Raw genomic sequence first — 230,686 nt, 5'->3', positions numbered from 1 at the left:
GAGCAAATGCTGTTGTTGAACACAAAAGAACCACACAAGTACCTAATGATTTCCATTTAAAAAGGGCTCTTAATAAATGAAAATGAATGAGTCTTCTTTTCATGATTTAGTTTTAGTTTCAGTATTGCAAAAGAATGCATCCTATGTTACCTAAGGTTTACAACATCTTTATGATACCTTGATGAAATTATTACCAAAACAGACTATTCCTTGAAAAAGAATAACAATCACATAATAAAGAAGATAGCTCTGGGTCAGATACATCCCTGTATTTTAGGCCTAAAGAAATTAAAAACATGAAATTATTTATTTTTACTCTCCTTGTGGGAGGTTCACTAACGAGTTATGCTCAAAATGTACCCTTACATCACATCCAAGTAATCGGCTCTCACAATAGCTATAAAAAAGCTATTAATCCTAAACTCTATGAGTATTTATTGAAAAAGGACGCCCAAGTTCAAACCCTATACTACGAACATCCATCAATCACAACTCAATTGGATCTGGGTTTACGAAATTTAGAGATTGACATCTGGAAGGACGAGCAAGGTAGTAAATATGCCTCTCCTACTGGAACTACGATCTCAGGTATTCCTTACGAATGGTCAGAAGCAATGGCTCAACCGGGTTATAAGATTTTTCACATGCCCGATGTAGACTACGAAACTCATCAACCGAGTTTTATACAGCAATTACGAGAGTTAAAAGCTTGGTCAGAACAAAATCCAACGCATGAAACGATCTTCATTACACTAGAATTAAAAGACGAGAAAAAAGATCCTTCTACGTTGTTTACACGAGCTAACATCCAGGAGATTAACACTCTCATTGAAACAGAATTAACCGAAAAACACCTTATTACACCAAAGGAATTAAAACGACAAGCTGATTTTATCCAATGGCCAACAATAGATGAGGGTAGGGGTAAATTTGTGTGGATCATCGACAATACGGATTACCGATTGGATTTGTTTGACTCTATTGCACTAGCTGATTTGGCTGTGTTTTTGAATGTTCCTTTTACACACCCAAAAGCGGGTTGTATGATTCTCAATAATCCATATGATACCTCTATACCACAACTGGCAGAAAAGGGAGTAATCATTCGAACGAGAGCCGATGACAGTACCAAACAAGCGCGAACAAATGACTATTCAACATTTGAACAAGCTAAACAATCAAAGGCGCAAATTATTACTACTGATTACTACCTGCCAAGTCAATTATTTCCATCCACGTATCAAGTGATTTTTGACGATCATACTTACATTAGGATACAGGATTAATTGATTGATGGTTGTTTGTTGACGGTTGATTGTTGACGTTTGATTGTTGATTGTTGACGTTTGATTGTTGATTGTTGTTTATCCTCTTCGTTTAGAGGGGAAATCTTCTTATTTCAGCAAAATTACCACCACCAAACAACCTCCAAGTGATTATTTAAAACAGAAACTGACCATAGAGGTCCTTCCTTCGATAGGAGTCAAATATACCTTCATGGTTCTTTCATAGTGCGTCTATTAAAACAATTATTTAATAGACGCACTATCGATTTATCTCAAACGAAATAGGTCTAATCCTACTATAACTGTACAACTCTATACCTACTAAATCTACTCTTTATTGTGGCGTATTTAAAAGCATAGTGCAAGCTTATGCCAATTATTACTATCCTTTATTCGTGAAGTTAGTATTTAGAAAACGGTCAACCGTATTTAGGGATGTTCACATCTCACACCAAACAACAAACACCAAACGACAAACAATTAAAAAAACCCAACCATTATTTCAATCAATTTATCTAAATCACTGCGTTCCTCTTGCTTAGTAATCCATTGATTCCAAATAACATATAATTCAATTCGAGCAGGATCAATCTCTTTCCTACCAATATCACTGCCATTTCGGAGCAGATACAAATCAAAAAGCAGTGTTTTAAAATCCAATCGTTGCGCTTCTCTCAAGCTAGCCTTTGTAAGAGAAGCTAGCATTTCGGGAGGCATGAATGCATCCAAGCTCGTTGCTTCTTTGTACACCGTCCACTTCACATCACCAAAATCACTATGGTAAAAACGATGTTCACTTAAATATTTCAAGTGACTTTTAGTCAGGGCATAATAATTTTTTGCCTGTAAAAATTCGTCGTATTTTCCCTGTGTATTTTCTTTTTGATACAGTGAAAAAAGTGCGTCAAAATGCTGTACTTCCTTCAATTCAACGGTTTGAATATCAATATCCTCTTCTTCTATTTCCACAATTTTATACGCTGGAGGAAAAGCGGCTAAAGAAGGAACTTGAATATTTTTTAATTCTAGATCTCCGTGTTTTTTTACGGTTTCTTGATGAATATGCATATGACCTGCAAAATGCAGCGACAAACCTGTTTCTAACCAGCGTAATTGCGTTTCTGATGTAGGAACGCGATGCAATTGAAATTGATTTTTACCCAATACATCAAGTAGAGCTGTCGTTTGATTCGCATTAAAATCTAAAAGAGGATAATGACCAAAAGCGAGGAGTTTTTTACCTCTTAGCTTGGCCTCATTTACCACAGTTTTAATCCAATGCAATAAATACATTCGCTCTTCAATTTGGTGATAGCCATCGCTTTTATTTTTGTAGGTTGTTTCATTTACTTGTTGATACATATTGCCATCTATCGCTAAAATCCACACCCCATCCAAAGGCTCAACAAGATACGTAAAGTCAAAATAGGCAACACCTTGACTTTCGTATTTTCGATCAGTTAGACGAAATTCTTGCCCTTTCTTGTACGATTCATATGCGAAAGGTTGAAAAGGCGTAGTATAAAAAAGATCCGTCTCTCTAGGTTGTAATCCAAAATTTTGGATGAAGGGATACATTGATTCATATCCCAGTTCTCTCATCTCAGGATATAGGAGATCTTCCTTTTTTTTTACTAAATGCTCAGCCGAATAAACACCAATAACAGCTCCTTTTTGCGTTAAAAAGTCAGATTTTCCACTTTCGCGATCCAATTGATTTACGGCTTCATGATTGCCATTAGTCAATAGAAAACGCATGCCATATCGTTGCTCAAACTCAGTCAACAACTCCTGTGTTGCCTTGAGGTTCAGCGCTTGTCCATCATCTGTATAATCACCGCTAATAAGCACTAAACGCACATCTTGAGCTGCCAAATCTGTCAGCGCTTGTCGAAAGGCAAAATAATTCTCGTTAAACAGACGTGTTGATGCCATTTGACCAGACAACGACCGAACAAATTCGAAGGTCTTGGTTTCTTTGTTGTAAAAAGGCGCTAAAGTTGTCGCTTCTTTGAGATAAATTTGATGTAAGTGAGGATCAGATACTACCCCAATTTTTACTTCTTGTGCAGTGATACAAGTAGTCCACAACAAAAAAAGACCGTATATTTTCTTTCTCATCTACTCCCTGTTCATTTTAAAAAACATATTCAATGCTGCTGGCGTATCGGTATTGATAAAATCAACCTGTAGCTCATCAAGCGTTTGCCAAGCTTTTGGAGTATCTGGAGTAGCCCAAAATCGGATAGGTTTGTTCATTTGATGGGCTTGTGCGATCTTTTCTTTCAATATTGCACTGTCATTTTGAGGTAATTCACCTATTCCCTTCCACTTAGACAAGGACTGAAAGTTATAACTAACCATGCCAATTTTATCCAAAAGATCCATATCCCCATTCCATGTGTCTTGTACTTGAAAATCGACTTTTACATACGAAGGCACGTTCAAGAAATAGCGGAGTTCCGGTTTATTTCCTGAGAGGACAAATTGAATATTTTCTTGTGTAATCACAGGTTCGTATTGTTTTAAAATAGGCAACAACAACGCCAGGGTAGTTTCTGCATCTCCCTTTACATCTATCAAAAACTGTAAATTTTTCGGCTGTCCTAAGGCTAATTCAACGGCTTGTTTTAAGGGTTCTAAATACAAGCGTTCAATTGTTCGATGGGGTTTTGCATCTTCTATATCATGCGCTACAAATAAGGCGTGATCCGCCAAAACTAAATCGATTTCAATCGAATTCATCCCTTGGCTATAGGCATTCCAAAACGGAACATTTCGATCATAATCATTGTGTGAATGGAACTTAATTTCTCTTTCTTGCGCTTGTATAAAAGTGCAACAACAAAACCATCCTAAAATAAAACTCATTTTTTTCATTTCTATTCTCTTATGCTATGGTGTGTATACCTAATAATCTGGGTTTTTTCGTCGGCTAAAAGTATAAAGAATGAGATTGCTAAACCGATGCGAACCAATAATTTAAAGTAGAGTTAACCTAGAGCCAACAGATTCGCACTTTTGCTTAACATTCACGTATCACCCAATAAAAATCGCTTGTTTAACTCTTTTTAAAACGAATGCATAAATCTGCCACATCTACTTCTTAAAATCAGGTCTTTTTCGTATTTTTACCTTCTAATTCATACGAAACTATGTCAAGAGTAATTTTATCCTTACAAAATGTAAACATTTATCAAAATAAGCATCAGGTATTATCCAATGTAAACTTAGAAGTGAACAAAGGAGAGTTCTTGTACATTATTGGTAAAACTGGGGCAGGAAAAAGTAGTTTTATGAAAACGCTTTATGCTGATTTAGCCTTAACAGAGGGTGAAGGAACAATTGTAGATTACGATTTGCGTCAGCTAAAAGAAAAGGATATTCCTTATTTAAGACGTTCGTTGGGAATTGTATTTCAAGATTTTAAGCTTTTACCCGATCGCACAGTTTACGGCAATTTACAATTTGCGCTAAAAGCGACAGGATGGTCTGAAAAAGAGGCTATTGACAGACGTATTGAAGAAGTATTAGAACGCGTAGGTATGTTGTCTCATTTACAAAAAATGCCCCACCAACTTTCAGGTGGAGAACAGCAACGTATCGCTATTGCTCGTGCACTATTAAACGATCCTGATTTAATCTTGGCCGATGAGCCAACAGGAAACTTAGATCCACAAACTAGTTCAGAAGTAATGGAGTTACTTTTGGAGATTAACAAAAACGGTCGTACGATCATCATGGTTACACACGATTATGCATTGTTATTGAAATATCCTGCTAAAACATTGAAATGCGACGATAAATCACTATTTGAAGTGATTCACCGCACCTCGTAATTTGTATGCTATCCATTGTAATACCCGTATATAATTACCCTATTCTACCCTTGGTAGAACGATTACATCAAGAAGCTTCAACATTAAACATTCCCTTTGAGATCTTGGTTTGTGACGATGCTTCTCATTCGGTATTTGACAATGAATCTATCGTACAATTACAGCATACCCGTTTACTAAAGAATCAAGTCAATCGTCATGTTGCTTATACGCGGAATCGATTATTGGCTGAAGCGCAATATCCGTGGGTTTTACTATTGGATGCAGATACCTATCCCCTTGCAGCCAATTTTATACAAACCTACCTTACTCAACGCGATCAGGGCCTGTTTTTTCAAGGCGGATTTACCTATCAGTCTACAGAAAAAAAGCAGACTCTGCGATTGAAATACGGCATTGAGATTGAACAGCATAAACACATACATTCTTGTTGCAATCTTTTCTTCAATCAACAACAATTGCAGCTACAATTTGACGAGTCTATTCAAACCTATGGCTACGAAGACACTTTGTTTTTTTTGCAAGTACAAAAACGCGACATTGCTATAACGCGATTAAACAATAAAGTGGCACATCTAAGTACAGAGTCAAACGCAACGTATTTAGAGCGAACACAACAAGCCTGTAATGTTTTAGCAACATTAGTCCTCAACCAAACCATACATCCGCAAGAAATTCAATTGAGCCATCGCTATAGTCAATTACAAAAGAGTCATTTAACCGCTTTACTCACAGGTATAGATTTGTTGATAGGAAAATGGATTACACGCAATCTTTTGAGCGAGACCCCCTCTATGTTGTTATTCAAATTATTTAAATTGATTGCTTACCACAAAGCGATCCAAGCTATTCAAAAAACTAAACCACTGTTGTAAGACCAGAGATTTATCATAAGTCTTTACGGCTTGTTTGGCTTGTTCTCCAAACTGTCGTACTACATCAGGATGATCCATGAACTCCAAACAACATTGAACCATTCTTTGCTGATCGCCAAAAGGCACTAAATACCCATCTATTCCAGATGTAATTAAATCTGCCGGACCATAAGGTACATCATATGCTACGACAGGAACACCTAAAGCCATCGCTTCTAAAAACGCCATGGGCATGCCCTCCATTTTTGAAGTATGAAGTACAAAGGCACTGTTTTCTATCTCTTGTTGGATAAGCTCTACTTCGCCCTTCCACGTTACGTTATCAGTAGCTATTTTTTTGATTGTATCGACATAACCGACTTCTCCTGTACCGCAAATTACCAAATGCCAATCTGGTCTCAGCTGTTGAATTTCTCTCCAAATAGCCAAAAGTTCTTCGTAATTTTTCTCAGGAACTATTCTCCCAATGGCCAGTATTTGCTTAGTGTGTGTTTTCTCTGGTACTACACTCGTATTTTCCTGCTCTATCCAGTTGGGAATCACCGTCACATTGCGATGTTGCCAATCTTTTGCCGAACTCTTATTCAACAAAATAAGTCCTGTAAATCGCTTGCTTAGTGCTAGGGTAAGACGATCAACCAAGACGCGTTTAATCTTTGAGGTTATCGGACTCAACAAAAAATTGCGCGATCCGTGTACTTCAAAGTATATCGGTGCTTGGGTTTTCAGTAGATAAGAGGCACAATATCCTTTTATTCCATTGTCGACAACAATAATCACATCGGGTTGAAAGTTAGATACAACTTCTTGATTGATAAAATCATAATAGCGTTTCATTTGCAAAAGGGTGCGGATAGGTTGCTTGTACCAAACAAAATGAACTGCGCGATCAAAGGTGTAAAAAGGCAATGAAGAAGCATCATTTGTACTTACAACTTGTACGCGATGACCTGCCTGAACAAATGCTGCTGTTTTTTGACTGATGATCCGAGCGACTCCTCCACCTCCACTAAGGGAAGTGCCAATATACAGGATATTTAGTTTTTTAAATTCCATGTGTGCATATATTGGTTAGCAATTTTCTTACAATCGTGCGTTTCATATACAAACGTTTGAGCTCGTTTACCTATTGCTGTACTAACATTCCTGTTCTCAATTAACCAGCTCAACTTTTCTACTAAATACCCTACATCGGGTTTTGCCTCAATACACACTTCATCTGCATTGAGCTGATAGTGCGTTAAAAATTCTTTATTTGCTCCAGTAAAGACAACTTTCCCTTTAGCCATAGCTTCTAATGCGTTATATCCTTGATCTTTAGAATACACTTGATCCAACACGATAGTCGCTTTTTGTTGAGCGCGTTGATAGGCTTGGTAGGGCAATTGTTCTGCTATAATAATCTCAATCTGATCGTTGTATTTTTCTTGGATTTGCAGCAAAGCTTCTTCAAAGAACTGAATCCCCTTTTGATAGTAGTTACCACGATTAATTCCAAGAAATATACACACCTTATTTTCTAAAGGTTGTATTTCTTCTTTTTCTGAATGTACTACAACGGGATGTGGAATCAATCCTAGATATTTGGACTGTTTTTTATTGGGATTGACATAATCCATATCACTTGCAATGATTCCTTGGCAACGATCTACAATCATTTGTTGGGTTTGAATAACTCCTTTATTGAGGTAAACATCTACATATTCATACTGCGATTTTAACTTCGGGTTTGCCAATAAAGGTTGTAACAAGGATATTTCGTTAGGATGTTCAATCAGGTATTTTAATCCATAGACATCAATACCGCAAGAAAGTAGAAATACTTTTTTATTTTGATCAAACAGTCTCCGTAAGATTTTTCTTTCCCAAGAAGCTATCGTTTGAATGGGGCGATCATTAATCAATTGAACAACATCAAAATCGCGCATTTTCTTTAATCGTTGTTGTGCCTTCCATCCTTTTTCTATTTCTGCTATGTCCCAACGAAAAACCTTGTGAATAGCTTTGCGAAAAAAGGTTCCCCATCGACTTGAAACCCATTGCGGACGAATAGATATATCAACAGCTAGATCTTTGAATTTATCTCCATCGCCAACTACTACAACTTCCTTCACCAAAGGGTGTTGCAATAATCCTTTTTTTAAGGCAGAATGTAATCCGCTATAATCTCCAATTAGAAGTATTCTCATTATCTTAGCCGTGATTTGTTCAAATGTACGTTTATCTTTTTATGTCACAAAAGAAAATAAAAATAGCATTACTGGGTGATACCCTTGCCTATGGAGGCGCAGAACGCGTGCACAGCACCTTATCCATCTATTTAGACCGGATGGGATTTGACGTGCATAACATTATCAACTTAGACGCTATTTCATATCCGTATGGAGGTAAATTGTACAACCTAGGTATCTACAAATCGGCCTCTTCTTCGCTACTCAATAAATGGAAACGATACCAACTGTTTCGCAATTATATCCGAACCCATGCCTTTGACTATATCGTCGACTTCAGAACGAGAAGCAAACCTACAACAGAAGTGTTGTTACACTACCTCGTTTTTAATACTGGTTATATTCCAACGGTACACAGTTCAGCGCTTTCATGGTATTTTACCTCTCGTACATTTTTGGGGAAGCGACTTTACCGCAAGGCTAAAGAAGTGATTTGCGTTAGTCAAGCTATAACAGATCAAGTGCGTGCAACTTATGGTTATACTAATGTTCGCACGATATACAACCCCATTACGATTCGCTCAATTCAAGAACAAGCCTCTGCACCCAATCCTTTTCGAGACACAACTTATATTGTGGCATGCGGAAGAATGGATACCGATCTCAAACAATTTGATCGCTTAATTGATATCTATAGTCAAAGTCAATTACCCGATCTAGGAATTCGCTTGCTTATTTTGGGAGATGGCATACAAAGAAAGAACCTAGAACATCAAGTAGAGACATTAGGTTTAAAACAGTGGGTTAGTCTCCCTGGTTTTATGGCTAATCCCTTTTCTATTTTTAAGGGTGCTTTGTTTTTTGTTCACAGCAGTCGATTAGAAGGGTTTCCTACTGTTTTACTTGAGGCCTTCGCTTGCGGTTTACCTGTCATTTCCTTTGATTGTCCGACTGGTCCACGTGAAATAATTACATCTGATTACAACGGATTACTAATTGAAAATCAAAACTTTAAAGCGTTAAAAGAAGGGATGGAACTATTGGCTACCTCTAGTGAACAACGAAATAAACTAAAGCTAAACGCCCTGCAAACAGCAAAGCAATATGATATGGATTCGATTGGTAAGCAGTGGTTAAACCTCTTGCGTTGAAGCAACTAGGGCTAAAAAAAGTTCATACGATCGGATGTAGTCTCCTTCATCATACACATCTGAATTAACCGCTAAACAAACTGTTCCTGCATCAAAATTTTCCAGTTTACTCCAAATTCCAGGTTGTAAGAGTAAGCCTGTGGTGGGTTCATGTAGGTGTACTTTTCTACTGTGTATCCCATCATCGAGGATCACATCCAAACTACCGTGCAACGCAAAGAGAACTGTACTTTGTTCTTTATGTGCATGCCCCCCTCTATTTTTTCCGTGTGGGACGTCATAAATAAAAAATAAACGCTTTATTGCAAAGGGAACTGTATCCTCCTGAATAACCGCAAGATTGCCTCTTTCATCGATAATTTCCGGGATATTAATTTCGCTGCAATCAAAAATGGTGTACTTCTTCATTTATGTTTGGTTGTGTTTGGACTCCAAACGGCTAAAATACCAAGAAAAATAGACAACTAAAACACAACTGTAAATTATATATGCAAAAGTATAGCCCAAGGTAGCCGCTTCGACCTTTAATGCAGGAATTAACAAGTAAGTAAAGCCGTAATAACAGCTGAAAAATAAGGTTTCACAGATCAAATAAGGCCAAACCAATCGCTCTGTATAAAAGAGTAAACCGTAAATTAAAATCGCCCCTTTGATAAAATCACCAATCAACTGCCACTGCATCAAATCGATCATCGGGCTAAAACTATCATCTAAAATAAGGGGAATGATCCAACTTCTCGTCAAATAAACAAGGAGAAGCCCCAAAGCAAATAGCGGTAAAACTCCCTTTAAATAAAGGCGAATAATCGTCTTCTTCTCTTGGTATATATTAGTTTTAGCTAATTTTGGTAAAAAGTAAGTAAAAGCCAATGTGGTAATAAAGAGCATATAAATTCCCGATATGCGTTGAATTCCCTCCCAAATTCCCGCTAATTCAACCCCTGTATGTTGCATCAATAACTTGCGTATCCACAGCAAACACAACGGATTTACTACAGCAGAAAAAAGAGCCATTACAGCATAAGAAAACAACGGTTTTATCAGATTGAAATCAAAAGATTGCCATTTCAATTTCAGTTCTTTTTTGACCCAGATAAGCGAAATAAAAAACAAGATCACAGGACTGATAACCATGGCTAATAAAGCACCTTTTATACCTTGAGTATACACGAAGTAAATTGTTATTCCCAAGCCTGATATATTGCCAATAATATTTAAGTAGATCACTTTTTTAAACTGTTCTAATCCCGTTAAAAAGGCAATTAAAATACCATTCAAAACTTGTAGAGGAAAAGCAAATGCAATAAAGAGGAAGAGACTTGGCATGGAGAAGGTTCCTTCGAACAAATAGGAATCTAGTTGATTTCTAAAAACAACAAATAGCAAAGACACAACAAGCAACACGCTTAACATAAAGCGCAACAATACATTAATAAATCGCTCAATATGAGTTTTGTCTTCGCGATGAGAAGCAACATATTGTACAATGCCATTGGCAAAACCGAAAGAAGTAAAGGCCTCCATTGCCGTTAACATGTTTCGCAAATTTCCCATATAGGCCATACCCGAAGCACCAACAAATAAGGCCAATATTTTAGCAGAAAATAAAGCCGTAACTAAACGCACAACAATTCCCACCGAATTGAGAAGGGTAACTGCTGTGAGCTCGCTATTCTTGTATTTCTGCCAAAGGTCTTTGATCATTAATATGCGTTTAAAGCGTCAATGATTTGCGTTACTTCGTCATCTGTCAATACTGGAGACATAGGTAAACTCACAACTTCGTTGTGAATCAATTCTGTTACGGGTAATTGTAGATAGCGAAAATCACTTAGCGCTGGTTGTTGATGAGGTGCAATGGGATAGTGAATAAGCGTTTGAATTCCTTTCTTGAGCAAGTAAAGCTGAAAATGTTCTCGTTCGGCTACGCGAACAACAAACAAATGAAAATTGTGTCCTGCTCCTGCAACCAAATGCGGTAGAATAATCTTAACGTTTTTCACTTCTCTCAAATAGCGATAGGCGATGTGCAATCGCTTTTGATTGTCTGCATCCAAATGCGGTAATTTCAGATTGAGCATTGCTGCTTGTAGCTCGTCTAAACGAGAATTAAATCCTTTGTATTTATTCTGATACTTGATGTGAGATCCATAGTTTCGCGTTGCGCGAAGTACCTCTACCAAATCCAAATGATTCGTTGTAATTGCACCACCATCACCCACGCATCCTAAATTCTTACTGGGGTAAAAACTAAAAGCCGCTGCATCACCGTAAGCCCCTGCCTTTCCTTTATAAGCCACGACACCATGGGCTTGAGCTGCGTCTTCAATCAACAATAATCCACGATCCTGACAATAGGCTTTTATTTTATCCATCTCATAGACATGACCATATAAGTGTACAACGAGAATTGCTTTGGTTGAAGATGTCATGGAATAATTAATTCCACTTACATCTACCGTATAACTATCGAGATTGGGCTCAACAAACACGGGATTCAACCCACAATCCAACAAGGCTAAAATCGTTGCAATATACGTGTTGGCTGGAACTAAGACATCATCACCTTTACTCAATTTTCCCAGTTTGATATAACCGTCAAAAATCAACTTTAAAGCATCTAATCCATTGCCCACACTAATACAAAAAGACGTACCGCAATAAGCAGCAAAATCTTCTTCGAATTGAACTACTTCATTGCCTAAAATATATCTCCCCTTTTGGAACACTTCTTTTACCTTATCAAGATAAGCCGCTTCGTAGCGTTGGTTAATCTGTTGTAAATCTAAAAATGATATCATCGGTAAATTGTGCTTTAGAAAAGTAAATATAGGTGTTTTTTTTGTTGTTCGTTGTTTGTTGTTTGCTGTTCGTTTGTTGTTGGAAAGAAAATACTACCTATTATTATAAAAATCTACAGTAAACAATAATCGATAACAAAAAAAAGCCCTACTTGTAAGTAGGGCTTTTTACTATATTAAGTAAGACTAATCTGATTTGACAAACGTTTCTTATTTTACTTTATTAACGATAGCTGCGAAAGCTTCAGGGTGATTTGTAGCTAAATCTGCAAGAACTTTACGGTTCAATTCGATGTTATTAGCTTTCAATTTACCGATGAATACAGAATAGCTTAATCCGTGTAATCTTGCACCAGCGTTGATACGCATAATCCAAAGAGAACGGAAATTTCTTTTCTTTTGTTTTCTATCACGGTAAGCATAAAGCATTGCTTTTTCTACCGCGTTTTTAGCTACTGTCCAAACGTTTTTACGTCTTCCAAAGTAACCTTTGGCTTGCTTCAAAATTCTTTTTCTTCTTGCTCTTGAAGCTACTGAGTTTACTGATCTTGCCATTTCTTTACAAGTGTTTTTTGTAGTGGGCGACTTTTACAAGTTCTTCTAAATTACTAAGCGCCACTCCAGGGTTATTAAATAAATTTAACCGAATCTTTTTCTAGTTACCTAGAATTAGATTAATCTTAATTGATCTTTGATGCTGTGCTCATCTGCTTTAGATACTAAAGTAGAGTGAGTTAAAGCTAATTTACGCTTTTTAGATTTTTTAGTCAAAATGTGACTTTTGAAAGCGTGTTTTCTTTTGATTCTTCCAGTACCTGTTAGCTTGAAACGCTTTTTAGCACTAGATTTAGTTTTCATTTTAGGCATTTTGTTCCTAGGTATTATGATTATCTTACTTAATTCTATTTTTATTCTTTATTGCTAAAGAATTATTTTGTTTTCTTTTTAGGAGCGATGAACATGGTCATACGTTTACCTTCCAATACTGGCATTGATTCAACTTTTCCGAATTCTTCCAAGTCTTGTGCTAATCTAAGTAACAAAATTTGTCCTTGATCCTTGTAGATGATAGAACGACCTTTAAAGAATACGAATGCTTTCAATTTAGCTCCTTCTTTTAAGAACTTTTCTGCATTCTTTTTCTTAAACTCATAGTCATGCTCATCAGTTTGAGGACCAAAACGAATTTCCTTTACGGTAATTTGCGTTGATTTAGCTTTCAACATTTTCTCGCGCTTCTTTTGCTCGTAAAGGAATTTTTTATAGTCAATTACTTTACAAACGGGCGGTTCTGCATTGGGAGAAATCTCCACTAAATCTAATTCTTGCTCTTCAGCTAAACGCAAAGCGTCTGCTAGTTTATATACACCCGTTTCGACATTGTCTCCGACAAGTCGAACTTCAGGAACACGGATTGCGTTGTTTACTCTGTGCAAATCCTTCTTCTCTTCGCGAGGTCTAAATCCTCCTCTTTGTCTTACTGCTATGGCTTTAAAAATTTTAATGCTTGGTTCTACAAGCGTTATACATAATTGTTCTTATTCTCCGAACTGTTTCATTGATGAACTCACTTCTTTCTGAACAAAAGCAATAAATTCTTCAATTTTCATCGTTTGATTCGTCTTTCCTGCCTCTCCGTGTTTACGCACTGAGATTGTTCCGTTTTTCTCTTCTTCTTCTCCTACAATCAACATATAAGGGAACTTTTGTACCTCGGCTTCACGGATTTTCTTTCCAATCGTTTCATTTCTGTTATCTACGACCGCGCGAATTTCGTCATTTTCTAGCAAATCTAAAACTTTTTTCGCATATTTTTCATACTTCTCACTCAAAGACAGTATAATAGCTTGTTCTGGCATCAACCAAAGTGGGAAATTTCCACCTGTATGCTCCAACAAAATTGCGATAAAACGCTCCATAGATCCAAATGGTGCTCTGTGAATCATCACAGGTCTATGTAACTCGTTATCAGATCCTTTATATGTTAATTCAAAACGCTCTGGTAAATTGTAATCTACTTGGATTGTACCTAACTGCCAGCTTCTACCTAACGCATCTTTCACCATAAAGTCTAACTTCGGACCATAGAAAGCAGCTTCTCCACTCTCGATCACATAGTTTAATCCTTTATCTTTTGCTGCGTTGATAATCGCTTGTTCTGCTTTTTCCCAGTTCTCTACTGATCCAATATACTTATCTGGATTGGTTAAATCGCGAACTGATACTTGCGCTGTAAAGTTTTCAAATCCTAAAGATCCGAATACGTACAAGACTAAATCAATTACTTTTTTGAATTCTTCATCCAATTGATCTGGTGTACAGAAAATATGTGCATCATCTTGAGTAAATCCACGTACACGTGTTAATCCGTGTAACTCTCCTGATTGCTCATAACGGTAAACCGTTCCAAACTCAGCAAAACGCTTTGGTAAATCTTTGTATGACCAAGGTCTTGCGTTGTAAATCTCACAGTGATGTGGACAGTTCATTGGTTTTAACAAGAACTCCTCCCCTTCTACTGGTGTGTGAATCGGTTGGAAACTATCTGCTCCATATTTTGCATAGTGACCTGAAGTAACATACAACTCTTTTTGTCCGATGTGTGGTGTTACGACTTGTTCGTATCCTGCTTTTTTCTGTGCTTTACGCAAGAAATACTCCAATCGATCTCTTAAAGCAGCTCCTTTAGGCAACCATAAAGGCAATCCTTGTCCTACTTTTTGAGAGAATGTAAATAATTCTAGCTCTTTCCCCAATTTACGGTGATCGCGTTTTTTAGCTTCTTCTAGTAAAGCTAAATAATCTGTAAGATCTTTTTGTTTCGGGAATGAGATACCGTATACACGTGTTAGCTGTTTGTTTTTCTCGTCTCCTCTCCAGTATGCACCAGCAATAGACAAGATTTTAAACGCTTTGATAATTCCTGTATTGGGAATATGCCCACCACGACATAAATCTGTAAATGTATCGTGATCACAGAACGTAATTGTACCATCTTCTAGGTTTTCAATTAGCTCTACTTTGTATGGGTTTTCTTCTTTTTTATACATCGCTAATGCCTCTGCTTTGGAAGCAGATCGCATAGAAAACTCGTGTTTCCCTCTAGCAATATCTAAAAACTTATCTTCAATTCTCTTAAAATCAGCATCTGTTACTTTGTGATCCATAAAATCCACGTCATAGTAGAATCCGTTTTCAATTGCTGGACCAATCGTTAATTTGATGCCTGGGAATAATTCAAGTAACGCTTGCGCCATTACGTGAGAAGAAGAATGCCAAAATGCTTTCTTTCCTTCTGCATCATTCCATGAATATAAAACTAGACTACCGTCCGTGGTCAAAGCAGTGGTGGTTTCGATGGTGGTACCATTGAAGTTGGCAGAAATAATATTTCTTGCTAAACCTTCACTTATACTTTTAGCAACATCGAAAGGAGTTACCCCTGAGGCAAACTCTTTCACTGATCCGTCTGGTAATGTAATTTTTATCATAATTATTTTTAAAAAATGAGTTGCAAAGATACAAGTTTTAGCGAATAATAACAATACATTTTATGCGCTTTTACACGCTTTTATAAGAAAACAAGTCATTCTCTTTTGCTCGGTTTGTCATCCTTTGTTTTTTTCCATCTGCTGGATAATCTCTTTGCGGTAGGTATTCCCCCAATTGGCCAAGGCTTGGATCACCGGAGTCAGGGTAATTCCAAAGGGAGAAATGGCATATTCTACTGCTACAACAGCACCATCAAGTTCCGTTCGAATAACCAATTGATTAAGCTCTAAATCGCGTAATTCTTTACTGAGTACTTTGGCTGAAATATCCCCTAAAATACGTTGAAGTTCCATAAAACGCAATTTATCATGCATCAATAACGTCCCCAAGATATGTAATTTCCACTTTCCGCTTAAAATAGACATACTATCCTTAACTCCCATTACATTGGTTTTACACTTTGCTTGTTGTTCCTTCATATCTTGTTTTACAATTGCGCTATAGGTAAAGATACGACATATTGCCGATATAGCTCCACTCCTTCCAGATTAGTTACCAAAAAGTAACCACTTACCTATTGGTTAGCTCCATCTATTTCTCCCTTTAATCGCCCTAACTTTGTCTCACAAATCAAAAACAAAAACCATGAACAAAAAAAATAATCTACTGGGTATCAACCAGTTTATTCAGCCTTTTTATGTTATTCAGCGCTTATAGCTATTTTACGGATCCCTCGTTTAAAGAAGCTTTCGCATATTTAGGATATCCTGATTACTTCCGCATTGAACTAGGAGTGGCTAAAATACTAGGTGTACTCGCCCTACTTCTTCCCTTTTTACCCCGTATAATCAAAGGATTTGCTTATGCCGGGTTTACCATCAACATTATTGCAGCAGCTATTGCCCACCTTGCTGTGGGTGAAGGAATCCGCTCTTTAGTTCCCATGGTAATCGCAGGCGTTTTATTGGCACTTTCTTACTACTTTCTTCCCTTATCATTAAATACCTCAACAACTAGTTAAAGTTAATATAGTCGTTCACCAAATCGAGTTCCCGTACATTAACGCTACCTGAATCACCCCTATTTATTGATAAAAAAAGAAAATCCGAGAAACGATGGAAGTATTCTTTGCAGAAGGTTTCAAAAATTATAACAAAAAGTGTACTTTCGCAGGGTATTTTACAACGCAACAACACACATTTTTATGTACAAGAGTATTCTCAAACCGTTTTTCTTTTCTTTAGATCCTGAAAAGGCACACCATTTTACGTTTAATTCGCTGAAATTCATCAACAAGATTCCGGGTGTATCGGCGATGATTCGCTCAAAATTTCAAGTAAATGATCCGCGATTAGAACGAGAGGTATTTGGTTTAAAGTTTAAAAATCCGGTTGGTTTAGCCGCTGGTTTAGATAAAGATGCTAAGCTGTACAGTGAGCTTGAGAATTTCGGTTTTGGCTTTATTGAAATCGGAACGATTACACCTAAGGCACAGGATGGAAACCCGAAAAAACGCTTGTTCCGCTTAGTAGAAGATCACGCTCTAATTAACCGCATGGGATTCAATAACGGGGGAATTGAGCAAGCGATTGAACGCCTGAAGAAAAACAAAGGAACGTTAATTGGTGGAAATATCGGTAAAAACAAAGTAACACCAAACGAGCAAGCTATTGACGATTATGAGATTTGCTTTGATGCGCTTTTCCCTTATGTAGATTATTTTGTGGTGAATGTGAGTTCTCCAAACACGCCAAATCTGCGTGCTTTACAAGATAAAGAACCGCTTACGGCTTTACTAAATGCCTTGCAAACTAAAAACAACGGCAAACCCAAAAGCAAACCGATTCTCTTGAAAATCGCACCGGATTTAACAGATAGTCAACTGTTGGATATCATCGATATTGTAGCAGAAACGAAAATTGCTGGGGTAATTGCAACGAACACCACAATTAGCCGCGAAGGTTTACAATCAGAGAAAAAGATTGAAACAGGTGGATTAAGTGGAAAACCCCTAACAAACCGCAGTACGGAAGTAATTCGCTTCTTAGCGGACAAAAGCAATCGCGCGTTTCCAATTATCGGTGTAGGCGGAATCCATTCCCCTGCTGATGCAATAGAAAAATTAGAAGCTGGTGCTTCTCTTATTCAACTTTATACGGGATTCATTTATGAAGGACCTGCATTGATTAAAGCAATCAACAAAAAGATTTTAGAACAATATAAATAATAAAAATCCGCCAATAGGCGGATTTTTTTGTGCTATAAGTCTTATTCTTCTTCAAGCATGGACGTCCCTTTTGACTGATCTCCTGAGGTCCATTGCCACGTTTCATGTAATCGGATTTTTCCATTGGCCAACATTTCGGGTATGGATTGACACATCCCCGTCATCAGCTCTCCTCTATCGTTAATCTGATGGTAGCGCATATCAATTTTCCCTTTATCATCTACAAGCCCGAGTAATTGCCCACAGACAATCTTTCCTCCTTGATACGATGCCGTTAAAATATTTCCCTCTTGTTTGTAGTGAAACACCGTCTCACTTGAGGTCTCTCCATTGGGTGTATTACTTGCTGCTCTAAATATTTTGTCGTTGTAGTTGATCATGATTTTCTTATTTAAAAATATAAATTACACCTAAAAGATGTTTAAAAGATCACAGCACTTAATCGACTAGATTCTAATGTCTGTAAATCGATGCATTCGCCAAATTTATTTATTACTTGATTACCCAAAAAAGGTAAAAATGAACCAAATATTTTCTCTTTGGGAATGACAATAGTCTCTAAACTTCCTTTTTCTAAATCAAGGGTATAAAAACAAGGTTGCCTTTCCTCTTTTCCTTCCACTACAATATCGTATACATGAGAAAAATATACCTTTCCTTCCCAGATAAAATACTCAGGAGCATAATAGAGGGAAGAATCGAAATCGAGTTTAATTTGCCAAATCACCTCACCTGCCTTACACAACGTTGCGATATAATCTCCATCGATATAAAAATAGGTTTCCTCCGCAATCAAAGATACACGGTGAATCAATCGCTTGGACGGCAAGGCAACAACACGCCCTTCTCCTGTTTGAAAATCGAAGTGAAAGACTTCTGCTTTTTTTCTGGGATTCGGTAAAACGAAGGTTTGTAGTTCTTCATTTAAATGACCATAAGACAGCGGATGAGCTCCTGGAAAAGTATACACTATTTCCTCTGTTTTCAAATTGTATACAAACACTTTCTCCCTTCTCTTTATATCCCCTCTTATGACAATCCAATCTTCTACAGGAGAAAATAGTGCTTCATACCCAAAGGCAACCTTTGTAACCACAAGCTCTTGCTGTGTTTCTACTTCCACAAGACGAATGAACCGCTTACGGGTGTCAAAGGTGGTATCAATAGTGAGCACCCGTTTTCCATCAGTAGATAGAGACATTATTTCACTTGTTTTGGGGTTCTTGGAAACGAGGTACTTCTTTTCTTCTTCAAAGTCATAAACAAAACTACCAAAGCTAGAGTTGTCACAAAAGAAAGCACGAGAATTTGCTAAACTAACACCATACTCACTATAGTAGATTTCTGGTTGGGTATTCTTTTTCATATTAATTGCATTGCTGGTTAAATATACTTTTAATTTGTGAATCTTTCTTTTTCTTTTATTTCCAAAGCAACACTCTTTTGAAAACAAAAAAAATCACTCAATTAAAACACAGAGAATAAAACACTTACATTTTTTTAGTAAAAAAAGAAGCAAATATCCCTTGAAAACCCTTGTATTGCATGCAAATTATCCTATATTTGCACTCGCAATACGGAAGTAAAGCAGACTACTGGAGAAATGGCAGAGTGGTCGATTGCGGCAGTCTTGAAAACTGTTGACTGTAACAGGTCCGGGGGTTCGAATCCCTCTTTCTCCGCAGATTGCCATGATTATCAGGTAATTACAACTATAACACCCAATTTTACACCCAAAAATGTAACGTTGGGTTTTTTTATGGGATTTATTTAAGTAAATTGGCTAAAATTTAATTAGATATGTTTATTTTATAGATTTTAATCTACTTAATATCAATACTAACTTATGTTAAAACCAAACAAAATGTCAAGAATTCATTTTTTAAATGTGTTAGAAGGAGATTGTAATATTATTGAGCATGATTCAGGTCGAAAGACTGTGATTGATGTTAGTAATGCTTATAATGATTATGACACAGAAGCAGAAGTAGCTGTAAAAAATTCTCAACGTAGAAAGGATATGTATGAAAGGACGCAAGTTCCCTCAAACAAAAAAGATTATCAGCAAAAAAAAACTCCTGATAACCCAATCCATTATCTAAAAAAATTAAATATTAACCAAATTTTTCGTTTTATAGTTACTCATCCAGATATGGATCATTTAGATGGTATAGAAGATTTGTTTAATGAGTTTTCTATTGCAAATATATGGGATACAGATAATAAAAAGGAAATTTCAGATAAGGCTGGTTCTGGAGGTTACAATATGGATGATTGGGAGTTTTATAAGTCAATACGTGATGGTATAAAAAAACCAGCTACGAGATTAACATATTTTTCAGGTAATTCAAATTTGTATTATAATGAAGATTATATTGAGATCTTATCCCCAACACCACAAATTCTAAAGCAATGCAATCAGAAGGAGAATTGGAACGATTCATCTTATGTAATTTTGTACACTCCTCCAAAATTAGGAGGAGGTAAATGGAAAATATTGTTTGCTGGTGATAGTGAAGATCTAACTTGGGAACATATTATAGAAAATTATTCAGAAAAAGTAGCAAATGTAGATGTTTTATTTGCTCCACATCACGGAAGAGATTCTGGTCGTAATTACAATTTTCTAACAGTTGTAAATCCAAAAACTACTCTTTTTGGAAACGCTAGTTCAAAACATCTTGCTTATAATAAATATAATAGTGGCCTCAAAATAACAAATAACCAAGCAGGATATGTAGTCTTGAATATTACTCCCGAATCTTTAGAGATTTATGTTAAAAATTTTGAATTTGCAAGAGACTTTAGACATAAAAAAAATTGGGAAGGAGACCCACCATTTTGTAAATATAATGACGCATTTTTTCTTTGTCAATATACCGCAAAATAAACAAGAATTATGAATTTTAAATCTTACGATATATTATCATCACTTGTTCCTGGATTTATAATGCTATTGTGCTATTTACCTTTTTTAGGCTTCGAATATAACAAAGATTATGTAATTGGTTACACAGCAATAGCATTTGGATTAGGTTATTTACTGAATATCATTAGTAGTTTATTAGAAGAATTTTATTTTTTCACTTGGTGTGGGCGTCCTTCATGTAAATTACTTGAAGGAAAAGGTATGTGGAAAATAAAACAATATAATCATTCTAAATTAAAAAGTCATTTAATTTCTAAAACTGAAAATCCAACACCCTGTAATAAAGAACTATTTAGCATAGCTATGCGAGTAGTATTTTCTACCAAAGATACAAGAATGGAAGACTTTAGTAATAGTTACGCATTTTCTAGAACTATGTTAACTTGTTCAATCTTATCAACTGTTGTAATAATAGCAAATTACTATGATGATTTGAGAGCTTATTCATCTTTAATAGTTGTAATACTATTTTGGTACAGAGCAAAAGAAAGAGGCTATTATTTTTCTAAAGAAGTTTTACAAATTTACTCTAAAATTGAAAATATATAAGTTTTTTTCCGAAACATTACATTGGAAGAATAGATAGGTTAGAGATGAGTTGAAAATCATTGAATACCAATAAATGAGTTAAACCATAGAAAACCATAAAATCTAATATGGTGTTTTTGAAGTGTAGCTTTAAGATATAACAAGCAGTAATTTTCGGATTACTGCTTTTTTTTTACTTTTTTAAACAGCTAAGTACAAGTCATCGTGTTTCTAAAAGCTACCGAGATGTTCAACATTTTTTTGTAAAAAGGTGGAATTTAGTCTAAATTGATAGCTTCTGTTTTGTATTTAGCAAAAGCCTATAAAATTGACTTTTGTTAAGTATTGTTAGCAAATAGTATGAACATATCCCCCAAAGTTATTGCCTTAAAATTTTGAGCCCACAATGCTCAAAAAATTTTACGAAATAACTTTGATTAATATTTTAAAGTATTACTGCTTTTGCCTCCTCTCTTTAAAGAATTTAGTTATTTTAGGATTTTTATAAAAAAAACTGATTTACTCTTTCAATTTGATTCATCAACTGTTCTTTTTCATTTATTAATTGCTCATATTGCGATTTTTCAATAGTATTTTTAATAACCATACTGTTGTCTAGACTAAAAATATATTCAATACAATCAAGTATAATAACCTCTTAAAGCTAACAGCCTTGTGAACACTCAAAAGCTCTTCATTATTTTTTGTTATCTCTCGATGAAACTCTTCAAAGTCATTTTGTAAACGTTGACATTGTTCTTTTTCTATCTGTCGGAGTTTACTATTACTTTGATATTTATTTGAGTTCATATGTACCTACATAGATACTTATATTAGGTTGTAAATTAGTACTTATATAATCACTCATATAAAAACACAAAGTATTAGAACTGTAAAAGCATCTTTTAAAGTTTTAATACTTCAAAAAATAAAGGCACCTTATAAGATGCCTTCATCTGCAAAAGAGTAGTAACTCTCTGCTGTTATAATTAAATGATCTAAAAGAGTAATATCAAGCATCTTACTTGCTTCTTTAATCTTTCTCGTGATTTGTCTATCTGCATCACTTGGAGTTAATTTTCCAGATGGATGATTATGTACTATAATGAACGCCGTTGCATTAGCCTTTAGTAAAGCTGAGAAGATGATTCTTAAATCTACTATTGTACCTGTTATCCCTCCTGAGGAAGCTTCTAATACTCCAAGTACTTTGTTGTTGTTTGAAAGCATAAGAACTTTAAACTGTTCCAATAATTCAATCTTATTACTATCCCAAGCTTTTAATGCTATTTGATATGCACTGTAAGAAGATGTAATCTGAGGTCTCTTTGAAGCCTTGATTTTTGATTTGTAAATCAATTCTACTTCTGATGCGATAAGCCATTCTGTGTTTAAAACTGTAGTTTCCATAATATTAAATTTTTAAATTAATTATGGAGCCACAATTGGTAATGGCTTAGCGAGCGCAAGAAGCAACGCAATAAAGCGAAGACTTTAGTCAAGCATTTATGGGGGAATTTCTTGTTAGCGAACCGCTAGGCATTGCCTAACTTTGTGCAACTATTAATAAAAAATAAACCTATAAATCATTGTATCTTAATCTCTAGTCTGATAACACTCTTTAGCAAAGGAATATAGTCTACCAATGAAATAATAAACTTTGCTCCATTGTTCTTCTGTGTATTTAACTGTAGGGTATTTTATATTAGGATAATTTCTAAGGCATGTGTAATTTTCAAATAGCATTTCTTTTATTTCCTTACTACAGTCAATAACAAGACCTAATTCGGGAGCATACCATTGAATTAAACGCCATAGGTAATTTGTAGTATGTATCTGTGGCATAAAATCCATTTTAGCAAAGAGTATAGCCATTGAAAGTTGCTGTAAGGCATACTTATAGAAAATCACATCAGCATCGCTTTGACAGCCCTCTATTTGATAACTGAGCTTTTTGACAATTGGTTTGACCATTGATTTACACTCTGACCAAAACTTTAATTTAAGTTCACTTACAGGAAACGTTTCTAAATCTGGATTCTCAGCTATTAGTGGTGCTCCAATCCACAGCTTATCCTCTGTTATATTCTGTTTAAAGAAAGAGTGGTAAACAGGTATATGTAAATGCCAATTTGATTTTTTAATCAAGATTACCGTTACATCTACCAAATCTTCTGTATAAGCATTAACATACTGCCTTATATTCCCCTCTTCATTGATGTGCAACGTCTCTATACTGGCAAGTAGCAGTAAATGTAATTTATGTGGAGTGGGATCCTCAGAGGTTAATAGTATCTGATCGTGAGTCTTTCTGCTTATCAGATAAAATGAATCTACCTTTTTATATTTCTCTAAAGCCTTTCTTGTCCGCTCTTCAAGTTCTTCTTGTATTTCCGTTATTTGTTTAGGATTATTTAGGGAGAGTAATTTTTGTTTGTTGACCATAAGCTTATACTTGCTAAGTATTCTCTGAGGTATTTCTACATACATTGCTTCTAAAAAATCCTGAGCTATATTAAGTAAATATCCTACCAATGGTTGCTGTTCAGGGGCTGTATGTTCAGCATTTTTCTTTGGTTTTAGTTCTTCTCTAAATAATGAAGTCATATCTCTCGCATAAAAATCAAAGTCCTCTTTGAAAATATCTTGTACTGTAGAACAATGACTAAATACGAAATTTAAAAAAGAAGCAGTACTACACTGAATACTCGCTGATAATATAGGTTGAACTCTTTCTTTAGTATCTTGTATTACTTGCTTTATACCAAGCATAGCTGATTGTTCATCTATGAGGTTAGCTTTCAACTCCTTTTTTAAAGACTTTAAAAACTTATTGTTTCTCTTGTAGAGCTTTATAAACCATTTGCTAACAAACTTTTCAAAGTCAATTTCTTCTTGTTTAGAACGATGTAAATTAAACAAAGGTTCGCTATCAAGTAAAGAACCATAAACAAGATCCTCTTTTTGGCAATTTAATGTTGAATACATTATATTCTGAAAAGAGTCAGACTGATAAAAGTCTTTGATACACAAACAGTATATGTTTACCTGATAGTGATTAATACCCTTAGTAATCCATTTACTCCTACGGATATTATTTAGTTCAACAGTATCATAAAAGCAAAGAGTGAAAATTGGATGATTGAGTAGGTTCTCCTTTGAGTAGAAAATGTACCCCACTAATTTTTTTTCGATTAGCTCTTCAAGTTCGTGTCTTAGTTCACTTGATATTTTCAAACTTGCAAGCTTGTTAATGATTGATTTCATAATTACAGTATTTAAGGTTAACTACTGCAAGTTCTTACCTTGATTTATGGTAATCTATTCGAATAAAGGATATTATAGTTTATAAACGAATAGCTTATCCTTTGTAAAGGGGGCAAATTTATAAACCTAAAATTATATTATCATGAATAATAAAGAGAGTGTTAAGAGGCTTGTACACAATCAAGAGCAAGCAAGTAAGATTGTAAGTATTATCAGTGAAGATGAAGCTATTCTATTGCAAATGATAGAAAACATATTGTTTGCGTTAAACAATCCAATTGTAATGGAGCATTACAATAACTACCCAAAGTATATTGAAGAATATGGGATTGAAAATCTTTTAAAACGGAAAGTTGAGTTCGAAGAGAATGATAAGTTTGAATTTGAAGTTGCAAATATGCTAATGGCATTACAATTACTTATTAGTTGCGCTTTTGAACTAATCAAAGAGGGTAAGTTAGTTGACTATAACAAGCATAGACAAGAAGTTGCTGAGAAGAATAACTTCAGGATTTACGCAATCGAAAGCATTATAAATATGTTAGGTTTCAAGTACTTTATGACTCACATTTACAACCTCGTAATCCTTGTAGTTGGTGAAGATAACTACAAAATCATAACTAAATTGTTTTCTAACGAAGATATATCAATGTTAGAAAAGGATAATTTATTCACTGACAATTCTGTAATGCAATATAACAAGGAAATAGTTATTTGGTTTGGGATGATACGTGTATTCATTGATTTGATCGCTTGTATAGTTGAATTAAATGCTGATAAAGATAATCTTGAAATGTAATGAACACATATTTTATCTCTGATATAGAATAGTTTACTATTGCACAGAAAGGTACTTTTAAATAAAACTTTAAATACTTACATTATGAAAACAGTAAAACTTTCCTTAGAGGCTCATATATGGTATAGAGAGCCTATCAAGAACCCTTATGATATGTTACCACGTTTATTTAATGTTGTAATTCCTTCTGAATTAAAACAATATCTAAGTGAGCTAATGGTTTATACTCATAAGAGTGAAATATATCACCAAGAGAATCCTCACGTAGTTTTCTTAATCTATTCTGTATTGCGTTCAATCGTACGAGGAAGTTACAAAATACGAAGTAACTCAAGCAAGTACTATACCATAAAGCCATTAAATAAATCAATTGTACCGATGGCTACTGTATTTTTGGGAGCGTTGTCATTTGATGAATATTTAAACCCTTACTTAGTGTTTGATGATGTTTTTGAAAAGCAATCAGTAATTGATATAGAGATCGATTTGTTTGAAATTATAGAGTTTGCACTTGGAAATTTTATAGAACCGCCTTCAGTAGAAATCAATGTTTCATTTATTAATGTGAATAGATTGATAGAAGCATGTTGGTTAATATGTGAAAGAATGGAATAGCTATGGCAACACAAGTATTTTCATTAGAATCGTATTACTGGACAAAAAACGAAGTTGAATGTCCATATGAACTACTTAATTGGCTCACAGAACTTGCAGATGTAGAATATTTCCAAGAACAGATACGTTCCTACTGTTGCTATACTCTAAGCCATAATATGTATGATAAAGTCAGCGCTTCTGTTGTTATCTATGATAGTACTGTCTTACAATCTCTATTCAAAGCAGTATATAGAATCTATTTGAATCCTGATGAGTTTAACGATAAAGAGCTCACTGTTTCAAAAGTATTTGAAGAAGAGTTAAAAGGAATAAAATACTTAAATGAACAAGAGTTTAAAAACCCATATTTAGTTTTTAAGACTGTTTTTGACCGTTTTACTATAGAGCAAGTCCATAAATCATTCTTTAATCTAACCTTAGCTACAATGGCTAATAGTGAGTGTCATAAAGACTATTACTGTAATGTTTCAATACTCAACTTCCATAAGATATTGGATGCTTGTAAACTTATCCAATTAAGAGATAAAGTATATTATTTATAAGGTAAATATCTCAGACAATCAACATGATATAGATTAAAAGAACAATTCGTTTCCTTTTAATTAAAATAACATCATTTTTAAAAATGATGTTATTTTAGTAAAGTGAAATTTAGATATCTTTGTAAAAAGCCAATAAAGATGAAAGAAATTACGATAAAAAGCACAATTGATTTACATAAGAAACTTGAGGAAATTAGAAAAAATACTATGTATGCGCTTTTCAGAGGACAAAGTAATAGTAAATGGACATTAATACCTAAATGCGGGAGAGATGGTTATTTACCATCAAAAGATAAAGATGCCTTTAAGCATTGGAAGAGGAGAGCAAATGCTTTTTTAGAGAAGGAAAATTTTACAGATTTAGAATTACTTACCATAGCTCAGCATACAGGGTTAGCTACAAGATTACTAGATTGGTCATTAAATCCCTTAGTGGCTTTATTTTTTGCAGTAGAAACAAATATTGATAAAGATGGTGCTGTTTTTGTTTTTAATGATGGAAGGGAAAGAAAGAATGAAATCAATGATCTATATGAAATCAATGAAGACTACAATATATTACAACCAACAACACCTATTAATAGAGTAGCTAATCAACATGGGTATTTTACATTGCATAAAAATCCTCAAATCCCATTGGAAGATGTGTTAGAAAAAAATGCATTAGAAAAAATTATAATTCCTCATAAAATGAAGAATGAAGTTCTAATTATGTTACATAGTTATGGCGTAAATAATCTTAGTATTTATCCTGATTTGGATGGATTATCAAGGCATTTAAATTGGTATTATAGTAGTAATATTTACTGGAATACTAGTGAGATAGAAGATTTTGAATAGTAAGTTATCTTTGATACGACTATATTTCAAGAAAATAAAGATGCCTATCTAAAAAAGGTAGAATACCATCCATAGTAATTCTACCTTTATTTTGTTATATACGATATAAACTAATGTTTACTTACTCTGAATCAGTTTCTCTAAGCGGTTCATCATTTCTTCTTTCTCTTTAAGCATACGCTCATATAAAGCAATTTTTTCATTATGTAATTGTACAATTGTCTCAATAGGGTTAATATCACAATTATAATTTTGAACTGAATGATCGTGGAATGTATTTGAGATAATGTTTAGAACTTGATCTGAATCAAAGTTTTCAATAGCTTCAACAGGTACTTTAAGTACCTTAGAAATCTGTTGTAGTAATGAATTATCAATTACTTCCTTCTGTTCCAACATAGATATCTTCTTTTGATTCCAATCCTCTCCTAAATCAAAGGCAAGAACCTCTTGTTTAATTCCAAGCATTTCTCTAAAACGCTTTACATTTCTTCCTTGGTGTACTTTATGTTCCATAATTAATAGATGAGTTAAGAAGGCTCATAAGATAAAGCCATTGATTTAAAAAAGATTGAATTGTAAAGTTACACAAAAAACTAAATATTTGAAATACTTCACCTAACAATGTTGCTATTTCAGTTTGTATATGCACAAACAAGCAACCAAGAAAAAGAAGATATTAAGCAGTACTAAGTACAGAATCTTCTTTGAGTTAATAGACCTATTTAATTTGTAATGTTGTTCATTAATTGCCTGTAATCTAACACAAAAATGATTCAGATAAGAGTGAAGCCGTTCTGTCTGTTCTTCCTCTACTTTTTTAAGTTCAGACACGTTTACTTTCACTTCAATATTCTTTATCCTTTTAGATAGCTCCGTTTGCTGAGCGATATTTTGCTTCATTGTTTCTTGTAAGTAAACTACTTGCTTAAAGAGTAGCTCAGTGAGTTCTATAAGTGTAGGTTGTTTCTTGGCCATAGTTAAAGGTTTAGTGTTTGTTTTCGTTTTTTCTTTTTAGTCATATCAGGGGCGTAATCTTCATAGTGATTGCTGTGGGAGTTTAGAAAACTAAATAGACTCACTGTATTGGTACTCCAATTCTCAAATGAAATTTCTTTGCCTTGATCTTTGTACAGAACGGTGTGAAATAAATCATCATTTCGTTTAGGTATGCTATTTTCAAACAGTTCATTTAGTTTTAGGTTGCGGTCAATCTCACTTGCTTTTAAGTTTGTGCCAGTAGGTAAGTGAATAAATCGATACCCTTGAATATTCCCTTGTTTGTTTACACTTGGATTCACCTCTATTTGATGCATCCGCATCATATCAATGTACCGTTGTAAACTTTTAGGATGCTCTTTTAAAACAAAGTAATGCGCTTCTTTAATCTCTTGGGCTACTTGTTTCTGATTAGCCTTCATTTGCTCTTTCTTGTTTTCGTTTTCTTGTCTTATAGAAGCCCAACCATACTTTAAAGCTATTTCATGTGCGATTCGTTGAGCTTGAAATCCGATATAATTATCCTTTAGCGCTTTTCCGTTTTCATCAATGCGATTAGCGAGTATATGAATGTGTTTATGCTCTTTTTCTGTGTGGATGTAAGCAATGTACTGCGCGCTTTTTGGATCTAACTTTAAACCAACTAAAAAATCATGGATAAGATTGTTTAAATCTTTATCAGTCATCTTCTTGCTATCTGTGATAGTAGGAGAAATAACAACAGAGATTGTGTTGTTTTTACAACGTGAGTTTTGATTTTGCAGTATCTGCATAGTTTGAAACATATCTTTCGGAGTTTCCCCCGAAAGATTGTTTCTAACAAGTTCATAACCCTTGTTTGGATTAATCACATAATTAAACAGAGCAGCTGCTCCAATACACGTTTTTGCTTTAGCTATCATATTACTTTAGTTTTTGAAGATGAGCTCGAATAAGATTTGCTGTTTCAACAGTAATTTCTTTAACCCCTGTAGTATCACCAAGTTTAAACAGGTTGCCAATTCTTCTAAAGTTATCAGCAAACTTGTTTAGTAGTTTGTAAACCTCAATCTCATCTTGTGTTAGTTTATAACTTATAGAATACCCCAAAGCTGTACTGCGTAAATACTCAGAAACGCTACAGCCAATTTTCTCTGCTTTGTTTTTTATAAGCAGAGATTCCGTTAGGGTAACTCTAAATTCTATTTTGTGTTCTCTTTTCATCGTCTTACCAATTTTGCGACCTTCGGGAGAAAAACGAGTGGTCTTTGTTCCGATTCAAATTTTCAATTTGTAAGGACAAAGACACATCTCGATAATTAGGACGTCAAATCACAGTGCATAATCCACAGGTCAAATCACCTTTGCAGCATCCACAAGTCAAATAACACCCTGTACTTCTCACACCGAATTGTCTGGGTTAATAGTTAGTAAATAATCATTTACGTCTTTGTACTCTTGATAGAATAAGCGTCCATCAACAACATTATTTCCATAAGTATCAAGCGCTTTTTCAGTGGCTAAATCACCTGCCTTGTCATTGTCAAAAAGACAAACAATCAATTCGTATTTAATTTTATCAAACTTATACAGGTAAGTATTAGACTCACTCAGTAGTGTACTATTTAGTGTTGTAACTGAATTGAGTATGATATAATCGAATTGGTATTCTGCATTTGGGTAAAGAGTCAAAAAGCTTATAAAATCACTCCAAGATTCTAAGAGGATTACTTTCTTAGAATTATTACAGATATAAGAAACAGCCTTAGATCCTAAACACATCTTTACATACTTGTTTCTAAGTTCATATCCGTTCGCATCGTTTTTAAATCCAATGGCGTAATACGATTTATTATTCAGCGTATAGTGTACCTGTTTGCAATACTTCTTAACCGTTTTAAGACACAGTTTTCTACTTTTGATATATTGTATAAGATGAGGGTTAACTATCTCTGTAACGGCTATTATTTCATAATTCTTTTCACTTTGTGGGGGGATGTTAAAAACAGTCGGCTGAACAAATGAAAAAACATTGTTGTCTAAAATGCTCAAAGCAGATTTTAGATCACAATTATTATAACGCATCACAAAATCGAGCGTTGTTCCGCCAGTACCTTCTCCAAAATCGTAATAAAGGTTTTTGGCTAAGTCGACTTTAAAAGAAGGTGTTTTTTCCTGTCTAAACGGACTGATATACCACCAACTTTCACTGGCTATTCTCTTGGGGCTATAACCTAACTTTTCAAGTAGGTCAATTATTCTTATTTGTTTGGCTGTATTGCAATTCATAGTCTTTTGGGTTAAAGGGTTAAAAATGTGTTTTATTTGATGCAGTGATGCAAAAAACACGTATCTAATTGAAATTCAATTAATTACCCTGCATCAGTCTTGCATCACTGCATCAAACTGATTTTGTTTTCTGCATCACTCTTGCATCAAATAAGGTCTTTTTTAAGTTTGATGCAGAGTTTGATGCAAGCCAAGGTGTTGTTTATCAGCTGTTTAATCTATTCTTGCATCAAAGCATCAAATGTTTTATAGAAAAAAGGTTTTTCTATGGTATAATACCGTCCTCTGCGTTCTACTTTTACAAACTCTCCGTGAGATAAAAGTTCTATTCCTTGATAAGATTTTGTGTTATCTTCTGGAGTGAAATTCCATTTTTTTAAAGTCTTTCTTATTTCACTTGCAGAGATAAAAAGCTTTGGGTTTATTTTTCGAAGCAAAAGCAGTATATCATTTGGGGCAATACAAAGTAATTGTTCGTCTATCTTCTCAAAACAAAGGTGTATGAGCTCTATCATAGCTACTTCAACTTTGTTTTTACTGATTAGCTTTAACAATGACTCAGTGAGTATCTGCTTGGGTGTAAACCACATTCGTGTTTTTTGCTTCGACTCTAAAGGTCTTAGAAGCAAAAACGCAATGAAATATGGTATTTCACTTTTGAGTTTATTTACAAAAAAGACATCTTCGGATTCAATGGGCTTAATCTTTCGGATCCAAAACCTGATTTCTTCTTCATCGATTTGAATAAAGTTGTCCTCGTTGTTTGAGCACAGGATAAACTTGGCAAAGAACTCAATCTCTTGTCTGTCTTTTCCCTTGGCTTCTATTTTGTCTTTATCGGTGGTGGAGAGATACTTTAGGCGTTCTGTGATTTCTTTTCTGTCAAAGAAGACCTCGTCTATAGCTACAAGTAACATACTTGCCCAATCGGCATTGAATTGAGAGCTAAAGGAATCTCCTTTGATATAGGTCATATTAAGCCCAAAGATTGTCTTAAGCCACTTAATAAAAGAGCTCTTTCCTGTTGCCCTTTCTTTGCTGACCAAACAAAGTATAGGCAAAGGCTGTGTTGGCTGTTCGTATAACAGCTTTAGGTAATCTAATCCGTAGAGATACTGCTCACCGAAGATGTGCTTTACAAAGTGTAAAGAATTGGGTATGTTGTTCTCTAATTGCTGTAAACTCAACTTTTCTTCACTTGGCTTTATTGGAAGTTCATGATAGGTATTGTAAAAGTTATCTACTAAGAGCTGATAGTTTAGATGATCAGGAATACAGCAGAACCCATCTAGTTTTAAAATGTTTTCCAAGTAGGACTTTCCGTGATCCGACACAATAGTTTCACGGTTCCAACGAACCCTTACTTTAACTTTATCGCCCGATATTAACGGTTTTTCGATAATTTTAAAATAAGAAGTTCCTACTCGGATATAAGGTATATCTAAGGACATAATACTTCTTGATTTAAATTAATTGATTATAATTCTTACAAAGGATGTTTTGTAGTAGTTATCCTTTTACTTCTTTGAAAAGAGTTCTAATGCCAGCTCGGCATCTACAATGATCTTTCTACCATACTGCAAGATTGCACTTTTGATTTTACCATCTTTTTTTATTTTGTTGGCAGTAGATATACTGCAACCAAATAATTCAGCTATACCTCGTATTCCATAAACGTAACGTTTACTAAGAGTCTCTTTTGATTGGTTGGTAGTAGAATTTGGTGATTCGTTTATAGCTACTTCTTTTAATAAGTTTAATAGCTCTTGCCCCGTCATTTGCCAAACAGGCTTTTCTTTTAATTCGTTTAAATACATGTTATAAAGTTTTTTAGGTTGTACAATTGCTTTGTTCGAACATTGTAAAACTACCTATCAAACTCTGTGACAGTATGTGATAAATGGAATTGTAATTAAACACAAAGTCTTGATAATAAATATATTGTATTTAATTAAATATTTAATGTGTGATTTTAAATACCTTGTTTTTTTAAAGTAGACTTTAAACCACCCTAATAGATTAATATCGATTCTATTTATTAGTAGATTTGCTTTTTCAAAAGAGTAAATTGTTTTTATAAAATAAAGATATCAGATAGTAATGGATAAGATAAAAGATAAAATAAAGGAATACTGGAAAGATCCTGTTTGGAGTAAAGTAATCGCATCTGGAGTACTTGCGGTTTTAGGAGGGTTATTTTATTTGATGAAGAAAATTATTTTAAGTATTTCATTAAAAGAAATTTATGAATCAATAAGAACTTTCTTGTTGATTAGAATAGAAATATCTATGTGGATTTTTTTATTAACATCTCTCGTTTTAATAATATTAATTATAAACTATCTTCTTTTATTTTTATCTAATGTAAAGAAAAAAATATTTTATAAAGAAAATAGTATAAAAGAAGAAAGACCTAATGCATCAGAACCTTCAACGACTTTATTTTCATCCAGGATGGCCAAAACTTTTCCCGGATTAAGAGGATTAGAATGGTTTAATAGTCCTTCAGAATCAACCAATAGACTACAAATGTTGCTACAAAACCCTTTAACATATAAAAATGGTACACTTAATTGTGAAAGTGACCCAATTTGGTGGTTTAGAGGGACTTCTTCATTCTTTATAAGTAAATTTAATAAAATAGGGAGAAGTAAAGTTTTAATGGATATTAGTCAGTTAAAAATAAAAAAAATTGCAGCATATCATGGAGACTCATATTTTAGAGACTTTGTCTATGTAGAAACTTCTGCTGAACTTCCTACTGGGGTGAGAGAAATTTCAAAGGAAGAAATTCAAAAGTATATCAAAGAATTTGGTTACTATCAAGAGGAGTATGGATTAATAAAGTATTTACTATTTTGGAAAAAACCAATAAAAAGAGAACACTATGAGGATGGAGCAACTAAAGTATGGGGTAAAATAATAGACGCAAGTGATGCTGAACTTCGTATTAGATACCTATCTAAGTATAATTTTATCATTGCAGCTAAAGGCTCTCCTTATAATTCAAGAAAATTTGAAGATGAATCCAAATACTATCTTGATGGATTATTAACAAATGAAGTTGACTTTGATGAGTTTTTTACTTTTCTTAAAACATTTAAAAAAAAGGAATATTATTAATTTAAAGTATTTTAATATAGCTTCGTTCTATGCCCATAAGACTTAATTGTATTCACATTTAAATTAAGCTCACTACAAACAAATTCTCTCCAATGGTCTTTAATTTGTTTATCAACCTTATCTGTATATGGCTTTAACTCTTTAGCAAACTTGGTTACTTGTTTAAAAGATTGAGTAAAGGGAGTTTTAGGTTTTCTTCTATTTAAAATTAGATAGAAATCTTCAAAACTCAAATCATTAGTTGTGAAGCATTGCATCAAGATACACTCTTCATAAAGAAGGTTAACTTGCATACTTGTAAAAATATCATCGTCTAAGTTTAATCGTTCCTCTGGAAAGTAGGTTGTAATCCAACCTTTGGTTTTACTGATATGACTTTTAAACAAACTATAATAGTCCGTTAGCAGATGAGTATTCTCTTTTTCGAATAGGAACTTTTCATTTCTAATTTTCTCTAGTTCATTTTTAAAGTATTCAATATCTACTTCATTAAGATTCTTAGGCGCTTCTAAAGGAATTTCTCTTTCTTGTACATGTTTTAAATCTTCAATGGCAAGTTTAATCTTGTCATCAAAAAAATGTGATATATAAACCTTGTGATATAGCTTATATAAATCTAAGCTTTGTATCTGAGTATTATACTCTTCAAACAGTAAATTAAGCTTGTCTATAATTGAAACGATGTTGTATAAAACTCCTTTTGAGAAGTTGTTATTTCTAAGCTCAATGAGCAAAACTTCAAAATCGATTGAATCAAGTTCTTTATAAACGATAGTATAAGATTCTTGCTTATAACATTGCCAAATATCATTAACGAATTTATCTGTTTTTAGCTCATTTAAAAGCCTATCTAATAATTTAGAGTACTGACTTAGCTTAATGGAAGTTATATCGCTCATATCGTATCAAATTTAGTCATTGCATTAGCTTTGATTGTATCGGCTACATCAATATACGGTTTCATAGATTTATAATCAGAATGTCCTGTCCATTTCATTACTACTTGTACAGGTATTCCCAAAGATAAAGCAGTACATATAAAGGTTCTTCTTCCTACGTGAGTACTAAGATGTTCATGTTTAGGTTTTACTTCATCAATTCGTTTATTTCCCTGATAATATGTTTCTCTAATAGGCTCATCTATCCCAGCTTCTTGACCAAGTGTTTTAACATAGTCATTCATCTTTTGATTAGAGATAACAGGTAGTGCTTTATCATCTTCAAAAGGTACATCTTTATATTTATCTAAAATAGCTCGACTGTGTTTATTTAGTTCCACTCGTAGAAGATCGTTTGTTTTCTTGGTTACAAACTCAATTACATCATTGTTAATGTCCTGTTTGGTAAGATTATAAGCATCTGAATATCTAAGTCCCGTATAGCAACAAAAAAGAAGTACATCACGCACTCTGTCTAAATAAGGTTTGTCACTTAAGTCTTTTGCCTTGATTTTCTCTAGTTCTTCTTGAGTCAAGAAAATGATACGCTTAGAGGTTTCCTTAAGCTTGGGTTTAAAGCTTTCAAAGTTATATGCAATAGTGTAGTTGTTACTTCTACACCATTTTAAAAACCACTTTAAAAAGCTAATCTGTTTTTCAATGGTGCTGTTTCTCATTAATTTCTTTTCTCTAAGAAAGGTAACGTAATCAAGGAGTACTTTCTCATTGATATCAGAAAACTGAAAATTACTCTTAAAGTTACTTAGATGCGAACGAACTGTGTTAAACTTGGTGTAGGTAGCATCAGTCCAATCGTTGCGTTTACCACTACTTTTTACAAACTCATCAAAAGCAGTAAAGAGATTCTTTTCTGTAGCAGATATTGTTTGTTTATCTGAGTATCGTTTTACTTCATCTTTAAAGATTTTAAAAGAAGGCATCTCATTCTTTAGCTCAAACTCTTTAAAGATTCTATCAATGATTGTAGATAGTTCACTAATTGCAGTGTTGATTTCTGATGAACTTTGTTTAAGTTTGTTGGTACAACCATTACGGACTCTTTCTTTTTGTTCATCCCATTTGGATGCATCAATTCGATAACCCGTAAAGAGCTCAACTCGTCCACCATTATACACAACACGAGCTCTGATAGGAACATTCTCAACTACAAGAATATTGTCCTTTTTTCTTTTTTCAATAGCGAAAGTTACTTTTCTTTTTATAGTCATAATGATAGGTATTTACACCCAAATATACACCCAATTTTTATACTATCATATACTATCTAATCACATTTTATAAAACACTCCATTTTTTAACTTATTGATATATAAGTAAATAATATTTAAAAGAAGTCTATTAATATATAGGTTATAATCCCTCTTTCTCCGCAAAGAAAACCGATAACGAGAGTTATCGGTTTTTTTATATCTATTTGTCTTATTGGGATGTCCTGTCCCTTCGTTCTTTTGAAATAAAATTTCAGGTTATTGAGTGAATGGCCCACTCCCCCTACACTACTCCAATTGGTTTGTCCTGAATACATGAAAATCTCCCAAGTAATCACCCTAATGCAACGAAGAGCTACATCTTGTGCTGACATCACGCTGTGGAAGAACTAGTAGTGCAACAAACGTTGATTAACAGATTAGTAAAGTGTGAGATTATAGGTATATGGCAAAGAGATTGTAAAAGAATAGCAAGGGATAGTATTAGTAAAAAGTCCAAAACCCTTGCTGCTATTAACTATTCCCTTACAAACCCTATATATGCTTTTTACCTAATACATTATAAGCTATTAAAAACCAATTACTTATTTTTTTAATTCAGAAAAGAAAGGTAAAAAACACTTGTTTTATCCCATAAATGGTAGAGAACACAAAGGGGAATTGTCTTTGTTTTTCTGTTTTTTTTAGTTTTGTATCAAGTGCAGTAGTAAAGCTAGCTACTAGCTGTGACTCTAAAAAAAAGTAATACCCCCCGATCGCGCAGATTTAACTTCATTCAATTCAGCTAAAGCCTCGGTGCAAATCCGTGCGCTAAATTGTAAAAGAAAAGGTGGCTGTACATACAACATAATTATTTCAGTTTGGCATGTAATATCCAGATTTAAATAATTATCTTGAGGCTGTGTTTAATATATACGGGAGTACACTCTCGCTTTAAGCTTAATTGAACAAGGTTTAACTTGATTAGGCGGACTTTTAGCTTGTGTGTATAAATAAAGTCACGGATAAAGTATTTCTGTTGGTCATCAACTGGGGAAAAACCTCTTGTCTTAGAGAACTTTATCCACTTGAAATGAGCTTTAAGCAACTTCCAAAGACATGTAAGATGCTTATTTTTTAACTATTTAATTTATAGAACAATATGAATAGATTTTTACTACTATTTCTTAGTTTGATTTGGACTAATTTGATCATAGCTCAAGATATTACTGGTACAATAAAAGATGCAGAAGATCACAGCATACTTGCCTATGTGTCATTGGAGGTAGTTGGTAAAACACTAGGGACTGTTTCAAGGGAGGATGGAACTTATAAAATAAAAAGCAATACGTATTTAAAGGATAGCGATAAGATCAAAATTTCGATGATAGGATACGAAGATTACATAGTTTCTGTCAATACTCTTATACATAATCCCACCATTTATTTGGTTCCAAAATCTGATGTTTTACATGAAATCTTAATTGTAAAAAAACAAATTAAAAAGTTTAGAATTGGCAATGATGAAGTTGGAAAAATGTTGATGAAGTTTTATAGTATTCACGATACTTCAGTGGATGATTTACTAGGTGTGGAACAAGGAATGATTTTCGATATTGAGAATGATTTTTTGATCAATAAAATTAGCTTTGCTATAGGTTGCAATGAATATAAAATGGTCAAATTGCGTCTAAAATTTTATGAGGTAGATCAGGGCGAATTGGGGCAATTACTCAATAGAGAAGATATTATTATCACAGTTGAAGAAGAACAAAAAGGTTTATTTGAGCTAGATCTTGACCGCTATAATTTAGTTATAAAAGATAAAAAAGAATTAGGCGTTACGCTAGAATGGATTGGTGGTTTAATAGAAGGTGAGTCACCAAAGTGTTTTGGAATTACCTATAAGACGGGAAAAAACAGAGATGGAATATTCAAAAGAGCTGGTGATAGGCCAGGGAAGAAATTAAAACAAGATATGACACTTTTTTTAGATGTAACCGAAGTGGAAACTGAATAGAATTATTTGAATACAACTAACCCCGATCTTACGGATTTAACCTGATTATGAGAGGTTTACTTTTGAACTAAAACAGCATGATATGAAAAAAATAGTTAACCTATTTCTACTAGTTGTCTTGACCTTGGGATTACAAAGTTGCAAAGAACAAGAAGCGACTAAAGTGTATGAGCTAGAAGATTTAGTAGGAACTTGGAAGCTCTCCTCAGCGAAGCTTTACGATAGAGAAGCAAAATTCTTAGCAGATACGAGTCCTAAGGATGAATATGGTTGTGGACCGATAACTTGGGTTTTCACTTCAGATCGAATAGAAGTTCATAGGTATACAGGTAAAGATCCTAATGGGCAATGCCTTGAAGAAGTGCTTCATCTACAATACACCCTTCAAAACAATACAATCCATACCCTAGACGATAACGGTATGAAAGACGAGATGCTCTTAACGAATCTAACCTCAGATGAAGTAGTTTTTATGACTAGCTTTCCCAATCCTCTAAATGAAGAAAATAACGCAATTAAATATACCGAGATTAGGTGCAAAAAAGTGAAATAAAAAACATTTAATACCTCAGCATATACTTTTACACAAGCTAAAATAGATCCAAATACACCCCCCGATCGCGCGGACTTGTAGCTCGTGTGTATAAATAAAGTCACGGATTACAAATCCGAGACATCGGGTTTATAATAGTTGTTAATTTAATATTAACTATTATTGTTATTTTCCTTTTAAAAGAGAAAAAAAGATAGGAACTATTTATGTAAAAGTGAACTAGTAATAAAAACATACAACAAGATTTACCCAATAGTATTATACTATCAGAATTCAACGGGAACAATAATAATTGAGAAAAATGAAAAATATTCTATTACTATTTATTTTAACCTTGTTAAGTTGTAATTCAAAAAAGAAGGAAGAAGTAATTCGACAGCAAGAATCAATTATTATCATTCAAACTTTACTTGAAGAAAGAGGATTAGAAATGGTACGAGATTCTTATTCTGAACAAAAGCTCCCGATCTGCTTAAATCTAAAAAAAAATATTGTTAACACTAAATGCTTCGAAAAAATAAAAGCTAATGATGAAGTAGTAGAAATACAATTCCCAGAGAAAACATTCACAAGGCTAGGAGGCGTTTGCATCGAAAAATTATACGGATCAAAATCTATTGATAACTCATTTTTCTTAAAAAACGATTCTCTTGATATCGTTAAGCAAAATGAAACCATTAAAGCACTCAAAATCCCAAAAAGGGTAACTCAAAAATTTACTACTGTCGAATTAACTGAAAGTTTAAAAGTAATTGAAAAATATGTTCAATTTTCTATTCCAATATTTTCAAAAGATAATACTAAAGCATACTTAGAATTTGACTATTACTCTGATGAAATTAGTTCCGGTATATCCATGTATTTAGAAAAGGTAAATGGAAAGTGGAAAATAAAATATATTGAAAGAAATTGGGATACCTAAAACAGCAAAAAAGCTTCTGGTTCAATAATGGAGTAAAGCGAACTTTTAAAGTTCAGCTTTCTATTCCCGAAATTCTAAAAGAGAGTTCTCATTGCAATTTCTAATTTTGTATTCTCATTGGTTTTATTCTAAAGCTTTGCTTTTACTATTACCTCTTGACCAAGCACAAGAAAATTAAAAATCTATATTACCAACACACAGATGAAAACCGAAGACATAAAAAGCACAAGCGACTTTATTCATTTCCTTTCCACCGTAACGGATTGTTTTTTACCTCACGATAGTGAAGAAAAAAGCAATGCCATTGCAAGAACTGCATTTCATTCTGAGGTTTTATATATTCTCCCTGAAACCCACGATTTGAGAAACATTGTGAATTACAGCAACATCAAATTTGTAACAATAAACAATTACAAACTAGATCAAAAAGGACTCAAAATACTCAAAGAATACAAAACTGTATTTGAAAACGTAAAATTCCTCAACATTTGGAATTGCAAGCAGCCCGATCTAGAACTACTTGAACTTTTTCCAAACGTTACCCATCTCTTGATTTCCTATATTCGCAAAGCTGATTTTTCATTCAAGGGTTTAGATTATTTACACCAATTGGAAACTGTTGTTTTAAGCAGTGTAAATAAAATAACTGATTTCCATTTCTTGACTAAAACACAAAAAGAAAAGATCAAACACCTACATCTAACTTACACAGCAAAACTTACAAAATTTGATGGAATTGAGGATTTTAAACAGTTAAAAACACTAACTCTTTTTGCATCAACGATGGAAAGTAGAAAAACAGTTAGCCTTGAAAGTCTAGACGGACTTGAAAAACTGTCTAATCTTGAGCATTTTGAAATTGATTATTTCAAGTATGATGCAGAAGAGTTAAAACAAAAATTAAAACCATTGAAAAAGTTGAAACACTACAAAGTAAAAAATACTGTATTTGAAAACAACTAACTACCAATAACATAGGTTTACCTCAACAGGAACGTAAGACGATCTCCCTGCAATGCGTCTTTTTCTTTTTCATTGAAATCCCAATTATCACAACTTTTATGTTAATTTAGCACGCTCAATGAATTTACTAGCGGTGTTGCTGAAGCAAGGTTATTACCTTCAATTTTTAACCGCAAACACTAAGCTTATAAAAGGCAGTAATTGTCAAGGAACAAACATATAAAAGAAGCAATAATAGGAATGAATACATTAAAACCTAATGAACAAAGGGCTAAAAATGCAATTATCCTAATTTGGATAATGTTGATACTAGAAGTTATATCGTTAATTTCTGGGTATTTTCAATATGACTTGCTACAAGTTGTCGCCAATGGAGGTGAAATCTCAATAGAAAGAGCTAATGCCAATGATACCAGAGAACAAATAATTGGCCTACTCTATTTGATCACCTATATCATCTCAGCAGTAACATTCATTCAATGGTTCAGACGTGCGTATTACAATTTACATCAAAGAGTTAGTAATTTATCTCACTCAGAAGGCTGGGCAGCAGGTAGTTGGTTTGTTCCAATTCTTTGTTTGTTTAGACCTTATCAGATCATGCAAGAACTATATGTTGAAACAAAAGCCCTTTTAATCAAAAAAGAAATCACCTTCAATCTAAATCTCAGTACAGGACTCTTAGGATCATGGTGGTTGCTTTGGATTGCAAGTAATCTATTAGGACAATTTGTATTTCGTTACACACAAAATGCTGAAACCATCGACGAGTTAACGACAAGTACACTAATCGGTATGGTTACTAACCTACTAGGTATACCTCTTGCTTTAGTTACCATAAAAGTGATTAGTAACTATGCGAAAGTGGAGCCTTTGCTATTAAAAACTGAGGAAGAGCCCCTAAACGATTGATCCAACAATACTATGGGCAGCTATTTTGCCAAAAGAATCAACCAGAAATGAGAAAAAATCTAAACAAAATGAAAAAGGAGTTATTCAAATTTATCACATTATCAGTTGCGTTATTTTCAACAATTATTTTAGTCCAAAGCTGTGCAGTTTCAGGACTTTCAAAAAAGTCGATGAATTTTCAAGAAGAAACAGCTCAAAATGGATTACTTATAGGTTCAATAACTTTTCCAAAGGAGAAAGCTAAATTTAATGGATATCTCATAGGAGTAACTTCAAAAGATACCGATAAGAAAATTGCCAGAAAAAAATCAACTGTAATACATATAAGCCCAGAACAAATTTGGAAAATGAAACATAAGGGCGAATTAGACAATGGATTAACCTATTTATTTACACTCGAAAGACCTGAGGGAAAATATGAAATTTCAAGTCTAGGACTATTTACAAATAGTGGATTCCCTGCACTACAACGAACAGATTATTTAGATGGTTTTTCCATTCCTTTTGATGTTAAAAAAGGAGAAATCACCTACGTTGGCAACATCATTGTCAATGAACATTCAAAAGTAAAGGATATCCGAGTTTTGTATGAAAATAATTATGAAAAAGACATTAATGCTCTAAAAACCCTACAACCAGCTGTAGATTGGAATAAGGCAATTAATGACACCAGTAGAAAAATTGAATATGACAATACTAAAGTAAAAAGATAAAACCATCTACCAACAGCAGTTTGCAAAAGCAGCAAGTTTCGCGCTTCATTTAGGACTGGTTTTGTAGCTGCAAAATCAAAAAACATAAAATTCCAAGTTATCATTCGAGGCATTCCAAACTAAATTGCGGTCTCTCCCCTATTAGTTCTTGTTTCGAATTCTACACTTGTTTTTTTGATTTTACAACGGAACCCCTAGGTTGATCGCATTCTTCTAAAACAAAAGCGGAATGAAGCAGTTGAGCGGCTTGAGCCGAGCCCTTTACTTTTTCGGCACTTCGTGCGATCATAGCCGCTTCAAAGTCGTTTAATACCGTAGTTCTTAAACCATTTTCTCTCCATGGTGTTGCTGCACATCCTTTAGTAATCATGCGAGCTAAGAGTAAAGCATCTAGTAATGCTTGGTTTGCGCCTTGTCCCTTAAACGGACTCATGGGGTGAGCTGCATCACCTAAAAGTGTAATAGCGTCTTTTTCCTTCCAGTTTTCAGAGGTTAGTAATGCTCTGTCATATACAGGATAACCCGAAACTTTAGCGGGTAAAGTAGCTTGAACAATCTGCGGAATGGGATCATGCCATGGGGTCTTTCTAGAAGCTTCTGCTAGGAGCGCTTCACACCCCAATTGCGATAAGGCAATCGCTTCTTTTTCTTCAATAGGAAAACTAAGTTGCCACATCACTGAATCATGCGTGTAAGGCATCATATAGATGCGATCTTGACCATTGGCGGTTTGGAAAACCGTCATAGAATCTAACAACGTACTGGTTGTCAAATCCTTTACAGCGGTTAAAGGACAAATCCCTAAAATAACCATACAACCCAAGTAATGCAGCGGTGTGACTTCTTCTCCCATGCTCAATCGACGAACGGAACTGCGAATTCCATCAGCACCTACAACTAAATTTGCTTTCTCTTTTTTAATGGCTCCATTCACTCGAAATGTCAATTCAATTTCATCTGTTGCAACAGGATTGTAATCGAGTAATTGGTGTCCCCATTCTACCTTTGGCTGTTCTCCTAATTGATTGAATAAGGCTAAGCGAAGGGATTGACGAGCTATGTGGATATTGCTCTTTTTTGGGGCTGTATTTTGGTCTAAAAGTTGCCATTTTCGGAGTCCCCAGCTACCGAGAATCTTTCCATCCGTTTGGTGAACTACGTGTTTGGTAGAGACTACTTGCTCCTCTAGAGTTAAAATACCAAAGTCTTTCAAAGCCTTACTCGCTTGTTGTAACGTGAGTCCATACCCTTGAGAACGAGCAACTAAATTTTCATCGCGTTCAAACAAAGTAAAGGGAATTCCACGGTGTAAACAAGCGACCGCTAATGCCATGCCGCCAATACCGCCACCAATGATAGCAACATGAGGGTATTTCTCCGTTGGAGTTGGAGGAAAAGGAGCAGGAACAATACCCGATCCTCCACATTTAGAACAAGTGTGAAGATAAGAAGGCAAAAGCCCTTTACCCTCCATGGAATGAACTGGTATTTGTTTGGTCAACTTCGCTTTTTTTCTAGGTCCTTTGTTTTTCTTTCCAAGGCCATGACAGCTTATACATACCGTCCAATGTACTAGTTCTTTTTCCTCTTTTTCTTTCTTCATTCTCTTTTGATCGTTTTCATCACCCAAACGAAGAAAAACAAATAGTTAAACGATTGGGAGTCAGTCGAAGCAACAAAGTTACAACAAACGAACAGCAAATAATGGGGATATCAAAATAAATGATATAGGCCATCTGTGTTAATGTTTCGATATTTTGATTCAATAGCTGTTTTAAGGTGGTTTGCATTACTTTTCCTCATCACTAAAGACTAATACTGACTTGTTTGGAAAACTTTTGTACAAAAGAAACTACTGGTCCTCCCTATTTCAAAATACAATAACATATCCTCTACCTTTTTATTAATTTCCCTCTATTTTATTTTCTAAAAATACTAAATGTTAATTACCTTAGCTTAAGTCTTTTTTAGATATAGATATGTGGTTTATCGCCCTATACAAAAGAAAGATTTTTCAGTAACACAAAAAAAATAAACTATGGGATTTGACATAAGCTACCACCCAATAAAAGAACAAGAAATACAAGAATGGTATTTTGATCTGCTTCAAGACGATTCAACTCTTGAGGAGTTATCACAAAAACATCAAATGGATGATTTTTATATAGAGAAATACAAAGATACCCTCAACGTAGCTAAACAAACGCTTCCTACAGCCATTTTTGACAAAACGCATGGGTACTTTTTAGCCGTAATTCAAGGCTTTTTCAGAACGTTCTTTTACACCCGAGGTTCTGCCTTTTCTTTTCTAATGCAGGAAAATCCTTTGTTAAAAAAATACACAACCCCATGGCAGGAAGTTTTAACCGTTGAGCTTCCTAACCCCATCTTCAATGAAATAAGTGAAAACTACAGTTCTGGTGTTTATATGTCAGCAGCAAATGTTGTGGAACTACTAGCAGATTACCAGTCGAATGACAGTTTGAAAAAGGAGTTAGACGATTTTTATTCACATGGGAGAATCAACGTTTTTATCCGTGCCTTAACCTATGCTAAAGAGCATAATCTAGGTCTGCTAGAGGCTACTGAAGTAATAGAACCCAACCCTATAGATCTCAATGAATCAACGTGTTATTCTAATTTATTCAATTGCGACACAGAAGGAGCGTTGTTGTATGAAGCAGCAGCATTGGAGCAATTAAAAGAGATTGAAACAGACGAAAACTTAGCTGAAAACGAAATACTACACAACGTAGAATATGTAAAAACTACACCGGAAGAAGTCGTTGAAAAGAAGAAAAAGGGATTTTGGCAAAATCTATTTGGAAAATAAGACACCTATCTTCTGTTGTTTTACGCCAAATATAGGGTAAGGCACAAGACAATATACATCAAAAAAAATGAGGTATAGTACCTTACTGAAGTGTTTTAAATAAAAAATAAAATGAAAAAAACAGCTAGTTTATTATTGAGTAGTGCTTTTTTATTTGTCGGATGCGTCAAGAAAAAAGAGGGCAGTTTATCTACGGAATCAACAACTCAAAATTCAGAACAAATGACAGCAAACCAAGAATTTAATCCTTATAAACTCAAACTGAATACGATCGAAGGAGAAAGTGGTTTAGAGAACTACTCTACAGACGGAAAAGAAGTTTATGGTTCAATCATCAAACAACTGCAAGGTTCAGATGGCAGTGAGTATTACCTGCTCAAACTAGATAAAAGTTTGGCATATAGTGAATCAGAATCAACTCCTATTCAACATACAGATTATCTTATCGTGGGTGGTAGATTTCAAGGTGCACCCTTGCAAAAAGGCGCAAATAAAACAGTTGTCAACGTTGCCATTGTAAAAGATCATACAGTAGCTACCGATGCTCAATTAGACTTTGAAAAAGCTATTTTTGCAGGCATGGGTGAAGCTACTGAAGTACAGTAGTTTTTTTGATGGATCGATGCAATCACTATTGTTCAACTCAATTTTTATCAAACAAATAGCACAGAAACTAAAAATGGGGTTCAAAAGAGCGTTAATTCCTCTCTTCTGAATCTCATTTTATTTTCTTGTTTCGCACAGTAACAGCAATCAATCGATAGCCTTCATCCATTCTCAAAAACTCAAAGTGATTTTGTGTAAAGCTCTTTTTATCTTGATGCGAAATCACAATCGTCATTGTTGGATACTGCCCTTCTTTCGCTTCTCTGCAATTATTAAAATACATTTCAAATTCAGCGCCTTCATACATAAATGGATTGAGACCATCTTGAGTAATAAAATAATCGCACTTGGATTCTTGTATTTCCAACAATCCCTTTTTCAGTATTGCAAAATTAGTTTTAATGAATGAATCACTTGGTGAATTAGCCCAACCTGTAGCAGACTCCCAAAAGAGAGTTTTATAAGAAACCGCTAGTAACTTTTCTTCCGTTAAATCAACAAACAGATCGTTGAACAGCCATTGTTTAAATTCTTCTTCATACTCCACAAAGGAGTAATAGGTTTTGCCATCAACTGCCAAAAAACTCTTTCTTCTAGAATCCGTAGAGGGAGATTCGCTTTTTTCAAGTGAAAAAAAGTTAAGTGCTTTTTTATGCTCAAAATTTTCGACTAACACGTTGTTTAGTGTATCTAATAACACCTCTTCTCCACCCGACCAACTGAAGTGATTACAACCTGCGTGATTTGTTTTGTCCCAATAGCGTTTCTCAGCTCCCCTTAAGCCCACAACCATCCCATTTCTCACTCTTGATAATGCATTGTATTCAGCAGAAATAGCAACTTCACCCTTGCGATTAAATAATCCTATTTGTCTAGTAGTAGGATCGGTAAAACGAATAAAACCCTCACTTTCACAATCGGCTCCATTATCGAAAATATACAAACTATCTCTTCCTGCAATGGTTCCCTCTTTGGTGAGGTAATAACTTTGCCACGCTCCATTTACTTCTTCTGATACGGCAATAATATGTTCAAATTTTTGGGCTAATGTAACCCCCATAAACTTGGGTTCGATTTGAATAATTCCAGCTTCATTTTTATAACCGATATGTATACTATCCGCAGCCCAAAAAGCAGTCCAAATATCGTTATTTTGTCCCCTCACCGAAGGATGTAACAACAATAGTAAAATAAGTAAGAAAAATTTCTTCATAGAATCTCTTGTTTTAATCGTTCCTGAAGCGATACATGATTAAGTCTAAAATAGCAAAAGCAACGATGATTAGGTAATTCAAGCGAATATAGCAATTAAAACATGGAGATAAACTAGTGCAAAAGCAATTCCATACACTGCAACAAAGAGCAAGTAAACTTGTAGCACAAAAAACAAACTTCATCATAATCAAAGCATTAGTTCGTAAAAAAATCGCATTTCATACACAATGATTAAAAAATAGAAGCAAGTTTCTTATAAAATTTACTTCAAACGAACAACACATTCTATAGTAAATTTACTTTTTAACATCCTAAAATACCAATTTAGCGATTTTATTCGCTATAATTCAACAGATTTACATATTTTTTTTATTTATTTAACAAAAAGAATTACATACATTGTTTTTAACATAAAAATATAATAATTTTAGAATTTAAAATAATTTTTGAATAAAAACACATTTTTTTATGAAAACAAAAGTATTTATTCTATTATCCATCCTCTTTACCTTTAGTGCACTTGCCCAAGTGGGTGTTTATACTAGAGATCCTAAAGTGAGTATGGAAATTAAAACTACATCAGTTGGTCCTCCTAATGGATTATTGCTGCCACGTGTAAGCGTAGAGCAGCTAGACGCTGATATTGACAAGTATGGAGAAGATCAACATGGTGCCATGGTTTATGTGACAGATATGGATGGAAAAACTTCAGCAACTTCTTATATTTACAATCCTGGCTTCTATGTCTTTAATGCCTATACAGGCATGTGGCATTTAATGGATTCTGAGCCTTGGATGTCTGTAGAGACAGGTCTTCCTGCTTCGATGAATCACGAAAGCATTTATCAAAATGGAAGTATTGGAATCGGAACCAATATGATTGATGAAAACGCGCAATTAGAAATAACATCCAATACCAAAGGGATATTAATTCCGCGCTTATCGACAACTCAACGAAACAACATGGAAAATCCAGCGAATGGTTTAATGATTTTCAACACAACAACCAACTGTTTAAACTATTACGATGGTCAGGTTAAACGCTGGTTAAGTATGTGTGGTACGTATGATCCTGCGCAATTTACCTTCCTGAACTGTGATCCACCTGTTGGACCACAAGGAACCTATACACAAGGAACAGCATTAAACACATCCAACACGTATACTTTATCTTTAAATATATCAGAACCAGGAACCTACCAAATCTTAGTTCATACAGGAAATGGTTATTCGTTCTCTGGCTCTGGTGTTTTTACAGAAACTGGAAATCAACTTGTGGTACTTGAAGGACAAGGATCTCCTATAAATGGACCTGCAACTGATGATATTACGGTAAAATTTAACGGAGTTAATGTCATAGCCAACTGTAGTTTGCCCAAAATAACAGTGCTTGGTGCCTCAACACAATTTAACATGAACTGTAGTCAGGCTGTTGTATCAGGTGATTACTATGCAAACTTAGCGGTTACAGGTGGTCATTATGTAGATATTCCTGTAACCAATGTGATTACTACGGGTTCTATTTTACTTGAAACACCTACAATTAATGGAGTGAAATTCTCGACAGGATCGATTAATATAACCAACGCTACAACGTCTATTCGCTTTTATGCACAGGGAACTCCATCGGCTGTAGGAAATGCAACCTATACCTTTGCGATCCCAACTTCTCCTGCTGCTCAGTGTTCATTTAATATTCAAACCAAAAGCGGAAGAGGTACTTTTGTTCAACCAGCGGATCGATGCATCCAGATTCTCAATGAAAACCCGACTGCCGCTGATGGCTACTATTGGGTACAAGATGGTTCGAGCAACAAGTACAAAACGTATTGTGATATGAGCAATGGTGGTTGGACTTTGGTTAAATCAATGTCGGAGAAATTCATTTTAGTCGATTTCAAGAGTCAAAATGAATCGATCGGAAGTCAACCAGGACGAGGAATGGTGACCACCCTAAACGGCAAATTTAACGAGTATAACTTCTCTTTACCTTCAGCAACGGTAAACAATGTAGGAAGCAGTTTGGGAGCTACCAAACACTTTAGATTTACCATTAAGGAAAAAGGACATACAACCGATCCGAATGCAACCTATCAACAGGTTGAAAGTACAACTGTAGCGCCAATTAACGATCGTTGGACACAAGACAACTATTGGAACGTTACTACTTTAACGGGTAATCCAGCAACTTCAAATTTTGCAGGATCGCTAAGTAACAACACCTCAGAAGGTAAAATATTCGGAAAAACACTAGTTAAGTCAGGTACAACAAGCCCAGACTATTACTACTATTTTGATAGCGTTCGTTTTGCTGCTAATCCTCCAGGTATGTATAGTCAATCAGGATTCTTTACTGGTTTTTATGGAGCATTGGGATATGCAGGAAATACGTCTACTACAGTTGCCTATGTTTATCCTTCGGGAACTGCAGGAGCTGGAAACTCGTTTATCTTCCGCAAATACGATATCAATGACTTGTTTGGTCTTTACATGAATACAGAAGCACAATTAAATCACCACATTGGAACTTGTAGTGACAGTACAGATGATTTTGGTGGAGCAAGTAGCTGTAGAGCAGGCTGGTCAAACTGGAGACCACATAGACTTAATCGAATTGGTACTTCGAGTGTTTATGAAGGTAGAATTGTTCAATATTGGGTGAAATAAAAATTAATTCCCCGTTATAAAAAAGCGCTAACTAGTCTCCTGTACTAGTTAGCGCTTTTTCTTTGATTGAAAAAACCAATCTACTTTCTGCACAATTGGATCATGTTTTACTTGTCCGCTCATTTAACTACAGTGCGAATTCTACATTAAATTTTGTTTCATTTCAATATACTCTTAACACATTGATAATATTAGAGTAACCATTACGTTAAAAGAAACGCTGTTTTTTGTGCCAATGAAACAGCTATACATTCTAACACGAAAAAATCTGCTTATTCTCTCGTCTTTGCTGTTGTTATCCTGTGGAGACAAGAATCATTCGATCAAGATGAAAGGATCGGATACGGAGGTTAATCTTGCAGTTAACTTAGCAGAAAAGTACACCGAAGTAGATGCCGATTTTAGTATTGCTATCTCTGGAGGGGGATCGGGAATCGGAATTACCTCTTTATTAAACGGTCAGGCAGATATTGCTAATTCTTCTCGTCCTTTATCGGAGAAGGAAATTCAACAATTTGAAGACAAAAAAATCAAGGTAAGAACGGTAATTTTTGCAGAAGATGCCACCGCTTTTGTCGTTCACAAAGATCTTCCCATCGATGTGATTGACCTAGAAACACTAGCCAAGATCATGAAAGGTGAAATCACCAATTGGAACCAGCTGACGGACGTAGATTTACCCATCAACCTATACGGACGCCAAAGTAGTTCAGGAACCCATTCGTTCATTAAGAAGAAGCTCAAAATAGAATTTTCTAATGCAGCTAAAGAAATGACGGGTAATGCTCAGATTCTAGAGGGAATCAAAACGGATAAATCGGGTATTGGCTATGTAGGTGCCGGTTATATCTCACATGAAACCGCTACTAATCCAACGGTTAAGATATTGAGTATCAAAGAAACTCCTACCTCAACTGCCTACTCTCCTATTGATGCACACGCCATCAACAACAGTCTCTATTTTTTTCAACGTCCATTATATCAATTTATCCTGGAGGATTCTTGGGAAAAGGTAAAGCCGTTTATCGACTTTGAAAACAGTGTAGCTGGTAAACAGCTGATTAAAGATCATGGATATTACATCATAGAACGACCATAAAATGAAATATAAAGTTAGAATAAGTTTAGATATTGCCTTTCAATATATCTTTAAAGCAACGGGCTTATTAGTTCTTTGCTTGTTAGGTGGAATTTTAGCGCTATTGATTTACAATTCGATTTCCTTTTTTACCGCAGTAAAACCGCTCGATTTTATTACGGGAATGGAATGGAATCCAACAGCAAAAAATCCAGCTTATGGTATGCTACCACTAATTTTGAGTACAACGCTTGTTACTTTTGGAGCCATGCTAATTGCAATTCCCTTGGGAATTGGTACTGCAGCTTTCATTTCTGAATATGCTGGAACACGACTCAAAAATATCTTGAAACCTGCGATTGAAATGCTTGCCGCTGTTCCTTCTGTAGTGATTGGTTTTTTGGGAATTGTGGTTGTGAGTCCAGGATTAGCGGATATGGCCGGTTTACCCAATGGATTAAACGCCCTAAATGGTGCGATTCTACTAGCCGTAATGGCTCTACCAACCATTATCACTATTGCGGAAGATGCGATTCACGCGGTTCCTAAAACCTACAAAGAAGCAAGCTATGGTGTGGGAGCTACGAAGTGGCAAACCCTTCGCAAAGTGATTATCCCTGCAGCAGCTCCAGGAATTATCTCCGCCATTATGCTAGGTGTAGGACGTGCTATCGGAGAAACCATGACGGTACTAATGGCAACAGGTAATGCCGCTTTAATCCCCAAAGGATTCTTCGATTCGGTAAAAACCATGACTGCAACCATCGCCATTGAGATGGGTGAGGTACCTTACCAAACCACACACTACTACGGATTATACGCTTTAGCGACTGTTTTGTTCTTTATGACGTTAATTGCCAATCTTGTGGGAGAATATTTTATCAACCGATTAAGAAAATATCATGCAGCTTAATAAATTTAAATTATCTTCTATTATCGAATGGGGAACCCTAGTTGGAACAACGCTTATTGTTTGCTTTTTCTTGGTTGTCATTATTTTGGAAATTGTAAGCAAAGGAGCAGGAAGCCTTTCATGGGAATTCATCTCTAGCGTTCCCAAAGAGGGAATGACTAAAGGAGGAATCTTAACCCCAATTATTGGAACGGTCTTAATTACGTTAATCACTGCTTTATTCAGTATTCCCTTTGGTGTGTGTTGTGCCATTTATCTAAATGAATATGCAGAAAACAACTGGTTAACGCGTATCATTCGCGCGGCTATCCGAAATTTATCAGGAGTGCCTTCTATTATTTATGGTTTATTTGGATTGGCCTTATTCGTTCAGACACTCCAATTGGGAACTTCTCTCTTAGCTGCTGGATTGACTTTAGGGTTACTTTCTCTTCCCTATATTATCACCACAACAGAAGAAGCCCTAATGCAAATTCCAAATAGTACACGTGAAGCCGCTTTAGCTGTGGGGGCTACTAAATTTGAAACCATCAAAGATGTAGTGATTCCCTCTGCCGTTCCTGGAATATTAACAGGAGTTGTATTAACCTTATCTAGAGCCGCTGGAGAAACTGCCCCTATCCTATTTACTGGAGCAGCTTTTTACATCAGTGATACCAATGGATACCTCAATCAAGAATTCATGGCATTGCCGTATCACTTATACATGTTATCTACCCAGCATCAATCCATTGACGAAGTAAGACCCATTGCCTATGGAACAGCATTAGTCTTGATTGTTGTGGTATTTTTATTAAACCTAAGCGCATTTTATATCCGTTATAAATTCAGAAAAAATGAAAACTAAATTATCTGCTGACAACTTAAATATTAGCTTTGGAAGCAAACACGTTTTAAAAAATGTAAGTGTACAATTTGAAGAAAATAAAATCACGGCTTTAATCGGTCCTTCGGGTTGTGGAAAGAGTACCTTATTGCGCAGCTTTAACCGCATGCACGACTTGGTTCCTTATGCCAAAATACAAGGTTCAATCAAGCTAGAAGATCAAGATATTTACGCAAAAAATATACCTGTAACGGAAATTAGAAAGCGCATTGGTATGGTGTTTCAAAAAGCGAATCCCTTTCCGAAAAGCATTTACGACAATATCGCTTATGGCTTAAAAATCAATAACCTTCCGCATGATAAGAGTGTGATTGAAAAAGCCTTAACGGAAGCCTTTTTATGGGATGAAGTAAAGGATGATTTAAAAATGCCCGCCCATCGTTTATCAGGAGGACAACAACAGCGTCTTTGTATTGCTAGAGCAGTAGCGCTGCGTCCGGAAGTAATCTTAATGGACGAACCTTGTTCTGCTTTGGACCCGGTGAGTACGATTAAAATTGAAGAGTTAATTCTCCATCTAAAAGAAAAATATACCATTGCAATTGTAACACACAACATGCAACAAGCTCAACGCATCGCGGATCATACCTATTTTATGTATCTCGGTGAAGTAAAAGAAAGCGGATTGACACAAGACATCTTTGAAAATCCCAAACACGAAATGACGAAGAATTACATCAATGGAGTTTTTGGATAAAAAATACCATGCTAAGGCATGAAATGAAAATAGAAACGCTTCTCTTATGCTGATAAGAGAAGCGTTTTTTTTATTTTTTAATAAATCGCTTCACGACTTTCTGACCGTTTTGTTTCAGTTCAATTAAATAGATTCCTCTATTGAATTGGCTTACTTGTATTTTTTGATCCACCAGTGTTCCTTCTTGTATAGTTTGACCGAGGTAGTCAAAAATGCGATACGTTACAGGTAAATCTGAATTAGATGTGATATTCAATACATCTGTTGCTGGATTTGGATATAAAATAAAAGCAACGCGATCAATATCTCCTACACTAAAATCAGGTCTAAAAACAGCTTTAATTTTGAAGTTTGCATAAGGCGTTACCGTTATTTTTTGTTGCAATGACCATCGATCTCCTGTCCAATGTGAAAACTTATATCCCGGTAAAGCTACTGCTTCTAAAGTAATTGGCACACCTTTGAAGTACGTTCCTTTCCAATTGTCATAATCATCATCAACCCCAATGGTACTGTTGTTAATTTCAATGGTATTTACTTTGACAAATCCCATTGCTTGATTGTTAATCTGAGCCGTTAATTGATAGTTTCCGCTCAAATTGAATTGCGCGTGTAGGTGTTGATACTGATAATTTGTTCGCAAACGCGTAAATTCTTTGAGCTGTTCAATGCGGTTATCCCAATCCTGCATCGATTGAATTAAGTTCCAACGCTCAATATACCTCGGCATCTCAGCACTGATATTGTCGCGCATTACATCGATCAAATCGAGCACGCGTTGTTGCTTATACGTAGTATTCAACATATCTGCAAAACGATTTAAAAAGTAGTTTTTATACGTCGTATTGCTCAACAGTCCGCTTAAAATATGGTCTTCACTAGCAATCGCAGATGCAAGGGTATTGTGGTTGTACGAATTGTTTATCCATTCGTCAATGCCATTAAAACCAGCATCTAAATCTTTAAAAACCCATCGAAAACGACCGTCCTGACCGAAAGGGGCATTAGGGGTATACGCCACTCTTTTTCTAAAATACGTATTATTGTTGTGCGGCCAATCAAAATTAGCGGCATAGATCTCTGCAATTTGATAATCTGTAAAATTAACCTCATCAATATACGTAAGCGCTTGATTATAGCGCGTGGTTGAATTCAAATTGTTGGTTTGAAAAAAAGTAACCATTTCTGCGTATTTCAGGCTATCTCCTACTTCTACAACTCCGTTATTTTCCAAAAAATCTAAATCTTTTTCTTTGATGTTATACACTCTTTCAAAATACTTTTCATCATAGCGTTCCCTTAGGTTCATCAATCCGTAATACTCTCCATTGACAAACGTTACGACTGGTTGATATTTTTGCGTTTCAAAATGGAGGTGTTCGTTGAGTTTTTGAATAAAGGCATCGCGAAACATGGTTCGATAAGTATCATTACCCGAGTTGCGTACAATAAGTCGCTTAAAGGAATCATAAGGGTAGTTGGCAAAAAAGGAGTGTTCCATTTGCTTTTTTCCGTAATCAGCTTTGGCATAAAGGCGATATGACCTGTTTTTAAAATGTCGCGATCCATTTCCGTGATTGCGTATTCCAACGGTTTGATTAACTACTTCACTTCCATTATCCAAGTAGATAAAATTAACCGGAACTTCAGAAGCCGATCCTTTCGCCCAATAATTAGCAGGAACCGTTGTTTCATAATTATCTACTAGAGGGTTGTCCAATCGCCAGTCATCAAATGTTTTTCCTGCTACCCACAACCCTTTTTCATAACTAAATAACAAATCGTCGTCTACATTGATATTTACCACGGGAAAAGGATAGTTCTTCGCAACAAAATACACCTTGGTAACCGTTTCAGAAACACGATCTGCATCGACATAAGCTTTGGCTCTAACAACAAAACTCTTATCCAACAAGGTAGTGGGAACATAAGGATTGTATTCGTATGTCGTAGAAATAGTTGCTAATCGATTAGCCTCTGTTGAACGATCATAGACGGAAATTGGTGTTTGGTATACTAAAGTAAACAACGTGTCCTGATGCATCTCAAAAGGAAGTTGTCCGCCGTGTTGGGGGTATTTCGTTTTAAACGAATACACTTTTCCATTCACGTTATCTAGGGAAGGTTCAGAACCATCTAACGTATACAACACCGTTGCATTGGCATTGGGATGTTGTAATTGCAGTAAAAAAGCTTGATCATAAAAGCCGCTATTCGCCGAAAACGTAGGCGGATCTATCTGCTGTCCAAACAAGGTGGACGTCAAGCAGAAAGCGATAAATACACAATAATTTTTAATCATAATTTAAGGGGTTTTAAAAGTTAATTTAACCTATTAAAGTTAAAAAATTAACTTTAAATTAGCAATTACATAAAAATAAACAAACAAAAACTCCGTTCATATTACAACAACACTTCCCCTTTTCAACTTGTTTATTGGTAATTTTAACTCCCTAATTATCTCCTGTTAATGCGTACCTTTGACTCAACTTCTTCTTGTGTATGCTAGTTCACACACTAAAAAACAGCTATTGACTTTCCTTTTTTGTGCATGTAGCATTGGCCTTTATTTCAAGAGAAGTTAACACACTAATTCTTCAACAGCGAAACCGATAAACATGAAAGAACATCACTACCGTGCTACGATTGATTGGACAGGTAATCAAGGTACAGGAACGGATCATTATGCGAATTACGAACGCAGTCACACAATTCAAATTGAAGGCAAGCCTTTACTAGCAGGTTCTTCAGATCCTGCCTTTCGGGGAGATACAACCAAACACAATCCTGAAGATTTGTTTGTTTCCTCTCTTTCTTCCTGTCATATGTTGTGGTATTTACACTTTTGTTCTGTACATCAAGTTATTGTTGAAGCTTATACCGATACCGCTACGGGAACAATGATCGAAGAAAAAGATGGAAAAGGGCGCTTTATCGAAGTAACGCTCCATCCTACCGTAACGGTTCAAAGTCAAGACATGGTAGCACAAGCCTTAGCTTTACACAAAAAAGCGAACGAATTTTGCTTTATTGCAAATTCAGTTAATTTTCCGGTTCACCATCAACCAACGATCATCGTAAAAAACAAAGAATAAAAAAAGGAGGCTATTGCCTCCTTTCTATTTTAATTCAACGGGAATCAAATGGATCCACAATTGTTTTCTATCTCTATTTTTTTCAAAGTTTTTACGGATAAATTCCCCATTATAAGACACCTTATTATCATAGTACAACTGATCGTTGACATACACCTTTACCTTTTTCTTCATATCGATCATTTCTGGAGAAATTGCAATTGCAAAAGACTTAATACGAGATGTTTTGATGCGATACACATTGTCTTTATATTCCGCTACAACTTTACCAGAAGCGCGTGGAAAGTCAAAAGCATCTTTATCGACCTCTACTTCTTGCATCGTATCATCGTCGTCGTCGTCACTTTCGTATTCCAACCATTTTGTAATTTTAAAGTTCAACGGTTGATGGTGCCAACTCGCTTTTGTTTGTACAGTATCTAATTTTATATTTTGCAACCAATCCACACTGCCATTAGTTTCATCGTCAAACTCCCAAGTCAAAGATGAAGGAAACGTTTCTCGTTTTCGTTGCATCAAATCGGCAAACAGAATTTGATACGCAGGTTCTGATTCGTCAAATTGCGGAAACCAATGAGGAAATCCGTCATAGCGAACTTCTTTGTAATCGACTTGTATTTGATTCATCAACGCTGTAAAATCATCGTTGGCATTGGGTGGATAATAATAGTCTTGATCCGTTGAAAAATTAATAAAATTTCGATTCTTAGCATTTTCTACAAAGGTACCTCCAGTAAACACTTTGGGTTGTGTATTAAATCCATAGAAACCAGCAAAAGGCGTTGCATTCTTCATCAAATAAGAGAAAACTCCCGTTGCACCATTGGAATGCCCTGCTAGAAATACCTTGTCATCGTCAACGTTAATTGTACTTTTGATCTCTTTCAGTATAGCAGGAACCATAAAGAATCCTTCATCAGACGTCATCCAATTGTACTGTTTATTCGCTCGTGGAAAAACGAGAATTACATCGTATTGATCCGCATATTTCGTGTAATAGCGATTCCAATTGCCCAAATTCATTTCGGGGGTTTGGAAATCGAGCAAAGGGCTATATCGAACGGCTCCATGCAAAAAGAACAACAAGGGATATGATTTAGCCGGATTGTAATTTTGGGGTAAATGAACGTAATAGGATGTTTTTGTGGTATCGTTCAGTTGAAAACCAATTGAATAATCGCGTTGCTCTTTCGGCAGGTACGGATGGTCATTCTTTAGTTGTTCATATCGTTCTTTGCCATTTTTTGACGAGTAATCGATTTGTTTTTTCGTTTGAAAAAAGGCTTTTTCTTCGCTTTTTAACATGAGATCGAAAGCATGCTTGCGTTTGTTTGCTTCTAGTACAACAACTTTCCAACGGGGATCATCTAGGAGATTTTTGCATTCCTCTACAGCATCTTCATGTGTGATATTCATCCAGCCGGGAAATCCATTACTATCTTTCTTATCTCCAAAAAGTTGGTTCAAATATGCAAAAGCGATGTCTTTATCTTGAAGGGATGCAGCGAGAATAGCACCTTGATACAAATCTTCGACCTCAATACTATCGGGAAATTGAGTAAAAGCTTTTTTATAAAGAGATAAAGCCTCTTTACTACTTGCCTCCTCTTCTTTTTCTACTAAACTCTCTGCTTGAACAATCCATTTTGTATAATTTTCTTGTGCCATTCCTGTGGTACAACACAGTAGAACAATCCAAATAAAATAGTGTTTCATGTTTTTTGGTGGTTTAAACGCTAAGATAATTAACTTTTATCTAGTAGTACACACGTACGCTGATTTTTACAAAAGAGCCTAATAACTAAAATCTAATACTCGAGGAGTAAGTGGTTTTTCCTTACTTACTCTTTTTGGATATATTGGGTTTAAATTATACCTTTCCTAAAGATTTTCTTCTTGGTATCCTAGCTTTTTTTGCTGAGACAAGCAATTGAAACACCTTTTACTAACACTGGATTTATACACTATGAGTACGCTTTTACACATTGACCGAGAAGAGAAACAACTTCGCGAACAATTAGCTAAACTACCAAGAAAAAAATGGAAATTTCTAGGTAGAATTCCCCTTTGTATTCTTTTCATCTTTATTGGGCCTTATATCCCTCTAAGACATAATACAATGATGGGATACATGGGATACATGGGGTATTGGGAAGCCGTTACAGCAACAACCATTCTCTTTCTTGTTCTTCTGCCTTTTAGCATCTATTTTGGCATCAAAGAAGTCAATGAAGAAATGCTCGATGTAGAACGAAAACTCATCCGATTAAAATACAAACGAAAAGAATTGGAAGTTGCCCAATCTTCTACTTTACAAGATCAGTAACCCCTATACCAACTACTAAATACAATAGCAATGCAAAAAAAGAATCTCATTGTCTTCGATATTGATGGTACCTTAACCGACACTGTACACCTTCATCAAGTGGCGTTCAAAAAAGGGTTACAATCCATCGGTGTTGGTGCATTTAACGATGCGTTCTCCACCTATAAACACCACACAGATTTACACATTGCCAAAGTCATTTACGAATCGAGTACGGGAAATTCCTTTTTGCCCACTACCATTCATACTTTTGAAACCTTTTTATACGAAGAGATAAAACAAGCAACCATTCAAGAAATAAATGGAGCAAAGAAACTCGTAGAAAAACTCGAACAGCACTCCGATTTTGGTGTGTGCTTTGCAACAGGTTCTTTGTATCAACCTGCTGTCCTAAAGCTCAACCGCATTGGTATTGCTTTTGATCCGCTTCAACTAGTTGCCTCTAACACCATTGAAGAGAGAGAAAACATTGTCAACCAAGCGATCAACAATGCTAAGCAATACTACAATACACCGTACTTTGAACGGATCATTGCTGTCGGAGACGGCTTATGGGACTTGTTCACCGCAAAAAATTTAGCTCTCGAATTTATAGGCATTGGCAATTCTAACCGAGAAATCATGCAAGCCAATGGTATGCTTCACCATTTTGAAGATTTGCAAGACTTTACTTTTTAATGGCGTTTTTGTTCTGGTAAACCTTACTTTTCTTGTTTTAATTTAGCAAAATAAACAAGGGTAAAGCATACTACAAATCCACCACCTAAAGAAAGGAAGAACCACAACAACAAATGTGCTGTGCGTTGTTCATAAGGTTCAAAATGAGGGTGTAAAATCAACGCTTTACTCGTTTTACTATGACCTACTTGGTGCAAAGCTGAGATATAATCTCCTCGATCGCGTGAATGATCCAAGCGCTCTAAAAACGTAAAGCTTCTAAAATCAATTAGATTAAACTCATTTTGTATTTCTCGCATAAAGCGTTGAGTCATCCATTTTTCTTGACGACTATCCTTGGGATTCATTCCATATCGCTGATATTTCATCCCTAGCCAATACACATGCGTTTCACTTGGCTCTTCTGTAAATCGCTTGACAATTGGAAATACTACATAAGCATCGAAATACAGCTCCGAACTCGTTTTTCCTGATATCCTCGTTTTTGTATGCCACCCAACCTTTTTTGTGTCTATATGAAATCGATTAACCGTATAATACTTTGAAAAGGGGGTTTGTTCTATCTGATAAACATCTTCTACAACGGTTTGTTTACCAAGGGCTTTACTAAGGTAATTTTGGGCAACTATCGTAGGAACAAGCACAGCGATTGCAAAAACAGTGCAATAAAAACCCAATGTATTATCGCGTTTAAACTGGAGTTGTTTAAGCTTAGGACGCAAAAAAAAGTACACCCCTATTGCAGTAACCACAATAGGTAAGAAAATGAGGTACATATCTTCTCGAAGAGGGAGGTTTCCTTCAATAAACAAGAAAAAATGAACGAAGGAATATCCAATCACAATGAGAAAAGTAAACCTTACTAAAGGCCAAAAAACCAAGTGCATTTTTTTTCTTAAATCTGTCATTTTAGGGCGTATAGTTAAATCGCAAAAAGATATAATACGAAGCTAAACGGAATAAGTGATATATCACAATAAACACCTTGCGAATTTTAGGCTTTATAATTGTGATAAGGATGACAATATGAAGTTTATTTTCAATTACCTAAATGGATAAAAAAATGAATAAAATTCAATAAAAAAACATAAATTACATTAAATATTCAAATAAACACCTTAAAAACAAAATAAAACGCTTGTTCTATTCATTTCTTTAGACTACTTTTAAAAAACGAAATCAAAAAAAGCCTCCAATTGAGATTTAATTGAATTTCTAGCATATGTGATTCACAAATTGCAACTCACCAACACCTTACTCTTGGTTTTAAATAGGACGTCAAACGCCTATTGAAGACTGCAATACAATGGCTTTATTTATCAAAAGCAATACAAGTATTATTTATTAACAATTTAATTTTTAAACCATGAGAAAATCAATTTTCTTGGGAGTAGCATTCGCATTTGTTGCTCTTGTCGGATTTAGCAGTGCTAACTCCATTGGAACTAGTGCTAAATCAGATTTAGCTGGAGAAAAAAGTAACAGCATTTTAAGTGAAAGTCGCAATACGGCTGCCACTGCAAATGCAACTACTTTAGAAGTATTTAGACCTAGAAGATAGGTAAATAAGGCAAGGTTTATGGCTCATAAACCTTGCCTTTGTTGTTTTGAAACACGGATATCACCTAGTTGAAATCCTTAAATTCCTTAGGTACCTCAACGTACAAGAAACGTCCTTGGGAACAACCTTATTTATACAACACCGCGACTTGTGCTGTAATCTATTTTTTTTATATATCCTCTAATCCTGATCCTTTTACTATGAAAAAAATATTCAAACTCTTTAGTATACTTATCGTTATAGTCTACTTCTTATTTATTGGATCTGTTCAGCTTTACGATCTTAATTACTTTGAATCTAAACCACTTAATCAATTAAAGGAAAACTATGCACTTCCTTTTTTTGAACAAAATTGGAGCATGTTCTCTCCTAATCCTCCTAGTGGCAATCATTTTTTTCTGCTCAAATTTAGCACGCAAAAACAAACAAGTGGATACATTGATATCCAACAAAAAATTCGAGAACGCAGTTTTTCTCGTTGTTTCTCGATTGACCAACGGTTAAAAAAATACTTTTCTGGCTGTTTCAACGATATTATTGAAATACAAAACGCTGGTGTCGACCTTTCTCTTCACGCATATAAGAGTCAAGGATTAGAATCTCTACTCAACTACTCCAAATTTGTCTTTGAAAATCAAACGGATTTCAAAGGTAAACTCCAACCGAAAGATTCTGTTTTCGTAAACATCTATCTCGTTGATGAACAACTAAATAAAGACATACATCAAAAGAAAAGCTATACAACTTTATACAGTGAACTAGATAAAATATACTTACTCAAAAAGGAATAATCATGGAAAATAGACAAACGGGTATCCTCCTCCTTCGTATCTTTTTAGGGTTGGCCCTTCTCAAAGATTTCATCACCTATTTTAGCAATAGACAATTTTTATTCGACAAAAATGGTATCGTTTCTTACGAAACCTATCAAGATATTATCAACTACTACGATCTGCAATGGTTGAATATCGATTTTACTCAACCTAATAACAGTGTGTTCTTCTGCTTACTAGGTATCTTTTTTAGCCTGACTTTTACCTTGGGTATCTTATCGCGTACCTCAGCCTTCTTTCTGTTTTTTTTGTCGTTTATCTTTAAATTCAGAAATATTTTTTTATTGGATGGTGGGGATAATATTGTCATGGTTCTCTTGCCCTTTTTCTTCTTTATTCAGTCAACAAGCCTCTGTGCTACTTACAACGCGTTTTTAGAAAAATGGAGAATAAAAAATAATTACTATCTCGATACTCTTCATAAATTAGCGATTTTGGGTATCATGATCCAAGTCTGTTACATCTATTTATTTGCAGGTTTACACAAACTTCAAGGTGAGGTATGGCAAGACGGAACTGCTCTATATTACATTTTAAACTCCAGTGATTTCGCTGCATATTCACTAGATACTCTTTTTGTGCAATTTCCTTTTTTAGTATACCTTTTGACGTGGTGTACTATTGCTTTTCAATTGACGTTTCCCTTTTTAGTTTGGTGCAAAAAAACGCGAAAGATTGTTCTGTATTTGGGAATTCTCCTTCATCTCGGTATATTAGTTCTCATGCGTATTGACAATTTTTCTTTTATTATGCTCGCTTGTTATACCGTTTTCTTTACGGATAAAGAATATGATGCACTACAACTAAAAACCAATCTAAAACTGAAGTTGTAAACGTCATTCACTTTATATTACTAAGCAATAAAGTATGCTTACAAAAAAGGTTGAAGGGCTTTGTCCAAACGGTTATCTAAACAAGCACTAATATCAGTAGTCACAAACTTGCCACGGTAAAATAAGCTAAAAATAGTAGCTGGACTCGGGGCTTGTTGTGCTTGTTCTCTACACTCTAGTTTGACAATTGTTAAGGATAAGTTGCGCTTTTTTGCTGTCTCTTTTAAAATATGTTGAACATGCAACTCCGAGAAAGGGCAACGATTAGAATAGTAAACCGTTAGATCTGTGGTCTCTTTACAACATCCTGTTTTTACACTTTCATTGAATTGAGGGTTTTCTGCCTCTTCTATTTTATAAACCAATAAACTAAAACCTGAACTCGTTTGATCAACCGTTGTAAAACCTTGTTTTAAAAGCCATTTGGTGTCGCTCATAAAGTGAAATTTTCGCGTACCTGCAACTGTTACTAAGCCCTTATACCCCCTTTCTTTGGCATCTTCAAGAGCCATTTGAAGTAATTGTTTAGCATATCCCTTGCCCTTATATTGTCCTGCAACCCAAAAACAATTGATCAACAGGTAATCAGGAGCAAGAACTGGAACCCATCCCTTTGCTGCGGGTCCGTATTCCATAAAAACTTTAGCTCTAGCATCTAATCGACGAAAAACATAGCCATGATCTAATTCTCTTCTCAACCACTCTTTTTTTAACTGAGTACCTTCTGTACTTTTCTTATCTGAAATAGCACAACAAATATGCTCTCGATCTAAATTCATTTGATCCAATACAATGAAATTTTCCATGACACTCACTTTTATTTTTACTAAGGGAATTAACTAGATTTTTATTGCTTAGCTAAAAGTACATCAAATTTCAGGAATACTAAATAGCTAGTTTCTACTGCAACAGCTAACAAAAAAGGTTTAATCTAGTAGATTAAACCTCAATGCTGTTTGTGTTTCTTTCTATACTGAATGGGGGTTAATCCTACTTGTTTCTTAAAAAATCGCCCTAAATAAGACTCTTCAGAAAAATTGAGATCACCTGCAATCATCGCTACTGTATCACTCGTTTGAATCAACCGAGACTTAATCTCATCTACAAGCTGTTTATGAATAAAATAACTTGCTGAATTACCTGTTATTTCTTTCACTACATCATTGAGATAATGCGGATGAACATGTAATGCGGCTGCATATTCATTCACTTGTTTAACTGTTTGAATTTTTTGGTTTACTAAAAGCTGAAAACGCGCAACCAATTGCTCTTTACGCGACAAGACAAACGGTGTTTCTACTCTTTTATGGTTGTAAATGCGTTCTGCTTCTAATAAAATAATATTTAAAAACATACGCACAAGCAAATCATCATTGAAGGTTTGTTTGTGGCATTTTTCACTGTTTAATTTCCAAAATAAATGCTCCATCATAACAACTTCTCTTTCCGACAACTCGATAAAAGGCGATTGCCCAAATTGAAAGAAAGGAAAACTATTTAATTTAATCTGATGTTTTAAACAGAGTAAAAAGTAATCTGCATCAAACAAACACATGAATCCTTTTACTCCTTCACTCCATTGTTGGATATGGTGTAATTGATTTTCTCCAACAAAGTACATATTCCCTGCTGTAAAGATGTATTTTGTATATCCTATTGTTTCTTCTACTTGTCCTTCTGTAATAAGTACTAAGGTATAAAATTGCTTTCGCGTCTGTTTTCCCTCTCCAAAAGCGGGTAGTTGAGCTAGATACTCAAGGGTGAATACTTCTAAAAATCCAGCGCCATTTTGATGCGCAAGCGTGCAACACTCTTCGCAACTACTATGGCCATCTTGATCGGTAAAATACAAAGATTTAAAATCATCAAGTGTTTGAATTTCCTTGATTATATCTTCATTTTTCATTCTTTTCCTTTGTTTATTTAAAGATACAATAACTTTTGACTTATTGAATAAGAATGGCGTGCAACAAAACTCCTCCTAAAAAAAGACCAATGCCATAAATAGTATGCGTCAATAAACTTCTTATTCTCGCAGTTTTAGGATTCGGTGTTTTTGAGGCAGCGATACCAAAACCGAAAGCGGGTTGCATGATAAAAAAAGGAGCTATTGTGGTTAGTATACCTACCAATAAAGCAGGGAGTAATGTAGGATTTTCAATCCACTGTATCCCACAAATCAACAGGAGTACAAAGGCAAAAGCAATTCCTATCAGATAGTGAGCACACCATCCGATTGCTTTTTCTCTTTCAACGGGAGTTGCTTGCACAATGTTGGGATGACGAAATACACCTTGCTTAAAGTGCCCCATCCACCTCCCTAAAAAAGCGTAATTTAGTGAGGGTATTTGAAAGATTTTTCGAAGTACAAGTGCATATACATCCATAAAAATAGTAGCACTCACTCCAATAAATATAGAATATCCCAGTAGTTGTAGTATTGTATTCATCTTGCTTATCATTTTATTTGAAACAAAAGTACTCCCCCTTCTCCTGATACTCCTGATGAATATTGGAGTAAAAACAGGACAAATCACAGAAATAAAAAAAGAGGACGGTCCAAGGTCCTCTTTTAGCAACAAACTAGTAATCTACGCAAAATACTTGCATAGCATTCGTAATTAAGTAATAATATCATCTAAAAACTTCCGTTCAAAACTTTGATTTTTCCTGTAAATAGATGGAGAAATTCCCACTATTTTTTTAAACTGTTTACTCATGTGGCTTGCATCTTTATAATGCAATTGTTGGGCAATTTCTTCTAAAGAATATTCACAGTATGAAATCAGTTCTTTTACTCTTTCAATTCGATATAAGATGTAATATCTTTCAATGGTCAAGTGTGTATGTTGTACAAATAATCTTGCCATACGGGCATAGCTCATAGTTGCAACTGTTGCGATATAGTCGGATAAATTTACGGGCAGTATGGGTTGTGCTTCTGCGTATTCAATAATTTTTCTTTTTATTTGTTCAACAATAATAGCAACGTCATCTACCAATAATTCAAATCCCAGCTGTACTAGGCGTTCTTCTAGTGCTTTTAATTGAGTATCAACTAATGGACGAAACACTTCTACCTCACCTAAACGCACGGTTTTAACCTCCACCTGTAAAGCTTGAAATTCTTGGTGAATCAAGAGAATACACCTTGGGCATACCATGTTTTTTATTTGTAAAATGCAAGACTCTTTCATGCCTAGAAAAATATAGGGAAGTAGGATCTACTTCCCGTATAAACAAATTAGTTAACTTGAGCTTCCGCTGCGAATTGTTGATAGTTTGCTTCATTCTTAAAGTAAGCAACTTCTCCATTATCCCCTATCATCACAATGTAAGCTTCGGCTTTATCAACCGTTTCCAAGGTCAATGGATCTTTAGCTTGACGCACTGTTTCATCTTCTGGAATTCGAGATTGACACATAGCACAACAGCCATAATATACCTTACCCTCATGTTCAACTTTAAGTTGTTCTTTTCCCATAAAAGCATCGTTAACCATACAGACTAACTCTTTGGGTACGACATCTCCTTTTTTATACTTTTCAGTTGTGTTAGTAGTTGCGGCCATATTGTGATTCATGTCTTGCTTTACTTGCTCTAATGCTACTTCGGCCTGTTGTTGTGTTTCTTTTGTTTTTTCTCCACAAGCGATCGCCAGCAAACTCAATGTGCTTATCGCTATCATTTTAATTCCTTGTTTTTTCATTTTCTTATTTAATTTTTTGTTCATGCATAATTTCTTCTGTTGCCATTTTGAGAATCTGAGTTCCCGCTTCTAAATCGCCAAATACTTCAACCAGCATCGGCATTACTCTTCCTTTAGCTACTTTGATATGATAAGCCACTCCTTCTCGTACTTCAATTACATATAACCCTAAATTGCTTTCTACTAAGGCTGTTTTAGGCACAAAAAAACTAGGTTCGTGACGCTGTAATTTCAGTGTGGCATCTGCAATCATATTCGGTTTTAATACTTGTTTTTTATTGTCTATATCTGCTTGAATTTGTTCGGTGCGCAGCTTGAGATCTAAACTTCCAGATTTTCGTGTAACAACAGCGGTAAATACTTCTTGAGGAATGGTTTTCACTTGAAAAGACACGGTGTCTCCAACTTTTATATAAGGAGTATGTGCCTCGGCAATAGCCAAGTTTAAACGCAACTTATTTATATCCTCAACGATCAACAAAGGTTGATGATTCATTGGTCCGACATAAGCCCCTTTATCAACTTGTCTATCCGTTACCATTCCGTCAAAAGGTGCTTTTATCACCAAGTATTGATTGATGTTTTTTACCTCTTCATACGCGGAGGCTGTAGCAGCTAACTGCGCTTTATCTGCCAACATTTTCGCCGTGATTTGCTCTAGATAATCGGGGGCAATTGCTCCTTGTGTTTCATTCGCTTTAAGCGTGCGATCATAGGTTGCCTTTGTTGCAATATACAGGGCTTCTTGTGCCTTCCACTTAGCTTGTGCGTTAGAAACCTGTGCCTGAATTTCTGGTGCTTCTAATACCATCAGCACCTGCCCTTTTTTGACAAAATCACCGATATCCACACGTAAATCTGTCACATAACTATTGATCTTCGCTACTATTTCTGTACGTTGATCTGCTCTTAATTCGGCTGGTAATTGCAAGGGAACTACGGGATTTGTTTTTTCTATCCCTATCGTTTCCATTTTATTCATCATCCCTCCTTTTGGGGCTTCTACAGCAGCTGTTTCTGTTGTTTTTTTATCTGTACACGCGGTTAATACAGCTAGACTAACCAAGGTTATATATAATCTGTTCATCGTTTTATTTATTTTCAGTCGGTAAATAGTGAATACTCTCAGGATCTTCTGGATCTAAGGAAGGGGATTGTCGGTCTACTTTGTTCATGACCCACGCAAATACCATAGGCAGAATCACAAGTACAGAAATTGTAGATGCTAATAATCCACCGATTACAGCTCTTCCCAATGGTGCAACTTGTTCGCTTCCTTCTCCGTGGCCAATAGCCATTGGCAACATACCTGCAATCATGGCTAACGTGGTCATGGCTATTGGTCGAATGCGAAGCTTGGTGGCTTCAATTGCTGCTGCGGTAGCTGTCCAGCCTGTTTTTCGCAGTGTTTCTGCATTGTTAATCAACAATACTGCATTGGCAATTGACACACCAACTGACATGATAATACCCATATACGATTGAAGATTTACTGTTGATCCGGTAATCTTTAGCAGAATCAATGACCCCAACATAACGAAAGGTACTGTCGTTAAAATAACAAACGACACTTTGAACGACTGGAAATTAGCTGTCAACATCAAGAAAATTACTACAATCGCCACGAGCAATCCTCCTGCTAAACTATTCATCGTATCATCTAGTACTGGAGCCATTCCCTTTAGTTCAATATTCACTCCTTTGGGCAATTCGCCAAGTTCTGCAATCGCTTTCTCTACATCAACTTTCGCCCGATTCAAATCTGTTTGGTGTACATTAGCAACGACAGTTACATAGCCCATTGTTCCTTCGTTGTAACTCTCTGCTAGAGCTTTAGATTCTACAACGGTTGCTACATCACTTAGAACAGGGCGATCTGCATTTTTACTCAACGGAATATTTTCTAATTCTTCTTTACTATTTAATTGATTTTGTGGCATTTGAACTTGAACATCATAGGCAATACCCATCATACCTCCTACCCACATATTGCGGTTGGTATAACGAGAAGATGCTGTAGTTGCAACAAGTGACTTCGCTATATCCATTGCATCTAAACCTAATTGTGCAGCGCGTACGCGATCAATATTTATCTCATACGCTGGGTAATTCATCGAAATAGGCATCTTTTGATCCCGCATATAATCGATTTCGTTAAGCTTTGCTAGTAACTTATTTGCCGTCATCATATTCATTTTACGCATCATCCCTGAAATGCGTATTTCAATTGGCGTATTTGTACCTTGACTTAAAATCTTCTCCGTCAGTTCAATGGGCTCAAAGGTCAATTTTAGTTCTGGTAATTTTTCGTGAATGCGCTGGCGAATTTGGTCTTTTAGTTCATCTGTATTCCCGTTAAAATCCTTAAATGCTATTTGCATCGATGCTTCATGTGGCCCTGCATTATACAAGTAAATCGGACTTACTGCAAAGGAAGAAGGATGTTGTCCAACAAAAGCAGAAGAAATAGCAATCTTATCCTTTCCAAACAAGTCTTCTAACTCAGTTAATAGTTTTTTTACCTTGATTTCCGTATGTTCAATACGCGTTCCTTCAGGTGCAGTAATGCGCATTTGCACTTGGCTAGAATTCACCGTCGGCAATACGTCTTTTCCGATGTTTTGATACATAAATGCCACGGCAAGTATCGCTAGTAAAATAGAACCTGTTGCTATAATTCGATTCAAAGGCATAATCTTTTCAAGTTGTGCAATTACTCGATTCTTGAATTTATCAAACCCCTTCGCCTGATCTGAAATGGCGTGTTTTTCTGGATGGTATTTCATGATCCAATTGGCCATAATAGGCACAAAAGTCTGAGACAACAAAAACGAAACCGTCATGGCAAATCCAATAGCCATTGCTAAAGGCATAAATAATGCCCCCGGAATTCCTGTCATCATAAAAGCAGGTGCAAATACGGCGAGGATACTAAATAGAATCAACAGTTTAGGAAAGGCAATTTCCTTACATGCATCCCAAATTGCCTGTACTTTGGGTTTGCCGAGGGCGAAATGCTGGTGTATATTTTCTATGGTAACGGTACTCTCATCAACTAGAATTCCAATCGCTAAGGCCAATCCGGACAAAGTCATAATATTGATGGTTTGTCCAAACAGTTTCAAGAATAAAACGGAAGAAATAATGGCAATGGGAATCGTGGTGATTACAATCAATGCTCCTCTTGGGTCACGCAAGAAAAGCAAAACCATTAACCCTGTCAATAATGCACCTAATACACCTTCTAAAATCAAGCTTTTTACTGCATTAATCACATTGACAGATTGGTCAAATTCATAGGAGATTTTCACATCGTCAGGTAAATTATTCTGGATACGAGGAATTGATTTCTTCAATTGCTGTACCACATCATAAGTAGACGCTTTTCCTGATTTGGCAATATTGATGTATACAGAGCGCTTTCCATCCACCAGGGCATATCCCGTTGTAATATCCGCACCGTCTTTTACCGTTGCAACATCGCGCAAATAGACATTGTCTACTTGCCCTTTAAACAACGGGATATTGCCAAACTCTTCCACTGTTTTCAGGGTGTTATTAGTAGGTGTCAAATAGTTTTTATCTCCTACATATACGTTCCCTGAAGGCATGGTTACGTTTTGTCTGCTAATGGCTTCAACAATTTGCTCTGGGCTCATTTGATGCGTTCGGAGCTTACTAGGATCGATATTAATCTCAATCGTACGCGGCGATCCTCCAAAAGGTGGTGCTGTGGTCATTCCTGGAATTTTAATCAAGAAAGGACGCGCTACGAAATTGGCAATATCTTGCAATTCGTTATTTGTTTTAGTTTCAGAACGGAAGACAAGCTGTCCTACCGGTTGAGAAGATGCATCAAAGCGAATAATAAAGGGAGGTGGTGCTCCTGGAGGTAAGAAAATTACAGAACGATTAGACAGGGCAGAAATAGAAGCAATCGCTTCGCCCATATCTGTACCTTCGTAAAACTCAACCTTCATCAGGGTTAAACCTTGGGTATTTTTCGTATCGATACTCTTAATACCATTGGCAAAAAGCATCATATTCACGTACATTTTGGTAAAATACCCCTCCATTTGTTGAGGCGTATATCCATTAAAAGAATGGGCAATATACACCACGGGTAAGTTCATTTCAGGTAGAATATCAACCTGAATTTCTTTGGATGATTTAAGGCCAAAGAACAACAATCCTATAACCAATACCATAATTGATATCGGCTTGCGCAAGGCAAAACGAATTAAATTCATACTTTGTTATTTTTGGGGAATGGCGTTGATTAAAAATTGGATATCACCTTGGGCAGAGGCTTGCATCAATAAAGCTTGCCACACATTATTTTGGGCAACTTCATACGAAATTTCAGCACGTTGTAGGGTGTACAAGGCTTGGGTAAAAGCGACTAGATCGCTCAATCCATTTTCATACAAAGCTCTTTGTTGATTAAATGCAATTGTCGCTGCTTCAACCTCAATAGAACTCTGTGTCCATATGGCTGTTGCATTATGATATTGGGCTTTGGTCAAATCAACCTGATTCGCTAACTCACGATCCATTTTTGCATAGTCTTCCTGCAAGCTTTGAGAAATTTTCTCTTGCTCTTTTACTTTAGCCGTTGTTCGGAAAAAATGAGAAATATTCCATGTTACTTGTAAACCAACTAAATAATTGCTTCGATCAATTCCCACGCCTTTACTATAATTGCGAGAAAATGCTGTATTGTCTTGTACATAATTCCAATCAAAACCAGAACCGCGTCCCTGAAGAATACCAAAAGCATTGAGTTGGGGCAAACTACTGCGATGCACTAGTTTCTCCATCGTTTGACTTTGTTTGACACGTTCTTCTTGCCATAGTAAGATAGGATGCGCTGCGGGGTTGTATTCTTGTGCAAATACCAACGGCTGTTGAGCAACAAAAAGGGTATCCAATTGATAGGGCTGATTTTCCTGATCCAGTAAATCCGAAAGTTGCTTATTCCACTCGAGTTCTCTATCGTGAGCTTTAAGGTACGTGGTCTGTGCAAAAGCCACTTCTGCCTGAGCTAAACGTTCGTCGACTTGAGCAATTAATCCTGTTCTTGCCTTGGTCTCTGTAAGGGTATAAAACACTTTTGCTCGTTCTAAATTTCGCTCTTGTACCTCAACGATACGCTGTGCTGCTAACAGGTTAAAATAAGTCGCGCTTACCTTTACTTGTAGTTTAAAAATTTCTTGTGCAAGATCTTGTTGCTGCACAGTTTGTTGTGCTTTTGCTAAAGCAACTCCTTGACGAGTTTTTCCAAAAGAAAACAAATTCCAATTGATATTGGCAAAATACAAAGATCCGAATGCAGCATTCCAGTTCTGTTCCGCTAAGGGCATAGAAGTAGCTGCCGATCCTAATCCGCCATACGCATACAAAGGACCATTTTGTGCATTAATCGTTCCATAACTCTGTTGAGCACCGAAGGTTAAATCGGGAAAGTAGTTCCCTTTTTGATTTTGGGTATTATACCTCGAAGCTTCCAGTTGAGCTTCTTTACTTTTTATAAGAGGATAGCGTTGAGTAACGTGTTCTATTGCCTGCTCTAAGGTCAATGTCTGAGCAGATAGCGTACTGAATGTACCCCATAAAACAACGCACGCTATTATATTGAATTTCATTTCAAATCACGCGTTTAATTATACAATAACTAGATGGTATCTCTCTTTTAGAGGATACACTAAAAAGTTTTGTAACAATCAAATTCTATATACGCAATGTTTGATATACAAAGGGATATCCTTTGTGTGATCCGAGTAATATAAGTGGGGAATTAATATCTGTTTTGGTGCAGATACGAATTCGTATACCGCACCAAAATAGCGGTGTAAGATAGCATCGACAAAAAACGATACTTTTAAAACCTTAAAACTAGTTTGCTGTACTTCTGACTTTACTTTTACAACTTCAACTTTGTCTTTACAACAATTCTTTTTAGGGTCATTGACTGTTTTTCCTGTTTTACTACAAAAAGCACAGTTATCTTCCGCTGTTTGAGCAAAAGCCATACTCGTTTGCTGCACTAACCCTTTGCAGAGGTGCTGATATGTACTAAAGCCAGAGGCCAAAAACAAGTACATAACACTAAAAAGTATGACTAATATTCTCTTCATATGTTAGGCGAAGATATCAACTCACCTACAAAAGAATATTACATAATTTTTACTATCTATTGTATAATTTTGATTGGAACAAGGGATAGCCTATTCGTTATTTGTCAATTTATCTCCCTCTTTCACCTGAGTAAGATCGCCAACTAACACGCGATTCCACGGGGTATTACCGCGTTGAACATATACTTTTTCGTTTTCATTTTTCACGATCATGACTGGAACAGCAGTGATACGATCCTCTTCGTTTACTGTCCAAACGTAGGCTGTATTGTCACGCATGAAAATAGCTTTTTCATTGAACACTCGTGTTGGCACATTCAGTACGCTCAAAGTCAATTTTTGAATATCTTGTCTGTTGGGAATAGAAGCAACATTTAAAGTCATTACGATATTGCCTTCTTCGTTAATTGATTTTTGATTCAAGGTAGCCAATACCGAATTTGGCAATGCATAGGTCGACTCGTCTTTGAAAAGTAAGCTACCCTTTAATTGGTTTGCATAATTGCGAAGGAGTAAGTAGTTTTCACTGGTTACCTGAATTTGTACCGCTTGACTTTGTCCTGCTTGCATCGTCAATAAAGGTTGCTTTTGGTTAATGCTGTTTCCTGCTCCTACCAATACCTGTTTCACAGTTCCTGTTTGTTTAGCCTTTATGGTATGTTCAACGTATTTCTGTTGAGTAGATGAAGAGATCTTATTTACCTGTTCTTCGTAGCTCGTCAATGTTTTTTTAGCTTCATTATACGAAGCATATTGTTTCTCGTAATTTTCCTTTGCTGCTGTACCTTCTTCACCGCGATCAATTGCTAGTAATAGCTCTAATTGTTCTTTAACATGCTGTTTAGCATCTTTAACCTTTTTTGTAGCTTTACCGAGTCCTAACGTATCCCCTTGTGTCACCGCCACGCGAAGCAATGCAACATCTTGTCCTACTTCAATACGACTGTTGACATCAACCATAACCTGAACAAGTTCTCCACTTTGATCTGCCAAAACAGAAAAAGATGGTGCCGTACTAATTTGCGTAGGATAACTTTGATTGACAACGACAATCTCATCCGTTGCTGGTTCTACACGCACGCCTTCAGAAACAAGAGACAACGCTTTAGACGTTGTTGTATCCGTACTTTTGTTATTTCCTTGGCGTTCATTCATTCCGCGAAGACCTACCCAAACCAAGAAACCAATACAACCAACAGTCATTATTATTTGTTGCGCTCTAACTTTTCTATTCTTCATATCATGCATCTATAAGAGGTACAAATATAACAACTATCCTCCTTTTTTAAAGCTCTTTTCAACAGAGTTGTATTTTTTATTTTAACACAATACAATGGTTATAAAAAACAAAAGCTGACTCCTTTAAACAAAAAGGAATCAGCTTTTTTAACAACGATAACATTATCTTTAATGACCGCCTAAAGCGCGGTATAGATCAATCTTTGAGGCTAAATAATCGCGTTTTAACGTTGCGTAATTTAAATTACTTTGTAGCGCTAAGGCTTGAGCGTTAATCACCTCCAAATACGAAGCTTTATCCAATCCAAACATAACTTGTATACTTTCTAAAGATGTATTTAACAGGTCTACCCTTTGTTGTACAACTTGCTCTCTTTCTTGCATTTTATCAATTTTCACTAAGGCATCGTGTACATCTGCATAGCCAACTACTACAGCGTTTTTAAAACTAATAGCTGCTTTTTCACGTTCAATTACCGCAACCTCATAGGCAGTTCTCAGCTTTTTCTTTTGAAAAATAGGTTGAACTAATCCGCCAACCACCGTTCCAAATAAGGAAGCAGGGGTATTGAACCACTGTGAGGTTTCAATAGCATTTAATCCACCTTGTGCAGAAATGGTAAGCCTAGGATACATTTCACCTTGTGCCGCACCTACTTTCGCATTGGCTTTTTTCAACTCCAATTCTGCAATTTGAATATCAGGGCGTTGACTTAAAAATGAAGCTGGTACTCCTGTGTTTAATTCTGTTGAGAACTGAACAGCATTCAACGTTGAAGTGCGTTTTATTTGCTGTGGAAAATGATTCAACAAAACACCTAAAGCACTTTCCTGTAAAGCGATTTCTTGTTCGATTTGAGGCAGTAATTCTTGTGCCTCTAGCCATTGGGCTTCAGCTTGTTGAACAGCTACAATTGATTCATTTCCTACTTCGTACATTTTTTGCGTTACGGCATAGGTATTCTCGCGCAAGGTCAATCCCTCTTCTGCAATTCTCAATTGTTCGTCCAACATCAACAAATTGATATAAGCCGTAGCTACCTCTGCTACTAATCGATTTTGAATGGCGCGTTTTACTTCTTGTGTTTGTAAATACGAAGCTAAAGCTGCTTCTTTTTCGCGTCTTATTTTTCCCCAAACATCCAATTCCCAAGACAAATCTAAATGAGCGGTATAATCCTTATTTGTGCGAGAGGCACCACTTCGTACCACCTCACTGTTTTTGGATAACTCACTATGTGTACCTGCAACTTGCATGGTCAAATCGGGAAGTAGAGCCATCTTTGACTGTTTAAACAGTAAATTCGCTTGATCGATATTCTTGATTGCAAGTTGCAAGTCGGTATTTTGTTCCAAAGCAACTTGTATGTAAGAAGCTAACTCATCATGAGCAAAAAAACCTTGCCACGACAATTCGGCCAACGTATTTTCAGTAGAGTTGCCTTGCGTTCCAGCATAAAACTGATCTGGCGTTTCTAGAGAAGGTCGCTCATAATCTTTTCCGACTTTACAAGCCGTAAAAGCAAGAGCAACGGGTATTATATATAGATATTTTTTCATTTCTACTTTATTTTTAAATAGCTGAGTTTGTTTCAACAGCAGCTGGTGCTCCCGAAATTTTCTCTTGTAAGTATTGAAAGAACACGTACAAAATTGGAATAACAAAAACGCCTAATACCACACCAAAGAACATTCCTCCTGCAGTACCAATACTGATCGAGTGATTTCCTTGTGCTGAAGATCCTTGAACGAACATCAAAGGCACTAAACCTGCGACAAAAGCAAAGGAAGTCATCAAAATTGGACGCAAGCGCAAGCGCGAAGCTTCTAGAGCGGCTTCGACAATAGACAATCCCGCATTTCGTCGTTGTACGGCAAATTCTACAATCAAAATGGCATTTTTAGCCAACAATCCGACGAGCATAATGAGCCCCACTTGTACGTAAATATTATTGGCGATTCCCACGGATCCAATAGCGATGAACACCCCTATAATTCCTACAGGGAGAGAGAACAACACAACTAATGGCAGAATGTAGCTCTCGTACTGTGCTGCCAAGATGAAGTATACAAAGAGAATAGACAATCCAAAAATGAAAATCATTTGATTACCCGATTGCTTTTCTTCTTTACTCAGTCCCAGCCATTCAATACCATATCCTGTTGGTAATTTCTCTGCAGCTATTTGCTCTACTTTTGCCATAGCATCCCCTGTACTTACCCCTGGGCTAATAATTCCATTTACCGTAATGGAATTAAAAAGGTTATGACGACTGATTGCTTGTGGTCCGTATACTTTTTCCAATTTAGCCATCGAGCTAATCGGTATCATTTCTCCAGAATTTGTATTGACGTAAAGTGTTTTGAAAGAATCTTCATTGGCTCTAAAAGGAGCGTCACCTTGTACGAATACTTTAAACTGTTTTCCGAATCGATTGAAATCATTTACTTGTGCACTTCCATAAAACAATTGAACGGCAGCCATCATTTCACTAACTTCCACACCGTGCATTTTAGCTTTTACTGGATCTACAATAATTTTGTACATCGGGAAATCCGACTTAAACATGGTAAAAGCTTGTACTACCTCATCTGAAGAACTTAAATCAGCATTGAATTGCGTTACTACATCTGCAAATTCATTAATCGTGCCTCCTTTGCGATCTTGAACGACTAATTCTAATCCGTCAAAATCTCCAAATCCCGGTACTGTAGGGTTGGCAAACACGAAGAAATCTCCTTCTTTAATGGACGATAATTGACCATTAATCTCCGCTAATATTTCATTAATATCGGTTACTTCCCCACGTTCAGCACGATCTTTAAAAGCGATGAATCCCATTCCATAAGCAGGACTGGCAGCATTTCCTAAAATATTAAATCCCGAAATCGTCGTTACGGATTTTATAGCGGGATGGTTACGCATGATTTCATCACCTTCTTTCAATACTTTAGTTGTACGATCAATAGAAGATCCTGGAGGCAGAGACAAAGCAAACATAGCGAAACCTTGATCTTCATTTGGAATAAACCCTTTAGGTGTTACATTCATTAAGATAATCATTCCTACAATAGAGCCCAAAATAAGAGAAGCGCCTAATACTTTGCGTTTGAGTAAGAATTTAATTCCCCCAACATAACGATCAGTCAACGCATTAAATCCGCTGTTAAAGCTTGAGAAGAAACGCTTTAAAAAACCTTTTTTACTTGTTTCTCCATGTTCCTCTGTATAGTGATTTTTAAGCAATAATGCACATAGCGCTGGACTTAATGTCAAGGCATTTACGGCAGAAATCAAAATGGCAATCGCCAAGGTAAAGGCAAACTGTTGATAGAATACTCCTACTGGTCCGGTCATGAATCCGACAGGTAAAAATACAGCTGACATAACCAAGGTAATCGAAATAATAGCACCGGTAATTTCGCTCATTGCTTTAGAAGTTGCCTCTTTCGCATTAAGTCCGTCAATCATCATCGTGGCGTGAACGGCTTCAACTACTACAATGGCATCGTCGACGACAATTCCAATCGCGAGAACCAACGCAAAGAGTGTCAACATATTAATAGAGAACCCAAGCATATTCAAAAAGAAGAACGTCCCTACCAATGAAACAGGAACTGCAATAGCGGGAATTAGCGTTGATCTAAAATCTTGTAAGAATAAATACACAATCAAGAACACCAAAAGGAATGCTTCGATTAATGTTGTTTTCACTTGATTAATCGATTCATCTAGCTGGGTTTTACTTGCGAAGGTTACGTTGTAATTTAATCCTTTAGGCAATTGAGGTTTTAGCTCCTCTAATACTCCGTAAATTTGTGTTTGAATCTCATTCGCATTCGAGCCATTCGTTTGGAAAACAGCCATAGATACAGCTTCTTTACCATTTACTTTATTTTCCTCATCATAGGCTACTGCACCAAATTCAATACGAGCAATATCTTTTAAATACAGTACATTTCCGTTGTTATCTGCTTGTACAACAATTTGTTCAAACTGTTCTGGGGTATTGTATTTTCCGGGATAAGTAAGCGTATATTGCACTGCACCACCGGCATTTTGGCCTAAGTTACCTGCAGCTACTTCTAAACTTTGACTTTGAATAGCGCGTTCAACATCAGAAGGTGTTAATCCGCGATTCGCTAATTTATGTGGATCCAACCATACACGCATAGCATAATCTTTCTCTCCAAAGAGTTGTACGTTTCCGACACCTTTGATTCGCTTTAATGCGCGTACTAGATTAATTCTCGCATAGTTTTGAACAAACGTTTCGTCATATAGCGCCGCATCATCACTGATTAAATCAATAACCATGATCATTCCTCGTTGTTCTTTTTGGGTATTAATTCCCGCGCGAATTACTTCTTCTGGTAAAATTCCCTGTACTTGAGCTACCCTATTTTGGACGTTAACCGCTGCTTGATCCGGATCAGTTCCCAATTCAAAGAATACCGTGATAAGAGCTGTACCATCATTACTAGCTGTAGATTCGATATGTGTCATTCGCTCTACCCCATTAATAACTTCTTCAAGTGGAGTAACAACTGATTTTAATACCGTTTCTGCATTTCCTCCAGGGTAAGAAGCGTGCACCGCTACACTCGGTGGTGCAATATCGGGGAACTGTTGGATGGGCAATTCTTTAAGTCCAACAAGACCTAAAATTACCAAAATAACAGAGATCACGGTAGCCAATACTGGCCTGTGAATTATTTTTTTTAGCATGAATTTACTGAGTTAAATTGAATCTTTGTTGTTTGTTTTTCGGAGGTGATTGACGTTACAAAACGGACGGCTCACGCGTTGTTTGCCCCTCCTTTTTTAACGCACTAATTTGTTGACTTTCATTTGTTTCTAATGGTTTAACCACATCACCATCAACAATTTTATCCAATCCTGTTGTAATAATGATATCTCCACTATCAACTCCACCTTGCACAAAGTAGGTTTGTAAGTTTTTGCCGACCACTTGCAACTGTCGTTGTTCTACTTGATTATCTTTACCCAAAACATAAGCAAAAACTTTATCTTGTAGATCTAGCGTTGCAGCAATTGGAATTTGCACTACATCTTTTTTCTTAGCGATCAAACGAACAATTCCCGTTCCGCCATTTCGCAATAGTTTATCTGGATTATCAAAAACAGCACGAACACTCAATGCATTGGTTGCTTTGTCAAATTCACCATTAATCATATCTACTTTCCCCACGATTGGATATAGATCTCCATTACTCAATTGCAATTGAATATCCATAGGAAGAACATTTGTTTCTCCATTACTTCCCTTAACAAGATCAAAATAATCTGCTTCTGTAACGGAAAAATAAGCATAAATTTGAGTAATGTCAGACATTGTAGTCAACGGTTCTGCTTCACCAGCAGTAACTAAGTTTCCGACAAGTTTGGGAATTCTACCTAAGAATCCATCCACTGGTGCAGTAACGGTACAATAGCCTAAATTTAACTGAGCTTCTGCGACTGCTGCTTTTGCTTGAGCCACCATTGCTTTTGCGCTGTCTAATGCTGCAGTAGCTGTTTGCAATTGAATAGGCGATACAAACTTATTTTCAACTAGTGATTTTACCTTTTCTAGTTCCAATTGAGCATCTACTAAAGCGGCTTGAGCGGCCTTTAGTGTAGCTTCTGCATTTTGCAATTTAATTTGATACGGTTGACGATCAATTAAAAACAGGGCTTGTCCTTTTTTGACATAACTTCCCTCTTTGACTAGTATTTGATCAATATAACCTGTCGCTTGTGCTCTTACTTCAACGTTAACCTTTCCTTGTAAAGCTGCGGTATATTGATGTGTCACTTCAGCATCTCCTCGTTCCACACGTTCTGTTTTCACTTCTATTTGTCCCGCTATTTGCGCTGCATCACTCGAGTTTTTTTTACAACTCACTGCAGTTACTAACACAAGAGCTGTGATTCCTACATAAGCGAATACCCTAAGGTTTCGATAAATTCTATTCATAAAATTTTATATTACGCAACAAAAATGAAAAAAAGGAATTTTCCATCTATTTTTATTGTTGTGAAGCGTAAAAAATGAAGACTGAAGCGTAAAAAACAAATACTAATCTGTATTGATTATATGAAAAAAGCTACCGAAGTAGCTTTAAGAGTTCAACCAATTTTTGAATAAGGGTGCCTTATCTCGGCTGATAATTATTTCGCGTTGAGGGTCTCGAATCAACGTGACCTTTAATTTTCCGTTATAGTAATTTTGAATATTGTGAATGCTGTCAATCTCTACGATATGTTGCCTATTTGCGCGAAAGAAGAAAGCGGGATTTAACTCTTCCTCTACTTCTTCCATTGTTTGACTAACGATCATTTCGCTTCTGTCTTTTAACACGAGATGTGTAATTTTTAATTCGGAATAAATGAAGTCAATTTCCTCTACTTTTACCGCTCTAAAACCGTCTTTATATGGAATAAGAAAACGGGAACGATAAACTACTTCTCTTTTGTTTAGACTACCTAAAATGTGCTGAATTGAATCATTAAGTCCCGTTGCACTAAGGTTTTTGTACTTGGTTAAAGCGTGAATGAGATCTTCCTCTTGAACAGGTTTCATGATATAATCGATGCTATTGACTTTAAATGCTTTCAATGCATATTCATCATAAGAAGTAGTAAATACGACAGGAACATTGATATGAACTTGTTCAAAAATTTCAAAACACAAGCCATCTTCGAGGCGAATATCCATAAATATTAAATCAGGTGCTGCATTGATGCGCAACCAATGAACACTGGCTTGAATACTTTCTACTACCGCTAGAACCTGAATATTGGGGTCTATTTGAAGCAAAAGACGCATCAATTTATTTGCGTTTCTCTCTTCATCTTCAACAATTAAAACCTTCATACCACTTCTTTTTTTAATTTGTAAAACTTTTTTCTCTAACCGTTAATAAAGGTAACTTCACAAGAAACGATGTTTCATTACTCGTGATTTGAACGTCCAACTTACTCAATAATCGATAGCGATCGATAATATTTGCTAAACCCACTTTTGCTGAAGGCAATTGAACCATTAATTTTTGCAGGTTATTGCGCACTACAACATATTGATCCACTACTTCTATATGGATCGTCAACGGATGTTCTTTAGAGGCTGTGTTGTGTTTCACCGCATTCTCAACAAGTAGTTGTATAGCGATTGGTGCCACGGCATGCGTATTTTGAACAGATTCGTCAATGTTAATAACCATATTAACTTTGCGCCCCATACGTTCTTTTATCAAATAGAAGTAAGACTCAACAAAGCTAATTTCTTCTTTTAAACTAATTGTATTTTTTCTAACATTGGAAAGCATATAGCGGTAGACCAAAGCTAAGTTATCGATAAACTTAACTGCTACTTGCTGATCCTCAATAACTAATTCAGACAATGTGCTAAAGTTATTAAATAAAAAATGAGGATCTAACTGCATTTTAAGCGTTTCTAATTCCGCTTGACTTGCAATGCGTTCAAATTGTTCGGCTTTTAGTTTTAATTCAGCTGCATCCATCATCGAATTTTTCCAGTTTTTAATTAAAAAGTACCCCGTGTGGATGACACTGATAAAAATTCCTGTATTAATACTGATCAACAAGGATTGCCAAATGTCAATTTTAGCTTCTAAATCAAGTATTTCACCTGGTTCATAGGGAATCCAAACCAAGTAGATAATGTTTACTAAACAGTAGATGCTAAAGATACACAAGATCAACAATAACAGTTGCACAATAACGCGCCAAGCGGCATATTTTGTCCACGGTAATATGGTGTTCAACGCATGGCTCAATCTCAAGCTCACTTCACTAATAAGGGTACAATACACCAATACCATGATTCCCGATTGCCAAAGTTCCGGCTCATCAATGGTCGAATACCATTCAGGATCATACGGATTGAGCAAAAAGTGCGAAAACAGGTATAAGATAAAAACCGCTGGAATTACAACAAGTCGATAATGCTTGGTAAACAGCGATTGGTCTGTATTGTTTTTTCTCAGGTTTCTTTCCATTATTTTATCAAAAGTAAACAGATTTAGGCCGAACTGTTGAGATTATTTACTCAACAGGAATAATTATGTGTTGAATCGTACAAATGTACTACTGTATCTTGAAATCCCCCTCAAAGGAAGTGATTTACCACAAAAAAGCAAAAAAAAAGCTAGCTTTAGAAGCTAGCTTTTTAATTTTTTAATCTTCGTACATCTAAAAGTTATACTCTTTTCGACCTATTTCTTTAACGACAATCGTTTTTGCTACACTATCATGTAGGGTTTGTTTCTTACTATTACCAAAATATAAGAAGTATCCAATACAGAAAATTAAACTTGAAACAATAGACATAAAAAAACGTCCTGTTGCTTGTCCAAAATCAATCGTATTTCCTTCATCACTTAGACACTTAATATTCATCACACGCTGTCCTACCGTTGCTTGATCAGCACTTGAATGTAGTATAGCATAGTACAACCAAGGTCCTATAATAGGTAAAAAACTTAAAAACAAACAAATTAATCGATCTAATAATAATCCTACAAATCGATCACCAAAATCAGCATAGCGGTAATAGATTTCTCCTTGTGGTGTATAAAGTGTCACATGCATTTGATCCGCATGATACACAATATTGCCAATTCGTTCTTCTGGTATTGACGAAACCGATTTATTCTGTAAGGTAACGATTGGATATTGAAACAAATCACTTAACTCTTCAATGTTTTTTGCTTCAGTCCAATCTGGTAATCCTTCATACCAAACTAACGTATCAGGTGTAATCACAAATCCAACTAATTCTTCCTTAGTATAAGGACCATACTTCTGATCGTTTCTAACAATAAAAAATTTTCTTTCCATGTATTTTGTATTTTTAATACAAACTTACGAAAGCATTCGTTATCTCTTTTGCTTTTTTCAATTATCGATCGAAAGTAACTAATTCGATTACTTTTAAATCGTCATGTCCTAGTACATCTAAAATTAAGGAATTGCCTTTTAACTCTCTAACCTTAAATTTAAAATCCTGTCCAAACAGGGCACTTGAAACCGTAACAACCTCATTGTTTAAGGTCCACGTTCCTCGATCTTCTTTTAAACTATACTTATCTATAGCTGTAAAAATCTTATCCTTCAAAGAAATATGTACAGAAGATACTTGATAAGCAAACTTAGTTGCTCCTTTACAATCTTCTGTGAATTCAAACTGAGCAACAATCCAATCTTTTTCTAGATTATTTGCTTTTACTGATTTAATCGATTTTTGTTCGATTTCATTTCCACCTTCATCATTACTGCAACTCACCACTAACGATCCAATACTGACTGACACGATGACAGCCAACATCCATTTAAAAACTTTTTTCATAACATAGTCTATTAAGGGGTTAAACAATAGTTATATTTTAATTTTTGTTTTAAACTAGTTTTTATACATCGTATCTAATTTACTAAAAAATACTTAACAAATAAATTTTTTACTAATTTTTACAATATAAATCACATTTTAACCTAATTAGGTAAAAAACATAAAAAATAACGGTTAAAACAATCAACTAAATTCCAAAAGACGTCTTTATTTCTTACTTTGTTGAGACAAAAGTATTTGATAATTAATCGGGTAAAAATGACAAATATCATCAGTATTGACAATACTTTGCCGATATTTAGAGTGCACGAATACGGTAGAATCACAGCAGACTTAAAATCAAACAATTATCCCAACACTATTTAAAACACTCCTAAATATTAACCATATATTAACAAAATGTATCTTTATAAATTCTTTTTTCTTCACAGGCAAACGCGTTAAACATTTCATTACATAAGGTCAATCCATGTAAAATAAATGTAAACGAACGAAAGTAAATCACCTGTTTCTTTACTAAAAAAGCACAAAATGAGATTTTCATAAAAAAAAAGACCGTATTAAAAATAAATACGGTCTTTTTTAAAATTTAGCGGATATACTTTTTTCTACTACTTTTTTTCACTGGAAAACATCGGTTTTAGACCTAAATTTTCAAATAATTGACGATCCTGACTCAATGCTGGATTGGGAGTAACGAGCAACGTTTGTTCTTCCCCAGCAAAAATTGAATTAGCTCCAGCCAAAAAACACCAACCTTGTTCTGCTTCGCTCATTTCCATACGACCAGCACTCAATCGAACCATAGTAGTCGGCATTAGAATACGGGCAGTGGCAATCATACGAATCATTTCCCAACTATCCGTTTTAGGCATGTCTTCTAGCGGCGTCCCTTTTACGCGTGCTAAAGCGTTAATTGGCACTGATTCTGGGTGTTTTTCCATTGTACATAAAGTGTGTAACATGGAGATTCTATCTTGGTTCGTCTCTCCCAATCCTATAATTCCTCCTGAACATACCGTAATGCCCGCTTTGCGCACTGCCTTGATCGTGTTCAACCGTTGCTCATACGTTCTTGTGGAGATAATATCTTTATAGTGAGACTCTGAGGTATCTAAATTGTGATTATAAGCATATAACCCTGCTTCTTGTAAACGTTTGGCTTGATCTTCTGTCAACATACCTAAAGTACAACAAACCTCCATATCTAAGGCATTAACTCCCTCTACCATGGCAATAACCTTATCAAAGTCGCGGTTATCTCGAACTTCTCTCCAAGCAGCTGCCATACAAAAACGTGAAGACCCATTGGCTTTGGCTTTCTTAGCGTGATCTAATACCGTCTCTAAAGGCAGCAAACGCTGTACTTTAATATCGGTATGGTAACGAGCCGCTTGACCACAATAGGAACAATCTTCAGGACAGCCCCCTGTTTTAATAGACAACAGAGTGCTGACTTGTACTTCCAGAGGATTGTGATATTGTCTGTGTATGGTAGCTGCTTGATACACCAACTCCATTAAAGGCAAATCATATAAGGATTGAATCTCTTCTTTCGTCCAATCATTGCGAATAACCGCTTTACTATCGATCATTTTCATTGTGTTTTATTAGTTAATCGCCAAAAATATTGTACACAGAAATGCCAATCGGCATCCGGTTTAAAGAAAGAAGCTAGACCGGTTGTGAGGAGTTGGTTATAAGGAGTTGGTATATAAACAAAAAAAAAGTCCTTATAAAAGGACTTTTTTTTTAATCTAACCACACTTTTTTTATTTTCAAATTTATCATTTGAAAAACAACACATCGCTATATGTTTTTACATATAACGCAACACGATATTTTATACGTAAAAAAAACAGAAGATTTTTTATCACTTACACACATTTCTTCTGTTTTTATTTAAGTTGTATTTTTGCTATCTTGTTTTTGCGTTCCATTTGTTTAAATCTATCTTAACGCAACACAACGCTAAGATTTAATTCTTTACATTTGAACAAAACAAAATTCCACATTAATTTCAACCTTTAATAGGACATTTGTCCTTCCAATGATAAATATATGTTAAGAATAAATCTTGATTTTTTATCTTATATCGAATCCATTGCGCATAAAGACATTATTGCAGATAAAATTCAACTGATTCAATATAATCCTAAAGACATTTTACTAACTCAAGGAGAACAGATCACGAAGATCATCGTTATTCGAGAGGGAATAACGAAGTGTTTTATTACAGAGGAAAATGGGAAGGAGTATATTCCAGAATTCTTAAGTAGAGGAGAAATCATGGGAGAAATAGAATATTTGGGTAAAATGCCTTGTTTGTGCTCGGTAGAAGCTTTATCCTATGTGGAAGCCTATGTAATTCCGTTGTCTATCTTTGATCACCTACTCAAAACAGACATTACCTTCAATAATGTGTTATTATCCGTAGAAGCCTTACGTGTTTATCACACAAGTGAACGGGCTTCATTTCAACAATTATATACCGTTGAACACGCTTTAGAAAAACTATTACACTTACAAGAGAAAAATCAGGTGGATATCTCCAAAGAAGATATGGCTTCCTACTTGGGAATTACAACGCGAACACTTAATCGCGCGCTCAAGAAAATCAATGGTGAAGAGTAATAGTTAATCAATCCGTTAGAAGTTGAATCCGACAGATAGCTTCAGGTATTGTGCGTTTTCAAAGTAACTTTTATACTGAGGAGCTGTTTTTACATTATACTTATTCCAGTGGTAATGTAAACCAACAACAGCTCGAAATCGCTTTGTAAGATTATATTGATAATCTGTTCCTATCAAAAACCCTGTACCCGACATAGATTCAACCTCAATTGCATATCCACTAGATCTGAAAGAGACATCGTAAATACCTATCTCAGGCTTAAAGGTGCTCTTTTCCGTTACATCCATCTGATAAAAAACGGAAGCCCCTCCTTTTGTTTCTTGAGAAGCATTAACTTCACCTATCATTTGAGTGTCGTCCACTTTTAACCTAGTGAATCCCGCAAATAAAGTTAATCCTACATTTTTATACTTAGCAATACCGAGTTTAATATCAGCCCCCATATTGTGTAAACGGTGAGAATCAGCGATCATATTATCGCCAAAATAAAATGAATTCCCGAAAGAAATACCAGTATTGCGAAACCAAATAACCTTATCCTGAGCCTCCTTTTCTTGTCCGTAAACAGGAAAACTTAACATTGTTATTCCACTAATTAAAACAATAAACCTACTTATATTATTTTTTATCATCTTTTATTTTTAGCAATATCGATTACACCTAAGTCAATTAATTCACGAGCACTTGTACGCTTACCATCTACTATTTTTGTGCTATAATTTTTTACATCTAACCAAAAATCATAGTTTCCTCTGGGAAAACTCACCATAAAAAACCCATTTTTATCGGTATAAGTTGTATTAACAAGTGGAGAGTTACTTGAATACGTATCAATCGTGACTAATTCGTCTTGTAGTGGTTCTCCATCTACTAAAAATGTTCCCTTCACCACATAGCGTTCTGATCCATCAAAATAGAGCGTTTCACAGGAAGAAAAACCAAGGAGAAGAATAAAAAGAAGAAGTATTTTTCCTTTCACAGCTTAATATTTAAGTTAAATTTAAGCTAAAATAATAAAAAAGGCGAATCAATAAAATTAATTCGCCTTTTCTTTTTAATAATTAAATATAAACTATTTCATAAATTGACTAATATCAACTTGTAATCCTTTCGCAATGCGCATTCCTAAATCTGCATCGGCTCTAAACCAGTGGCACAACTGACGGAAGATAATCTCTTCGCGTTTTGGTCCATCGATACCGCTCATTGCTCCTACAATATTGTTTACGGTATTGGTCTTAGCTTCGTCTGTCATGATTCGATATAAATTTCCGGGTTGTGTAAAGTGATCATCTTCTCCTACTCCGTTTCGATCGTAGTGATCTGCAATCACATGAGCACCTAAATCTAAAGCTGGTTCTTTGTAGCTTTGATCTACTACAATAGAATCAAAACTATTTGGATAGTAGTTAGGTTCACTTCCTCCGTTTCCATCGATACGCATAGCACCGTCTCTTTGGTAGGTATTCGTAGCAAATGGGCAACGGTTTACTGGAATTTGTTCGTAGTTTGCGCCTAAACGGTAGCGTTGTGCATCTGGATAGGATAAAATACGCCCTTGTAACATACGGTCTGGTGAAAACCCAATTCCATCAACAATATGCGTCGGTGCAAAAGCCGCTTGTTCTACATCTTGGAAATAATTTTGAGGATTTTCATTCAACTCTAATACTCCAACATCAATCAACGGATAGTCTTTATGTGGCCATACTTTTGTTACGTCAAACGGATTGACTTTCGCTACTCTACTTTCTGCTTCAGTCATCACTTGGATTCTTAAATTCCATTTCGGGAATTCTCCTTTGGCAATGTGTTCGAATAAATCGCGTTGTGCATAATCCATGTCTGTAGCGCGCATTTGATCTGCTTCTGGACCTGTTAGGTTTTTAATTCCCTGTGCCGTTTTAAAATGAAACTTCACGTATACGCGTTCATTTTCGGCATTAATCATCGAGAAGGTATGACTTCCGTATCCGTTCATATGACGGTATCCGAAAGGTGTACCGCGATCAGACATTAAAATCAAAACCTGATGTAAACTTTCTGGGTTTAACGACCAGAAATCCCACATCATAGTCGCTGATTTTAAGTTCGTCTGTGGGTGTCTTTTTTGTGTATGAATAAAGTCGCTAAATTTTTTCGCATCTTTAATAAAGAATACTGGTGTGTTATTTCCTACTACATCCCAGTTTCCATCTTCCGTATAAAAACGAACTGCAAATCCACGTGGATCACGTTCAGAATCTGCCGAACCTTTTTCTCCACCAACGGTTGAGAAACGCAAGAATACTTTGGTCTGTTTTCCTACTTCGTTAAATAACTTTGCTTTGGTATACTTCGTAATATCGTGGGTTACTGTAAAAGTACCGTATGCCCCAGATCCCTTGGCGTGTACTACGCGTTCTGGAATACGCTCTCTATTGAAATGAGCCATCTTTTCATGCAAGATGTAATCTTGCAATAATACTGGACCTCTTTCACCAGCAGTCATTGAATTTTCATGTTCTACATAAGGTCTTCCTGAGGCCGTTGTTAGTTTTTTGTTTTCCATAGTTATACGCTTTATTTGTTATTTTCTAATCCAAAGATACTAATAACCATATCTTTACAGTTGATAATCTTATACCATTAGGTTATATTAATATAAGAAAAAACTATGATAAATCCAAATTAGATAAAAAAAACTAATACTATGTTGTACGGTGTGCGTTGTTTGTTTGTTTGTTTGTTTGTTTGTTTGTTTGTTTGTTTGTTTGTTTGTTTGTTTGTTTGTTTGTTTGTTTGTTTGTTTGTTCGTCATCTCTTTGAGACAAACAACAAACAGCTATTTAAAAAAAAACACCCTTACTCTAAGAATAAAGGTGTTATATATATCAGTGTTCTCTAGTTATTGGGAAAAATCTTTAAAACTTTAGAACAATTTTCTCTAATTTCAGCAACCATTTCTGGGTGTTCGTTTAGTTTTAACCCATACGAAGGTATCATTTCCTTAAATTTTTCTTGCCATGCAGAGGAATTAAATTCTGTTGGGAAGCAATTTGCTAATAACTTCAACATAATTGCTGTTGCAGTTGAGGCTCCTGGTGAGGCTCCTAATAAAGCTGCAATAGATCCATCAGCTGAGTTAACTACTTCTGTTCCGAACTGCAAGATACCTTTACCATCTTTATCGCGTTTAATTACTTGCACGCGTTGTCCTGCATGTTCGATTTTCCAATCTTCTTCTTTTGCATCTGGAAAATACTCTCTTAATGATTCGTATCTTGATTTATCCGATTGCAATACTTGTCCGATTAGGTATTTTGTCAAATCTAAATTTCTCATACCCGCACCAAGCATGGGTCCGATGTTGTTTAATTCTAACGATTTAAACAAGTCAAGATTTGAACCTCTTTTCAAGAATTTCGTTGAGAATCCGGCATAAGGGCCAAACAACAACGAGTGTTTACCATCGATAAAACGCGTATCTAAGTGAGGTACAGACATAGGAGGTGCACCTACAGATGCTTTTCCATATACTTTAGCCATGTGTTTTTGCACAATTGCAGGGTTACTACAAACTAGCCATTCTCCACCCACAGGGAAACCACCGTATCCTTTGCTTTCAGGGATATCTGCTTTTTGCAACAACAAAATTGCTCCACCACCAGCACCTACGAAAACAAATTTTGCTTTTACTTTTCTCTGTTCACCTGTTTTTTCGTCTTTTGCCGAAACGCTCCATTTATCGCCTTTGCGTTTAATATCCGTTACTTGGTTATTAAAGTGAACATTAACACCATCTTCTGTAGTTAGGTGAGCAAAGATCTCACGCGTCAACTCACCGAAGTTTACGTCTGTTCCGATTGGCATATAGGTAGCTGCATATACGTCATCGAGTTTTCTTTCTTCCATCAAAAGAGGGGCCCACGTTTTGATTTGGTCCACTTCTTTTGAAAACTCCATTCCGTGAAACAACGGATATTTTTGAAGTTCGTTATATCTTTTTTCCAAGAAACTTACGTTGTCTTTTCCCCAAACGAAACTCATATGAGGAACGGAGTTGATAAATTTTCTAGGATCTTTTAAGACATTTTTATTTACCAAGTATGACCAGAACTGCCTTGATACTTCAAATTGTTCTACAATGCTAATTGCTTTTGTAGCGTCAACACTACCATCAGCTTTTTCTGGTGTATAGTTTAATTCACAAAATGCAGAGTGTCCTGTACCCGCATTATTCATTGCGTCTGAACTCTCAGCTGCAGCGCGATCTAAACGCTCTAAGATCTCAATTTTTAGGTTCGGATTCAATTCTTTTAGTAAGATACCAAGAGTAGCACTCATGATTCCAGCTCCTACCAAAACAACGTCAACCTCAGATTTTTGTATACTTGACATTATATCGAATATTTATTTATGTGCAAAATTAATTTTTATCTACAGGAAAAAACGTTTTTATATGCTAAATTTTTAAAAAAGAACCAATTAAAACGCATTACGCCCCATATAATCTTGTAAAATTATGGTGGCTGCGATTTCATCGATTAGCGCTTTGTTCTGTCTTTGTTTTTTCTTCAAACCACTATCTATCATGGTTTGAAAGGCCATTTTAGAGGTAAAACGCTCGTCGATCCGTTCTACTGGCATTGTAGGATACGCATTTTTAAATGTATCGATAAATGCATTTAAAATAGGCGTAATTTCCGAAGGTTCATTATTCAACCTTTTGGGCTCTCCTATAATTACTCTATCTACTTTTTCTTTCTGAAAATAATCTTTTAAAAAAGACATCAATTCACCTGTATTGACTGTTGTTAACCCCGAAGCAATAATTTGCAACTCGTCGGTTACGGCAATACCTGTTCTTTTTTGACCAAAATCAATAGCTAATAAACGTCCCATTCTAGTATGTAAATGTCCCGTATGTTGATTGAATTGTTAATTTTTTATCTGCTGAATCTTCTACGCGTCCTACCACTTGTGCTCGTACATTGAACGATTTCGCAATAGCGATAATATCTTCTGCAATTGCAGGGTTTACGTACAATTCCATGCGGTGTCCACAGTTGAAAACCTGATACATTTCTCTCCAATCTGTTTTGGATTGTTCTTGAATCAATTGGAATAACGGTGGTACGTCAAATAAATTGTCTTTAATCATATGCAGATGATCTACAAAGTGTAGGATTTTTGTTTGTGCTCCTCCGCTACAGTGAATCATTCCATGCACTTGATCTGATTTGTATTGATCTAAAATGGCTTTGATGATTGGTGCATAAGTTCTCGTTGGAGATAACACTAGCTTACCAGCGTCGATAGGTGCATTAGCTACAGCATCCGTTAACTTAACTTGACCTGAGTAAACTAATTCTTCAGGTACCGATGCATCATAACTTTCAGGATATTTGGCAGCTAAAGAATGGTCGAACACATCGTGTCTTGCAGAAGTAAGTCCGTTACTCCCCATTCCGCCGTTGTATTGTTTTTCGTACGTTGCTTGTCCGAATGACTCTAATCCGACGATTACATCCCCAGCTTGAATATTTGCATTGTCAATTACATCACTTCGTTTCATTCTAGCCGTAACTGTAGAATCTACGATAATGGTGCGAACTAAATCTCCTACGTCAGCTGTTTCTCCACCTGTGGAGTGAATAGTAACACCGAATGATTTTAGTTCTTGAATTAATTCTTCAGTTCCATTGATAATAGCGGAAATCACCTCTCCAGGAACTAAGTTTTTATTGCGTCCAATTGTGCTAGACAACAAGATATTATCTGTTGCACCCACACATAATAAGTCATCAATATTCATGATTAAGGCATCTTGAGCGATCCCTTTCCAAACAGAAATATCTCCTGTTTCTTTCCAATACATATAAGCTAATGACGATTTTGTTCCTGCTCCATCAGCATGCATGATCAAACAATATTCTTCATCTCCAGTTAGGTGATCGGGAATAATTTTACAAAATGCTTTAGGAAACAATCCTTTATCTATGTTCTTTATTGCATTGTGAACATCTTCTTTCTCAGCAGAAACTCCGCGTAGCGCGTATCTATTACTTGAACTCATAAATAGTGTGTTGTTTGTGCAAATTTAATGCGAATGTTATTGTAAAACAAAGCTTTTTACATTAACATTTTTTTACCTCTTTTTTATTTATTTTTTGAATAATTGAAAAACAAAAAAATCTACTAATTCAAATTAGTAGATTTTTTTTCTTAAATTTCTTGAAGAAGCTCAATAAGTCTATCGATATCTTCTTTTGTATTTTCGTGACTAAACGACAATCTCAAGCTCGGTTTCTTCAAATCTTCTTCGTCTAAGAATTGCGCCAAAACATGAGAAGGCTTTTGACTTCCTGACTGACATGCACTACCTCTTGAAACGGCAATTCCCTTCATATCTAATTGAAACAACATCATAGCTGCTTTTTCTTGTGTCATAGGTAATAACACGTTTAAGATATTGTAGAAACCGGTGCGGTTTCCGTTGAATTTTACTTCTGGATAAACTTCAACTAAACGTTGCTGACAATAGGATTTAATCGTTGCAATATAAGCGCTCTCTTCGTCTAACAACTCATACGCCATTTCCAACGCTTTTGCCATTCCAACTACTTGGTGTACACCTTCTGTTCCTGCACGTAGTCCTTTTTCTTGTTCACCTCCGTAAATAACGGGTTTTAAAACATTTTTCTTGCGGATAAAAGCAAATCCAATTCCTTTTGGTCCGTGAAATTTATGTGCACTTGCCACGATAAAATCAATTGGCAACTCACTTAAGTCTATTCTTTTCTTTCCTACAGATTGTACAGTATCACAGTGAAAAAGTGCGTGATGAGCTACACATAGATTGGCTACTTTTTCCAAATCTAACTCCGTTCCCACTTCGTTGTTTACATGCATCAAGCTTACTAGTGTTTTTGTGTCTTCTTGTAAAAGACGCTCTAACTGCGCGTAATCAATCTCACTACTTGGATTGATATTTAAGAACACTACTTCGATTCCATACGTTTGTTCCAAGTGTTTTACGGTATTTAAAACAGCATGGTGTTCTAGTTTGGTTGTAATGATTCGCTTTACCCCCAAATCGCGTACAGCAGAAAGCAAAATCCAGTTGTTTCCTTCTGTTCCACAAGACGTAAAGATAATCTCTGAAGAACTAACATTAAATTGTTTAGCAATTGTTTTTCTTGCACTTTCAATTAACGCTTTCGCATGCCGACCGATTGAGTAGGTAGATGAGGGATTACCAAAATCATTTCTCAATACTTTCACCATCTCTTCGATTACTTCTGGTCGAACAGAAGTTGTAGCGGCATTATCCAGATATATTTGTTTCATTACTTAATTAGTTATAGTAAATCAAGTTCCCTTATTTTCACAAGGCAACTTCGTTTATTGGTCATTTTTTTATTCGAATACAAATGTAATAAAAACAAAAAAGATAATACTTAAATCAATTCTATATTATCGCGTATGATCTCACAACTTTTATTTTTATGGTAGTCAACCTACAATTTTTTTGTTTTACACAAAGGTTACATGGTCCTTCTGTAGGCACGTGAACTACAGTAAAAAAGAAAGAAAAACTTGTGCTATTCCTAAAACTCGTCTGTTCTAAAATCTTGACTTTCGTCAATTTTTACCTTGCGAATTTGAGAGATTTTTGTCAAAAAGAAAAAAAATGAATACGAACACACTTCTTTCAAACTTATTGGAGCTCACACATCAAATCAAAAAAGAGGTAGAAGAACTTCAGGAGCTTTCTGATCTTTCTTTACAGCTGAGACCACGTCCGGCGAGTTGGAGTATTGTAGAGTGTATCGAACACCTCAATCGCTATGGACATTTCTATCTTCCTGAAATTACCATAAAAATGAGTACATCAAAATACCAAACCTCTTCTCCTACTTTCAACAGTGGATTTTTAGGCAACTACCTAGCTAAAAGAATGTTACCGAAAGCTAAACTCAACAAAATGAAAGCCTCAAAAGCGATGAATCCGAGCAGCAGCGCTTTAGATCGCGGTGTTTTAACTGTTTTTATTCAACAACTAACTAGTCTTATTTCTCTATTAGAGCAAGCAGAAACAGTCAACCTCAACAGGATAAAGACATCAGTTGCTCGGTATAAATGGATCAAACTGCGTTTGGGAGACACCTTTAAGCTTCTTGTTTTTCACAATTTGAGGCATATGGTTCAAATACAAAACATCTTGGCGCTTCAAAAACGCGAGCGCCAAAATTATTTAGCCTAATTGACCATTAGAAAAAAGCGGTTAATCGAATACCCGTTGTCATGTAATTCAATGGACTTCGGTCTGTAAGAAATTCTGGTTCATTAGCATCGAGAAAATTTTTATTCAAGTGATAGATATATTTTGATTGGCTGTGATTAAAATCAGAATAGAGCGATACACCGAGATTAGAAGTAAAACTATACGTTACAGCTAAACCTGTGGTAAATTGTACGACGTTTTTGGGCTTATACGAGGCAATTGTAATTCCCTCTATTTCTTCTGGTGTCAATTGTTCTTCTGGAGCATTCATTTTCAATTTTATATGTCCGCTTGCTCCAATACTATAACCGATTAATCCTTTGATCATTAAATTCCATCGATCTGAAAAATGGATAGCGCAATAGGGTCCAATTGACATTGTTAAATGCCCTAGAGATTCCGTTACAATATCAGCACTTTTAACATGTTTAGTTATGTATTCATTTCTTGGAGTATCTATCCTACTCTTGTTAAAGGGGAAACCTGCAACGGTAAACTGTCCTCCTACTCCCCAATTCTTGGTAAAGAAATACGCACCTTCTATCCCTGCTTCCCATCCCATTTTTGCTAGTGCTTCTTCTTCATCATCTTCAACGATACTTTCAAATGCGCTGGTATATCCCAATTTAAGAGCGAGAAAAGATGGATTTTCACTATCTTCAATCTGAGAGAGTAGGCTGAGATTATCACCTTTATTCCCATAAAATTTATCCACGAAGAAATAAGCCAATTGAGAAGAGAGTATCCCGATTCCTGCACCTGCGAAAACGTCAGATACCCAATGTCTATTATTCAATCCGCGTCCAATAGCTGTCATGGTAGCCACGCTATATCCTCCAATGGAGTAAGCAGGGTTCACCAATCCATATTCTCGATCTAAAAAGGCGGCATTATTAAATGCGTTTGCCGTATGCCCAGAAGGAAAAGAGTTTTTAGAGGATCCATCTGGCCGCTCTACTTTGGCCGTATATTTAATTCCATTGACTAAAATAGCCATAATTGCAACACTGGTTGCGTACGTAATAGCAGCGCGCTTGAAATCATTTCGCCCCTTCACTCCTGCTGCTTTTAACCCGAAGGTTACAGCAGCTGGCGTATATTGCATATAGTCGTCAAAGTGATACTTAAAGGTTGGAATGTATCGATTTCGCTTCTCGCGTATATCTTCCCTACTGTTCCATGTTGCCGCAGCAGCGCCAAAAAGCAACGTCGGTGTAAAACCTATTCTCACCGCTTCACTTTCCCAGAAACTCGGTTTCGGCATAGAAAAATTAGGTAAAACTAAGGAATCATTCACTGAATTAACAGGAGCAAATTGTACCTTTTGGCAATATGCTGTAATTGTGTTGACAAAACATAGTCCCACAAGAACTAACTTGATTTTCATTGATTATTTTTTTTAAAATCATATTTTTTCAAGCGTAAAACTAGTACTTTGACTTTATTTCTTTCCTACATATTATACAAATGTCTTTCAGATTATTTAAATATGTCGAATCGTTTTCACATTATTTAAACGTATAAAATCATATTTACCCTTATACTACCGTTATTTATTCACCAAGAAATTCTCGTTTAAAAACAGCTAAAACACATGTTGTTTTTTTGTATAACTAACAGCATGTTCTTTTAAATTTATGTCTACCTTGCTTTTGCGTTTTTACTTGTTTATACACCAACAAAGAACTGCAACAAAAAACTATAGAAATGAAGACAAGAACATTTGAAAATAAAGTCGTTTTACTAACGGGGGCAGATGGTGAAATAGGTACCGCGCTCATCAAAGAAATGATAGCGAGAAAAGTGCGTAAAATATATGCTACTGGAATAGCGAAGGAGCGTTTACATCAAGTAGCTTCGATCTTTCCGGCTCACCTTACTCCCGTTTTACTAGATGTCACCAACGAAGATTCTATTCGACAAGCAGTTGAACAATGTCAGGATGTCGATATTGTCATCAATAATGCGGGAGTTGAACTAAAGTCTAATTTCACAGGAGAACAAGCAGGAAAAAAAGCTTTGATGGAAATGCAGATTAACTATATTGGTATTATACATATGGTCAATTACTTTTTACCTGTGTTGCAAAAAGGAGAAGAGAGCAGTATACTCAATATTTTATCCGTTGGCAGTCATACCGTTATCAATCATATTGCAACGTATTGCGCTTCTAAAACTGCGGCTCATTTACTCACACAATCTTTGCGTCCGGAGCTTGCTCTAGTTGGCGTTGACATCATTGGCGTATATCCAGGTTATGTAGATTCGTCTATGTCTGCTGATATACAAACAGAAAAGATTACCCTTGTAGCGTTAGCTCAGAACATTTGTACTGACTTTGAAAAAGGATTGCACGATATCTTTCCAGACCCCATGTCAAAGAAGCTATTTGCTCAATACCCCATCCTTATGCCTCAATTAGATTAGTTTTATCACACCACTACTTCTCAATCCCAAAAAAATGATTACACTAGTTCCTTATCAAGCTTCTTACTTTGATGCGTTAGTATCTTATGATTTAGATGCACAACAAGCCAACTTTGCGCTTACACCAAAACAAATTTTATCCAATCCTACTATATTAGCAAATCCCTTGCGCAAGCAATACTGTATTCTATATCATGAAAATCCCATTGGTTTTTTTTCTTTAGATTTGTCTGATGATCGACTCATCTACACCTCTAATAAACCCTCGATCTTGTTACGCGCCTTATCCATAAATCCGCAATTTCAAGGAAAAGGAATAGCCAAAGCTGCTCTTCTTATACTACCTGATTTTGTACAACAACACTATCCAGGTATAAATGAGCTTGTTTTTGGTGTAAATTACGAAAACACCGTAGCTTATCATCTTTATTTAAAAACAGGATATCGCGATTCAGGTCGAACCTATCAAGGTGTAAAAGGCCCTCAACATTGTATGGTTATGGATCTAGTATCACACCAATAGCAAAAGCTTCATATACTTATCTCTACAGTAAGCTCTGCAAGTAGTACATAAAAAAAGCTCCAAACACAAGTTGTGTTTGGAGCTTTTTTAATCAATATCATCAATAGCTATCCCTTGCTTGGCCAATACTTTTTTGGCTATAAAACCGAAGAATACTAAATAACCAAAACAAACTGCATTGACAACATACGACTCATGAATACCGATAATATCAGCTATTTTACCTTGTAAAAAAATCTTACTTTTTATTCTTGTTTTTTAATCAATATCATCAATAGCTATCCCTTGCTTAGCTAATACTTTTTTGGCTATAAAACCAAAGAATACTAAATAACCAAAACAAACTGCATTGACAACATACGACTCGTGAATACCGATAATATCGGCTATTTTGCCTTGAATTGGAGGCAGTATTCCTCCGCCAAGTATCATCATAATCAAAAAAGAAGATCCCTGAGCCGTATACTTTCCTAACCCCATAATAGCAATATTAAAAATAGCAGGCCAAAGTACACTACACGCCAATCCACCAGCTAAAAAGGCATAGATTGCAAGCATTCCACTTGAGAAAAGTCCGACGATCATGGCTAATAACCCAAACAAACTAAACAAGATCATGGTACGAGCAGATTTATTTTTACTCCAGAAAGAGAAAACAATTTGAATTGCCACACATATACTGTAGTAATACAAGTGTTCGATTTCATTTCCTGCGAAGTAATTTGCGGAGAGAATAACGATATAGGCCAAGAAAGGCACTGCAATTAAAGCGATTAATTCATTTCGTTTACTCAATTGAAATACACTTACAGCACCTGCCCAACGACCGATCATTAAACTTCCCCAATACATCGACACATAAGGTGCTATTTCGACTGCTTGTAGCGAACCAAATTCCTCTAACTTTAAAAGTTCACCTAAATTACTTCCGATACCAACCTCAACGCCGACATAGGTAAAAATGGCTAGCATTCCCAACAACAATTGAGGATATTGCATGGCTCCCCATCCTTCTTTGTTTCGCTGACTTGAAAAATAAGCCAAGCAAATACTACCTACGATCACAAATAAAGCCCCTCCCAAAAGATAAATGCGTTTATTTTCTATAGGTGTTAACGTGGATTTTATTTCATTTCTCAGGATTTCTAACTGCGCTTCGGTTTTGGCTTTTATTTCCGGATCTAATTCCGTTTTCAGCACATTAACTACCGTTGTTTCTTGCTTTTGCATCACCGATACCTGTTGATAAGCCTCGCTTTTATACGTATTAAAAACAGGAATAAAGACCGCTACTAAAAGCACCGTCATACTCACTAATAGGGTCATTGCTTTTTTAGCGGGTTTTATTTCAGCACTACTTTTGCTATCAGGGATTTTTTTAGAAAAGAAGAACAACAGAGCAGCTAAAAGAAATAATCCACCTACAGCACCGTACAAAACCGTCATCGAGTCTAAGCTCAGGTGTTGAATTTGATCATCTGTAAGTGTTTTAGCACTTCCATATAATGCATAGGCCATCAACAAAGGACCGATAGTTGTCCCTAACGAATTGATTCCTCCTCCTAAACTCACTCTACTTGTTCCCGTTTTAGGATCACCTAGTGAAATAGCAAAGGGGTTGGCTGCAATCTGTTGAAGTGAAAAGCCCAAGGCAACAATAAAAAGCCCTACCAATAAAGCTGCATAAACGCTGATTTGAACAGCCCAAATCATCGCAATTGCACCTCCCGTTGAAAACAATAAACCATAAACAATAGAACGCTTATATCCCCAATTACTCACTACATCTTTCTTTTTCCAAGCACTAAGCAAAAAAAGTAATAGCGCACCAAAATAATAGGCTGTATAAAAAGAAAAATCAATTAATTGAGACTGAAACTGATCCAAATTAAAAAATGCTTTGCAAAAAGGAATGAAAATACTATTCCCTGCAGCAAAGAATCCCCAAAAAAAGAATACAGTTACTAAGGTATATAAAGCAGGATAATTGGTTTTGGTTGTCAATGAATTCATAGCGAATGGCTTATGTTTTAAGTTATCTTTAACGTATTCAAAGATAATTAAATAACCTATATCTGCTCTTAAATGTCCTTACTTAAGATAAAAAAAGTATTTTTGTACTCTCGATAATGATATATTTACTTTATGAAAAAGGTTTATACACTAGCAGCTGCTATTTTCTTGTTCGGGTTAAGTTCTTGCGACGATGGTAAGCTTACCTATAACAACATTGATTTTTCTTCTGTAACAACAGTAAATCGCTGTTCGGACATTGGAGATGGGGCTAAGGTTTTCTATAAATTAAAAGATACGGATGCTTTTATTTTAGTTGCTGACATGGATAATATCATGCGAGATGAAAATATTCAAATCGTAGATGTTGAAATCGACGGAACGACGACGAGTTTAGCCTATAGAAAATACAATGACAAAGTAGAATCTTTATCTATTTGTAAATTCCCTGCTCCTAGTCATCCATCTGTGGTAGAAGAAATTCTTGCTTCGCCAGGAGCGACGTTACGCACACAGCGTATGGTATCGATTAACAATCCCAACAATACAGAATTGACGGCCAATCATGAGGTGCGATTGACTTACCAATACAACTTCACTATTTTAAATGCAAATTTTAAGGATGGGGATACGAATATGAAGTATGATCGCATGCCTTTTGGAACGAATAACTACCGTAACAACACCCTTGGGTTTAAATTTTTAAATAGTGACAATACAGCTAAAACCATCAATTCATGTCAAGAAAAATGGGTAACCCTTTCGGACAAAGAGGCGATGTTTATTCAATTAGCGGCAGGAGATTTCCCAACAGATGAAGGACAGAAGATCATTCCACTATCAGAAAATACCCCTTTAGAGTACAGACAATATGCTCGTGCGGGAATTAACTTGACAGAGGTTTGTGAAAACGATGGAGATATTCCGGGTAACACACCTTCAAACAACAACCGTTTGGTTGAAAATTGGACAGCAGTTTCGGGAGACATTGTAATTAATACAAGATGGACCAACCCTGCAGGTGAAGAAAAGGCGAAATTAGTTCACGAAGTTACCTTGAGAAATTTAGTTTTCACCAAAGTACAAAACAACACCTTGACGTTCCATAAAAACATCTTGCCTTTTGGTACCGTAACCATAGAAAATACAACAGAAGAATAGATACTTCACAAATAAAAAAATCCCCTTAAAGGGGATTTTTTATTGGTATTTATTTCATACAACTATTACGTTGTTTTACTATCGATTTGGATTTTGCTTGATGTAAATTTGCGTTGCACCTACACCATATTTTTGATAATTCGCATCTTCTGCCACTACCTCTGAATAACGGCTAAACAAAAATTCTAATTCTGCTTTTAATACTCCTTCTCCCACGCCGTGAATAAACACAATACGCGGAATTCGGTTGCGAATCGCAAATTCTAATTGCCCTCTTGCTGAATCTAACTGCAAGGTTAACATATCGTGTTTTTCCATGCGTTTATAATCTTTGGTCAATTTTTCTATATGCAAATCTACTTCTAAAATAAACTCATCTTTACGCGATTTCTTTTCTTTGACAAAAGAGCGCTTAGGAGGTTCTACCTTACTTTGCAAGGCTTCTTGAACAGATCCTTTAGAACTAGCCGATTTAAAATCTACTTCTTGGTCTTTTCCGATTTTGAGCAATTCCGAAGGTTTGTAATTCAATACAAAACCATCTTTCGTTTCAATAGTCACTTGATCTCCCTGTATTTGGGTGATAACTCCTTCTTCGTCTTCGTCTAATACTTGTACGTAATCTCCTTTACTTAACATCTTACTTCCAATTACTGGTTTTTACTTTCTTCGGTTATCGAATAGTCATCTTCTGTTTTTTGCTTTTCCATAGGTGCATCAGAGCGAACGACTAAAGCCTCTTTAGGTGTATTACTTGGTGTTTTTTGCATCAAGCGTGCCATAGCTAAAAAGAATAAAGCTACCCCGATTACCTGTACCCACAGTCTGGGTTGGTTGGAAGCTTGTTCCATTAACGCCCAGATCATAAATCCTACAACAATAAGAGATAGTATAATTTTCTGTATTTTCACTTGCTTCATCATGATTAAGGTGCTAAACGTTCTATTTTCCAATCGAGTTTATCTTCTGTTAGTACATATCGAATGCGATCGTGTAAGCGATTAGGTCTTCCTTGCCAGAATTCAATACTCACAGGTTCTACACAAAATCCGCCCCAATGCTTTGGACGGTGAACATTATCTTCTGTTGCGGTTTCTTCTAATTCTTTCAATGCCTGAACCAAACTATCATAAGAGGCAATAACCTCACTCTGATTGGATACAATTGCTCCAAGTCGACTACCTAAAGGACGACTATCAAAATAATTGTCTGATTGTTGATCTCCAACTTTATGTGCTATCCCTTTAATGATGACTTGACGTTCCATTGAAGGCCAAAAAAAAGACAAACACAAATGCGGATTTGCAGCAATCGCTTTTCCTTTTTCTGAATTGTAATTGGTAAAGAACACAAAACCATTCTCATCGTATGATTTTAGCAGTACAACTCTGGCTTTTGGAAACCCATCCAATCCAATAGAAGAAACGGTCATGGCGTTCACTTCTTCCACACCTCCGAAATCTTCTACTTCACAAAACCATTGGCGAAACTGCATCATAGGATTTGCATCGACTTCACTTTCGGTTAATACTTGTTTTTCGTATGACTTTCTATAATTACTTAAATCGTTCATTGTATAGGTTATTTAGAGAAATCAAAGATAACACCATCATCGGCATTTAGTATCGTTCCATCAAAAACTTCTGCGGCTTCCTTTTTAAAAAGGGAAATATCATCGTATCTAGTAGAGTAATGCCCTAACACTAATGTTTTTGCTTGGGCTAATTTTGCGATTGCAGCTGCTTGTTTTGCTGTACAGTGTTTTGTACGTTCTGTATAGTGTACTTCTGATTCGAGAAATGTGCTTTCGTGATACAATACATCCACCTCTTTTATAATAGGTACGATGGCCTCTGAATAGTAAGTATCCGAACAAAAAGCGTAGCTTTCTGTTGGTTCGGGATCATAGGTAATAGATGCATTGCGTACAACAGTACCATCATCTAGTGTAATATCTCCACCTTGTTTGATTTTTTGATAATAGCAACGATCAATTCCCAAATCTTCAATAGCGCCGATTCTCAATTTTCGATCACCGGGTTTGGATTCAAATAAATAACCGTTGGTATAGACGCGGTGATCTAAGGGAATCGTTCGCACGATAACGCGATCATCTTCAAAAACGATCTGACTCTCTTTGCTGTCTAACTCGTGGAAATACAGGTTATACCCTGTATAGGAATTGCTCAATCTCAATTGCAATAAGATAATTTCCTTTACTCCTTTAGGTCCATAGACGTGTAAGTCACTTTGTCTATTCAGTAGAGAAAAAGTAGAGATTAATCCAATTAAACCGAAGAAGTGATCTCCGTGTAAGTGGGAGATAAACACGTGGTTAATTCGCTGAAACTTAAGCTTATTCTTGCGTAATTGAATTTGGGTTCCCTCACCTGCATCAATCAAAAACATATGGCCATTTAGTTCCAAAACTTGCGAAGTTGGATTGGTCATTGTTCTTGGTGTTGCTGCATAACAGCCTAATATAGTAAGTTTCAATGGGTCAAAATTTTATAATTCGTGCCTGTAAGTTACAAAAAAGCCCAGATCATACAAAAGAAAAAGGCTTAATTACTAAGCCTTTTCTATTTCGTTATAATTCTAAATCGCGTTGTATTTCATCCATTTCAATTAAATCGAAAGCCTCTTGTTTTGTAGGAACAACGATGAGATCGCCATCAAAGTCATTAAAGTTAACGGCTGTGGTAACAATAACAAAAGACTTATTTGCTTCTTCCATATGTTCTACAGCTAAAGCTTCGATGGATTCAAGCGTTTCTTCTGTCACTTCTTCCTGCGAACTTGATAAGTCGATCACTAGGTTAAAAGCCATAAATAAAGCTTGATATTGCTCTTCAATTTTATGCAATACGCTAGTTATCGTTTCTGTACCAACTTGGATTACTTTGGTATGTCCTTTTTCTGTAACTTTCATCTTTCACTTAATTTAATGCCACTAAAATAGCTATTTAATCTTGGATGCCAAAAGATATATAACAGCCATTCGGATAGCGACTCCGTTTTCAACCTGATCTAAGATCACAGATTGCTGGGAATCTGCTACATCCGAAGTAATTTCTACTCCTCTATTGATCGGTCCAGGGTGCATCACGACAATTTCTTTATTTAAAGAATCTAAAATCTCTTTCGTCAAACCAAATTGTTGTGCATATTCTCTGGTATTAGGAAAGTAGCTGAAGTCTAAACGCTCATTTTGAACGCGCAACATATTGGCTACATCACACCATTCTAGCGCCTTTCTCAGGTTGGATTCAACCTTCACCCCTAAACTCTCAATATACTTAGGTATTAAGGTTTTTGGACCGCAAACTCTCACTTCTGCCCCTTGCATTTGCAAAGCAAAAATATTAGAAAGTGCAACACGTGAATGTAAAATATCACCGACAATCACCACCTTTTTACCTGCAACATCCCCTAATCGTTCGCGGATAGAGTAACTGTCTAAAAGCGCTTGTGTAGGGTGTTCGTGTGCTCCATCACCTGCATTAACAATACTTGCATTTACGTTTTTAGACAAAAAATAAGCGGCTCCTGGATTACTATGACGCATAACGACCATGTCCACTTTCATTGCTAAAATATTATTTACCGTATCAATTAAGGTTTCTCCTTTTTTTACAGAAGACTGAGCAGAAGAAAAACTGATCACATCCGCTGATAAACGCTTTTGAGCCAATTCAAAAGACAATTTGGTTCTCGTACTATTTTCAAAAAAGATATTAGCAATGGTGATATCTCTTAATGAAGGTACTTTTTTAATAGGTCTATTGATTACTTCTTTAAAATGATCTGCTGTTTCAAAAATTAAATCAATATCGTCTTTGTTTATATATTTTATTCCTAATAGGTGATTTACACTTAATTCTTTCATTACTTCAAGTAGATTTTCCGTTTAATTATGATCAAATTCTTCTAAATAGATACAATCGCTTGATCCGTCTTCTGACCAATGTACACGTACAGCTTCGCGGTCAAAGGCATCTACTTGTCTTCCTCTGTAATCAGGTTGAATAGGCAAGTGACGACTAAATCTTCTATCGATTAAGACTAACAATTCAATTTCTGCTGGTCGCCCAAAGGATTGAATAGCAGTAAGTGCAGCGCGAATACTGCGTCCTGTATATAAAACATCATCAATAAAAACGACTTTCTTATCTTCAACAAGAAAATCAATTTCAGTTCGATTTGCTTCAAGTGGCTTTTGATTTCTTCTAAAATCATCGCGGAAAAACGTGATATCCAAATAACCGAGAGGTACATCTGTAATACCATATTCCTTTTCTAAAATAGCTTTGATTCGCTTGGCAAGGTATTTCCCACGGGGTTGAATACCGATGAGTAAGGTATCAGAAAAATCCAAGTGATTTTCTACCAACTGACAGGCCAAACGGTGAAGAATAATATCAATCTCTTTTGAAGTAAGTAATACTTTTGGATTCATATAAAAAAGAGTTGTGTTTGGGGGGTAAAATTACAATTAATTATGCTTCTCTCACAATTTATACTCAATAATTTAAAAGATAAAATCTCCGTTGAGCACGTGAGCCAATCAAACTCAAAATCGATAGTAAAAGTGTTAGGATGGTGTTAAGTATTTTTGGAAACGAAATTACAAGAGTTAATTCACTATCTTTAAGAGCCTAAAACAAAAAACTTCTCAAAGAATGAACAAACACTACTTACTCTTACTTTTTATACTTGCATTCTTTGCACCCATTCAAGCACAAATCCCTCAAGATTCCGTGCTCAATACGACTTGGATACTAACGCAAGCGACAAATTCACTTCCTATACAAAGACAAACAACACTCCAAATCAACACCTTAAATTACGAAATTAAAGGATTTGCAGGTTGTAATAATTATACCTTGCCTATTCGACAGATCAAAGAGCGCAAACATTATACGCAACTTGCAACCGATGCTATTATATCCAATACAAACGAGTGTACCAAACACGTCAATGCGTTTGAAGATAATTTTCTCAAGGCTTTGAGTGATCAAAAATTGCGAATTACCACAGATCAAGGAGTATTGACTGTGATCAATGAAAAAAAAGAAACTTTTATTTTTTCTATGCAACCTCAAAATCCATTGCTCAATTACATTGAACGACATGCTTGGAAACTCATTCAACTTCAGGGAAACAGCAATCGCGTATACCATCCTTACCTTACCTTTAATTTCAATGAACACACGGTATCAGGATATACGGGTTGCAACTATTTTACAGGTAAAATAATTGTCAACAACACACTAAACAAGATTCAATTTATCGATATTGAAGTTAGTAAGAAAGTTTGTTCATCTGCTAGTAGAAGGTTACAAGAAAAAGAGTTTCTCCAATTCATTGATGGCAAGACTTATTCGTTTGATGTTGCGGAACAAACTCTAAATTTATATCAAGACAATGACCTACTTTTAATGTTTGGTTTTATTCCTAAACAATTCGCTCAAGAGTAAGGATACGCGATTTTTCGCGTTTTAAACGTCGCTGATCACAATTATTTATCGTAAATTTAGGCCGTAAAAAAACACGAATAGTTTTATGAAAGCTTTAATTTTTAATGGTTCTTTGGACGAAGAATCTTTTAGAACGTCACGTCGAATTGCACAATTTTATGCTGACGAATTCATAAAGGCTAATCTAGAGGTAGTACAAGTACACTTATCTGATTATCAGATCCCTATATTCCAAGCAAAGCATATGGAAACCCCTCCTCAAGATGTTAACCGCTTTATCGAAGCGTTCCGTTCTGCGGATGTTCTGATTTGGTTAACTCCTTTGTATCACGGAGGAATGACAGGTGTAATGAAAAATGCACTAGATTGGCTAGAATTAACCGCAAGAGATACCCCAGCATACTTAACAAATAAGATTGTTGGTTTTACTTGTTGGTCTGCAGGTAATCAAGCCATGCAAGGGATTCAAGCCCTAGATAATGTTGCTAAAGCATTAAGAGCTTGGTCTTTACCTTATAGCATTCCTATTAGCAATATGGATTTGTATATAAACAATGAAATTTCTGACGTATATCAAAAAAAAATGAGTATGTTAGCACAACTTTTAATCGAAAGCAAAAATCGATAAAAAAGTACAAGGTTGGGGATGTAGCTCAGTTGGCTAGAGTGCTTGACTGGCAGTCAAGAGGTCGTGGGTTCGAGCCCCATCTTCTCCACTTAACAAAAACGCAATCAACTTATAACTAAGTGATTGCGTTTTTTATTTGGTGTAATTTGTATAGTTTTTGTTTAAAAAGTTATTTTAAGTCTTCTTTATGCTTCTTCAATAAAAAGCCTTTTTCAAATTGATTAGTATTAAATTTCTTTTAATACAACATCGATGTTATCATCATTCATATACACTTTTAAATAATAATTTCTACCATTATATGTAAATCTTGAATAATCCATATAGGTTCCACCATCAATTATAGTAGAACATACTTCAAGCGATTCGACATTAAAAATTAATTCTTCTCCTAACGTATTATCTGAAAGGCCTAATTTTTGCCAAGGATAAGGTAATACCCCCAAATTATTTGTATTAAAATCATACTTAATTGGCAGTTTTACTTTCCCTAAAATTGGAGAGCCATCAACGGCAAATTCAACATAAAACAGTTTTCCGCGCTTGCCTAATTCTGCAACTTCTCCTATTGATATACTTGGATAAGCTGAAAAATCAAAATATCCTAAACCGTTATTATTTAGATTATTTGGAACAGCATAAGTACCTTCTATGATATTTACACCTCCAGGAGCAAGTTTAATTTTTTCAGCTGCCATATAATTTCCAAACACCTGTCCATTTGCTCCTAAATTTGGCATACCTGAAGGTGTACTATAATATCCCTCTATATTATAAGCGAGACCAAAATACGGCACTACTTCAAAATCGACATTTGTTCCATTAACAAAATTATATTTTATATAATTTTGTTCAAGATAAAGGCCCTTTCGATAATTATAAGGTGATTTATAGTTAATAGTTGTGTCTATTGTTTTTCCTTCATTTTCTACTGAAGAATTTACAACTGAATCATCTCCCGACGCACAGGAAAACATTGTTAACGCTATACTTAATAACAAAATTTTTCTCATATTTACAAGTTTTTAAAGTTATTATTTAATTAAAATTAACAATTATAAATTACAAATAAAATTTAATTTCACAAAAAAAACCTTACAGAGAGTGAATTACCAAAAAACATCTCACCACATAACCCATTTTACTTACAATTACCTAGTAGATCAAAAAAAAATGTAATATTTAGAAAACTAGAATACTTTATACAACATTTTTTAAACAAATTTTCTTGTAACATGTTATATCAGCGTGAAAATTCAAACTAGAAAATGCTAAAAAACACGGAAGTCAAGGAGCAAAAGTAGTATTATAATCATCCGAAAACCCAACTAAATTCTTATCAACCGTACAAATTGGTATTACCTTAATTGAAATTTTATTAAGTATTTACAGTGAAGGATATCCTGATCAAAGATGTGTTGTCTTATTGCAAAGTAAGACCTTCTTCAACCTTATGTTCAAGCTTTAGCAACTCTTATTGTTGTTACTATTGTTATTGTGCTAGTAACCTATTCCTCTTTATCTCATTAAATTGCTATTTTATTGTAATATTTAATGAATTTCCGCTGTGCTCCGATTTCCTCTTTCCAGATTAAATAGTACATTTATTGCCTAATCTTCACCTTATTAAAAACGAAACGGGTATGAAATTCAACAATTTTGAAAAGCTACTTCCCCTTGGATACTTATTTTTGGTGCTACTTGGCATCATCAAACAAAGTGTTTTTTACAATCAATTTGGCATAAATATCTTGGATTATTCGAGTTTGATGGACATCTTAATCAGTCCGATTTCCGATTTGACCTCTCACTCTAACGTATTTCTGTTTCTCCTTGTTTTTTTAACGATTATCTTCTTTGTTTTTTTATACTTTTCTAAGAATCACGAGAAGCCATGGGTTCAAAAATTTTTCAAATCCAATCGTCAATTTACAATTCTAACGAAAGAGGAGATACAACTCTATTTAGGGAATAGATTCTTATTGTTAGCTTCTTTTGGATTGATTGCTTTTTTTCTCGGTATGGGAATTGGAACAGGAAAAAAGACGAAAGAACGAATCGAAAAAGAAGATCTTAGCTACGATTACCTCTTAAAAATTGACAACACGGAGAAGCAAGTACACTTAATTGGCGTCAATAGTTTGAACTACTTTTACTTAGAAAAAGGCAACAAAAACATCAAAATATCACCTTCTGTATCCGTAAAATCTATAGAATATCTCCATACAGAAGAAAAAAAATAAGATTTTCTACCTTGAGGAATCAATTTGGTTAACCGCGCCTTCTTTGAAAAACGCAATCATTTACTTTGGTAATGCTTGCGTTTTTTTATTTCCATAAAACTAGCTGGAATACAGCTGTACCGAGAAAAACACACGATTTCAGCTTGTTCAAAACACGCATCCTATTTCCTTATATCAGAAGCAAATCAACTTCCTTTCTTATTTTCCGCCAATTCCCAAGACTACTTGAACCGATAAACATCTTTCTCCACAGCTCCTAGCCCTCATCTTTTTGAATGCTTTCTTCTTTTGCAAAATTACCTTTATTGACAAAAAACCAAAAAAACCAAAAATAAAGATTATCTAATTAACACAAATTTAAAAGATTAAAATAAAACAAGAAAAACAAACCTAATATTAAATTTATATTAACATTTTATTTGCACTAATTAACAGAAATAATTATGTTTGCGGAAAATGTTAAAACATGAAACACGCCTTGCTCCTACTACTTCTACTACTGCCTTTTTTATCTGTTGCCAGATCCTATAAAGGCACGATTTATTACAAAAAGGACAACAGAGCAGTTAACGTTGAAATTCAGATGCCTTTTGAGGTTAATGCAAAAAAACTAAAAGTCAAAATAAACGGTAAAAAACAAAAAATAGAGGCTGAAAACTTATCCTATATGGATATTTATCTAAACAATGGAAAAACAAAAGTTTCATTCAAAAGGGGAAAAATATCACATTTCAAAAAAAATGGAGAAATCCGCAAAAGACAAAATGTAGACGTATGGTCTATGTTAACTGATGTTCGAGAGCATATCACAGTCTCATTAGCAGGAATGCTATACGATGTCAAAAAGAAAAAAAATGAAGAACACATCCTTGTGGTTTTCCACCCCACAGTTTATGGGTATTACTTAAGCAAGTCAAACTCTGACATACTAGTTTCAACAGATCCTGCTATTGGCGAATCTTTCGAATCAAAAATAGGTGGAGCAAAAGAACTCTTATTTCCAGAATGTCCAGACATCATGGAGCGCTATGAAATAGCACAAAAAAATGAAAAAAAATCCAATCGTATCAACGTCTTGATTGAAACGTATGAAGCATGTTTATCAAACAATTAAACCCATATGAAATTAAAATTACACCTTACACTTCTCTTTCTCTTTTTGTGCGTTTATTCTTCCAAAGCACAATATGGCTATGGCCATTATAACAACTTCGTTTGCTATACTTGTGATTTGGGTATTGAGGTTGGCGCACTCGTCTCTAACATCAACGGATTAGACACCAGCGAAAAACCTGGTTTTTATATCGGCTTTTACAACACCAAAGAATTTGACGATAATTGGGCTATTCGATTTGGATTAGGGTATGCCAATCTTGGAGCGAAAGTAAAAGAGTACAATACGAATGTTGTTCTACACACGGCAATAGTAGAGCCCATCAGTGTACATTATACCTTTCGAAACAAGATAAAAACCTTTGTTGGAATGAATCTTGGAATAACCATGCTAGGTAAAAATCCTTATAACGAAGATAGTCCTGGAATGTCTTTTTTTCCGGAGGGAATCAAGATGTTCGACTTTAGCGTTTTCGCAGGAACTGGTTATAAACTGACTGACAATTTGGACTTAAACCTTAAATACGATCTTGGTTTAACCAATATCAACGACATGGAGAACTCAAAAGACAAATGGAAAAAGAACTGGCTTATGCTCAGTGTTGCTTATACTTTTAGATAATCTATTATACATCAAGCAGTCCTCTCGTTTTGGACTGCTTTTTTTGTTTATACAGTTTCTTTTTACTAGTCTTTAACTTTTCAATTAAATCAATATATTTGAAAAGACCACAATTCATCGCATTATGACACGTATTTTATCGCTTATACTCGTTTTTCTTCTTTTTCCGTGCTCTTCGATAGCCCAAAAGTTTAATTCAACAAAAGCAGATGAATACATCCAGCGAATTAACGCGAATCACAGAGGAATTGGGTCTATTGCACTATACAAAAACAACAAAGTCCTTTATGAGAAAGACTTTGGACATGAATTAGTGGGAGAAGCACAACAAACACCTCACTTGTATCACATTGGTTCAATTACCAAAATGTTTACTGCTGTGTTGATTTATCAATTGATTGATGAAGGCAAACTCAAACTTGATGATCGTGTTGCTCCTTATTTTCCTTCAATTAACATCCCTAATCTGTTTACCTTAAAAATAAGCGATTTACTCAGTCACACGAGCGGACTAGACGATTATACCTGTTATGAAGATGATTTTTATTGGCTCAAAACACCTCAAACGCAAGAGGCTATTGAAGATAACATTATCCAACAAGGAACACCTCATTTTGGTGGGAAAAAGAAAAATTTCTTCTTTTCCAATACGGGATATTACCTACTTGCTCGAATTGTTGAGCAAAAACGCCAGATGAGCTATGACGAAGCGGTAAAAAAATACATCATCAAAAAAATAAATCTACAAAACACCTATACATCCAGTGACGTTTTACCTTATGAGGTGCAATCCTACCAACTTTTTGATCAGTGGGAAGTCATGGATGAAATTAGTTTTGAGAATACCAATGGTGTCAACGATCTCATTGCTTCTATTGGAGATTTAGCTCAATTCAATCAGGCCCTATTTTCAAATAAACTCGTTTCAAAACAAAGCTTAACTAGCATGAAACCCGTGCCATTTAAGGAGAAATATGGTCGTGGAATGATGTATTACGTCTACAAGAAAAAGAATTTCGTTGGACATACAGGTGGTACTTTTGGTTCTTTTTCGTTGCTTTATTATAACGAAGCTGAAAAGCTTACTGTTGTTTATGCTATTAGTGGTGCTGCTTTTTCTCATTATCAATTATTTGATGCCCTGTTAGCCATCCTCTATGCGAAAAAATATACGATGCCTGAATTTGAAACGATGCCTGTTACAAATGAACAATTACAACAATATGTTGGCTCGTATCGCAATGCTCAATTGGATCTTACCGTTGATTTTGTCATTGAGAAAAACAAATTATTTTTAAAGCCTTCAGGATGTAATCGCTATGCCCTATTGGATGCAATTGGTGATAACACTTTTCGCTCTCCAGAGGGAACGGTTACTTATAGTTTTAATCCGCAACAACAACAAGTAACCATACAACAACTAAAAGCTAATTTCACACTCAATAAAGTAACAGCAGAATAGGAAACCCTCAACTACGGTTTACTTTGGTTAAGGATGGAGGATATGAAACTCCGATCGTCTATTTTGCTGATCATCTGCTGGTGAACAGCTATCGCATTTCACTTTTGGCTCTTTACTCCCTACCCCTTTCGCTTCTATGCGATCAGAAGATATGCCGCGATCAACTAAATATTGAGCAGTGACATGCGCTCTAGCTTCGGATAGTTTTTGGTTATACGTTTCTTTCCCCACGCGATCTGTATGGGAAACAATCAAAATTCGCATCGTTTTATTTTCCTGCATGAAACTGACTAATCGATCTAATTCTCGTTGTCCAACAGTTGTGATTGTCACTTGATCAAAATCAAAAGGGATGTCATTGAGTATCACTTTATTGTCCTTAATCTCCGGTCGAACTTGTTTGCGCAACACAATAGTAAGAAGTTGCTCCTTTCCTTGTCCACTGCTGTATTCTTCTTCTTTATAGAAATATCCTTCTTTTTCAAATTTTACTGTATACGCTTTATTACACGAAATAGTTGTAGCAAATTGTCCCATACCATCTGTTTCTACCTGTCCTAATGTTTGACGAGATCGATCTACAAAAACAACGGCTACTCCAGTTACCGTTTCTTGTGTATCAGCATCGATCACAACTCCCTTAACTTCTGCTTCACAAAGTGGTTTGACACGATAAATATCCTGTCTGCCAATGCGATTACTCGATAAAAAACCAAAATCGCGTTTGCTGTTATACACCCAATTAAAATCATCTTTTGGGGTATTGATTCCTTCCCCTAAGTTTTGGGGTACTGCGTGTTTATCTTTTAAATCTAGGGCATAAATATCTAATCCTCCGTATCCACCCCAGCGATCTGAAGTAAAATACAACATCTGATCTTCTGTAATGAAGGGATAATCTTCCTTGTACCCCGTATTGATTCGTTCTCCTAAATTCTCAGGTTCTCCAAAAGCCTTTCCCTCTTCCAAAATAGGAACGCGCCACAAATCTAACTCGCCTATACTCCCAGGTTGATTAGAAGCAAAATACAGGTAATCTCCTTCTGGAGAAACAAAGGGATTCACATAAGTATATCCCACTTGCACAAAGGGCAATACCGCAATTTTTTTCCACTTTTTACCTTTGCGTTCTGCCCAAAACAAGCTCATCATGCCCTGTCTTTTTTTGACGTCTTTATTTTTTCTAAACTTGCGATGGCGATAGCTCTCAGAGGCAAAATAAATCAATTTATTTGAGGGATGCATCACTGCTTGGCCGTCCATAAATCGTCGATTAATTCGCCCACTTAACAAGCTGTGTTCATAAACGGGTTCATCTTTAGATTTTAAGGTGGTCTGATAAAGTGCTGTATTGGGCATTTTGGATCCCTTTTCTTTCGCTTCAAAGAGTTTCCTTACCCATTTTTGGTTGTATTTCGTTCGATTAGAGACAAATAAAAGCGTGTCCGTTGTAGACCATGAAAGGCTGTGATCGGCATAATAGACATCATTAATTCCGGCTTCTTCAATATAGTGAGTAGAAGGATTCATTCCGATACGCGGATAGTCGTCTGCGTGTTTTAAAAAATAAAGCGCTCTTGGATCATCGTCTGCTTTTTGTGCAAACTTATGCATAGCGGATACTGCGCTTTCATATCTTCCATTCTTCGATAAGTTATACGCCAATCGATAATAAAATGCAACAGACAAAGAGGGATCTTCCTCCAAAGCTTTGGTATAAAATTGAGCAGCCTGAACCGAAAGCCCCAACTGATCATGACACAAGGCTAATTGCTGATTGACATAATTGGGCGTATGCCTTCCTCTGAGTAAACGAGTATATTCGTCTTTAGCCTTCACATACTCCATCTTAGCAAAATATTTATCTGCTTTTTTTAAACTGGGTTTTCGCTTTCCTTGCGCTGCAATAGCCATAACAAGAAATAGAACCACAATTACTTTCTTCATCTTTTGTATTCTTTCACTTTGTAGAAAACTAACGCAATAACTCGTCCTTACATTGTTATCACATTTGCTTTTTAATAGGCAATTAACACGACAACCTTCTTTTACTAAACAAAAATCAACTAAAGTCACTTTTCGTTAGGATTCTTCTAATTTTAATACTTTTGAGCTGTAACTTGTGTAGCACACAAAAAAACATATCAACTTTATTTTCTATTTTCCCAATAGATTTATACTAATTCTATTTTCATATTGAAATTTGCGAATTCATTATCAACCGTTAAGTTGTTTTTTTAAAAACGTTAAAACCTTAGTATTTAAAAAATCTATTTGTAATTTTAATACATCAAAAACCAGATTTACAAGCGTAAATCCACTCAGCAAATCATTGAATGAAAAATTATGTTTTGGCATTTGCTTTATTAGCACTAAGCCCATCAATTGTAAAAGCGAACGAATACGTAAAACAAACATCAACCATGAAAGAAACATCAAAGAACAAACAAACGATTTACCAATTTAAGGTAAAAGATTTGTATGGAAATGATTTTGACTTTGCCTCCTTAAAAGGGAAAAAAATATTAATCGTCAATACAGCATCTGAATGCGGATTAACTCCTCAATATGAGTTATTACAAAGTTTATATGAAGAATTTGGAGGAGATAATTTTGCCATTGTAGGGTTTCCTGCCAACAACTTTGGCAATCAAGAGCCAGGAAGTAACGCGGAAATAGCTACCTTTTGCAAGGCTAATTTTGGGGTAACCTTTCCGATGATGGAAAAAATATCTGTAAAAGGCGATGATATAGCTCCAATTTATCAGTTCTTGACACAAAAGAGTCTGAACGGTTTTGCTGATAGTACAGTAGAATGGAATTTTCAAAAATATTTGATTGATGAGCAAGGACACGTGGTTCAAGTAATCAATCCAAGAATACTTCCCAATGATCCTGAAATCAAGGATTGGATAAAAAAGAAATAAGCTAGAATAAGGATGCCATAGTAATTTTATTTGTAATTTTAGCTTTTTAAAGTTACTATGGTTTATCCTTCAATACAGTTAGCACAAAGTATTCTTTCAATTTGTAAAGCAAAAAATATAAAGCACGTTGTTATATCTCCAGGGTCGCGTAATGCACCTTTGACCATTGGTTTTACCAACGATCCATTTTTTACTTGTTATAGCATTGCTGATGAACGATGTGCGGCTTTCTTTGGAATGGGCTTAGCACAACAAATGCATACCCCAACAATTTTAATATGCACTTCAGGATCTGCACTTTTAAACTATTATTCTGCTGTTGCAGAGGCTTTTTACAGCCAAACACCTTTAATTGTTTTATCTGCGGATCGACCATTACATAAGATTGACATCGGAGACGGACAAACGATTCGTCAACAGCATGTGTATCAAAATCACATCGTATACAGTGCCAATCTAACCGAAGAGGCAAATCGTGAAAATGATCAACTCATCCAAACAGCCCTTGACACAGCCCTAATCAAACGAGGTCCTGTACATATCAATGCCCCTTTTGAAGAACCTCTGTACCAAACAACAGAACACCTAACAGTACACCCAAAAATAGAGCAAACGCAACTACCAAACCTTCCTCATGTTGATATAGATTACTATAAGACAGAATGGAACAAGGCTTCTAAAAAGATGATTTTGGTAGGTACTTATGAGCCAAATAGTATTTCTGCTGCAGTATTAGCAAATTTGGCTAAGGATGAATCTACCTTGTTCTTGGCTGAAACGCTGAGTAATATCAACGATGCTCAGGTGATTAATGCTATTGATCGCTTGGTTATTCCGATGACCGATGCTGACTTACAACAGCTTCAACCTGACATTTTACTCACTTTTGGTGGTATGGTAGTCAGTAAAAAAATAAAGCAATTTCTACGTCAATATACTCCAAAACAGCACTGGCATGTGGATACGCTACGTCATTATGATACCTATGATTGCTTAACAGATCGTATTTATAGCGATGCACCGTCATTTTTAACTCAGTTGACAACTCCAACTGCTATTCAACCGGTTAATTCAACCTATAAATCATGGGCCCATCATCTGATGGATCTCCGCAATGCCAAACACAAAGACTTTCTTTCTACGGCTCAATTTTCTGATCTTACAGCTATCGATTATTTAGTAGCTCAGCTGCCTCTACACAGTCAATTACAGGTTAGCAATAGTGCTGTTATTCGTTATGTTCAACTAACCGCTGTTGATCCGAGTATTGAAGTATTTTGCAACAGAGGAACAAGTGGTATTGATGGTTGTACTTCAACTGCTATAGGTGCTGCAGTGGGATCGGGAAAACCAACAGTACTCATGACAGGAGATATTAGTTTCTTTTACGATAGCAATGCCCTGTGGAATGGATATATACCGAAGAATTTCAAAATTATTTTGATTAACAATGGAGGTGGTGGCATTTTCAGAACCCTTCCCGGTCATCAGGAAAACGAGGTCTTCAATACCTATTTTGAAACAACCCATCAACTTACTGCAGAACATTTAGCTGCTATGTATGGTTTTACGTATTGGTGCGCAAAAGACCAAAATGAGTTAGAATCACAGGCTGCAGCGTTTTTCCAAGCCCATGATCGCCCTGCTATTTTAGAGGTGCAAACTCCTACATTCTTGAACGATGAAGTTTTTAAAAATTATTATCGCAATTTGTAAACTTTTATAACACTATCTCTTTTATTTTTAGTAACTTGTAGCAACAAAAAAATAAAATTATGAGTAAAAGAGCTGAATTAATTGAAAAGTACGCTGCGGATTTAAAAGACAAATGTGGCGTTAAACCTAACATGGAATTACTAGAGAAAGTAACTATTGGATGTGGTCCATCGATTTACAACCAAGATTCATCTACAGTAGCTAGTTCTTCGGAATCTGAAATGGCAACAGTACGCAACAATTTTTTAATTAAAAAATTAGGATTGAAAGACGATGCTAAATTAGATGAAGGGTTAAAAAAGGTAATTGACCAATATGGTGCTTCGAACAAACACAAATACAGAGCTGTTCTCTATTATTTACTAACCGTTCACTTTAAAAAAGAATCTGTTTATTTAAAATAAGAAAATAAAAAAGAGCGATTAGTTACTAATCGCTCTTTTTGTTGTTTGTTGTTCCTATATAGTAATCTGTTTGTTTTAGACGCTATGTACTAATTTTCCTCTATTAAAGACAGCTTCTCGTTTTGGAGTTCTAGCAACGGCTTCTGCAGAACACGATGCATCAACGACAATAAAGGTAGCCTCTTGACCAGGTAAAGGCCAAACCTGTTTTCCTTCGGCAGTCAGTGGAGTTAATTGATCTTTTGTAGCTATTTGCAAAGCTCTAGACAAAGTAAACTCATCTCGCCAACCATATAATTCGGCTGTTAATTTTGCTTTTTCCAACATATCACAAGAACCAAAAGGAGACCAGTGATCTATAATACTATCTGTACCTGTCATCAGTGAAACGTTGTGTTTATAAAACGTTGGAATCGGCATATTTAATTTACCGATAGGCACTGTTGAAATCACCCCGATACCTACTTCTGCCAACTGATCACTTAATGCCTCTGCGTCTTTCGTTTCCAATTGACCTAATGCAAATCCATGACTAATAAACGTTTTTCCTTGTAGTGGTTTGTTTGCTCTCACTGTTGCAATCATATACTCTATAGCCGCTAGTCCGGTAGCTTTTCCTTCATGCAGGTGAATATCTACTCCTTTATTGTAATCTAACGCAATCTGAAACATCACATCTAATGATTTTTTCATATCGCCATCTACCGTAGTAGGATCCAACCCTCCTATATAATCTACTCCCATCTGTGCTGCTTCTCGCAATATACCCTCAGAATCGGAATACAAAATACCGTGTTGTGGAAAAGCAACAATTTCAGCTTGCATAAAATCTTTTTTATTTGCTAGCGCTTTTTGAAGGTTCTCTAAACTTTTCAGCCCACTTGTTGGCTCAATATTCGTTTGACATCGCGCGAAATAAGTTCCTTTTTGGTTCATTAACTCAATAGCTTGTTCCGCTTTTGCCGTCGAATGAAGGAGAAGATCTGGTAAAATACGACGTTCTAAGTCGATCATATCTTTTACTGTTTTTCCTCTTATAGGTTCTGCATGCCAAGATTCTCCATAAAACGTTTTATCGATGTGAATATGCATATCTCTCAAACCTGGTAAAACCAACTTTCCCTTTGCATCAAAGATAGCCCCATCATACGTTGCACCTAGTGCAGGCTTTAAGGCTACAATCTTCCCTTCATTTATGTATAAGTCATACAATCCGGTTTGCGTTGCTTTAACCTGCCCGTTGTCATTATAAATAAAACCCTCTTCTAAACGAGCATTCACTAATACAAATTCTTTTGTATCTGCTGTTACTGTTTTTACTTCATCGTCTTTTACGTTAGCCCATTTCGTTCCTGAAATGAAAAAACCTCCTGCTCCAGCAGTCGTTAAATGAAGAAATTCTTTCCTATTCATTCGTTCTCTTTTCATTAATATGCACCTGCAGCCTCTAACAGCTGTATCATTTCTTTGTATTTATTCGCTTTAGCGTGGTACAGCGGTGTTTTACCATCGTGATCTGGAATGTTTACATCAACTCCACCCGCTATTAATTCTTTGACAATTGCGACATGAGTTGGTCCACCATTGCTCAATATAATTGCTTCCATTAAAGCAGTCCATCCCAATCGATTGACGTGGTTTATTGGAAAATTAGGCGTGTGAACGAGTAGTTTGACAACCTCAAGATGTCCTTTCTCTGCTGCTGGAATTAGAGCTGTACCGTTGTATCGATTAAATACTGTAAAATCTGCTCCATGCGTCAAAGCCTTTTGGACCAACGCTAAATTGCCCTCTGCTCCTGCATACAAAAAAGGACTATTCAACATCGAATCTTGTGTATTGACATTGGCTCCCTGATCAATCAAATAGAAAGCAATTTCATTGTATTTCAAATAAGTAGCAACCATTAAAGGCGTTTCTCCTTTACTGTTTTTCACTTCTAAATTAAATGCAGTTGCACTCAAAATTGCCTTTACTTGTGCTAAATCCTTGCTTTCAATTGCTTGGAATAACTCTTTCTCTCTTGTAGTATTCATCTTACCTTCTAATTCACTATTGTTATTATTCGAACAACCCGCTATTAGATTAGTAGATAGTCCAACGGATAAGACTACAAATAAAACACAAACTACTTTCCTAATCATAAGCTACTTATATTTAAATTCGTTTTACAAATATAGAATTGCTTATAAAAAAAGCCCTTGTGTATTTACAGTGTTTTATTGTACATATTATAACTATCCCGAAATTGACCTGGCGTCTTTTTCTGCCATTTTTTAAAGTAATGATTGAAATAGCCTGTATCATGAAAGCCCAACTCATAGGCAATTTCTTTGATAGACAAATCTGTCGTGATCAACAAGCGCTCCGCTTCAAGAATAATTCGCTGCTGAATACAATGACTTGCAGAAATACCTAGTATTTTCTTAGCTCGTATATTGAGGTAATTCGGTGTGATATTTAATTGATCTGCATAAAAAGCCACTTGGTTTTGTGTCTTAAAATGCAATTCTAACAACGTTTTAAACTCCTGTATTTTAAGGTCTTTCGTTTGTATTTCTACAATAGGATAGGCCATAGAATAGAATTGTTGAATCTTCTTTAAGAGGAGAAAAAACTGTAAAACACTAATTTCCTGACCAATGGGTGTTTCATCGGGTAAAAGTTGATGGAGTTTTTCCAACTCTATTTTTAATTGTTCATAGGCAGATGCGGTTAGTTCTAAAACGGGAGGTACATCAATTTGAAAAAAAGGCAACGTACTTAAGCGATTACCTAGGTGAATCGCTCCTGTTGAAAACATCAATTGATACCCCATTGTATCTTCGGAAAGTTTCCAGTAGTGAACTTGTTGTGGACGCAAAAAATGAACTTGATACGGTTTAACTTCGAGCTGAGTAAAATCAATTTCGTGAATTCCAGTACCTTCTTCTACGAAGAGAATCAAATAAAAATCGTGCTTGTGGGGAATCATCAAATCACTTCTCCCCTTTTCCTTATGTTGAAACAAAGTAATCTCCCAGGTTTCTTCCCCCATTATTTTTGATCGACTCCAAGTCTCTATAGCTGTAGATTTTTTATTCATACGTCTAAACTCTCCTAATACTTATCCTTTTGAATAGAACAATTTAATCAAAAAAAAACTCGCTTCTTTATAGAAACGAGTTTTTCTTTTATCTTACTAATGTTTACTTCTTTTTTAAAGCTACTGCTTGGTCGTATAGGTTTTCATAGATCGGCAAAATTTCACTTATTTGAAAGCGTTTTGCCGTTTCGCGTGCTCCTTCTTTAAATCGACATAAAGTATCTTCATCTTTTAAAATTGCCAAAGCATTCTTAACCATGTCATCGACATCCTTTACATCACTGAGGTATCCTGAAACTCCGTGTTCGTTAACTTCAGGTAAACCTCCAGTATTACTCGAAATAACAGGAACACCAACTGCCATAGCTTCCAATGCAGCTAATCCAAAGCTCTCAGTTTCCGATGGCAACAAAAACAAGTCAGAGTAACCTAATATCTGATTGACTTCGGTACTGTTTCCAAAGAAAATAATCTTATCGTAAATACCCAATTCCATCGCTAAACGCTCTGCCTTTTCTTTCTCAGGGCCATCGCCAACAAGCATTAATTTGGCAGGAACAACTTGTTGAATGCCATAAAAGATTTTCACGACATCGCCAATGCGTTTTACCTTTCTGAAATTACTGATATGGGTAATAATAAACTCTCCTTTTTCAGCCATAGCGCTTCGTTTACAAGGCGTTTCTGAGCAGTCTACATCTTTTACTTCAATAAAATTCGGGATTACACAGATTTCTTTTTTACTTTGAAACAACTCATAGGTTGATTGTTTCAAAGATTCAGATACAGAAGTTACAAAGTCCGATTGATTGATACTAAACGTAACGGCTGTTTTATAATTCGGATGATTACCTACTAAAGTAATATCCGTACCATGTAGTGTGGTGATCATCGGTAAATCAATCCCTTCTTCCTTCAACATTTGTTTAGCCATATAACCGGCATAAGCATGAGGAATAGCGTAATGCACATGCAAAACATCGATATTAAACAATTTAACGATATCTACTAATTTACTAGATAAAGCTAATTCGTATGGTTGATAGTGAAACAAAGGATATTCGGGTACATTAACTTCGTGATAATAAATCTTTGGATTTAATAAAGCTAAACGAACGGGTTGACTATAGGTGATAAAATGTACTTCATGATCTCTTTTTGCTAGTTCCAAACCTAGCTCTGTAGCTACAACCCCACTTCCGCCGAAAGTTGGGTAGCATACGATTGCGATTTTCATATATGAATTATTTGGTGCTTAAAGATACTTCGAATTATTTATACTAAATAAAAATTTATCTTTTGATTATATAGAATACAAACTATTTAACACAAGTACTTCTTGCCACCTCATTCATTTTTACTTTACAATTGACTCGTAAATAACTTGTTGAATATTTTCGCGAATATTTTCTTTTGACAAGCGGTTGCTATTTGAATCAGGATAAGTTCGATTAGAGAGAAACACATAAATCAGGTCTTTCTCTGGATCTGCCCAGGTCATTGTACCTGTAAAACCCGTATGTCCAAAACTAGTTAGTGAAGCACATCCACAAGTTGGTCCTGGTTTACCTGCTAGTTGTGGTTTATCAAACCCAATCCCTCTTCTATTTCCTTTATCGCAATATACACATGCATTGAAAACTTCGAAGGTAGATTTTGAAAAGAATTGCTCTTCTCCATAATGTCCTTCATTCAGGTACAATTGCATGATTTTGGCTACATCTAGAGCCGTGCCAAAAAGCCCGGCATGTCCTGCAACTCCACCTTGCATGGCTGCTCCCATATCGTGTACATAACCGTGAACTGTCGTATAGCGATAATAGTTATCCTCTTCTGTTGGTGTAATTTCTTTTGCATCAAATTTTCGCAACGGCAAATAAGTCAGTCGGTTAGCTCCAATCGATTGGTAAAATTTTTCCTGAACTAACTGATCCAACGTACGATAATATGCACTTTCAATGTATTGCTTTAAAGAAATAAAACCTAAATCGCTGTATTTATATTCTTTTTTACTCGCTAATTTACTGTTGGCAATTTCATTCAACATCGTTTGTGTATATCCCTTTTTGATAAATAAATGTTCACTTACTTGTGTAGGGAAATCAGGAGAAAATTGAGTGCGATACAAATTGCTATCTGGACGTGAAACACTGTCTAAGGTACTTTTGTAAAAGGGAATCCACGCCACTAATCCCGATTGGTGAGTCAGTAAGTCTTTTAGGGTAATATCTTGCTTATCTGTTCTTTTAAACTCGGGTACCAAATCCCCCAGTTTTGAATGCATCGTTATCTTGTGTTCATCGTATAATTTCATCACCATTGGCAGTGTTGCTAAAATCTTAGTCAACGAAGCCAAATCGTACAAATCAGTATTTTTTACAGGATATTCAGGTTGATACGTATGATAGCCGAAAGATTTATTGTACACTACCTTACCATGGCGAGCAACCAAAATTTGAGCACCTGGCGTTATTTGTTGATCAATCGCATATTGAGCGATACTGTCAATTTTACGCAATACAACAGGGTCTAATCCTTCATTAGCAGGTGTTGAAAAACCAAGGCGATCTATTGATTTTGTTTTAATACCTGTTCCAACATCGTATTTACGCGTTATGGTTACAGGAAGTTCGCCTTTTGCACCTAAGGCACCAAAAACAATTTGGGCAGCTGCTTGTTCTGCAAAAGTATTATTCTGATATCCAACAACTAAAGCATCCAATTCTTTAATTTCATCTTCGATTCCACTCAAAGCATAAGGTTTGGCAAAAGAGACCAAGATCGCTTTATTATCTTTGGCAATCTCTCCGATAATCGCTTTCTCTTCTATAGAAAAATTTTGATTTCTCCAAGGGTTATCTACCTTGTGATAACCAACAACAACAAGAGAATAGTCTTTCAAACGACTAAGATCTGTTGCAGCTACTACCTCAATGGTTGTATAATTTCGCATCATTTCTAGGAAGGGCGTACCGTCATCGTCTCCGAGGGCAACATAGGCAATCTTCTCATGCTCTAATTTGCGAATAGGAACAAGCTTATTGTTATTCTTTACCAAAGTAATCGCTTCGCTATACAACTTGGTATTAAGATCGTCATATACTGCGTCATTTAGTTCTTCTACGAGGTTGGTTTGATCAATAACCAAGGGTTTAGTCAATCCTACTTTATACTTATAACCCAATACCTTTTTTACCGAATAAGCCAATCGACTTTCAGTGATGTCTCCCAATTCGTAGGCTTCTTTTATTTTTATTGCTGCTTTGTCTACATCTTCAGAAAATAATAGTAAATCATTCCCTGCTTTAAAAGCTGCTAAATCCACTTCACCAGGAGATAAATAATTAGCTACTCCTTTCATATTCAAGGCATCCGTAAAAATCAACCCTTCGAATTCAAGTTCATCTCTTAGCAATTTGGTTACCACATTATAAGACAATGAACTAGGAATAGCATCATTGGGTTCATATGCAGGTAAATTCAAATGCGCCACCATAACGCTGGAAAGTCCATTTTTAAACAACTTCTTATAAGGATACAACTCCACTTGATGCAGTCGATCTTTATCTAAATCGATTAAAGGCAAGTTGTGATGAGAGTCTGTCGAGGTATCACCATGTCCGGGGAAATGTTTTGCCGTCGCAAAAAGTCCTTCACTTTGATAACCGTTCATAAAAGCTAAGGCTCTATCTGTAACAATTTCTCTGGTTTCACCATAAGAACGCACGCCAATAATCGGATTATCCGGATTGTTATTCACATCGACAACAGGGCCAAAATTAAAGTGTATTCCTATGCGTTTGGACTGTTTAGCCATCGCTTTACCAACCTCTTCAATGAGATCTAGGTTTTGAACAGCACCTAAAGTCATGTTATAAGGAAATCGATAAGTAGAATCTAATCGCATGCGCAATCCCCATTCTCCATCAATTCCCACCAGTAAAGGCAATTTACTCTGTCCTTGCAAGCGATTGGCGATTTGTGCTTGTCGTTGTGGTCCGCCTTGAAAAAAAATCAAACCACCTACGTGATTCACATTGACTAAACGCTCTAGTTCTGCTACGTGTTTCTCGTTCTTATTCGAATAAGCGGCTACCATAAATAACTGTCCTATTCTGCGATCTAAAGACATCGAATTATAGACACTATCAACCCATTGTCGTTGTTGAATTTCAGAAGAATACAGTTTGTTTTTAGGTTGTCCGTGAGACAAAAAAGGGAGTAACAAAAGTGTTAATAATGTTCTTTTCATAGATTTTTTAGCTTTTTTAAATATAGGAATCCTCTAAAGAAATACCAATAGAAAATTGTCCTTCTTGCAAACTTAGCAAATCTGCTTTATATAAAAAAGACCAAACTTGTACTTCTAACTGAAATAAATATAGAATTTTATAAAAAAAAGTACACTATCAAAGTAAAAAGAACAATATACATAGGAATATTTTTAGTTTATTCATTTATCTAGTTCATTCCAACTCATTTAGTATCAATCCCTTTTCATCGCATATTGCAAAATAAATAGCAGGAGTTACCAATTGGAAAGAAAAAGAAGGCATAAAAAGAACAAAAAAAAATCACCATCAAAAAAATGACGGTGATTGATTTATTTTTATGGAAGTTACATTTTGTCCTATTTAAAAAAGCGACTGTGCCAGCTTTCCTCTGCAGGTACTTCCCAGAATTCTCTATATTCTCCTAAATCGTTTACTAAGTTGTTAAACACAATTGTACTCGCAGATACTGCTTTTGTCTTTACCATTTGTTTAAACTCTACGACTGTTTTAAAAGCGATGAACTCTCCTGTTTTATAAGTAACATTCATTTTATCTAGTAAATCCACGGCATATTTTTGTTCAATATCTTGAATAACGCGTACGGAAGCATCGATAGAGCACCCTGAAGCAGCGTGAATATCTTGATCTACGGCTAGGATGATAAAGCGATTGTATTTGATCTCGTATGAAGCTGTTAGGGGTGTTGCGTGTGCTACCCATTCTTCCGTAAATTGACGCATAACCGCATCAATTTCTTCTACTTCTTCATCGGAAAATTTTCTATTTGACTGATAAATCCAAACTCTGGAATGATCAGGCATTTCTTCAAATGGCTTAAACATAGTTTATAAATCTTCTGCATTTGCAATTAACTCGGCAACGTCAAGGACTTTAACTTCACCTTCTTTTTCTTTGAACTTCACACCATCAGTAAGCATGGTATTACAAAATGGACATCCTGCTGCGATAATTTCAGCGTTTGTTCCTAATGCTTCTTCTGTACGTTCTACGTGTACTTCTTTGCTTCCGTGTTCGGGTTCTTTGAACAATTGTGCTCCACCCGCTCCACAGCAAAATCCGTTTAAACGAGAACGCTTCATTTCTACTAACTCCGCATCTAATTTCTCAATTAGCTGACGAGGAGCTTCAAAAACGTTATTGGCACGTCCTAAATAGCAAGGATCGTGAAATGTAATGCGCTTGCCTTTAAAGCTACCGCCTTCAATCGTTAGACGTCCTTCGTCTAAGAGCGATTTTAGAAATTGCGTATGATGTACAACTTCGTATTTTCCTCCTAAACCTGGATATTCATTTTTCAATGTATTGAAACAATGCGGACAAGCGGTAACTATTTTCTTTACCTCATATCCATCCAATACTTGAATATTCATCATGGCTTGCATTTGAAAAGCGAACTCATTTCCAGCGCGTTTTGCTGGATCACCTGTACATCCTTCTTCTGTTCCTAGTACAGCGAAAGATACATTGGCTTTGTTCAACAATTTCACAAAGGCCTTTGTTATTTTTTTTGCTCTATCGTCAAAACTACCTGAACAACCAACCCAAAATAAAACATCCGGTTGTTCTCCTCTTGCCATCATTTCGGCCATTGTAGGCACTACTAAATTTTCTGACATAATTTATTGGTGTCTATTTAAAATCAACAGCAGTTGTCAATTTATCTTGTTAGTTAATTAGTTTTCGTCCTTCCAGTTTAAGCGATCCATTTGGTTATACTGCCATGGTGCGCCATTGTTTTCGATATTCTGCATCATATTGTTTAGTTCAATTGGCGCAGCACTTTGTTCCATTACTAAGAATCTTCTCATATCCATAATAATAGATAAAGGGCTAATATCGATAGGACATTCTTCCACACATGCATTACACGTATTACACGCCCAAAGTTCTTCAGGTGTAATATAATCGTTTAACAGTGTTTTTCCATCGTCTACAAACTTACCATTGTTTGCATCTAATATTTTGCTTACGTCTTCCAAACGATCACGTGTTGACATCATAATCTTACGTGGAGACAATTTTTTCCCTGTTGTGTTTTGCGGACAAGATGAAGTACATCTACCACACTCTGTACAAGAGTATGCGTTCATCAACTGCACCCAATTTAAGTCCATCACATCTTGTGCACCAAATTTCTCTGGTTCGCCTGCTGGTTCAGCTGGTGCTGCAAACGGATCTGCATTAGGGTCCATCATCAAGGCTACCTCATTCTTCACAGATTCTAAGTTATCAAATTCTCCTTGCGGTTCTAAATTCGCATAATAGGTATTTGGGAATGCCAAGAAAATGTGTAAGTGTTTCGAGTAGTATAAATAGTTCATAAAGAACATAACTCCAATAATGTGTGCCCACCAACAAAAACGCTCGATAAAAGCAACAGTTGTAAAATCCATTCCATTAAATATCGGGCTTAATAAACCTGAAATTGGAAATGATCCTGCGGCAGTATAATGAGAATAGTTATTTACTTGTAAGAAGTGATCTGCTGCGTTCATCACCAAGAAGAAAACCATCAAGATCGATTCGATATAAATAATGTTATTGGCATCGCGTTTTGCCCATCCTTCTAGTTCAGGTTGGTTTAAGCGCTTTAATTTCAGTATGTTTCTTCGAATCCAAAAAACAGCTACACCAAAAATAACTAAAAACGCTAACACTTCAAAACACGCAATAAGTACATTGTAGGCTGCACCTAAAAAGCTAAATGCGCGGTGTGTACCGAATAATCCATCTACAATAATTTCGAGCATTTCGATATTGATGATCACGAATCCTACATACACAAAGATGTGTAAAATCGCAGGTATCGGGCGTTTTACCATTTTGGATTGTCCCAATGCCACGCGAATCATATTGCGCCATCTTTCTTTAGGTCTATCGGTGCGGTCTATGTCTCGACCTAACTTAATATTGCGAATTAATTTCTTTACATTTCGAATAAAGAAGCCAAATCCAGCTATAAGTAATACTAAAAATAATGCTTGGCCTAAATACTGCATAGTTGTAATAAATTGTTTCTGTAAAGTTGTTAGTTTTTTTGGTTAGATTGGTTCTAAATTTCGATGAATCTTATTTTTCTTGGTAAGGCGTCGCTTTCTTACCAAAAATAGAAAAATGAACGTAACGCTTCGGATGTTCTTTTAAATCGCGCATTAATAGCTCCAATTCTTTCGAAGCACCTGTTAGGTTATTATATAATTCTTCGTCTTTTAATAGTTTACCTACAGAACCATTTCCATTCTCAATATCAGCAAGAATTTTGTCGATATTAGCCGAAGCTTGTTGTAAGTTAGCAAATGTTCCATTAATATCCAATTCGTTCAACTCTTGAGAAAGTCCAACGAAATTTTTACTCATCACATTTAAATTTGCCATAGTTCCGTTCAATTGTGGTTCTACACCACGCATCAACTTATTCGCACCAGCCAATGTTCCTTTCAACTCAGCTACACTCGATTTTAAATCCGCTTGCATTTGCTCGTCTAGAATGCCATTCACTGCAAGTAGCATTGCATTTGCATTTTGTAATACTTCGTCTACTTTTGTTTTTAGTGGTTCTAATTCCCCTACTAATTTCTCCGTAATATCGAATTGTACTTCTCCTTTTAAATAATGACCCGATTCTGCATAATCCGTATTACCGAATTTTGGATCGATCGAAATTCCCTTTCCTCCTATTAAACCAGGAGAGTAGATTGTAGCTACACTCGATTTCGCAATGCTAATAGGATGAGACATCATTAACTCCACAACAAGTTTTCCTGTTTGTGCGTTAATATTGATACGAGAGACCTTTCCCACTACTAATCCGTTAATTGTTACATTAGAAGATGTTGTCAGTCCTTCAACGTTATCATATTCAACATAATATTTAGTACTATTATCAAAAATATTTCTTCCGTCTAAAAAAGAATATCCCCAAATAAATAAAGCAATCGCTCCTAATACTAAAATAGCTGTTCTAATTTCTCTAGATATTTTCAAAACTCTATATTTTTTTATAACACGCAAAAATAAACTTTTATTTTATAAAAAGCAGTGTTTATTTCAATGCCTCCTCTACCGAAATGCTCTTTCCATCTTTATAAGCCACTATAAAAGAAGAGCTATGTCCTTTTGCCTTAGCTTCTTCAAGGCGTTTTTTAGCTTCATTGTAATCTGATGTTTGAGAGTAAAAATACTTATTAACGGAAGTACCTTTTTCCATTGTCACATTACTTAACCCCTTAAAATTTTTAGGCTTTAACTCTAAAACACGGGAACTAGCGGCGATTTGCACTTTAAAAATCACACCTTTTGTCGTTGTTGTAGCTGTTGATTTTGTTTCTGTCTTTGTTTTTGTTGTTTTCGTTGAAGTCGACTCCGAAGAAGTGGTTGTTGATGTACTCGGCGTAGTACTCAAGCTTACTGTTGCATCGCCACCATAATACGCGTTTTTGTATTCGATAATTCCTTTAGCAATCGATTCTGCTAATTCTTTTTGTCCTTTAGTAGACGTTAAATATGCACCTTCGTCTTTGTTTGAGACAAAACCTAATTCAATCAAAATACTCGGCATAAAAGCACCGTGCAAAACCCAGAAAGGTCCTTGTTTTACCCCTCTGTTCTTTCGTTTTAAATCATAGGTAAACCCATCTTGTACACGACTCGCCAAATCGATACTTTGTTGGATGTAATCTTCTTGCATCAACGTCAAACCAATAATTGACTCTGGAGCGCTTGGATCAAAACCAGCATATTTTGTTTTATAGTCGTCCTCCATCATAATAACAGAGTTCTCTTTTTTCGCGACATCTAAGTTAGATTTGTTTTTACTCAAACCCATAACATACGTCTCTGTTCCATAGGCCGCATTGCCATCCACACCATTACAGTGAATAGATACAAAAACATTTCCTCCTTTATCATTGGCAATGACTGAGCGTTGTTTTACTTCTACAAAGACATCTTTGTCTCGAGTATAAATCACCTCAATATCTTTATATTTCGCAAGAATCTTTCCAGTTTCTAAAGCCACAGCCAACACAATATCTTTCTCTACATTTCTAGAGTGGTTGGTTCCGGAATCTTTTCCACCATGGCCTGGATCTAATACTACTTTAAATTTTTTATTTTGCCCTAAGGTAGCAACCGTAAAGCATAGGAAAGAAAAAACTAACAGCAATTTAGCAACTCTATTGTTCATAAAAAAGTCGTTTAGAATTCGTTTAATATAAATTAAATTACATTTTTCAGAAAAAATATATGTAAGTTTGACACGTTAAAAACAACGGGTTTGATTTTACAAAAATAGCACATATTCATAGATTTGCGTACTAATATTTTTAATATCGTCATTGTTTTGTTTGTTTTAGGGATATTTTCGTTCCCTAGAGTGAAAGCTCAAGAGTTCAACAAAACAACTACTTCACTGAGAGTCAACACAAAAGACCCTAAACCACTTGATGGTTTGGCTACAGATACTATTGTCCCTTTGCAGGACTCTTTAGCTGCAAAAAAGGGGGTAAAAGACAGTATAAAACCACCAGTTAAGGGTTATCTAGAAGATATTGTTTTCCGTAAAGCAAAAGACTACAATAAGCTTGATCAAAAGAAAAAACAGATCACATTATACAATGAAGCAGAGCTGAAGTATCAAGATTTTGAACTAACAGCAGGTATTATTGTATTCAATTACGAACAAAATCAAATTTACGCTGGTCGTATTAAAGACAGTGTAGGAAATTTAAGTCAAGCTCCTGTTTTCAAACAAGGAGGGCAAATTGTAGAACCTGATTCTATTGTGTACAACACAAAGTCACAACGAGCTTTAGTATGGCAGTCGAGAACTTCTCAAGGGGAGTTCAACATTAAATCGGGCATGACAAAAAAGGAAAATGACTCGGTTTATTTCATGGAAGATGTAATCTTCACTACCGCTAAAGATTTGGATGATCCGGAATACTATTTTAAGACGAAAAAAGTAAAATTAGTACCCAATAAAAAAGTTGTCGTTGGACCAACGAACATGGTTATCGCTGACGTTCCTACTCCGCTTGGACTTCCTTTTGCCTTCTTTCCTATGTCGGAAAAGGCAGAATCGGGATTTATTATTCCCAGTGTAGGGGAAACTAATCAACAAGGGTATTACTTACAAAATGGAGGGTACTATTTCGCTATGAGTGAAAAAGCAGATTTAACCTTACAAGGGGATTACTACACCAATGGTAGTTGGGCCTTACGTACAAGCAGTTCGTATGCCAACCGCTATAAATACAATGGTCGTGTATTAATCCGTTATGAAAATAACGTCTTCAGCGAAAGGGGTCTACCCGATTATCAAAAAAACACGATTTACAATATTCAATGGAATCACTCTCAAGATGCTAAAGCCAACCCTGGGTCGCGTTTTTCTGCCTCGGTAAACATGGGTAGTGGTAAATACTTCAGACAGTCGAATAACTCTTACAACGTTGGGGCTTCATTAAACAACACGATGAACTCTTCCATTAGTTATTCTAAGACCTTTGAGAGTACTCCACAGGTGAATATGTCTCTCTCAGCGACACATTCACAATCTACCAATACAGGACGTATAAACATGTCTCTACCTACTATGCAGGTAAGTGTTGATCGTATGTTCCCTTTTGCACCTAAGAACGGTTCTAAAAAAGGGTTAATTAAAAACTTAAACCTTTCTTATAGCGTTAGAGGAGAAAACCGCGTGGATATTCACGAAGACAACTTCTTTAAACAAGCAATGTTTGACAGTTTAAACACGGGATTCCAACACACGATTCCCATCACTACCAACTTTAAGCTATTTAAACACTTCTCTGTAACAGCAGGTGGTAGTTATAATGAAGTTTGGGTATTTAATACGCAAAAAAAACAATACAACGCTGAAACAAACAGAGTAGAAGATATTCGCGTTAATGGGTTTGATCGCTTCAGCACATATAATTTGAGTACCAATATTGGTACTACAATTTACGGTACTTTTAATTTTAGCAAGGACAGTAAAATTCAGGCTATTCGCCACGTGATGCGTCCAACAATGGGATATTCCTATACGCCTAGTTTTGACAAGTACTACGACACTTATGCCATTGATGCAACGGGTATGACCATGCAAGATTATACGCGTTTTCAAGGAGGATTATTCGGTGCTCCAGGTAAGACAAACTCCAATATGTTAAACATGGGAGTAAGTAATACGTTTGAGGCAAAGGTAAGAGACGATGAGGAGAAGGATGGGTTTAGAAAAGTAATGTTACTGAACAACTTAAACCTTTCTACTAGCTATAATATGTCTGCCGATTCCTTGAAATGGGCGCCAATGCGTGTATCTACAGGTACGGCACTTTTCAAAGATAAAATGCAGATTAACTTGGGTATGACTTTAGACCCTTATGCACTAAACAACAACAATCAACGTATTGATATGTTCAACATCAATAACGGTGGTAGTTTATTCCGTTTAACAAGTGCCAACGTAACAGTAAACTGGTCGATGTCAAGCCGAGACCCTCTTTTTGGCAATACGGAAAAACCAAACCAAAACTCTGTTGACAATGGGGGGCGTGGTGATGATTTATTTGGTCAGGCGGGTAATCTTGGCGACAACAGACAAAGTATGTTTGGCAATAAAGAAGATCGTCCTTTTGAAGGCTTTTACAATGCTAAACTACCGTGGGATTTAACTTTTGCTTACTCGTTGACTTACAACAACTCGGCAAGACAAAACGAAATTTCCAACAACTCGGTTATGATGTCTGGAAACATTGAACTTACACCCCGTTGGAAAGTAGGATTCTCTTCGGGTTACGATTTTGTACAAAAAGGGGTTACATTTACTCAGTTGCGTTTTGAACGCGATTTACTGAGTTGGCGTATGGACTTCACTTGGGTTCCTATTGGAGCTTATACAAGTTGGGGCTTCTTTATTGGAATCAAATCGTCTATGTTGAGTGATATCAAGTGGGAAAAGCGAAAAGCTCCAGATAAACGCTATTTTTAATTCAATATAAGCATGAAAAAAACAATCATAAACTCAGATCAAGCACCTAAACCTATTGGCCCTTATAACCATTCTGTATTCGTTGGCGATTTATTGTTCATCTCTGGTCAAATTCCATTTAACCAAGCTACTGAAACACTAGTTACAACGGGAATTGGAGATGAAGCTAAACAAGTTATGGCTAATTTAAAAGCCATTTTAACAGAAGCGGGAATGACATTTGAAAACGTTGTAAAAGCAACAATTTTCTTAACTGATATGAATGATTTTGCCCAAGTAAATGAAATTTACGGTAGCTTCTTCCAAGCAGAAACAGCTCCAGCACGTGAGTGTATTCAGGTGGTAAAATTACCGCGCAATGTCAATGTTGAGATTTCAATGATTGCTACAAAATAAAAAAAAGGGTGTCCTGATTGGGACACCCTTTTTTTAGTTTACAGTTTACCGGTAACCGTAAACTACTCTATCGCCTTCAGCAACAACTGCGCACTTGCTTCATTCGTTGCTAAAGGAACGTTGTGTACATCGCAAACGCGGAGTAACATATTAATATCAGGTTCGTGGGCGTGTTTTCCCAATGGGTCTTTAAAAAACAGCACCATATTCGTCTTTCCTTCTGCTACACGAGCTGCTATTTGGGCATCTCCTCCTAGTGGTCCAGAAAGCATACGCAACACTTCAAAACCTTCTTTTTGAGCGATACCTCCCGTTGTTCCTGTAGCGATTAACGTTATTCCTGCTCTAGATAAAATTGCTCTGTTCTTTTGAATAAAAGTCAACATTTCATCTTTTTTACCGTCATGGGCAATGATTGCTATTTCCATTTTATTTCTATTTGTGGTAATCAATTAATCCATCCAAGGGTTTCTGAATGATTTTTCCAACTGTTATGTCATTTTTAAGCAAAACCGCTTTAAATTCATCTTGTAAAAAATAAGCGACTGACCCTACAAAATGAACCGGTACACTACTCGCTTCTGGATGACTTTTAATATAATGTTCTACAAAGAATACGACTTGTTCTTCAATCATTGCTTGAAAAAAAGGATGGTCTTTATGTTCAATTAAAAAGGGCAAAAAAGACGCTAAATAAGCGTTTGGATTTTCTTTTTTGTAAAAGTTATACTTCACAACATCCGCATCTAAATCGTACTTCTGTGTAAATTTCTTTGCCAAAACTGTAGGCATGTAGTTTAAAAACAAAGCTTTGATCATCAATCGTCCTAGAGCGCTACCACTGCAATCATCCATAGCCATATAACCGAGTGATTGCACTTTTTGCTGGATCGTTTCTCCGTCGTAAAAAGACACATTCGAGCCTGTTCCATTGATACACACAATTCCCTTTTCACTTTTACCTACTGTTGCATAAACCGCTGCATACGTATCTTCATGTACGTTAATCGACTGGCAATTAGAAAAATAAGAGGTAAAGAAGTCGCGTACTGTTGTTTTACTTCGATTCGACCCACAACCCGATCCATAAAAATAAAGTTGAGTCACTTTATCTTTATTTTTAGCAATATCCGGTACGGTATTAACGCGTGTATGAAACTCCTCTAATGTAATAACTTCGGGATTAAGCCCAAGGCTTGTCACCGAAGTTAGTACTTTATTCTCTTGATCAAAAAAGATCCAATCTGCTTTTGTAGAACCGCTATCGACGATTATTTTCATTTGTTTGATGTATTACTTAACAGCCGTTAACAATACAGCCATATCTACCATTTTAGCAGCATAACCATATTCGTTATCGTACCAAGCAACGAATTTATAAAAAGTTTCGTTCAACGCAATACCGGCTTTAGCATCAATAATACACGTATGTGTATCCGAAACAAAGTCTTGAGAAACAACATCATCTTCTACAAAGGCCATAATTCCCTTCAACTCATTTTCACTTGCGCGTTTTAAAACAGCCATTACTTCTTCGTAAGAAGTTGATTTCGCTAATTTTACTGTCAAATCTACTACTGATACATCTGCTGTAGGAACACGCATAGACATTCCCGTAATCTTCCCTTTTAGTGCAGGAATTACCTTTCCGACTGCTTTTGCAGCACCCGTAGAAGCTGGAATAATATTGTTCATCGCTGAACGTCCTCCTCTAAAATCTTTTTTAGATGGTCCGTCAACTGTGTATTGAGTAGCTGTAGCGGCGTGAATGGTTGTCATCAATCCTTCGACAATTCCAAAAGAGTCATTCAACACTTTTGCCAATGGCGCTAAACAGTTTGTAGTACAAGAAGCATTAGAAACAATCGTATCCGTTGCTTTTAACTCCTTCTCATTCACTCCCATAACAAACATAGGTGCGTCTGGAGATGGAGAAGAAATCAATACTTTTTTTGCTCCAGCATCAATGTGTTTTTGCGCGCCTTCCAGGTCTTTAAATACTCCTGTACAGTCCGCAACAACATCTACTTTCACTTCATCCCATTTCAACAACAAAGGATCTCGCTCTGCAGTTACTCGAATTTCTTTTCCATTGACGATTAAATGACCATCCACAACTTCTACTGTACCGTCAAAACGACCGTGTACAGAATCGTACTTGATTAAATACGCCAATTGATCAACTGCCATTAAATCATTCACTGCTACGATTTCTATATCATTTCTCTTTACTACCTCTCTCAACATTAGACGTCCAATACGTCCAAACCCATTGATACCTACTCTTGTTTTCATATTTGCTTTTTTATTTAATTCAACATTTAAATGGTAATAATATCCGATACACGCAATAATTCTGCATCGACTGCTGTATGTCCTTTTACGATATGATCTAAAGGAGTCAAAGCTACTTGATCATTAATCAATCCTACCATATAGTTTTTACCACCTTCTAAAAGTGTTTCAACGGCTTTTACGCTCAATCGACTTGCCAAAACGCGATCAAAACAAGAAGGAGCTCCACCTCTTTGCATGTGTCCCAAAACAGAAACACGTACTTCATATTCTGGTAAATGCTCTTCTACATACTCCCCTAGTTCAAATACATTTTTACCTAGCTTTTCTCCCTCTGCTACAATAACAATACTGGAAGATTTTCCGGATAACTTACTCTTTTTCAATGATTCTAATAGGCGTTCTAATCCAAGATTTTCTTCTGGAATTATAATTTCCTCTGCTCCTGCTCCTATTCCTGCGTTTAAGGCAATATGTCCCGCATCACGTCCCATTACCTCAACAAAAAACAAGCGTTTATGTGAGCTGGCAGTATCTCTAATCTTATCCACTGCATCTACAACTGTATTTAGAGCGGTATCAAATCCAATGGTGTGACTTGTTCCGTTTATATCATTGTCTATGGTTCCTGGAATACCCATCACAGGAATATCAAATTCCTTACTCAACAACATCGCCCCCGTAAAACTACCATCACCTCCAATGACAATCAACGCATCAATCTGTGCATTTTTCAAATTTTCATAGGCTGTCTTTCTTCCTTCCTCTGTGCGAAATGCATTACTACGCGCTGTTTTTAAGATCGTTCCTCCTTTATTAATGATATAATTAACATCACGAGGTCCTAGTACTTCAAAATCTCCTTCTACCAATCCTTGAAACCCGCGAAATACCCCCACACACATCACATTGTGATAAGAACAAGTACGGACAATTGCTCTGATGGCTGCGTTCATTCCTGGTGCATCTCCACCAGAAGTTAAAACCCCTATCTTTCTTATAAGGTTACTCATAATTACTTTTCTTTTTTAGTAAATTTAAACAATACCGCAGACTAAATCAATCCATAATTGCGATTTATTTAGGTATTTGTTATTATTATTTTGTTAAAAAATAAAATTCTTTTACAACCTATTGACTTTATATAGCCAATTAAAATCAAGAATGATTTTTAGTCCTCAACCAAATATTCTTTTCTCTTGTAACAAGTATCAAATTAATCAAAAAAACACAACCAGCATCGGACAAATGACCCATTGCTTCAACTTTATAGTAATGTGGATCCAACTTCATTAAATAGAATTAATATAAATTAGTCTTTACTTTTTAAACAAATACACAATAATCTAATAATCAACTAATTAACAGCAACTAAATAACAAAGGAGAAAAAGATAAAAAAATCCCACGAAAAGAAATTAAAGCTACTTTTGTGGCATGAAAAGAAAGAGAACAGAAAGAATCGTATTCGAAAACGTAGAAGTCCTTGATGCAGGTGCAAAAGGCGTTTCAGTAGCTAAGGCTCCTGATGGGAAAGTTATATTTATTCCCAATGTTGTTCCTGGTGATATCGTTGATATCCAAACCGTTAAAAAGCGCAAAGCGTATTACGAGGGAATTGCTATAAAAATTCACAGCTTTTCTAAGAACCGTATTGAACCTGTTTGTCAGCATTTCGGAGCTTGTGGAGGTTGTAAATGGCAAAACATGTCCTATGAACAACAGTTGTTTTACAAGAATCAAGAGGTTCAAAACAACTTAAAGCGAATTGGCAAAATAGAGCTACCTGAATTTGAGCCTATCTTAGGTTCTGAGAAGACTTTATTTTACAGAAATAAAATGGAATTTTCCTTTTCTAACGCGCGCTGGTTAACACCAGAAGAAATTGCAAGCGGAGATGAAATCGGGAAAGAAAATGCGCTAGGATTTCACATTCCAAAAATGTGGGATAAGATCTTAGATATTCAAAAATGTCATTTACAACAGGATCCTTCTAACGCGATTCGCAATGAAATTCGCCAATTTGCCAATGCTAATAATCTTTCGTTCTTCAATCCGAGAGAACAAGAAGGGCTATTGCGTACTTTAATGATTCGCACAAGTTCAATTGGAGAAATCATGGTGATGATTCAATTCTTCTATGACAACAAGCAAGAAAGAGAATTATTATTGGATCACTTGGCATCTAGATTCCCTGAAATAACTTCTTTACAGTATGTTGTAAACGGCAAGGCCAATGATACGATATACGATCAAGATGTTGTTTTATATCAAGGTCGTGATTACATTTTAGAAGAAATGGAAGGATTACAATTCAGCATCAATGCGAAGTCTTTCTATCAAACCAACTCAGATCAAGCGTATGAGTTGTATAAGATCACACGTGATTATGCGGAATTAACAGGTAATGAATTAGTTTTTGACTTGTACACTGGTACGGGAACAATTGCGCAATTCGTTTCAAAAAAAGCAAAAAAAGTAGTTGGTGTTGAAGCAGTTCCAGAGGCTATTGCCGATGCAAAAATCAACGCGGAACGCAACAATATCACTAACTGTGATTTCTTTGTTGGAGATATGAAAAACGTATTCAATGATGAATTCATCGCTACACACGGACATCCGGATGTTATTATTACAGATCCACCGCGTGATGGAATGCACAAAGATGTTGTAGAGATGCTTTTAAAAGTAGCTCCTAAGCGCATTGTGTATGTAAGTTGTAATTCAGCTACTCAGGCGAGAGATTTAGCTTTACTAGATGAAAAATACAAAGTAACTAAAGTGCGTCCTGTGGATATGTTTCCTCAAACGCACCACGTTGAAAATGTGGTTCAATTGGAATTAAAATAGTTCAATCCTATAAAAAAAGCCAGTGCAAGTTGCACTGGCTTTTTTATTGCTACGTTTACGTCTAACTTAAAAGTTGGGTTTTAACGTGTACTTTTTATAAAACGCATCGATGCGTTCCACTACTTCATCTGCTGTATCTACCAACTGAATCAAATTCATATCTTCTGGTGAAATATTCGAATACTTCGCCAGTAAAACGTTTTTAATCCAATCTAACATACCTCCCCAAAAATCAGTTCCCACTAAAATGATCGGAAACTTAGCTATCTTTTTGGTTTGGATTAACGTGATCGCTTCAAACAATTCATCGAGTGTTCCGAATCCACCTGGCATAACAACAAACCCTTGTGAATACTTAACAAACATTACTTTGCGTACAAAGAAATAGTCAAATTGAATATTTTTATCGTTGTCTATATACGGATTAAAATGCTGCTCAAATGGCAATTCAATATTTAGTCCGACAGAAACTCCTTTACCTAAATGAGCGCCTTTATTACCTGCTTCCATAATTCCAGGGCCTCCACCCGTAATTACGCCGTAACCTGCTTTACTCACTTTGAATGCAATCTCTTCTGCTAATTTGTAATAAGGATCCTCTTTTTTTGTTCGCGCTGAACCAAAGATAGAAATACAAGGTCCGATACGACCCATTTTCTCATACCCATTAACAAACTCAGACATGATTTTAAAGATTCCCCATGAATCGTTTGTTTTTATTTCTGTCCAAGATTTTTGTTTAAACTTTTCTTGGATTTTCTCCTCTTCATTTCCTAAATTTTCTTTCATAATTCAACTATTTTTTAAGCTCTTTTTTCAAAAAATGAGCCGTATAACTCTTCTTAACTTTACAAATTTCTTCTGGTGTACCCTTAGCGAGTACTTCTCCTCCATTCGCTCCTCCTTCATATCCGATATCGATAATATAATCGGCTAACTTGATCACATCTAAATTGTGCTCAATAATCAGGACGGTATTTCCTTTTTCTACTAGGGTATTGATTACTTCCATCAACACGCGAATATCTTCAAAATGTAAACCTGTCGTTGGTTCATCTAAGATATAAAACGTATTTCCGGTATCTTTTTTAGACAGTTCTGTTGCTAATTTGATGCGTTGAGCTTCTCCTCCTGACAGGGTTGTACTCTGTTGTCCTAAAGTGATATAGCCTAATCCTACGTCATTAATCGTCTTTAACTTGCGATAAATTTTAGGGATATTCTCAAAAAACTCAGTTGCATCAGCCACTGTCATGTCTAAAACATCCGAAATCGACTTTCCTTTGTATCTAATTTCAAGTGTTTCACGATTGAATCTCTTTCCTTGACAAGTTTCACATTCGACGTAAACATCGGGTAAAAAGCCCATTTCAATCGTTCGAACTCCAGATCCTTCACAAGTATCACAACGTCCTCCACTCACGTTAAAACTAAATCGCCCGGGTTTATACCCTCGAATTGACGCTTCTGTCGTTTGTGCAAATAAGTTTCGGATATCCGAAAACACATCGGTATACGTTGCTGGATTGGATCTTGGTGTTCTGCCAATTGGACTTTGATCAATTCCAATCACTTTGTCAATGTGTTCCAGTCCACTAATTTTCTTGTACGGTTGGGGTTTAGCCACTGCATTAAAAAAATGAGCATTTAAGATTGGATACAACGTTCCGTTGATCAAGGTTGATTTTCCAGAGCCAGAAACTCCTGTAACACATGTCATGGTTCCTAATGGAATCTCAATGGTTACATTTTTTAGATTATTTCCGGTTGCTCCCTCGAGTTTTATTTTATTACCGTTGCCCTTTCTGCGTTCTTTAGGAACGGCAATTTCTAATTCTCCATTGAGGTATTTCGCCGTCAATGTATCTTCTTTCAACAACTCTTTTGGAGTACCTGTACTGATGATCTTTCCTCCGCGTTTTCCTGCATAAGGCCCGATATCAATCACGTAATCTGCGCGTTCGATCATGTCTTTGTCATGCTCAACAACTAAAACCGAATTTCCAATATCTCGAAGTGATTCTAACGATTGAATCAATCGTTCATTATCGCGTTGATGCAATCCGATACTAGGTTCATCTAAAATATAAAGTACCCCTACCAATTGAGAGCCAATTTGCGTGGCTAATCGGATGCGTTGAGCTTCACCTCCAGAGAGTGTTCTTGAACTTCGATTTAGCGATAGATAGGTCAATCCGACATCTTTTAAAAACGACAATCTCGTATTGATTTCTTTTAAAATCTCTTCCGCTATACTCTTTTGTTTGTCAGACAGCTTATCATTTAAATCAGCAAACCAAGCTATTAAATGCTCAATATCCATCTGAATAAGTTCGCCTATGTTTTTATCTGCAATTCTAAAGTAAAGGGCTTCTTTTCTCAAACGCGTTCCTTGGCATGAAGGGCAATCAATTTCATCCATATACTCCTTAGCCCAGCGCTTAATCGAAGCCGTTTCACTTTCTTCAAATTGATTTTTGATAAAGTTGTTTATTCCTTCAAAATCGATTTTATAGTTTTTTGAAATTCCCGCTACTTTATGTTCGACAGTAAAGCTATCTTGTCCTCCGTTTAAAATAACATCCATCGCTTCTTTAGGGATATCTTGAATGGCGTCAGTCAATTTAAAGTTATAGCGTTGTGCGATGGTTTCTAATTGCTTAAAAATCCAAGAACTTTTTTCAGGTCCAAGAGGTGCTAATCCGCCCTTTTTAATAGATAATGAGGCGTCGGGAATTACTTTTACTTGGTTGATTTCATGAACAGTTCCCAATCCATTACACACTTCACACGCTCCTTTTGGGGAGTTGAAAGAAAAGTTATTTGGTTCGGGTTTAGCATACGAAATACCAGAAGTTGGACACATTAAATGACGGCTAAAAAAACGCATTTCCTGTGAATCTTGTTCCAGGATTACAATAGTATCATCGCCGTGGTACATTGCTGTTTGAATACTTTCGGCTAAACGTTGTATCGTTTGTTCTTTGTTGTCAATTGCCATGCGATCAATTACGATTTCAATATCGTGTGTTTTATATCGATCGGCCTTCATTCCATACTCCAAGTCTTTGATTTCACCATCCAAGCGCACTTTCAAAAACCCTTGTTTGGCAATTTGCTCAAACAATTCGCGATAATGCCCTTTTCTAGAACGAACAACGGGAGCTAAGATATTTATTTTTTTTCCTTCAAAATCTTTTAAGATAAGTTCTTGGATTTGGCTATCGGTATAGCTCACCATTTTCTCACCTGTATTATAGCTGTAAGCTTCTCCCGCTCTTGCATAGAGCAAGCGCAAGAAATCGTAAATTTCAGTAATGGTTCCCACAGTCGATCGCGGACTGCGATTGGTCGTTTTTTGTTCGATGGCGATTACAGGAGACAATCCGTCAATTTTATCTACATCTGGGCGTTCTAATCCGCCTAAAAACTGTCTGGCATAAGCAGAGAATGTTTCAATATAGCGACGTTGTCCTTCTGCGTATATCGTATCAAAGGCTAAAGACGATTTACCAGAACCCGACAATCCTGTAATCACGACGAGCTTCTCGCGTGGAATACGGATATCGATATTTTTTAGATTGTGAACCCTAGCTCCTAAAACTTCAATAAAATCTTCTACTTTAGACATAAATTTTGTGCAAAAAAACAAAGATACATATTAATCTCGTTTTTTGTAAACTGCTTTTCCATTGTTTTGATGTGATTAAGCATTATTTAACAGCTCGCCGACGTTCATTTTAATTCGCTAAAAGCTTCCTGTACTACTTTTAAAAATCGTATTTTTATCTCATAAAAGAAAACAAGATGAAAGGAGCTATTTTATATGAACTAGGTCAAGTTCCTCAATATGGAACAATAGACGAACCAAAAATACAACAAGAAGGAGAACATGTATTGCGCGTAACAGCAGCTGCCGTAAAAAACTTAGACAAAGCCCGTACAAGTGGTAAACACTATGCAAGTTATACAGACTTGCCTGCTGTAGTGGGGAATGACGGTGTTGGTTATTTGGAAGATGGAACACGCGTATATGGTCAGGGTATTACAGGTATGATCGCAGAAAAGGCCCTTATTTCGGGAAATTACACTCCAATTCCCAAAGACCTCGATGATGTGACTGCCGCAGCTTTACCTAATGCAATTTTAGGTTCAGCCATGCCTTTAATCATACGTGCACGTTTACAGGAAGGACAAAACGTACTGTTCAATGGGGCAACAGGAGTAACTGGTCAGGTTGGGGTACAAATTGCCAAACATTACGGTGCGAAAGAAATCATTGTCACAGGAAGAAATACGGCGATATTAGAGCAGTTAAAGCACTTTGGTGCAACGCAAACAATCACGCTCACTGAAGATAATGAGGCACTACAAGAACAGATTAAATCCATTCATCAAATAACCCCTATCGATGTTGTGATCGACTACTTATGGGGAAAACCTTTTCAGGCGATCTTAAATGCTTTTAAGGGCAATGACATTCATCACTTGGCCTCTACTGTAAAAATAGTCACAGCGGGTGATATGGCAGGTAAGGAAATTCAATTAACTTCAGCCATTCTAAGAAGTACGGATATTCAGCTCATGGGATCTGGATTTGGAAGTTTAACGCAAGAAGAGCTCATCGTGTTTAACAAAGTAATTTTACCAGAAATGTTTTTGTTGGCCGCTCAAGGAAAACTACACATTCAAACGGAAGTTCATCCCTTAGAAGCCATTGAGTCGGTATGGAATAAACCCATAGATCGAGGTACTAGACTAGTAATTAAAATCTAGTTTTCTCTCTTGAGGATTTGATCTTTGATCTGACTTTTTAGTGAAAACTTGCTACTTTTGCCCGCTAATTCAACAACACAATGAAAACCTTCTTAGAAAATTACTTTCAATTAAGTAAACACAACACCAGTATTAAAAAAGAAATGATGGCTGGGGTGATTACGTTCTTAACGATGTCTTATATCCTAGTTGTCAATCCAAATATTCTCGCTGATGCAGGGATGGATAAACAAGCTGTTTTTATGGCAACAGCCTTGGCGACAGTTTGTGCAACGCTATTGATGGGATTCATGGCTAAATTACCCATTGCCCAAGCACCAGGAATGGGATTGAATAGCTTTTTTGCATATACTGTAGTCTTGACTATGGGCTACAGTTGGGAATTTGCTCTAACAGGCGTATTTCTGGCTGGTTTAATTTTTCTAGTACTTACTATTTTTAACATCAGAGAACTCATTGTCAACAATATACCCAAAGTTTTAAAAGAAGCTATTCCAGTTGGAATTGGTTTATTTATCACGTTAATTGGACTTAAAAGTGCTGGAATTGTCACTAGTAATCCCAATACATTAGTTACTCTGGGCGATTTTAGTCAACACAGCGTATGGATTGCTTTAGCTGGACTTTTGGTGACGGGAATCTTACTGATTAAAAACATCAATGGCTCTATTTTAATTGGTATTGTTGTAGCAACATTATTTGGTTTTTTACTAGGTGATGTACATTTACCTTCGAGTATGATTACAGCTCCACCATCTATGGAGCCCACTTTCGGAAAAGCCTTGTCTTTTTTATTTTCACCTGAAACGGCTCATAGCGTCTTTTCTATTGATATGGTGATTGTAGTTTTTACTTTTCTATTTGTCAACTTATTCGACACAATTGGAACATTAATAGGTGTAGTTTCAAAAACGGGAATTGCTGATGCAAATGGCAACTTTCCTCAAATGAAAAAAGCACTCCTAACGGATGCTTTGGGTACAACTTTTGGGGCGATATTAGGTACAAGTTCAGTAACTTCTTATGTAGAAAGTGCTTCAGGAGTAGCTTCAGGTGGACGAACAGGACTAACCGCTGTTAGCGTGGCTTGTATGTTTGCACTATCTATTTTCTTGGCGCCCTTGTTCTTAATCATTCCTGCCGCAGCAACTGCTCCTGCTCTGATCATTGTTGGTTTATTCATGATTAGTTCAGTAGTAAATATTGATTTCTCCGATTTCTCCGAGGCATTACCTGCGTTTATCACCATTGTTTTCATGCCTTTTACCTACAGTATTGCAGAAGGTATTGTCTTTGGTATGCTGAGTTTTACTCTTTTCAAAGTCGGAACTAAACAACACAAAGACGTTAGTCCAACACTCTATATCTTATCTTTGCTTTTTTTAATTAAATTAGTTTTGGATGCACAGTAAAAAAAGCCCTAAAAAGAATATTCTTTTTAGGGCTTTTTTTATCCGATTTACTGTCCAAGTTTTGCCGCAGTTAATTTGGCTAGGTTCGATTTTTTATCCGTTTCAGAAAGGTTGTCGAAAACGACTTTTAACGAAGTTAAATCATCCTTACTTGTAAAATATAAATAATACAAAGCAGTAAGCGAAGTCTGATGTTGATCTAGATAGTTGTTTATAAAACCATTTTGATCTTGTTGTAGTTTGGTATATCCGTGCAAGATTTGCTTCATTTTTTCTTCGTCCTTTTGCTTTAAGGCCTCCATATAAGCACTTTGTTGCTTGCCTTGGTAACTCAATAAATTGTATTTATACAAGCTTAAATTGCGCTCAAACTCACTAAGTACTTCGTTATTTGGTGTTCCTTGCAATGCAAAAGAAGTAAAATTATCAAAATCTACATTCACTTGTGTTTTTCCATTTTCAATAAACAAGGGAATTCTTCCCTTTTGCTCTCGAAAAGACAGGTAACCTAACGTTGGTTCTTCTATCTTGCCTGTAAATGCAAATCCTTCATTTTTAACAACCACAGAATCCATTTTGATTAATTCTTCAGGGTTGGTATCAGCTATCTTATTGAGATAGATCATCTCGCCCTCTACAGCATGTGCTAAAGTTCCTTCAATTTCAAACTTCGCATTTGAATTACATGCAGTTAGAACGATTGCTATCCCGAACAATAGCGTTAGTTTATTTATTTTCATAGCGTTGAATTAGGCGCATTAAATTATTGTATTCGTCAGAAATTACAAGGTCGAAATTACAGGGTTAAAAAAGCGACAAAAAGCATGATCCACCCTGCTACTAATGCCAATCCTCCTAAAGGGGTAATAGGGCCTAATACTTTTATTTTTCTTCCAAAAGTTGCACTAAGCACTAAACCATATATACTAAAGGAAAACAATAGTATGCCAATGATAATTAGATTCGTTGCATAGTAGGTATATTCTCTTTGCGGTAAAATCCCAATTACCAACAGTAAAATCGCGTGATACATTTGGTATCTTACACCTGTTTCATAGCTTTCTAATCGTTCGGCATCCATGTGTTTTTTCAAGGCATGCGCTCCAAAAGCTCCAAAAATAATAGCCAAAGCTCCAAAAACACTTCCGGCGAGTAATGCTGTTGTATTCGTAATATCCATTGTATTCAGTTTTCTAAGATTTAGTTTAATGTTAGCTGTCCTAAAATTTCTTCAGACATAAAAGGTCCACCAGGATAACGTGCGGTATAATCGAGATTAAGCCAAATTTGACCGCGTTCATCCACGTGATAATGTACTTCTTTTCCTGCACTTTCTTCTTTAAATAAAACTTCTTTGATCAAAAAAATCACTTTTTCCAAATGATCCTTATTTTCAATCAACATCTCAGGATACATATGTTCTTTGGTGTGAATTAATCGTGGCGTTCCTCCAATTGATCGAACCAAAGCAGCCATTAAAATTGAATAATCATCACAATCACCCGAAAAATGCATCAACGATTCAGAAGCTGTAGCGATATACTCTCTTCCTTTAGGATCATTAACGTAGTTCCAACGGGTACGCACTTCTTTGAAAATTGCTAAACACTGTATAATTTGTCGGTAGTCACCATACCCCTGTACTTTCGAAAAGTTTTTAGTGGTAGCTAATAAAGCAAAGTTTCTCACTTTAGGGTTATCGTATTCTATTGCTTTAATCACTTTTGATTTATTGGGAAAAGGCAACAGCTTAGAGATAATTAAATCTTGTGGATTTTGCGTACTCGCCATAGCGTATATCATGACGCGATAATCATCAAAAATTGATTCTAAATCATAATCATCATGAGAGGTTCCGATGAAAAAAATACCTAAGTAAACTACAATACAGATAAACAGTATCGTTTTCAGTTTCAACAAAATAAACTGAAAAACCGCTAAAATTGCCAAACACAATAAAATGCGATCCAACTGGTAGGGCCATTCAGGATCGATTACATTTTGATGGACAATAATAAATACAGGAATAGTAAGTAGTACGTTTAATATAAAAACAATGATATTATCCCATGGAGAAGGTATTCTCAGGTACTCATACCATTTTTTTTTCTTCTTTATAATTTGTACTTCTTGGTTGTTCATCTATTTTACACAAAAAAAATTACATCTTTACTTCTTCGTATTTTTTTGGATTTTCAATTAACTGAAGGTCCATTAATTGTTGTTGTATTTTATTGTAATTAACCGCAGACAATTGCCTCTGAGACCATCGTGTAAGGGATAACCACTGCTGGATATCTTCTACCTTTTGATCGTAGCGCTCTGCTAGAGTTCGATCGATACTAGGGATCAGTTTAAACTCTGCAGTAGTTGTATTAATTATATCTACTAGGTGTTGAACTAACGCTTTGTTTTTAGCTACAAAATCTTGATTGCCTACCAGTAAAAAAGAGGGCCATGGTGTAGGACACTCCCCTATTCTTCTAAACACGTGTTGATCAACGAGAGGTTGTGTCATAAATCGCTCCCACATAAAGTAATCTGCTTCTTTGTTTTTCAGTGCAATCACCGCCTTATCCAAAGTATCGACCACCACAAATTCCAATTGATCTATATCCCAGTTCATCTGTTTGGCATGAACAATGGCCATCAAATGAGAGCCTGATCCAAAGCGACTAATTGCGATGCGTTTGTGCTTTAAATCCTCGATCGATTGAAAAGGAGCATCTGCTGCAACGTGGATTCCCCATAGTAAAGGAGAAGCTACATATTCTTGAACAATTGAAGTGGGATTACCTGCCGTTATGTCTTTGATAATTCCCTCTGATAAAATGATAGCCAAATCCGTTTCATTTTGGCGTAGCATCTGACACATTTTACCTGTTCCTTCAGGAACATCTTGCCATTGTAAATCTATTCCTGCCTCATTAAATTCTCCATTTTCTATGCACAAATGCCAAGGTAAATTAAAGTGTTCTGGCACACCTACGATTCTAACTACTTTCATTTTTATAAGTTCTGTTCATTTTACTGCTAAGATAGTAAAAAGTATCTTCCGTGGTTCGGAAAATGGTACGCAACAAAAAAAATCTCTACAGTTTTGTAGAGATTTTAATGGCTATGGTTTCATAGAACCGGTTTGTTTTAGACGTGTATGAAATTTGAATGCTTCTTCCAAAATATGAGGTGTATGTCCTCCTAATTCTTTCGCGCGTTCAAAATAATCTCTTAGCTCTGTTTTGTAATCTGGATGTACGCAATTTTCGATAATCACTTCCGCTCGCTCACGAGGAGAAAGTCCACGTAAATCTGCTAAACCTTGATCTGTAACTAGAATATCTACATCGTGTTCAGTATGGTCCACGTGAGAAACCATTGGCAATACATGAGAAATTTTATTTTCTTTTGAAGCCGCTTGTGTAACGAAAATACTCAAATAAGCGTTTCTAGCGAAATCTCCAGATCCTCCAATTCCATTCATCATTTTACTACCACTGATATGTGTTGAATTTACGTTTCCGTAAATATCAAACTCAATAGCTGTATTGATTGCGATAATCCCCAACCTTCTAATTACTTCTGGAGCATTACTAATATTTTGTGGACGCAATACTAATTTATCTTTGTATTGATCAAAGTTGTTGATGATCTTCTCATAACAAGCTTCTGTCACTGTAATGGATGAACCAGAAGCAAAAGTCATTTTTCCTGAATCGATCAAATCGAAGGTGCTGTCTTGTAAAACTTCTGAATACATCGTTAAGTCTTTGAAAGGACCGTCGATAAAACCGGTCAATACTGCATTAGCTACTTTTCCAATACCTGCTTGCAAAGGCAACAAAGCTTCTGTTAAGTTTCCTTTTTTTACCTCTGCTTCGAAGAAATTTAATAAATGCGACGATATCGCAGTTGTTTTTACATCTGGTTCGGGTAAAATAGCGGGAGTATCTTCAATACTTGAAAACACAACAGCTACCACACGCGCTGGATCTAAGCGAATAAAAGATTCACCGATGCGATCTTTTACTGTGTGGATAGGAATCATCTCACGACGCGGTTGCTTTTTAGGTACGCAATTATCGTGAATACCTTCTACACTCAACGGAATAGCTGTATTGATCTCTACAATTATTTTTTCAGCAACACTAGCAAAATAAGCGGAGTTTCCTATTGAAGTAGTTGGAATGATATACCCTTCTTCATTAATATAAGTAGCTTCAATAATTGCAATTTCTACTTGTGGAATATGCTTCTCTTGTAGCTGTTCAATTGTTTCACTTAAATGTTGGTCAATATATTTTACTTGACCACTATTAATTGCATGTCTCAAATCAGAATCTGCCTGAAAGGGCATTCTGCGAATTAATGCATTATTCTTTGCCAAATCGGCATCGGTTGTTTGACCTAAAGAAGCACCTGTAATTAAGGTAATGGCTACTTTTTCGTTTGCTGCTCGTTGAGCAAAAGCAGGTAGAACTGATTTACTATCTCCTGCTTTAGTAAAGCCACTAGCTCCTACAATTGCTTTATCGTGAATTAACAAGGCTGCTTCTTCAGCAGATAGAATTCGCTCACGGTATGGTGCGAATTTGATTCTCTCTAAATTAGAATCTTCTTTCATCATTTCTCATTCGTTTTATTAGCTGCTTAAAAATAGAACTTTTTATTAATATTTAACGGGTATATAAACACTTATCGATATTTATACGATAATTTATTTTCATTATCATAAAATAATAGAAACAACAACACTATTTTAAGACTATAAAACGATTTTCGTAATTTAACCTTAGTATTCTTCTCAAAAAGGGAAAGAGTAAAAAATTTCTTTTTATAAATTCTTATTTTCACTTTCATTCTCCCCTTCTTTTTTTAGTAAAACTCTGCTCTAACGCTGATTTTATCCCGATTTTTAACATTATTTCCAATCGACAACAACGCTCCTTTACAGGAAAAAAATCTCATAATTAGATCAAAAAAGACGTAAAAACGGTAAATAATGAAAACGGTTCACCGTTTCATACCATAAAAAAAGGCAACAGTAATAAAACTGTTGCCTTTTTTTAGTTGAAAAACGATGAACGAATGTCGATCGAACAAAGTTTCTTATTTTAAAAGTTCTTCTACTTTCTGGTACAATTCTTCACCATAAAGATTGATGGCTAAAATTTCTCCTTTTTCATTGATCAAATAGTTTGCTGGGATAGCTCTTACACCATACGCTGCAGCAATTTCATCGTTCCAAAACTGTAAGTTCGAAACCTGACCCCAAACTAAACCGTCTTTTTCGATTGCTTGTACCCATTTTTCTTGTTCTTTATCTAAAGAAACGCCGATGATATCTAATCCTTTGTCTTTAAATCCGTTGTATAATTTTACCACATTTGGATTTTCTACACGACAAGGACCACACCAAGAAGCCCAAAAATCAATTAAAACTAATTTTTTTCCAGCTTTGAATGCTTCTAAAGATAATTCTTTTCCTTCTGGAGTTTTACTTGTAAAGTTTGGTGCGATATCACCTACTTTTAATCCTGCAGCAGCTTCTTCACTCAAGCCCATCATTTTAAGCATTGAATCGATTTTCTTTCCTACTTTAGACTCTTTCAACTCAGCAGAAAACTTGTCAAACTCTTTTACGAAATCTGTTTCTTCATCTTGAGAAGACATCATTTGTTGAGAAAGCAATAACAAACCGAATGCATTGTTTGCGTTGTCAGCTAAATACTTTTTATATACCTCGTTGATTGAATCAACATATCCGATATACTCATTTTGAAGCGCTTCTAAAGATTTGCGATCATCTTCGTTCGCAGACTGACTCAACTGCATCAATTTCATTTGATTTGCATCAATAAACGATCTTAGTTTGATCACTGTTGGTTTCACTTCTTCTTGCAATTTTTGCAATTTGACGTTATTCACACTTCCACCTAGTACAGTTTCAGTAGGTTCGTCTTTTGTATATGAAATGGTAATATGTCCTGGTTCTCCAATGAAAAACACATTGTTTTGCATTTCACCTCCCAATACCATATAAGCTTCTTCTAATTCTGTAAAAGGGTTTTCAAAAACCAATTTATTACCTTTTACAGTTCCTGTATAAACAACAGTTGGAGAAGGATTACCTAATTCGGAAGTCATGATTTCTACCTTCGTATCGTCTGCTACGTCTTTAGTAGTAATCTCAATTGTATTATTTTGCTTACAAGAAAACATTCCTAATGCTAGCAAAACAACTGCTAATTTCTTCATATTAATGATTTATAATTTAACGTCCTCGTAAAAGTATCAATAAAATCATTATATCAAAAAGAAGTTTCGTTAATAAATTCGTTAATATTACTTTAGCGCTAATAAAGTATGAATATTCTTCTTTTTTTTCAATAAAAAAACAAATACACTAACTAAGCCAAAGCTTAAAATCGTTCACTTTTTCTCTACTAACGATGAGTTCTTCTTCAAAATCAACGTGTAAGTTCAACTTTAATCGAGAATTGCTATAGGCAATAATTTCTTTAATTGCATCTAAAGAGACAATGTGTTTACGGCTAATGCGAAAAAACTGTTCTGCTTCGATTGTTTTTTCCACCTCATCCAAAGAATGATCTAAAATATAGTCTCTACCTTCTTTTGTTTTGAGATACGTGATTTTGTTTGTGCTAAAAAAACAAGCAATTTCTCCCACAGGAATGATCTTCAATTGCGTTCCAAGCTTAATGAGAAAGCGTTCTTTACTTTCTTTGGGAGAAGTAGACAAAAAGGACTTAAACAAGTTCAATTGTTCGGTAAAGGCAAAAAAGGAAGCGCGTTGTTCGTTGAATTTGTCAATAGCGCCTTTCAAATCTGCATCTCCAATGGGTTTTAATAAATAGTCAATACTATTGAGCTTGAAGGCTCTCAACGCATAAGCATCATATGCAGTGGTAAATACAATGGGGCTTTTCACCTCCACTTGATCAAATATTTCAAACGATAATCCATCCGACAGTTGAATATCCAAGAAGATCAGATCTGGTTCTTCCTCTTGGTTGAACCATTGAACAGCCTCTTCTACACTGGTTAATTTCTCCAATACTTGATACCCTAATTTTTCTATTTTACGCTCCAACAAACGCGCTGCGGGTTTTTCATCTTCAATAATGACAATTCGAAGTGGCTTCATCTTTTAATTTCAATTGATATTCGTATGTATTTTTTAACCGTTCAAATTCCTTTTGCTCTAAATAATCTTGCCATTTGGATAAAAAAGGAAGAGATTCGGCATAGTAAAGAACAAATTGTATGAGCAACAAAACTAACCAAAACAAAGGTAATTCATAAAACATTCGCTCTGAACTTTTATATGTAGCCGTATGAATTCCAACTACCACATCTTCAAATCCAACAAGCTGCTGATAAAGCATAACACCTGTAAATAATACCCAGGCAAAAACTTGAATAAACAGACTTTTTAAATAGCCTATTCTTTTACGTTTATAACGCCAATATTGTTGTTCTACTTCTTTGGTATAAAAATCCATTTTTTCTTTATTTCCAATTATTGGTACGTTTATTCTGTTGCTCCATGTATTCGCGGATTTTGCGATCTTCCCAATCTTTTCCCAAGAAAAAATGATAGTTATACGTCTTCATCCAATCAGCTACCAGTCCTATTCCCCAAGAGAACACTACGATTAAACTCCACATAAATCTTGCATCAGTCATCATGTTTAAGACAATCAAAAAGGTATTCACCATAATATACATGGTTAGGTGGGCGTAAAACTTTTTGATTCGCTCTACGTTCTTTTTTGCTTGAATCAAGATTTCTTGTTCATTTTCTTGTACATCAATTATTCTCATCGGTTCAAAAATTTTAGTTAGGATAGGTATGCGTACGGTAAATTCAGTTTCCGTTTGGTCAACTTTAATCGGTTTATTGGTCAACAATGCGTAGCGATCGGCAATATTGGTTAAACCAATTCCCTTTCGATCTTCATTGAGCTGGCGTAAATTCAAATTATTTGCTACAGCTAGGTAGCCATTCTCTTGTTTAATAATAATATGCAGGGGCTTATTTGAAGTGGCTTTGTTGTGTTTAATTACATTTTCCAACAGCAATTGCAAAGACAAAGGCACCACTTTAGCTCCTTCTTGTTTAATCTCTTGATCAATCTCAAAGGTCAAACTGTCTTCAAAGCGCATTTGCAACAGTTCAATATACGTTTGAGCAAAATCCAATTCCTCTTCTAATGGAACCAATTCTTTGTTCTTTTGATCCAAAATGTAACGATAGGTTTTTGATAAACCACTAGTAAATTCTTGTGCTTTTTCTGGGTTTTCTTCAATTAGGGCATTCAATACATTCAAGCTATTAAACAAAAAGTGAGGATCGAGTTGATTTTTCAAACTTTCAAATTGAGCAGAAACACTTCCTGTTATTACCTTCTGCTCCGCAATACTCATTTTCTTATCTAAAGAAGTAAAGTAGGTATAGTAATATATGTACACCAAGATACTAAAGAAAAAAGCTGTACTAAAAATGGAACTAAAACTACTTGTATCCATAAAATAAGAGAATGATCGTCCCCCTATAAGATGGGTATCAAATATCTTTAATGCTAAACTAACCAACCAGATAAATCCAAAGTTTACTGCGGTTACAATAGCTGTAACTTTGTGTACACTGTTTTCTTTTCCATCTAAGTTTTTAGTCAACTTATTCCAATAATTTTCCTTCCAATATTGATTCACAAGCACAATGATTCCTACGAAAGAAACCAAATACCCCAAAAACAAGGACAAATCCATGAAATGTAGCTTCAATACTTGTGTAAAAAGAATAAAAACGATAAAAGCTAAGAGTACTAATTTTAAGTAATTATTTCTCATTTTGTTTTTTATAAATTTTAATTCCCTTACTAATATTGCTATTTTCTTCCTTTTCCAGTTGTACAGAAGTTTCCTCACTATACGTTGGATTAACAGATAATAACGTCACAAACTGAAAGGCGAATTGTATTAGTGTTACAATCATCAAAAATATAAATTTCATAACTACTTCATTTGATTTACAGGACAAAGATTAGAGAATATAAAATAGAGAAAAAATAATAGTAGATGAACTGTTATTTTAGCACGATGAATTGTAAAAGACAGTAATCTTTTGATTTCCAACCTAGAAAAAACAGAAGCTTCGATTACAAATAAAAAGAACTCATTTATAAGAAAAGAGTTAATAATAATTTTAAATTTGCAGTTCTAATTCGTTTAAAAAATTATGGTTTATAAATTCAGAGTTATCCTTGATACTGAGGAAGATATTTTTCGCGACATCGCTATAGTAGAGGACGATACCTTAGAAGATTTGCACAATGCTATTGTAAATGCATTTGGCTTTGACGGTATGGAAGCGGCTTCATTTTATGCTTGTGACGACAGTTGGACTCAACAAGAGGAAGAGATTTCTCTTTTTGATATGAGCGACGATCAACAAGCGGGAAGAACAATGGCTTCGACATCTATCAATTCGGTTTTAGATGAAGATCAAACGAAAATCATCTACGTTTATGACTTCCTTAATATGTGGACATTCTTCGTTGAATTAGCTGCTGTTGAAGAAGAAGAGCCAGGGGCTTTATATCCTGAATTGTTATTCTCTCATGGTATTTTACCGGACTACATTCCTACGAAGTCATTCTCTGCAGATCCCGTATCAAACGATGATATTTTCGGTGATTTTGACGATGATTACGACGAGGAAGATTATGATATGTTTGAAGGCGATGATAGCTTTACAGACTATGGGGAAGATAATTGGAATTAATTTTTTTTTAATTTTAAAAATAACAGATCTATATAACGATCTACTACATATATAACTATTATGATCAACCTTTTTAATGCACACGTAGAAACTTTATCTATCCATAGAGTTGGAAATAAAAGTAGAAATGAAGCAATCTTTTTATCAGATGAGCCTTACAGTTTAAATGACGAAATCGCGCCTCTTTTAAAAGAATACTTCTTCAAGCCTTTCCGTGAGAAAGAAGAAAATTATTTTCAATTTGTACATGATGTTGATTTAGAGTTCAACGATATGTTTAATTATGCGGCAGAATTATTCAATGCTCCTTCTACAGATAAAGCACATGAAATTTCTCAAAAAATAACGAAACACTTGTTCGAACAATCTAATCATCCGCATATTAAAAATGGAGAAGTTTATGTTACGTATTTAACAAATACTTCTATTGACAACAATGTAGTTGATGCGATTGGAATTTTCAAAAGCGAGATCAAGTCTGACTTCTTACAATTTCAAGAAAACGGTTCAAACCTAGAAATGATCTTACAACAAGGGATCAACTTAAACAAGCTAGACAAAGGTTGTATCATCTTTAATTACAAAAAAGAAGAAGGATATAAAATTCTTACCATAGACAGCAACCGCTATGATGCTCGCTATTGGTTAGAGCACTTTTTAAGTGTAGATATTTTCCAGGATGAAGCATATATGACAAAAAAATACTTGAAATTCTGTCAAGATTTTGCAAAAGATGTAGTACTACCAGCGGAAGACAAGAAAGAAGAAGTGATGTTCATGAATCGTTCTGTAAACTACTTTGCTAAAAACGATGAATTTGAAGAGACGAATTTCTTAAATGAGGTGATTGACAATCCGGATTTAATTTCAGAATTCAAAAACTACAAAGTAGATAAGGGCGAAAAATACAGTATTGAAGATACAACTTCGTTCCCTATTGCTAATAATGCAGTTTCTGATGCGCGTAAGAAGATTAAAAACGTGATTAACTTAGATACGAACATTCAGATTAAGCTTGACTTTATCAACCCTGAAAGTGCAGATAAATTTGTAGAAAAGGGATGGGATGAAGAAAAACAAATGTACTATTACTTAGTATACTTCAACAAGGAGCAAAAATCATAAAGCATAAAAAAACCGAGATTCTAGTCTCGGTTTTTTTTATCTATTTATTTTACGATTATTTTCTCTGTTATTTTGCGTTCTTTACTTTCGTAAACAACAATGTAATTTCCGGTTTTCAATTGAGGAATTTGGATTTTATTCTCTCCTTTTTCCACCGCGAAATCTTGAGTCACTTTTTGTCCTGCCATATTGAAGAAGGCAACACTTCCTTTTTCATCTTTAATCAACACAGTCAATTCACCTTTTGAAACAGGATTCGGATACATACTGAATACTTCTTCTGTCAGTTCAAAATCTTCAATGCCCATATTTTCTCTTGGTGCTTCTAATAAACCTACCGCATACCAAGCATCGTAAACGGCTAAATACTCTTCCGAATTTTCTCCGAACAATTCTTCTGCGGCCGTTAAAGAACCTTCAACTGCATCAGCATACTGTGAATTTCTACCCAACTGTGTAATTAAGGTATGATAGGCAATTTTCTCTGCTCTTTGCATGCCAATGCCCGAAACAACATATTCTTTTGCTGGAGTGATGATTTGACCTTGGCTATCCATAATAGGATCTGTCATTCCACTTCCTCCTTCAGTTAACAAATAGTACCAGTAGTTAATAACACCACTATTGATGTGTACCCCACCGTTGTCCCAGTCCATAAATCCTGTTCCTGCCCAAAATTCACCTTTGTATGTATTGGGTTGTCTCGCATATCCACGTCCTTCTTTCGGGTTTTGCATGTTTCGCATAAAAGGATATGTATTATCTCTTAAGACTCCCATTCCCACGTACCAATCTGCATTATCAACAGAATAGAATTCAATCGATGCTCCAAAAATATCGGCAAACCCCTCATTTAAAGCCCCTGATTCTCCTTGATACTGCAATCCACCTCTTCCGTTGCTATCCACAACTAAATGCGTAAATTCATGTCCTGTTATATCCAAAGCTGTCAATGGATTGTAGTCATTTGACCCTCTTCCAAAGACAAGAACGTTAAATGGCGACGACATAGCTACTGCGTTATTAGGAAACCCTGAATCATCTCCATCCATTAGAACGGGGTTATAATACGCTGTTATTTCTCCACCATTGTTGTCATAACTATCTCTGTTGTGTACTTGACGGTAATAATCATAGGTACGCGCTAATCCCCAATGAACGTCATTAGACGGACTTGGAGCAAAAGTTGGTGTATCACTCTCATATACTGCTCCTTCTTTTATGTAAACACCCCATTTATTTGTTAGTGTTGTTCCATCTAAAGTAGTTAATTTTCTTTCTGCGTCGATTAATTTGTATTTACCATTTTCTAACGTTAAGTCCAACGGTAAATTATTCGCATAAAAACCATCTCCTGAACCGGTTACATTGACGTGAGCTAACAAGGAGATTTCATTTACAATTTCTCCTTTTTCAACACCGACGAAAACGTTTTTACTCATCATTTTTGCATTGGAGAAATCATCAATGCGAACTTTATGCGCTAAAACAAATACTCCCTCTTCTTTTGCAGAACGAATAAATACTGTTTCTACAGGGTAATTGGATGGATTATCACTTGCTATTTTATTAGCTTGAAGTGCGATACTCAATGCTTTATCTGAAGTAATAACTGGTTTTCTATTTACATTTGATCGTAAACTATATAAACTCTTTTTACTTTCTATGTTAATAATAGTTCCATTTACAGAAGTTACTCTTCCTTTTTGATCCTGATGTACAATAAACATTTGTCCTTCTACTGCATACTGCCCAACAAAGTGCTGATAAGTATTGTGTACTTTACCTAAAACATCGGTATAGGTACTTAACAGCTTAAAGGAATTGGTTTCATTTAAACCAAAAAAAGTATTGGCTTTAGCTAAGAACTCTTCTTCTGTCAGGTTTGTCTTCTTATCCATTCGAATAACGAATGAGCCGTAGTCATTCAACGGCTTGTAAGTTGGTAATTGTGTAGCGTAGACCTCTACCGCAACCACCTTATCAAGCTCTACAGTAGCCGCATAGCTATTTCCAATCAATAGGAAGGAAGCTAAAGCTATGTACATAGAAGGAAGCTTTACGTAATTTTTTTTCATGTATTTGTTTTGTTTTGAGTTTGGGTTATTAACATTGTGGAAATATAGCAAAATTTATCTAATATCCATTTAACAAAACATTTATCACAAATATTTAACACGATATAAAAACAAATAAATTTATCCTGTAAATAAACACAACCACTTCTCCAATAAAACAACCATATTATTTCAAAACAAAAAATACGAAGTAAAATAATTAACTTTTATTTCTATTATTTCACAACAATCTTTGTTGACACTTTCCTTGTTTTACTCTCAAAAAACACAATATAATTTCCTGTTTTAAGTTGTGGAATGCGAATTTTATTTTCTCCTTTTTCCACGGTAAAATCTTGAGTTACTTTTTGCCCGGCCATATTGTAGAACGAAACAGTTCCCTGTTCCTCCTTGCTCAAGACAGTTAATTCACCATTTGAAACGGGATTAGGATACATGCTGAACACCTCTTCTGTCAGTTCAAAATCTTCTATTCCCATATTTTCTCTTGGTGATTCCAATAATCCCACGGCGTACCAAGCATCGTAAACGGCGAAATATTCTTCAGATTCTTCACCAAACAGGTCAATTGCAGCTGTTAAAGTACCTTCAACTGCATCAGCGTACTGTGAATTACTTCCCAATTGACTCATCAGCGTATGGTAGGCAATTTTTTCTGCCTTTTGTATACCTATTCCCGATACGACATACTCTTTTGCTGGAGTGATCACTTCATTTTGTGTATTTTTAATCGGATCTGTTATTCCGCTTCCGCCCTCAGCTAGCAAATAGTACCAGTAATTCATCACCCCACTATTCACGTGAACACCGCCATTATCCCAAGCTCCAAATCTTGTATCCGCCCAGTTTTGTCCTTTGTATGTATGAGGTTGTTTACTCGTTGGGTGATTGTTTTTAGGGTCTTGCATACTGCGCATATAGCTATAACCAGATAAGTTGACAATACCATCTCCAATCAGCCAATCAGCATCATTTGTAGCAAAATGTTCAATAGACGTACCAAAAACATCGGCAAATCCTTCATTTAACGCACCTGATTCACCTTGGTATTGCAAACCACCGCGTCCGTTATTTCCCACAACCAAATGACTGAATTCATGACCTACTACATCCAAAGTGACCAACGGATTAAAGTAGCCTGATCCACGACCAAAAACCAAGAAATTTCCACGGGAATTATGCATGGCAAACGCATTGTCTGGAAAACCTGAATTTGAATCTCCATCTAAAAAAATAGGATTGTAATATGCCATAATTTCTCCGTCATTTCCGTCAAAGCTATTTCTATGGTGTACTTCTTTGTAGTAATCATAGGTTCTCACTAATCCCCAATGCAAATCATTTACAGGGCTTTGAGGAAAAGTAGTTGTTGATGACTCAATCAAATCTCCTAATCCGCCGTAGAAATCCCATTCACTACTCATATTTTCAGCGTTGAATGTAGTAATCTTGCGGTCGGTATCTACCATTTGGTACTTTCCGTTTTCGGCTGTTAACTCCAACGGTAAATTGGGACGGTAATATCCATTTCCATTACCTCGAACATTAGCATGTGCAATAAGAGAAACTTCGTTTACGATCGCGCCATTTTCAACATCTACGAACACATTTTTACTCATCAAACGCTGTTCGCTTATATCATCGACGCGAATCTTATGTGCCAAAACAAAAAGACCTTCCTCTTTCGCCGATTTGACAAAAACAGTTTCTATCGGGGAATCTTGGGATTGATCTATTTTGATTTGATTTGCCTTAAACGCAATCCTCACCGCTTTCTCTTTCGAAATCACAGGTTTTTTCTTGACATTGCTGCGCAAGCTGTATGTACTTTTTTTGTTTTCAATGGTAATAATAGTACCATTGACAGAAGTCACGCGTCCTTTCGCATCACTGTGTACAATAAACATCTGCCCTTCTACGGGATACTGTCCTACAAAATGTTGGTACGTATTATGTACTTTCCCTACATTATCAGTATAATGGTGTATTAATTGAAATGTATTGGTTTCATTCATACCAAAAAAAGACTGAGCTTGGGCTAAAAACTCTTTTTCGGTCCAATTAGATTTTGAATCCATGCGAATCACAAAGGAGCCATAATCGTTTACAGGTGTATAAGCGGGTAGTTGTGGAGCATATACTTCCACACCAACTGTTCTATCCTCATTTATTGAATTTGCATAGCTAGAACCTATCCATAAAAAGGAAGCTAGTGCTGTATATAAAATCGGAATGCGTACATAATTTTGTTTCATTAGCTTTTGTTATTTAGATTAAATTAAATTAAAGTCGAAATATACCACAAATAACTTGATGAAACATTAACAAAACAACTACTGCTAATTTTTAACACTCACTATGCAATTTTATATCTTTTATACATACGAACTCCTCCTACTTTCTATACAATTATTTCATCTTTTAGAAAAAAGGTTTCTTTCTAAGTTGCATTTTCTTTTCTATTTTTGAGTTTTCTTTTCTTTATTTTTACACTTTCTACGTCATTCTAAAAAACACAATTGAAATTTGAAAGTAGTACACTACAACTCACAGCTTAAAAACGACTGGAACAACATGCTTCAACAAGCAATGAATGCCAGTTTTTTATTCCACCGAGATTTTATGGAGTATCACCAAGATCGCTTTTGTGATCACTCGCTTTTAATTTACGAAGACAACGAATTACTAGCACTTCTTCCCGCTCATTTGGAAGACGGAGTACTCTGCAGTCATTTTGGATTGAGTTATGGCGGGATTATTCATGCATCATCTTTGACCTTTACGCAGTTTATTGCTGTTATTGAAGCCCTTGCTCAACATTGTAAATCACAGGGAATTCACTCTCTTATTCTCAATGAAATACCTACTATCTACAGCCAAACCCCAACCAATAACCTCGCCTTTTTAAGCAGCGCATTGAATGGGAATTTGCTCAGTGTTCAACTGTTATCTACGTTGGATTTAGCAAACCCTAATCCGCTAAATACCAACAGAAAAAGAATGATACAAAAAGGAAAAAAACAGGGATACTACATAGCAGAAGATCCTTCAGCTACTTCTTTTTGGCAAGCTGTACTTGAGCCGCGTTTGCAAGAGCGCTATCACACGACTCCTGTACACACACTAGAAGAAATCAGCCAATTGATGGAAGCTTTTCCGCAAAATATCAAACAAATGAATGTATACAACGCACAAGGTGAAATTGCAGGGGGAACAACGCTGTTTATACATCCTCAAGTGGTTCATTTACAATATATAGCTGGTAAGGAGGAAGACAATAAGAATGGGGCACTTGATTTGCTTATGCATACGCTTATTGAACAATATAAATCGACGAAGCGCTATTTTGATTTTGGCAGTAGTCATAGTAGTCCAAAACAGCTTAATCAGGGTTTACTCTATTGGAAAGAGAGTTTTGGTGCGCGCAGTGTGCCGCAGTATTGTTATGTCTTTACGATTGAAAACCTTTTGCAATCGCATGCGTTAATCGGGGGATAATCCTTATTTTTGTGGGCATTGATTTTGTTTGACTTGAACCATGGCACAATCGTTTTCCATACCGTACAACCGCTTGATACAAATAGACAAGGCTTCTACAACGCCCGTCTATATGCAGATTGCCAATCAGTTTAGCAACGCAATTCAACGCAATATTATTCCGGTTCAAACGAAATTACCTGGAAGCAGAAAATTAGCAGAGCTGTTAGGAGTTAACCGCAATACTATTATTGCGGCTTTTGACGAACTTACCACGCAAGGTTGGCTAGTAAGCTATCCCAATCAAGGAACGTTTGTTCATCATCCTAGACAGCAAATACACAGCAACTCACACTCTTTTCCTCCAACAACAGGGTATACTTTTCGCACAGACAACCGTTTAGATTTGCCCTATGACCAACATCCTTGTACGTATTATTTTACAGATGGTACACCTGACATTCGATTAGGATTTCAAGAAGAACTTGCAGCTATCTTCAGTGCCAATCTCAAGCGAAAACAACATAGTACCTACTTTGATCCTTATACAAAAAAAGCAGAACTACGCTTTAAAAAACAAGTAGTCAATTACCTCAACGTAACGCGAAATATTCAGGCGAGTCCGGCAAATTTAGTAACAACAACTAGTACAACTTCAGCTTTATCTCTTTGTGTAAGGCTCTTGCTTCAGGCAGGGGATCAAGTGGCCATTACCGAATACAGCTATTATGGCAGCAATGTCATTTTACAACATACAGGAGCCCAGTTGCACCCGATTCCCTTACTCCAAGAGGGGATTGACTTGGATGCGTTAGAAAAATTGTGTCAGCAAATACCACTCCGCCTAGTTTATTTGAGTGTTAACCATCAGTATCCAACGACGTTTTCCCTCCCTGCACAACAACGAATGAAGCTGTTGCAACTGGCACAACACTATGGATTTATTCTTTTGGAAGATGATGTCAATTTTGATTTTCACTACAACCACACCCCTCCACTTCCTTTGTTAAGTGGGGATACTAAGGGTATGGTGATTTACCTCAGTTCGATCGGAAAATCATTGGCTCCTGATTTTACAACGGGAATTATCGTTGCACCAGAAAATCTCATCGCAGAATTAGAAAAACACAAGGCCTTACTCGAGAATGAAAGTAACTATTTTACGGCTCATACCTTAGCGGAATTGATAGATGAGGGTGCTTTGTATAGACATCAGGTGAAAGTCAACAAGATCTACAAAGAGAGACGCGACTACTGCTGTGAAGTTCTTCGTACTTTATGGGGTGATTCCATTGATTTTACAGTACCCGAAGGGGATTTAGCCGTTTGGATTACCTTCAGGCAACCGATCAATTTAATGCGGGTACGCACGTTTTGTATGCTCAACAATCTGTATATTCCCACAACTTTGTTGTATCAAAGCAAGAAGTTAACAGGCATGCGCTTGGGGTTTGCTCATCTTAGTTTAGAAGAATTAGAGCATTGCTTGTCTATTTTTCATCAGGCTTGTTTGGCTTAATAAAAAAAACCGAGCCTAAAAAGACTCGGTTCTTCCATTATAACTATAAAAACTTTAGGGTTCTTATTTTACTTCTTCGTACTCCACATCTTGAGGTCCTTCAGCATCTCCTCCACCTTGGTTAGCCCCTTGGTTTGGTTGAGCGTCTTGTGCACCTCCTTGTTGAGCCTCAGCTTGTGCTTTGTACATTTCTTCAGAAGCTGCTTTCCAAGCCTCGTTGATTTTGTCTAAAGCTGGAGTAATTGTAGCTACGTCTTTTGTTTCGTATGCTTTTTTCAACTCCTCTAAAGCACCTTCAATCGCCGTTTTATTCGCTGCTGACAATTTATCTCCAAATTCTTTCAATTGCTTGTCTGTTTGGAAAATCATCGCGTCTGCCTCGTTAATTTTATCCGCCGATTCTTTTGCTCTTTTATCTGCATCAGCATTTGCTTCTGCTTCTTTTTTCATTCTTTCGATTTCTTCTTCTGTCAATCCTGATGAAGCTTCAATACGAATGTCATGTGATTTACCTGTTCCTTTATCTGTTGCAGATACTTTGATGATTCCGTTAGCATCAATATCGAATGTTACTTCAATTTGAGGCACACCTCTTTGTGCAGGTGGAATACCGTCTAAGTGGAAACGACCAATTGTTTTGTTGTCGTTTGCCATCGGTCTCTCTCCTTGTAATACGTGGATTTCAACGGATGGTTGGTTATCTGCAGCTGTAGAGAACACTTGTGATTTTTTCGTTGGAATTGTTGTATTCGCATCGATTAATTTCGTAAACACACCTCCCATTGTTTCAATACCTAATGAAAGTGGTGTAACGTCTAATAACAATACGTCTTTTACATCTCCTGTTAATACCCCACCTTGAATAGCAGCTCCAATAGCAACTACCTCATCTGGATTTACTCCTTTGTGTGGTTTTTTACCGAAGAATTTCTCTACTTCTTCTTGAATTCTTGGGATACGTGTAGATCCACCTACTAAGATTACCTCATCGATATCTGATTTTGACAATCCAGCATCTTTTAATGCTTTTTCACAAGGGATCATTGAACGACGTACTAAATCATCTGACAATTGTTCGAATTTCGCTCTTGTCAACGTTTGCACCAAGTGTTTCGGTCCTGAAGCTGTAGCCGTGATATACGGTAAGTTGATCTCTGTTTGTGTAGCAGATGACAACTCTACTTTTGCTTTCTCAGCTGCTTCTTTTAAACGTTGTAATGCCATTGCATCTTTGCGCAAATCTACACCTTCTGCACTGTTAAATTCTTCTGCTAACCAGTTGATGATTACGTTATCAAAGTCATCTCCTCCTAAGTGTGTATCTCCGTTTGTAGATAGTACTTCGAATACTCCATCACCTAATTCTAAGATCGAAATATCAAATGTACCTCCACCTAAATCGTATACAACTACTTTTTGATCTTTTCCTGTTTTGTCTAATCCGTACGCTAAAGCAGCCGCTGTTGGCTCGTTAATGATACGTCTTACTTTTAATCCTGCAATTTCACCTGCTTCTTTTGTTGCCTGACGTTGTGCGTCATTAAAATACGCTGGTACAGTAATTACAGCTTCTGTTACTTCTTGTCCTAAGAAATCCTCTGCTGTTTTCTTCATTTTTTGTAAAGTCATTGCAGAAATTTCTTGCGGTGTGTATAAACGTCCGTCAATATCAACGCGAGGGGTATCGTTATCTCCTTTCACTACACTGTAAGGTACAGCTGTAATTTCTCCAGGGATTTGGCTGAATTTCTCACCCATGAATCTCTTGATAGACGCTACTGTTTTTGTAGGGTTAGTTACTGCCTGACGTTTTGCAGGGTCTCCAACTTTAATTTCTCCTCCTTCAACAAATGCTACAACTGAAGGTGTTGTTCTTTTTCCTTCTGCATTCGTGATTACTACTGGCTCGTTACCTTCCATTACAGAAACACATGAGTTCGTAGTTCCTAAGTCAATACCAATTATTTTACTCATAATATGTTTATCGTTTACTTTTATACTTATTTTCGTTTGATGAGCTTCAAGCTCGGTTACTATTAGTCAATCTTTGTGCCAAGAACAATCTGTGCCATTTCTGACTCTTTTTTTGTGAAATTTTCTTTTTCGCAATGTCACTTTGTCACAAAACAAGTCATTTCACCTCTTTTCTCTACCAACTTCGTCAGGTTTACTGACAGCCATTTTACCACACTATTCCTATCTATTCTCTTAAATACCTATACTTTCCACTCCTTCTCTTCTAATTTACCCCGAATTCGATGTACAATTCATCGACTAAAACTTTAATTAGGGTATACGTTAAATCCAATTCCGACCGTTGTGACTCCGCACTTTTTACTTATCTTCGTAACGATTAAATCATGCAACATTATGGAATGTATATCTGTTTTTGATATGCTCAAGATTGGCGTTGGACCTTCGAGCTCACACACATTAGGTCCTTGGAGAGCCGCAGAGCTTTTCTTGAAAGAACTAAAAGAACGTCAACTATTTAACCAAGTGCAAGAGCTAACTGTAGACTTATTCGGTTCGCTTTCTTTAACTGGTGTTGGACACGCAACGGACTTGGCAGTCATGCTAGGACTTAGCGGTGCCGATCCAGAATATGTTCCCGTAGAAAATATCAGTGCTATTATAGCCGAAATTAATACGACTAAAACCATCAACTTAGGGGCTGAATTGCTCCTCGCGTTTGATCCTAAAGTCAATATCGTTTTCAATAAAAACTTCTTGCCTTTCCATGCCAATGGGATGACCTTTACGGTACAAACAAAATCAGGAGAAACGTATGCATCTACTTTTTACTCGATTGGCGGTGGATTTGTCGTGAAAGAAGAAAGTGCTGAAAATGCAAAAAACGATGAGATTAAAGCGAGTTTTCCTTATCCTATTGACAAGGCTACTGAATTGTTAGCCTACTGCAAAGAACAAAATATGACGGTTTCTCAACTGGTTTATGAAAATGAAAAGTCTTTGCGCAGTGAGGATGAGATTCACCGCGAACTCATGCGCGTATGGAACACCATGCTCGAATGTATGTACATTGGCTGTCATACGGAAGGGGTTTTACCTGGGGGGCTCAATGTACGCAGACGTGCATATGATTCACACCAAAACCTCAAAAGCGATTTGCCCTACACCAATCCACAAGAATGGTTGCAAACGATTCGCAAAACAAAGGTATACTTCCGCCAAATCTTGAAATGGGTAAGTTGCTTTGCCCTTGCAGTGAATGAGGTAAATGCGTCTTTAGGACGTGTGGTTACTGCTCCAACTAATGGTAGTGCGGGTGTGATTCCGGCGGTATTGATGTACTACCTAGTCATCGAAAACCACAAAGCCAGTGAAAAAGAAATCAAACAATTCTTACTTGTAGCGGGTGAAATTGGCAGTATCTTCAAAAAAGGTGCGACTATCTCAGCTGCCATGGGTGGTTGTCAGGCAGAAATTGGCGTATCTAGTGCGATGGCCGCTGGTGCATTATGTGAATTGATGGGCGGTTGTCCGGAACAAGTGATGATGGCTGCTGAAATTGCCATGGAACACCACTTAGGACTAACCTGTGATCCTATCGGTGGATTGGTGCAAATTCCATGTATCGAACGCAATGCTATGGGTGCCATTAAAGCGATTAACGCCGCTGAATTAGCACTGGATACTGATCCTAAAAATGCTAAAGTACCGCTGGATAAAGTGGTAAGTACCATGTGGGAAACGGCTAAAGACATGAACAACAAATACAAAGAAACTTCAGAAGGCGGATTGGCTGTAGCGGTGAACTTATCGGATTGCTAGATTGGTTAACAGTTATCGGTTAACGGAAAATATTAATAATTAAGATAAACCATCCCTTTGTAGGGGTGGTTTTTTTTGTTTGGTGAGATGATGAGGTGGTGAAATCGAAACGAAGTGAAGATTCATCGAACACCAAAACAAATATAAAATAGGTGAGATAGATGGTGAGGTGGTGAAATCGAAACGAAGTGAAAATCGAAACGCAGTGAAAATCGAAACGAAGTGTAGATTCATCGAACACCAAAACAAATATAAAATAGGTGAGATAGATGGTGAGGTGGTGAAATCGAAACGAAGTGAAAATCGAAACGAAGTGAAAATCGAAACGAAATGAAAATCGAAACGAAGTGAAGATTCATCGAACACAAAAACCAATATAAACTAGGTGAGATAGATGGTGAGGTGATGAGGTGGTGAGTTTCTCATTGAGACAACAAACAAACAAACAAACAAACAAACAAACAAACAAACAAACAAAAAAAAAAAAATCTAAGTCTACCGATAACCCATAACCGATAAACCCGATAGCGCGGATTTGCACCTTAAATCCGCGCCATCGGGGGTTATTTGTTTTCTTTCATATTAAACCCCAATCTTTCAAAATCATTAAAATAAAAATTAAAGAGAAAATTACTCCCATAATAAAAGATTTAAGAGAAAATAGATTACTGTAAAGAGTTCTATTTTTATCCCAAAAATTCTTTTTCCTAATTGTGTGAATAACTGTATAAACACATAATAACAATAATATATATACTAAAACTCTACTTATCATATCCTGGATAAAATGGTCCTACTAAATTACTTCTACCATAATCAATGGCTTTATCTGTTCCCATTATAAGCATATCTATTATAGGCCCTTCTACATTATTTAATGGTACTTTTTTTAATAGCATTGGTGCTAAAACATTGGTTGCTGTTTTTGTTACAGCTTGTTCTGGATTATTCATATTTATAGTTTCTGAATTAAAAACACCATCTAACACTTCTAACCCCGCACCAATTCCTCCAGTTACTAAACTAATTGTTCCTAATACAGCTCCAACTGGTGTAGCAAATCCTGTAGCAGTTGACGTCGCAGCACCTACAGCTGTCAAATCTCCTATACCTGAGAATACAGAAGCGACCTGTTGTGTATAACTTTTGTTCCAATTTATAGTAGTGCCTCCTTCTGTAATATGTGTTGCTTCTTGAACACTTTTGTAATTTCCTCCATTAACACTATATATTCCTCCTTGTTTGAAGTCGATTGTCTCGCCTAATCCAGAATTACCAGTCCCTTCTTTAAAAACATTTGTAACATTTTTATATCCTTTGGTTTGAGCTTCATTAACACTTTTTACTCCTGAATCGTATGTTATAAAACTTTGTCCATGCGATTCATGTTTTACCCAATCTTCACCTATCATCCCCGTAGGATCTGTAAAACGAATTGGATTATTAAACGTAGAAGCATAAGGATTCCAATTTGGCATCTTCTCCGCCAACGGATCGACATTCATCCATCGACCAATTGCAGCATCATAATTACGAGCGCCGTAATCGTACAGGTTTAATCCCAATTCGTCTTGGTACTCCTTTGTATTATAACGATACTTATAGTTCTTACCTATCGTATTATTCTTCTCGTTATAGCCACTGTGTGCCAATCCAAAAGGATAATAGTTCGTTTCTTCAATGTTCTCACCAACATCTATTTTGTCGTTTTTATTCGCGTCAGAATACGTTAAGCGAACATTGCCAAGGTATAAATATAATCGTTTTTAAGCAGAAAAATGGGACATGAACTAGTACAACACAAATACTTATTTCAAATTTGGAGAAAAAAGAAGTAGGCAAGTTATTAATTGATGATCGTAGCAAATCACTTCTTTTCTTTATCGTTTTCACTCCATTCCGCTGTCGTATAACTTTAAGTAATTCATTCCCAACTACTATCCCTTCCCCTCCCTCCCCAGAAATAGTGAAATTCAGCCATCCTTTGCATTTTTCTATTTTCAGCATTGTTTTTTTTAGCACATTTGCGCTCTCAATTAACGATATTGAATAATAGAACAATCGTATGAAAACACTCGTTCACACCTTGCTGATCTGCTTATCTTTACACGCAGTAGCACAAGCACAAACCCTTTACACTACCAACCCCACAGAAGCCTACAAAGACAAAGCAGGAACGCAAAAAGCGGGAATCTTTATCTCCAATGCGCACCTGTCTTACTATGAGAAAATCAACAAGCGTTTGATACAAATTGACCGCGACTATGAGAGTCCGCTCTATATTGTTGATACACAAAATTTAAGTGAATACTATACCGACGACTCTCCAGAAGCACCCGCTCCACTAATTGAGCTAGATGAATACTACGGATCTCCACACCTATTTACAACCGTTGCAGGTTTAAAAGTACGCGAATATCCCAGCAGTACATCAAGTGTATTGGGAACCGTTTTGATTGGTACTCCGGTTGCTATGGAGTTTTATCCGTATGATAAAAACGCTTGGGTGCCGATTCCCTACAACGAAGGTTACGGTTATGTATCCGTACAGTATTTAGGAGAACGTCCTGTAATGAGCGAACTAATTCAGGCATATAAAGCCGCAACTGAAGTAAGTGAACAACGCAAATATGCAGAACGCATCTTAGAATTAGGGTGGAATAGCGAAGATGCAACAACGCAAAAAGCTATTCAACTCTACATCGATTTTGCAGCAAAGCAGGATGAAACAGACAAGGTAGAGCTATTAAAAATGCAATTGGAAGTATTGAAAGCCATGCCTAAAATGGGCGATTCTTCTAAAGTGAATAAACTAATCAAAAAAGGACAATTCGGTTTTGCTTTAAAGGGAAAAATTGAACCAACGGATGGTTTTGATCTTGATTGGATTCACACCTATTTAGGCTACCCTATTGATGAATCAGCCAATTTAGAAGATTGTGCCCTGGGTGATTATGAAGGTAACTCCTACTTTAATTCGGCAGAATTCATTACACACGATTTGTACCATACCTACAAAGCGAGAAAAATGGATATGATCAATCAAAATGGATTTATTATTGACAATCACCTCTTAGAACAGTATACAACAGAAACGATGTTTTTGAAAATTGCCAAGGGATTAATCACAACCATCGAACCTTTAACGCATACCTATTACATCGCTGTAGAGGATGTACTCTATGGTTTTGAGTTCTACAATAATGAATTATTGCGAATAGAATTGATTTATTACTGCTAATTTTTTTATTTGAAGTCTTTTTGCTCTACTTTTACAAGGAATTACAAAATAAACAACAAATGTCAGTAGCAAAGAAAGATTATAAAAAAGTGACCACTAAGTCGCTAATTGATATGAAAGCCAATGGAGAAAAAATATCAATGCTTACTTGTTATGATTACTCAATGGCCAAAGTTTTAGAAGCTGGTGGAATTGACGTGATGCTAGTTGGAGATTCTGCTAGTAACGTTATGGCGGGACACGAAACGACCTTGCCTATTACGTTAGATCAGATGATATACCATGCACAATCGGTAGTACGAGGTGCTGATAGAGCTCTTATTGTAGTGGATTTACCGTTTGGTTCTTACCAATCTGACCCCAAAGAAGCCTTGCGCTCTTCTATTCGAATTATGAAAGAAAGTGGTGCACATGCGGTAAAAATGGAAGGTGGTATTGAAATAAAAGAAGGTATTAAGCGCATTTTAGAGGCGGGTATTCCAGTAATGGGGCATTTGGGATTAACTCCACAATCTATCTATAAATTCGGAACATACACTGTACGTGCAAAAGAAGAGGAAGAAGCAGAACAATTGATGAAAGACGCTAAGATGTTGGAAGAAATCGGATGTTTCGCAGTGGTATTGGAAAAGATTCCAGCTTCGTTAGCTAAAAAAGTTGCAGAGAGCATTTCGATTCCCGTAATTGGTATTGGAGCAGGAAATGGCGTAGATGGACAAGTGTTAGTAATCCACGATATGATCGGATTAACACATGAATTTAATCCAAAATTCTTACGTCGTTACCTAAATATCTTCGACCAAATGAAAGAAGCTGTTGCTCAATATGTTGAAGATGTAAAAGCAGTAGACTTCCCCAATGAAAATGAGCAGTACTAAGCTGTGTTTTTCACAAAATATACATACAAAAATATCCTTTTAGATTTAAAAGGATATTTTTGTTTTAAATTACACCCTATGAAAGTTGTTACTACCCCAGATAATTTACAAATCCTACACGAAGACAATCATATTATTGTTGTCAATAAGCGCGTAGGTGATTTAGTACAAGGCGATCAAACTGGTGATATGCCTTTGAGTGAAATCGTAAAATGCTATATAAAGAAAAAGTACAATAAACCAGGAGAAGTGTATTTAGGAGTAGTACATCGCTTAGATCGCCCTACATCGGGTCTGGTTGTGTTTGCAAAAACCTCAAAAGCACTGACGCGTTTAAACGAGTCTTTCAAAAATAGAGAAACGAAAAAAACATATTGGGCTGTAGTGAAAGATGCTCCCCCTAAGGTAGAGGACACTCTAGAACACTACTTGGTACGCAACCCCAAAAACAACACGTCTAAAGCACATAATAAAGAGGTTCCCAACAGTAAAAAAGCAAAACTAACCTATCGATTATTTCATCAATTGAAGTCGTATTCTGCTTTAGAAATTGATCTACATACGGGTCGTCACCACCAAATCCGCTGTCAGTTAGCAGCCGTGGGATGCCCAATCAAAGGGGATCTCAAATATGGTGCAGATCGCAGCAATCCCGATGGCGGTATTCACTTGCACGCGAGAGCTTTGACTTTTACACATCCTGTAACAAAAGAGATCTTGACGATTGTAGCTCCAACTCCTGAAGAGGTGATTTGGGATGCTATAAATGGGTAACGGTTTACAGTTTACGAAAAATTATCAATAGTAAATAAACCATCCTTTTGTAGGGTGGTTTTTTTTTGTTTGTCGTTGGTTGGTTGTCGTTAGTTGGTCGAGGAAAAAATTTTCAATTAAAGAAAATAGCATCTTCTTATTGAAAACAACCGATCTGATAACAGATAACTTTTTTCCAAACCATTTATTACTATATTAAATAATGAAGTTAATGTTTAAAAACGGTCAACCATATTTAGGGACGTTCTCTCCTCTCTCCTCTCCAAAATAATATAACCATTCATCAAAATTATATAACAGTTCATCCCAAAAAAAGGGCGATCTTAGTATATTGAAAAAACACCTAATTGCATGAAAAAAATATACAAAGTAACTGGTATGAGTTGTGATGGTTGTCGCACGAAAGTTGAAAAAACGCTCAATGAGATCCACGGTGTTCAAGCGACTGTTTCCCTAGAACACGAACAAGCGGACTTAAATTTACATCATGATATCGATACGCTAACCTTACAAAAAGCGTTACTTCAAAAGGGAAATTACATCTTACAAGAAGTAATCACCAAAGAAGATGGCACACAGGAAGTTCTTCCACCTATAGAACTAAGTGAAGAAGATCACTTTCATCAAGAGATTCCCGCAGATATGATGGATAAAGCGGGGAAATACTTTTGTCCGATGCTTTGTGAAGGAGATAAGGTATACGACACCAATGTTGGTTGTCCGGTATGTGGGATGAATTTAGAACAAATTCCCGCAGCCAAAGTGGAGCAAACAGTTTACTATTGTCCGATGTTGTGTGAAGGCGATAAAACCTATGACGAACCGGGATCTTGCCCCGTTTGTGGGATGGATTTAGTGGCTAAAACCATTCATATCGAACCCGAAGACACCACTTATCCCAAGATGTTGCGCAAATTGAAATACGCTATACTCTTTACTATCCCCGTATTTATTTTATCTATGGGAAGTATGTTGCCAGGTGATCCGATTGGAAAAATCATTCCCATGCATCTCAACAACTACATTCAACTGTTATTCACCATTCCCGTTGTATTTATTTGTTGGACGTTTTTCCAACGTGCTTGGGTTTCGTTTAAAACGTGGAACCTCAACATGTTTAGCTTAATTGGACTAGGAGGTGCTGCTGGTTTGCTATTTAGTGTAGTGGCTCTGTTCTTTCCTTCTCTTTTTCCTGAAGATTTTAAGGGAGAACACGGCATTCACTTATATTTTGAATCGGTAGCCGTTATTTTGACTTTGGTGATGCTTGGACAAGTAATGGAAGCGAAAGCCCACAGCCGAACCAATACTGCCATCAAAGAATTACTCAAACTATCTCCTACTGAAGCAACGCGAATCAACGCAAACAATGTTGAAGAAAAAGTTGCTATTGAATCTATTTTAAAACACGATAAATTACGCGTAAAACCAGGAGAAAAAATTCCTGTCGATGGAATAATCCTCGAAGGACATGCTACCATTGATGAATCGATGATTACTGGAGAGCCCATTCCCGTAGAAAAAACAAAAAACGATAAAGTAGTTGCAGGAACGATCAACAGCAACACCTCGTTTATCATGCAGGCAGAGAAAGTAGGGAAAGATACCTTACTTGCTCAAATTATTGATATGGTAAACAACGCCAGTCGCTCTAGAGCGCCGATTCAGAAATTGGCTGATAAAGTATCCACGTATTTTGTACCAACGGTAATCTTGATTGCGATAGCTACTTTCTTTCTCTGGAAATTTTTCGGTCCGGAACCGCGCTTAGCCTACGCCTTTATCAATGCTTTAGCGGTATTGATTATTGCTTGTCCTTGTGCCTTAGGATTGGCCACTCCCATGTCTATCATGGTGGGAATCGGAAAAGGAGCTCAAAATGGAATCCTCATTAAAAATGCAGAAGCCTTAGAAACGGCTAATAAAATAAATGTATTAATCACAGACAAAACCGGTACATTGACAGAGGGGAAACCGTCTATTGAGAAGATTGTTTCTACACAAAAAGACTGTGAAACTGATGCTTTGTTACAGCTCACTGCCTCTTTAAACCAAAACAGTGAACACCCTTTAGCCTTGGCCTTTACACAAGCTGCCAAAGAAAAAGAGATCGCGTTAACGCCCGTTAAAATGTTTGCAAGTGTAACCGGAAAAGGGATTCAAGGTATTGTAGATAAAAAGCGTATTTCATTGGGTAATGCTGCTTTAATGGAATCCTTGCAAGCTCCCATAAGTGAAGAGTTACAAGCTGAAGTAACTGCAATTCAAAAAGAAGGAAAAACCATTTCTTATATCGCAGAAGGTCATGTGGTAATCGGCTATGTCGTGATGCACGACAAAATCAAAGCCTCAAGTTTAGCGACAATCGAAAAACTAGCACAGCAAGGAATCGAGGTGATTATGATCACAGGAGATAATCACAACACCGCACAAGCTGTTTCCAAACAATTGGGTATCCAACACTTTATTGCAGAAGCTTTGCCAGAAGACAAATTAAATGCGATAAAAAAACTCCAAGAAGAAGGAAAAGTTGTAGCCATGGCTGGGGATGGAATCAATGATGCTCCTGCCCTTGCTCAAGCGAATGTGGGAATCGCTATGGGAACAGGAACAGATGTTGCCATTGAAAGTGCTGAAATCACCCTATTACAAGGTGAAATCGATAAAATTCCTCAGGCAATTAAACTGAGTCACAACGTAATGAAGAATATCAAAGAGAATCTATTTTTCGCCTTTATTTACAACAGTATCGGTATTCCCATAGCCGCTGGTATTTTATTCCCATTCTTCGGAATCGTACTTTCTCCTATGATCGCAGCCGTCGCTATGAGTTTCAGCTCAGTTTCTGTTATTGCAAATTCCTTGCGCTTGAAGAATACGAAGTTGTGAGGTGTTTGTCGTTGGTTGATTGTTGATTGTTGTTGGATGATTAAAGAAACCTTACCTATTCAACCGTCAACTATCAACAAAAAAGGGTTGCTTTACAGCAACCCTTTTTCAATTTCTTTCGCATTCGTAATATTCTCAAACCAAGTCCCCACAAAGTAAAAAGAATCACTAAATACGCTTTTAACAACTAATAAAAAATACAGTAATACATTTATTTACCCTATGCAAGATACAAAAAAAAAGTAATAATCAAATATTTTAATATAAAAATTACATAATAAATTAAAATATTAGTAAAATCAAAACAGTTACAATGTCTTGAGGCTCTATTTTCTACATAAAGCAAAAAAAATTACATTTTATCACTAAATAGCTTTCATGCATTCTATCCTTTAGTGTAAAGAAAAAAGCCTATTCACAAAGGTGAACAGGCTTTTTTTTATAAATATTTCTTGTATATTAACTTTTCATTAAATAGCTTTGCTGAGCTTGCGTTTAGCAGTAAACAAGGTAACAGCTAGAAAGGCGATAACTACTCCGTGTAAAACCATCCATACAGTTGCTCCGAAAGGCAAAGGAACGAAAGGTTGAAACAAGATAATTAAAGCGATATAAAGTCCAGTACCTTTAATATTTGCTTCCACGTGTGAATTGTAAGCTAGGATCCCGAATAATGCAATTAAGATGAATTTCATTAATTCATAAAAATCATTTGGCACACTTAGCATCCCTGCTAATAACAATAAAATTGCGCCTATTTTTAATCCTCTTTCCATAGTTTCTATTTTATTTAAAATATAGCGCAAAGATACAACCTAACAAACTGAAAACCAAGTTGAAAAGAATTTTTTGAAAATTCAAAAAAAATACATCATTACTCCACAAACAATCAATTTTTATCTTAATTATCTTGTAAATATCTCAATATCAGTACGCATTTATTGAATATAAAATCCTTCTTTCAAATCCAATAAAATTAGTTTACTTTAGCGCTATTATTAAAATTGATATACAACACGATGAAACAAGTAACTTTAAATCACATTCACGAAGGTTTAGGAGCTAAGATGGTTCCATTTGCAGGTTTTTCAATGCCTGTTCAATACGAGGGTGTAAATGCAGAACACGAAACGGTAAGAAACGGTGTAGGGGTATTTGATGTATCACACATGGGAATCTTCAAATTATCTGGACCAAATGCTTTGCCATTAATTCAAAAAGTTACTTCAAACGACGCTTCTGTTCTTGTTGATGGAAAAGCACAATACTGCTATTTTCCAAACGAAAAAGGTGGCGTAATCGATGATATCATCACGTACCGCGTAAATGAAAATGAATATCTTATGGTGGTTAACGCTTCAAATATCGACAAAGATTGGGCGTGGATTAACCAACATAATGATGTAAATGCAACACTTGAAAACTTATCAGATAGCTATTCTATTTTGGCTATTCAAGGACCTAAAGCTGTTGAAGCAATGCAAAGTCTAACGGCAGTGAACTTAACTGACCTTAAATTTTACAACTTTACTATTGACACTTTCGCTGGTGCAAAAGACGTGGTAATTTCTGCAACTGGATATACAGGTTCAGGAGGATTTGAAATCTACGCAAAGAATGAAGATATTGAGATGATCTGGAACAAGGTTTTTGAGGCTGGTGCAAACTGGGGAATCAAACCAATCGGATTAGCTGCTCGTGATACACTTCGTTTAGAAATGGGCTATTGTTTATATGGAAATGAACTAAATGACGAAATTTCTCCTTTAGAAGCTGGATTAGGCTGGGTAACGAAATTTACGAAAGACTTTATCAGTGCTGATATTTTAAAAGCACAAAAAGAAGCAGGATTACAAAACAAACTAGTAGGCTTCGAATTAGTTGAAAAAGGAATTCCAAGACACGATTACGAAATTGTTGATGCAACAGGTGCTGTAATTGGAAAAGTTACTTCTGGTACGATGTCTCCATCTTTAGGAAAAGGAATTGGAATGGGATATGTTACTCTTGCTCATGCAGCAGAAGGAAGCACAATCTTCATCCGTATTAGAAAAAATGATGTTGAAGCAAAAGTGGTGAAAACACCCTTTTATAAAAAATAATTCATTCGAAAACTAGGGGCTTAAAATAAGCCCCTCTTTTTTATGATATATTTTTTTTATCTTTTATTTTTGCATTATTAAATCAAAGTTATAAATTATTATGGGAAGAGCGTTTGAATTTAGAAAAGGACGTAAGCTAAAACGTTGGTCTGCTATGGCAAAAACGTTTACGAGAATTGGTAAGGATATTGTGATGGCTATTAAAGAAGGCGGACCTAACCCTGAAACGAACTCTCGCTTACGTGCAGTTATGCAAAACGCTAAGGCAGCTAATATGCCGAAAGATAACGTTGAGCGTGCTATAAAACGTGCTACAGACAAAGACACAGAAAACTATAAAGAAGTAATGTTTGAAGGATATGGTCCGCATGGTATTGCTTTCTTAATTGAATGTGCTACAGATAACAACAACCGTACAGTTGCGAATATTAGAAGTTACTTCAATAAATGCAATGGTACTTTAGGTACTTCTGGTTCTGTTGAATTTATGTTTGATCATACGTGTAACTTTAGAATACCAACAGATCCTTCTAGAGATTTAGAAGAATTCGAATTGGAATTAATCGATTTCGGAATTGACGAAATCTTTGAAGACGAAGACGGTGTAATGATCTATGCTCCTTTTGAAAGTTTTGGTGCAATCCAAAAAGAATTAGAAGGTAGAAATATTGAAATCTTATCTTCAGGATTTGATCGTATTCCTCAAGTTACAAAAGAATTATCAGAAGCTGAACAAGCAGATGTTGAAAAATTATTAGACAAAATTGAGGAAGACGACGACGTTCAAAACGTATTTACTACAATGGCGTAACAATCTTTATCTTATATAAAAAAAGCTTCCCTAGTGGAAGCTTTTTTTTTGGTACTACCTCACCACCTATCTCACCTAGTTTATATTGGTTTTTGTGTTCGATGAATATATCTCACTTATTTTATATTTGTTTTGGTGTTCGATGAATCTACACTGCGTTCCGATTTTCACTTCGTTTCAATTTTCACTTCGTTTCGATTTTCACTTCGTTCCGATTTCACCACCTCATCAACTCACCACCTCATCAACTCACCATCTCATCAACTCACCATCTCAACGCCTCACCATCTCAACGCCTCACCACCTCATCATCTCACCTATTTCATATTGGTTTTGGTATTCACTACGTTTCTATTTCCTCTTTTTTTTCATACATTTACGAAAAATAAGCTACTATTATGAAATGGGAAAATGGCAGACAAAGTAAAAACGTTCAGGACAGAAGAGGAAAGTCTATGGCAGGAAAAACCGCTATTGGCGGAGGGTTAATTGGTATCATAGCCATGCTACTTGTTGTATTTGGTGGAGAAACAGGCCAGCAAATTGCACCTGTACTAGAACAGTTCAACCAAGGTAATACAACAGAGGAAGTTGAAACACGTACACTTGATTCTGAAGAAATAGCAATGGGTACAATGGTTAGCTATATGTTTGGATCTACGGAAGATGTTTGGCATAGTATTTTTGATCAACAAGGACAAATCTACCAAGAACCTACCTTAGTCTTATTTGACGACCAAGTGCAAACCAAATGCGGACATGCACAAGCTAGTGTTGGTCCCTTCTACTGCCCGGCAGATCAAACGGTTTACATGGATTTGCGCTTCTTTGAAGAACTTCACCAACGCTTTGGCGCAGAAAAAGGTGATTTCGCTATTGCTTATGTCATCGCCCATGAAGTTGGTCACCATGTACAAAACTTAATGGGTACCAATGCAAAGGTCTGGGAAAAACAACAACGCTTATCTAAAAAAGAAGCCAACAAACTCTCCGTTGCTCAAGAACTTCAAGCTGATTTTTACGCAGGGGTGTGGGCCAAATACGTTCAGAAATACTTAGAACCGAAAGATATTGATATTGCCCTAAGTGCTGCTGAAGCCGTAGGAGATGATGCCATTCAGAAAAGAGTTTCAGGACATGTAAATCCAGATTCTTTTACGCACGGTACTTCTCAACAACGCAAAGAGTGGTTTATGAAAGGCTACCAAACTGGAGACATCAACCAAGGCAATACATTTGATTTCATTAAATAATAACTTACTTAAACAAACTAATGGACCAATTAAAACAAACTATTCAAAGAATAAAAAACGAAGGATACAATATTCAACCATTTCTTGTCATGCGAGAAGCTGCATTTTACTACAAAAAAACAATACTACTCGTTGTTGTCAGCCTCTTGTTGTCGTTCTTTTTTGTTTCATTCTTAGGATCGATTGCTTTAACTCAACTAACTGATATTAATGAATCAGCTACTCCAGCTGAAATTCAAGAACAAGTAATTGAACTGACTAATCAGCTTTCTCAACCACCTCTTTTGTATACTTATTTGATTTCTGCCGTTATTTTCTCTGCTTTATCGAGTATACTCATCGCTGGTTTTTACAAAATAAACGCTGAAGCTGCCCTTGGTAAAACACCGCGTTTTATCAGTGTATTTAAGTATTTTTTCAGCATAAGAGGACTCTATGTTTTTATTGCTCAAGGAATAATAACATTGTTCTTTACGGTTTTTTCCGTTCTGCTCAAGGAGTACCAATTGGAAATGGTTTCGATCATCATCAATTGGCTCGTTAACATCCTAACGCTATTCGTTACTCCCTTGATTATTTTTGGTCGTATGTCGCCATTCGCCGCTATTAAAACAAGTATCCAAGTTGTAAACAAACAACCGATTCCTATTATATTAACCGTAATACTCAATTACTTTTTAGTATTCTCAGGATTGTTTTTCTTTTTAATTGGTATTGTCATTACACTACCATACTTATTCTCGATCTATTTTACACTATATAAACAGATTATTGGTTACAATTTAGAGGAAGCAAAAGTACAATAACCTCCTCCTGATTATAACAAATACAAAAGCCCTGCTTTCAATTGAAAGCAGGGCTTTTGTATTTTGTAACGTTGTTCATCAACCAACAAACAACAACAACAACAACAACAACAACAACAACAACAACAACAACAACAACAACAACAACAACAACAACAACAACAACAACAACAACAACAACAACAACAACAACAACAACAACAACAACAACAACAACCAACAACCACCTCCTCAACTAAACCATCCTTCTCGATCTAAACTTCTATACTGAATCGCTTCTGCAATATGATGAGACAAAATAGCTTCTTGATCCTCTAAGTCGGCAATGGTTCTTGCTACTTTTAAAATTCGATCATAGGCACGAGCAGAAAGATTTAATCGATCCATTGCTGCTTTGAGTAAATGGAGGGATTCCGAATCCAAGGTACAGTATTCCCGCAATAGTGGTGTTGTCATTTGTGCATTGTAATGAATCCCTAAATGGGGACGAAATCGGTCGACTTGTTTTTTTCGTGCAGCTATTACGCGTTTTCGGATAGCTTCGCTGGGTTCTGCTAATTGTTTATCTGCTAATTTTTCAAAGGGCACGGGATTTACTTCTATATGTAGATCAATGCGATCCAATAAAGGTCCCGATATTTTGTTGATATACCTTTGCATTTCTGCTTGGGTAGATTGCACTTGGCTTCCTGGTTCGTGGAAATAACCACTAGGACTTGGGTTCATACTCGCAACTAGCATGAATGACGAGGGATAGGTTATAGTAAACTTCGCACGAGAAATTGTCACTTCTCGATCTTCTAAAGGTTGTCGCATAACCTCTAAAACCTCTCGTTTAAATTCGGGTAATTCATCTAAAAACAAAACGCCATTATGCGCCAGTGATATTTCTCCAGGTTGAGGATAACTCCCTCCTCCCACTAAAGCAACAGAAGAAGCAGTATGATGCGGATTGCGGAAAGGTCGAACGCGAATCAAGCCTTTGTCTTTCGCCTTACCTACGACGCTGTGAATTTTAGTTGTTTCTAGTGATTCTTCTAACGTCATTGGCGGTAAAATACTAGCCAATCTTTTGGCTAGCATTGTCTTTCCTGATCCCGGTGGACCAATTAAAATAATATTATGCCCGCCTGATGCAGCAATCTCCATCGCCCGTTTTATGCTTTCTTGTCCCTTGACATCTCTAAAATCCCGATCTAACAACTCTTCCTGATTGATCATATCTTCGTCAAAATTTAATCGATAGGGAGCCAAATTCACTTTCTCTTCAAAAAAAGCAATGACTTCTCCGATATTAGTCACTCCATATACATCAAGTCCATCAACTACAGCAGCTTCTTTTTGATTCTCTACAGGTACTATAATTCCCTTAAACCCTTCTTCTTTTGCTTTAATTGCAATGGGTAATGCTCCATTTATTCCTTGTAAAGTACCATCCAATGACAATTCGCCCATAATAACGTAGTGTCCCTCGTTTAATTTCATCTTAAGCTGACCTGAGGCAATTAAAATTCCCATAGCTATCGGCAAATCATATGCTGATCCCTCTTTACGCATATTAGCAGGAGCTAGATTAATCGTAATTCTCTTCCCCGGCAACCGATACCCATTATTGGCCAAAGCAGCTGCAATTCGATAAGAACTCTCCTTAATTGCATTGTCAGCCAAGCCAACTAAATAATAACCAATTCCCTGATCGACATTCACTTCTATCGTAATCGTCGTGGCATCTATACCAAAAACCGCACTTCCATATATTTTAGTTAACATATATTCACTTTATAATTCACCGTTAACCCAAGCAAAATGTATTCCTAATTTAAGAAAAGAGCAAAATAGTTGTTTGGTGAGATGGTGAGATATATTCATCGAATACCAAAATAAGATATAAACATAATGAGATAAACATAAACCTAATAAGATAACTAGCCGCATCGCGAAATAAAAAAGCAAAAAAAAGTTCACTACCAAACGATACTGAACTTCTTTTATAACATTACAATTTATACTTTTTCCTCTTCATCTGATACAGGGTATCAACAGAAAGTAGAGCAATCACAACACATAGGTTATTGAATGGACAATGCCATATTTGCGAATTAATCCTAAAGGTAAGAACTATAATATTAAAAAACAAAGGCTACCCTACTCTACCATTAAAGAAATTTCACACTATTATTTAAATAGACCGATATAGAATTAAAAATCAAACACTTTCATGTCAATTACCTTATTCATTTTTGTTAAATTTACGCTTATATTTTAATATAAAATCCAAAAAATAACCTTAAATTGATTGGTACAATATGTAGAGTTGTAGAACACATCCCCAACTTTCAACATTTTTATAGGGTACATTTTTTTATAAAAAATGGATGTCTTATTAAAAAAAATATTTTACAATACTTAAAACCAATCACTTACATCTAATTTTTTTATTACTATGAATCTATCTCCAACTTTTGGCACTCTAGTTGAATAAGTACTACTAATCGAAGAAATTAATTCATCACCTACAACAATTAAATAAATAGTATGAAAATGATCACAAATAGAAAAGTGTTTTTTATTGGTTTTGCAGCACTACTCCTAATTGGAACACTAGTTGCAATCAATAGTTGCAATATTGGCAATTCTAAAACACTAGATCCAAGAGAAAATGCAATTGCACTACCTATTATTCATGTTGACACCACAACAGCCATAACCATCAAAGATTACATAGGAAATATTGAGGGGAAAATCAATGTTGAGATTCGTCCTCAAGTGGAGGGAACACTCGATAAAATTTTTGTGGATGAGGGAGCTTATGTACAAGAAGGACAGCCGTTGTTTCAAATCAATCCACAACCTTATCAAGAAGTACTCAATAATATGATTGCTACTGAAAACGTTGAAAAAGCAAAATTAAAAAATGCGCAACTTGAAATAGATCGTTTAAAACCGCTAATTGACAATGAAGTAATTGCGGAAGTGCAGTTAGAAACAGCCAAATCAAACTATGAAATTGCAAGAGCTTCGCTAGCTAAAGCTACTGCAGCAGTGGCTAGTGCGCAAATCAATTTGGATTACACAACGATAAAAGCTCCAGTTAGTGGTTATATTGGTCGTATGCCAAAGCGAATCGGTAACTTAGTGAACAAAGGTGACAAAGAACCGCTTACGGTATTAACGGATGTAAGTGAGGTTTATGTGTACTTTGGCATGAGTGAATCGGATTTTCTTTACTTTACCAAAGATGCTAAGAAATCAGATGGTACTCGTATTACTTCATCTGGACAAATCTTACCTGAAGTAACTTTAATTTTAGCTGATGGACATGAGTATGGTGAAAAAGGAAAAGTAGATATGGTTAACGGACAGGTTAATAGAAATACAGGTTCGATATCGCTTCGTGCTTCTTTCCCCAATTCACAAGATGTAATGCGTTCTGGAAATACAGGAACAATTAAATTACAAGAAACAAAAGCTCACGTTATCTTAATTCCACAGGAAGTTACAACATCGATACAGGATAAAACTTTTGTATATCTATTGGATGCAGAGGACAAAGTAAAACTACAATCTATCCAATTAGATGGGGTTTCAGGAACAAATTACATTGTATCAGAGGGACTCCAAATTGGCGATCGCGTAATCAAAACCGGATTTGACAAATTAACGGAAGGAATGTTTGTAAAAGCGATGAACTAATCGCGACGCTCCTATCTCTTTTTTTTCACCTCTACTAAAACTTAAAAAATATGCTAAAGACTATTATAAATCGTCCCATACTAGCTACAGTAATTTCGATTATGTTCGTTTTACTTGGGTTAGTAGGACTTACCTTATTGCCTATTACACGATTTCCCGAAATTGCACCTCCTAGTGTAAGTGTTTCAACTTCATATCCTGGTGCAAATGCGGAAACAGTAGCTCAAAGTGTTTTACTTCCCATTGAAGAAGCTATTAATGGGGTAGACAACATGACTTACATCAGTTCTAAAGCGAGTAACAGCGGCTCTGGTACGATCAATGTGTTTTTTAAAGCAGGAACAGATCCCGATCAAGCAGCAGTAAATGTACAGAACCGCGTAAGTAAAGCAGCAAGTGATCTACCTTCTGAGGTAAATGAGAATGGTATTTCGGTAACCCCTCGTCAGAGTGGTAATATCATGACGATAAATTTTTATAGCGATCATCCCGAAGGAATATACGACGAAACATTCTTACAAGCGTTTACCCAAATCAACATCAATAGAGAATTATTGCGTGTTCCTGGAGTAGCTGCGGTTGGACGTGTTGGGGCTCGTGATTACTCGATGCGTACGTGGTTGAATCCAGAGAAACTAGCTCTTTATGGGTTAACACCTCAGGATGTTATCGCTTCTATTAAAGATCAAAACTTTGAAATCGCACCAGGTAACTTCGGAGAAACTTCAGAAGAAGCTTTCGAAACCGCTTTAAAACACAAAGGAAGATTCAGTCAACCTGAAGAATATGAAAATATTGTAATCAAAACAAATGTTGACGGTTCTGTCTTACTATTGAAAGACGTTGCTCGTGTTGAGTTTGGTGCTTCCAATGTAGGAAGTGACAACAGCGTTAATGGTTTTCCAGGTTTAACAATGAACATCACGCAAACGGCAGGATCGAACGCTCGTGAAATAGATATTGCAGTTCGAAAAGTATTAGAACGCATTTCAACTACCTTTCCCAAAGGAATACAATACGAAATCAGCTATTCGGTAAAAGATCAAATTGACGAATCGATCAACCAGGTAAAAAGTACACTTTTTGAAGCCTTTTTCTTGGTATTTATTATCGTTTATTTATTCTTACAAGATTTTAGATCGACCATTATTCCGGCTATAGCGATTCCTATCTCGTTAATTGGTACGCTCTTCTTTATCTATTTGATGGGCTTCTCTATTAACGTATTAACGATGTTTGCCTTGGTACTAGCTATTGGTATTGTGGTAGATGATGCTATTGTCGTCGTGGAGGCGATTCACGAGAAAATGCATCAAACGGGATTAAAGGCAAAAGAGGCAACAATAGAAACCATGAGCGAAATTACACGTGCGATTATCTCCATTACCTTGGTGATGTCGGCGGTATTTTTACCTGTTGGTTTTATGCAAGGCCCGGCGGGAATATTCTACAAACAATTTGCGTATACCCTCGCCTTTGCCATTTTAATATCGGCCGTAAATGCCTTGACATTGAGTCCTGCTTTATGTGCGCTGTTTTTAAAACAACCTAAAGCTGAAGATCTCGCTCAACACAAAGAAAAAAATCCAGTAAAAAGAGTGGCTGCCCGCTTCTTCTTTGCCTTTAATACAGCCTTTGATTCTTTTACCAACAAGTATGTAATAACCATTGGTAAATTAATTCGCAATAAAAAAGTAGCTGTTGCAGGGTTGGTATTAATCATCGGATTAGGTGTATTCTTTTTGTATAAAACACCTTCTTCTTTTATTCCAAGAGAAGATGACAGTTATATTACCTATTCACTAGCCATGCCTCCAGGGGCTTCTCTAGCGCGTACTAAAGTTGTTTTAGCAAAAGCAGATAGTATCTTAAAATTGAGAACGGATATCGAAGGAATGACAGCTATTTCTGGTTACAATACGATTGACGGAAATGCGAGTCCCTCTTTTGCTGTGGGATATATCAATCTAAGACCTTATAAGAAAAGAGGAAAAATCAAGAATATCGATCAAATTATCGAAGAAATTCAAAAGGATCTATCTGTAATCAATGAGGCGACATTTAATGTGTTTCCGCGTCCAACGATTCAAGGGTTTGGAGATTTCGGAGGAATTGAATTTGTAATTCAAGATCGTTTGGGTGGAGATTTTAGCTCTTTTAGTCAGGCAGCAGACGATGTGATTAAACAGTTGAATGAACGCGAAGAAATTGGTACTGCCTTTACTTCCTTCAAAGCCAACTTCCCACAATATCTATTGGAGATTGACTATATCAAAGCCAAATCTTTAGGTGTGAGTGTGAAAGACTTAATGACTACTATTAAGAACTATTACGGAAGGGTAAAAGCCGGAGATTTTAACCGTTTTGGACGTACTTATCGCGTGTATATGCAAGCAGATATTGAGTACAGAGAAAATCCTCAGTCCTTTAATTCGATTTACGTTAAAAATAAAGATGGTGAAATGCTACCTGCCAACACTTTAGTGAAGTTGAAAAAAGTGTTAGGTCCACAAACCGTGAACCGCTATAATTTATACAATGCTATTACCGTAAAAGTAAATCCAGGTCAAGGATACAGTACAGGTGATGCCATGAAAGCTATTGAAGAAATAACAGGTAAAATGCCAGGGAACTATTCTTACGAATTTACGGGTATGTCTTTAGAAGAAAAAGATTCAGGAAACCAAGCCATTTTTATTTTTGCCTTGAGTATCATCTTTGTTTACTTTCTTTTAGCAGCGCAATATGAGAGTTACTTCTTGCCTATTGCCATTCTGTTAACCGTACCAACAGGACTTTTAGGTGTTGCTTTATTTGTCAATTTAGCTGGACTTCAAAACAATATTTACGTTCAAGTAGGTTTGGTAATGCTAATTGGTTTACTGGCAAAGAATGCGATCTTAATTATAGAATTTGCCTTGCAACAGCGCAAAAAAGGACTATCTGTTGTTGAGGCGGCTATTGAAGGCGCTAAAATGAGGCTTCGTCCTATTTTAATGACTTCATTTGCCTTCGTTGCTGGTTTGATTCCGTTGATGTTTACCGTTGGTCCGTCAGCACAAGGAAATCACTCCATTAGTTTTAGTGCAGCTGGAGGAATGTTATTTGGTGTAGCAGCGGGTATTTTTATTATTCCAGTGCTCTTTGTTATCTTCCAAAATATAGACGAACGATTAAAAGCAAAATTTACGAACGATTAAAGAGAACAGCATGATTAATAAAAGTAAAATACCGCACATGACCCAAGTTTTTATACTGGGAGCTGGCTTGACTTTATTTCAGGCTTGTGCACCTCAATCAAATTATAAAACACCTACCCTTGACTTGCCAGACGCATACAGGGGTCAACAGGATAGCTTAGCGGCCCAAGATTCCCTACATATCTCATCGATCAAATGGCGCGATTTCTTCCAGGATGAACAATTGACCGATTTAATTGACAAAGGACTTACGCATAATTTTGATATGCAAAACGCGATTAAGAACTTGGAGATTGCAGGACAACAAACCAAGCAAGCGAAATTGGAGTGGTTACCTTCTCTCGGTTTAGAAGCGGGAAGTGTTGCCTACCAATATCGATCTGAGAATTATTATGGTACCCCGTCTTCCAACTATTATAAAAACAAAGGAGAAGAACCGCCAACAAATATGTATGTCAACTCGGCTCAATACACATCGGGCTTAGCCTTGAGTTGGGAGATTGACATTTGGGGTAAAATACGAAGTCAAACAGCAGAACAATTGGCTCGTTTTTTACAAACAGCAGAAGCCAAAAAAGCCATTCAAACTGAGTTAATAGCGAAAATAGCGCAAGGTTATTACAATTTACTCCTCTTGGACGCCCAAATGGAAGTAGCTCAAACGAACTATGAACTGACGAAAAACACATTGAAAATAGTTGAATTACAACGAGATGCAGGTCAAATCACTTCGTTGGCGATTACGCAAACGCGCAACCAAATGTTAGTAGCTAAAGCGTTAATTCCGTCGTTGAAACAACAAATCGCCATTCAAGAAAACGCACTTTCTCTTTTAACGGGACAATTGCCAACGAGCATTGTGCGAGAAGTTAAATTAACCGAGGTAAAACAACAAGAATTAGGCGGTACAGGTTTGCCTTTAGCTTTACTACAATATCGTCCAGATGTACAAATGGCGGAATTAGAATTAAAAGCTAAAAATGCGGCTGTTGGTGTTGCTCAAACCGCGAGATACCCTTCTTTAACGATCAACTTAGAAGGTGGAGTTAACAGTATGCTTGGTGAAAATTGGTTTAATATTCCAGGTTCGCTTTTTGGAAGTTTAATTGGCAAAGTAACCAACCCTATTTTCAATAAACGCAAATTAAAAACAGCCTTTGAAGTAGCAAAAATAGAGCGTGAAAAAAGTGAGATTGACTTTCAAAAAACGGTGTATACCGCAGTTACCGAGGTGACAGATGCTTTAGTTAACCTAAAAACATCACAAGATCAAATTGAAATAGCAGATGAACAGGTAACCAATGCGCGCTTGGGTGTCAAACAATCAAACTTGTTATTCAACAGTGGATATGCTACCTATATTGAGGTCATCAATGCGCAAAAAAACATGTTAGACAACGAAATAAATTTAAATAAATTGAAGTTGAACAAACTTCAATATGGCGTACAATTATACAAATCTTTGGGCGGTGGTTGGCAATAGTAAGTTGATGTATTTTTTTCACACCCCCTACTTAAAAAGCGAAAAGAGGAAAAACTCCACTTTTCGCTTTTTTATTTTCTTAACAAAATAACTCCTGCAAATGTTTCAACAAATTTTCTTGAGGTCATAAGAATTAACTTTATACAACCTATCTTTGTATTTGAAAAGCTTCGGCTTTATTTCCCTCAATTTAAATAGACCAGTATGAAAGAACAATACGAGCAGATTGCTATCCAATATCACAGTGAAGTATTAGAAAAAGAAACAGAAGAGATTTTATGGGGAATTGTAGTTGATGCGGAAAAAAACTTATTTCAAATTGACAATATTCCTTTCTACGGTCCGGAATTATCATGTGAAGATATTGTCCACGCTAGTTATGATGAAAAGGCAAAGCGTTATCAATTATCACATATTGAGAAACCTTCAGGAAACACAACGGTACAAGTGATGGTTCTCAAAGAGAAATACAACCGCGACGATCTGTACAATGAAATTTTACATGCACAGACGGAAATTGAATTAGTGGATGATTACTATTTCGTTATCAATGTACCCGTTAAGACGGATTACAAAAATGTATATGCCATTTTAGCTGCATTAGAAGAAGAACAAGTGATTTCATTTGCCGAGCCAAACCTATCACCTAAACATAATGCTGATATCAGAAAATAAAAAAAGCCTCGCTATTCGCGAGGCTTTTTTGTTTATATCTAGTAGATTATTTTAGAACTGGAAATAAATAAACGGTTGAGGACCTGCGGTTGCAGTTGCATAAACAACCCAAAAAACAAATCCCAAAACCACTGATTTCACAAATATAGGAGCTACATTAAACCATTGTTGAGGAATAGCCATCCAGCGTTTTGGTACAAAATGCCATACAAATCCAATAGCGATTAGTAGGAATACATTTTTATATCCTTGGATAATTGTTTGCCAAGCAGCCCAATCAAATTCTAAGTCAGAAATATTGTAAATAATATTTAAAGCAGTTTCAAAAGAATTTGCTCGGAAGAATATCCAACAGAAAGCAACAAAGTGAAATGTCAGTACAATAGAAATCACGCGCCAAATAAAAGAAGCAGGTTTGTCTTTCTTACGAGGGAATAGTTCCATCACTAATTTATGAACAGCTAATGCAATTCCGTGTAGTGCACCCCAAACAATAAAGCGCAAACTAGCCCCGTGCCACAGCCCTCCTAGCAACATTGTTGTCAACAAGTTAAAATTGGTGAACACACTTTTGTCTCTTGTTTTAGAAAAAGCAATGGTCAACAGAAACACAACAAGAGATAATACACTAATTATTAATGGATAAACACTTGTATTGTAGCTGTAAATTCCCCATCCAATAATTCCTACAAAAAACAATCCTGGGAAGAAATATCCACCAAAGGTTCCCTTTCTATTTCCTCCTACAGAGATATAGAGAAAGTCTTTTAACCACGTAGACAATGAAATATGCCATCTTCTCCAAAATTCAGTAATAGAGGTAGATTGATAGGGTACATTAAAGTTCATCGGCAAGCGATACCCCAAGAGCAAGGCAATTCCAATTGCCATATCCGAATACCCCGAGAAATCACAATAAATCTGAATCGCATAGCCATAAGTTGCCATTAAATTCTCAAAAGCAGTGTAGCTATTAGGTGCATCAAAAACGCGATCAACAAAGTTAATCGAGATATAGTCTGAAATGACTGCCTTTTTTAAAACACCTCCAATAATTAAAAGCATTCCCTCATTGACTTGATCACGCGTAACTAATAAGTTTGAATAAATCTGCGGAATAAAGTCTTTCGCCCGTACAATAGGTCCTGCAACCAATTGCGGGAAAAAGGAAATGAAAAACAAATAGTCTAAAAAACTTTTCGTTGGCTCTATTTCTTTGCGGTAAATTTCGATGATATAACTAATCGACTGGAAGGTATAAAATGAAATACCTACAGGTAGAATAATATCATCGAGATGGAATTTAGTATCTGCAAAGAAATTAAATCCATCCAAAAAGAAATTGGTATACTTAAAATACCCCAATAGACCTAGGTTTAAAACCACACTGAGTGTTAAGAGCATTCGCTTTTTCACTTCGTTAGTACTATGGTGTATGGTATTGGCAAAGGTATAATCCATCAAGGACGATCCAATCAAAATAAAGAGATAAAGTCCGCTTGACTTATAGTAGAAAAACAGAGAAAACACCACCACATACAACAAACGCGCGTGAAATGTTTTTCGCAAACCGATATAGATCAAGTAGAATACAATAAACATCCCTAAAAACAACCCCGAGTTAAACAACAGCGGTTCTTTAGGGTTAAATGTAAACCAATGGATGACATCATCTAGGGTTACAGTGGGCAATTCTATGTTAAATAGACTCATTTGTCTGTTCAATTTCTGTTGTAAAATAATTCTGATATACCTGCATCAATCCCTCATAAAATAAGGTTCCTGTATATTCATAACCTTTGATCGTATAATGTACTAAATCTTTAGACAACATCTGTTCTTCAATAAGATAAGGCAATCCTAATGTTCCTCCTAAATTGTAATACATATCCCAAATGGCGTATTTTTGATCAATACCGTTGATAATAATTTCGTTAGCCAATGTACTAGCAAAAGTATTGGGAACACCTTTAGAAAAATAACTTGGAGGTGGTGAAGTAACTAAAATAGAAGCCTGTGGATTGCGATCTTTTACTTCTTTTAAAAATCGATTGATTTCAGACTTAAAGTTTTCTGCATCCATTCTGTCGAAAGCCTCATTGGTACCCAAAGACACAATGATCAAATCGGCTTCTAAACCTTCCAATTGACTAAAAAATAAAGGATATTTATTGTAATCAGAATAACGCGCTCCATTCACCCCAATAGTGTGATATAAAATTCCGGCCTGATCATTTTCTAATACGATACCATTCACATCATATTGATCAGCTTGTTGCACAGGATACAAATAAAATTGTTCTGTTGCATTTGGAAAATCAAAAGCCAAGAAATTCTTTTCTTTACTAAAATTAACGGGATGAAAAACAGAAGTGGCTATAGTTGTATGTTCTACTTGTGTTCCCGGTACAACTAATGTCTTCCCTGCTTGAATATTAACTGACTTCAGCTTATTTAGCTTCTTTAATGTGGCAACAGAAGTATGGTATTTCTTGGCAATACCCGATAAAGATTCCCCTGACTTAATCTTATGTGTGTTATTTTTCGCTACTGTTGTACTAGCTAAGTTTAATTCGCGATCTGTGGTTCCTACACGATATGCCGATTCATTAGTTGGTGTAAACAGTTTTACCCTGGTAAAAGCGTATTTACTTTCTCTCAAATCAACCTTAATAACGGCATCTTTAGCAGAAGAAGAAAGTGCAATACCACTCAATCCTACTTTAGCTCCATTAACGGGATAAATATTGCGTCTATTCTCCCAAGCAGAATTGCTAGAATAACGCACATAATTATTGCTATTCGTACGCGCCAATTGATAAGGGAATGTAAATCCTAATCCCCCATTGCCAAATTGCTCTTGAATCAAGCTGCGAACTCTACCACTAAAGAAATCAGCTTGAATGTGCGAATCTCCAATGTGAACAATATTTACCTTTTTTCTCTTTCCTCCACTTAATTCTTTAAGGCTGGTAAAAAAGTGTTTCAATTGTTCTGGATAATATATAATATTCCTATACGGTTCATTCAAACTATCGTTTGCACTACCGTTGTCAGTGATTTCCTCGCTAATTTCTTCGTTGATTTCCTCGCTTATTGTTTGATTTTTCTGCTTCACTTGAGCAAAAACTCCTACACTACATAAAAACAGTAGAGGAGCCATAACCCTATTCCATTTTATCATTGGATACTGTATCTATTTCTTTTTGAACTTTATTTGTTTGCTCAGTACGCTCTTTGCGTTTGATTACTGGCTCGTCTCCATCTTTTCCTTTTTCTGCTTTATATGCTACATATCCTTCCTCTAATTGTTTAAAAATCAAGGAAGATACTGCTTGCGCTCCTCTAAAGTTAAAGTGTGTGTAATCTTTATTCGCTTTTACAGGAGATTCTTCCACCCATTTAACCATAGATCCTTTTCCACCCATCGCTTCATACAAATTGAAGAAACCTGTTTTAGACTCCATGGCATACTTGCGTTGTGCGCGCATTAAAGGCGTCACAGCTGAGTCTGTTTCCATCGTCATATTGTATTTTGTCGATTTATCTGCCGTTGAAATAACCAAAATAGAGGCTTTTGGAAAACATTGTCTTAAATGACTAACGACATTCTTCATCTGTTTGGTATACCAACCATAGTTATAGGATCCATAATTTAACACATTCGTTCCATAGTGTAAAATGATTAAGCTATAATCTAATTCTTTTTGGAACTTTTGCATTACACTAACATTAAACAGCGATAAAGGCAGTCCTGAATTTCCACGACTTGAATAGTTATCAACCTGAACACCAGTTGCACTACTAAAATCAAGACCGTAAAGAGGAATAGAATCCGCTTGTACAAAATGCAACTTCAATTGCTTCACGGCGCCATTGTTTAATTTAACTTTATTCAGGGTTTGATAAGCTTGTAGTGTTTTTCGCAGCGTATCTTTATTTGTAACAACCTCTACGACTCCCCTTGTATTATTTGAACGTCCAAAATAAAGCGTCGGTGTATTTAGCGTGGTCATATTTCGAATATTCCCTGCCTGATAGCTCACCCAAGTAGGTTTTACTGTGTCTTTTACAAAAAACACCTGACCACCAATACCAAACGGTTGTAGCGGTCTTTTTACATTAAGATACGATTGTACTTTCCAATTCGATGAATATTTATGAGTAACAGAACCACGAGATTGTGCAGATTCAGAAGTAATCTGTACAAAGCCCACCCCCGAACCTCCATATTTATCTTGGTAGTTTTTACGTAAGTCTTGTACAATCATATCGCCATCCGTCATCGAATCTCCATAGTAAGCAATTCGAACACGTCCTTGACTTTGTGTTTCCAGCTGGTATAAACGTCCAAAAAAATAGTCTAAGAATACCATTCCTTTAAAGCCCGCTTCACTTTCATTAGAAAATAAATCTTCTTCCTGAATAATTATGACTTCTCCCTCGTCTTCTTTTTCTTCTTTAGAAGTTAATCTTTCTTCTTTTTCTCCTGTGAGCGCTACTTTTTCCTCCTCAATTGCTTCTAATAGCAAGCTGTCAATTACGACATTATTTGATTTGGGTTTTTCTTCAGAAAAAATCTTTTGAGGCAAATTAGCCTTAAAGAATAAAAAAAAGCCACTAGCCAATATAACAATGGCTAATGACTGTATCATGTATGATTTTACTACTTTCACAAAGAACGAAATTACATACGATTTGGCACCGCAATTCCCAACAAAGAGAATGCGTCTTGGATCACCAAACCAACTTTTTGAGATAATTGTACTCTAAACGTTTTCAACGTTAAGTCTTCTTCTCCAAGAATAGAAACTGACTGATAGAACGAATTGTATTCTTTCACTAGATCATACACATAATTTGCTACCAAAGCAGGACTATGTGATTTTGCAGCATTTTGAATTACCTCAGGGAAATCTTCTAACAATTTGATGATTTCTTTTTCCTTAGGATCCAAAACAATTGCCGTAATAGAAGCTGTCAAATCAAAATCTGCACGACGCAAAATTGACTGAATACGCGCATAAGTATATTGAATAAACGGTCCTGTATTTCCAGCAAAATCAACCGATTCTTCTGGATTAAACAAGATTCTCTTTTTCGGATCTACTTTTAAAATATAGTATTTTAGTGCACCTAACCCAATGGTTTTGTACAATTTTCCCTTCTCTTCTTCAGAATATCCTTCTAGCTTACCTAGATCTTCTGAAATTGTGCGCGCCGTATTGGTCATCTCTTCCATTAACTCATCTGCATCAACAACAGTCCCTTCTCGACTCTTCATCTTACCTGAAGGTAAATCCACCATACCGTAAGACAAATGGTATAAACTATCTGCCCAATCAAAACCTAAACGTTTTAAGATCAAGAACAATACTTTAAAATGGTAGTCCTGCTCATTTCCAACAGTATACACCATCCCTCCAATATCTGGAAAATCTTTCACACGTTGAATAGCTGTACCGATATCTTGTGTCATATAGACAGATGTACCATCACCACGCAGAACCAATTTTTCATCCAATCCTTCATCTGTTAGGTCAATCCATACAGAATTATCTTCTTTTTTAAAGAACACACCACGTGCCAAACCGTCTTCCACGACGTCTTTCCCCAACAAATACGTATCACTTTCATAATAGTTTTTGTTGAAATCAATGCCCAAATTAGCGTAAGATACTGCAAATCCGTCGTACACCCATTGATTCATCATTTTCCATAAATCAATAACTTCCGGTTTTCCAGCTTCCCAATCAAGTAACATTTGTTTGGCTTCTTTCATGATAGGTGCTTCAGCTTTCGCTTGATCTTCCGTCATTCCACTCGCCACCAAATCTTTGATTTGAGCTTTGTATTCTATGTCAAACTTCACATAGTAGTTTCCTACTAACTTATCTCCTTTTAGTCCTGTAGATTCAGGTGTTTCACCATTTCCAAATTTTTGCCAAGCCAACATCGACTTACAAATATGGATTCCTCTATCGTTGATAATTTGTGTTTTATACACTTTCTTTCCTGAAGCTTTCAAAATTTCGGCCACTGAAAACCCAAGTAAATTGTTTCGAACGTGTCCTAAGTGTAAAGGTTTGTTCGTATTAGGAGACGAGTATTCAACCAATACTGCTTTGTCATCAGCTTGAGGTGTTTGATAGCCAAAATGTTCTTCTTTATTCATCTCTACAAAAGACGATAAATAGTACATATCTGAAACCACCAAATTCAAAAATCCTTTTACAACATTAAACCGTTCTATTTCAGTTGTATTTTCAACTAAATACTCACCGATTTTAGTTCCTATTTCAATAGGATTTCCTTTAATCTGTTTTAAAAATGGAAAAATAACAACTGTAATATCCCCTTCAAATTCTTTCCTAGTAACTTGATATTCAACTTTATCAATTACTACATCATACAGCTCTTGGGCTGCTTTTATAATCTGAGGAGTTAAAATCTGATTCAACATCATTAACAAAATTTAATAGGCAAAGATAATTCTTATTTTATCATCTATAAAATAGAAAAAAAGAAAATTTTTCATTCTCAAAATAAAGAACATTTCTTTTAATACAAGGAACCCATTAAATAAATAGTGTAAATTTAAATCGTTATATCGCTTTAACTTATGAAGAAATTTTCAGCAAAGAGAAAAGGATTTTTCATCTACCTTGTACTGACTAGTATTTTTCCTATCATTATCCTTTTTTCTCATGAGGGCAACCTGAATACAATCTGGTTTGATCTTCTACTAAGTAGTATTCCTTTTTGCTTATTATTATGGATATACTTTTCTACTTCCTATTGGATTCAGGATAATCATCTATATTATCGATCCGCTTTTATTCGTGGAAAAATAGACATCATTCGCATCACCGAGATTCAATTGGGTAAGACTTTGTGGGTAGGATTAAAACCTGCATTATCAACCAAGGGAATGATTATCAAATACAACACATATGACGAAATTTATCTGGCACCTGTCAACAATGAAACACTCACTGATGCATTAGTAAAAATCAATCCTGACATTGAATTAAGTAAGAAAGATTAATTTATCAGATTATTTAAATAAAAAAAGCCTATTCGCGATGAATAGGCTTTTTGTTGTGGGCGATGAGGGATTCGAACCCCCGACCCCCTCGGTGTAAACGAGGTGCTCTGAACCAGCTGAGCTAATCGCCCGAATTGGGTAGTAATCTATAATTGTGGGCGATGAGGGATTCGAACCCCCGACCCCCTCGGTGTAAACGAGGTGCTCTGAACCAGCTGAGCTAATCGCCCGAATTGTGACTTAATCTAAAAATTGTGGGCGATGAGGGATTCGAACCCCCGACCCCCTCGGTGTAAACGAGGTGCTCTGAACCAGCTGAGCTAATCGCCCGAATTAACTTTTATTTTAAATATTGTGGGCGATGAGGGATTCGAACCCCCGACCCCCTCGGTGTAAACGAGGTGCTCTGAACCAGCTGAGCTAATCGCCCAAATATATATTTCTATAAATTCGGAAATTTCAATATGTGTAAGAATGGTGGGCGATGAGGGATTCGAACCCCCGACCCCCTCGGTGTAAACGAGGTGCTCTGAACCAGCTGAGCTAATCGCCCTTTCTTAATGAACGTGTAATCGTGTGTTGATTACGGGTGCAAATATACGACGGGATTTTATGTTTGCAAGCTTTTTGAAACTTTTTTTTATAAAATTTCTGCTACAACAAAGGTACTTCCCCCTATATAAATCAAGTCTTCTGCCTTTGCTTCTTCCCTAGCTTTTTCATAAGCTTCTGGTATTGAATTACAAACATCTCCTATCAATCCAAATTCTCTCGCCTTTTCTGCTAAAATATTTGCATCTAATCCGCGAAAAATATTTGGCTTGGCAAAGAAGTATTTTGCCTCTTTAGGTAAAAAAGGAAGCACTCCACTCAAATCTTTGTCATTTACCACCCCAAAAACAACATATAATTGATTGTATTTTTCCCCTTTCAACTGTTCCATCACAATTGAGATTCCGTGTTCATTATGGGCTGTATCAGCAATAACCTTTGGTTTTTCCTGTAAAACCTGCCAACGTCCTTGTAATTTGGTATGTGCAACCACGTGAAGTAATCCGTTGCGCTCATCATCTTCGCTAATTTTCCAATCCTTTCGCAACAACTCGATCACTTGACGAACGCTGCGTATATTTTTTTGTTGATAGATTCCTTTTAAGTCAGACGTCCAGGTATTAGCTTCATATGTTTCTGAAGCAAAATAAAGCGGACTATGCATCTCTTTTGCCTTAGCAATAAAAACGGGTTTTGTTTCTGCGGTGTATTCTCCAACAACAACAGGAACACCTTCTTTAATAATACCTGCTTTTTCTCCTGCGATGGCCTCAAGCGTATCTCCTAAAAAAGCTACGTGATCTTTACCTATATTAGTAATAACGGATACTAAAGGTGTAATAATGTTGGTTGCATCCAAGCGCCCTCCCATTCCTACTTCAATAACCGCAATATCTACTTGCTCTTCTTTAAAATATTGAAAAGCCATTCCTACAGTCATCTCAAAAAAACTCAACGACTCTTTTTCAAAAAAAGACTTGTTGGTTGCAATAAAATCAACAACAAAAGCTTCGGTTATTTCTTCTCCATTAATCTTAATGCGTTCTCTAAAATCTTTTAAATGTGGAGACGTATAAAGCCCTACTTTATATCCTGCCTCTTGTAAAACAGAAGCTAGCATAGATGAAGTAGATCCCTTACCATTGGTACCCGCAATATGCAGGGTTTTAATCTCCTTTTCTGGGTGATTCAAATGCGCAGCTAACTTCTCAATATTTGACAAATCTGCTTTATATGCTATTGCTCCTTGTTGTTGATACATGGGCAACTGTTCAAACATCCACAAAACGGTTTCTTGATAGGTCATAAGTCCAAAAGGAATAGTTATTCTTTATTACTAAGTATTAAAAACAGCATGTATACCATACCATTAGGTCAAAAGCACTAAGATATCTTCTTTCACCCACGCCAAAGATAGGTTGTTTTTAAGGTTTCAAGCAAATGGATTAACGTTTAAAAACACGGATTTAAAGAGCGACATAACAAGGCGCTATTACCAAACAGGATCGTAAATATCGTAAATGACTCCTGAACTATGATCATAAGAGGCTCCCGTAACACTGGCTAATGTATTGACTTCATCTCGCACTTTCAATACCCCTAGCAAGGCAAAGATCAGGGCTTCTTTATAATTGACGAGTGCTGTATTGGGCACTTCAAACTGATAGTTTGTCGCATAATGGCCAATGCGACTCAGTAGAAAGGTATTAAATGCCCCTCCTCCAGTTACCACAATTTTCGCTCCTGTTGGCAAATCTATACCTTTAGCGATTTGCATGGCTATATGTTCAACTAAAGTTGCCAGATAATCTGTTGGGCTTACTGGATACAAGGCTAGTATAGGATGGATTGAACTGGAAACAAATTCTACACCTAGCGATTTAGGTGGTGTTTTAGCATAATAATCCAATGCATTCAACGCCTCTAATAATGGGTAACAAACATGGCCTTCTTTTGCCTTTGTCCCTTCAGGATCATATAATAAGCCTAATTTATTCGCTTGTTCATTTAGCAGTACATTCACCGGACACAGATCGAAAGCAATGCGATAGTGCAAGTGATTTTCATACGACACATTGGCAAATCCGCCCAAATTCAAACATGCGGTATAATCGCTAAAAAGCAAACGGTCTCCTATAGGGACTAAAGGTGCTCCTTGTCCGCCAAGTAATACATCTTGCACGCGAAAATCACAAACAACTTTTTGTTGAATGAGATCTGCGAGTATAGGAAGGTTACCAATTTGAACGGTATATCCCAAATCAGGACGATGCAAAATAGTATGTCCGTGAGAACAAACGAAATCAATTGTTTCGAGGGCATTTTCTTGTATAAAAGCAGTAATGACACTTGCTAAATACACCGTATATTCCTCATCCAATTGATCTAAAGCTTCTTTATTCAGCGTTATAGCCTCTTTTAACTTATTTCTCCATTGCGTTGAATAAGATATTGTTTGCCCTTTTTGAAGTTCAAAAGACCACTTTCCCTCCCGAACATTCAACTGAACATAGACGATATCAACCCCATCTAGAGAGGTCCCTGACATGATTCCGATAACGTGGTATTGACTATTTTTCATAGGTATAAATTTACGTATACTAATTGAATATTTGATATTATTCCGCTATATTTGAACGGATAAATTTTCTAGATTACAAAGAATAAAATAAACACTCAATGGATTTTAAATTAACAGAAGAACAGCTAATGATTCAGCAAGCTGCTCGCGATTTCGCACAGACTGAATTATTACCAGGCGTTATTGAAAGAGATGAACATCAAATTTTCCCAACCGAACAAATTAAAAAACTTGGAGAACTAGGTTTCTTAGGGATGATGGTTGATCCAAAATATGGTGGAAGTGGATTAGATAGTGTATCGTATGTAGTAGCAATGGAAGAAATTGCAAAAGTAGATGCTTCTGCTGCTGTAGTTTTATCTGTTAATAACTCTTTGGTTTGTGCTGGATTAGAAAAATACGCTAACGAAGAACAAAAAGAAAAATATTTGAAACCCGTAGCATCTGGAGAGGCAATTGGTGCTTTTTGTTTATCAGAACCTGAAGCAGGATCAGATGCAACTTCCCAAAAGACAACAGCTGTTGATATGGGAGATTACTACTTGTTGAACGGTACAAAAAACTGGATTACCAATGGTAGTACTGCTTCGTTTTACATCGTAATTGCACAAACAAATCCGGAGAAAAAACACAAGGGAATCAATGCTTTCATTGTAGAAAAAGGATTACCTGGATTTGAAATTGGTGCAAAAGAGCAAAAAATGGGAATCCGAGGCTCTGATACGCATACTTTGCTTTTCACAGATGTGAAAGTACCTAAAGCAAACAGAATTGGCGAAGACGGATTTGGTTTTGCTTTTGCAATGAACGTTTTAAATGGTGGTCGTATTGGAATTGCCTCACAAGCGTTGGGAATTGCACAAGGTGCATATGAGTTATCTTTAAAATACGCGAAAGAGCGCAAAGCATTTGGAACAGAAATCATCAATCACCAAGCAATTGCTTTCAAATTAGCAGATATGGCTACTCAAATTTCAGCGGCGCGTATGTTGTGTTTAAAAGCGGCGTCGGAGAAAGATGCGGGACAAGACATTTCGGTTTCTGGAGCAATGGCGAAGTTATTTGCTTCAAAAACAGCGATGGACACTACTGTTGAAGCGGTTCAAATTCACGGTGGAAATGGATATGTAAGAGAATATCATGTTGAGCGTATGATGCGTGATGCAAAAATCACTCAGATTTACGAAGGAACTTCTGAAATTCAAAAAATTGTAATTTCAAGAGGTATTTCAAGAGACTAATTTTCAAGTTCTATATAAAGCAAAAGCGATCCAGTGGATCGCTTTTCTTTTGTATTAACCTATCAATTTATCTCATCTACTGTACTTGAATTGTAATCGGTAAAGTAAACTGAGATCGTACTGCACGATTATCTTGACGCGCTGGTTTCCATTTCGGCATTGTCTTTAAGACGCGAACTGCTTCTGTTCCCGCACCGTATCCTGGATCACGCATCACTTTTATATCGGTGATACTCCCATCTTTCTCAACAACAAAAGATAAAATCACTTGAACCTTTCCTCCCGTTGTATTGGGAATGTGTATTTCTCTAAATTTAGAAATAAAACTCTTACTAAAGTAAGCTAATCCTTCCATAGGTGCTGCGCTTTCTGTGGTAATGCGATAAATTTTATTCTCCAATTCTTCCGCAGTTCCTGTTCCTGCTTCAGTTCCAGTACCTCCTACCGTTGTTCCTGCTTCTTCTTTAATCAAAATATTGCCCTCGTCATTTCCTTTGATCGATGTATTGCCAATCAACACATCAACTAGATTCTCTTGTTTCGCAGGTTCTTCTGTTATTTCAGCAGCCGATGCAACTTCCAAAATAGTAAAGCGCTCCATATCGAGAACAGAAGCAGGTGCACTAGACTCTTCTGGAAGGTCCGTATCAATAATTGGCTTTACCTCTTCCACTTCTTCTTTAGGAAACACGACCTCATCTAATTCGACAACTTTATCTAAAGGATCTACATACTCAATTACACCACCGGCAAATGTAGGATTCGTTTCGTCAAAAAGGGAAGAAATAGCTGCTGGTGCAACAAATACCAAACCAAATAAACACAAACCACTTCCTAAGGCAAAAAGGGTTGTTCTTGGACTTTCTAGACGCAATTTGTAGGCTCCATATTGCTTATTTCTACCTGCAAATACAATATCTAACCAATCTTTTTTAAATAAATCATTCTTTGCCATACTATACATATTTAATTGATTAAACACAAAGATTGCCAAAACAAGTGGGCAATCAACCTTTTTTCAAGAACTAAAATAAATAGTTTATACTAAAGTTAATCATTTATAATTAATATCAAAATAAAAACTTAATTAATTTACACATACAATAAAAAAACAAATATAAGAAATGAAAATTCGCAATATTCAAATCTGTTTTTTAGATTTTTATGTTTCCCTAGGTTACACAGGGGAAAATTCAACAAACAGAACGAACATTTTGTACATTTGTAACTCAATACAAACACCTACTACAAGATGAAGCCCTCAAAATCGATTAAATTAAAAATAATATTCTTGTATATTATACTGCTAGGAGCGGTCTTCTTTTCGGGTTTTTACATCTATAAAGAAGCGAAAAAGTTTACCTTACCAGAAGAACAGGTAGTCAAAGAAAACAATAAAATATTCCTTGTCAGTAGTACATTAAACAACCTGTATTCTTCTGAGATCTACAGCAGAAACGCAATTGTAACAGGCAACAGCAAAGACATTAAGAGCTACTATTCTCACTTAGATACCTTAGTCAATCAAATTGAACAGATCAAATTAACCACAACAGATCGAGCTATTCATCAAAAGATAGATTTAGTTCAAGACTTGTTAAAAAAGAAGAAAGTTAGTTTTAACAATATCATCAAAGCAAGGAAAGAAATCAACGAAGATCGAAACTACAGTGAAGCGATTGACAAGATCTACGACATACGAGATGAAATTGAGAAAAAGATAGAGCCTATTGTTATCCAAACCAAGGAAAAGGAAAAGCGAAGTGCTTGGGCTCGACTATTTAAAGGAGACCATACGGATACGATCACCAAAACCATCAATTATCCTAGAGTAACGGATTCTATTATCAGTGCAATGGAAAACATTATTCTACAAGCACAACAAAAAGTTAACCAACAACAAGCAAATCTCTTAAAAGAGGAGCAAAAACTGATCATAGAAAACAAAAACATCACGAATGAATTGCGCAAAATACTAGAGAGTATTGAGCACAATTTACTCACCCTTTCCTATCAAAACATCAACGAATCAAAGGCGCGTATTAGTACCGCTTCGACCAATATTGCATACATTGGAGGATCGGCGTTATTCGTCATTATCATTTTGGGTTGGATCATCATCAAAGACATCAATCAAACCCAAGAATACAGATTAAAATTAGAGCAACTCAACCAAGAAAGAGAGGTCTTGTTGCGCAGTAAAACAATGTTGTTTGCTACAGTAACGCACGATTTACAAACCCCTCTAGGAAGTTTAATTGGCTTTGCCAACCTATTGGAAAATACAGAATTAAAACCCAAACAACGCCAATACCTCAACAATATACAAAGCTCAACGCAGTATATTGCCAATCTTATCAACGACTTAACTGATTTCTCACGACTAGAAAACAACAAAATAAGTATTCAAGAAAAAGCATTTAACCCGAAAGAGTTAATTGAAAGTATTTGTGCGCCTTTAGTGCCTAATGCAGAAAATAAAAAAATAAAATTAAAGTGGACGGTAAGTCCGGATCTCAACAATACTTTTATTTCAGATCCATATCGCCTCAAGCAAATTGTTACAAACTTAATCACTAATGCTTTAAAATTCACCCAACAAGGTGGTGTATTCATTGAGGCTCTTCGATTGGAAAACCAACTAGAAATCAAAGTTATCGATACGGGAATCGGCATCGAACAAAGTCAAATTGAAAATATATTTAAAGAATTTAGTCAAGCTAATGAAGGGATTGAAAAGCGCTTCGGAGGTACGGGATTGGGATTAAACATCTCCAAACGCTTGATTAATCTACTTCACGGAGAAATCAAAGTGGAGAGTATCTTAGGTGAGGGATCTATCTTTACGCTAACGCTTCCTCTTGAAGAGGCAGATATACAAACGAATTCCCTTACTTCTCCCCAACAATTTAAGGAGCATTTTACCATATTAACCCAAGACAATATCCTTGTCGTAGATGATGATAAAATACAATTACAGCTTATGGAGGAACTACTTTCTCCTATTTTCAAGAAGATAGATATACTCAACGATTCTTCAGAAATAGAAAGTGTATTGGCTCAGGAGCATTATGATCTTATTTTAAGCGATATTCAAATGCCTAAAATGGATGGTTTTGAAATGATTCACTTATTGAAAAACAATCCAGCCTACCGCGACATCCCTGTTGTTGCTTTATCGGGTAAACGCGATCTTACAGTAGAAGATTTTACTGAAGCTGGATTTACATCTGCACATCAAAAACCCATTCAATTACAAGAGTTACTGATTCTAATCACTCAACTCTTACATCCAACTCATAAACTTGAGTTAGTTTCTAAAGAAAGTCAAACTATTCCTCAAGCAAATCCTGAGCAATTATATGACATCAATCAAATTAAACAATTCATTGGTGACGATAGCGCAGCGTTGCGCAAATTCGTTGTTATTTTTGTAGATAGCACACAAGAAAACATCCTTGATCTTCATTATGCAAAAGATGATTTTGACTATCAAACAGTGAGCAATATTGCACACAAAATGCTGCCTATGTTTAAGCAACTTCAAATCAATCACCTCGTTCCCTCTTTAGAAAAACTCGAGGATAAGGCCATCGATTTTCAATCTAAAGAAGAGCTTTCGCTCTATATTGAAACACTCACCCAACAAATTCAACTCGTTGTGGCGGACTTACAGGAGAAATATTTGGATTAAAGAGCGGTGGTTTGTTCTTTGTTATGAGGTGATACTATCTTGAAAAAAATATACAGATACCTCATAACTGAAACTTTTTACTTTACTGTGAATTCATAAAAAAAAGGTGCTCTATTTTAGAGCACCTTTTTTTTTATTATTTTATACTAGCTACATCAACTAGTTCATTTGTTTCTGCATTGTAATCAATTCCTTCAAATTCGAATCCAAACAAGTTAAAGAAATCTTTTCTATAGCCTTCTAGATCGGAGATTTCGTTGATATTATCTGAGTTAATTTGCTCCCATAATTTAGCCACTTCAGCTTGAACGTCTTCTCTCATTTCCCAATCATCAACTCTGATACGACCTTCTGAATCTAAAGCTACTGCTTTGTCACTGTACAAACGATCATCAAACAAGCGATACATTTGCTCAATACATCCTTCGTGAATATTTTTCTCTTTCATTACTTTATACAATAAAGAGATATACAAAGGCACTACAGGAATTGCAGAACTCGATTGTGTAACTAACGCTTTGTTTACAGACACATAAGACACACCGTTTAAATCAGCTAACAAATTGTTGATTGTAGGAACTGTACCTTCTAAATCATTTTTAGCCATACCAATTGTACCATTGCGGTAGATAGGATATGTCAATTCTGGTCCGATATAAGAGTATGCAACTGTTTTAACACCATCAGCTAAAACACCCGCAGCTTTTAAATCTTCCATCCAAAATTTCCAATCTTCACCTCCCATTACAGCGATAGTATTATCGATATCACTTTGTTCAGTTACAGGATCAATGGTAATGTTTGAAACCACTCCGGTATGAAAATCTACCGTTTTATTTGAAAAAGGTTCATTAATTGGCTTCAATACTGACGCATAAGCCACTCCAGTTTTTGGATGTGTACGTCTTGGTGAAGCTAAACTGTAAACCACTAAATCTACCTGACCTAAATCTTGTTTGATCAAATCGATTGTTTGTTTTTTAATTTCATCAGAATAAGCATCTCCATTAATGCTTTTTGCATATAAACCAGCTTTAGCTGCTTCTGTTTCAAATGCTGCTGAATTATACCAACCTGCAGTTGCTGGACGACCTTCTGTTGCTGATTTCTCAAAGAAAACACCTATTGTAGCTGCATCAGATCCAAAAGCCGCAGAAATACGCGATGCCAATCCGAAACCTGTAGAAGCACCAATTACAAGTACTTTTTTAGGTCCATTCGCTATTTTTCCTTTTGATTTAACATAAGCAATTTGTTGTTTAACATGCGCTGCACATCCTTCAGGATGAGAAGTTAAGCAGATAAATCCACGAGTTCTAGGTTGTATAATCATTATTTCTATTTTTTTTCTTTACTAAGCTGTAAAATTATTTTAGTTCACAAAATTGAATACTTCAATGCTTATACAAATATAAGCAACTCTTTTTATATGCAAATGAAATATAGCAGGATTGTTAGTAGTGCGTTGACTACCTCGAAGAATTAAAAACAACAAAAGCATTCCCTTAAACGGAATGCTTTTATACTATTCTTTATTTTTTGTTACCTGTAAAACACACAATCTATCTGTTTTCCAGAATATTTGTGATGTATTCGGAAGGAGACATTCCCTCATATTTTTTAAATGCACGAAAGAAAGAAGTACGAGAATTAAAACCACACTCATCACCTAATTCAGATACAGAAATATCAAAATTTCTTTTTTCTAACAGATCTTTAGCGTATTCAACGCGCAATTTATTGATATAAGCGTTGAAATTCATTCCATATGTTGTTGAAAAAAACTGTGATAAATGGTGTTTGGCAATTTTACTTTCTTGCTCTAAGTCATCCAACGTGAAATTAACTTTCAAAAAGGATTCCTTTTCTAGTACAATCTGCTCCACTTTAACTTTATAAGCGAGTAAAACATCTTCTGTTAGTTTTGATTTTTCATATTTTAAAAGAGCTTGTTGCTCTTCTTCTGTTCGATCTGTTTCTCCATCTGTTATAGGAACTACTTTAACATACTTCAAACGTGCCATATAGTAATTAAAGATAACAATAGAAAAGCACAACAGAGCCAGATAGGTTATTGACATATCGTAATATAGAATGTTATTGTAAAAAACAACACCCAAGCAAACCAACGCCATAAAGATCATAATCCACATCACCCGCAAGATTAACAAGCGGATATTGTTATTCAACAACAGTTTATTAATTTTAAAATATCCTGTAAATGAGTAACCGATGTATTGAAAAACTTCAACAAAATAAAGGACTAATAAATAGCGATAAGTTTCGACCGATCCCATTGTAAACTGGTTGCCTATTAAAAAAGCGTAAAAACCAAGTAATACAAGAGTAGGAATAAAATGAAGAATAAAGATAAACTTATTTGATTCTTTATTTTCTTTATTAACCTCTTCTGTTAGCAAAACCAAACAACAATAAAACGTTGGTGCATAAACCGTATTAAGGGGCAATCCCAAATGAACCAAGCGATAATCAGACCAAAGTAATCGGCTACACAAAATCGTAATTAAGTGAAGTACAAAAAACAACAAAAAAACGTTTAGCATTTTTTGTGTTTTTGTAGAAGTTGTCAATTTATTGTTTACAATAAACGATATGCTTCCAAAAATAATGGCTGCTGTTAATACAATTAAGTTAAAATAGAATTCCATACCCGGACGGCTATACGATTTGACTACGATACACAGAAGGAGTCTTACCTACGAACAGCTTAAAGTATTTATTAAATGTTGATTTAGAACTAAATCCACATTCTTCTACAATAGCTTCTATTGTCAAATTATTTCGCTCTTGTAACAATTCTTTTGCATGCAAAATTCTGTACTGAGCTACCATATGATAAAAAGAAGAGTTCAACTGGTGATTAATCACTGCTGATACTTCTTGTTTATTCAAACTAACTGCACCCGCTAAATCCTCTAATGAAAAAGAATTAGCTAAAAAGTCATCACTTGTTTCAAAAAACTGAATAATAACGCGTTCTTTATCTTCTAATCCTGTCTGAAAAGAGCGAATATCCGTTTTATTTACGATGAAATTAGGAACTTGATTCAGCAAGCCTTTATTACCACCCTGAATATTCACTAAACTCAACAAGCTGAATAACAACACCAAAACCGTCAATCCAACTTGAAAGAATACATATTCCACGCCAAAATCTGCAAAGATATAAGTCATGACAAAGAAGATTGTTTTAGCGATTAAACACGCGATTAGATAATTACAGAAAAAACCAATAAATCCCAATACGCTTTGATTCGTACTCGAAGGTTCAATACTTTTCACCTCCTTATACAATAGCATTAAATAGGTTAATACATAAGCAAAAATAATTGAACCAAAGTACTTAAATGGAAATAAGCTCGGTAGCAAGATTACTACCACCACAATGCTGTAGTGGAATAAAAACTCTCCTACAGAAGGTTCTACTTTTCTTGCTGTTTTTCTGGTAAAGAAATACAATAAAGGAATAGCTAAGTGATTGAAATTAAGACTAATTCCTAAGCAAATCACAATAAGCTGAATCAGAGAGATAGCTAAAATGCTCTTAACGATACTCTCGAAGTTAAAATGGCCTCGTAAAAAACCATCAAATGTTTTAATTAGTTTCATAATGTTAGTGGTGATGATGTATTAATATAATACCTCTACCCTCACATATTGCGCCGTGACTATACTGCATAGCTATATAGCACGATTCTCTATTAAGTGGGGACTTAAGATAATAGATGTTCGCCTATTACTACTTTTTTTACTTTCGTTTAAAGCGTGACAAAATTATTATTTATTTTTAGATTAACATATTATTTAACACTACAAAATGAGATTTACACATTATACAAATAATCGCATTTAACTTTTTATTATACTTAACTTCTCAAGGAAAAATACCCTTAGTCATCAAATAATTTTACCAAATAACAATTATTTTTATATTAATTTATATCCATTTAATATAATAAACTCAACTGATTCACTAATTCGCTGTTTTATTTCCCACGTTAAACAGTCTCTTAGCTTTTTTTTGTTCACCAATTAAAACTCAAAATCACTTGAGTGGATACATCTCATACAATAATCTCATTTTGTATACCCATTAGACCATATGACTCTAAAAAAGTCACATTTCTTTTTGTTTTTTTGTTTGATTAACAAACAAAACACAAAGAATAATTAAACAAAACCACACAAAAAACAACGAAATAATCACTGAAAATACATAAAAGTAAAAAACACCAGCACCCATACGTTAAATACACAATCAAATTCACAATTCGATCTTCTATCATTATTTTTCAAATAAAGCGATTTAAATCAGAGTCAACCCTCTATATGCATCCAAATATCTCTTAATGAGACTTACACCCCATTGTTGCATTCCATTACCTATTCCTTCATCTTTGTTTTTCCCCAGATAGGTCGATCCTCTAAATACCAATTGATTACTTCTATTTAAAATCTAGAGAGGATAAACCAAACGCCTTGTATAGCAAACAAAAAAAGCCCTAAAATGCAAAAACATTTTAGGGCTTTTTTTTATTTGTGTTTTCTTTACTTCGTTTCTTCTGTATCAACAGGTTCAACAACCGCTTCTTGACTCAAAACTTTTAATGGATCGTAGCTTTTCACTTCCCATGAAGGATCCGTTAAATCAAGGTAAAAATAATTGACATTGTCATTTTTATCAAATGCTCCGTTTTTATTAATATCTTCTATAGTTCTAAAATACAATCTATTCTGAACCTCTATAACAGTCCAATCTAACAATTCTTGCAAGTAAGGGCTTAGCTTTTTAAAATCTTTTCCGCTACCTCTACTAATATAAAGTGTTTTAATATCATTGGAATCAATTTTGCCGTCTCGATTTGTATCTGCATCAAAGACATTATACACCAAGATATTTTTCTTTATTTTTTCTGCCATCGTATTTAAATACACCACAGATTGAATTTGAATTGTCTTTGTTGTCAAAGGTCTAATATCGGTAGAATCTTTATGTTGAAACATCAAATTTTCTAAATACCCTGTAATTTCAAATGGAACGTAATTGGAAACAGTATATGAAAACTGACTAACTTTACTTGTTCCGTATTTACTAGGGCTCGCATATACTCTAACTTCCCCCACAGGGTGTATTAGATATGGTGAACTACCAACAACCAAGGGTAAATCGGCGATTCTGATATCTTCTGTTTTTTCTTTTACTACTTCTTGTTGTTCCGATGTTTTTACCTCATCTTTATAAATAACTTTGGGTTTCTCCTCTTGTCCTTTACAAGAAAAAAACAGCACAACGAAAAAAATACTTGCTACTAAACCTAATTTTGTTTTCATTCTTTTCACTATTGATGATTCAAAGATACGTTTTTTACAAATGCAGGGGCAAAAAATTAAAACGTTAATGCTATTTTCATATTAAACGTCCTACTAGTCATAAAATTTGGAATTGCATATGCTTTTTGGCTACTTAGATCGCGAATCCACGTATTGGTAATGGCATTTTCTATATTAAACACATTGTATATTTCGATCCCTATTTGCAGTTGTTCAATTCCTTGTAACCATTTGCTATCCTGTCCGATCTCCGCGTCTTTAAATACATAATTAAATCCGATATCGGCTCTTTTGTAATCGCGCAATCTACCTTGGTAGAGGTAAGGATCCACATAAGAGGGTGATCCGCCTGGTAGTCCTGTATTATAGACTGCATTTAAGTATAATTTTAAATTGGGAATACTTGGAACATAGTCTTGAAACAACATACCAAATTTAAGTCGTTGATCGGTAGGTCTTGCAATATAGCCTTTGTCTTGATAATTTTCTTCGGTCTTCATATATCCAAAACTGATCCACGATTCTGTTCCTTGAATAAATTCACCATAGAGTCGAACATCTGCTCCATAAACATAGGCTTTCGCATCGTTATTGGCAACATAGCGCAAACGCACATTATCTAAAGTATAAATATTTACATCTTGTAAATTCTTATAATAGACTTCTGATTGCATGCGGAAATTTTTATTCCACATTTTAAATTGATAGTGATGCCCTAAAACAACGGTCCAAGCTTTTTGTGCTTTTAAATCGGGGTTTAACGTACCGTCAAATCCTCTATACTCTCGATAAGATGGAGGTTGTTGATACAAACCAATAGACAAACTAAATAGCATATCTTTTTCCCAATTACTTGGTTCTATACCAATTTGCACTCTTGGACTCATGACTACTTTTCCTTGATCTGCTTGAGACATTTTCCACCACTGCATTCTTGCTCCAGCGTTTAAGCTAATTTTAGCCCATTGTGTATACGCATTTTTATTCCATTCTCCATATGCCATCACGCGATCAACATCAACGGTTTGCTGGTTGTGAAGCGCTGCAAAGGCGCCATTACTTGGTGATACATAACCGAGCGAATCGATCAATTCCCATTCAGACAATCGATCTCGAGTATTTTCATGTACATATTTTATTCCCCATCGCAAAGCGGTAGTTGAATCGTCAAATAGGTATTTTCCTTTTACCTCAGCACTCAAAGACAAGGCATCGTAATTGTTTCTTGCATGAGAATATTGAGAAGCCACTCCCTTCCTGATCGGCAACGGGTTTTCTATCTCCGTTCCAAAGAGTGGGTCATTGTCGTATTCTGCTTGATCCACTACTAAATAAGACGCTTCTATATCAAAATACTCTTTTTCTTGAGTATGATAAGCTGAAAAAATTCCTTCAATCGTTGTTTGTTCTGTTTTATACGTCGAAACTAGTGCTCCAAATAGCGAACTATATTGATCTTCTTCTTTTCCGTTGTACAAAATCGACACATTAGATGCATTATATCCTCCAAATGAAACATTTGTTCGATTGGGCTCATACTTGTATTGATTACCTGTAATATTTCCAATAAAACTAAAATCCCATTCTTCGTTCCACTTATATTGTAGTACCGCCTGTGCATCCATAAAAGAAGGACGATAATATCCATCATCGTCTTTGCGATTCATCAACAGGCGGTTGTTGTGGTAACGCATTCCCAAGATAGCAGTAAACGTTTTATCTTTAGAAACAAGATCTACAGTTGCGCCCGCACCTATGAAACTAGCTTGAAGATAGGCTTTATTTTGTGTGGGTTTTCGATAAGTAACTTCTAAAACAGAAGACAATTTATCTCCATATCTTGCAGTAAATCCCCCTGCTGAAAAAGAAACATCTTGCACCATAGTCGGATTGATAAAACTCAATCCTTCTTGCTTTCCTGAACGGATTAGAAAAGGTCGATACATTTCCACGCCGTTAACATAGATTAAATTCTCGTCAAAGCTACCACCTCTAACCGAAAATTGATTGCTTAGTTCATTGTTAGAATTAACACCGGGCAACGTGGTGAGCATTGTTTCCACTCGATTACTTCCTGTCACAACATCTGATACTCCAGTAAGGGTAGTACTCGATAAGTCGCGATCTACTCCTGTATTGCTATTAAAAATTTCAACTGTAGGCATTAGGTGATTGGACAACTCTTGCTCACTTGGCTTTACTTCTTCCACTTGCGCTTGCACTCCATTACACGTGATCTTTATTTTCCGAACTTCATTCGCATGCAAGCGAAACTTTTCCGTAACTAAACAAAGACTACCTATAAACTTCAACTGAAGAGATTCATTGGCTGGCACTTCGATTGAGAACTCACCTACTGCATTGGTTTTTGTTTTTACCATCACACCATCACGCAACAAGACTAATATTTCCTCTACTTTATCTGCATTTTCTTCTACAACAATACTTCCTTTCAAGGTAGCTTTATCTTGTGCATAGGTAGCTATACACAACACAAAAGATAGTAGTGTTATTCCCAATCGATTTATCATAGTTTACTTTCTAAAAAAATGAGTTGAATAAGTTGCTTCATTATTCATGTTATCTGTTACCTTAATAACAACATCATTGCGCCCTGATCCCACGACTCCATCACGGAATAAATGTACTATTTTTTTTGTTTTATAATCATAATCCAACAAGATCCACTTGCCGTTGATGGTTCCTTCAATTGTATTGATTCCCGTATCGACATCTTGTATTAGAAAAGAAATTTCGCTGGCATTGCTCAGCCAATCTCCCTCTTTAAAACTCGGTTGGTAAATCTTGGGCGGTGTATTGTCAATCCCATAGCTATAATTACCTAGTTTTTTGGTATAAGCGGTGAATAAATTGCCCTTTTTATGTGTTTTAAGGTAGCTTTTACTTCCATTTGGTGCTACTTGAGCGAGATATGCTTTTTTCATATCGGCTTCGTTCAAACCAAAACTGCTCATATCTACCGTTAGTGTAATATTCTTAAACGCCGCTACTTCATCTTTGTGCAAGGTTACAATCTTATCTTTAGCATCAAATAAAAACGTAAAATCTTGGTAAAACGTATTGGCGGGAATACTCACCGTAGCAAAGTTTTTTTCCAAAATCATTTCTCTTGTAGAAACCACCTCATAACTTTCGGCACCGGAGACATCTTTACTTTCTACGCGAGCGACAAAATCGTCTGCATACACAATTGGAATTTCGATGGTTGTTTGATTACCGTGATAATCAGAGGCCACTATTTTATAGGTATAGCTTTCACCTGGTTTGACATCTAACACGCCATTTGTTCCTTTGTCAACAGTTAAAACAGACAAAGGATAGGGTTTATCGATAAACATTTTTTGCACTTTGCTTTTGGTGCGACTTGCATGACCATAATCAATTAATGCGTTGACAAAACCAGATTCACTGAATGCAAAAGTATCGAACTGGTAACTAAAGCTTGGTTTTCCGTTGACAAAAGTAGCCACTTTGTAAACACCATTTTTATTTGCATTATAATTTGCGGTGTCATACATATCGATTCCAAAACTTATTTTACCTTTTGCCGTAATGGGATCGGCAGTTAAAACTCCATTAATGGTTTTATAAGTCAATGCCACAGGCCTGATCGTCTTATTGATAACAGCATCTTGAGAGATGGGATAGGCATACACGGAATTTACGGTTGGTGCTTCTGTATCGGTGAGCATTGCTTTCATTCCCCAACTCAATGGATTGACAATAGCTTGTGTTTTAGTATCGCGAAATTCGTAGTGTAAGTGAGGACCACCAGATCCACCTGTATTCCCAGTATAAGCGATAATATCGCCTTTTTTAACGGGAATTTCATTGCGTTTAGGAAAGATTTCTATTTCAAAAACGCGTTGTTTATAATGCGTATCAAAAACGCGTTGAGCAATTGCTCCTTCATAGCTACTCAAATGCCCGTAAACGGTTGTCATCCCGTTGGGATGATCAATATAAAGTGCTTTTCCATATCCCCAAGTAGATACCTTAATACGAGAAACATAACCATCTGCTGGAGCATAGACAGGTAATCCAATGCGCTGTTGAGTTTTAATATCTAATCCCGCGTGAAAGTGACTTCCCCTAAGCTCGCCAAAATTTCCTGAAGCGTGAATAGCAATATTTAAAGGGTTGGCAAATTCTAAAGACTGAGATTGTCCAAAAGCAACAAGAGCAGAGAAAACAAAAATTCCAGTTAAACTCTTTTTCATTTCATATAATTTATTGCTAAAATAAAGAATAATCTAAAAACGCACCCCCTTCTTTTGGAGAAATACCGCTTGATATTTTAGTTTCTTTTGAATAGAGAACGACATTAACACATTCCCTTTAGTTTTCAAACAATTAACAATTCTTTCAGTATCCAATCGTATTTTGCACTACGTATCTAACTAGTTCCTATCATAAGCTCAACTAGGAATAAAAAAGTTGAAATATTTTTCATTAGCTAGTTATTAATCAATTTCCGAGCTGATCGCGCGAACTTTTAGCAGAAAATATTTTAAAATCTAAATACAAATTGTAACTTTGTAAAAGAATAGTGAATATTTATTTTGTGACATGAGTGAACTAACGGACATAATTAATGCATTGGAAGTAAAGTTTGCAAAACTTGTACAAAGATTAGATCAATTAGAAGCTGAAAACAATAAGCTCAAACAAAACTTGATCGAGGCGCAGCAGGAGATTCTACAAAATGAGACGCAATTAGACGACATTTATAAAAAGTACGAATCACTACAGTTAGCCAATTCACTATTGGGCAGTGACGAAGGAAGAAAAGATACGAAACTCAAGATAAATTCATTGATAAGAGAGATTGACAATTGTATCGCTCAACTCAGTAAATAAAGCTAGCTATGAGTCAGAATGAACAACTAAAAATCAAGATATCGATAGCTGATCGTGTATACCCTTTAACGGTAACCTATGCACAAGAAGAAGCTTTGCGCTCGGCGTCAAAGAAGATTGATATCATGATAAATCAGTTTGAGGAGAGCTATGCGGTACGAGATAAGCAGGATGTTTTGGCTATGTGTGCCTTGCAATTAGCATCGCAGACTGAGCAAAAAACAATTGACAAATCTGAGAATTACAATAAAGCTGTTGATCGATTAGTTCGATTGGATGAGGCTTTGGATCGTATACTTTCGAAATAAAAACACGTTCTTATTTAAAGGAAAAACTAAAAAAAGATACTGCTCACATTAGTAAACCGTTTTGATAAACTCAACACTAACAAATTAAAATGGGTGAATCGTTGCTACTAAAGCATGCTGCATTACTGCAGATCCTTGAAAAGCAAGCTAACCCAAAACTTGTTTAAATTCAGAGTTTATGCAACTCTACTGATGTGGGCTTTTTTTTATATAATTATAAAACACATATGGATATACTATTTATTGTTGGAGGAGTTTTAGTAGGTGCAAGCATCGGTTTTGCAATTGCAAAATACCTGGAGAAAAACCATGCTTCTTCTATTTTACAAAACGCTAATAATGAAGCTAAGACAATTATACGCGACGCAAAAACAGAAGGAGAGTCTATTAAAAAGGAGAAAATTCTTCAAGCAAAGGAGAAATTTATCGAGCTAAAGGCAGAACATGAGCAAGTGATTTTATCGAGAGATAAAAAAATGGCAGAAGCTGAAAAGAGAACTCGAGATAAAGAATCACAAATCTCAAACGAACTTTCTAAGGCAAAAAAGGCATCTGAAGAAAGTGAGAAAATAATCAAAGATTACGATGCTAAATTAGAGCACGTAGAAAAGAAACAAGAAGAAGTTGAGCGTTTACACCGCACTCAAGTAGAACAATTGGAGATTATTTCTGGTTTAACAGCTGAAGAGGCAAAAAACCAAATCATCGAAAGTTTGAAAACAGAGGCAAAAGCGGATGCGATGTCTTACATTCAAGATACAATAGAAGAGGCAAAATTAACGGCGCAACAAGAAGCGAAGAAGATTATCATCAATACGATTCAACGTGTAGGAACAGAAGAAGCAGTTGAAAACTGTGTGTCTGTATTCAACATCGAATCAGATGATGTAAAAGGGCGTATCATTGGTCGTGAAGGAAGAAACATTAGAGCTATCGAAGCTGCAACAGGTGTAGAAATCATTGTAGATGATACTCCAGAAGCTATTATTCTTTCTTGTTTTGATCCTGTAAGACGTGAAATTGCACGTTTATCATTACACCGTTTGGTTACAGACGGACGTATCCACCCTGCTCGAATTGAAGAAGTTGTTGCTAAAACAACCAAACAAATTGAGGAAGAAATTATTGAAATCGGAAAGAGAACAGTTATCGATTTAGGTATTCACGGTCTACACCCTGAATTAATCAAAATCGTTGGTCGTATGAAATACAGATCGTCTTACGGTCAAAATTTACTTCAACACTCTCGTGAAGTCGCTAAATTATGTGGTTTAATGGCTGCTGAATTAGGATTAAACGTTAAGTTGGCAAAACGCGCTGGATTGTTACACGATATTGGTAAAGTTCCAGAAACAGAAAGCGAACTTCCACACGCAATCTTAGGAATGCAATGGGCGGAGAAATTTGGTGAAAAACCAGAAGTTTGCAATGCAATTGGAGCGCACCACGATGAAATTGAAATGACAACTTTAATTGCACCAATCATTCAAGTATGTGATGCGATTTCAGGAGCAAGACCAGGAGCGAGAAGACAAGTATTAGATTCTTATATCCAACGTCTAAAAGATCTTGAAGGTATTGCCAATGAATTTGGAGGAGTTAAAAACTCGTATGCGATTCAAGCTGGTAGAGAATTGCGTGTGATTGTAGAAAGTGAAAAAGTATCCGATGAAATGGCTGCTACATTATCTTTCGATATTTCACAAAAAATTCAAACAGAAATGACGTATCCAGGTCAAGTAAAAATTACTGTTATTAGAGAAACAAGAGCAATTAACATTGCGAAATAATACCAAAAAAGCGAAAGAAATTCTTTCGCTTTTTTTATTATAGGCCTTTTTTCTTTGTCTTGTATGGTTTAAAGAGTTTTCTTACACTCACAATTTCTGCATTACTCCTTATTTTCTACTTCTTGGATGATAAGTATCCATGACACCTTTTAACTTTTCGCGGCTTATATGCGTATATATTTCCGTGGTTAGGATAGATTCATGTCCCAACATTAATTGAATCATGCGAATATCTGCACCATTTTCTAATAAGTAGGTCGCAAATGAATGTCGAAAGCTATGTGGACTTATGTTTTTTTGAATATTAGCTGCTTTAGCTGCTTGCTTAACAATAGTAAAAATCATCGCCCTAGTTAAGCGTCCTCCTCTTCGATTCAGGAATACAACATCACTATCTTCTTTCTTTACATTCATATGATCGCGTATGCTGCTCTTATAAAGCACTACCCATTGCATGGTAGTTGGATCTATGGGTACAAATCGATGCTTACTTCCCTTTCCAATAACACGAATAAATCCTTCCTCAAAAAACAAATCACTCAAGCGCAGGTTAACCAATTCACTAACGCGCAATCCGCAGCTGTAAAGCAATTCTAGCATTACTTTGTTTCGATAGCCCTCTGAAGTGGATTGATCTAAAGTCGCAATCATTGCATCTATTTCTTCAACCGCTAGAACTTCAGGGAGTTTACGTCCTAATTTTGGAATTTCCAATAAATCTGTAGGAGCCTTTTCTATTTGCCCATCAACAATCAAAAAAGTAAAGAAACTCTTTAACCCTGAAATAATACGCGCCTGAGATGTCGGCGCTAATAGAGTAGAAATCTGATACACAAACTCATTGACATGTTCCGCAGTAACCTCTTTAGGTGTTATATCTACCGCACTATAGCTCAAAAACCGAACAAACTTGAGTAAATCTAATTCGTAACTTTCAATAGAGTTTTCTGCCAAGCCGCGTTCTAACTTTAAGTAATAGATATAAGATTGAAGGGTATTTTGCCAGTTTGTAGTACTCATTTTTGTGTTGTGCTTTTGTTCAAAGATAAAAAAAAGAGCTTCAAACTGAAGCTCTTTTATATAATCTATTATTTACCGTTCTGTGATTAGAATTTGTAAACTAATCCGAATGTAGCGTTGTCAAAGAAGTTATTGAAAACGTTTAAGTTTGCTTCTGTTTCAGAAATTGTTCCCTGTTTGTTTCCATCGATTTTGTGATCGTGGTTTCCGTAAGAGAATACATTACCTAATGTGAAAGCTACAGCTAATTTTTCAGTTAGGAAATAGTTAAATCCTAAATCGATACCTGCTTGAATACCTGTCATTTTGTTTTTAACAGCAGAGATTTCTTTTTGATCGTATCCAACACCTACTTCTGCGAAAGTTTTGAAACGGTTACCTAATTCTAAGAAGTAGTAACGCGCATATACTCCAGCATATAAGTTTGTAGCTACTCTATCACCGAAAACTTCTTGCTCTCCTTTACCAAAAGCTAAAGACGCTCCAACAGCAACTTTATCAGATAAGAAATATCCTACTTTCGGGTTGAATTTGTACGTAGTGATTTTGTCTTTGTTTCCAGAATCAGAATTTTTATTCACTTTATCAGAAATTTGGAAACTTCCTTCAATCATGATGTTTCCTTCTTGGAATCCAAAAGTTGGTTTTTCTTTTTCTTGAGCGTTAGCTGTGAATCCAAAAGCAGCAACAGCTACTAACGATAGTACTAATTTTTTCATATTCATTAATTTTTTTCTATTAACTGAGAACGAAATTACAGCATCTCACCCCAAAACAGCGTTTATTTAATAAAAATATAACATTAAAGAAACCTTAGATATTTAAATTTTTAACATGGTATTGTAAATCAATTAGTTATTACGTTAGTACAATTTGTTAATATTTACTTAATTTATGTATTTTCATCAATAAAAAACAGCTAAATATCCTAACAACCACAGAATGAGAGGAAACTCAAAAAATGGAGTCACAAATATTCATATCACCTTTGTTTAATCAACCTAATATTAAATATCTTTGTTTTATTGTTCCACTAAATTAAAATCATGAAAATACTAATACTCAATGGTCCAAACCTAAATTTATTAGGTAGAAGAGAGCCTGAAATTTATGGAGATAAGAGTTTCGACACGTATTTTGAGCAATTGCAAGTAATGTTCCCAAACGTTGAACTTGTTTATTTTCAATCTAATATTGAGGGGGTTTTACTTGATAAATTACACGAAGTAGGTTTTAGCTATGCTGGTATTGTTTTTAATGCAGGGGCATATACACATACTTCTATAGCACTTGGTGATGCCATTTCGGCTATTACAACACCGGTTATTGAGGTTCATATTTCCAACACACATGCACGTGAGTCTTTTCGCAAAGAATCTAAACTAGCGGCTGCTTGTCGAGGAGTTATACTCGGTTTTGGTTTAAAAAGTTATGAACTAGCCTTGCGTGCTTTGGTAGATTAATGAATAACATTGTAAAAAAGATTGTTTCCACTTTTGTGTTCCTCCTAGTATTCATATTAGGAGCCAATAGCTATGGGCAAACCATAACAGGAAGGGTGTTGACGGAACAACAAACTCCTGTAGCAAATTGCTTGGTTTTTATTCCTGGGAGTATCCAACATACACGCACAGATAACGATGGTTTTTTTACAATTACATGGAACAAGAAACTTCCTCTTTACTTGCAAAAAGAGGGTTTTGAAAATGAAAAAGTAAAGTATAAAGATGTAAGTGATACCTTTATCATTCAATTGCGTTCGTTAGATAAACGCAACATCCTTTATACTGAGCAACAGGATTATTACGCCTCCTATTTGCTTTCTTTGGTTTATGACAACTTTACAAAGCGTACGGATAACTATCAAGTTTCTTATTATGCAAAAGGTGATTTACAACTCAATACTCAACGAGCTTCTTATTTAGGACAAAAGCGCAAAGATTTGGATCCTGCTTTGGATATTGATAGCGAACAAGAAGGCAATTTTATTTATCTAAGCGAAATTCACTCTGACTTAGATTATCGAGATAAACTCATTAGCAAAGAAACAGTTCATGCGTTGCAACAAAGAGGAAATTCGAAAGATCTACTATTTTTAACGGGTACAGACAACGACTTTAATATTTTTAGTTCTGAGGTATCCAAGCAAATTACGGTTGTTTCTCCTCTTCTTCCCTATGCTAATTCATACTATTTCTTTGATATTATTTCGGAAGAAACTAGTGGTGATGAGACATTGTATCGCGTGTATTTTACTCCCAAACGCGATCGAGAACCTATTATGGAAGGCTATATTGAGTTTACGAGTAAAAATTGGCAGGTTTTGTCTTTCTATGCTAAAATGCATGGGAATAATGTCAATTTAAAAAACATCAACAACCTACAAATAAAACAAACCTATCAGTATGCACCTTCTTTAGATGCTCATGTAAAGGCTTCGCAAACACTCGTATTTGACGGAAAATTTATTGTTTTTGATTTCACTGGTAAATTTGAAAGTAGTTTTTCTAAGTATACAGAAAAACCGGCCGATTTAATGGAGAACAAAACAAATGAGTATTTGACTTTTATCGAGGATTACAACAACAAGGAGGAAGAAAAATTAGCATCGATTCGCCCTTTTAACTTGACAAAAGGAGAGAAAAAATACTTTGATCAAAAATCAATCTTTCTTACAGACAATACCAAGAGTATATTAGATTCTATCGACAAGCGAACAAATAACTTTACTGTTTTTAAATTAATCAAGGGATATAAATACGTTAATTCTTATAAAAACACAACCTATAGCTATCATGGATTGCTATCAACTTTTGCTTTTAATGCTGTACAGGGATTCAATATAACATCGGGTATTGATTTTACTAAGTTGCGTATGGATAATGCTGCAACATCGTATGGGATGAATGTAAGTTATGGGGTCAGTGAGAATAAATTTCGCTTTTCGGGTTATGCTTCCCATGTTTTTAATCAGCAAGATTATACGACTATTCGTCTGGAGGCAGGAGAAACTATTGAACAGTTCAACCAAGATGATCCGATTAAAAAACCCATAAACTCTTTTGCTTCTGCTTGGTTTGGGAAGAACTATGCAAAATACTTTCAGAAGAAATTTATTGCTTTTCACTATAGTCAATATGCTTTTACGAATTTCAAGTTTGAAGGGCAACTTTCCTATGCGTATCGAAAAAATTTATATAACAGCGTTCAAAATCCTCCTTTTGTACCTACTTTAGAATTTACTTCCAACAATCCTTTAGATCCGACTGACTTTGATTCACCTTCTTTTGAAAACAATGGTGTTGTTAAGTTACAAATGAATGTTCAAGTGGTATTTGATCAGAAAACGATCAGTTATCCCAATAAGAAACAGTACCTACAGCAATCTAAATATCCTATTTTGGAGGTTCATCTTGAAAAAGCGTTAAACACCACGAATCGACATTTTAGTTATACGTTTGGATCCATCGCTACCAAATATCAAAACAATATTGGTAATTTTGGTGAATTGTACACGGGTATTTCCATGGGTCAATTCTTTGAGCAGAACAAAATTCCGTTTACAGATTACAAGCATTTTAATGGTAATCAAACGTTTATCGGTTCATCCGCGATTTACGACAAGCAGTTTAATCTACTGCCCTACTATGCATATAGTACAAATAAATCGTACATTGAATTTCATATGGAACACGATTTTCGCGGATTTTTAATCAACAAGATCCCTCTATTAAACAAAACTCGCTATTCGGTCATTTTTGGTTTTCACCTCTTGCATACTCCTGATCAGCCTACCTACAAAGAATTTAGTTTAGGTTTAAACAACTTTGGTTTTGGCAAGTTTAGGCCCTTCCGAATTGATTACATTACTTCTTTCTCCGATCGAAAAACCAGTCACGGAGTTGTACTAGGAATAAAAATCCTCGATCTAATTCAGAAATAGAAGTGCGTTTTTGTTCGTTGTATTTGTGTTTTTTCAATCACTCAAAGAGCAATTGGCTTACTGATATTTCTTCAGGGCTAATTTCACTTTTGTTCCCGCTTGTACTTCAACAGGGTGATTAAAATAAAGTTCTCTATTGTTCTTAAAGCGTGCCCAAACGAGGTAACCATCTCCGCTAAAATAACTTTGTTGTACTTCAACATCTAAGACACCTTTTTGTTTAGAGATCATCAATTGGTGAGGATAAATCAATAGTACTTCATCTTCCTTTGTATCTGGATTAAAATCGGATACATACAATTCATTTACTTCACCAAACAAGGTAGCTACATATTTATCTGAAGGGTATTCGTACAAGTCTTGTGTATCTCCATAATCAACTACACGACCATCTTTGAGTACGATTGTTTCATCAGCAAAGCTCAATACATCCATACTATCGTGTGTAGCGACAATAACCGTGATATTTTGTTCTTTTAGGTAGCTAAATATTTTGCGTCTTAGCACGCTTCTTCTTGCGTAATCGATGTGACTAAAAGGTTCATCCAGGAGGAGTACTTCAGGTGCAACGGCTAAGGCACGAGCAATTGCAACACGTTGTTGTTGTCCTCCGCTTAACAATTTAACTTTCACATCGGCGAATGCAGTCATATCTATTAGCTCTAACAGTTCCGCAATTTTAGCCTTCTTTTTTTCTAAGTTAAAGTTAGATAAGTATTTTCCGATATTTTCGGCCACAGACGTGTGCGGCATAAGATCGAAATCTTGGGCTAAATAGCGCATATTTTCCATACCTGGCACCAAATTATAGGCAGGTCCAAGAACTTGCTTATCTTTCCAAAAGATCTCCCCTTGATCTAAATCGTGTAATCCGTAAATTAACTTTAAAAGAGTACTTTTTCCGCATCCACTTTCTCCTAATAAGGCTACGTGTTTTCCTTTTTCAATAACTAAGTCTATGGCGTCTATAACGGTATAATTGGCTGTATAACTAAACGATATATTTTTTAATAAAAGCATGTCGAGGTTTTAAAGTACAAAGATAAAAATATCTAATGATGCGTTCAATTAAATTCAAATAAAGGCAGAAAAAATAACAGATAAAAAAAGGGATAAAACACAAGTGTCTTATCCCTAATTTATTATGTTTACAAAGCTTCACCTAATCTTCAACAAAAAGTGTTGATTTTATGGAGCTAAGTCACGTTATTCTTTTGAAGCTAAATAGCGTTCTGCGTCTAAAGCAGCAATACATCCAGATCCAGCAGCTGTAATGGCTTGTCTGTAGTCTTTATCTTGAACGTCACCGCAAGCAAATACGCCTTCTACATTTGTTTTACTCGTTTTTCCTTCTGTGATTAAATACCCTGTTTCGTCCATTGTCAACTGACCTTGGAAGATATCCGTATTGGGTTTATGTCCAATAGCGACGAAGAATCCAGTAGCAGGTATATCTGTTTCTACGCCTGTATCGTTATTTTTTACTTTGATTCCCGTTACTACATTTCCGTCCCCAAGTACTTCAACCGTACTCGTATTCATCAATATTTCTATGTTTTCTGTATTGCGTACTCGATCTTCCATAATTTTAGAAGCTCTAAACTTATCACTACGCACTAACATGGTTACTTTTTTACAAAGTTTAGAAAGATAGTGTGCTTCTTCACAAGCTGAATCACCTGCTCCTACGATCACAACCTCTTGATTTCTATAGAAGAATCCATCACATACTGCACAAGCAGAAACTCCACCTCCTAGGCTTAAGTAATGTTGTTCTGATGGCAATCCTAAATATTTAGCAGTTGCTCCTGTAGAGATAATCACTGTATCTGCGTGAACTTCAGTTGTTTCATTCACCCACACTTTTTTTACTGCTCCACTTAAGTCAACTTTTGTGACCCAACCGTCTCTTACGTCTGTTCCAAAGCGTTTTGCTTGTGCTTCTAATTGAAGCATCATTTCAGGTCCAGTAACTCCATCAGGATATCCTGGGAAGTTTTCTACATCATTTGTTGTTGTTAACTGTCCACCTGGCTGTAATCCTTGGTATAATACAGGTGCCATATTCGCTCTAGCAGCATAAATTGCAGCGGTATATCCCGCAGGTCCTGATCCAATAATTAAACACTTTGTTCTTTCTATCGTTGACATAATACTTTTTTTAATAATTGTAGAAACAAAAATACCCTTTTTCCGTGCTTTTCAAAGCACTTTTATAAAGAAATAACTTATTTCTATATAAGGAATTTCTATTTCTTTCCCTATCAAACACAGCAACCTTGTTTTTGTGGGTAGATCAACTCACGTTGCTTATGAGGTAGAATTTCCACTATTTTTACTAAAAAAATCTTGAGTTCGCTTAAAACTTTCATAGTTCCTAAACCCACAGGACAACACAATATCTTCTTGTGTTTTTTGTGTATTGCCTAAAGAAGCTTGTAAGGCTAAGTATTCAAGATATCTACAGTGATTAATGTACTGCGAAAAGTTCATCTTGTAAGTTGTATTAATAAACTGAGACAAATAGCTTCTATTCGTCATCAAGTCATATAGTAAATCCGTAATTTTCAATTGCGGATTTAAATAAGGCTTTTTATTCACGATATATTGTTCAAATGTCTGTTTGTCAATGAACAATTCTTTTTCTTTTTTCTTTTTCAAATCTGTTGTGGTTATATTTTCTTCAAGTATATCTTCTGTTACAAGGGCGAAGTTTTCACAAAAAATATTGTAGCAAAGACTAATAGCGAAGAACATGAAAAAAAAATTGGGGATAACTTGTCCAAAAACCAGATTATCTTTTACTACAGGAACAATATGGAGTACCATAGTTCCTGGTAATAATAGAAAACCAAGTACAAAAATAGGATACAGCCACAATAAGGAATCTTGCTCTTCATTAGAAGAATAGTTGCTTATATTTTTTCGATACTGCATTAGTCGAGATAAGGATAACAATAGATACACGATATTATAGAAACTCGCTATCAATGTATCGCTATAGGTTACAAAGAAGGAAAAGAAGATTTTTTCTAAAAATTGTACCGGAATAATTTCTCCTGTTCCTTCTTGATAGTAATAAAACACAATGCCAATAAGAAAACTGATGGCATAGTTAAAATAGTTGAATTGTTCAACCTTTTTCAGTCTTGTGAGTAAAAAAATGAAGTGATAAAATAAGGTTGGCATGAGTAATGCAGACAGAAACCTCAATCCTGCGACATAAGGTATATGCAACAAACTAAACACATCAAAAAAAGTTGTGCTAAAAAAAAAGATACAGATCGCATAAAAAAAGAGCGAAACTATAAGTACTTTTTTTACTGCTACATCAGCCACATCTCTAGCTAACTTCACTCCTAGTAAAATAAGACACAAAAAAGTTGAGAATACCGAGGCAGAGAAAGAAAGTCCCAAAAAAAGATTCTTGTAATCCATATTTTATACACCTTTTAAAACTGTTGTCTTTTTTCAGCATTGTGCAAGGCACGTAAATAATGCCTGTAGTCAGAAAAACCTGCTTTTATCACTAAGTTTTCAATGTTACTTTTTTTTTCAATTTGTAGTAAGTACTCTACTTCTTTTAACCTCCAATCATTGATAAACTGGCTTACAGTGCAGTTGTACGTTATATTAATAAACTTTGACACATAGGTTCGATTGACACCAAAATGAGTAACAATAGAATCTAATCGAAAGTTTTTATTTGTATAAGGTTTATTATTGGCAAAGTAGGTCACGATATCGTGTTGTGTCAATACATTATTTGCATTTTCATTGGGATAAACGAACGTTGTTTCCAATACATCATGATACAATCCTCCGGCTTGATCTACACAAATGATTTGTCCAGAAGACAACATTATGTTATTCTTATACCTTTGAGGAATTCTCATGTTATTTTTCTCTTGCAGTAAATTAAATGTAATTACTACATGTTGAAAAAAGAGCACAAGAACAAGCAAACAATAAATCCAAACACTTCGATCATAAAAAAAAAGCAGGATAGAAAAAGTTGTTTTCCCCAACAATAACAGGTGAATCCAACTGCATTGTTGTATACCTGCAATCAACTTTTTTTGATGATAGTTATACATTCGTCTCCAAAATAAAAAGGTGTAGTAAGCGACGCTTGAAATCACGCAAATACTTAAACTTTTAGCATATAGAAATTGAAAATCTAATGTTGTTCCTCCATTTGTATTAGATAGAATGAAGAAAAAGACATGAGACACAATACCCATAAAAAAGGCCTGTTTATAATGAAAATTATTAAATGTACTTTTTGTAGGCATAAAAAAGCAAACAAAATGGTAAAACAACACCTGAGATAACATGACCAGCAACATCATTAAAGGGAGGATATAAATTCGAATTGAGAATTGATCTTGCGTTAGTTTATCTAAAAACCAAAGAAGAATCAACACCCCATAGTATCCACCTAACGTTCGTAGAATTGGAATTTCTGTTTGAGACAAGTTCTTAAAAAAAACCACCAATAAAATAATTCCACCAGTCATGGAAGAAATCACGGGAATAGAAATTAAAATATATTTCAATAATTCCATTTCTCTCTTGTTTATATTTCTTACGTATCTCTTTCTTCACTACATCACTGCCATCATCACTATCCATCTAAAATTATTCACCTTTTTAACAGGATAGCGATTCCTGCCACTGAAAAACTTCTATAATTTCTTCCATTTTCAATTCAATACAATCCGTCCCTTTCATCACTTTAAAATGTGTATACTCTTTATTCACTTCTACTATTTTATAGTATTGAAATCCTTTATTCTGCACAAAAAACACGTAATGTTGCTGCTCTTCAACACTTGAAAGTGTTATTTTTTGACAAAACGCATAAATAAGTTGAGGATGATCATTACTATCAATTGACGTGTATAATTGAATAATAATATCAAAATTCACACTTTTTGGAAGGTAAATCTGTTTGAGTTTCTGCTGCTTAGTTTTAATGCTCAAATAGTATTCCAAATAATCATCAATGTAAATAATAGGAACATTAGCATAGTATTTCTCAATTGCTTTATTGGGATAGTTCGAATAAAACAACTCATTGAGGTCAATTTGATGTTGTTTACAGACCTCGATTATTTTTGCATAGCAAAGGGTATTTCTCTTTTTCCATGAAGAAATTGTGTTGGGTTTCAGATCAAATATTTGAGCTAATTTCTTGCTTGATTTAACACCTAATTGCACTTTGAGTTTGGTCAAAACATCGATTGAAGAACTCGTATTTTGATTTTCTTGTAGCACTTTATTTTTCATTGCTTAGTTTTACATATATTAATAATAACTTCCTTTTTTAAATGTCTTAAACTGTTTTATTTGTTAGATACATTACCTAGTTTCTCATCGATAAGAGAACTTGTGATTAACACAAGGAAAAGAGAAGGAAGATTTCATTTTTGGGGATAATGCCCATCATCTTACATTTAGCTCGATCTGTCTTATTTTTAAACTTCGCGAATAAAAGACAGCATTAATAGCGAATACTTCTCCTTTTCTCTCTAAGCAAAGAAATCACACTCCGTTCAAAGAGATATGTAAAAGTGTAAAAACATGAAAACAAATTCGTATTTATCTTTTTACTAGGGGTAAAACTTTTTACAAAAAAGACACAATCGATTACAATACAATCGATTAGTTTTTTTATTTTTCATAAAACCATTCCAAGGAGATTATTGAATTTACCATCCACTTTTTTAAATAGATGCATTTAAAAGTACAACGCTGCATTCCAAATCACTTATTTTCACGAATTAAAACTAATCACGAAGTGGTAGATTAGCGAAAAAAAGAACATACTTGTATTTTTTTCTTTATTGAAAAGAAATCAAACTTATTTTTTTGAAGACAATACAAGCAATAATTTACACTACATCTGCTGAATTTTTTACTCCTATCGCGTGTAAATCAAAGCAAAAGTTAGTGTGTTTTTTTAAAAAGCTCTGGTATATACAAAAAAAAAGAAGAATTAAAATTCTTCTTTTTTTCTAATTTCACTTTTTCCAGTAGGTCTCTATATCGACCTATATGTTGCGTTTTTCATGCGTTATCTGACACGATAGTTCTATTTATTTAACAAACTAAATAGTTGACGCAATGAAAAATCTCTACTATTTCTTTTGTACTAATTCTACTTACTTCTGCATTGTCTTTATATAAACCTATTTTGTTATTAACTTGATCAATTTCAACTACTTTAAATTTTTGAAATCCTTTATTTTTAAGTAAAAAAACGTAGTTTTGATTAATCATGATATCTAAATGCTGCATTGTCTTGCAAAATGCATAAACTAGTTTGGCACTTCCCTGGTCATATACGGTCGTATACACTTGAATAACGATATCAAAATTCACCTGTTTAGGCAAATAAATTTGTTTGAGCTTTTTAGGTTTCGATTGCATACTCAGATAGTACTCAAGATAGTCTTCAATATAAATAATGGGGATATTTTTGTAACTTTTATCGATAGACATATTTTGATAATCGCTAAAAAACAATTCATTCAAATCTAAGTTGTGTTGATGGCAAACTTCAATAACCTTGGCATAGCACATCGTATTCCTTTTTTTCCAAGATGATATAGTATTAGGTTTTAAATTAAAAATAGCCGCTAATTCTTTGGCTGTCCTTACACCCAACAAAACTTTTAACTTCGTTAAAACTTCTGATGAAGAAGTTTGATTTTCCTGTTCTTCTAAAGTTATTTTCCTCATAGTAATTATTTTTTATTCAAATCATTTTAAAAATATGTTTCAGTGGATCATACAATTGTCTTACAATCTGATTTACAGCACTAAAAAGCATTTCTCCAACGGGGTTAAGGCGTTTTGCTGGAATAGAGAAACTATAAGTTTATTGTGAGCATGCAGTTTTATACAATTGATTTAAAAGCACTATAGATGAGCTTTTTAATCACTTTAAGCAAGTAAAAAAGAAGTTTGCCCAAAAAAATGGGCAAAACTTCATGGAAACAACAGATTAACTTTTCATTCTAGCTTTGTAGTGTATTCTTTATCCTGGTTTTTAGCTATGATAAGCGACTCCTTCTGCAATCATGGGATCTGACTCACTCTTCCATCGCTAATAGCATCCACCTGTATATCAACTAGATTGCCTAAATTTCAATGCAATCTCCTACAATTCTATCAAATAAATACGTTAAACTCTTTGCTGTCTAGCCCTACTTTTTTTCTGGCTATTCATTCACAAAAACAAAATCAATCTCAACACCAGATTGAGTATATAAAAAGGGGATAAACGATGGGTATTATTTCATTCAAAAAAATACAGCAACACATAATTTGGAAACCTAATTCACTCTATACAAACCAATTAAACTACATAAAAAAGTAGATCGACTCTTTTCTCTATTCCAAAAAAGCATTACTGTATCTTTTTATTTTACTGTTTATCTAATGATTAATTCTTTTATTACGTTAATTCATCCTTCTCTTAAAAGGATATTTTTACTAAAACCTGCTTGATCTGTATTCTCTTTTTTAATCCTGGCACTTTTTTAAGTACTCAAAAGGCGTACAACCCAATACTTGTTTAAAGCTTTTAAAGAAAGAGGTTTTAGAATTGAAGGCGCTTTCTAAAAACAAGTCATTCACACTTAGTTTTTCTTTTTTGTTACAGTCGTTGATATATTGAACGACATGATCAATTCTCAGTTTATTAATGTATTCTCTAAAATTCATTTGATGAACGACGTGAAAATACTGCGCTAAATAATACCTTGATATTTTGGTCCGTGCAGTTAAATCAGTCATTTTAAAATTGGCATCCAAAAAGGCTTTATTGTCGATAATAATATCTTTAACTTTTAAATTGCACCGTTGCAAAACAATTTCATTTAATTTCGTTTGTCCATATTTAATGTACTCGAATTCCTTTTCTTCTTCTGAATCATCTTCATTGGCTTTTTCCCATTCTTCTTCTATCTGTTCCATTTCTCTGCGTTGATTCGCTTGAAATGTATTTTCATCTTCTATATTTTTTCTTAGAAACGCCAAAGAAACATACCATAGAAATAGAAATAGTAATCCCGATAATTTTACATCTTGTGATAAGCTAAAAAAGAACAAGACTAAAACAAAACTTAGACTTATATACAACCACTTACTTGAATTTTTCACTTCTCTTTGTGATTGTTTTCTTTGATTTTCTGCGTTTATTTTCGTCCATTTTCGCCCTAAACTAATGCCGTAGTATAGAAAGGACAGCACTAAAATACCTCCGATAACTTCCGTTACATAAAGTAGATCCTGTTTCATAAAGCTGATAAAAGTACAACTAATGAATACACACATCATACTGTAAAAATCACCCAAAAACGCACTATCTTCTTGTTGGTTTACTTTGGTTCTCCAGGTTGCTAATATCAAGTTGATATAAGGTCCATAAAATAGAAACATCAATCCCCAAATTGGAAAATGAGTCATTTGATTGACTAGCTTATTTTCAACAATCAATAAGACAAGCTGAATGAGAACAAAATAACAAAACCAAGTAATTGTTTTATTAACGACGCGTTTGCTGGTTGGTACGCGCTTAAAGCAAGCTGTAAGTATTTCGTAAAAAACGATTGGTAACAACACAATAAGAAATATATTTTGTAGGGGCATATTAATCGGATTTAAAACAAACAATGTTTTTCAACTTATTCACATAAGTATAAACTATCTTTCTCACATTCAATCTTACCACAATCTCTCTAACATTTTTCCTCTTTGTCTTTGAAATGTGAGTATATAACATTGATCCATATTCAAAAGAAGGAGGGGTGCAAAAAACAGTTCCAAAACTATGTTTAGGTTGACTCTAAACTACTTCCTTTAAAAAAAAATATTCAACCCAACTACTATGACATTTAAGACTACTTACTTTTCATTCATTCATTTAATTTTGAACCTATGTTTTTTGCTACCTCCTAACAAGAGGCTCCTTATATAAGGAGCACTCCACATTTTGGTTGTGTATTTTACATCGCACAGCTCGATGATATAAAAAAAATTGTTTTCTCTTTTATTCTATTTTGCCAACACTATAAACTCACTTCGACGGTTTTCTTGGTGTTCTGCATCACTACAGCGAACGCCATTGCTACAGCGGTTTAGGAGTTTGGTTTCTCCATAACCGCGTCCTGTTAAACGATTTGAAGCTATTCCTTGTAGCACCATCCAATCAATCGTTGACTTCGCTCGACGATCCGATAAACTCAAATTGTATGAATCTTTTCCTTTGCTATCGGTATGTGAACGCACATCTACTTTCAAGCTAGGGTATTTCTTCATGAGCTCTACCACCTTCATCAACTCAATCGAAGCATCATAGCGAATATCAGACTTGTCAAAATCAAAGTAAATTGGCTTTAAGTTTAATGTCTTGAATAAATCGTCATTAACTTCAATAGGAATTTCAGGTGTTTCTAATCCGATATCGACCTTTTTTACTCCAGGGGTATTTTCGGTATTTAAAGAAATTACTTCTGTTGGGTTATACGACTCTGCCTCTGCTTTGATGCGATACTTAATTCCACAATCGAGGAGAGAACTCACATAATACCCTTTGCTGTTGGTACGCAGTGTTTCACTCTTTTGGTAAACTGCGTCAGAGATCACTACAAGCGCATTGGCTAACGGTGCTTTGGTTTGTTTGTCAAACACGATTCCTTCAATCGTTTGCTTGCAAGGTTTCTCTACCCAAAAATAAATGTCATCTGCTCCTCTGCCTCCTTCGCGATTTGAACTAACAAATCCTTTGTTTTCCTTGGCGTCGAGGTAAAATCCAAAATCGTCCATGTTACTGTTAATTGGTTCTCCCATATTAACCACCGGTCCTAAACTTCCATCGGGATACATGCGAGAAACAAAAACATCTAAACCTCCTAAGCCAGGGTGTCCATCAGAAGAAAAAAACAGCTGATTATCCGAAGATATAAACGGAAAACTCTCTCTACCTTCTGTATTGATATTCTTTCCTAAACTCTCCACAACCCCATATCCGCCGTTGTCATATAGAGCTACGCGAAATAGATCTGATTGCCCTATACTTCCCTTGCGATCCGAAGCGAAATACAACCACTTACCATCTGGTGTTAAAGCAGGATGGGCTGTATTAAAATCATCCGAATTAATCGGTAACTCCACCACCTGTCCCCACTGCCCATCTGCTTGTTTGACAGCCTTATATATTTTAAGTAAAGAGGTATGCTCTTTATTTTGCTTGCTCTTTCCATTGGAAGTTGCGTTATTTCGAGTAAAGTACATCGTCTTGCCATCTGAAGTAAATACACCTGTTGCCTCGTTGATGGTTGAATCATCCATAGCTAAGCGAACAGGCTCTCCAAATCCCTCCTTGTTCATTGGAGAACTATACAAACTTGTATAGCTTTCATTCGTCCAGGAGTGAATAGCACTTCCTTTTTCTTTGGCAGTTGCTCGGGCGGAGGTAAAGACAAAACTATTGCCTATAATTGTTCCGCCATAATCTGAGTATTCGCTATTTAAATTCAAGGCCTTGATCTCATAACGATCCGAATTGCGTGCAATTGTACGCAAGTAATCGCGGTTCTTGTTGAACAAAGCGGCGCGAGAATCTTCTTTCTCCAAGTTGTAAAACTGATCCATCATGTCTTGAGACTTGGTATAGTCTTTCATACTCTTAAGCGTTTGTGCATAGCGATAAAAATACTCAGAAGCCAATCGAGAGAGGTCCTTGTCTTGGTAATCTCCTTCAAAAAGTTCACGATACCACTTATTAGCTTCTACTAGCTTTCCATTGAAGTAATACGCATCTGCTAAGTTTTGTAACAAAGAAGTATTGACATATCCTTTGTTTGCTAATCCTTCGTATATCTCTATGGCATTGGCATATGCCAAGCGATCAAAATCGCGATCTCCTTGTTTTACTTTGCCAACTTGCCCATAACTCGTTGTAATTCCTCCTATAAATAGAAGCGCTACAAGTCCCATTTGTTGTATTCTTTTCTTCATAACTCCTTTTTTTAGAAGAACCTTGGCGCTGCTACGCGCTTAAAGCCGTTTAACAAATTAAAGCGAACAAAGATCTCGTGAGATCCTGAATTATAGCGAGACAACTTTGTCGTTTCTGCATCGTAGCTATACCCCACTAATATATTCTCTGTCACTTGAAATCCAACCAATCCACTTAGCGAAGCATCCCAGCGGTAAGCCGCTCCAACGGTAAATTTATCTCTAAACATAAAATTCGCACTCA

At 35.7% G+C, this 230,686-nt stretch carries 200 protein-coding genes, 7 tRNA genes and 1 other RNA gene (1 of these 208 cut by a window edge); 80 read left to right on the top strand and 128 right to left on the bottom strand.

Annotation, left to right across the window (positions count from 1 at the left end):
- Positions 1-103, bottom strand: partial view of a TonB-dependent receptor gene (locus H4K33_RS06030; RefSeq protein ID WP_182647567.1) — the start only. It extends 2,972 nt beyond the left edge of the window; the window shows 103 of its 3,075 coding nt (coding positions 1-103); its start codon is at positions 101-103; its stop codon lies beyond the left edge, outside the window.
- Between the two features lie 193 nt (positions 104-296).
- Between H4K33_RS06030 and H4K33_RS06025 the strand changes: the two genes are divergently transcribed.
- The gene (locus H4K33_RS06025; protein WP_182647566.1) at positions 297-1,286 is read left to right on the top strand and encodes a Ca2+-dependent phosphoinositide-specific phospholipase C; all 990 of its coding nucleotides are present in this window, start codon (positions 297-299) and stop codon (positions 1,284-1,286) included.
- Positions 1,287-1,766: 480 nt separating this feature from the next.
- Here H4K33_RS06025 and H4K33_RS06020 read toward each other — a convergent pair whose 3' ends face one another.
- Both H4K33_RS06020 and H4K33_RS06015 read right to left on the bottom strand, forming a co-directional pair.
- Entirely contained in the window at positions 1,767-3,407 is a 1,641-nt protein-coding gene (locus H4K33_RS06020) for a metallophosphoesterase (protein ID WP_182647565.1), read from the bottom strand.
- Positions 3,408-4,157, bottom strand: coding sequence for a hypothetical protein (locus tag H4K33_RS06015; protein WP_255493580.1), 750 nt, complete (start codon positions 4,155-4,157; stop codon positions 3,408-3,410).
- Positions 4,158-4,441: 284 nt separating this feature from the next.
- Here H4K33_RS06015 and H4K33_RS06010 point away from each other — a divergent pair, with 284 nt between their 5' ends.
- Complete coding sequence (locus H4K33_RS06010; RefSeq protein WP_182647563.1) at positions 4,442-5,125, top strand: cell division ATP-binding protein FtsE; 684 nt, start codon at positions 4,442-4,444, stop codon at positions 5,123-5,125.
- Between the two features lie 5 nt (positions 5,126-5,130).
- On the top strand, positions 5,131-6,000 hold the full coding sequence (locus H4K33_RS06005) for a glycosyltransferase family A protein (protein ID WP_182647562.1): 870 nt from the start codon (positions 5,131-5,133) through the stop codon (positions 5,998-6,000).
- Here H4K33_RS06005 and H4K33_RS06000 read toward each other — a convergent pair.
- Positions 5,935-7,056, bottom strand: a complete 1,122-nt coding sequence (locus tag H4K33_RS06000; RefSeq protein WP_182647561.1) for a glycosyltransferase — start codon at positions 7,054-7,056, stop codon at positions 5,935-5,937. The genes H4K33_RS06005 and H4K33_RS06000 overlap by 66 nt on opposite strands.
- Positions 7,038-8,189: a glycosyltransferase gene (locus H4K33_RS05995; protein ID WP_182647560.1), complete on the bottom strand. Its 1,152-nt coding sequence runs from the start codon at positions 8,187-8,189 to the stop codon at positions 7,038-7,040. Before H4K33_RS05995 ends, H4K33_RS06000 begins: the two co-directional genes overlap by 19 nt.
- 41 nt (positions 8,190-8,230) lie before the next feature.
- On the opposite strand from H4K33_RS05995, the gene H4K33_RS05990 reads away from it, so the two are divergent.
- Positions 8,231-9,322, top strand: coding sequence for a glycosyltransferase (locus tag H4K33_RS05990; RefSeq protein ID WP_255493579.1), 1,092 nt, complete (start codon positions 8,231-8,233; stop codon positions 9,320-9,322).
- Here H4K33_RS05990 and H4K33_RS05985 read toward each other — a convergent pair.
- The 8 genes from H4K33_RS05985 to H4K33_RS05950 all read right to left on the bottom strand — a co-directional run bounded on the left by H4K33_RS05985 (position 9,305) and on the right by H4K33_RS05950 (position 16,094).
- Positions 9,305-9,730, bottom strand: coding sequence for an FdtA/QdtA family cupin domain-containing protein (locus H4K33_RS05985; protein ID WP_182647558.1), 426 nt, complete (start codon positions 9,728-9,730; stop codon positions 9,305-9,307). The two genes, H4K33_RS05990 and H4K33_RS05985, sit on opposite strands and share 18 nt — an antisense overlap.
- On the bottom strand, positions 9,731-11,026 hold the full coding sequence (locus H4K33_RS05980) for an O-antigen translocase (RefSeq protein WP_182647557.1): 1,296 nt from the start codon (positions 11,024-11,026) through the stop codon (positions 9,731-9,733).
- Entirely contained in the window at positions 11,026-12,123 is a 1,098-nt protein-coding gene (locus H4K33_RS05975; RefSeq protein ID WP_182647556.1) for a DegT/DnrJ/EryC1/StrS aminotransferase family protein, read from the bottom strand. The genes H4K33_RS05980 and H4K33_RS05975 overlap by 1 nt, the downstream gene beginning before the upstream one ends.
- 210 nt (positions 12,124-12,333) lie before the next feature.
- The gene (gene rplT, locus H4K33_RS05970; RefSeq protein WP_002991328.1) at positions 12,334-12,678 is read right to left on the bottom strand and encodes a 50S ribosomal protein L20; all 345 of its coding nucleotides are present in this window, start codon (positions 12,676-12,678) and stop codon (positions 12,334-12,336) included.
- A 114-nt stretch (positions 12,679-12,792) separates the two neighbouring features.
- Entirely contained in the window at positions 12,793-12,990 is a 198-nt protein-coding gene (rpmI, locus tag H4K33_RS05965; RefSeq protein ID WP_002991327.1) for a 50S ribosomal protein L35, read from the bottom strand.
- A 62-nt stretch (positions 12,991-13,052) separates the two neighbouring features.
- Positions 13,053-13,559, bottom strand: a complete 507-nt coding sequence (gene infC / locus H4K33_RS05960; RefSeq protein ID WP_002991325.1) for a translation initiation factor IF-3 — start codon at positions 13,557-13,559, stop codon at positions 13,053-13,055.
- Between the two features lie 102 nt (positions 13,560-13,661).
- Complete coding sequence (gene thrS / locus H4K33_RS05955) at positions 13,662-15,614, bottom strand: threonine--tRNA ligase (protein ID WP_182647555.1); 1,953 nt, start codon at positions 15,612-15,614, stop codon at positions 13,662-13,664.
- A gap of 117 nt (positions 15,615-15,731) precedes the next feature.
- Entirely contained in the window at positions 15,732-16,094 is a 363-nt protein-coding gene (locus H4K33_RS05950; RefSeq protein ID WP_182647554.1) for a helix-turn-helix domain-containing protein, read from the bottom strand.
- A gap of 179 nt (positions 16,095-16,273) precedes the next feature.
- Here H4K33_RS05950 and H4K33_RS05945 point away from each other — a divergent pair, with 179 nt between their 5' ends.
- Both H4K33_RS05945 and H4K33_RS05940 read left to right on the top strand, forming a co-directional pair.
- Positions 16,274-16,636, top strand: coding sequence for a DoxX family protein (locus H4K33_RS05945; protein ID WP_370576664.1), 363 nt, complete (start codon positions 16,274-16,276; stop codon positions 16,634-16,636).
- A 183-nt stretch (positions 16,637-16,819) separates the two neighbouring features.
- Positions 16,820-17,842 carry a quinone-dependent dihydroorotate dehydrogenase gene (locus H4K33_RS05940; protein WP_182647552.1) on the top strand — a complete coding sequence of 341 codons (1,023 nt, stop codon included), beginning with the start codon at positions 16,820-16,822 and terminating at the stop codon, positions 17,840-17,842.
- 41 nt (positions 17,843-17,883) lie between these two features.
- On the opposite strand, the gene H4K33_RS05935 is transcribed toward H4K33_RS05940, so the two are convergent.
- Together H4K33_RS05935 and H4K33_RS05930 are read right to left on the bottom strand one after the other, a co-directional pair.
- Positions 17,884-18,222, bottom strand: a complete 339-nt coding sequence (locus H4K33_RS05935) for a n-acetylglutamate synthase (protein WP_182647551.1) — start codon at positions 18,220-18,222, stop codon at positions 17,884-17,886.
- Positions 18,223-18,263: 41 nt separating this feature from the next.
- Positions 18,264-19,208 (bottom strand): hypothetical protein, encoded by a 945-nt coding sequence (locus H4K33_RS05930; RefSeq protein WP_182647550.1) that lies wholly within the window; start codon positions 19,206-19,208, stop codon positions 18,264-18,266.
- Positions 19,209-19,439: 231 nt separating this feature from the next.
- Between H4K33_RS05930 and H4K33_RS05925 the strand changes: the two genes are divergently transcribed.
- The 3 genes from H4K33_RS05925 (at position 19,440) to H4K33_RS05915 (ending at position 21,320) form a co-directional block, all read left to right on the top strand.
- Positions 19,440-19,524 (top strand) — tRNA-Ser (locus H4K33_RS05925).
- 182 nt (positions 19,525-19,706) lie between these two features.
- Positions 19,707-20,732 (top strand): ComEC/Rec2 family competence protein, encoded by a 1,026-nt coding sequence (locus tag H4K33_RS05920; RefSeq protein WP_182647549.1) that lies wholly within the window; start codon positions 19,707-19,709, stop codon positions 20,730-20,732.
- A gap of 9 nt (positions 20,733-20,741) precedes the next feature.
- A complete protein-coding gene (locus H4K33_RS05915; RefSeq protein ID WP_182647548.1) occupies positions 20,742-21,320 on the top strand; it encodes a hypothetical protein in 579 nt (192 codons plus the stop codon).
- 918 nt (positions 21,321-22,238) lie between these two features.
- On the opposite strand, the gene H4K33_RS05910 is transcribed toward H4K33_RS05915, so the two are convergent.
- Both H4K33_RS05910 and H4K33_RS05905 read right to left on the bottom strand, forming a co-directional pair.
- Positions 22,239-22,709, bottom strand: a complete 471-nt coding sequence (locus tag H4K33_RS05910; RefSeq protein ID WP_182647547.1) for a RadC family protein — start codon at positions 22,707-22,709, stop codon at positions 22,239-22,241.
- Positions 22,710-22,895: 186 nt separating this feature from the next.
- Positions 22,896-24,566, bottom strand: coding sequence for a hypothetical protein (locus tag H4K33_RS05905; RefSeq protein WP_182647546.1), 1,671 nt, complete (start codon positions 24,564-24,566; stop codon positions 22,896-22,898).
- Between the two features lie 142 nt (positions 24,567-24,708).
- Between H4K33_RS05905 and H4K33_RS05900 the strand changes: the two genes are divergently transcribed.
- The 4 genes from H4K33_RS05900 to H4K33_RS05885 all read left to right on the top strand — a co-directional run bounded on the left by H4K33_RS05900 (position 24,709) and on the right by H4K33_RS05885 (position 27,365).
- Positions 24,709-25,365 (top strand): hypothetical protein, encoded by a 657-nt coding sequence (locus H4K33_RS05900; protein WP_182647545.1) that lies wholly within the window; start codon positions 24,709-24,711, stop codon positions 25,363-25,365.
- An 84-nt stretch (positions 25,366-25,449) separates the two neighbouring features.
- Complete coding sequence (locus H4K33_RS05895) at positions 25,450-25,980, top strand: hypothetical protein (protein WP_182647544.1); 531 nt, start codon at positions 25,450-25,452, stop codon at positions 25,978-25,980.
- 2 nt (positions 25,981-25,982) lie between these two features.
- Positions 25,983-26,525 (top strand): hypothetical protein, encoded by a 543-nt coding sequence (locus H4K33_RS05890; RefSeq protein WP_182647543.1) that lies wholly within the window; start codon positions 25,983-25,985, stop codon positions 26,523-26,525.
- A 138-nt stretch (positions 26,526-26,663) separates the two neighbouring features.
- Positions 26,664-27,365, top strand: a complete 702-nt coding sequence (locus H4K33_RS05885) for an FRG domain-containing protein (protein ID WP_182647542.1) — start codon at positions 26,664-26,666, stop codon at positions 27,363-27,365.
- 117 nt (positions 27,366-27,482) lie between these two features.
- Here the strand turns inward: H4K33_RS05885 and H4K33_RS05880 are convergent, their stop codons facing one another.
- From H4K33_RS05880 to H4K33_RS05850, 7 genes are all read right to left on the bottom strand, one after another.
- Positions 27,483-27,881 (bottom strand): helix-turn-helix transcriptional regulator, encoded by a 399-nt coding sequence (locus tag H4K33_RS05880; protein WP_182647541.1) that lies wholly within the window; start codon positions 27,879-27,881, stop codon positions 27,483-27,485.
- A gap of 114 nt (positions 27,882-27,995) precedes the next feature.
- Positions 27,996-28,343 carry a hypothetical protein gene (locus H4K33_RS05875; protein WP_182647540.1) on the bottom strand — a complete coding sequence of 116 codons (348 nt, stop codon included), beginning with the start codon at positions 28,341-28,343 and terminating at the stop codon, positions 27,996-27,998.
- Positions 28,344-28,345: 2 nt separating this feature from the next.
- Complete coding sequence (locus H4K33_RS05870; protein WP_182647539.1) at positions 28,346-29,266, bottom strand: relaxase/mobilization nuclease domain-containing protein; 921 nt, start codon at positions 29,264-29,266, stop codon at positions 28,346-28,348.
- Between the two features lies 1 nt (position 29,267).
- Positions 29,268-29,567, bottom strand: coding sequence for a mobilization protein (locus H4K33_RS05865; protein WP_182647538.1), 300 nt, complete (start codon positions 29,565-29,567; stop codon positions 29,268-29,270).
- Between the two features lie 177 nt (positions 29,568-29,744).
- Positions 29,745-30,632 carry a CHC2 zinc finger domain-containing protein gene (locus tag H4K33_RS05860; RefSeq protein WP_182647537.1) on the bottom strand — a complete coding sequence of 296 codons (888 nt, stop codon included), beginning with the start codon at positions 30,630-30,632 and terminating at the stop codon, positions 29,745-29,747.
- 218 nt (positions 30,633-30,850) lie between these two features.
- Entirely contained in the window at positions 30,851-32,083 is a 1,233-nt protein-coding gene (locus H4K33_RS05855; RefSeq protein WP_182647536.1) for a primase-helicase family protein, read from the bottom strand.
- Between the two features lie 66 nt (positions 32,084-32,149).
- Entirely contained in the window at positions 32,150-32,449 is a 300-nt protein-coding gene (locus tag H4K33_RS05850; RefSeq protein ID WP_010253998.1) for a DUF3853 family protein, read from the bottom strand.
- Between the two features lie 283 nt (positions 32,450-32,732).
- Between H4K33_RS05850 and H4K33_RS05845 the strand changes: the two genes are divergently transcribed.
- Positions 32,733-33,755 (top strand): hypothetical protein, encoded by a 1,023-nt coding sequence (locus H4K33_RS05845; RefSeq protein ID WP_010254000.1) that lies wholly within the window; start codon positions 32,733-32,735, stop codon positions 33,753-33,755.
- A gap of 11 nt (positions 33,756-33,766) precedes the next feature.
- On the opposite strand, the gene H4K33_RS05840 is transcribed toward H4K33_RS05845, so the two are convergent.
- Both H4K33_RS05840 and H4K33_RS05835 read right to left on the bottom strand, forming a co-directional pair.
- Entirely contained in the window at positions 33,767-34,654 is an 888-nt protein-coding gene (locus H4K33_RS05840; RefSeq protein WP_010254002.1) for a hypothetical protein, read from the bottom strand.
- Entirely contained in the window at positions 34,651-35,922 is a 1,272-nt protein-coding gene (locus H4K33_RS05835; protein WP_182647535.1) for a site-specific integrase, read from the bottom strand. The genes H4K33_RS05840 and H4K33_RS05835 overlap by 4 nt, the downstream gene beginning before the upstream one ends.
- Before the next feature lie 1,141 nt (positions 35,923-37,063).
- Between H4K33_RS05835 and H4K33_RS05830 the strand changes: the two genes are divergently transcribed.
- The 6 genes from H4K33_RS05830 to H4K33_RS05805 all read left to right on the top strand — a co-directional run bounded on the left by H4K33_RS05830 (position 37,064) and on the right by H4K33_RS05805 (position 41,984).
- A complete protein-coding gene (locus H4K33_RS05830; protein WP_182647534.1) occupies positions 37,064-37,921 on the top strand; it encodes a carboxypeptidase-like regulatory domain-containing protein in 858 nt (285 codons plus the stop codon).
- A gap of 82 nt (positions 37,922-38,003) precedes the next feature.
- Positions 38,004-38,474, top strand: a complete 471-nt coding sequence (locus tag H4K33_RS05825; RefSeq protein ID WP_182647533.1) for a lipocalin family protein — start codon at positions 38,004-38,006, stop codon at positions 38,472-38,474.
- 301 nt (positions 38,475-38,775) lie between these two features.
- The gene (locus H4K33_RS05820) at positions 38,776-39,396 is read left to right on the top strand and encodes a hypothetical protein (RefSeq protein ID WP_182647532.1); all 621 of its coding nucleotides are present in this window, start codon (positions 38,776-38,778) and stop codon (positions 39,394-39,396) included.
- A 201-nt stretch (positions 39,397-39,597) separates the two neighbouring features.
- Positions 39,598-40,359: a hypothetical protein gene (locus H4K33_RS05815; protein ID WP_182647531.1), complete on the top strand. Its 762-nt coding sequence runs from the start codon at positions 39,598-39,600 to the stop codon at positions 40,357-40,359.
- Positions 40,360-40,599: 240 nt separating this feature from the next.
- A complete protein-coding gene (locus H4K33_RS05810) occupies positions 40,600-41,271 on the top strand; it encodes a DUF4328 domain-containing protein (protein WP_182647530.1) in 672 nt (223 codons plus the stop codon).
- Between the two features lie 68 nt (positions 41,272-41,339).
- Positions 41,340-41,984, top strand: a complete 645-nt coding sequence (locus H4K33_RS05805; protein ID WP_182647529.1) for a hypothetical protein — start codon at positions 41,340-41,342, stop codon at positions 41,982-41,984.
- Between the two features lie 160 nt (positions 41,985-42,144).
- Here H4K33_RS05805 and H4K33_RS05800 read toward each other — a convergent pair whose 3' ends face one another.
- Positions 42,145-43,587 (bottom strand): NAD(P)/FAD-dependent oxidoreductase, encoded by a 1,443-nt coding sequence (locus tag H4K33_RS05800; RefSeq protein WP_182647528.1) that lies wholly within the window; start codon positions 43,585-43,587, stop codon positions 42,145-42,147.
- 435 nt (positions 43,588-44,022) lie between these two features.
- Here H4K33_RS05800 and H4K33_RS05795 point away from each other — a divergent pair, with 435 nt between their 5' ends.
- The gene (locus H4K33_RS05795; RefSeq protein ID WP_182647527.1) at positions 44,023-44,817 is read left to right on the top strand and encodes a hypothetical protein; all 795 of its coding nucleotides are present in this window, start codon (positions 44,023-44,025) and stop codon (positions 44,815-44,817) included.
- A gap of 111 nt (positions 44,818-44,928) precedes the next feature.
- On the top strand, positions 44,929-45,423 hold the full coding sequence (locus H4K33_RS05790) for a hypothetical protein (RefSeq protein WP_182647526.1): 495 nt from the start codon (positions 44,929-44,931) through the stop codon (positions 45,421-45,423).
- 112 nt (positions 45,424-45,535) lie between these two features.
- On the opposite strand, the gene H4K33_RS05785 is transcribed toward H4K33_RS05790, so the two are convergent.
- Positions 45,536-46,636: a hypothetical protein gene (locus H4K33_RS05785; protein WP_182647525.1), complete on the bottom strand. Its 1,101-nt coding sequence runs from the start codon at positions 46,634-46,636 to the stop codon at positions 45,536-45,538.
- A gap of 470 nt (positions 46,637-47,106) precedes the next feature.
- Between H4K33_RS05785 and H4K33_RS05780 the strand changes: the two genes are divergently transcribed.
- From H4K33_RS05780 to pstB, 5 genes are all read left to right on the top strand, one after another.
- Positions 47,107-49,305, top strand: a complete 2,199-nt coding sequence (locus H4K33_RS05780; RefSeq protein WP_182647524.1) for a fibrinogen-like YCDxxxxGGGW domain-containing protein — start codon at positions 47,107-47,109, stop codon at positions 49,303-49,305.
- 235 nt (positions 49,306-49,540) lie between these two features.
- Positions 49,541-50,404 (top strand): substrate-binding domain-containing protein, encoded by an 864-nt coding sequence (locus H4K33_RS05775; RefSeq protein ID WP_182647523.1) that lies wholly within the window; start codon positions 49,541-49,543, stop codon positions 50,402-50,404.
- 1 nt (position 50,405) lies between these two features.
- On the top strand, positions 50,406-51,296 hold the full coding sequence (gene pstC / locus H4K33_RS05770) for a phosphate ABC transporter permease subunit PstC (RefSeq protein ID WP_182647522.1): 891 nt from the start codon (positions 50,406-50,408) through the stop codon (positions 51,294-51,296).
- Entirely contained in the window at positions 51,286-52,143 is an 858-nt protein-coding gene (gene pstA / locus H4K33_RS05765; RefSeq protein ID WP_182647521.1) for a phosphate ABC transporter permease PstA, read from the top strand. The genes pstC and pstA overlap by 11 nt, the downstream gene beginning before the upstream one ends.
- Positions 52,133-52,879 (top strand): phosphate ABC transporter ATP-binding protein PstB, encoded by a 747-nt coding sequence (gene pstB, locus H4K33_RS05760; protein ID WP_182647520.1) that lies wholly within the window; start codon positions 52,133-52,135, stop codon positions 52,877-52,879. Before pstA ends, pstB begins: the two co-directional genes overlap by 11 nt.
- Positions 52,880-52,949: 70 nt before the next feature.
- Here pstB and H4K33_RS05755 read toward each other — a convergent pair whose 3' ends face one another.
- Positions 52,950-55,181 carry a CotH kinase family protein gene (locus tag H4K33_RS05755; protein ID WP_182647519.1) on the bottom strand — a complete coding sequence of 744 codons (2,232 nt, stop codon included), beginning with the start codon at positions 55,179-55,181 and terminating at the stop codon, positions 52,950-52,952.
- 316 nt (positions 55,182-55,497) lie between these two features.
- On the opposite strand from H4K33_RS05755, the gene H4K33_RS05750 reads away from it, so the two are divergent.
- Complete coding sequence (locus H4K33_RS05750) at positions 55,498-55,974, top strand: OsmC family protein (protein ID WP_182647518.1); 477 nt, start codon at positions 55,498-55,500, stop codon at positions 55,972-55,974.
- A gap of 24 nt (positions 55,975-55,998) precedes the next feature.
- Here the strand turns inward: H4K33_RS05750 and H4K33_RS05745 are convergent, their stop codons facing one another.
- A complete protein-coding gene (locus H4K33_RS05745) occupies positions 55,999-57,690 on the bottom strand; it encodes a hypothetical protein (RefSeq protein WP_182647517.1) in 1,692 nt (563 codons plus the stop codon).
- Positions 57,691-57,940: 250 nt separating this feature from the next.
- On the opposite strand from H4K33_RS05745, the gene H4K33_RS16520 reads away from it, so the two are divergent.
- On the top strand, positions 57,941-58,300 hold the full coding sequence (locus H4K33_RS16520) for a hypothetical protein (RefSeq protein WP_255493570.1): 360 nt from the start codon (positions 57,941-57,943) through the stop codon (positions 58,298-58,300).
- 30 nt (positions 58,301-58,330) lie between these two features.
- Entirely contained in the window at positions 58,331-58,978 is a 648-nt protein-coding gene (locus tag H4K33_RS05735) for an HAD family hydrolase (RefSeq protein ID WP_182647516.1), read from the top strand.
- A gap of 23 nt (positions 58,979-59,001) precedes the next feature.
- Here the strand turns inward: H4K33_RS05735 and H4K33_RS05730 are convergent, their stop codons facing one another.
- Positions 59,002-59,886 carry a hypothetical protein gene (locus tag H4K33_RS05730; RefSeq protein ID WP_182647515.1) on the bottom strand — a complete coding sequence of 295 codons (885 nt, stop codon included), beginning with the start codon at positions 59,884-59,886 and terminating at the stop codon, positions 59,002-59,004.
- 458 nt (positions 59,887-60,344) lie between these two features.
- Between H4K33_RS05730 and H4K33_RS05725 the strand changes: the two genes are divergently transcribed.
- From H4K33_RS05725 to H4K33_RS05715, 3 genes are all read left to right on the top strand, one after another.
- A complete protein-coding gene (locus H4K33_RS05725) occupies positions 60,345-60,539 on the top strand; it encodes a hypothetical protein (protein ID WP_182647514.1) in 195 nt (64 codons plus the stop codon).
- A 200-nt stretch (positions 60,540-60,739) separates the two neighbouring features.
- Positions 60,740-61,330 carry a DUF5819 family protein gene (locus H4K33_RS05720; protein ID WP_182647513.1) on the top strand — a complete coding sequence of 197 codons (591 nt, stop codon included), beginning with the start codon at positions 60,740-60,742 and terminating at the stop codon, positions 61,328-61,330.
- 2 nt (positions 61,331-61,332) lie between these two features.
- The gene (locus tag H4K33_RS05715; RefSeq protein ID WP_182647512.1) at positions 61,333-62,205 is read left to right on the top strand and encodes an HTTM domain-containing protein; all 873 of its coding nucleotides are present in this window, start codon (positions 61,333-61,335) and stop codon (positions 62,203-62,205) included.
- Positions 62,206-62,243: 38 nt separating this feature from the next.
- On the opposite strand, the gene H4K33_RS05710 is transcribed toward H4K33_RS05715, so the two are convergent.
- The 18 genes from H4K33_RS05710 to bioB form a co-directional block, all read right to left on the bottom strand.
- Positions 62,244-63,011: an N-acetyltransferase gene (locus tag H4K33_RS05710; protein WP_182647511.1), complete on the bottom strand. Its 768-nt coding sequence runs from the start codon at positions 63,009-63,011 to the stop codon at positions 62,244-62,246.
- A gap of 140 nt (positions 63,012-63,151) precedes the next feature.
- Positions 63,152-64,111: an AraC family transcriptional regulator gene (locus H4K33_RS05705; RefSeq protein WP_182647510.1), complete on the bottom strand. Its 960-nt coding sequence runs from the start codon at positions 64,109-64,111 to the stop codon at positions 63,152-63,154.
- A 40-nt stretch (positions 64,112-64,151) separates the two neighbouring features.
- Positions 64,152-64,655 carry a DUF2938 domain-containing protein gene (locus tag H4K33_RS05700; protein ID WP_182647509.1) on the bottom strand — a complete coding sequence of 168 codons (504 nt, stop codon included), beginning with the start codon at positions 64,653-64,655 and terminating at the stop codon, positions 64,152-64,154.
- 171 nt (positions 64,656-64,826) lie between these two features.
- Positions 64,827-65,369 carry a helix-turn-helix domain-containing protein gene (locus tag H4K33_RS05695; protein WP_255493567.1) on the bottom strand — a complete coding sequence of 181 codons (543 nt, stop codon included), beginning with the start codon at positions 65,367-65,369 and terminating at the stop codon, positions 64,827-64,829.
- A gap of 80 nt (positions 65,370-65,449) precedes the next feature.
- Positions 65,450-65,938: a hypothetical protein gene (locus H4K33_RS05690; RefSeq protein ID WP_255493566.1), complete on the bottom strand. Its 489-nt coding sequence runs from the start codon at positions 65,936-65,938 to the stop codon at positions 65,450-65,452.
- The gene (locus tag H4K33_RS05685; RefSeq protein WP_182647507.1) at positions 65,919-67,001 is read right to left on the bottom strand and encodes an efflux RND transporter periplasmic adaptor subunit; all 1,083 of its coding nucleotides are present in this window, start codon (positions 66,999-67,001) and stop codon (positions 65,919-65,921) included. The genes H4K33_RS05690 and H4K33_RS05685 overlap by 20 nt, the downstream gene beginning before the upstream one ends.
- A gap of 4 nt (positions 67,002-67,005) precedes the next feature.
- Positions 67,006-70,164, bottom strand: coding sequence for an efflux RND transporter permease subunit (locus H4K33_RS05680; protein ID WP_182647506.1), 3,159 nt, complete (start codon positions 70,162-70,164; stop codon positions 67,006-67,008).
- Positions 70,165-70,170: 6 nt separating this feature from the next.
- The gene (locus H4K33_RS05675) at positions 70,171-71,559 is read right to left on the bottom strand and encodes a TolC family protein (RefSeq protein WP_182647505.1); all 1,389 of its coding nucleotides are present in this window, start codon (positions 71,557-71,559) and stop codon (positions 70,171-70,173) included.
- A 78-nt stretch (positions 71,560-71,637) separates the two neighbouring features.
- Positions 71,638-72,051, bottom strand: a complete 414-nt coding sequence (locus tag H4K33_RS05670) for a hypothetical protein (RefSeq protein ID WP_182647504.1) — start codon at positions 72,049-72,051, stop codon at positions 71,638-71,640.
- Positions 72,052-72,141: 90 nt separating this feature from the next.
- Positions 72,142-73,290: an efflux RND transporter periplasmic adaptor subunit gene (locus H4K33_RS05665; RefSeq protein WP_182647503.1), complete on the bottom strand. Its 1,149-nt coding sequence runs from the start codon at positions 73,288-73,290 to the stop codon at positions 72,142-72,144.
- Positions 73,291-73,458: 168 nt separating this feature from the next.
- Entirely contained in the window at positions 73,459-74,850 is a 1,392-nt protein-coding gene (locus H4K33_RS05660; RefSeq protein ID WP_182647502.1) for an efflux transporter outer membrane subunit, read from the bottom strand.
- A gap of 13 nt (positions 74,851-74,863) precedes the next feature.
- Positions 74,864-78,019 carry an efflux RND transporter permease subunit gene (locus H4K33_RS05655; protein WP_182647501.1) on the bottom strand — a complete coding sequence of 1,052 codons (3,156 nt, stop codon included), beginning with the start codon at positions 78,017-78,019 and terminating at the stop codon, positions 74,864-74,866.
- A 55-nt stretch (positions 78,020-78,074) separates the two neighbouring features.
- Complete coding sequence (locus H4K33_RS05650; RefSeq protein ID WP_182647500.1) at positions 78,075-79,271, bottom strand: efflux RND transporter periplasmic adaptor subunit; 1,197 nt, start codon at positions 79,269-79,271, stop codon at positions 78,075-78,077.
- Positions 79,272-79,415: 144 nt separating this feature from the next.
- Positions 79,416-80,171: a LytTR family DNA-binding domain-containing protein gene (locus tag H4K33_RS05645; protein ID WP_182647499.1), complete on the bottom strand. Its 756-nt coding sequence runs from the start codon at positions 80,169-80,171 to the stop codon at positions 79,416-79,418.
- Positions 80,172-80,184: 13 nt separating this feature from the next.
- Positions 80,185-81,315 (bottom strand): sensor histidine kinase, encoded by a 1,131-nt coding sequence (locus H4K33_RS05640; protein WP_182647498.1) that lies wholly within the window; start codon positions 81,313-81,315, stop codon positions 80,185-80,187.
- 193 nt (positions 81,316-81,508) lie between these two features.
- Positions 81,509-82,156 (bottom strand): RDD family protein, encoded by a 648-nt coding sequence (locus tag H4K33_RS05635; protein ID WP_182647497.1) that lies wholly within the window; start codon positions 82,154-82,156, stop codon positions 81,509-81,511.
- A gap of 61 nt (positions 82,157-82,217) precedes the next feature.
- On the bottom strand, positions 82,218-82,664 hold the full coding sequence (locus H4K33_RS05630) for a hypothetical protein (RefSeq protein WP_182647496.1): 447 nt from the start codon (positions 82,662-82,664) through the stop codon (positions 82,218-82,220).
- 611 nt (positions 82,665-83,275) lie between these two features.
- The gene (bioB, locus tag H4K33_RS05625; protein ID WP_182647495.1) at positions 83,276-84,259 is read right to left on the bottom strand and encodes a biotin synthase BioB; all 984 of its coding nucleotides are present in this window, start codon (positions 84,257-84,259) and stop codon (positions 83,276-83,278) included.
- A 466-nt stretch (positions 84,260-84,725) separates the two neighbouring features.
- Here bioB and H4K33_RS05620 point away from each other — a divergent pair, with 466 nt between their 5' ends.
- Entirely contained in the window at positions 84,726-85,298 is a 573-nt protein-coding gene (locus tag H4K33_RS05620; RefSeq protein ID WP_182647494.1) for a Crp/Fnr family transcriptional regulator, read from the top strand.
- A 15-nt stretch (positions 85,299-85,313) separates the two neighbouring features.
- Here the strand turns inward: H4K33_RS05620 and H4K33_RS05615 are convergent, their stop codons facing one another.
- The 7 genes from H4K33_RS05615 to H4K33_RS05585 all read right to left on the bottom strand — a co-directional run bounded on the left by H4K33_RS05615 (position 85,314) and on the right by H4K33_RS05585 (position 92,631).
- Positions 85,314-85,931: a hypothetical protein gene (locus tag H4K33_RS05615; protein ID WP_182647493.1), complete on the bottom strand. Its 618-nt coding sequence runs from the start codon at positions 85,929-85,931 to the stop codon at positions 85,314-85,316.
- Positions 85,928-86,278, bottom strand: coding sequence for a hypothetical protein (locus tag H4K33_RS05610; RefSeq protein WP_182647492.1), 351 nt, complete (start codon positions 86,276-86,278; stop codon positions 85,928-85,930). Before H4K33_RS05610 ends, H4K33_RS05615 begins: the two co-directional genes overlap by 4 nt.
- A gap of 93 nt (positions 86,279-86,371) precedes the next feature.
- Positions 86,372-87,850 carry a catalase gene (locus H4K33_RS05605; protein WP_182647491.1) on the bottom strand — a complete coding sequence of 493 codons (1,479 nt, stop codon included), beginning with the start codon at positions 87,848-87,850 and terminating at the stop codon, positions 86,372-86,374.
- A gap of 332 nt (positions 87,851-88,182) precedes the next feature.
- On the bottom strand, positions 88,183-89,679 hold the full coding sequence (locus H4K33_RS05600) for a malate:quinone oxidoreductase (protein ID WP_182647490.1): 1,497 nt from the start codon (positions 89,677-89,679) through the stop codon (positions 88,183-88,185).
- Between the two features lie 87 nt (positions 89,680-89,766).
- A complete protein-coding gene (gene ruvX / locus H4K33_RS05595; RefSeq protein WP_182647489.1) occupies positions 89,767-90,183 on the bottom strand; it encodes a Holliday junction resolvase RuvX in 417 nt (138 codons plus the stop codon).
- 1 nt (position 90,184) lies between these two features.
- Positions 90,185-91,357, bottom strand: a complete 1,173-nt coding sequence (locus H4K33_RS05590; protein WP_182647488.1) for an AIR synthase related protein — start codon at positions 91,355-91,357, stop codon at positions 90,185-90,187.
- Positions 91,358-91,506: 149 nt separating this feature from the next.
- Positions 91,507-92,631: a cysteine desulfurase family protein gene (locus tag H4K33_RS05585; RefSeq protein WP_182647487.1), complete on the bottom strand. Its 1,125-nt coding sequence runs from the start codon at positions 92,629-92,631 to the stop codon at positions 91,507-91,509.
- Between the two features lie 343 nt (positions 92,632-92,974).
- Between H4K33_RS05585 and H4K33_RS05580 the strand changes: the two genes are divergently transcribed.
- Entirely contained in the window at positions 92,975-93,547 is a 573-nt protein-coding gene (locus H4K33_RS05580; protein WP_182647486.1) for a DinB family protein, read from the top strand.
- Positions 93,548-93,554: 7 nt separating this feature from the next.
- On the opposite strand, the gene H4K33_RS05575 is transcribed toward H4K33_RS05580, so the two are convergent.
- Positions 93,555-94,955, bottom strand: coding sequence for a phosphatase PAP2 family protein (locus H4K33_RS05575; RefSeq protein WP_182647485.1), 1,401 nt, complete (start codon positions 94,953-94,955; stop codon positions 93,555-93,557).
- 320 nt (positions 94,956-95,275) lie between these two features.
- On the opposite strand from H4K33_RS05575, the gene H4K33_RS05570 reads away from it, so the two are divergent.
- Entirely contained in the window at positions 95,276-95,995 is a 720-nt protein-coding gene (locus H4K33_RS05570) for an SDR family NAD(P)-dependent oxidoreductase (RefSeq protein ID WP_182647484.1), read from the top strand.
- Positions 95,996-96,029: 34 nt separating this feature from the next.
- Positions 96,030-96,518 (top strand): GNAT family N-acetyltransferase, encoded by a 489-nt coding sequence (locus H4K33_RS05565; RefSeq protein WP_182647483.1) that lies wholly within the window; start codon positions 96,030-96,032, stop codon positions 96,516-96,518.
- Positions 96,519-96,776: 258 nt separating this feature from the next.
- On the opposite strand, the gene H4K33_RS05560 is transcribed toward H4K33_RS05565, so the two are convergent.
- Positions 96,777-98,531, bottom strand: coding sequence for an MFS transporter (locus H4K33_RS05560; RefSeq protein ID WP_182647482.1), 1,755 nt, complete (start codon positions 98,529-98,531; stop codon positions 96,777-96,779).
- 132 nt (positions 98,532-98,663) lie between these two features.
- On the opposite strand from H4K33_RS05560, the gene H4K33_RS05555 reads away from it, so the two are divergent.
- Positions 98,664-99,692: a hypothetical protein gene (locus H4K33_RS05555; RefSeq protein ID WP_182647481.1), complete on the top strand. Its 1,029-nt coding sequence runs from the start codon at positions 98,664-98,666 to the stop codon at positions 99,690-99,692.
- Between the two features lie 78 nt (positions 99,693-99,770).
- On the opposite strand, the gene H4K33_RS05550 is transcribed toward H4K33_RS05555, so the two are convergent.
- The 7 genes from H4K33_RS05550 to pyrR all read right to left on the bottom strand — a co-directional run bounded on the left by H4K33_RS05550 (position 99,771) and on the right by pyrR (position 104,151).
- A complete protein-coding gene (locus H4K33_RS05550) occupies positions 99,771-100,331 on the bottom strand; it encodes a DNA mismatch repair protein MutS (protein WP_182647480.1) in 561 nt (186 codons plus the stop codon).
- Between the two features lie 11 nt (positions 100,332-100,342).
- A complete protein-coding gene (locus H4K33_RS05545; RefSeq protein ID WP_255493564.1) occupies positions 100,343-100,615 on the bottom strand; it encodes a hypothetical protein in 273 nt (90 codons plus the stop codon).
- A gap of 2 nt (positions 100,616-100,617) precedes the next feature.
- Positions 100,618-101,265 (bottom strand): pyridoxamine 5'-phosphate oxidase, encoded by a 648-nt coding sequence (pdxH, locus tag H4K33_RS05540; protein ID WP_182647479.1) that lies wholly within the window; start codon positions 101,263-101,265, stop codon positions 100,618-100,620.
- Between the two features lie 8 nt (positions 101,266-101,273).
- Positions 101,274-102,188 carry a ribonuclease Z gene (locus tag H4K33_RS05535; protein WP_182647478.1) on the bottom strand — a complete coding sequence of 305 codons (915 nt, stop codon included), beginning with the start codon at positions 102,186-102,188 and terminating at the stop codon, positions 101,274-101,276.
- A 94-nt stretch (positions 102,189-102,282) separates the two neighbouring features.
- Positions 102,283-102,624 (bottom strand): ribonuclease Z, encoded by a 342-nt coding sequence (locus tag H4K33_RS05530; protein WP_182647477.1) that lies wholly within the window; start codon positions 102,622-102,624, stop codon positions 102,283-102,285.
- A gap of 30 nt (positions 102,625-102,654) precedes the next feature.
- On the bottom strand, positions 102,655-103,581 hold the full coding sequence (locus tag H4K33_RS05525; RefSeq protein WP_182647476.1) for an aspartate carbamoyltransferase catalytic subunit: 927 nt from the start codon (positions 103,579-103,581) through the stop codon (positions 102,655-102,657).
- A gap of 21 nt (positions 103,582-103,602) precedes the next feature.
- A complete protein-coding gene (pyrR, locus tag H4K33_RS05520) occupies positions 103,603-104,151 on the bottom strand; it encodes a bifunctional pyr operon transcriptional regulator/uracil phosphoribosyltransferase PyrR (RefSeq protein ID WP_182647475.1) in 549 nt (182 codons plus the stop codon).
- A 223-nt stretch (positions 104,152-104,374) separates the two neighbouring features.
- Between pyrR and H4K33_RS05515 the strand changes: the two genes are divergently transcribed.
- From H4K33_RS05515 to H4K33_RS05505, 3 genes are all read left to right on the top strand, one after another.
- Positions 104,375-105,172: an META domain-containing protein gene (locus H4K33_RS05515; RefSeq protein ID WP_182647474.1), complete on the top strand. Its 798-nt coding sequence runs from the start codon at positions 104,375-104,377 to the stop codon at positions 105,170-105,172.
- Positions 105,173-105,257: 85 nt separating this feature from the next.
- The gene (locus H4K33_RS05510) at positions 105,258-105,800 is read left to right on the top strand and encodes an NADPH-dependent FMN reductase (protein WP_182647473.1); all 543 of its coding nucleotides are present in this window, start codon (positions 105,258-105,260) and stop codon (positions 105,798-105,800) included.
- 14 nt (positions 105,801-105,814) lie between these two features.
- Positions 105,815-105,888 (top strand) — tRNA-Ala (locus H4K33_RS05505).
- A 139-nt stretch (positions 105,889-106,027) separates the two neighbouring features.
- Here H4K33_RS05505 and H4K33_RS05500 read toward each other — a convergent pair.
- Positions 106,028-106,813, bottom strand: coding sequence for a hypothetical protein (locus H4K33_RS05500; RefSeq protein WP_182647472.1), 786 nt, complete (start codon positions 106,811-106,813; stop codon positions 106,028-106,030).
- A 630-nt stretch (positions 106,814-107,443) separates the two neighbouring features.
- Between H4K33_RS05500 and H4K33_RS05495 the strand changes: the two genes are divergently transcribed.
- From H4K33_RS05495 to H4K33_RS05480, 4 genes are all read left to right on the top strand, one after another.
- A complete protein-coding gene (locus tag H4K33_RS05495) occupies positions 107,444-108,043 on the top strand; it encodes a hypothetical protein (RefSeq protein WP_182647471.1) in 600 nt (199 codons plus the stop codon).
- A 466-nt stretch (positions 108,044-108,509) separates the two neighbouring features.
- On the top strand, positions 108,510-109,157 hold the full coding sequence (locus H4K33_RS05490; RefSeq protein WP_182647470.1) for a hypothetical protein: 648 nt from the start codon (positions 108,510-108,512) through the stop codon (positions 109,155-109,157).
- Between the two features lie 6 nt (positions 109,158-109,163).
- Entirely contained in the window at positions 109,164-109,778 is a 615-nt protein-coding gene (locus tag H4K33_RS05485) for an outer membrane beta-barrel protein (RefSeq protein ID WP_182647469.1), read from the top strand.
- A 124-nt stretch (positions 109,779-109,902) separates the two neighbouring features.
- Positions 109,903-111,240 (top strand): serine hydrolase, encoded by a 1,338-nt coding sequence (locus tag H4K33_RS05480; RefSeq protein ID WP_182647468.1) that lies wholly within the window; start codon positions 109,903-109,905, stop codon positions 111,238-111,240.
- Between the two features lie 27 nt (positions 111,241-111,267).
- On the opposite strand, the gene H4K33_RS05475 is transcribed toward H4K33_RS05480, so the two are convergent.
- Positions 111,268-113,187, bottom strand: coding sequence for an OmpA family protein (locus H4K33_RS05475; RefSeq protein ID WP_182647467.1), 1,920 nt, complete (start codon positions 113,185-113,187; stop codon positions 111,268-111,270).
- A gap of 389 nt (positions 113,188-113,576) precedes the next feature.
- Here H4K33_RS05475 and H4K33_RS05470 point away from each other — a divergent pair, with 389 nt between their 5' ends.
- From H4K33_RS05470 to H4K33_RS05460, 3 genes are read left to right on the top strand one after another with little or no spacing between them, the layout of a single operon-like run.
- The gene (locus H4K33_RS05470; RefSeq protein ID WP_182647466.1) at positions 113,577-114,167 is read left to right on the top strand and encodes a glutathione peroxidase; all 591 of its coding nucleotides are present in this window, start codon (positions 113,577-113,579) and stop codon (positions 114,165-114,167) included.
- Positions 114,168-114,224: 57 nt separating this feature from the next.
- A complete protein-coding gene (gene menD, locus H4K33_RS05465) occupies positions 114,225-115,883 on the top strand; it encodes a 2-succinyl-5-enolpyruvyl-6-hydroxy-3-cyclohexene-1-carboxylic-acid synthase (RefSeq protein WP_182647465.1) in 1,659 nt (552 codons plus the stop codon).
- 59 nt (positions 115,884-115,942) lie between these two features.
- Entirely contained in the window at positions 115,943-116,287 is a 345-nt protein-coding gene (locus H4K33_RS05460; protein ID WP_182647464.1) for a DUF2853 family protein, read from the top strand.
- 75 nt (positions 116,288-116,362) lie between these two features.
- Here H4K33_RS05460 and H4K33_RS05455 read toward each other — a convergent pair whose 3' ends face one another.
- The 10 genes from H4K33_RS05455 to H4K33_RS05410 all read right to left on the bottom strand — a co-directional run bounded on the left by H4K33_RS05455 (position 116,363) and on the right by H4K33_RS05410 (position 128,852).
- Positions 116,363-117,700, bottom strand: a complete 1,338-nt coding sequence (locus H4K33_RS05455; RefSeq protein WP_182647463.1) for an amidohydrolase — start codon at positions 117,698-117,700, stop codon at positions 116,363-116,365.
- A gap of 14 nt (positions 117,701-117,714) precedes the next feature.
- Positions 117,715-118,431, bottom strand: coding sequence for an ankyrin repeat domain-containing protein (locus H4K33_RS05450; protein ID WP_182647462.1), 717 nt, complete (start codon positions 118,429-118,431; stop codon positions 117,715-117,717).
- A gap of 65 nt (positions 118,432-118,496) precedes the next feature.
- On the bottom strand, positions 118,497-119,324 hold the full coding sequence (locus H4K33_RS05445; RefSeq protein ID WP_255493563.1) for a helix-turn-helix transcriptional regulator: 828 nt from the start codon (positions 119,322-119,324) through the stop codon (positions 118,497-118,499).
- Between the two features lie 151 nt (positions 119,325-119,475).
- Positions 119,476-120,609, bottom strand: a complete 1,134-nt coding sequence (bshA, locus tag H4K33_RS05440; protein WP_182647460.1) for an N-acetyl-alpha-D-glucosaminyl L-malate synthase BshA — start codon at positions 120,607-120,609, stop codon at positions 119,476-119,478.
- Between the two features lie 120 nt (positions 120,610-120,729).
- The gene (locus tag H4K33_RS05435) at positions 120,730-123,624 is read right to left on the bottom strand and encodes a glycoside hydrolase family 3 N-terminal domain-containing protein (RefSeq protein ID WP_182647459.1); all 2,895 of its coding nucleotides are present in this window, start codon (positions 123,622-123,624) and stop codon (positions 120,730-120,732) included.
- Between the two features lie 378 nt (positions 123,625-124,002).
- The gene (locus tag H4K33_RS05430) at positions 124,003-124,488 is read right to left on the bottom strand and encodes an ABC transporter ATPase (protein ID WP_182647458.1); all 486 of its coding nucleotides are present in this window, start codon (positions 124,486-124,488) and stop codon (positions 124,003-124,005) included.
- A gap of 3 nt (positions 124,489-124,491) precedes the next feature.
- Positions 124,492-125,283 (bottom strand): (Fe-S)-binding protein, encoded by a 792-nt coding sequence (locus H4K33_RS05425; protein WP_182647457.1) that lies wholly within the window; start codon positions 125,281-125,283, stop codon positions 124,492-124,494.
- A gap of 57 nt (positions 125,284-125,340) precedes the next feature.
- Positions 125,341-126,666: a (Fe-S)-binding protein gene (locus H4K33_RS05420; RefSeq protein WP_182647456.1), complete on the bottom strand. Its 1,326-nt coding sequence runs from the start codon at positions 126,664-126,666 to the stop codon at positions 125,341-125,343.
- Positions 126,667-126,736: 70 nt separating this feature from the next.
- Complete coding sequence (locus H4K33_RS05415) at positions 126,737-127,651, bottom strand: MlaD family protein (RefSeq protein ID WP_182647455.1); 915 nt, start codon at positions 127,649-127,651, stop codon at positions 126,737-126,739.
- Positions 127,652-127,709: 58 nt separating this feature from the next.
- Positions 127,710-128,852, bottom strand: a complete 1,143-nt coding sequence (locus tag H4K33_RS05410) for an N-acetylmuramoyl-L-alanine amidase (RefSeq protein ID WP_182647454.1) — start codon at positions 128,850-128,852, stop codon at positions 127,710-127,712.
- 123 nt (positions 128,853-128,975) lie between these two features.
- On the opposite strand from H4K33_RS05410, the gene H4K33_RS05405 reads away from it, so the two are divergent.
- Both H4K33_RS05405 and H4K33_RS05400 read left to right on the top strand, forming a co-directional pair.
- Complete coding sequence (locus H4K33_RS05405; protein WP_182647453.1) at positions 128,976-131,666, top strand: putative LPS assembly protein LptD; 2,691 nt, start codon at positions 128,976-128,978, stop codon at positions 131,664-131,666.
- Between the two features lie 12 nt (positions 131,667-131,678).
- Positions 131,679-132,062 (top strand): Rid family detoxifying hydrolase, encoded by a 384-nt coding sequence (locus H4K33_RS05400; protein WP_182647452.1) that lies wholly within the window; start codon positions 131,679-131,681, stop codon positions 132,060-132,062.
- A gap of 62 nt (positions 132,063-132,124) precedes the next feature.
- On the opposite strand, the gene H4K33_RS05395 is transcribed toward H4K33_RS05400, so the two are convergent.
- The 4 genes from H4K33_RS05395 to pfkA are packed head-to-tail and all read right to left on the bottom strand — an operon-like array spanning position 132,125 to position 135,370.
- The gene (locus H4K33_RS05395; protein WP_182647451.1) at positions 132,125-132,490 is read right to left on the bottom strand and encodes a methylglyoxal synthase; all 366 of its coding nucleotides are present in this window, start codon (positions 132,488-132,490) and stop codon (positions 132,125-132,127) included.
- Between the two features lie 7 nt (positions 132,491-132,497).
- Positions 132,498-133,343 (bottom strand): BadF/BadG/BcrA/BcrD ATPase family protein, encoded by an 846-nt coding sequence (locus H4K33_RS05390; RefSeq protein WP_182647450.1) that lies wholly within the window; start codon positions 133,341-133,343, stop codon positions 132,498-132,500.
- Positions 133,344-133,355: 12 nt separating this feature from the next.
- Positions 133,356-134,357 (bottom strand): type I glyceraldehyde-3-phosphate dehydrogenase, encoded by a 1,002-nt coding sequence (gap, locus tag H4K33_RS05385; protein WP_182647449.1) that lies wholly within the window; start codon positions 134,355-134,357, stop codon positions 133,356-133,358.
- A gap of 26 nt (positions 134,358-134,383) precedes the next feature.
- Positions 134,384-135,370 (bottom strand): 6-phosphofructokinase, encoded by a 987-nt coding sequence (gene pfkA / locus H4K33_RS05380; RefSeq protein WP_182647448.1) that lies wholly within the window; start codon positions 135,368-135,370, stop codon positions 134,384-134,386.
- A gap of 423 nt (positions 135,371-135,793) precedes the next feature.
- Between pfkA and rlmD the strand changes: the two genes are divergently transcribed.
- On the top strand, positions 135,794-137,206 hold the full coding sequence (gene rlmD / locus H4K33_RS05375) for a 23S rRNA (uracil(1939)-C(5))-methyltransferase RlmD (RefSeq protein ID WP_182647447.1): 1,413 nt from the start codon (positions 135,794-135,796) through the stop codon (positions 137,204-137,206).
- Positions 137,207-137,272: 66 nt separating this feature from the next.
- Here rlmD and H4K33_RS05370 read toward each other — a convergent pair whose 3' ends face one another.
- Together H4K33_RS05370 and uvrA are read right to left on the bottom strand one after the other, a co-directional pair.
- Positions 137,273-137,995 (bottom strand): TIGR00730 family Rossman fold protein, encoded by a 723-nt coding sequence (locus H4K33_RS05370; RefSeq protein WP_182647446.1) that lies wholly within the window; start codon positions 137,993-137,995, stop codon positions 137,273-137,275.
- Between the two features lie 7 nt (positions 137,996-138,002).
- Positions 138,003-140,837: an excinuclease ABC subunit UvrA gene (gene uvrA, locus H4K33_RS05365; protein WP_182647445.1), complete on the bottom strand. Its 2,835-nt coding sequence runs from the start codon at positions 140,835-140,837 to the stop codon at positions 138,003-138,005.
- Between the two features lie 176 nt (positions 140,838-141,013).
- Here uvrA and H4K33_RS05360 point away from each other — a divergent pair, with 176 nt between their 5' ends.
- Positions 141,014-141,982, top strand: a complete 969-nt coding sequence (locus tag H4K33_RS05360; protein WP_182647444.1) for a zinc-binding alcohol dehydrogenase family protein — start codon at positions 141,014-141,016, stop codon at positions 141,980-141,982.
- A gap of 80 nt (positions 141,983-142,062) precedes the next feature.
- A complete protein-coding gene (locus H4K33_RS05355) occupies positions 142,063-143,394 on the top strand; it encodes an NCS2 family permease (protein WP_182647443.1) in 1,332 nt (443 codons plus the stop codon).
- A gap of 47 nt (positions 143,395-143,441) precedes the next feature.
- On the opposite strand, the gene H4K33_RS05350 is transcribed toward H4K33_RS05355, so the two are convergent.
- The 10 genes from H4K33_RS05350 to H4K33_RS05305 all read right to left on the bottom strand — a co-directional run bounded on the left by H4K33_RS05350 (position 143,442) and on the right by H4K33_RS05305 (position 152,431).
- Positions 143,442-144,134, bottom strand: a complete 693-nt coding sequence (locus H4K33_RS05350) for a DUF4369 domain-containing protein (protein WP_182647442.1) — start codon at positions 144,132-144,134, stop codon at positions 143,442-143,444.
- Between the two features lie 56 nt (positions 144,135-144,190).
- A complete protein-coding gene (locus tag H4K33_RS05345; RefSeq protein ID WP_182647441.1) occupies positions 144,191-144,574 on the bottom strand; it encodes a DUF423 domain-containing protein in 384 nt (127 codons plus the stop codon).
- A 20-nt stretch (positions 144,575-144,594) separates the two neighbouring features.
- Positions 144,595-145,536: a transglutaminase domain-containing protein gene (locus tag H4K33_RS05340; protein ID WP_182647440.1), complete on the bottom strand. Its 942-nt coding sequence runs from the start codon at positions 145,534-145,536 to the stop codon at positions 144,595-144,597.
- Positions 145,537-145,555: 19 nt separating this feature from the next.
- Positions 145,556-146,401 carry a substrate-binding domain-containing protein gene (locus H4K33_RS05335; protein WP_182647439.1) on the bottom strand — a complete coding sequence of 282 codons (846 nt, stop codon included), beginning with the start codon at positions 146,399-146,401 and terminating at the stop codon, positions 145,556-145,558.
- 111 nt (positions 146,402-146,512) lie between these two features.
- A complete protein-coding gene (locus H4K33_RS05330) occupies positions 146,513-148,018 on the bottom strand; it encodes a succinate CoA transferase (protein WP_182647438.1) in 1,506 nt (501 codons plus the stop codon).
- Between the two features lie 482 nt (positions 148,019-148,500).
- Positions 148,501-149,649 (bottom strand): TlpA disulfide reductase family protein, encoded by a 1,149-nt coding sequence (locus tag H4K33_RS05325; RefSeq protein ID WP_182647437.1) that lies wholly within the window; start codon positions 149,647-149,649, stop codon positions 148,501-148,503.
- Between the two features lie 148 nt (positions 149,650-149,797).
- Positions 149,798-150,559: a LytTR family DNA-binding domain-containing protein gene (locus H4K33_RS05320; RefSeq protein ID WP_182647436.1), complete on the bottom strand. Its 762-nt coding sequence runs from the start codon at positions 150,557-150,559 to the stop codon at positions 149,798-149,800.
- The gene (locus H4K33_RS05315) at positions 150,531-150,917 is read right to left on the bottom strand and encodes a hypothetical protein (protein WP_182647435.1); all 387 of its coding nucleotides are present in this window, start codon (positions 150,915-150,917) and stop codon (positions 150,531-150,533) included. The genes H4K33_RS05320 and H4K33_RS05315 overlap by 29 nt, the downstream gene beginning before the upstream one ends.
- A gap of 7 nt (positions 150,918-150,924) precedes the next feature.
- Positions 150,925-152,268: a 2TM domain-containing protein gene (locus H4K33_RS05310; RefSeq protein WP_182647434.1), complete on the bottom strand. Its 1,344-nt coding sequence runs from the start codon at positions 152,266-152,268 to the stop codon at positions 150,925-150,927.
- Positions 152,258-152,431 (bottom strand): hypothetical protein, encoded by a 174-nt coding sequence (locus H4K33_RS05305; protein WP_182647433.1) that lies wholly within the window; start codon positions 152,429-152,431, stop codon positions 152,258-152,260. The genes H4K33_RS05310 and H4K33_RS05305 overlap by 11 nt, the downstream gene beginning before the upstream one ends.
- A 225-nt stretch (positions 152,432-152,656) precedes the next feature.
- Between H4K33_RS05305 and H4K33_RS05300 the strand changes: the two genes are divergently transcribed.
- On the top strand, positions 152,657-153,202 hold the full coding sequence (locus H4K33_RS05300; RefSeq protein WP_182647432.1) for a hypothetical protein: 546 nt from the start codon (positions 152,657-152,659) through the stop codon (positions 153,200-153,202).
- Between the two features lie 60 nt (positions 153,203-153,262).
- Positions 153,263-154,327 carry a nucleoid-associated protein gene (locus tag H4K33_RS05295; RefSeq protein WP_182647431.1) on the top strand — a complete coding sequence of 355 codons (1,065 nt, stop codon included), beginning with the start codon at positions 153,263-153,265 and terminating at the stop codon, positions 154,325-154,327.
- Positions 154,328-154,371: 44 nt separating this feature from the next.
- Here H4K33_RS05295 and H4K33_RS05290 read toward each other — a convergent pair whose 3' ends face one another.
- Together H4K33_RS05290 and H4K33_RS05285 are read right to left on the bottom strand one after the other, a co-directional pair.
- Positions 154,372-156,405, bottom strand: a complete 2,034-nt coding sequence (locus H4K33_RS05290; protein ID WP_182647430.1) for a M4 family metallopeptidase — start codon at positions 156,403-156,405, stop codon at positions 154,372-154,374.
- A gap of 215 nt (positions 156,406-156,620) precedes the next feature.
- On the bottom strand, positions 156,621-158,660 hold the full coding sequence (locus H4K33_RS05285) for a M4 family metallopeptidase (RefSeq protein ID WP_182647429.1): 2,040 nt from the start codon (positions 158,658-158,660) through the stop codon (positions 156,621-156,623).
- A gap of 271 nt (positions 158,661-158,931) precedes the next feature.
- On the opposite strand from H4K33_RS05285, the gene H4K33_RS05280 reads away from it, so the two are divergent.
- Positions 158,932-159,903 (top strand): GNAT family N-acetyltransferase, encoded by a 972-nt coding sequence (locus H4K33_RS05280; protein ID WP_255493561.1) that lies wholly within the window; start codon positions 158,932-158,934, stop codon positions 159,901-159,903.
- Between the two features lie 40 nt (positions 159,904-159,943).
- Positions 159,944-161,401 carry a PLP-dependent aminotransferase family protein gene (locus H4K33_RS05275; RefSeq protein WP_182647428.1) on the top strand — a complete coding sequence of 486 codons (1,458 nt, stop codon included), beginning with the start codon at positions 159,944-159,946 and terminating at the stop codon, positions 161,399-161,401.
- A gap of 63 nt (positions 161,402-161,464) precedes the next feature.
- Here the strand turns inward: H4K33_RS05275 and dnaK are convergent, their stop codons facing one another.
- The gene (gene dnaK / locus H4K33_RS05270) at positions 161,465-163,375 is read right to left on the bottom strand and encodes a molecular chaperone DnaK (protein WP_182647427.1); all 1,911 of its coding nucleotides are present in this window, start codon (positions 163,373-163,375) and stop codon (positions 161,465-161,467) included.
- Between the two features lie 396 nt (positions 163,376-163,771).
- On the opposite strand from dnaK, the gene H4K33_RS05265 reads away from it, so the two are divergent.
- Complete coding sequence (locus H4K33_RS05265; protein ID WP_182647426.1) at positions 163,772-165,196, top strand: L-serine ammonia-lyase; 1,425 nt, start codon at positions 163,772-163,774, stop codon at positions 165,194-165,196.
- 764 nt (positions 165,197-165,960) lie between these two features.
- On the opposite strand, the gene H4K33_RS05260 is transcribed toward H4K33_RS05265, so the two are convergent.
- Positions 165,961-166,878 carry an RHS repeat-associated core domain-containing protein gene (locus tag H4K33_RS05260; RefSeq protein WP_370576663.1) on the bottom strand — a complete coding sequence of 306 codons (918 nt, stop codon included), beginning with the start codon at positions 166,876-166,878 and terminating at the stop codon, positions 165,961-165,963.
- Between the two features lie 383 nt (positions 166,879-167,261).
- On the opposite strand from H4K33_RS05260, the gene H4K33_RS05255 reads away from it, so the two are divergent.
- From H4K33_RS05255 to H4K33_RS05240, 4 genes are all read left to right on the top strand, one after another.
- A complete protein-coding gene (locus H4K33_RS05255) occupies positions 167,262-168,437 on the top strand; it encodes an SH3 domain-containing protein (protein WP_182647425.1) in 1,176 nt (391 codons plus the stop codon).
- A 59-nt stretch (positions 168,438-168,496) separates the two neighbouring features.
- Positions 168,497-169,315: a 3-methyl-2-oxobutanoate hydroxymethyltransferase gene (panB, locus tag H4K33_RS05250; protein WP_182647424.1), complete on the top strand. Its 819-nt coding sequence runs from the start codon at positions 168,497-168,499 to the stop codon at positions 169,313-169,315.
- Between the two features lie 78 nt (positions 169,316-169,393).
- The gene (locus tag H4K33_RS05245) at positions 169,394-170,089 is read left to right on the top strand and encodes an RluA family pseudouridine synthase (RefSeq protein ID WP_182647423.1); all 696 of its coding nucleotides are present in this window, start codon (positions 169,394-169,396) and stop codon (positions 170,087-170,089) included.
- A 351-nt stretch (positions 170,090-170,440) separates the two neighbouring features.
- Entirely contained in the window at positions 170,441-172,978 is a 2,538-nt protein-coding gene (locus H4K33_RS05240; RefSeq protein ID WP_182647422.1) for a heavy metal translocating P-type ATPase, read from the top strand.
- Between the two features lie 470 nt (positions 172,979-173,448).
- On the opposite strand, the gene H4K33_RS05235 is transcribed toward H4K33_RS05240, so the two are convergent.
- Complete coding sequence (locus H4K33_RS05235) at positions 173,449-173,754, bottom strand: DUF6804 family protein (RefSeq protein ID WP_182647421.1); 306 nt, start codon at positions 173,752-173,754, stop codon at positions 173,449-173,451.
- 243 nt (positions 173,755-173,997) lie between these two features.
- Here H4K33_RS05235 and gcvT point away from each other — a divergent pair, with 243 nt between their 5' ends.
- The 5 genes from gcvT to H4K33_RS05210 all read left to right on the top strand — a co-directional run bounded on the left by gcvT (position 173,998) and on the right by H4K33_RS05210 (position 178,189).
- Positions 173,998-175,080 carry a glycine cleavage system aminomethyltransferase GcvT gene (gene gcvT / locus H4K33_RS05230; protein ID WP_182647420.1) on the top strand — a complete coding sequence of 361 codons (1,083 nt, stop codon included), beginning with the start codon at positions 173,998-174,000 and terminating at the stop codon, positions 175,078-175,080.
- 100 nt (positions 175,081-175,180) lie between these two features.
- A complete protein-coding gene (locus tag H4K33_RS05225; RefSeq protein ID WP_182647419.1) occupies positions 175,181-175,891 on the top strand; it encodes a YebC/PmpR family DNA-binding transcriptional regulator in 711 nt (236 codons plus the stop codon).
- 398 nt (positions 175,892-176,289) lie between these two features.
- Positions 176,290-177,144 carry a neutral zinc metallopeptidase gene (locus H4K33_RS05220; RefSeq protein WP_182647418.1) on the top strand — a complete coding sequence of 285 codons (855 nt, stop codon included), beginning with the start codon at positions 176,290-176,292 and terminating at the stop codon, positions 177,142-177,144.
- A gap of 20 nt (positions 177,145-177,164) precedes the next feature.
- Entirely contained in the window at positions 177,165-177,950 is a 786-nt protein-coding gene (locus H4K33_RS05215; RefSeq protein WP_182647417.1) for a hypothetical protein, read from the top strand.
- Between the two features lie 41 nt (positions 177,951-177,991).
- Complete coding sequence (locus H4K33_RS05210) at positions 177,992-178,189, top strand: hypothetical protein (protein WP_182647416.1); 198 nt, start codon at positions 177,992-177,994, stop codon at positions 178,187-178,189.
- Here the strand turns inward: H4K33_RS05210 and H4K33_RS05205 are convergent.
- Positions 178,182-179,720, bottom strand: coding sequence for a YifB family Mg chelatase-like AAA ATPase (locus tag H4K33_RS05205; RefSeq protein ID WP_182647415.1), 1,539 nt, complete (start codon positions 179,718-179,720; stop codon positions 178,182-178,184). The genes H4K33_RS05210 and H4K33_RS05205 overlap by 8 nt on opposite strands.
- A 765-nt stretch (positions 179,721-180,485) precedes the next feature.
- Here H4K33_RS05205 and H4K33_RS05200 point away from each other — a divergent pair.
- From H4K33_RS05200 to H4K33_RS05185, 4 genes are all read left to right on the top strand, one after another.
- Positions 180,486-181,643 (top strand): efflux RND transporter periplasmic adaptor subunit, encoded by a 1,158-nt coding sequence (locus H4K33_RS05200; RefSeq protein ID WP_255493560.1) that lies wholly within the window; start codon positions 180,486-180,488, stop codon positions 181,641-181,643.
- A 50-nt stretch (positions 181,644-181,693) separates the two neighbouring features.
- A complete protein-coding gene (locus H4K33_RS05195) occupies positions 181,694-184,843 on the top strand; it encodes an efflux RND transporter permease subunit (RefSeq protein ID WP_182647414.1) in 3,150 nt (1,049 codons plus the stop codon).
- Between the two features lie 37 nt (positions 184,844-184,880).
- Positions 184,881-186,326 (top strand): efflux transporter outer membrane subunit, encoded by a 1,446-nt coding sequence (locus H4K33_RS05190; protein WP_255493559.1) that lies wholly within the window; start codon positions 184,881-184,883, stop codon positions 186,324-186,326.
- A 204-nt stretch (positions 186,327-186,530) separates the two neighbouring features.
- A complete protein-coding gene (locus H4K33_RS05185) occupies positions 186,531-187,001 on the top strand; it encodes a DUF4265 domain-containing protein (RefSeq protein ID WP_182647412.1) in 471 nt (156 codons plus the stop codon).
- Between the two features lie 51 nt (positions 187,002-187,052).
- On the opposite strand, the gene H4K33_RS05180 is transcribed toward H4K33_RS05185, so the two are convergent.
- Genes H4K33_RS05180 through argS form a run of 4 tightly spaced genes read right to left on the bottom strand, consistent with a single transcriptional unit; the run spans position 187,053 to position 193,467 of the window.
- The gene (locus H4K33_RS05180; RefSeq protein ID WP_182647411.1) at positions 187,053-188,714 is read right to left on the bottom strand and encodes an MBOAT family protein; all 1,662 of its coding nucleotides are present in this window, start codon (positions 188,712-188,714) and stop codon (positions 187,053-187,055) included.
- Positions 188,701-190,185, bottom strand: coding sequence for a LysM peptidoglycan-binding domain-containing protein (locus H4K33_RS05175; RefSeq protein WP_182647410.1), 1,485 nt, complete (start codon positions 190,183-190,185; stop codon positions 188,701-188,703). Before H4K33_RS05175 ends, H4K33_RS05180 begins: the two co-directional genes overlap by 14 nt.
- Complete coding sequence (locus tag H4K33_RS05170; RefSeq protein WP_182647409.1) at positions 190,169-191,656, bottom strand: hypothetical protein; 1,488 nt, start codon at positions 191,654-191,656, stop codon at positions 190,169-190,171. Before H4K33_RS05170 ends, H4K33_RS05175 begins: the two co-directional genes overlap by 17 nt.
- Before the next feature lie 32 nt (positions 191,657-191,688).
- Entirely contained in the window at positions 191,689-193,467 is a 1,779-nt protein-coding gene (argS, locus tag H4K33_RS05165; protein ID WP_182647408.1) for an arginine--tRNA ligase, read from the bottom strand.
- 156 nt (positions 193,468-193,623) lie between these two features.
- Between argS and H4K33_RS05160 the strand changes: the two genes are divergently transcribed.
- Positions 193,624-194,049 carry a PH domain-containing protein gene (locus H4K33_RS05160; protein WP_182647407.1) on the top strand — a complete coding sequence of 142 codons (426 nt, stop codon included), beginning with the start codon at positions 193,624-193,626 and terminating at the stop codon, positions 194,047-194,049.
- Between the two features lie 56 nt (positions 194,050-194,105).
- Here H4K33_RS05160 and H4K33_RS05155 read toward each other — a convergent pair.
- The 7 genes from H4K33_RS05155 to H4K33_RS05125 form a co-directional block, all read right to left on the bottom strand.
- Positions 194,106-194,180: transfer RNA gene (locus H4K33_RS05155), tRNA-Val, on the bottom strand.
- Positions 194,181-194,204: 24 nt separating this feature from the next.
- Positions 194,205-194,279, bottom strand: a tRNA-Val gene (locus H4K33_RS05150).
- A gap of 25 nt (positions 194,280-194,304) precedes the next feature.
- A tRNA-Val gene (locus H4K33_RS05145) sits at positions 194,305-194,379 on the bottom strand.
- 25 nt (positions 194,380-194,404) lie between these two features.
- Positions 194,405-194,479, bottom strand: a tRNA-Val gene (locus H4K33_RS05140).
- A gap of 45 nt (positions 194,480-194,524) precedes the next feature.
- Positions 194,525-194,602: transfer RNA gene (locus H4K33_RS05135), tRNA-Val, on the bottom strand.
- 87 nt (positions 194,603-194,689) lie between these two features.
- On the bottom strand, positions 194,690-195,907 hold the full coding sequence (locus tag H4K33_RS05130; protein ID WP_182647406.1) for a folylpolyglutamate synthase/dihydrofolate synthase family protein: 1,218 nt from the start codon (positions 195,905-195,907) through the stop codon (positions 194,690-194,692).
- A 186-nt stretch (positions 195,908-196,093) separates the two neighbouring features.
- Positions 196,094-197,182, bottom strand: a complete 1,089-nt coding sequence (locus H4K33_RS05125; protein WP_182647405.1) for an anhydro-N-acetylmuramic acid kinase — start codon at positions 197,180-197,182, stop codon at positions 196,094-196,096.
- Between the two features lie 98 nt (positions 197,183-197,280).
- Between H4K33_RS05125 and H4K33_RS05120 the strand changes: the two genes are divergently transcribed.
- Entirely contained in the window at positions 197,281-198,423 is a 1,143-nt protein-coding gene (locus H4K33_RS05120; RefSeq protein WP_182647404.1) for an acyl-CoA dehydrogenase family protein, read from the top strand.
- Between the two features lie 76 nt (positions 198,424-198,499).
- On the opposite strand, the gene H4K33_RS05115 is transcribed toward H4K33_RS05120, so the two are convergent.
- Positions 198,500-199,378, bottom strand: a complete 879-nt coding sequence (locus H4K33_RS05115) for an energy transducer TonB (protein WP_182647403.1) — start codon at positions 199,376-199,378, stop codon at positions 198,500-198,502.
- A gap of 297 nt (positions 199,379-199,675) precedes the next feature.
- Here H4K33_RS05115 and H4K33_RS05110 point away from each other — a divergent pair, with 297 nt between their 5' ends.
- Positions 199,676-202,117: an ATP-binding protein gene (locus H4K33_RS05110; protein ID WP_182647402.1), complete on the top strand. Its 2,442-nt coding sequence runs from the start codon at positions 199,676-199,678 to the stop codon at positions 202,115-202,117.
- Between the two features lie 136 nt (positions 202,118-202,253).
- Here H4K33_RS05110 and fabV read toward each other — a convergent pair whose 3' ends face one another.
- From fabV to H4K33_RS05080, 6 genes are all read right to left on the bottom strand, one after another.
- Positions 202,254-203,450, bottom strand: a complete 1,197-nt coding sequence (gene fabV / locus H4K33_RS05105; RefSeq protein ID WP_182647401.1) for an enoyl-ACP reductase FabV — start codon at positions 203,448-203,450, stop codon at positions 202,254-202,256.
- Positions 203,451-203,679: 229 nt separating this feature from the next.
- On the bottom strand, positions 203,680-204,786 hold the full coding sequence (locus H4K33_RS05100; protein WP_182647400.1) for an AraC family transcriptional regulator: 1,107 nt from the start codon (positions 204,784-204,786) through the stop codon (positions 203,680-203,682).
- A 10-nt stretch (positions 204,787-204,796) separates the two neighbouring features.
- On the bottom strand, positions 204,797-205,747 hold the full coding sequence (locus H4K33_RS05095; protein WP_182647399.1) for a helix-turn-helix domain-containing protein: 951 nt from the start codon (positions 205,745-205,747) through the stop codon (positions 204,797-204,799).
- Positions 205,748-206,686: 939 nt separating this feature from the next.
- On the bottom strand, positions 206,687-207,469 hold the full coding sequence (locus tag H4K33_RS05090; RefSeq protein ID WP_182647398.1) for a hypothetical protein: 783 nt from the start codon (positions 207,467-207,469) through the stop codon (positions 206,687-206,689).
- Positions 207,470-207,525: 56 nt separating this feature from the next.
- On the bottom strand, positions 207,526-210,000 hold the full coding sequence (locus tag H4K33_RS05085; protein ID WP_182647397.1) for a TonB-dependent receptor: 2,475 nt from the start codon (positions 209,998-210,000) through the stop codon (positions 207,526-207,528).
- Positions 210,001-210,003: 3 nt separating this feature from the next.
- Complete coding sequence (locus H4K33_RS05080) at positions 210,004-211,710, bottom strand: peptidoglycan DD-metalloendopeptidase family protein (RefSeq protein ID WP_182647396.1); 1,707 nt, start codon at positions 211,708-211,710, stop codon at positions 210,004-210,006.
- A 349-nt stretch (positions 211,711-212,059) separates the two neighbouring features.
- Here H4K33_RS05080 and H4K33_RS05075 point away from each other — a divergent pair, with 349 nt between their 5' ends.
- The 4 genes from H4K33_RS05075 to rny all read left to right on the top strand — a co-directional run bounded on the left by H4K33_RS05075 (position 212,060) and on the right by rny (position 214,448).
- Complete coding sequence (locus tag H4K33_RS05075; protein ID WP_182647395.1) at positions 212,060-212,350, top strand: hypothetical protein; 291 nt, start codon at positions 212,060-212,062, stop codon at positions 212,348-212,350.
- Positions 212,351-212,358: 8 nt separating this feature from the next.
- Positions 212,359-212,658, top strand: a complete 300-nt coding sequence (locus tag H4K33_RS05070; RefSeq protein WP_002990886.1) for a cell division protein ZapA — start codon at positions 212,359-212,361, stop codon at positions 212,656-212,658.
- Positions 212,659-212,726: 68 nt separating this feature from the next.
- Positions 212,727-212,836, top strand: a non-coding RNA gene (ssrS, locus tag H4K33_RS05065) — 6S RNA.
- A gap of 49 nt (positions 212,837-212,885) precedes the next feature.
- Positions 212,886-214,448 (top strand): ribonuclease Y, encoded by a 1,563-nt coding sequence (gene rny, locus H4K33_RS05060; RefSeq protein WP_182647394.1) that lies wholly within the window; start codon positions 212,886-212,888, stop codon positions 214,446-214,448.
- Positions 214,449-214,556: 108 nt separating this feature from the next.
- Here rny and xerD read toward each other — a convergent pair whose 3' ends face one another.
- Together xerD and H4K33_RS05050 are read right to left on the bottom strand one after the other, a co-directional pair.
- Positions 214,557-215,468: a site-specific tyrosine recombinase XerD gene (gene xerD, locus H4K33_RS05055; RefSeq protein WP_182647393.1), complete on the bottom strand. Its 912-nt coding sequence runs from the start codon at positions 215,466-215,468 to the stop codon at positions 214,557-214,559.
- 86 nt (positions 215,469-215,554) lie between these two features.
- Positions 215,555-216,187 carry an outer membrane beta-barrel protein gene (locus H4K33_RS05050; protein ID WP_182647392.1) on the bottom strand — a complete coding sequence of 211 codons (633 nt, stop codon included), beginning with the start codon at positions 216,185-216,187 and terminating at the stop codon, positions 215,555-215,557.
- Between the two features lie 327 nt (positions 216,188-216,514).
- Between H4K33_RS05050 and aroQ the strand changes: the two genes are divergently transcribed.
- Both aroQ and H4K33_RS05040 read left to right on the top strand, forming a co-directional pair.
- Entirely contained in the window at positions 216,515-216,931 is a 417-nt protein-coding gene (gene aroQ / locus H4K33_RS05045) for a type II 3-dehydroquinate dehydratase (protein WP_182647391.1), read from the top strand.
- The gene (locus tag H4K33_RS05040) at positions 216,931-219,411 is read left to right on the top strand and encodes a DUF5686 family protein (protein ID WP_182647390.1); all 2,481 of its coding nucleotides are present in this window, start codon (positions 216,931-216,933) and stop codon (positions 219,409-219,411) included. The genes aroQ and H4K33_RS05040 overlap by 1 nt, the downstream gene beginning before the upstream one ends.
- A 57-nt stretch (positions 219,412-219,468) precedes the next feature.
- Here the strand turns inward: H4K33_RS05040 and H4K33_RS05035 are convergent, their stop codons facing one another.
- From H4K33_RS05035 to H4K33_RS04995, 9 genes are all read right to left on the bottom strand, one after another.
- Positions 219,469-220,431 (bottom strand): ABC transporter ATP-binding protein, encoded by a 963-nt coding sequence (locus tag H4K33_RS05035; RefSeq protein WP_182647389.1) that lies wholly within the window; start codon positions 220,429-220,431, stop codon positions 219,469-219,471.
- A gap of 186 nt (positions 220,432-220,617) precedes the next feature.
- Positions 220,618-221,562 carry a thioredoxin-disulfide reductase gene (gene trxB / locus H4K33_RS05030; RefSeq protein WP_182647388.1) on the bottom strand — a complete coding sequence of 315 codons (945 nt, stop codon included), beginning with the start codon at positions 221,560-221,562 and terminating at the stop codon, positions 220,618-220,620.
- 159 nt (positions 221,563-221,721) lie between these two features.
- Positions 221,722-222,849 carry a hypothetical protein gene (locus H4K33_RS05025; protein WP_182647387.1) on the bottom strand — a complete coding sequence of 376 codons (1,128 nt, stop codon included), beginning with the start codon at positions 222,847-222,849 and terminating at the stop codon, positions 221,722-221,724.
- Positions 222,850-222,863: 14 nt separating this feature from the next.
- Entirely contained in the window at positions 222,864-223,979 is a 1,116-nt protein-coding gene (locus H4K33_RS05020; RefSeq protein WP_182647386.1) for a helix-turn-helix transcriptional regulator, read from the bottom strand.
- Between the two features lie 85 nt (positions 223,980-224,064).
- A complete protein-coding gene (locus tag H4K33_RS05015) occupies positions 224,065-224,703 on the bottom strand; it encodes a helix-turn-helix domain-containing protein (protein WP_182647385.1) in 639 nt (212 codons plus the stop codon).
- An 813-nt stretch (positions 224,704-225,516) separates the two neighbouring features.
- On the bottom strand, positions 225,517-226,158 hold the full coding sequence (locus tag H4K33_RS05010) for a helix-turn-helix domain-containing protein (RefSeq protein WP_182647384.1): 642 nt from the start codon (positions 226,156-226,158) through the stop codon (positions 225,517-225,519).
- Positions 226,159-226,944: 786 nt separating this feature from the next.
- Positions 226,945-228,072 (bottom strand): helix-turn-helix domain-containing protein, encoded by a 1,128-nt coding sequence (locus H4K33_RS05005; protein WP_182647383.1) that lies wholly within the window; start codon positions 228,070-228,072, stop codon positions 226,945-226,947.
- 405 nt (positions 228,073-228,477) lie between these two features.
- A complete protein-coding gene (locus H4K33_RS05000) occupies positions 228,478-230,442 on the bottom strand; it encodes an OmpA family protein (protein WP_182647382.1) in 1,965 nt (654 codons plus the stop codon).
- An 11-nt stretch (positions 230,443-230,453) separates the two neighbouring features.
- The coding region (locus tag H4K33_RS04995) for a type IX secretion system membrane protein PorP/SprF (protein ID WP_182647381.1) at positions 230,454-230,686 on the bottom strand (233 nt) is incomplete at its 5' end.

The sequence above is a fragment of the Myroides sp. WP-1 genome (genome assembly GCF_014145635.1).
GTDB lineage: Bacteria > Bacteroidota > Bacteroidia > Flavobacteriales > Flavobacteriaceae > Flavobacterium.
The sequence above is the reverse complement of the archived record's forward strand: the minus strand, read 5'-3'. Positions and strand labels throughout refer to the sequence as shown.

What these genes read in the sequence shown, in the direction of transcription:
- H4K33_RS05005 (WP_182647383.1), bottom strand. Translation starts at nt 228,072, where the DNA reads ATGCCCCTACAAAATATATTTCTTATTGTGTTGTTACCAATCGTTTTT.
- H4K33_RS05245 (WP_182647423.1), top strand. Translation starts at nt 169,394, where the DNA reads ATGAAAGTTGTTACTACCCCAGATAATTTACAAATCCTACACGAAGAC.
- H4K33_RS05015 (WP_182647385.1), bottom strand. Translation starts at nt 224,703, where the DNA reads ATGAAAAATAAAGTGCTACAAGAAAATCAAAATACGAGTTCTTCAATC.
- H4K33_RS05240 (WP_182647422.1), top strand. Translation starts at nt 170,441, where the DNA reads ATGAAAAAAATATACAAAGTAACTGGTATGAGTTGTGATGGTTGTCGC.
- H4K33_RS05890 (WP_182647543.1), top strand. Translation starts at nt 25,983, where the DNA reads ATGGCAACACAAGTATTTTCATTAGAATCGTATTACTGGACAAAAAAC.
- H4K33_RS05910 (WP_182647547.1), bottom strand. Translation starts at nt 22,709, where the DNA reads ATGGAAACTACAGTTTTAAACACAGAATGGCTTATCGCATCAGAAGTA.
- H4K33_RS05185 (WP_182647412.1), top strand. Translation starts at nt 186,531, where the DNA reads ATGAAAGAACAATACGAGCAGATTGCTATCCAATATCACAGTGAAGTA.
- H4K33_RS05300 (WP_182647432.1), top strand. Translation starts at nt 152,657, where the DNA reads ATGGTTTATAAATTCAGAGTTATCCTTGATACTGAGGAAGATATTTTT.
- H4K33_RS05855 (WP_182647536.1), bottom strand. Translation starts at nt 32,083, where the DNA reads ATGTCCTTAGATATACCTTATATCCGAGTAGGAACTTCTTATTTTAAA.
- ruvX (WP_182647489.1), bottom strand. Translation starts at nt 90,183, where the DNA reads ATGGGACGTTTATTAGCTATTGATTTTGGTCAAAAAAGAACAGGTATT.
- H4K33_RS05495 (WP_182647471.1), top strand. Translation starts at nt 107,444, where the DNA reads ATGAAATTCAACAATTTTGAAAAGCTACTTCCCCTTGGATACTTATTT.
- H4K33_RS05200 (WP_255493560.1), top strand. Translation starts at nt 180,486, where the DNA reads ATGAAAATGATCACAAATAGAAAAGTGTTTTTTATTGGTTTTGCAGCA.
- pstA (WP_182647521.1), top strand. Translation starts at nt 51,286, where the DNA reads ATGCAGCTTAATAAATTTAAATTATCTTCTATTATCGAATGGGGAACC.
- H4K33_RS05285 (WP_182647429.1), bottom strand. Translation starts at nt 158,660, where the DNA reads ATGAAACAAAATTATGTACGCATTCCGATTTTATATACAGCACTAGCT.
- H4K33_RS05435 (WP_182647459.1), bottom strand. Translation starts at nt 123,624, where the DNA reads ATGAAAAGAACATTATTAACACTTTTGTTACTCCCTTTTTTGTCTCAC.
- H4K33_RS05630 (WP_182647496.1), bottom strand. Translation starts at nt 82,664, where the DNA reads ATGAAAAAAGTTTTTAAATGGATGTTGGCTGTCATCGTGTCAGTCAGT.
- H4K33_RS05635 (WP_182647497.1), bottom strand. Translation starts at nt 82,156, where the DNA reads ATGGAAAGAAAATTTTTTATTGTTAGAAACGATCAGAAGTATGGTCCT.
- H4K33_RS06000 (WP_182647561.1), bottom strand. Translation starts at nt 7,056, where the DNA reads ATGGAATTTAAAAAACTAAATATCCTGTATATTGGCACTTCCCTTAGT.
- H4K33_RS06025 (WP_182647566.1), top strand. Translation starts at nt 297, where the DNA reads ATGAAATTATTTATTTTTACTCTCCTTGTGGGAGGTTCACTAACGAGT.
- H4K33_RS05710 (WP_182647511.1), bottom strand. Translation starts at nt 63,011, where the DNA reads ATGGAAAATTTCATTGTATTGGATCAAATGAATTTAGATCGAGAGCAT.
- H4K33_RS05410 (WP_182647454.1), bottom strand. Translation starts at nt 128,852, where the DNA reads ATGAACAATAGAGTTGCTAAATTGCTGTTAGTTTTTTCTTTCCTATGC.
- H4K33_RS05800 (WP_182647528.1), bottom strand. Translation starts at nt 43,587, where the DNA reads ATGAAGAAAGAAAAAGAGGAAAAAGAACTAGTACATTGGACGGTATGT.
- H4K33_RS05785 (WP_182647525.1), bottom strand. Translation starts at nt 46,636, where the DNA reads ATGAAGAAATTTTTCTTACTTATTTTACTATTGTTGTTACATCCTTCG.
- H4K33_RS05205 (WP_182647415.1), bottom strand. Translation starts at nt 179,720, where the DNA reads ATGTTAACTAAAATATATGGAAGTGCGGTTTTTGGTATAGATGCCACG.
- H4K33_RS05880 (WP_182647541.1), bottom strand. Translation starts at nt 27,881, where the DNA reads ATGGAACATAAAGTACACCAAGGAAGAAATGTAAAGCGTTTTAGAGAA.
- H4K33_RS05215 (WP_182647417.1), top strand. Translation starts at nt 177,165, where the DNA reads ATGGACCAATTAAAACAAACTATTCAAAGAATAAAAAACGAAGGATAC.
- pstB (WP_182647520.1), top strand. Translation starts at nt 52,133, where the DNA reads ATGAAAACTAAATTATCTGCTGACAACTTAAATATTAGCTTTGGAAGC.
- H4K33_RS05070 (WP_002990886.1), top strand. Translation starts at nt 212,359, where the DNA reads ATGAGTCAGAATGAACAACTAAAAATCAAGATATCGATAGCTGATCGT.
- H4K33_RS05570 (WP_182647484.1), top strand. Translation starts at nt 95,276, where the DNA reads ATGAAGACAAGAACATTTGAAAATAAAGTCGTTTTACTAACGGGGGCA.
- H4K33_RS05915 (WP_182647548.1), top strand. Translation starts at nt 20,742, where the DNA reads ATGAATTTTAAATCTTACGATATATTATCATCACTTGTTCCTGGATTT.
- H4K33_RS05995 (WP_182647560.1), bottom strand. Translation starts at nt 8,189, where the DNA reads ATGAGAATACTTCTAATTGGAGATTATAGCGGATTACATTCTGCCTTA.
- fabV (WP_182647401.1), bottom strand. Translation starts at nt 203,450, where the DNA reads ATGATTATACAACCTAGAACTCGTGGATTTATCTGCTTAACTTCTCAT.
- H4K33_RS05305 (WP_182647433.1), bottom strand. Translation starts at nt 152,431, where the DNA reads ATGAAATTTATATTTTTGATGATTGTAACACTAATACAATTCGCCTTT.
- H4K33_RS05830 (WP_182647534.1), top strand. Translation starts at nt 37,064, where the DNA reads ATGAATAGATTTTTACTACTATTTCTTAGTTTGATTTGGACTAATTTG.
- H4K33_RS05110 (WP_182647402.1), top strand. Translation starts at nt 199,676, where the DNA reads ATGAAGCCCTCAAAATCGATTAAATTAAAAATAATATTCTTGTATATT.
- rny (WP_182647394.1), top strand. Translation starts at nt 212,886, where the DNA reads ATGGATATACTATTTATTGTTGGAGGAGTTTTAGTAGGTGCAAGCATC.
- gcvT (WP_182647420.1), top strand. Translation starts at nt 173,998, where the DNA reads ATGAAACAAGTAACTTTAAATCACATTCACGAAGGTTTAGGAGCTAAG.
- H4K33_RS05795 (WP_182647527.1), top strand. Translation starts at nt 44,023, where the DNA reads ATGGGATTTGACATAAGCTACCACCCAATAAAAGAACAAGAAATACAA.
- H4K33_RS05775 (WP_182647523.1), top strand. Translation starts at nt 49,541, where the DNA reads ATGAAACAGCTATACATTCTAACACGAAAAAATCTGCTTATTCTCTCG.
- H4K33_RS05645 (WP_182647499.1), bottom strand. Translation starts at nt 80,171, where the DNA reads ATGAAGGTTTTAATTGTTGAAGATGAAGAGAGAAACGCAAATAAATTG.
- H4K33_RS05480 (WP_182647468.1), top strand. Translation starts at nt 109,903, where the DNA reads ATGACACGTATTTTATCGCTTATACTCGTTTTTCTTCTTTTTCCGTGC.
- H4K33_RS05865 (WP_182647538.1), bottom strand. Translation starts at nt 29,567, where the DNA reads ATGAAAAGAGAACACAAAATAGAATTTAGAGTTACCCTAACGGAATCT.
- H4K33_RS05850 (WP_010253998.1), bottom strand. Translation starts at nt 32,449, where the DNA reads ATGTATTTAAACGAATTAAAAGAAAAGCCTGTTTGGCAAATGACGGGG.
- H4K33_RS05370 (WP_182647446.1), bottom strand. Translation starts at nt 137,995, where the DNA reads ATGAAAGAAAATTTAGGAAATGAAGAGGAGAAAATCCAAGAAAAGTTT.
- H4K33_RS05235 (WP_182647421.1), bottom strand. Translation starts at nt 173,754, where the DNA reads ATGGAAAGAGGATTAAAAATAGGCGCAATTTTATTGTTATTAGCAGGG.
- H4K33_RS05860 (WP_182647537.1), bottom strand. Translation starts at nt 30,632, where the DNA reads ATGAATTGCAATACAGCCAAACAAATAAGAATAATTGACCTACTTGAA.
- pfkA (WP_182647448.1), bottom strand. Translation starts at nt 135,370, where the DNA reads ATGAGTAACCTTATAAGAAAGATAGGGGTTTTAACTTCTGGTGGAGAT.
- H4K33_RS05320 (WP_182647436.1), bottom strand. Translation starts at nt 150,559, where the DNA reads ATGAAGCCACTTCGAATTGTCATTATTGAAGATGAAAAACCCGCAGCG.
- H4K33_RS05485 (WP_182647469.1), top strand. Translation starts at nt 109,164, where the DNA reads ATGAAATTAAAATTACACCTTACACTTCTCTTTCTCTTTTTGTGCGTT.
- H4K33_RS05920 (WP_182647549.1), top strand. Translation starts at nt 19,707, where the DNA reads ATGTCAAGAATTCATTTTTTAAATGTGTTAGAAGGAGATTGTAATATT.
- pyrR (WP_182647475.1), bottom strand. Translation starts at nt 104,151, where the DNA reads ATGAATCCAAAAGTATTACTTACTTCAAAAGAGATTGATATTATTCTT.
- H4K33_RS05820 (WP_182647532.1), top strand. Translation starts at nt 38,776, where the DNA reads ATGAAAAATATTCTATTACTATTTATTTTAACCTTGTTAAGTTGTAAT.
- H4K33_RS05500 (WP_182647472.1), bottom strand. Translation starts at nt 106,813, where the DNA reads ATGAGAAAAATTTTGTTATTAAGTATAGCGTTAACAATGTTTTCCTGT.
- H4K33_RS05655 (WP_182647501.1), bottom strand. Translation starts at nt 78,019, where the DNA reads ATGCTAAAAAAAATAATTCACAGGCCAGTATTGGCTACCGTGATCTCT.
- gap (WP_182647449.1), bottom strand. Translation starts at nt 134,357, where the DNA reads ATGAAAACAAGAGTAGGTATCAATGGGTTTGGACGTATTGGACGTCTA.
- H4K33_RS05265 (WP_182647426.1), top strand. Translation starts at nt 163,772, where the DNA reads ATGGAATGTATATCTGTTTTTGATATGCTCAAGATTGGCGTTGGACCT.
- thrS (WP_182647555.1), bottom strand. Translation starts at nt 15,614, where the DNA reads ATGATAAAAATTACATTACCAGACGGATCAGTGAAAGAGTTTGCCTCA.
- H4K33_RS05620 (WP_182647494.1), top strand. Translation starts at nt 84,726, where the DNA reads ATGTTAAGAATAAATCTTGATTTTTTATCTTATATCGAATCCATTGCG.
- rpmI (WP_002991327.1), bottom strand. Translation starts at nt 12,990, where the DNA reads ATGCCTAAAATGAAAACTAAATCTAGTGCTAAAAAGCGTTTCAAGCTA.
- H4K33_RS05560 (WP_182647482.1), bottom strand. Translation starts at nt 98,531, where the DNA reads ATGAATTCATTGACAACCAAAACCAATTATCCTGCTTTATATACCTTA.
- H4K33_RS05050 (WP_182647392.1), bottom strand. Translation starts at nt 216,187, where the DNA reads ATGAAAAAATTAGTACTATCGTTAGTAGCTGTTGCTGCTTTTGGATTC.
- rplT (WP_002991328.1), bottom strand. Translation starts at nt 12,678, where the DNA reads ATGGCAAGATCAGTAAACTCAGTAGCTTCAAGAGCAAGAAGAAAAAGA.
- H4K33_RS05650 (WP_182647500.1), bottom strand. Translation starts at nt 79,271, where the DNA reads ATGAATAGAATTTATCGAAACCTTAGGGTATTCGCTTATGTAGGAATC.
- H4K33_RS05395 (WP_182647451.1), bottom strand. Translation starts at nt 132,490, where the DNA reads ATGGAAATAGCAATCATTGCCCATGACGGTAAAAAAGATGAAATGTTG.
- H4K33_RS05325 (WP_182647437.1), bottom strand. Translation starts at nt 149,649, where the DNA reads ATGAAGAAATTAGCAGTTGTTTTGCTAGCATTAGGAATGTTTTCTTGT.
- H4K33_RS05660 (WP_182647502.1), bottom strand. Translation starts at nt 74,850, where the DNA reads ATGAAAAAATATCTATATATAATACCCGTTGCTCTTGCTTTTACGGCT.
- H4K33_RS05195 (WP_182647414.1), top strand. Translation starts at nt 181,694, where the DNA reads ATGCTAAAGACTATTATAAATCGTCCCATACTAGCTACAGTAATTTCG.
- H4K33_RS05400 (WP_182647452.1), top strand. Translation starts at nt 131,679, where the DNA reads ATGAAAAAAACAATCATAAACTCAGATCAAGCACCTAAACCTATTGGC.
- H4K33_RS05835 (WP_182647535.1), bottom strand. Translation starts at nt 35,922, where the DNA reads ATGACTATAAAAAGAAAAGTAACTTTCGCTATTGAAAAAAGAAAAAAG.
- H4K33_RS05675 (WP_182647505.1), bottom strand. Translation starts at nt 71,559, where the DNA reads ATGAAATTCAATATAATAGCGTGCGTTGTTTTATGGGGTACATTCAGT.
- H4K33_RS05125 (WP_182647405.1), bottom strand. Translation starts at nt 197,182, where the DNA reads ATGAAAAATAGTCAATACCACGTTATCGGAATCATGTCAGGGACCTCT.
- H4K33_RS05525 (WP_182647476.1), bottom strand. Translation starts at nt 103,581, where the DNA reads ATGAAAGAATTAAGTGTAAATCACCTATTAGGAATAAAATATATAAAC.
- H4K33_RS05350 (WP_182647442.1), bottom strand. Translation starts at nt 144,134, where the DNA reads ATGAAAATAAATAAACTAACGCTATTGTTCGGGATAGCAATCGTTCTA.
- H4K33_RS05160 (WP_182647407.1), top strand. Translation starts at nt 193,624, where the DNA reads ATGAAGAAATTTTCAGCAAAGAGAAAAGGATTTTTCATCTACCTTGTA.
- H4K33_RS05040 (WP_182647390.1), top strand. Translation starts at nt 216,931, where the DNA reads ATGAATAACATTGTAAAAAAGATTGTTTCCACTTTTGTGTTCCTCCTA.
- H4K33_RS05790 (WP_182647526.1), top strand. Translation starts at nt 44,929, where the DNA reads ATGAAAAAAACAGCTAGTTTATTATTGAGTAGTGCTTTTTTATTTGTC.
- H4K33_RS05990 (WP_255493579.1), top strand. Translation starts at nt 8,231, where the DNA reads ATGTCACAAAAGAAAATAAAAATAGCATTACTGGGTGATACCCTTGCC.
- H4K33_RS05000 (WP_182647382.1), bottom strand. Translation starts at nt 230,442, where the DNA reads ATGAAGAAAAGAATACAACAAATGGGACTTGTAGCGCTTCTATTTATA.
- pdxH (WP_182647479.1), bottom strand. Translation starts at nt 101,265, where the DNA reads ATGAACGATTTAAGTAATTATAGAAAGTCATACGAAAAACAAGTATTA.
- H4K33_RS05530 (WP_182647477.1), bottom strand. Translation starts at nt 102,624, where the DNA reads ATGAAAGTTACAGAAAAAGGACATACCAAAGTAATCCAAGTTGGTACA.
- H4K33_RS05755 (WP_182647519.1), bottom strand. Translation starts at nt 55,181, where the DNA reads ATGATTAAAAATTATTGTGTATTTATCGCTTTCTGCTTGACGTCCACC.
- H4K33_RS05335 (WP_182647439.1), bottom strand. Translation starts at nt 146,401, where the DNA reads ATGAAAGTAGTTAGAATCGTAGGTGTGCCAGAACACTTTAATTTACCT.
- H4K33_RS05720 (WP_182647513.1), top strand. Translation starts at nt 60,740, where the DNA reads ATGAAAAAAATATTCAAACTCTTTAGTATACTTATCGTTATAGTCTAC.
- H4K33_RS05290 (WP_182647430.1), bottom strand. Translation starts at nt 156,405, where the DNA reads ATGAAAAAAAATTACGTAAAGCTTCCTTCTATGTACATAGCTTTAGCT.
- H4K33_RS05875 (WP_182647540.1), bottom strand. Translation starts at nt 28,343, where the DNA reads ATGGCCAAGAAACAACCTACACTTATAGAACTCACTGAGCTACTCTTT.
- H4K33_RS05735 (WP_182647516.1), top strand. Translation starts at nt 58,331, where the DNA reads ATGCAAAAAAAGAATCTCATTGTCTTCGATATTGATGGTACCTTAACC.
- H4K33_RS05935 (WP_182647551.1), bottom strand. Translation starts at nt 18,222, where the DNA reads ATGATCAACTACAACGACAAAATATTTAGAGCAGCAAGTAATACACCC.
- H4K33_RS05685 (WP_182647507.1), bottom strand. Translation starts at nt 67,001, where the DNA reads ATGAACAGATTATATATAACCTTGGTTAGTCTAGCTGTATTAACCGCG.
- H4K33_RS05930 (WP_182647550.1), bottom strand. Translation starts at nt 19,208, where the DNA reads ATGAAAAAGAATACCCAACCAGAAATCTACTATAGTGAGTATGGTGTT.
- H4K33_RS05115 (WP_182647403.1), bottom strand. Translation starts at nt 199,378, where the DNA reads ATGGCAAAGAATGATTTATTTAAAAAAGATTGGTTAGATATTGTATTT.
- H4K33_RS05460 (WP_182647464.1), top strand. Translation starts at nt 115,943, where the DNA reads ATGAGTAAAAGAGCTGAATTAATTGAAAAGTACGCTGCGGATTTAAAA.
- H4K33_RS05900 (WP_182647545.1), top strand. Translation starts at nt 24,709, where the DNA reads ATGAATAATAAAGAGAGTGTTAAGAGGCTTGTACACAATCAAGAGCAA.
- H4K33_RS05390 (WP_182647450.1), bottom strand. Translation starts at nt 133,343, where the DNA reads ATGAAAATAATCGTCGATAGCGGTTCTACAAAAGCAGATTGGATCTTT.
- H4K33_RS05360 (WP_182647444.1), top strand. Translation starts at nt 141,014, where the DNA reads ATGAAAGGAGCTATTTTATATGAACTAGGTCAAGTTCCTCAATATGGA.
- H4K33_RS05075 (WP_182647395.1), top strand. Translation starts at nt 212,060, where the DNA reads ATGAGTGAACTAACGGACATAATTAATGCATTGGAAGTAAAGTTTGCA.
- dnaK (WP_182647427.1), bottom strand. Translation starts at nt 163,375, where the DNA reads ATGAGTAAAATAATTGGTATTGACTTAGGAACTACGAACTCATGTGTT.
- H4K33_RS05330 (WP_182647438.1), bottom strand. Translation starts at nt 148,018, where the DNA reads ATGATGAAAGAAGATTCTAATTTAGAGAGAATCAAATTCGCACCATAC.
- rlmD (WP_182647447.1), top strand. Translation starts at nt 135,794, where the DNA reads ATGAAAAGAAAGAGAACAGAAAGAATCGTATTCGAAAACGTAGAAGTC.
- H4K33_RS05080 (WP_182647396.1), bottom strand. Translation starts at nt 211,710, where the DNA reads ATGAAAAAGAGTTTAACTGGAATTTTTGTTTTCTCTGCTCTTGTTGCT.
- H4K33_RS05455 (WP_182647463.1), bottom strand. Translation starts at nt 117,700, where the DNA reads ATGAATAGGAAAGAATTTCTTCATTTAACGACTGCTGGAGCAGGAGGT.
- H4K33_RS05575 (WP_182647485.1), bottom strand. Translation starts at nt 94,955, where the DNA reads ATGAAAATCAAGTTAGTTCTTGTGGGACTATGTTTTGTCAACACAATT.
- aroQ (WP_182647391.1), top strand. Translation starts at nt 216,515, where the DNA reads ATGAAAATACTAATACTCAATGGTCCAAACCTAAATTTATTAGGTAGA.
- H4K33_RS05750 (WP_182647518.1), top strand. Translation starts at nt 55,498, where the DNA reads ATGAAAGAACATCACTACCGTGCTACGATTGATTGGACAGGTAATCAA.
- H4K33_RS05615 (WP_182647493.1), bottom strand. Translation starts at nt 85,931, where the DNA reads ATGATAAAAAATAATATAAGTAGGTTTATTGTTTTAATTAGTGGAATA.
- H4K33_RS05690 (WP_255493566.1), bottom strand. Translation starts at nt 65,938, where the DNA reads ATGAACAAAAAATTAAATAAGAAAATGAAAAAACAAGGAATTAAAATG.
- H4K33_RS05715 (WP_182647512.1), top strand. Translation starts at nt 61,333, where the DNA reads ATGGAAAATAGACAAACGGGTATCCTCCTCCTTCGTATCTTTTTAGGG.
- H4K33_RS05255 (WP_182647425.1), top strand. Translation starts at nt 167,262, where the DNA reads ATGAAAACACTCGTTCACACCTTGCTGATCTGCTTATCTTTACACGCA.
- H4K33_RS06005 (WP_182647562.1), top strand. Translation starts at nt 5,131, where the DNA reads ATGCTATCCATTGTAATACCCGTATATAATTACCCTATTCTACCCTTG.
- H4K33_RS05545 (WP_255493564.1), bottom strand. Translation starts at nt 100,615, where the DNA reads ATGATGAAGCAAGTGAAAATACAGAAAATTATACTATCTCTTATTGTT.
- H4K33_RS05340 (WP_182647440.1), bottom strand. Translation starts at nt 145,536, where the DNA reads ATGAACAACCAAGAAGTACAAATTATAAAGAAGAAAAAAAAATGGTAT.
- H4K33_RS05095 (WP_182647399.1), bottom strand. Translation starts at nt 205,747, where the DNA reads ATGAAACTAATTAAAACATTTGATGGTTTTTTACGAGGCCATTTTAAC.
- H4K33_RS05810 (WP_182647530.1), top strand. Translation starts at nt 40,600, where the DNA reads ATGAATACATTAAAACCTAATGAACAAAGGGCTAAAAATGCAATTATC.
- H4K33_RS05035 (WP_182647389.1), bottom strand. Translation starts at nt 220,431, where the DNA reads ATGCTTTTATTAAAAAATATATCGTTTAGTTATACAGCCAATTATACC.
- H4K33_RS05745 (WP_182647517.1), bottom strand. Translation starts at nt 57,690, where the DNA reads ATGAAACACTATTTTATTTGGATTGTTCTACTGTGTTGTACCACAGGA.
- H4K33_RS05020 (WP_182647386.1), bottom strand. Translation starts at nt 223,979, where the DNA reads ATGGAATTATTGAAATATATTTTAATTTCTATTCCCGTGATTTCTTCC.
- H4K33_RS05295 (WP_182647431.1), top strand. Translation starts at nt 153,263, where the DNA reads ATGATCAACCTTTTTAATGCACACGTAGAAACTTTATCTATCCATAGA.
- H4K33_RS05670 (WP_182647504.1), bottom strand. Translation starts at nt 72,051, where the DNA reads ATGAAGAGAATATTAGTCATACTTTTTAGTGTTATGTACTTGTTTTTG.
- H4K33_RS05825 (WP_182647533.1), top strand. Translation starts at nt 38,004, where the DNA reads ATGAAAAAAATAGTTAACCTATTTCTACTAGTTGTCTTGACCTTGGGA.
- panB (WP_182647424.1), top strand. Translation starts at nt 168,497, where the DNA reads ATGTCAGTAGCAAAGAAAGATTATAAAAAAGTGACCACTAAGTCGCTA.
- H4K33_RS05565 (WP_182647483.1), top strand. Translation starts at nt 96,030, where the DNA reads ATGATTACACTAGTTCCTTATCAAGCTTCTTACTTTGATGCGTTAGTA.
- H4K33_RS05680 (WP_182647506.1), bottom strand. Translation starts at nt 70,164, where the DNA reads ATGAATTTAATTCGTTTTGCCTTGCGCAAGCCGATATCAATTATGGTA.
- H4K33_RS05170 (WP_182647409.1), bottom strand. Translation starts at nt 191,656, where the DNA reads ATGATACAGTCATTAGCCATTGTTATATTGGCTAGTGGCTTTTTTTTA.
- H4K33_RS05725 (WP_182647514.1), top strand. Translation starts at nt 60,345, where the DNA reads ATGAGAAAATCAATTTTCTTGGGAGTAGCATTCGCATTTGTTGCTCTT.
- H4K33_RS05100 (WP_182647400.1), bottom strand. Translation starts at nt 204,786, where the DNA reads ATGGAATTCTATTTTAACTTAATTGTATTAACAGCAGCCATTATTTTT.
- H4K33_RS05430 (WP_182647458.1), bottom strand. Translation starts at nt 124,488, where the DNA reads ATGTTTAAGCCATTTGAAGAAATGCCTGATCATTCCAGAGTTTGGATT.
- H4K33_RS05885 (WP_182647542.1), top strand. Translation starts at nt 26,664, where the DNA reads ATGAAAGAAATTACGATAAAAAGCACAATTGATTTACATAAGAAACTT.
- H4K33_RS05555 (WP_182647481.1), top strand. Translation starts at nt 98,664, where the DNA reads ATGAAAAAGGTTTATACACTAGCAGCTGCTATTTTCTTGTTCGGGTTA.
- H4K33_RS05665 (WP_182647503.1), bottom strand. Translation starts at nt 73,290, where the DNA reads ATGAAGAATAGAAAAGTTAGAGCGCAACAAATAATAATGACTGTTGGT.
- H4K33_RS05705 (WP_182647510.1), bottom strand. Translation starts at nt 64,111, where the DNA reads ATGAAAAATGAAGATATAATCAAGGAAATTCAAACACTTGATGATTTT.
- H4K33_RS05175 (WP_182647410.1), bottom strand. Translation starts at nt 190,185, where the DNA reads ATGATAAAATGGAATAGGGTTATGGCTCCTCTACTGTTTTTATGTAGT.
- H4K33_RS05010 (WP_182647384.1), bottom strand. Translation starts at nt 226,158, where the DNA reads ATGAGGAAAATAACTTTAGAAGAACAGGAAAATCAAACTTCTTCATCA.
- trxB (WP_182647388.1), bottom strand. Translation starts at nt 221,562, where the DNA reads ATGTCAACGATAGAAAGAACAAAGTGTTTAATTATTGGATCAGGACCT.
- H4K33_RS05025 (WP_182647387.1), bottom strand. Translation starts at nt 222,849, where the DNA reads ATGGATTACAAGAATCTTTTTTTGGGACTTTCTTTCTCTGCCTCGGTA.
- H4K33_RS05420 (WP_182647456.1), bottom strand. Translation starts at nt 126,666, where the DNA reads ATGCAGTATTTAGGCCAAGCATTATTTTTAGTATTACTTATAGCTGGA.
- H4K33_RS05425 (WP_182647457.1), bottom strand. Translation starts at nt 125,283, where the DNA reads ATGTCAGAAAATTTAGTAGTGCCTACAATGGCCGAAATGATGGCAAGA.
- H4K33_RS05515 (WP_182647474.1), top strand. Translation starts at nt 104,375, where the DNA reads ATGAACAAACACTACTTACTCTTACTTTTTATACTTGCATTCTTTGCA.
- H4K33_RS05220 (WP_182647418.1), top strand. Translation starts at nt 176,290, where the DNA reads ATGAAATGGGAAAATGGCAGACAAAGTAAAAACGTTCAGGACAGAAGA.
- H4K33_RS05700 (WP_182647509.1), bottom strand. Translation starts at nt 64,655, where the DNA reads ATGAATACAATACTACAACTACTGGGATATTCTATATTTATTGGAGTG.
- H4K33_RS05085 (WP_182647397.1), bottom strand. Translation starts at nt 210,000, where the DNA reads ATGATAAATCGATTGGGAATAACACTACTATCTTTTGTGTTGTGTATA.
- H4K33_RS05840 (WP_010254002.1), bottom strand. Translation starts at nt 34,654, where the DNA reads ATGAGCGATATAACTTCCATTAAGCTAAGTCAGTACTCTAAATTATTA.
- bioB (WP_182647495.1), bottom strand. Translation starts at nt 84,259, where the DNA reads ATGATCGATAGTAAAGCGGTTATTCGCAATGATTGGACGAAAGAAGAG.
- H4K33_RS05130 (WP_182647406.1), bottom strand. Translation starts at nt 195,907, where the DNA reads ATGACCTATCAAGAAACCGTTTTGTGGATGTTTGAACAGTTGCCCATG.
- H4K33_RS05275 (WP_182647428.1), top strand. Translation starts at nt 159,944, where the DNA reads ATGGCACAATCGTTTTCCATACCGTACAACCGCTTGATACAAATAGAC.
- H4K33_RS05940 (WP_182647552.1), top strand. Translation starts at nt 16,820, where the DNA reads ATGTACAAGAGTATTCTCAAACCGTTTTTCTTTTCTTTAGATCCTGAA.
- H4K33_RS05985 (WP_182647558.1), bottom strand. Translation starts at nt 9,730, where the DNA reads ATGAAGAAGTACACCATTTTTGATTGCAGCGAAATTAATATCCCGGAA.
- H4K33_RS05780 (WP_182647524.1), top strand. Translation starts at nt 47,107, where the DNA reads ATGAAAACAAAAGTATTTATTCTATTATCCATCCTCTTTACCTTTAGT.
- H4K33_RS05605 (WP_182647491.1), bottom strand. Translation starts at nt 87,850, where the DNA reads ATGGAAAACAAAAAACTAACAACGGCCTCAGGAAGACCTTATGTAGAA.
- xerD (WP_182647393.1), bottom strand. Translation starts at nt 215,468, where the DNA reads ATGAGTACTACAAACTGGCAAAATACCCTTCAATCTTATATCTATTAC.
- H4K33_RS05585 (WP_182647487.1), bottom strand. Translation starts at nt 92,631, where the DNA reads ATGAAACAAATATATCTGGATAATGCCGCTACAACTTCTGTTCGACCA.
- H4K33_RS05180 (WP_182647411.1), bottom strand. Translation starts at nt 188,714, where the DNA reads ATGAGTCTATTTAACATAGAATTGCCCACTGTAACCCTAGATGATGTC.
- H4K33_RS05120 (WP_182647404.1), top strand. Translation starts at nt 197,281, where the DNA reads ATGGATTTTAAATTAACAGAAGAACAGCTAATGATTCAGCAAGCTGCT.
- H4K33_RS05695 (WP_255493567.1), bottom strand. Translation starts at nt 65,369, where the DNA reads ATGGTATGCCCAAGGTGTATTCTCTTGATTCACCAAGAATTTCAAGCT.
- H4K33_RS05190 (WP_255493559.1), top strand. Translation starts at nt 184,881, where the DNA reads ATGACCCAAGTTTTTATACTGGGAGCTGGCTTGACTTTATTTCAGGCT.
- H4K33_RS06015 (WP_255493580.1), bottom strand. Translation starts at nt 4,157, where the DNA reads ATGAGTTTTATTTTAGGATGGTTTTGTTGTTGCACTTTTATACAAGCG.
- H4K33_RS05730 (WP_182647515.1), bottom strand. Translation starts at nt 59,886, where the DNA reads ATGACAGATTTAAGAAAAAAAATGCACTTGGTTTTTTGGCCTTTAGTA.
- H4K33_RS05475 (WP_182647467.1), bottom strand. Translation starts at nt 113,187, where the DNA reads ATGAAGAAAGTAATTGTGGTTCTATTTCTTGTTATGGCTATTGCAGCG.
- H4K33_RS05600 (WP_182647490.1), bottom strand. Translation starts at nt 89,679, where the DNA reads ATGTCAAGTATACAAAAATCTGAGGTTGACGTTGTTTTGGTAGGAGCT.
- H4K33_RS05870 (WP_182647539.1), bottom strand. Translation starts at nt 29,266, where the DNA reads ATGATAGCTAAAGCAAAAACGTGTATTGGAGCAGCTGCTCTGTTTAAT.
- H4K33_RS05805 (WP_182647529.1), top strand. Translation starts at nt 41,340, where the DNA reads ATGAAAAAGGAGTTATTCAAATTTATCACATTATCAGTTGCGTTATTT.
- H4K33_RS05975 (WP_182647556.1), bottom strand. Translation starts at nt 12,123, where the DNA reads ATGATATCATTTTTAGATTTACAACAGATTAACCAACGCTACGAAGCG.
- H4K33_RS05225 (WP_182647419.1), top strand. Translation starts at nt 175,181, where the DNA reads ATGGGAAGAGCGTTTGAATTTAGAAAAGGACGTAAGCTAAAACGTTGG.
- menD (WP_182647465.1), top strand. Translation starts at nt 114,225, where the DNA reads ATGGTTTATCCTTCAATACAGTTAGCACAAAGTATTCTTTCAATTTGT.
- H4K33_RS05640 (WP_182647498.1), bottom strand. Translation starts at nt 81,315, where the DNA reads ATGGAAAGAAACCTGAGAAAAAACAATACAGACCAATCGCTGTTTACC.
- H4K33_RS05905 (WP_182647546.1), bottom strand. Translation starts at nt 24,566, where the DNA reads ATGAAATCAATCATTAACAAGCTTGCAAGTTTGAAAATATCAAGTGAA.
- H4K33_RS06010 (WP_182647563.1), top strand. Translation starts at nt 4,442, where the DNA reads ATGTCAAGAGTAATTTTATCCTTACAAAATGTAAACATTTATCAAAAT.
- H4K33_RS06020 (WP_182647565.1), bottom strand. Translation starts at nt 3,407, where the DNA reads ATGAGAAAGAAAATATACGGTCTTTTTTTGTTGTGGACTACTTGTATC.
- H4K33_RS05090 (WP_182647398.1), bottom strand. Translation starts at nt 207,469, where the DNA reads ATGAAAACAAAATTAGGTTTAGTAGCAAGTATTTTTTTCGTTGTGCTG.
- H4K33_RS05310 (WP_182647434.1), bottom strand. Translation starts at nt 152,268, where the DNA reads ATGAGAAATAATTACTTAAAATTAGTACTCTTAGCTTTTATCGTTTTT.
- H4K33_RS05980 (WP_182647557.1), bottom strand. Translation starts at nt 11,026, where the DNA reads ATGATCAAAGACCTTTGGCAGAAATACAAGAATAGCGAGCTCACAGCA.
- H4K33_RS05550 (WP_182647480.1), bottom strand. Translation starts at nt 100,331, where the DNA reads ATGTTAAGTAAAGGAGATTACGTACAAGTATTAGACGAAGACGAAGAA.
- H4K33_RS05815 (WP_182647531.1), top strand. Translation starts at nt 39,598, where the DNA reads ATGAAAACCGAAGACATAAAAAGCACAAGCGACTTTATTCATTTCCTT.
- H4K33_RS05845 (WP_010254000.1), top strand. Translation starts at nt 32,733, where the DNA reads ATGGATAAGATAAAAGATAAAATAAAGGAATACTGGAAAGATCCTGTT.
- H4K33_RS05470 (WP_182647466.1), top strand. Translation starts at nt 113,577, where the DNA reads ATGAAAAATTATGTTTTGGCATTTGCTTTATTAGCACTAAGCCCATCA.
- H4K33_RS05315 (WP_182647435.1), bottom strand. Translation starts at nt 150,917, where the DNA reads ATGGATTTTTATACCAAAGAAGTAGAACAACAATATTGGCGTTATAAA.
- pstC (WP_182647522.1), top strand. Translation starts at nt 50,406, where the DNA reads ATGAAATATAAAGTTAGAATAAGTTTAGATATTGCCTTTCAATATATC.
- argS (WP_182647408.1), bottom strand. Translation starts at nt 193,467, where the DNA reads ATGATGTTGAATCAGATTTTAACTCCTCAGATTATAAAAGCAGCCCAA.
- H4K33_RS05510 (WP_182647473.1), top strand. Translation starts at nt 105,258, where the DNA reads ATGAAAGCTTTAATTTTTAATGGTTCTTTGGACGAAGAATCTTTTAGA.
- H4K33_RS05895 (WP_182647544.1), top strand. Translation starts at nt 25,450, where the DNA reads ATGAAAACAGTAAAACTTTCCTTAGAGGCTCATATATGGTATAGAGAG.
- H4K33_RS16520 (WP_255493570.1), top strand. Translation starts at nt 57,941, where the DNA reads ATGAGTACGCTTTTACACATTGACCGAGAAGAGAAACAACTTCGCGAA.
- H4K33_RS05445 (WP_255493563.1), bottom strand. Translation starts at nt 119,324, where the DNA reads ATGGGGGAAGAAACCTGGGAGATTACTTTGTTTCAACATAAGGAAAAG.
- uvrA (WP_182647445.1), bottom strand. Translation starts at nt 140,837, where the DNA reads ATGTCTAAAGTAGAAGATTTTATTGAAGTTTTAGGAGCTAGGGTTCAC.
- bshA (WP_182647460.1), bottom strand. Translation starts at nt 120,609, where the DNA reads ATGAAAATCGCAATCGTATGCTACCCAACTTTCGGCGGAAGTGGGGTT.
- H4K33_RS05590 (WP_182647488.1), bottom strand. Translation starts at nt 91,357, where the DNA reads ATGAGTTCAAGTAATAGATACGCGCTACGCGGAGTTTCTGCTGAGAAA.
- H4K33_RS05345 (WP_182647441.1), bottom strand. Translation starts at nt 144,574, where the DNA reads ATGGATATTACGAATACAACAGCATTACTCGCCGGAAGTGTTTTTGGA.
- H4K33_RS05450 (WP_182647462.1), bottom strand. Translation starts at nt 118,431, where the DNA reads ATGATTAGGAAAGTAGTTTGTGTTTTATTTGTAGTCTTATCCGTTGGA.
- H4K33_RS05950 (WP_182647554.1), bottom strand. Translation starts at nt 16,094, where the DNA reads ATGAAGGAACAACAAGCAAAGTGTAAAACCAATGTAATGGGAGTTAAG.
- H4K33_RS05355 (WP_182647443.1), top strand. Translation starts at nt 142,063, where the DNA reads ATGAAAACCTTCTTAGAAAATTACTTTCAATTAAGTAAACACAACACC.
- H4K33_RS05580 (WP_182647486.1), top strand. Translation starts at nt 92,975, where the DNA reads ATGAATACGAACACACTTCTTTCAAACTTATTGGAGCTCACACATCAA.
- H4K33_RS05490 (WP_182647470.1), top strand. Translation starts at nt 108,510, where the DNA reads ATGAAACACGCCTTGCTCCTACTACTTCTACTACTGCCTTTTTTATCT.